The sequence below is a fragment of the Desulfatitalea tepidiphila genome (genome assembly GCF_001293685.1).
Taxonomy (GTDB): domain Bacteria; phylum Desulfobacterota; class Desulfobacteria; order Desulfobacterales; family Desulfosarcinaceae; genus Desulfatitalea; species Desulfatitalea tepidiphila.
The window spans coordinates 1-183,063 of the sequence record NZ_BCAG01000007.1; the positions used below are offsets into that span (position 1 = coordinate 1).

The 183,063-nt window shown below is 59.9% G+C and carries 172 protein-coding genes, 1 pseudogene and 2 riboswitches; of the genes and pseudogenes, 80 read left to right on the top strand and 93 right to left on the bottom strand.

Annotated elements, in window-relative coordinates:
• A partial coding sequence (locus tag DFT_RS23855; RefSeq protein WP_161807243.1) for a TolC family protein occupies positions 1–924 on the bottom strand: 924 nt, incomplete at its 3' end.
• A gap of 491 nt (positions 925–1,415) precedes the next feature.
• On the opposite strand from DFT_RS23855, the gene DFT_RS23860 reads away from it, so the two are divergent.
• The gene (locus DFT_RS23860; RefSeq protein WP_054034148.1) at positions 1,416–2,657 is read left to right on the top strand and encodes an autotransporter domain-containing protein; all 1,242 of its coding nucleotides are present in this window, start codon (positions 1,416–1,418) and stop codon (positions 2,655–2,657) included.
• Between the two features lie 149 nt (positions 2,658–2,806).
• Here the strand turns inward: DFT_RS23860 and DFT_RS23865 are convergent, their stop codons facing one another.
• On the bottom strand, positions 2,807–3,577 hold the full coding sequence (locus tag DFT_RS23865) for an RluA family pseudouridine synthase (RefSeq protein ID WP_076750874.1): 771 nt from the start codon (positions 3,575–3,577) through the stop codon (positions 2,807–2,809).
• Here DFT_RS23865 and rsmG point away from each other — a divergent pair.
• Positions 3,563–5,089: a 16S rRNA (guanine(527)-N(7))-methyltransferase RsmG gene (gene rsmG / locus DFT_RS23870; RefSeq protein WP_235506321.1), complete on the top strand. Its 1,527-nt coding sequence runs from the start codon at positions 3,563–3,565 to the stop codon at positions 5,087–5,089. The genes DFT_RS23865 and rsmG overlap by 15 nt on opposite strands.
• Positions 5,090–5,228: 139 nt before the next feature.
• Here the strand turns inward: rsmG and DFT_RS23875 are convergent, their stop codons facing one another.
• On the bottom strand, positions 5,229–5,672 hold the full coding sequence (locus DFT_RS23875; RefSeq protein WP_076750875.1) for a DUF1499 domain-containing protein: 444 nt from the start codon (positions 5,670–5,672) through the stop codon (positions 5,229–5,231).
• 298 nt (positions 5,673–5,970) lie between these two features.
• Between DFT_RS23875 and DFT_RS23880 the strand changes: the two genes are divergently transcribed.
• Positions 5,971–6,654, top strand: a complete 684-nt coding sequence (locus DFT_RS23880; RefSeq protein ID WP_152972137.1) for a hypothetical protein — start codon at positions 5,971–5,973, stop codon at positions 6,652–6,654.
• A 115-nt stretch (positions 6,655–6,769) separates the two neighbouring features.
• Here the strand turns inward: DFT_RS23880 and DFT_RS23885 are convergent, their stop codons facing one another.
• From DFT_RS23885 to DFT_RS23905, 5 genes are all read right to left on the bottom strand, one after another.
• A complete protein-coding gene (locus DFT_RS23885) occupies positions 6,770–9,217 on the bottom strand; it encodes a heavy metal translocating P-type ATPase (protein ID WP_054034154.1) in 2,448 nt (815 codons plus the stop codon).
• 187 nt (positions 9,218–9,404) lie between these two features.
• Positions 9,405–9,644: a YHS domain-containing protein gene (locus tag DFT_RS23890; RefSeq protein ID WP_054034156.1), complete on the bottom strand. Its 240-nt coding sequence runs from the start codon at positions 9,642–9,644 to the stop codon at positions 9,405–9,407.
• Between the two features lie 62 nt (positions 9,645–9,706).
• A complete protein-coding gene (locus tag DFT_RS23895; RefSeq protein WP_054034157.1) occupies positions 9,707–10,057 on the bottom strand; it encodes an SHOCT domain-containing protein in 351 nt (116 codons plus the stop codon).
• A 304-nt stretch (positions 10,058–10,361) separates the two neighbouring features.
• Positions 10,362–10,895 (bottom strand): Spy/CpxP family protein refolding chaperone, encoded by a 534-nt coding sequence (locus tag DFT_RS23900; protein WP_054034159.1) that lies wholly within the window; start codon positions 10,893–10,895, stop codon positions 10,362–10,364.
• Between the two features lie 394 nt (positions 10,896–11,289).
• Positions 11,290–12,027: a sulfite exporter TauE/SafE family protein gene (locus DFT_RS23905; RefSeq protein WP_054034161.1), complete on the bottom strand. Its 738-nt coding sequence runs from the start codon at positions 12,025–12,027 to the stop codon at positions 11,290–11,292.
• A gap of 201 nt (positions 12,028–12,228) precedes the next feature.
• Between DFT_RS23905 and DFT_RS23910 the strand changes: the two genes are divergently transcribed.
• Positions 12,229–12,822: a TetR/AcrR family transcriptional regulator gene (locus DFT_RS23910; RefSeq protein WP_054034163.1), complete on the top strand. Its 594-nt coding sequence runs from the start codon at positions 12,229–12,231 to the stop codon at positions 12,820–12,822.
• On the top strand, positions 12,819–15,017 hold the full coding sequence (locus DFT_RS23915; RefSeq protein WP_054034165.1) for an acetate--CoA ligase family protein: 2,199 nt from the start codon (positions 12,819–12,821) through the stop codon (positions 15,015–15,017). The genes DFT_RS23910 and DFT_RS23915 overlap by 4 nt, the downstream gene beginning before the upstream one ends.
• 362 nt (positions 15,018–15,379) lie before the next feature.
• On the opposite strand, the gene DFT_RS23920 is transcribed toward DFT_RS23915, so the two are convergent.
• From DFT_RS23920 to DFT_RS23940, 5 genes are read right to left on the bottom strand one after another with little or no spacing between them, the layout of a single operon-like run.
• Positions 15,380–15,622 (bottom strand): hypothetical protein, encoded by a 243-nt coding sequence (locus tag DFT_RS23920; protein ID WP_054034167.1) that lies wholly within the window; start codon positions 15,620–15,622, stop codon positions 15,380–15,382.
• 2 nt (positions 15,623–15,624) lie between these two features.
• Positions 15,625–16,290, bottom strand: a complete 666-nt coding sequence (locus tag DFT_RS23925) for an ABC transporter ATP-binding protein (protein WP_054034169.1) — start codon at positions 16,288–16,290, stop codon at positions 15,625–15,627.
• A gap of 2 nt (positions 16,291–16,292) precedes the next feature.
• A complete protein-coding gene (locus tag DFT_RS23930) occupies positions 16,293–17,453 on the bottom strand; it encodes an ABC transporter permease (protein ID WP_054034171.1) in 1,161 nt (386 codons plus the stop codon).
• Entirely contained in the window at positions 17,450–18,502 is a 1,053-nt protein-coding gene (locus DFT_RS23935) for a class 1 isoprenoid biosynthesis enzyme (protein ID WP_054034173.1), read from the bottom strand. The genes DFT_RS23930 and DFT_RS23935 overlap by 4 nt, the downstream gene beginning before the upstream one ends.
• Positions 18,499–19,152: a class I SAM-dependent methyltransferase gene (locus DFT_RS23940; protein WP_054034175.1), complete on the bottom strand. Its 654-nt coding sequence runs from the start codon at positions 19,150–19,152 to the stop codon at positions 18,499–18,501. The genes DFT_RS23935 and DFT_RS23940 overlap by 4 nt, the downstream gene beginning before the upstream one ends.
• Positions 19,153–19,526: 374 nt before the next feature.
• Between DFT_RS23940 and DFT_RS23945 the strand changes: the two genes are divergently transcribed.
• The 4 genes from DFT_RS23945 to DFT_RS23960 are packed head-to-tail and all read left to right on the top strand — an operon-like array spanning position 19,527 to position 22,365.
• Positions 19,527–21,179: an acyl-CoA synthetase gene (locus tag DFT_RS23945; protein ID WP_054034177.1), complete on the top strand. Its 1,653-nt coding sequence runs from the start codon at positions 19,527–19,529 to the stop codon at positions 21,177–21,179.
• Positions 21,180–21,187: 8 nt separating this feature from the next.
• Entirely contained in the window at positions 21,188–21,781 is a 594-nt protein-coding gene (locus DFT_RS23950) for an NUDIX hydrolase (RefSeq protein WP_054034179.1), read from the top strand.
• Between the two features lie 15 nt (positions 21,782–21,796).
• Positions 21,797–22,165, top strand: coding sequence for a desulfoferrodoxin family protein (locus tag DFT_RS23955; protein ID WP_054034181.1), 369 nt, complete (start codon positions 21,797–21,799; stop codon positions 22,163–22,165).
• A gap of 17 nt (positions 22,166–22,182) precedes the next feature.
• The gene (locus tag DFT_RS23960; protein ID WP_054034183.1) at positions 22,183–22,365 is read left to right on the top strand and encodes a hypothetical protein; all 183 of its coding nucleotides are present in this window, start codon (positions 22,183–22,185) and stop codon (positions 22,363–22,365) included.
• A 19-nt stretch (positions 22,366–22,384) separates the two neighbouring features.
• Here the strand turns inward: DFT_RS23960 and DFT_RS23965 are convergent, their stop codons facing one another.
• Positions 22,385–23,995, bottom strand: a complete 1,611-nt coding sequence (locus DFT_RS23965; protein WP_054034185.1) for a peptide chain release factor 3 — start codon at positions 23,993–23,995, stop codon at positions 22,385–22,387.
• Between the two features lie 258 nt (positions 23,996–24,253).
• Here DFT_RS23965 and rarD point away from each other — a divergent pair, with 258 nt between their 5' ends.
• The 12 genes from rarD to DFT_RS24025 all read left to right on the top strand — a co-directional run bounded on the left by rarD (position 24,254) and on the right by DFT_RS24025 (position 38,491).
• On the top strand, positions 24,254–25,207 hold the full coding sequence (gene rarD, locus DFT_RS23970; RefSeq protein WP_152972138.1) for an EamA family transporter RarD: 954 nt from the start codon (positions 24,254–24,256) through the stop codon (positions 25,205–25,207).
• A gap of 268 nt (positions 25,208–25,475) precedes the next feature.
• Entirely contained in the window at positions 25,476–25,829 is a 354-nt protein-coding gene (locus DFT_RS23975) for a YebG family protein (protein ID WP_054034187.1), read from the top strand.
• Positions 25,830–25,842: 13 nt separating this feature from the next.
• Positions 25,843–26,037, top strand: coding sequence for a YebG family protein (locus DFT_RS23980; RefSeq protein ID WP_054034189.1), 195 nt, complete (start codon positions 25,843–25,845; stop codon positions 26,035–26,037).
• 115 nt (positions 26,038–26,152) lie between these two features.
• Positions 26,153–28,417 (top strand): PAS domain S-box protein, encoded by a 2,265-nt coding sequence (locus DFT_RS23985; RefSeq protein ID WP_161807244.1) that lies wholly within the window; start codon positions 26,153–26,155, stop codon positions 28,415–28,417.
• A gap of 33 nt (positions 28,418–28,450) precedes the next feature.
• A complete protein-coding gene (locus DFT_RS23990; RefSeq protein WP_054034191.1) occupies positions 28,451–29,317 on the top strand; it encodes a MaoC/PaaZ C-terminal domain-containing protein in 867 nt (288 codons plus the stop codon).
• Between the two features lie 18 nt (positions 29,318–29,335).
• Entirely contained in the window at positions 29,336–31,042 is a 1,707-nt protein-coding gene (locus DFT_RS23995; RefSeq protein WP_076750876.1) for a class I adenylate-forming enzyme family protein, read from the top strand.
• A gap of 241 nt (positions 31,043–31,283) precedes the next feature.
• Positions 31,284–32,405 (top strand): glycoside hydrolase family 5 protein, encoded by a 1,122-nt coding sequence (locus DFT_RS24000; RefSeq protein ID WP_200907137.1) that lies wholly within the window; start codon positions 31,284–31,286, stop codon positions 32,403–32,405.
• A gap of 48 nt (positions 32,406–32,453) precedes the next feature.
• Positions 32,454–33,866: an ABC transporter substrate-binding protein gene (locus DFT_RS24005; protein ID WP_054034195.1), complete on the top strand. Its 1,413-nt coding sequence runs from the start codon at positions 32,454–32,456 to the stop codon at positions 33,864–33,866.
• A 2-nt stretch (positions 33,867–33,868) separates the two neighbouring features.
• Positions 33,869–34,756 (top strand): carbohydrate ABC transporter permease, encoded by an 888-nt coding sequence (locus DFT_RS24010; RefSeq protein WP_054034197.1) that lies wholly within the window; start codon positions 33,869–33,871, stop codon positions 34,754–34,756.
• 1 nt (position 34,757) lies between these two features.
• A complete protein-coding gene (locus DFT_RS24015) occupies positions 34,758–35,567 on the top strand; it encodes a carbohydrate ABC transporter permease (RefSeq protein ID WP_054034199.1) in 810 nt (269 codons plus the stop codon).
• Between the two features lie 3 nt (positions 35,568–35,570).
• Positions 35,571–36,701, top strand: a complete 1,131-nt coding sequence (locus tag DFT_RS24020; protein WP_054034201.1) for an ABC transporter ATP-binding protein — start codon at positions 35,571–35,573, stop codon at positions 36,699–36,701.
• Positions 36,698–38,491, top strand: a complete 1,794-nt coding sequence (locus DFT_RS24025; RefSeq protein ID WP_083453745.1) for an ABC transporter ATP-binding protein/permease — start codon at positions 36,698–36,700, stop codon at positions 38,489–38,491. Before DFT_RS24020 ends, DFT_RS24025 begins: the two co-directional genes overlap by 4 nt.
• A gap of 16 nt (positions 38,492–38,507) precedes the next feature.
• On the opposite strand, the gene DFT_RS24030 is transcribed toward DFT_RS24025, so the two are convergent.
• On the bottom strand, positions 38,508–39,515 hold the full coding sequence (locus DFT_RS24030) for a transposase (protein WP_054034203.1): 1,008 nt from the start codon (positions 39,513–39,515) through the stop codon (positions 38,508–38,510).
• Positions 39,516–39,637: 122 nt separating this feature from the next.
• Here DFT_RS24030 and DFT_RS24035 point away from each other — a divergent pair, with 122 nt between their 5' ends.
• From DFT_RS24035 to DFT_RS24045, 3 genes are all read left to right on the top strand, one after another.
• On the top strand, positions 39,638–40,126 hold the full coding sequence (locus DFT_RS24035) for a cache domain-containing protein (RefSeq protein ID WP_054034205.1): 489 nt from the start codon (positions 39,638–39,640) through the stop codon (positions 40,124–40,126).
• A 224-nt stretch (positions 40,127–40,350) separates the two neighbouring features.
• The gene (locus tag DFT_RS24040) at positions 40,351–40,680 is read left to right on the top strand and encodes a hypothetical protein (RefSeq protein WP_152972139.1); all 330 of its coding nucleotides are present in this window, start codon (positions 40,351–40,353) and stop codon (positions 40,678–40,680) included.
• 456 nt (positions 40,681–41,136) lie between these two features.
• Positions 41,137–41,898: a sulfotransferase domain-containing protein gene (locus DFT_RS24045; RefSeq protein ID WP_076750877.1), complete on the top strand. Its 762-nt coding sequence runs from the start codon at positions 41,137–41,139 to the stop codon at positions 41,896–41,898.
• 108 nt (positions 41,899–42,006) lie between these two features.
• Here the strand turns inward: DFT_RS24045 and ubiE are convergent, their stop codons facing one another.
• The 5 genes from ubiE to DFT_RS24070 all read right to left on the bottom strand — a co-directional run bounded on the left by ubiE (position 42,007) and on the right by DFT_RS24070 (position 49,152).
• Entirely contained in the window at positions 42,007–42,825 is an 819-nt protein-coding gene (gene ubiE, locus DFT_RS24050) for a bifunctional demethylmenaquinone methyltransferase/2-methoxy-6-polyprenyl-1,4-benzoquinol methylase UbiE (RefSeq protein WP_054034208.1), read from the bottom strand.
• Between the two features lie 17 nt (positions 42,826–42,842).
• Complete coding sequence (ubiG, locus tag DFT_RS24055) at positions 42,843–43,553, bottom strand: bifunctional 2-polyprenyl-6-hydroxyphenol methylase/3-demethylubiquinol 3-O-methyltransferase UbiG (RefSeq protein WP_200907138.1); 711 nt, start codon at positions 43,551–43,553, stop codon at positions 42,843–42,845.
• A 211-nt stretch (positions 43,554–43,764) separates the two neighbouring features.
• Positions 43,765–44,181, bottom strand: coding sequence for a DUF1330 domain-containing protein (locus DFT_RS24060; RefSeq protein WP_200907139.1), 417 nt, complete (start codon positions 44,179–44,181; stop codon positions 43,765–43,767).
• A gap of 14 nt (positions 44,182–44,195) precedes the next feature.
• Positions 44,196–46,580 carry a heavy metal translocating P-type ATPase gene (locus tag DFT_RS24065; protein ID WP_054034209.1) on the bottom strand — a complete coding sequence of 795 codons (2,385 nt, stop codon included), beginning with the start codon at positions 46,578–46,580 and terminating at the stop codon, positions 44,196–44,198.
• A gap of 337 nt (positions 46,581–46,917) precedes the next feature.
• A complete protein-coding gene (locus DFT_RS24070) occupies positions 46,918–49,152 on the bottom strand; it encodes a hypothetical protein (protein ID WP_054034214.1) in 2,235 nt (744 codons plus the stop codon).
• A 307-nt stretch (positions 49,153–49,459) separates the two neighbouring features.
• On the opposite strand from DFT_RS24070, the gene DFT_RS24075 reads away from it, so the two are divergent.
• Together DFT_RS24075 and DFT_RS24080 are read left to right on the top strand one after the other, a co-directional pair.
• A complete protein-coding gene (locus tag DFT_RS24075; RefSeq protein ID WP_054034223.1) occupies positions 49,460–52,120 on the top strand; it encodes an aldehyde dehydrogenase family protein in 2,661 nt (886 codons plus the stop codon).
• Between the two features lie 249 nt (positions 52,121–52,369).
• Positions 52,370–52,996: a LysE family translocator gene (locus DFT_RS24080; protein WP_054034229.1), complete on the top strand. Its 627-nt coding sequence runs from the start codon at positions 52,370–52,372 to the stop codon at positions 52,994–52,996.
• Here DFT_RS24080 and DFT_RS24085 read toward each other — a convergent pair.
• Entirely contained in the window at positions 52,993–55,179 is a 2,187-nt protein-coding gene (locus DFT_RS24085; RefSeq protein ID WP_054034231.1) for a diguanylate cyclase domain-containing protein, read from the bottom strand. The genes DFT_RS24080 and DFT_RS24085 overlap by 4 nt on opposite strands.
• A gap of 276 nt (positions 55,180–55,455) precedes the next feature.
• Positions 55,456–55,534, bottom strand: a riboswitch (cyclic di-GMP riboswitch).
• A 411-nt stretch (positions 55,535–55,945) separates the two neighbouring features.
• Here DFT_RS24085 and DFT_RS24090 point away from each other — a divergent pair.
• Positions 55,946–56,569, top strand: coding sequence for an MlaC/ttg2D family ABC transporter substrate-binding protein (locus DFT_RS24090; protein ID WP_054034232.1), 624 nt, complete (start codon positions 55,946–55,948; stop codon positions 56,567–56,569).
• Positions 56,570–56,609: 40 nt separating this feature from the next.
• Positions 56,610–57,449, top strand: coding sequence for an MlaA family lipoprotein (locus DFT_RS24095; RefSeq protein ID WP_054034234.1), 840 nt, complete (start codon positions 56,610–56,612; stop codon positions 57,447–57,449).
• A 37-nt stretch (positions 57,450–57,486) separates the two neighbouring features.
• Here the strand turns inward: DFT_RS24095 and DFT_RS24100 are convergent, their stop codons facing one another.
• The 7 genes from DFT_RS24100 to DFT_RS24130 form a co-directional block, all read right to left on the bottom strand.
• Positions 57,487–59,010, bottom strand: a complete 1,524-nt coding sequence (locus tag DFT_RS24100; RefSeq protein ID WP_369688348.1) for an ASKHA domain-containing protein — start codon at positions 59,008–59,010, stop codon at positions 57,487–57,489.
• A 73-nt stretch (positions 59,011–59,083) separates the two neighbouring features.
• On the bottom strand, positions 59,084–59,857 hold the full coding sequence (locus DFT_RS24105; RefSeq protein WP_054034238.1) for an SIR2 family NAD-dependent protein deacylase: 774 nt from the start codon (positions 59,855–59,857) through the stop codon (positions 59,084–59,086).
• Between the two features lie 11 nt (positions 59,858–59,868).
• Complete coding sequence (locus tag DFT_RS24110; protein ID WP_054034240.1) at positions 59,869–60,708, bottom strand: MBL fold metallo-hydrolase; 840 nt, start codon at positions 60,706–60,708, stop codon at positions 59,869–59,871.
• Positions 60,702–61,676, bottom strand: a complete 975-nt coding sequence (locus DFT_RS24115) for a 50S ribosomal protein L11 methyltransferase (RefSeq protein ID WP_054034242.1) — start codon at positions 61,674–61,676, stop codon at positions 60,702–60,704. Before DFT_RS24115 ends, DFT_RS24110 begins: the two co-directional genes overlap by 7 nt.
• 27 nt (positions 61,677–61,703) lie before the next feature.
• Positions 61,704–62,393, bottom strand: a complete 690-nt coding sequence (locus DFT_RS24120) for a CBS and ACT domain-containing protein (RefSeq protein WP_054034244.1) — start codon at positions 62,391–62,393, stop codon at positions 61,704–61,706.
• Positions 62,394–62,407: 14 nt separating this feature from the next.
• Positions 62,408–63,358: a histone deacetylase family protein gene (locus DFT_RS24125; RefSeq protein ID WP_054034246.1), complete on the bottom strand. Its 951-nt coding sequence runs from the start codon at positions 63,356–63,358 to the stop codon at positions 62,408–62,410.
• A 186-nt stretch (positions 63,359–63,544) separates the two neighbouring features.
• Positions 63,545–64,294 (bottom strand): ATP-binding protein, encoded by a 750-nt coding sequence (locus DFT_RS24130; protein ID WP_054034247.1) that lies wholly within the window; start codon positions 64,292–64,294, stop codon positions 63,545–63,547.
• A 564-nt stretch (positions 64,295–64,858) separates the two neighbouring features.
• Here DFT_RS24130 and DFT_RS24135 point away from each other — a divergent pair.
• Entirely contained in the window at positions 64,859–65,173 is a 315-nt protein-coding gene (locus tag DFT_RS24135; protein ID WP_054034249.1) for a phasin family protein, read from the top strand.
• A 43-nt stretch (positions 65,174–65,216) separates the two neighbouring features.
• Entirely contained in the window at positions 65,217–66,914 is a 1,698-nt protein-coding gene (locus tag DFT_RS24140) for an ABC1 kinase family protein (protein ID WP_054034251.1), read from the top strand.
• A 24-nt stretch (positions 66,915–66,938) separates the two neighbouring features.
• Here the strand turns inward: DFT_RS24140 and DFT_RS24145 are convergent, their stop codons facing one another.
• Entirely contained in the window at positions 66,939–67,229 is a 291-nt protein-coding gene (locus DFT_RS24145) for a glycogen-binding domain-containing protein (RefSeq protein WP_054034253.1), read from the bottom strand.
• Positions 67,230–67,487: 258 nt separating this feature from the next.
• A complete protein-coding gene (locus tag DFT_RS24150) occupies positions 67,488–69,155 on the bottom strand; it encodes an electron transfer flavoprotein-ubiquinone oxidoreductase (RefSeq protein ID WP_054034255.1) in 1,668 nt (555 codons plus the stop codon).
• Between the two features lie 549 nt (positions 69,156–69,704).
• Here DFT_RS24150 and DFT_RS24155 point away from each other — a divergent pair.
• Positions 69,705–70,706: a DUF814 domain-containing protein gene (locus DFT_RS24155; protein WP_054034257.1), complete on the top strand. Its 1,002-nt coding sequence runs from the start codon at positions 69,705–69,707 to the stop codon at positions 70,704–70,706.
• Positions 70,707–70,742: 36 nt separating this feature from the next.
• Here the strand turns inward: DFT_RS24155 and rlmN are convergent, their stop codons facing one another.
• Positions 70,743–71,789 (bottom strand): dual-specificity RNA methyltransferase RlmN, encoded by a 1,047-nt coding sequence (rlmN, locus tag DFT_RS24160; RefSeq protein WP_054034259.1) that lies wholly within the window; start codon positions 71,787–71,789, stop codon positions 70,743–70,745.
• Between the two features lie 229 nt (positions 71,790–72,018).
• Between rlmN and ffh the strand changes: the two genes are divergently transcribed.
• The 12 genes from ffh to DFT_RS24220 are packed head-to-tail and all read left to right on the top strand — an operon-like array spanning position 72,019 to position 80,256.
• Positions 72,019–73,350, top strand: a complete 1,332-nt coding sequence (gene ffh, locus DFT_RS24165) for a signal recognition particle protein (RefSeq protein WP_054034260.1) — start codon at positions 72,019–72,021, stop codon at positions 73,348–73,350.
• A gap of 20 nt (positions 73,351–73,370) precedes the next feature.
• Positions 73,371–73,628, top strand: coding sequence for a 30S ribosomal protein S16 (gene rpsP / locus DFT_RS24170; protein WP_054034262.1), 258 nt, complete (start codon positions 73,371–73,373; stop codon positions 73,626–73,628).
• 48 nt (positions 73,629–73,676) lie between these two features.
• Complete coding sequence (locus tag DFT_RS24175) at positions 73,677–73,907, top strand: KH domain-containing protein (protein WP_054034263.1); 231 nt, start codon at positions 73,677–73,679, stop codon at positions 73,905–73,907.
• 7 nt (positions 73,908–73,914) lie between these two features.
• The gene (gene rimM / locus DFT_RS24180; RefSeq protein ID WP_054034265.1) at positions 73,915–74,436 is read left to right on the top strand and encodes a ribosome maturation factor RimM; all 522 of its coding nucleotides are present in this window, start codon (positions 73,915–73,917) and stop codon (positions 74,434–74,436) included.
• Between the two features lie 15 nt (positions 74,437–74,451).
• Positions 74,452–75,240: a tRNA (guanosine(37)-N1)-methyltransferase TrmD gene (trmD, locus tag DFT_RS24185; RefSeq protein ID WP_054034267.1), complete on the top strand. Its 789-nt coding sequence runs from the start codon at positions 74,452–74,454 to the stop codon at positions 75,238–75,240.
• Positions 75,209–75,745, top strand: a complete 537-nt coding sequence (locus DFT_RS24190; RefSeq protein ID WP_083453760.1) for an RNA methyltransferase — start codon at positions 75,209–75,211, stop codon at positions 75,743–75,745. The genes trmD and DFT_RS24190 overlap by 32 nt, the downstream gene beginning before the upstream one ends.
• A gap of 49 nt (positions 75,746–75,794) precedes the next feature.
• On the top strand, positions 75,795–76,142 hold the full coding sequence (rplS, locus tag DFT_RS24195) for a 50S ribosomal protein L19 (RefSeq protein WP_054034271.1): 348 nt from the start codon (positions 75,795–75,797) through the stop codon (positions 76,140–76,142).
• Between the two features lie 19 nt (positions 76,143–76,161).
• Complete coding sequence (gene rnhB / locus DFT_RS24200) at positions 76,162–76,815, top strand: ribonuclease HII (protein ID WP_054034472.1); 654 nt, start codon at positions 76,162–76,164, stop codon at positions 76,813–76,815.
• Positions 76,808–77,179, top strand: a complete 372-nt coding sequence (locus DFT_RS24205) for a YraN family protein (RefSeq protein ID WP_054034273.1) — start codon at positions 76,808–76,810, stop codon at positions 77,177–77,179. Before rnhB ends, DFT_RS24205 begins: the two co-directional genes overlap by 8 nt.
• Positions 77,154–78,032 (top strand): 16S rRNA (cytidine(1402)-2'-O)-methyltransferase, encoded by an 879-nt coding sequence (gene rsmI, locus DFT_RS24210; protein WP_054034275.1) that lies wholly within the window; start codon positions 77,154–77,156, stop codon positions 78,030–78,032. The genes DFT_RS24205 and rsmI overlap by 26 nt, the downstream gene beginning before the upstream one ends.
• Positions 78,033–78,036: 4 nt before the next feature.
• The gene (locus DFT_RS24215; RefSeq protein ID WP_054034276.1) at positions 78,037–78,618 is read left to right on the top strand and encodes a 4'-phosphopantetheinyl transferase family protein; all 582 of its coding nucleotides are present in this window, start codon (positions 78,037–78,039) and stop codon (positions 78,616–78,618) included.
• 60 nt (positions 78,619–78,678) lie between these two features.
• Positions 78,679–80,256 carry an MBL fold metallo-hydrolase RNA specificity domain-containing protein gene (locus DFT_RS24220; RefSeq protein ID WP_054034278.1) on the top strand — a complete coding sequence of 526 codons (1,578 nt, stop codon included), beginning with the start codon at positions 78,679–78,681 and terminating at the stop codon, positions 80,254–80,256.
• Between the two features lie 21 nt (positions 80,257–80,277).
• Here DFT_RS24220 and DFT_RS24225 read toward each other — a convergent pair whose 3' ends face one another.
• Together DFT_RS24225 and DFT_RS24230 are read right to left on the bottom strand one after the other, a co-directional pair.
• Complete coding sequence (locus tag DFT_RS24225; protein ID WP_054034280.1) at positions 80,278–80,595, bottom strand: tetratricopeptide repeat protein; 318 nt, start codon at positions 80,593–80,595, stop codon at positions 80,278–80,280.
• A 78-nt stretch (positions 80,596–80,673) separates the two neighbouring features.
• Positions 80,674–82,029, bottom strand: a complete 1,356-nt coding sequence (locus DFT_RS24230) for a TPM domain-containing protein (RefSeq protein ID WP_083453748.1) — start codon at positions 82,027–82,029, stop codon at positions 80,674–80,676.
• A gap of 230 nt (positions 82,030–82,259) precedes the next feature.
• On the opposite strand from DFT_RS24230, the gene DFT_RS24235 reads away from it, so the two are divergent.
• The 4 genes from DFT_RS24235 to DFT_RS25340 are packed head-to-tail and all read left to right on the top strand — an operon-like array spanning position 82,260 to position 85,788.
• Positions 82,260–83,213: a substrate-binding domain-containing protein gene (locus tag DFT_RS24235; RefSeq protein WP_054034283.1), complete on the top strand. Its 954-nt coding sequence runs from the start codon at positions 82,260–82,262 to the stop codon at positions 83,211–83,213.
• Entirely contained in the window at positions 83,210–84,049 is an 840-nt protein-coding gene (locus DFT_RS24240; RefSeq protein ID WP_054034285.1) for an ABC transporter substrate-binding protein, read from the top strand. Before DFT_RS24235 ends, DFT_RS24240 begins: the two co-directional genes overlap by 4 nt.
• Before the next feature lie 6 nt (positions 84,050–84,055).
• Entirely contained in the window at positions 84,056–84,742 is a 687-nt protein-coding gene (locus DFT_RS24245; protein ID WP_054034287.1) for an ABC transporter permease, read from the top strand.
• Between the two features lie 11 nt (positions 84,743–84,753).
• Positions 84,754–85,788 (top strand): energy-coupling factor ABC transporter ATP-binding protein, encoded by a 1,035-nt coding sequence (locus DFT_RS25340; RefSeq protein ID WP_076750878.1) that lies wholly within the window; start codon positions 84,754–84,756, stop codon positions 85,786–85,788.
• Between the two features lie 65 nt (positions 85,789–85,853).
• Here DFT_RS25340 and DFT_RS24255 read toward each other — a convergent pair whose 3' ends face one another.
• From DFT_RS24255 to DFT_RS24280, 6 genes are all read right to left on the bottom strand, one after another.
• On the bottom strand, positions 85,854–86,654 hold the full coding sequence (locus DFT_RS24255) for an alpha/beta fold hydrolase (RefSeq protein WP_054034288.1): 801 nt from the start codon (positions 86,652–86,654) through the stop codon (positions 85,854–85,856).
• 18 nt (positions 86,655–86,672) lie between these two features.
• Entirely contained in the window at positions 86,673–87,440 is a 768-nt protein-coding gene (locus tag DFT_RS24260; protein WP_054034291.1) for an acyl-CoA dehydratase activase, read from the bottom strand.
• Positions 87,441–87,558: 118 nt separating this feature from the next.
• The gene (locus DFT_RS24265) at positions 87,559–88,794 is read right to left on the bottom strand and encodes a 2-hydroxyacyl-CoA dehydratase subunit D (RefSeq protein ID WP_076750879.1); all 1,236 of its coding nucleotides are present in this window, start codon (positions 88,792–88,794) and stop codon (positions 87,559–87,561) included.
• A 128-nt stretch (positions 88,795–88,922) separates the two neighbouring features.
• Positions 88,923–90,041, bottom strand: a complete 1,119-nt coding sequence (locus tag DFT_RS24270; RefSeq protein ID WP_054034293.1) for a 2-hydroxyacyl-CoA dehydratase subunit D — start codon at positions 90,039–90,041, stop codon at positions 88,923–88,925.
• Between the two features lie 27 nt (positions 90,042–90,068).
• Positions 90,069–91,790 (bottom strand): AMP-binding protein, encoded by a 1,722-nt coding sequence (locus DFT_RS24275; protein ID WP_054034295.1) that lies wholly within the window; start codon positions 91,788–91,790, stop codon positions 90,069–90,071.
• 157 nt (positions 91,791–91,947) lie between these two features.
• Positions 91,948–92,610, bottom strand: coding sequence for a TetR/AcrR family transcriptional regulator (locus tag DFT_RS24280; protein WP_054034296.1), 663 nt, complete (start codon positions 92,608–92,610; stop codon positions 91,948–91,950).
• A 148-nt stretch (positions 92,611–92,758) separates the two neighbouring features.
• On the opposite strand from DFT_RS24280, the gene DFT_RS24285 reads away from it, so the two are divergent.
• Positions 92,759–94,501 carry a thiamine pyrophosphate-binding protein gene (locus tag DFT_RS24285; RefSeq protein WP_054034298.1) on the top strand — a complete coding sequence of 581 codons (1,743 nt, stop codon included), beginning with the start codon at positions 92,759–92,761 and terminating at the stop codon, positions 94,499–94,501.
• A 36-nt stretch (positions 94,502–94,537) separates the two neighbouring features.
• Here DFT_RS24285 and DFT_RS24290 read toward each other — a convergent pair whose 3' ends face one another.
• From DFT_RS24290 to DFT_RS24325, 8 genes are all read right to left on the bottom strand, one after another.
• Entirely contained in the window at positions 94,538–94,924 is a 387-nt protein-coding gene (locus tag DFT_RS24290) for a Rid family detoxifying hydrolase (RefSeq protein ID WP_054034300.1), read from the bottom strand.
• 215 nt (positions 94,925–95,139) lie between these two features.
• On the bottom strand, positions 95,140–95,484 hold the full coding sequence (locus DFT_RS24295; RefSeq protein ID WP_054034301.1) for an Mth938-like domain-containing protein: 345 nt from the start codon (positions 95,482–95,484) through the stop codon (positions 95,140–95,142).
• Between the two features lie 533 nt (positions 95,485–96,017).
• Entirely contained in the window at positions 96,018–97,676 is a 1,659-nt protein-coding gene (locus tag DFT_RS24300) for an AMP-binding protein (RefSeq protein WP_054034303.1), read from the bottom strand.
• Between the two features lie 9 nt (positions 97,677–97,685).
• The gene (locus tag DFT_RS24305) at positions 97,686–98,255 is read right to left on the bottom strand and encodes a helix-turn-helix domain-containing protein (protein ID WP_054034305.1); all 570 of its coding nucleotides are present in this window, start codon (positions 98,253–98,255) and stop codon (positions 97,686–97,688) included.
• Positions 98,256–98,446: 191 nt separating this feature from the next.
• The gene (locus DFT_RS24310) at positions 98,447–100,189 is read right to left on the bottom strand and encodes a methyl-accepting chemotaxis protein (RefSeq protein WP_054034307.1); all 1,743 of its coding nucleotides are present in this window, start codon (positions 100,187–100,189) and stop codon (positions 98,447–98,449) included.
• Between the two features lie 288 nt (positions 100,190–100,477).
• Positions 100,478–101,497, bottom strand: coding sequence for a TRAP transporter substrate-binding protein (locus tag DFT_RS24315; protein ID WP_054034309.1), 1,020 nt, complete (start codon positions 101,495–101,497; stop codon positions 100,478–100,480).
• A 48-nt stretch (positions 101,498–101,545) separates the two neighbouring features.
• Positions 101,546–102,844, bottom strand: coding sequence for a TRAP transporter large permease (locus tag DFT_RS24320; protein WP_054034312.1), 1,299 nt, complete (start codon positions 102,842–102,844; stop codon positions 101,546–101,548).
• A complete protein-coding gene (locus DFT_RS24325) occupies positions 102,841–103,341 on the bottom strand; it encodes a TRAP transporter small permease (RefSeq protein WP_054034314.1) in 501 nt (166 codons plus the stop codon). Before DFT_RS24325 ends, DFT_RS24320 begins: the two co-directional genes overlap by 4 nt.
• Before the next feature lie 519 nt (positions 103,342–103,860).
• On the opposite strand from DFT_RS24325, the gene ettA reads away from it, so the two are divergent.
• Entirely contained in the window at positions 103,861–105,540 is a 1,680-nt protein-coding gene (gene ettA / locus DFT_RS24330; protein WP_054034316.1) for an energy-dependent translational throttle protein EttA, read from the top strand.
• A 6-nt stretch (positions 105,541–105,546) separates the two neighbouring features.
• Here the strand turns inward: ettA and DFT_RS24335 are convergent, their stop codons facing one another.
• From DFT_RS24335 to DFT_RS24360, 6 genes are all read right to left on the bottom strand, one after another.
• The gene (locus tag DFT_RS24335; RefSeq protein ID WP_054034318.1) at positions 105,547–107,187 is read right to left on the bottom strand and encodes a hypothetical protein; all 1,641 of its coding nucleotides are present in this window, start codon (positions 107,185–107,187) and stop codon (positions 105,547–105,549) included.
• Between the two features lie 11 nt (positions 107,188–107,198).
• The gene (locus DFT_RS24340) at positions 107,199–107,834 is read right to left on the bottom strand and encodes a helix-turn-helix domain-containing protein (RefSeq protein WP_054034320.1); all 636 of its coding nucleotides are present in this window, start codon (positions 107,832–107,834) and stop codon (positions 107,199–107,201) included.
• A 112-nt stretch (positions 107,835–107,946) separates the two neighbouring features.
• The gene (locus DFT_RS24345) at positions 107,947–109,113 is read right to left on the bottom strand and encodes a hydroxymethylglutaryl-CoA lyase-like TIM-barrel protein (protein WP_054034323.1); all 1,167 of its coding nucleotides are present in this window, start codon (positions 109,111–109,113) and stop codon (positions 107,947–107,949) included.
• A 190-nt stretch (positions 109,114–109,303) separates the two neighbouring features.
• The gene (locus DFT_RS24350) at positions 109,304–110,086 is read right to left on the bottom strand and encodes an enoyl-CoA hydratase-related protein (RefSeq protein ID WP_054034326.1); all 783 of its coding nucleotides are present in this window, start codon (positions 110,084–110,086) and stop codon (positions 109,304–109,306) included.
• A 104-nt stretch (positions 110,087–110,190) separates the two neighbouring features.
• Positions 110,191–111,339 (bottom strand): acyl-CoA dehydrogenase family protein, encoded by a 1,149-nt coding sequence (locus tag DFT_RS24355; RefSeq protein WP_054034334.1) that lies wholly within the window; start codon positions 111,337–111,339, stop codon positions 110,191–110,193.
• A gap of 44 nt (positions 111,340–111,383) precedes the next feature.
• Positions 111,384–111,992, bottom strand: a complete 609-nt coding sequence (locus tag DFT_RS24360; RefSeq protein ID WP_083453751.1) for a TetR/AcrR family transcriptional regulator — start codon at positions 111,990–111,992, stop codon at positions 111,384–111,386.
• A gap of 566 nt (positions 111,993–112,558) precedes the next feature.
• Here DFT_RS24360 and DFT_RS24365 point away from each other — a divergent pair.
• Together DFT_RS24365 and DFT_RS26410 are read left to right on the top strand one after the other, a co-directional pair.
• Positions 112,559–113,254: a TetR/AcrR family transcriptional regulator gene (locus tag DFT_RS24365; RefSeq protein WP_076750880.1), complete on the top strand. Its 696-nt coding sequence runs from the start codon at positions 112,559–112,561 to the stop codon at positions 113,252–113,254.
• A gap of 435 nt (positions 113,255–113,689) precedes the next feature.
• Positions 113,690–113,842: a hypothetical protein gene (locus DFT_RS26410; RefSeq protein WP_161807245.1), complete on the top strand. Its 153-nt coding sequence runs from the start codon at positions 113,690–113,692 to the stop codon at positions 113,840–113,842.
• Between the two features lie 178 nt (positions 113,843–114,020).
• Here DFT_RS26410 and DFT_RS24370 read toward each other — a convergent pair whose 3' ends face one another.
• From DFT_RS24370 to DFT_RS24430, 13 genes are all read right to left on the bottom strand, one after another.
• A complete protein-coding gene (locus tag DFT_RS24370; protein ID WP_054034338.1) occupies positions 114,021–114,467 on the bottom strand; it encodes a cytochrome c3 family protein in 447 nt (148 codons plus the stop codon).
• Positions 114,468–114,591: 124 nt separating this feature from the next.
• Positions 114,592–115,371, bottom strand: a complete 780-nt coding sequence (tatC, locus tag DFT_RS24375; RefSeq protein WP_054034340.1) for a twin-arginine translocase subunit TatC — start codon at positions 115,369–115,371, stop codon at positions 114,592–114,594.
• Complete coding sequence (gene tatB / locus DFT_RS24380; protein ID WP_054034343.1) at positions 115,368–115,772, bottom strand: Sec-independent protein translocase protein TatB; 405 nt, start codon at positions 115,770–115,772, stop codon at positions 115,368–115,370. Before tatB ends, tatC begins: the two co-directional genes overlap by 4 nt.
• Positions 115,773–115,930: 158 nt before the next feature.
• Positions 115,931–117,163, bottom strand: coding sequence for a murein transglycosylase A (mltA, locus tag DFT_RS24385; RefSeq protein ID WP_083453752.1), 1,233 nt, complete (start codon positions 117,161–117,163; stop codon positions 115,931–115,933).
• A gap of 33 nt (positions 117,164–117,196) precedes the next feature.
• Positions 117,197–117,688 (bottom strand): cyclic pyranopterin monophosphate synthase MoaC, encoded by a 492-nt coding sequence (gene moaC / locus DFT_RS24390; protein ID WP_054034347.1) that lies wholly within the window; start codon positions 117,686–117,688, stop codon positions 117,197–117,199.
• 8 nt (positions 117,689–117,696) lie between these two features.
• Positions 117,697–118,059, bottom strand: coding sequence for a molybdenum cofactor biosynthesis protein MoaE (locus tag DFT_RS24395; RefSeq protein ID WP_054034350.1), 363 nt, complete (start codon positions 118,057–118,059; stop codon positions 117,697–117,699).
• A gap of 67 nt (positions 118,060–118,126) precedes the next feature.
• Positions 118,127–118,666, bottom strand: a complete 540-nt coding sequence (mobA, locus tag DFT_RS24400) for a molybdenum cofactor guanylyltransferase (protein WP_054034352.1) — start codon at positions 118,664–118,666, stop codon at positions 118,127–118,129.
• Between the two features lie 13 nt (positions 118,667–118,679).
• Positions 118,680–119,276, bottom strand: coding sequence for a PqiC family protein (locus DFT_RS24405; RefSeq protein ID WP_054034354.1), 597 nt, complete (start codon positions 119,274–119,276; stop codon positions 118,680–118,682).
• A gap of 2 nt (positions 119,277–119,278) precedes the next feature.
• The gene (locus tag DFT_RS24410; protein ID WP_054034355.1) at positions 119,279–120,967 is read right to left on the bottom strand and encodes a PqiB family protein; all 1,689 of its coding nucleotides are present in this window, start codon (positions 120,965–120,967) and stop codon (positions 119,279–119,281) included.
• The gene (locus DFT_RS24415; protein ID WP_054034357.1) at positions 120,964–121,629 is read right to left on the bottom strand and encodes a paraquat-inducible protein A; all 666 of its coding nucleotides are present in this window, start codon (positions 121,627–121,629) and stop codon (positions 120,964–120,966) included. Before DFT_RS24415 ends, DFT_RS24410 begins: the two co-directional genes overlap by 4 nt.
• The gene (locus DFT_RS24420) at positions 121,602–122,204 is read right to left on the bottom strand and encodes a paraquat-inducible protein A (protein ID WP_054034360.1); all 603 of its coding nucleotides are present in this window, start codon (positions 122,202–122,204) and stop codon (positions 121,602–121,604) included. Before DFT_RS24420 ends, DFT_RS24415 begins: the two co-directional genes overlap by 28 nt.
• A gap of 49 nt (positions 122,205–122,253) precedes the next feature.
• The gene (gene darH / locus DFT_RS24425; RefSeq protein ID WP_200907140.1) at positions 122,254–123,258 is read right to left on the bottom strand and encodes a BtrH-related acyltransferase DarH; all 1,005 of its coding nucleotides are present in this window, start codon (positions 123,256–123,258) and stop codon (positions 122,254–122,256) included.
• The gene (locus DFT_RS24430) at positions 123,242–123,667 is read right to left on the bottom strand and encodes a DarG family dialkylresorcinol biosynthesis protein (protein ID WP_054034361.1); all 426 of its coding nucleotides are present in this window, start codon (positions 123,665–123,667) and stop codon (positions 123,242–123,244) included. Before DFT_RS24430 ends, darH begins: the two co-directional genes overlap by 17 nt.
• A 203-nt stretch (positions 123,668–123,870) precedes the next feature.
• On the opposite strand from DFT_RS24430, the gene DFT_RS24435 reads away from it, so the two are divergent.
• Positions 123,871–124,329, top strand: coding sequence for a hotdog family protein (locus DFT_RS24435; RefSeq protein ID WP_054034363.1), 459 nt, complete (start codon positions 123,871–123,873; stop codon positions 124,327–124,329).
• A 467-nt stretch (positions 124,330–124,796) separates the two neighbouring features.
• Here DFT_RS24435 and DFT_RS24440 read toward each other — a convergent pair whose 3' ends face one another.
• Entirely contained in the window at positions 124,797–126,173 is a 1,377-nt protein-coding gene (locus DFT_RS24440; RefSeq protein WP_054034365.1) for a sigma-54-dependent transcriptional regulator, read from the bottom strand.
• Between the two features lie 398 nt (positions 126,174–126,571).
• On the opposite strand from DFT_RS24440, the gene DFT_RS24445 reads away from it, so the two are divergent.
• The 6 genes from DFT_RS24445 (at position 126,572) to DFT_RS26895 (ending at position 136,849) form a co-directional block, all read left to right on the top strand.
• Complete coding sequence (locus tag DFT_RS24445) at positions 126,572–131,035, top strand: FAD-dependent oxidoreductase (protein ID WP_054034367.1); 4,464 nt, start codon at positions 126,572–126,574, stop codon at positions 131,033–131,035.
• A gap of 82 nt (positions 131,036–131,117) precedes the next feature.
• On the top strand, positions 131,118–131,546 hold the full coding sequence (locus DFT_RS24450) for a hydrogenase iron-sulfur subunit (RefSeq protein WP_235506322.1): 429 nt from the start codon (positions 131,118–131,120) through the stop codon (positions 131,544–131,546).
• A gap of 160 nt (positions 131,547–131,706) precedes the next feature.
• Positions 131,707–132,375, top strand: coding sequence for a methylenetetrahydrofolate reductase C-terminal domain-containing protein (locus tag DFT_RS24455; RefSeq protein WP_054034369.1), 669 nt, complete (start codon positions 131,707–131,709; stop codon positions 132,373–132,375).
• On the top strand, positions 132,372–133,313 hold the full coding sequence (locus DFT_RS24460) for a methylenetetrahydrofolate reductase (protein WP_054034371.1): 942 nt from the start codon (positions 132,372–132,374) through the stop codon (positions 133,311–133,313). The genes DFT_RS24455 and DFT_RS24460 overlap by 4 nt, the downstream gene beginning before the upstream one ends.
• A gap of 282 nt (positions 133,314–133,595) precedes the next feature.
• A complete protein-coding gene (locus DFT_RS24465; RefSeq protein WP_054034373.1) occupies positions 133,596–133,985 on the top strand; it encodes a response regulator transcription factor in 390 nt (129 codons plus the stop codon).
• A gap of 143 nt (positions 133,986–134,128) precedes the next feature.
• A complete protein-coding gene (locus DFT_RS26895) occupies positions 134,129–136,849 on the top strand; it encodes a hybrid sensor histidine kinase/response regulator (RefSeq protein ID WP_054034375.1) in 2,721 nt (906 codons plus the stop codon).
• A gap of 110 nt (positions 136,850–136,959) precedes the next feature.
• Here the strand turns inward: DFT_RS26895 and DFT_RS26900 are convergent.
• Positions 136,960–137,367: pseudogene (locus tag DFT_RS26900) on the bottom strand (phage integrase N-terminal SAM-like domain-containing protein); the annotation flags it as partial.
• A gap of 9 nt (positions 137,368–137,376) precedes the next feature.
• Positions 137,377–137,730 (bottom strand): hypothetical protein, encoded by a 354-nt coding sequence (locus DFT_RS24480; protein ID WP_054034379.1) that lies wholly within the window; start codon positions 137,728–137,730, stop codon positions 137,377–137,379.
• A gap of 282 nt (positions 137,731–138,012) precedes the next feature.
• On the opposite strand from DFT_RS24480, the gene DFT_RS26055 reads away from it, so the two are divergent.
• The 3 genes from DFT_RS26055 to DFT_RS24490 all read left to right on the top strand — a co-directional run bounded on the left by DFT_RS26055 (position 138,013) and on the right by DFT_RS24490 (position 139,777).
• Positions 138,013–138,480: an Rv1443c family protein gene (locus DFT_RS26055; RefSeq protein ID WP_054034381.1), complete on the top strand. Its 468-nt coding sequence runs from the start codon at positions 138,013–138,015 to the stop codon at positions 138,478–138,480.
• Positions 138,481–138,557: 77 nt separating this feature from the next.
• Positions 138,558–138,881, top strand: coding sequence for a DUF3795 domain-containing protein (locus DFT_RS25350; RefSeq protein WP_076750882.1), 324 nt, complete (start codon positions 138,558–138,560; stop codon positions 138,879–138,881).
• A gap of 92 nt (positions 138,882–138,973) precedes the next feature.
• Complete coding sequence (locus DFT_RS24490) at positions 138,974–139,777, top strand: DUF1266 domain-containing protein (protein ID WP_161807246.1); 804 nt, start codon at positions 138,974–138,976, stop codon at positions 139,775–139,777.
• Positions 139,778–139,846: 69 nt separating this feature from the next.
• Here DFT_RS24490 and DFT_RS24495 read toward each other — a convergent pair whose 3' ends face one another.
• Entirely contained in the window at positions 139,847–140,161 is a 315-nt protein-coding gene (locus DFT_RS24495; RefSeq protein ID WP_054034478.1) for a HigA family addiction module antitoxin, read from the bottom strand.
• Positions 140,162–140,171: 10 nt separating this feature from the next.
• Entirely contained in the window at positions 140,172–140,453 is a 282-nt protein-coding gene (locus DFT_RS25355; RefSeq protein ID WP_076750883.1) for a type II toxin-antitoxin system RelE/ParE family toxin, read from the bottom strand.
• Between the two features lie 149 nt (positions 140,454–140,602).
• Between DFT_RS25355 and DFT_RS24500 the strand changes: the two genes are divergently transcribed.
• The 3 genes from DFT_RS24500 (at position 140,603) to DFT_RS24515 (ending at position 143,496) form a co-directional block, all read left to right on the top strand.
• Positions 140,603–141,244 carry a flavodoxin family protein gene (locus DFT_RS24500; protein WP_054034384.1) on the top strand — a complete coding sequence of 214 codons (642 nt, stop codon included), beginning with the start codon at positions 140,603–140,605 and terminating at the stop codon, positions 141,242–141,244.
• 238 nt (positions 141,245–141,482) lie between these two features.
• Entirely contained in the window at positions 141,483–142,235 is a 753-nt protein-coding gene (locus DFT_RS24510) for a class I SAM-dependent methyltransferase (protein ID WP_054034387.1), read from the top strand.
• Positions 142,236–142,350: 115 nt separating this feature from the next.
• Positions 142,351–143,496 (top strand): NADH:flavin oxidoreductase, encoded by a 1,146-nt coding sequence (locus tag DFT_RS24515; protein WP_054034389.1) that lies wholly within the window; start codon positions 142,351–142,353, stop codon positions 143,494–143,496.
• Between the two features lie 144 nt (positions 143,497–143,640).
• On the opposite strand, the gene DFT_RS24520 is transcribed toward DFT_RS24515, so the two are convergent.
• The 3 genes from DFT_RS24520 to DFT_RS27090 form a co-directional block, all read right to left on the bottom strand.
• Positions 143,641–145,089, bottom strand: a complete 1,449-nt coding sequence (locus DFT_RS24520) for a tryptophanase (protein WP_054034390.1) — start codon at positions 145,087–145,089, stop codon at positions 143,641–143,643.
• 85 nt (positions 145,090–145,174) lie between these two features.
• A complete protein-coding gene (locus DFT_RS27085) occupies positions 145,175–146,095 on the bottom strand; it encodes an aromatic amino acid ammonia-lyase (protein WP_054034392.1) in 921 nt (306 codons plus the stop codon).
• Entirely contained in the window at positions 146,092–146,718 is a 627-nt protein-coding gene (locus tag DFT_RS27090) for an aromatic amino acid lyase (protein WP_054034394.1), read from the bottom strand. Before DFT_RS27090 ends, DFT_RS27085 begins: the two co-directional genes overlap by 4 nt.
• 645 nt (positions 146,719–147,363) lie before the next feature.
• Between DFT_RS27090 and DFT_RS24540 the strand changes: the two genes are divergently transcribed.
• The 5 genes from DFT_RS24540 to DFT_RS24560 all read left to right on the top strand — a co-directional run bounded on the left by DFT_RS24540 (position 147,364) and on the right by DFT_RS24560 (position 153,094).
• Positions 147,364–148,608 (top strand): beta-ketoacyl-[acyl-carrier-protein] synthase family protein, encoded by a 1,245-nt coding sequence (locus DFT_RS24540; protein WP_054034397.1) that lies wholly within the window; start codon positions 147,364–147,366, stop codon positions 148,606–148,608.
• Positions 148,601–149,869 carry a beta-ketoacyl-[acyl-carrier-protein] synthase family protein gene (locus DFT_RS24545; protein WP_054034398.1) on the top strand — a complete coding sequence of 423 codons (1,269 nt, stop codon included), beginning with the start codon at positions 148,601–148,603 and terminating at the stop codon, positions 149,867–149,869. Before DFT_RS24540 ends, DFT_RS24545 begins: the two co-directional genes overlap by 8 nt.
• Positions 149,869–151,374 carry an AMP-binding protein gene (locus DFT_RS24550; RefSeq protein WP_054034399.1) on the top strand — a complete coding sequence of 502 codons (1,506 nt, stop codon included), beginning with the start codon at positions 149,869–149,871 and terminating at the stop codon, positions 151,372–151,374. Before DFT_RS24545 ends, DFT_RS24550 begins: the two co-directional genes overlap by 1 nt.
• 33 nt (positions 151,375–151,407) lie before the next feature.
• Positions 151,408–152,043, top strand: coding sequence for a class I SAM-dependent methyltransferase (locus DFT_RS24555; protein ID WP_054034401.1), 636 nt, complete (start codon positions 151,408–151,410; stop codon positions 152,041–152,043).
• A gap of 169 nt (positions 152,044–152,212) precedes the next feature.
• Positions 152,213–153,094: a glycerophosphodiester phosphodiesterase gene (locus tag DFT_RS24560; RefSeq protein ID WP_054034403.1), complete on the top strand. Its 882-nt coding sequence runs from the start codon at positions 152,213–152,215 to the stop codon at positions 153,092–153,094.
• Here the strand turns inward: DFT_RS24560 and DFT_RS24565 are convergent.
• Positions 153,058–154,908: a YgiQ family radical SAM protein gene (locus DFT_RS24565; RefSeq protein WP_235506323.1), complete on the bottom strand. Its 1,851-nt coding sequence runs from the start codon at positions 154,906–154,908 to the stop codon at positions 153,058–153,060. The two genes, DFT_RS24560 and DFT_RS24565, sit on opposite strands and share 37 nt — an antisense overlap.
• 556 nt (positions 154,909–155,464) lie before the next feature.
• Between DFT_RS24565 and pyrR the strand changes: the two genes are divergently transcribed.
• Both pyrR and DFT_RS24575 read left to right on the top strand, forming a co-directional pair.
• Positions 155,465–155,998 carry a bifunctional pyr operon transcriptional regulator/uracil phosphoribosyltransferase PyrR gene (gene pyrR, locus DFT_RS24570; RefSeq protein ID WP_054034405.1) on the top strand — a complete coding sequence of 178 codons (534 nt, stop codon included), beginning with the start codon at positions 155,465–155,467 and terminating at the stop codon, positions 155,996–155,998.
• A gap of 10 nt (positions 155,999–156,008) precedes the next feature.
• Positions 156,009–156,509 carry a MogA/MoaB family molybdenum cofactor biosynthesis protein gene (locus DFT_RS24575; protein ID WP_054034407.1) on the top strand — a complete coding sequence of 167 codons (501 nt, stop codon included), beginning with the start codon at positions 156,009–156,011 and terminating at the stop codon, positions 156,507–156,509.
• 29 nt (positions 156,510–156,538) lie between these two features.
• On the opposite strand, the gene DFT_RS24580 is transcribed toward DFT_RS24575, so the two are convergent.
• Positions 156,539–157,312, bottom strand: coding sequence for a glycerophosphodiester phosphodiesterase (locus DFT_RS24580; RefSeq protein WP_054034409.1), 774 nt, complete (start codon positions 157,310–157,312; stop codon positions 156,539–156,541).
• A gap of 370 nt (positions 157,313–157,682) precedes the next feature.
• On the opposite strand from DFT_RS24580, the gene DFT_RS24585 reads away from it, so the two are divergent.
• A complete protein-coding gene (locus DFT_RS24585) occupies positions 157,683–158,420 on the top strand; it encodes an MltA-interacting MipA family protein (RefSeq protein WP_054034411.1) in 738 nt (245 codons plus the stop codon).
• Between the two features lie 103 nt (positions 158,421–158,523).
• Here DFT_RS24585 and DFT_RS24590 read toward each other — a convergent pair whose 3' ends face one another.
• The 8 genes from DFT_RS24590 to DFT_RS24625 all read right to left on the bottom strand — a co-directional run bounded on the left by DFT_RS24590 (position 158,524) and on the right by DFT_RS24625 (position 166,128).
• Positions 158,524–159,216: an energy transducer TonB gene (locus DFT_RS24590; protein WP_054034413.1), complete on the bottom strand. Its 693-nt coding sequence runs from the start codon at positions 159,214–159,216 to the stop codon at positions 158,524–158,526.
• Positions 159,213–159,623, bottom strand: coding sequence for an ExbD/TolR family protein (locus DFT_RS24595; protein WP_054034415.1), 411 nt, complete (start codon positions 159,621–159,623; stop codon positions 159,213–159,215). Before DFT_RS24595 ends, DFT_RS24590 begins: the two co-directional genes overlap by 4 nt.
• A complete protein-coding gene (locus tag DFT_RS24600; RefSeq protein WP_054034417.1) occupies positions 159,620–160,267 on the bottom strand; it encodes a MotA/TolQ/ExbB proton channel family protein in 648 nt (215 codons plus the stop codon). The genes DFT_RS24595 and DFT_RS24600 overlap by 4 nt, the downstream gene beginning before the upstream one ends.
• Before the next feature lie 16 nt (positions 160,268–160,283).
• Positions 160,284–162,284, bottom strand: a complete 2,001-nt coding sequence (locus DFT_RS24605) for a TonB-dependent receptor (RefSeq protein ID WP_054034419.1) — start codon at positions 162,282–162,284, stop codon at positions 160,284–160,286.
• A gap of 158 nt (positions 162,285–162,442) precedes the next feature.
• Positions 162,443–162,645, bottom strand: a riboswitch (cobalamin riboswitch).
• A 50-nt stretch (positions 162,646–162,695) separates the two neighbouring features.
• A complete protein-coding gene (locus tag DFT_RS24610; protein ID WP_054034421.1) occupies positions 162,696–163,508 on the bottom strand; it encodes an ABC transporter ATP-binding protein in 813 nt (270 codons plus the stop codon).
• Between the two features lie 10 nt (positions 163,509–163,518).
• Positions 163,519–164,529: a FecCD family ABC transporter permease gene (locus DFT_RS24615; protein WP_054034423.1), complete on the bottom strand. Its 1,011-nt coding sequence runs from the start codon at positions 164,527–164,529 to the stop codon at positions 163,519–163,521.
• Entirely contained in the window at positions 164,526–165,443 is a 918-nt protein-coding gene (locus DFT_RS24620; protein WP_054034425.1) for an ABC transporter substrate-binding protein, read from the bottom strand. The genes DFT_RS24615 and DFT_RS24620 overlap by 4 nt, the downstream gene beginning before the upstream one ends.
• 46 nt (positions 165,444–165,489) lie before the next feature.
• A complete protein-coding gene (locus DFT_RS24625; protein ID WP_054034427.1) occupies positions 165,490–166,128 on the bottom strand; it encodes a hypothetical protein in 639 nt (212 codons plus the stop codon).
• Positions 166,129–166,649: 521 nt separating this feature from the next.
• Between DFT_RS24625 and DFT_RS24630 the strand changes: the two genes are divergently transcribed.
• From DFT_RS24630 to DFT_RS24640, 3 genes are all read left to right on the top strand, one after another.
• A complete protein-coding gene (locus DFT_RS24630) occupies positions 166,650–167,306 on the top strand; it encodes an HAD family hydrolase (protein ID WP_054034429.1) in 657 nt (218 codons plus the stop codon).
• Positions 167,307–167,635: 329 nt separating this feature from the next.
• Entirely contained in the window at positions 167,636–167,830 is a 195-nt protein-coding gene (locus DFT_RS24635; RefSeq protein WP_054034431.1) for a hypothetical protein, read from the top strand.
• A 3-nt stretch (positions 167,831–167,833) separates the two neighbouring features.
• Complete coding sequence (locus DFT_RS24640; protein ID WP_161807247.1) at positions 167,834–168,100, top strand: OsmC family protein; 267 nt, start codon at positions 167,834–167,836, stop codon at positions 168,098–168,100.
• A 43-nt stretch (positions 168,101–168,143) separates the two neighbouring features.
• On the opposite strand, the gene DFT_RS26640 is transcribed toward DFT_RS24640, so the two are convergent.
• The 3 genes from DFT_RS26640 to DFT_RS24650 are packed head-to-tail and all read right to left on the bottom strand — an operon-like array spanning position 168,144 to position 171,069.
• Positions 168,144–168,293 carry a hypothetical protein gene (locus DFT_RS26640; RefSeq protein ID WP_200907141.1) on the bottom strand — a complete coding sequence of 50 codons (150 nt, stop codon included), beginning with the start codon at positions 168,291–168,293 and terminating at the stop codon, positions 168,144–168,146.
• Between the two features lie 8 nt (positions 168,294–168,301).
• Positions 168,302–168,766: a CBS domain-containing protein gene (locus tag DFT_RS24645; RefSeq protein WP_054034435.1), complete on the bottom strand. Its 465-nt coding sequence runs from the start codon at positions 168,764–168,766 to the stop codon at positions 168,302–168,304.
• 44 nt (positions 168,767–168,810) lie between these two features.
• Positions 168,811–171,069 (bottom strand): hybrid sensor histidine kinase/response regulator, encoded by a 2,259-nt coding sequence (locus tag DFT_RS24650; RefSeq protein WP_054034437.1) that lies wholly within the window; start codon positions 171,067–171,069, stop codon positions 168,811–168,813.
• Positions 171,070–171,239: 170 nt separating this feature from the next.
• Here DFT_RS24650 and DFT_RS24655 point away from each other — a divergent pair, with 170 nt between their 5' ends.
• Both DFT_RS24655 and DFT_RS24660 read left to right on the top strand, forming a co-directional pair.
• Entirely contained in the window at positions 171,240–171,986 is a 747-nt protein-coding gene (locus DFT_RS24655; RefSeq protein WP_152972142.1) for a YkgJ family cysteine cluster protein, read from the top strand.
• A 31-nt stretch (positions 171,987–172,017) separates the two neighbouring features.
• Positions 172,018–173,226 carry a class I SAM-dependent rRNA methyltransferase gene (locus tag DFT_RS24660; RefSeq protein ID WP_054034442.1) on the top strand — a complete coding sequence of 403 codons (1,209 nt, stop codon included), beginning with the start codon at positions 172,018–172,020 and terminating at the stop codon, positions 173,224–173,226.
• 25 nt (positions 173,227–173,251) lie between these two features.
• Here DFT_RS24660 and DFT_RS24665 read toward each other — a convergent pair whose 3' ends face one another.
• From DFT_RS24665 to DFT_RS24675, 3 genes are all read right to left on the bottom strand, one after another.
• Positions 173,252–173,896, bottom strand: a complete 645-nt coding sequence (locus DFT_RS24665) for a hypothetical protein (RefSeq protein WP_054034444.1) — start codon at positions 173,894–173,896, stop codon at positions 173,252–173,254.
• Between the two features lie 99 nt (positions 173,897–173,995).
• Positions 173,996–174,982 (bottom strand): thioredoxin-disulfide reductase, encoded by a 987-nt coding sequence (gene trxB, locus DFT_RS24670; protein WP_054034482.1) that lies wholly within the window; start codon positions 174,980–174,982, stop codon positions 173,996–173,998.
• Positions 174,983–175,023: 41 nt separating this feature from the next.
• Positions 175,024–176,487 (bottom strand): 30S ribosomal protein S1, encoded by a 1,464-nt coding sequence (locus DFT_RS24675; RefSeq protein ID WP_054034446.1) that lies wholly within the window; start codon positions 176,485–176,487, stop codon positions 175,024–175,026.
• A 343-nt stretch (positions 176,488–176,830) separates the two neighbouring features.
• Here DFT_RS24675 and htpX point away from each other — a divergent pair, with 343 nt between their 5' ends.
• Entirely contained in the window at positions 176,831–177,766 is a 936-nt protein-coding gene (gene htpX / locus DFT_RS24680; protein ID WP_054034448.1) for a zinc metalloprotease HtpX, read from the top strand.
• A 117-nt stretch (positions 177,767–177,883) separates the two neighbouring features.
• On the opposite strand, the gene DFT_RS24685 is transcribed toward htpX, so the two are convergent.
• Positions 177,884–178,078: a hypothetical protein gene (locus tag DFT_RS24685; RefSeq protein ID WP_054034452.1), complete on the bottom strand. Its 195-nt coding sequence runs from the start codon at positions 178,076–178,078 to the stop codon at positions 177,884–177,886.
• Positions 178,075–178,278, bottom strand: coding sequence for a hypothetical protein (locus DFT_RS26060; RefSeq protein WP_152972143.1), 204 nt, complete (start codon positions 178,276–178,278; stop codon positions 178,075–178,077). Before DFT_RS26060 ends, DFT_RS24685 begins: the two co-directional genes overlap by 4 nt.
• A gap of 247 nt (positions 178,279–178,525) precedes the next feature.
• Between DFT_RS26060 and DFT_RS24690 the strand changes: the two genes are divergently transcribed.
• Both DFT_RS24690 and DFT_RS24695 read left to right on the top strand, forming a co-directional pair.
• On the top strand, positions 178,526–180,367 hold the full coding sequence (locus DFT_RS24690; protein ID WP_054034454.1) for a GTPase: 1,842 nt from the start codon (positions 178,526–178,528) through the stop codon (positions 180,365–180,367).
• A 37-nt stretch (positions 180,368–180,404) separates the two neighbouring features.
• The gene (locus tag DFT_RS24695) at positions 180,405–182,162 is read left to right on the top strand and encodes a GTPase (RefSeq protein WP_054034456.1); all 1,758 of its coding nucleotides are present in this window, start codon (positions 180,405–180,407) and stop codon (positions 182,160–182,162) included.
• A gap of 21 nt (positions 182,163–182,183) precedes the next feature.
• On the opposite strand, the gene DFT_RS24700 is transcribed toward DFT_RS24695, so the two are convergent.
• Positions 182,184–183,023 carry an aminotransferase class IV gene (locus DFT_RS24700; protein ID WP_054034458.1) on the bottom strand — a complete coding sequence of 280 codons (840 nt, stop codon included), beginning with the start codon at positions 183,021–183,023 and terminating at the stop codon, positions 182,184–182,186.
• Positions 183,024–183,063 lie beyond the last annotated feature (40 nt).

A 183,063-nucleotide genomic window follows, 5' to 3' on the forward strand; every position in this document is an offset into this window, starting at 1 on the left:
GATCTGCCAGTCGGCCGCGCGCAGTCGCAGTCCGGCAGCCACCACATCCGGCCGAACCGCCAGCAGATCGGCGGGCACCCCGGTTGCGGGCAAGGCGGCCAGTTCGGGCAATCGCCGACCGGTGATGCCGAGCTCGGCGCGCGGGGGGTTGCCCGTCAGCAGGGCCAGTTGATGCAGAAGCAGTTGCTCCTCCTGTTCGACCAGCGGTATCTCGGCCAGCACCGTCTCGACGACCTGCTTTTGCTGATAGACGTCAAGCACCGATGCCAGGGCATTGCGAAAACGCAGTTCTACGAGCTCCAGCAGAATCCGGTTGGTGCGCAGCTGGTCCTGCAACAGAGCAAGCTGCATGCGCTGGGACAGAATCCCCACCCACCGCAGCGCCACCTCGGCCGCGAGGGTCACGGCCGCGGCATTGAAATCCTGGCGCGAGGCCCCCGCCGCCAACTGCGCCGAACGGTGTTGGGCTTGCACGCGGCCCCACAAATCGATCTCATACCGGCTGACCAGGCCTGCGCCGGCGCTCTCCAGACGACTCTGGACGCCGCTGGCCGAACGCTGACGCCCCTTTAAATAATCGGCGTCGCCGGTCAGGTCCGGAAAACGCCCGGCCCCCGCCTGCACGGCCACGGCCTGGGCTTGTTGCAGGCGGGCCCAAACTTTGCGGATATCAAAATTCTGTGTCAGGGCGCTATCCACCAGCCGGTTCAGCTCCCGGTCCCCAAAACGCTCCCACCAACGGGAATCAACATCGACATCCCCGGAATAGAGGGCAAATTGATCCGGCACCCCCTGGTCCATCGAACGCGGCTCGGGCCTGAACGGTTGACACCCGGCGGCCAGAACGGCGCTCACCATCAAAAAGAATAAGGTCATCCGCCACAGGCGATGCATGGCACGGAAATCACGAGAACGCCTGGACATGGTTTCAATCTTTCGTTCGCATCGAATTGTGGTCCTCACTCAATCGTCATTGGCATGAATCTGCGCGGATGACGTGGGCGGGCGTAAAGCCTGCCTCTGCGAGATTCGCGGGCCAATAAGGCACATCCGGCGGCCACCCGGGTGTTTCACTGTAATCAACTTTGCGCCATATCAAAGCGTGGATCGAGATCGTGCCGCCCCCTCGCCGGTCGTGTCGCCACCGCACCCCTTGTCGAAGGCCGCCGATGCCGACATCCGGATGGTTGGATGGTATCCCGATTCAGTGGAATTATCAAACGGCAATGCAGGGCCCCAGGGATTCTAACTGAATGCCATTCACCAAATCCGGCCCGGGTGGGGCCCGAGGCAACGCCCAAGCCCAAGGCCAAGACCGATCAGGAAATCCTGATCGCCCTATTCGCCTTTTCCTTGGATCTTGAATGTGGTACAAGCGGCCCGGAACTTCACCACCCAAAAGGGAGCCGTTCGCCATGAGCCTGCACCCGCTAAAAAAATGCGGCCTTTGCCTGTCGGCCATTCTCTTTTTGCTCTCACTGTTTTGCGATTCGGGGATAGCCGCCACGATGAACTTTCCCGGCGGACAGACCGTGGACCTTACCAGCGCACAGTTCAATCGGCTCAAACGGCAGCCGGGCATTTTTTACGTGGAATACCCATCCCACACCCTCATCCCCGCCAAAACCACGGAACGGGTTGTGGTGGAGGTCCCTGAAGCACTGGGAGGCGGTTTCCTGATCGCCTTCTCCGAGGATTACCAAAAAGGATTGGCGGTTATTGCAGCCATCCCGGTCGACGGCCTTCAGCCTGCCCAAGCAAGCTTGGACCCGAACGCCAAGCCGGAAGGCGACCGCGCCGTCCGGACGGAATTCGCCTTGGACGGCGCCTACCGGGTCGACCGCTTGAAATGGAACATCGCCGGCGACAACTCCGGCAACAACCCCAATATCCTGTCGGAACTGACTTGGGAGGATCTGCGCATCTTCCAGCTTCGGTTGAGCAACACGACCCTGGTCAAGGAACGGATCTACCTGCGGGGATATGCATCCTACGGCTGGATCCAGTCCGGCGACAACCGGGACTCGGACTATCTCGCCGACAACCGCACGCTGGAGTGGTCGCGGTCGGACAATGCCACCGACGATGACGATGTGCTCGACGGTTCGCTGGGCCTCGGCTACCGATTCGCGATGGCAAACGAACGTATCGTATTGATTCCCCTGATCGGCTACTCCTACCACGAACAGAACCTGCGAATCACCGACGGCTACCAGACCATCCCGCCGACCGGCAGTTTTGCCGGGTTGGACAGCACCTACCAGACCCGATGGCACGGTCCCTGGCTGGGTGTCGATTTCAAGGCCCAGACCCCGCCCACGGATGCCTTTATCCAGCGCTGGATCTTTTTCACGACCCTGGAACTGCACTATGCCGATTACTACGCCGAGGCAAATTGGAACCTGCGCACCGACTTCGCCCATCCCAAAAGTTTCGAACACGATGCGGATGGATACGGGGTGCTGTTCAAGATCGGCACCCAGCTTATCTTCACGAAACACTGGGCCCTGAATATCGCCTATGACTATGCTTACTGGAAGGTGGAAGAAGGCACCGACCGTGTCTTTTTCGCAGACGGGACCCGCGCGACCACGCGGTTGAACGAGGTGGTCTGGCGGTCTCACGTCTTCTCTCTGGGCGTCGCCTATCAATTTTGACGGCGCCGCAAGAAACCCGATATCTAGGTTGCGCTCATCCCGTTGTCCTTGCGGCGTACGAGAAGAACGCCTCAGGACAAGGCATTTCGCGCGCCTTGAATTTGAACCTCTATCGCCAACGTACGGCAACCCCTTTTTTCACGAACTCATCAATTTCGATCGACTTGCCGAATCTCCCCGGGCAGCACCAGGCCGTCCGCCAGATAGGCTTCGATGGTCCATAGTGGCGGCGCTGCCGGTGCTTCGTTTGCCGGCCAGGGCCAGCCTTCGGGCATGGGTGTCTCGAAGCACATCTCCTCTTGGCGGGTCGGGTGAGAAAAACAGAGGCGGTGGGCCAGCAGGGCGATACACCCATGGGGCAGGGTATGCCTGGCGCCGTAACGGCGGTCGCCGAGGATGGGGCAGCCGATGTCGGCCAGTTGAAGGCGAATCTGATGCCGGCGGCCGGTCTCCAGACGAACGGAGAGCAGGCTCGTATCGCCCTGGGTGGCGAGAAGTCGATAGGATAGCCCGGCCGTCTGAGTGTCCGCCGCCGCGTCCGAAGCGACGGCGCTGGACCGCCCCCGGCGCGTCAGGTGATGCACCAAGTGGTCGCTTTCCCGAGACGGCTGGCCCTCGACCACGGCCAGATAGCGCTTCTCGACATTTCCTTGGCGAAACTGGGCGCTGAGCCGGGCGGCCGCCTTGGAGGTACGTGCCAGCACCACCACCCCGGCCACCGGCGCGTCGAGTCGGTGCACGATCCCGGCAAAGACCCGCCCAGGCTTTCCATAACGCGTCTTGAGCCATGCCTTGGCCAGTTCATCCATCGTGGGCCGGCCGGGTATGTCGCGTTGCATAATCACACCGGCTGGTTTATAAGGCACCAGCAGGTGATTGTCCTCATAAAAGACGGGCCAGCGCGGATGAAAAAAGATCATGGCACGACATCTCCTCCCAACAAACAGAACCGGCGCGAGCCGATCCGGTCCCGGCCGATGCACCGGGGAAAAACCGAACCCGGCCCCCAGGCCCTGGCCGCCATCTTCGAGTCCTGCGGCATCGCCCTGACCCAGCGGCAGATCGACCAGCTCTGGCTCTACCACACCCTGCTGCGCCGCCACAACACCGAGCTGAACCTGACCCGTATCCACAACTTCGCCAACATGGTGCTCAAGCTCTACGTGGATTCGGTCCTGCCCGCCCAGCTGACCCGGCTGCCGTCTCCCCTCATGGACCTGGGCACCGGCCCGGGCATGCCCGGTATCCCGCTTAAAATTCTCCACCCGGAGCTGACCCTCCGCCTGGCCGAGGGGCGCGGCAAACGGGTCGCCTTCCTGCACGAAGTCCTTGCCAGTCTGGAGCTGGAGGGCCTCGATATCATCGAAAGGGCCATCACGCCGACCTTCGATGAACCGGTCAACGGCGTCATCACCCGCGCCGTGGAGACCATGGACCAGACCCTGATGCGTATCGACAACTGTCTGTCCGAAAAGGGCCGCGTCATCTTCATGAAGGGGCCGGGCTGCGACCCGGAGATCGCCGAAGCGCTTCAACGCTTCGACCGCCGCTACACCTTGATCGAAGACCGCGCCTACCGAATCGGCGATACCCGCCACGAACGCCGTCTGGTGGTCTTCGAACGGCTCGATGCACCGCCCAGGGCCATTGCTGCGACGGCCGCCCGGAGACATCCCGTGCAGATCGTCACCAGCGAGCAGAACAGCCGCTTCAAAGGCCTGAAGAAACTCCTGACCGGCCGCGGGGTCAAAAAGGCCGGCCAGGCCCTTCTGGCCGGTGCCCGTCCGGTCGCGGAGATGATCACCGCTTTTCCCGAACGATGCCTGGCGTGGATCAGCAATGGCAGCCAGAATCCGCCGAATGAAAACACCCCCGCAACCATGCACTGGTTGCAACTGGCCGAACCCCTGTTCCAGACGCTGGATATTTTCGGGACGCACGCCCCCCTGCTGCTGATCGAGGTTGCGGACATGACGCCCTGGTCGCCGGAAGAAGAATTTCCCGAGGGTTGTTCGTTGCTCGTGCCCTTTCAGGATCCTGAAAACATCGGCGCGATCATCCGTTCGGCCGCGGCCTTCGACGTCAATCAAGTCATCCTGCTCGCCGAGAGCGCACACCCTTACCACCCCAAGGCGCTGCGGGCGGCCGGCGGTGTGACCCCAAAAGTCCGGCTGCGCCAGGGCCCTTCCCTGAAGAATCTTCCCGAACACCTGCCGATCGTCGCCCTCTCTGCCGAGGGGCGAAGCATCGATACGGCCAGTCTTCCAAAACGATTCGGTTTGCTGGCCGGCCTGGAGGGCGAGGGGTTACCGGCCCGATGGCGGGAACGGTCGCTGTGCATTCCCATCTCGAAGAAGGTCGAATCGCTCAATGCGGCTACGGCCACCGCCATCGCCCTCTATGAGTGGCGCAGGCGGCAATCCGTTACTTAGTGCCCACCCACAAATGGCCAATTTGCCCGATATCTGCGTTCTGCTCAAAATTTTATCCTCGGAATATCAACTATATGCCTGCGGTAAAATTTTTCGCACGCCTTGATCTCAACCAGATTTGCCTATTTGTGGACGGACACTACTTAGTGCCCGCCCACAGCCGTCGAATCTCTTCGACCCGCTTGCGGTTCACGCCAAAATCCGAATATCCGGTTCGTGCCGCCGAACGGACATGAATCACCCCGGCCTCCGGGACGAAGAAAAACTCCAAGTCATCGACGAAACGGAAGATTCGTGAGCGGCACTCGGCGTGAATATACTTCTCCTGAACGGTGACGACGCGGGTGCGAGTCATCTCCGCCAGCAGTCTGACCAGACGATCACGGGCCGCCGTCCAGTCGCCCGCATATCGGAAAGGTTCCACGGCGTGCTTTTCGCGCGGGTCCATGGAGGAGACGCAATTGGGAGAGCCGGGGCATCCAGCGAGCGGGCCTGGGATCAATTTGGGCGGGTTGACGGTACAGCACACCAGCAGCGGTAAAATGCAGCCCAAGGTGCAGCGGATAACAACAACTTTGTTCATCTCAACCCCCACAATGCCCTTTCAATGAGTGCCAGCGATTCTAACTGAGCGTCATTCAACCTGAAGGACATGCTTTCCAGCCTTTGTTGTGCAAAAAAATCGCATGGCATCGGCCGCCTGCCCCACCAACGCCGGGTTTAATGAATAGCATTCCGTTGGAATCGCGGAACGAGTGCCGCGCGGCTTGACAACCCGAGTAAATCAGAGTAGCGATTTCTTTGTCAATGCTTGAATTCAAGCCAATCTAAAGGACATGCAGATGCACATTTATCGGCGGGCATTTATAATTTGGTGTCTGATGGCGAGCGTCACGGCGCTTGCGCCGGCTTGGGCCGAAAGCGGCCCATCGCCCCAGACATCTTCGACATCGACCCTTAGACGGGCGGCGGTGGCGACATTTCTCGTGGGGCCCCGCCAACCCGAAATCGACGAGTCGATGGATCAAACCCTGAGCTGCCCCATCGGAGAGATCTGCATGGACGATCCGTCGATCCTTCCCCATGCCGGCGCCACCTTGACCCGCCTGGTGGATCGTTATCTCAGGGGCCGTTTCGGACAGCAGATCGTCTCCCGCACGGAGATGCGAAACGCCGAAACGGAGATCCAGCTCAACCAGGAGACGGACACGCCGCGCACCCTGGCGGAACGCCTGGGGCGCCTGCTGGAAGTGGATGTGGTGGTGATCGGCACCGTATGGCGCTACCGGGATCGCGGCGCCATCGAAGGGGTTCCGGACAGTCCGGCCTCCGTCGCCTTTGCGGTCTACTTCATCGATGCCAGCAATGGCCACATGCTTTGGCGGGGGTTGTACGACGGAACCCAGCGAACCGTCTCCAAGGACCTGCTGCATGCCGGAAAGCAACTCAAGATGGGGCTCAAATGGCTGACGGCGGACGAATTGGCCGCCCATGGGGTGCGCGAATGCTTCAGCGCATTGCCGCCCACCCTGCTTTCCCTGGCCGACTTGAATCCACCGAATTAGATGGTGCCCATCCACAAATTGGCCATTTGTGGATGGGCACTAGATAGTCCCGTATATCATCGCCGGCAGTCCCCCACCCCTATGCTGGCCTCGGCGACCGGGCATCAATCGGACGTTATTGGATTTTGGCGCGATAGAGACGCAGGCTGTTGGACACCACCGAAATGCTGCTCATAGCCATGGCCAGCGCCGCCAGAATCGGATGCAGCTGGCGCAGGAACACGGGCAGGTCCGATAGCGGCGCCAGGACGCCGGCCGCCACCGGAATCAGGATGACATTGTAGATAAAGGCCAGGATGAGGTTCTGGCGAACCGTGGCCATGGTGCTGCGGCTGATGGCGATGGCCCGCGGGATGCCGCTCAAACGTCCGCTGGACAAAATCACATCGGCCGTCTCGATGGCCACGTCCGTACCCGTACCGATGGCCATGCCCACCTCGGCCTGGGCCAGGGCCGGGGCATCGTTGATGCCGTCGCCCACCATGCCGACCTTGTAACCCTGGGATTGAATCTCCTTGACCTTGGCGGATTTTTCTTCCGGCCGCACTTCGGAAAAGACCTCGTCGATGCCCACCTGCTCCGCAATGGCCCGGGCGGTTTCGGCGTTGTCGCCGGTGAGCATGACCACCTTCATCTTCTGGCGATGCAGGGCCGCGATGGCCTCTTTGGAATCGGCCTTGAGGGTGTCGGCCACGGCGATGAGACCGGCCACGCGTTCATCCACGGCGAGCACCATCACCGTATGACCCTGGGCCTGCCGTCGGGCGACGGCCTCCCGGGACGCATCATATCCCTCGACCGAACCGTCGAACCACTTGGGTTTGCCCACCCGCACCCGGCGTCCGTCCACATCCGCCGTGACGCCGTATCCGCCCTGGGCCTCGAAATTCCTGGGGTCCTGCAAATCGATCCGCTGCTCTCTGGCCGCCTTCACGATCGCCTTCCCCAGGGGATGCTCGGACCCCAACTCGGCCGATGCGGCCCATTTGAGCACCTCGTCGGAAGTATTCAGCACGCCGTCGAGATGGACCACATCCACCACCGCTGGCTTGCCCTCGGTGATGGTGCCGGTTTTATCCAACACCACTGCGTCGAGCCGGGTGGCGCTCTCCAGGGCTTCGGCCTTTTTGAACAGCACCCCGTTCTCCGCCCCCTTGCCGGTGCCGGCCATGATGGCAGTGGGCGTGGCCAACCCCAGGGCGCACGGGCAGGCGATCACCAGGACCGCCACCAGCCGGATCATGGAAGCGACAAAGTCGCCGGTCACCGACCACCATATGGCAAAGGTGACCAGCGCGATGAGGATCACGCCCGGCACGAAGACGGCGGCCACACGGTCGGCCAGTGCCTGTATGGGCGCCTTGCTGCCCTGAGCCTCCTGCACCAGGCGGATGATCTGGGCCAGGGCCGTCTCCCGGCCCACGCGGGTGGCTTTGAATTTGAGCAACCCCTGGCCGTTGATGGTGCCGGCGGCCACGTTGTCCCCTTCTCGCTTGTCCACCGGGATCGGTTCGCCGCTGAGCATCGACTCGTCCACGGCCGAAGCCCCCTCGATGACCGCCCCATCCACCGGAATCCGCTCTCCGGGACGCACCACCACGATGGCGTCGCGCTGCACTCGGGTAAGGGGCACTTCGAGTTCCTGGCCATCCTCGATGATAAAAGCGGTCTTGGGTTGCAGTCCGATCAGCTTGCGAATGGCGCTGCCGGTCTTGCCCTTGGTGCGCGCCTCGAGCAATTTACCCAGCTTGATCAGGGTGATGATCACGGCCGAGGTCTCGAAATAGACATGATGGCCCAGGGCCGGCGCCAGCAGCACGCCCACCGAGTAGATATAGGCCACCGAGGACCCCAGCGCCACGAGCACGTCCATGTTGGCGCTGCGGTTGCGCAGGCTTTTGAATCCGCCGACGTAATAGTCCCAACCGGTGTAGAATTGCACCGGCGTGGCCAACGCCCAGAAGAGCCAGTTGACCCAGGCCGCGTGGCTCCAGGCGCCCAGGAGGCCGAAATCGCGCGACATGCTCAACACAAAAAGGGGCAGCGCAAAAACGACGCCGGCGATGAACTTGCGGGTCTGGTCACGAATCTCGGCGCTGCGCGCCGCCTGTTCGGCATCCTCGCCGGCCATCCCCTCCTCAGGCGCGATGGCTCCGTAGCCCGCCTTTTCAACGGCCGCCACGATCTCCTCGATGGTCACGGCGCCGGGCAGATAATCGATGGAGGCGCGTTCTGACGCGAAATTGACCGCCGCACCGATGACGCCGTTCACCTTCTTGTTCAAGGTCCGTTCGACATTGGCCGCACAATTCGCGCACGTCATGCCGGTGATCGGAAGGTCCACGTGGGCGGCCGGCACATCGAACCCGCTCTTTTTCACCTGGGCCACGATCTCTTCGAGTTTCAACTGCGATGGATCAAAGGCGACCTCCGCCTTTTCACTGGCAAAATTGACACTGGCGGATTGGACGCCGGCCAGCTTGTTCAGACCACGTTCGATATTGGCCGCACAATTGGCGCACGACATGCCGGTGAGGGGGAGCGATATGGACTGCTGGGACATACAATATTCTCCTGTCTGGAGCGTACCTGCCTATCATTCGCCTATTTGTGAACGGGCACCATGCAACATCAATTCAGTAAACTAACCATGTCGGTATGAATTTCAACGCACGGCATTGACCCAATGCGGGACAATGGAAATCGCTTACCTTCCCCCGCGGCTCGCTTAAGCCGGTCGTCATTGCTGCTCAATGGCCGCACGTGGGCGGTTTGCCTCCGGTGGCCTTATGGAGCCGCTCCAGATAGCGGCGCCAGAACCCCTTGCGTTCGCTCACCACAAAATCCTGAGGGGCCGCTTCGAATCGGCGGCGGCAGCTTTCGGCACAGAAATAGAGCTCGATGCCGTTGTAGCAAGTTGTTGCGGCGGCTGTGGATGGATCCACCTCCATGCCGCAAACCGGGTCTATATAACGCGTTGCATTTCTCATAACGGACCTCCTGTACGCCGGGCCTCGAAGCCATTTGCCCGATCTGGCCCAGAGCCATCGCGTCAACGGGTCAGTTCGCGCCGCATGGCCTCGTATTCAGCCCGGTCGATCTCGCCCTTTGCATAGCGGCGCTTGAGTATTTCCAATGCGTCCGGCGCATCGGGAAGCGTATCGGCAGTCGTCCGCCGGACGGTCAAGACGCTCGAAATCAGCAGCACCAGGGCCGCTATCACAACAATCCAAAAGAGAATCATGACAAACCCCATAGGGCCGCCCGTCATCATGTCGTGCGGCATCCAATCACCGCGGCTGAATCGGTACAGACCGTGCCGGCTGGCCAAAAACCAGATACCCAGAGCGATCAACCCCGCAGACAACCCGATGCTGAACAGGAAAGCGGAAATTCGTTTCATGGGCGGTACCTCCCGTGATCGATGGCAGGACACTGGACGTAACGATTGTGACGCATGACAGTTATGATAAGACCGAAAAAAGTCTCAAAGGGGTCATGCCGGCGGACTTCTGTATCCAGAACATATTGAAAATACTGGATATCGGCTTCCGCCGGGATGACGGTAAAAGCGAATTCCGGCCTTTTGCATAGCCGTCAGTTATCGGTGTGTTTCCAAAGAGGGGGCGGTCAATGGTGCCCCGCCCCTTATTCGACTCGATCGGAATGCTCCTGGCACGCGCTCGCGCAAACGCGCACTCACCATCCTATCGCCAGCAGTAACCGCCCCCATAGCCCCGGCCAAAGCCGCGCCGCGCATCTTCGGGCAACAGTTTCCGCATTTCAAGTTGGTGAAGAACGGCCTGTTGATCGAATTCACTTTCCAGCTGCGACAGCTCCTTACGCAACGTGGTCACCTTGTCGGTGTCCGGGTTGTCCTTTCTCATCTCGGTCCCCAAATCGTAGCGCTTGTCCTCGATCTGGTCCCTGAGCTTCTCGGTTTGCTCGAAAAACTTTTCCCTGGCTTGGTCGACCTTGGCCCGCTGCTCTTCGGTGAGGTCGGCGCCGTAACCGCGCCCGTAGGATCCGTAGCCGGGACCATACCCCATCCCTTTACCGTGTCCGGGACCCCATCCGTGGCCATATCCCATCATGTGACCGCCATAGCCCGGTCCCCAATCCATCATATGGCCGCCGTAACCGCCTCTGCCGTAACCGCCCTGGGCAAAAACGATCGCCGCGCCCGCGAACAACAGGACTGCGCTGATGATCAAAGTCTTTTGGGTGAGTTTGGTTCTCATGGTGTTTCTCCTTTCTTGGGTTGTGTCCTTTTCACACAGCGTGTTTGTTTGAGATGATATAAGAGCAAGCGGTGTGCCAGTTGTCCCTATACATCGATCGAGATCCGTCGTAATGTGTTGTTATGATGATGTTTTAAAGCGATTAAAAGAACAACGGAGAGAGAAACGGGTGAGGTTGATCCCTATCTGTCGGCAGGCTAAATGGGTATTTTTGATACAGTTATCTGTAGTGGTCTCGCGTGAACAGGGTAATAACGATACAGCCCAATAGCCCTTGATGCCCCTGGCGGGTGTTCGGGCCGTCACCCGTCGATGATAGCCGGCCAGGAAATCGATGGGAAGGCCAAGGGTGCGAAAGCGATATGAAAAGGGTCAGGAGGGAGGCCACCCGACGCTATACAATCCCAATGTATTGCAGGATCAACAGAAGGGTGATCGCCGCCAGAACGCGCCTCAGCCAGCGCCGATAGCGCTCTATATCGATGCGATTCCGAAAATACATTCCCGCCCCCAGGGCCAGCAAGGCGACGCCGACAATCGGGAGCACCGTGATCACATATGCGGCATCCAGGTAGCCGTGGCTTGCCAGGACGGCACCCTGGCTCAACTTACCGAAAAAGAAACAAAAATTAAAAACCTGGACGGTGATGAGCGGGGTGAGGTTCATTTCCAGGGCAAAGATGATCAGTGCCGGCACCATGACATTCACCGTTCCGGCCAGCAGCCCACCTATCAGTCCGAAGAGAGCGCTGGCATAAACCGGATGGCGCCGGACCCAATCCAGTCGGATGCCGAAACGATGGATGTTCAAATAGACGATGATCATCGCCGCCAGGAGCAGCTTATACGGTGCCGGATCGGTGAGGATGAGCAATTGGGTCCCCAGAAGGCTTCCAATGGCCCCAAAAATCGCCAAGGGCCAGAAGCGCCCGATACTTTCGCGCCAGTGCCCGCCATGAATCACATTGACCAAATTGATGGCCAGGGTAGGAAACAGCAGCAGGACGATGGCGGCGCGGACATCGCTGATCAGCGCCAGAAGCGGTGTCGCCAGCATAGGAAAGCCCAAACCCAGCAGGCCGTGCACCATCGCCGAAAAAATGATAATCAAATAGGTTGCCATGTCAGTCATGATCCACCCTGCTTCCTGCATGCAAATGAATACCGCAACCGGAAAAAATCGAAAACGGAAAAGATGAAAAGCACCGTTTCACCCCGGCATGAATCGACGGCGGCACCGCCCGGCAGGATTATGCAGTTGACAACCAAAAGATAAGTAAGTATTACTCACCCATCTTTTCAATTCATCCTCGACCAGGATCCGGGCTGCGATATGAAACATAAAGGCCACACCAATCCACCAGGCCGCCAGAAGATCATCGAAGCCCTGACCCAACTCATGCGGACCCGGGATTTTCATTCGGTGACCACGGCGGAGATCGCCCAACGGGCGGGTGTCACCGAGGGGTTGATCTACAAGTATTTCAGCAGCAAGAAAGACCTGCTGTACCAGGTGCTCGACGATCTCTTCGCCCGGTTCAACGAGGTCATCCTGGAGCGCATCACCGGCACGCCGTCCGCCATCCAGCAGCTGGACATCATCATCGCCTCGAGCATCGAATATTACGCCGCCAACCGCGTCTTTGCCCGGATTCTGCTGCTGGAGGTGAGGAACTCGCAGGACTATTTCACCTCCGAAGCTTATGAGCGGGTCAAGACCTATGCCCGCCGTATTCGGGACATCATCGACCAGGGCATCGCCAAAGGTGAAATCAAATCCGACATCGATCCGCAAATCTTAAGAAACGTCATCCTGGGGGCCATCGAACACGCCTGTCTGGGGGAGATCATTTTTTCCAGGAAGCTCGATGCACAGGTGGTCACCCAAAGCATTTCAACGATCCTATTCAACGGGGCCAAAGCATGAACAAAGAATTCAACGTCCAGAAGCTCATTGCCGCCAGCATCGCCAGCGGTGCCCATGTCATTTGCGAAGACGACGCCAAAGCCATTTTGGACAATTTCGGGGTGCCCGTAGTTACGGAGATCCGGGTACCCGATCCCCAAACGGCCGGGGAGGCGGCCGAACAGACAGGTTTCCCGGTGGTTCTCAAGGCGGTGGGGGCGAAGATCCTGCACAAAACTGAATCGGGCCTGGTGCGCGTGGGATTGAACAGCCCGGCCGAAGTGGCCGCCGCCGCCGCCCGCATGGCGACCGAAAGTCCCCTGCCCATCGAAGCGTTCCTGGTGCAGCCGCAGATCCGGGGAAAGAGGGAGTTTGTGGCCGGCATGTTCCGCGATCCGCTCTTCGGACCGGTCATCATGTTCGGATTGGGCGGCATTTTTACCGAGGCGCTCGATGATGCCGTCTTCAAGGTGGCCCCCCTGACCGATGCGGATATCGAAGCCATGTTCGCGGAACTGCGTTCCCGTAAACTGTTGCTGCCATTCCGGGGGGAGGAGGAGGTCGATAGAGCCGCCCTTGGCGCCATCTTGAAGGGGTTGTCCGACCTGGCCATGCAATTTCCCCAGCTCAAGGAAATCGACATCAACCCGCTGATCGTCAAGCCCGATGGCGCGCCGGTGGCCGTGGATGCCCTGATGGTCACCGGCGAACACCGACCTGCGCCCGCCATCAAAAGGGGCGAGGTCAACCGCGAAACCCTGGGATCGTGCTACTACCCGTCGTCCGTGGTCTTCGTGGGCGCTTCGGGCACCATCTCCAAGTGGGGGCACATGCTTCCCACCAACATCCTCAACCGCAATTACAAGGGCCGCGTCTACCTGGTCAATCCCAAGGGCGGGCAGATCGCCGGGCAGGAGGTCTACCGCTCGGTGAGCGACATCGAGGACGACGTCGACCTGGCGGTGGTGACCCTTCCGGCCGCCAAGGTCAAGGAACAGATCCCCCTCCTGCAGGCCAAAAAGGTCAAGGCCATGCTGCTGATCTCCTCCGGTTTCAGGGAGACGGGTGAGGCGGGACGCCGGCTCGAAGATGATGTCGTCAGGGCGGCCCGTGAAGCCGGCATCCTCATCTTCGGGCCCAACACCATGGGCATCTGCAATCCGCACATCGATTTTTTCTGCTGCGGGGTGCACGTCTATCCGCTGCCCGGCTCCACCGCCCTGGTCTGCCAGTCGGGCAACATGGGCACGCAGCTGCTCGCCTTCGCCGAGCAGCAGGACATCGGCATCCGCGCCTTTTCGGGTTCAGGCAACGAAGCCATGGTGACCCTGGAAGATTACATGGAGGCCTTCGAGGCCGATGAGCTGACCCGCACGGTGGTGCTCTACATCGAAAGCGTGAAAGACGGCGTCCGTTTTTTCAAGAGCGCCCGCCGGGTCTCCAGGAAAAAGCCCGTGGTGGTCCTCAAAGGCGGCCGCACCTCGGAAGGCGGCATGGCCGCGTCGAGCCATACCGGTGCGCTGGCATCCGACCACCGCATCTTCGACGCCGCCTGCCGCCAGGCCGGCATCATCCAGGTCAAACAGCCCATCGACCTGCTCGACTTGTCGGCGGTCTTCTCGTCGCTTCCCCTGCCCCGGGGCAACCGGGTGGCCATCATGACCCTCGGCGGCGGCTGGGGCGTCGTCACCACCGATCTGTGCATCGAGCACGGCCTGACCCTGCCGCCGCTCTCCGAGGCCATCGTGAACCGGCTCGATCAAATCCTGCCCGACTATTGGAGCCGGGGCAATCCGGCCGACATCGTGGGAGAACACGATCCGGCCATCCCCATGACGGCCATGGAAGCGTTGATGAAGTGGGACGGCTGCGACGCGGTGATCCACCTGGGCATCCACGGTCGGCGCATCCTGGCGGTCAAGATGCTCACCTCCATCGCCAACACCGACCCGGCCTATTCCGCAGAAGAGTTGAGGGGAATTGAGGATCTGGCCGTCGCATTTGAAAAAGAGTACATCCGGCACGTTGCCAAACTGACCGAAAAGTATGACAAGCCGGTGCTGGGCGTGAGCCTGCTGACCGACGAGGACTCCAAAACACTCTATCGGATCGAGGGCTGCAAGTACAAAGGGGTTTTCTTCCCGTCACCGGAGCGGGCGGTCAAAGCGCTGGCCGGTATGTGCCGCTACCGGCAGTGGCTGGAAGCCCATACATAATTAAAATCGGCTTCCCGAGCCTGTCTGTCGTTCCCGGACGGTGCCGTCAAAGCGGATCGTCCAGCAATTCTTGCTGAATTTGATTCACTCCGAAGGGCATGCTGTACAAAAGACGTTTGCAAAAAAATCGCATGGCAACGGAAATGGCAGGCGTGGGTGGAGCAGGTGGCCAGGGCCACGTGAGCCTGCGGTCGTAGTGCCAGTTAAATGCAAACGGCGGTCAAGCGGCCCAGACTGTTTGAGCGCAGCGAGTTTCTGGGCCGCCCGCCGTGCATTTTACCGGCACTTGACCGCAAGGCGTGTGGCATCGGCCACCTGCTCTACCCACGCCGGGTTTAATGAATAGCATTCAGTTAGAATCGCTACGGATCGTCGTGGCACTTCAGACAGCCCGTAAATTGCGGATGGCTGGTGGCCGGCCCGGAGGGGTCGCGTCCCGGATGGTGGCATTCGAGGCACTCCGCGTCGGTTTTGAAGCCGGCATGGATCTGGGGATATTGCCGGATGGAGGGGCCATGCATCCCGAGGTAATAGCGGTAGGCACAACCCGAAACGAGCAGGATCAGAACGATCCCGGTCAGCGCGAACCAAGGTCTGGGTTTCAAGATCAGGATTCCTTTCGTCCGTCTTTTAACAGCAGTTGGTGGTCGGCCGTTCGGATCACCTCCGGGTCATGACTCGCCACCAGCAGCGTACAACGCCCCTGCCGGCTGAGCGACACCATCAGATGGATCAATTGTGCGCCGGTGGCCGAATCGAGACTGGCCGTCGGTTCGTCGGCCAGGAGAATCGCAGGCGCATGAGCGATGGCGCGGGCAAAGGCCACCCGCTGGGTTTCTCCGCCGGAAAGCTCCCAGGGCAAGGCCGCGCCATGGTCTGGCAGCCCGATGGCCTCGAGCAGTTCCCGGACCCGCTTTCTCCGATCTTCGGCGCCGATGCCGTTGAGTGCCAGCGGCAACGCGAGATTCTCGCTTACCGTCAGGTAGGATAGCAGATTGCCCTGCTGAAAGACAAAACCCACCTGCTCTCTTTGAAATCGCGCCAGCGCCTTGCGCGACAAACGATGAATGTCGACGCCGCCGCAGCGGATCGCGCCGCTGTCCGGCGTCTCCAAACCACCGATGCAATTGAGCAGGGTCGTTTTTCCGGACCCCGATTTTCCGGCAACAACAAAGTTTTCCCCTTTAGCCACCTTGAAAGAGAGCCCCTCGAGGGCGGTGATCTTTCCGCGGCCTGAAATAAATGATTTGTACAGCGCTTTCACCTCGATCATGGTCAAATACTCCGCAGAATTTCAGCGGCTTTTTCGCGCACGACGTACAGGGCCGGCCAGACGGCGGCCAGCAATCCGAAAAGCAGGGCGAGCGCCGGCGGCAGCCATAAAGAGAAGGGGGTCAGACGCGGGAAGATCACCCCGGAGACGGCAAAATACTGGTTGTGCGACGTCAACGCGGTCAGATCGAGACCGGTCCGCGCCAGGGCGCCCACGGCCAGAACGCCGGCACCGGTTCCGGTTGCGGATGCCGCCAACGTCAGCAGGGTCACCTCGGCAATGATGAGCAGGGCCGATTCCGATGGCAGCATCCCCATGGCCTTCAGGATGCCGTGCTCCCGGATGTTTTTGAGGATAAAGATGATGAAGGCACAGGAAATTCCCAGGGCGACCACGGCGAAGACCAGTACCATCACGATGCTCATGGAGACGAAATTCAACTCGACCAGCTGTTTCAGATCGGGCATGAAGTCCGTCCAGGCCGTAAAGCGCGAAGCATACGTCAGCCGACGGTATTCGGCCAGGACGGTCTGCGGATCGGTCCCTTCTTCGATGAACACGGCGGCTGAAAAGTTGTTTTCGGCGGCCGGCAACGCATTTTGAGCGGCAAAGGCGATGCCGTAATCGAGACTTGAGATGCCGGTTCGATAGATGCCGCAAACGCTCAGCGCCACCCGCTGAGGGCCGGACGGGATCTCGACCTCGACCGTTTGGCCCACGGAAACGTGCAGCATATCGGCAACGGCTCCGCTCAGGAACAGGTCGGGCAGCCCATCGTGAAGATAGCGACCGCTCACGGTCTTTTTCCAAAGCGCCGTGGCCGCCTTCTCTTCGGACGGCCGAACCCCGCAAAGCAGGACGCTTTCCACCCGCTCCTGGTAGCGGAGCCGCACCGGCCTCAGGGTGCGCAACAGCACCTGCCGAACCCCTCGGAGCTGAAGTTCGGCCGGGTCGACATCCGGCGGAAGATTGTCCGCGACGATATGTCCCGAAAACAAACCGACCGAGTTACGGATCATGGCGTCGTTGGTCCCCACCGCCAGGGACGAGAGAAACACCAGGGCGGCCACTGCCATGACCACCATCAGCCCCAGAACAATGGTCGACCGCCGGGAGCGCCACACGTATAGAACGGCCATTTTCAGGATGAAGCCGATCTTCAAGCGCGACCTCGCTCGCCGGGTGTAAGCAGACGGTCCGCGCCGATGCGGGCCGAGATGAAAGCCGCCGCAGGATCGACGAACCCACGGTGCGCGGCGTGGAGCAATCGTCCCAATCCATCTTTCAGATAGCCCATGGCCGTTTCGTTGGCCTCCCAAAAGATGTGGGAAAAAACCCTGGAAAGCTCTTCCCGGCCACCGGACCCCGCCAAATCGGCCAGCATGCGCTGCTTGGCCGGCGTCTCGCCCCACTCAATCAGGGAGGCCACGAAGTTGTGGCGGCGGGTGTGCACATCGCGCCCCAGATCAACCATGTCATCGAGGATCTGGCATCCGATGCCGATGCGATAGAGGGCTTCGTTGACCGATGCCGCATCTTCGGGCAAGGGCGACTCGATGACCCCGGGTACGGCCCATGGACATTGAAACAACAGACCGGTCTTGTAATGATGCACAGTGGAGAGCACCTCCTGCGGCGGCAGCCGCTGGCCATGAACGCCGCCCTCCTCGGAAGCCTCCTGGGCGCCGCTGCGGGTCAAGGCTTGCAGCGAGTTTCGAAGCGCTTTCTTCACCGCCCGGGCCGAAACTTCGGTACGCTCCAGACGCGACAGCAACAATTCGAAAAGCACTCGTTCCGACACCATGATATCCAGCACCGATCTGAAACGCGCGGCGCCGGGCGGCAGGTCGGTCTCCAGGGTGGGCTTGTACTCATCGTCCAGCAGATTGTCGCAGCCGGTGACCATGCCGCGCAGGCACTGGTTGACGGCCGCATAGAAAATCCGGCGTTCGGGAACGATCCCGCAACGAAAGTAAGAATAGAGAAAAAGGGCCGAAAAGAAATTGCGCTCAAGCGAAAAGGCCTCCGGCGTGGGGTGCGCCAGTCGAATGCCGCTGTCCTCCAGGATCTGCGCGGCGCTTTGCCAATAGAGCTTCAGGCCCGCGGTCAGCTCCTGCTGAAGCGCGCAAAACGGGTTCTGCTCTGTGCCGGCGGCCGGGTCCGGGCTGCAGCAGAATCCGGCGGTCATCGAAATGGCATCCTGTGGCTTCATGGCTTTTCACTATAGAAAACGGCGATATAGCCGAAATAGTAGCCCACAATCCGCGGTTCCCGGAAACCGGCCGATTGGATCAGATCCGGCAAAACGCCGCGCGTGTTCTCGGCAATCTGGGGCTGCAGAAAAAACCAGCGGGATACTTTCGATACCAGCGCCCCCATCCAGGTGGTAGGCAGATGCATGTCGGCGATGATCAACCGACCGCCCGGCTTGAGCACCCGAAAAGCCTCGTTGAGGGCGCTGGCCTTGAGGTCCAGGGGAACGTGGTGAAAGAAGAGGCTGGATACGACCGCGTCAAAGGATCGGTCCTCAAAGCCGAGGGATTCAGCGGCCATGGCTTCGAAGCGGCAGCCGGCCCCGGCCCGCTTTTTGCGGGCCACCGCGATCATTTTGCCCGCGGCGTCGATGCCGACAGCCAGACCACCGGCCTTTGGATCGAGAAGGTCTGCGATCTGCGCGCACAAAACGCCGGTTCCGCATCCCAGATCGAGCACCTGCTCACCCGGCGCAGGGTCGAGCAGGCGGATGATGTGCTGGTCGTATTCAGCCTGTTTGCCAAGCAGAAAAAGCGGCTCCAGGAGGTCGTAAACAGCGGCGGCATGATCCAGGGTGCGTCCTCGAGTGGGTATCGATGGGATTTTCATACCTCGTTTCCTTTGCTGCACTTGCCGCCGAGGATCGGCGATGGAACCAGTATAGGTAGAGAGTGGCACTTTTGCAACTGCCGCCTCCGGATCTTTTTAATTCTTGAATTTCTTGGGGCATCTACGCTACCTTGACCTCTGGACACGGCTGCCGCGAATCTTGGATAGTGTCCATCCACAAATGTCCAATTTGCGCGACATCGGCGTTGCACGGAAAATTTAATCCTCGGAATATCAACTATATGCCTGCGGTTAAATTTTTCGTGCGCCTTGATCTCGACCCAATTTGCCTGTTTGTGGACGGACAATAGATAAGCGCAACATCTCGTCGTTCGACACCCTTTCCCATCAACCGCCAAAAGGGAGGAAACCGCATGGCCATTGCACCCCGCTCCATGACCGATGAGGAAAAAGCCCGCTTCAACACGCTCAACAAAGAGAACCTGGCATTTCTCATGGATCGCTACAACCGGGTCAACCGGTGGGTGATCGCAGACATGATCCGACGCACGGCCTATCACTATCCCGACAAGACGGCCCTCGTCTTCGGCGATCACCGTCTGACCTACGCGGAGCTGGAAGCGGCCGCCAACCGCACGGCCAACGCATTGGCCGGCCTTGGCGTGGCCAAGTACGACCGGGTGGCCATTCTGGCCCACAACACCCTCCACCACGTGCTGACCTGGCTGGGATGCTGCAAGATCGGCGCGGTCTACCTGGCCATCAACTATCTGCTGCGCGGGCCGGATGTGAGCTTCTGCATCAATCACTCGGAAAGCAAGGTCTTCATCGTCGAAGACGCCCTCTATCCCATCGTGGAGAAGGTGCTCGGCGAGATGCCGAAGGTCCAGACCCTGATCTGGTCCGATCAAGGCGCCGGGCAGCCGCCGGTGGACGACCGTTTCCTGGTCTTCGACGTCTGGATGAAGGATGCCGACGCCAGCGAACCGGACGTGATTCTGCATATCGAAGACCCCTGCCAGATGACCTACACCAGCGGCACCGAATCCCTGCCCAAGGGGGTGATCATCAGCAACCAGGCCCTCATGGCCCAGTACATGGGGGCCATCGTGGATGGCGGCTACGAAAGCACGGACATTAACGTAAACGCCCTGCCCATATATCATTGCGCCCAGCGGGACGTGTTCATGAACCCTGTCTTCTGGGTGGGCGGCACCAACATCCTCATGGCCCCGGACATCGGCGCGATCCTCAAGACCATTGACCAGTATCGCGCCAACATGTTCTTCGCCCCGCCCACGGTGTGGATCGGCATCCTGCGCCATCCGGATTTCGACCGCTACGATCTCTCCTGCCTGACCAAGTGCTATTACGGCGCATCGATCATGCCGGTGGAGGTGCTCAAGGAGCTCATGGCACGCCTGCCCGGATGCAAAGTCTACAACTACTACGGCCAGACCGAACTGGCCCCCTACCACACTATCCTCAAGGCTCAGGACGCTCTCACCAAACTGGGATCGGCCGGCATGGGCGGGTTGAACATGGAGACCCGCCTGGAAGATGAAAATTTCGAACCGATCACGACCCCCGGCGTGCCCGGCGAAATCTGCGGCAAGGGGCCGCACGCCATGATCATGTATTTCAAGGAGCCCGAGAAGACCGAAGCGGCCATGCGCGGCGGCTGGTTCCATTCCGGCGACATCGGTATCCTGGACCCGGACCGCTACATCACGGTGGTGGACCGCAAGAAGGACATGATCAAGACCGGCGGCGAGAATGTCTCCACGCGTGAAGTGGAGGAGGCCATCTACCTGGACAAGCGGGTGGAAGAAGTGGCCGTCATCGGCACCCCCCATCCCAAATGGGTGGAGGCGGTCACGGCCGTCGTGGTACCACGCAAGGGCGAAACCATCACCGTAGATGAGATCATCGCCTTGTGCAAGAAGGAGCTGGCCGGGTTCAAGGTGCCCAAATCGGTTGTGTTCGTCGATGCGCTGCCCAAGACGCCCACGGGCAAGATCCTCAAACGCGAAATGCGCAAGACCTACAGCGACCTCAGCCGGTAGAGAGCATTATGAAGATCATCGATGCGGCCGTCGTGGCCCAAAGCAAATTCGTCACGCTCTTCGAAGTGGCTTACACGGACAAGAAGGGCAACGCCCGGCACTGGCACCTGGTCAGCCGGGACGCCCAGCCCAAATGCGTCACCGGCGCCCAGTCGCGGCCCGATGCGGCCATCATCGTGCCCTATCATCGGCGGGAGAACAAACTGGTTGTGATCAAGGAGTATCGCGTCCCCATCGGCGACTACCAGTATGGCTTTCCGGCCGGTCTCCTCGATCCCGGCGAGGCGCTGGCCGTAACGGCCGGCCGCGAGCTGAAAGAGGAAACCGGGCTGGATCTGGTGCAAATCTACCGCCACAGCCCGGCCATCTTCTCCTCGGCAGGCATCACGGACGAATCCATCGCCATGGTCTTTGCCGAGGTGGAGGGCAGCCCCAGCCTCCATCACAACGGGGATTCGGAGGATATCGAAGTCTTTTTGATGGACCGGCAGGAGGTGCGCGATCTGCTCCAGCGCAGCGACCTCTTTTTCGGCGCGCGCGCCTGGCTGGCCATGGATGCCTTTGCCCGCATGGGTGAAGCTTATTTCAACAATATTGTTTAGAAGGAGGCGTATTCAATGAGAAAACAGGTCGTCGTAATTTTAATCGTGTCGCTGGTGCTTTTTTCCGTCAATGCCTTCGCCAACAAGACCTCGGTCACCATCGAGGGGCCGGAGAGCGCGGCGAAAGGGTCCGAAGTCACGATCAAGATCAACGTGAGGCACGACGGCAACAATTTCTTCCACTACACCAACCAGGTCTATGTCAAAGCCAACGGCAAGGAGATCGCCCGATGGGATTTTTCGGCGACCAGCCGGCCCGAAAACGAAGTTTTTACCAAAGAAGTGAAACTCACCCTCACCGAACCGACCGAGATCGTGGCCGAGGGCGTCTGCAACATTCACGGCAGTGAAGGACCGGCCGTTTTGAAAATCCGCGTCGAATAGCCCGCAAAGGAGACGCCATGACCATCGGCGGTGTATCCATCATTCTCATTCTGGGCATCTGCAACCTGCTGCTGATCCTCTTCCAACTGCTGTCGGGGCTGCGTGTGATCAAGGTCAAATTCGGCGTTCACAAGAAAACTGGTATTGCCCTGGTGGTGTTCGCCACGGTCCACGGCCTGCTGGGGTTCTTTGCCAGCTGAACGGGATGCGCGCAACAGGTTATTCGATCTCCCGGGTTTTCTGGAAAACCACCTCGGGCCACTGTTCGGCCACATGGTTGAGCCACCACAGGCTGGCCGCCAGGTAGACCAGGTGCCCTTCGGCGTCCATGGCCAGATTGCCCTGGTTGGCCTTCTCGAAGGCGGCCAGGCGCTGCCGGTCGCTGCAATGCACCCAACGGGCCGTGGCGTAATCCACGTTTTCGTATACGGCATCGACGCCGTACTCGTCCCTGAGGCGCGCCATGGTCACATCGAACTGCAACAGACCCACGGCGCCGAGGATATATTCACTGCCCAGCACCGGCCGAAACAGCTGCACGGCGCCCTCCTCGGCCAGCTGCACCAACCCCTTGTGGAGTTGTTTGGCCTTGAGGGGCGACTTCAGGCGCACCCGCCGGAAGTGGTCCGGGGCGAAGTTGGGAATGCCGATGAACTTGAGCGGCTCTTTTTCCGAAAAGGTGTCGCCGATCTTGATGGTGCCGTGGTTGTGAATGCCGATGATGTCCCCTGGCCAGGCCTCTTCGGCCAAGGTGCGATCCTGGGCCATGAAGATGATCGGATTGGCCACGACGATCTCCTTGCCCAGACGGTGGTGGCGCAGCCGCATGCCGCGCTGGAAGCGGCCCGAGCAGACGCGCAGGAAGGCGATGCGGTCGCGGTGGGCCGGGTCCATGTTGGCCTGGATTTTGAAGACGAATCCGGAAAAGGCCGCCTCCCCGGGATCCACGATGCGCGTAGCGGTCCCCCGCGGCTGGGGCGGCGGGGCAATTTCCACGAAGGCGTCGAGCATCTCGCCCACCCCGAAGTTGTTGACCGCGCTGCCGAAAAAGACCGGGGTCTGGCTGCCCTTCAGGTAGTCGTCCAGGTCGAAGGGGTTGGCCGCCCCCTCCAGGAGGGCCACATCCTCGCGCAGTTCGTCGGCCTGGCTGCCCAGCAACTCGTCGAGTCGGGGATCGGCCAGGTCGTCGATGGTGAATACCGCATCGGTCAGGCGCTCCTGCCCGGGCGTAAAGAGCTTCAGGGTCTTGCGATAGAGATTGTAGGTGCCCTTGAAGCGTTTGCCCATGCCAATGGGCCAGGAGAGCGGCGCGCACTCGATCTGCAGATTGTCTTCGATATCGGCCAGGATATCCAGAGGCGCCATGCCCTCGCGGTCGAGCTTGTTGATAAAAGTGAGAATCGGCGTGTTGCGCATGCGGCAGACGGCCATCAGCTTGCGTGTCTGGGCTTCGACCCCTTTGACACTGTCGATCACCATCACCGCACTGTCCACGGCCGTGAGCACGCGGTAGGTGTCCTCGGAAAAATCGTCGTGGCCCGGCGTATCGAGCAGGTTGATGTCGTACCCGTTATAGTGGAATTTCATCACCGAGCTGGTCACCGAAATGCCGCGTTCGCGTTCGATGGCCATCCAGTCGCTGGTGGCGTGGCGGGCGGCATGGCGCGCCTTGACCGCGCCCGCCATCTGGATGGCGCCGCCGAACAGCAGGAGCTTTTCCGTCAGGGTGGTTTTGCCGGCATCCGGATGGCTGATGATACCGAAGGTGCGGCGTCGCTCGATTTCATCCGGCAGCCAACCGGGTTTTGTTAAGGCTTGTGTCGTTGCCATAGGTGTTTTTCGTCTCGAAAGTTGTTACTGGAATCTCGTCGACACGCTGCGCCGAGCACGCGGCGGGTGTGCCGATCAAATTGTCTATAGGATATTCAGAGGATCGACCGCATCGGATAAACTTGGGGGGAATACCCGATACATGGTCATGAAACCATTTGGATGCCGCCGATCAAGGCGGCGCCGGGCAGGCTTTATTCTGATAGACAGTCATGGCGGCGACTTTTAATCTCTTTCCCAACAGAATGTCAACCCCGAATGAGCAAACGCATCATTTCAAACGCATTGGCGCCATCTGCTCGCAAGCGCGGCATGGATCGTGCGGTGCCGGGAGCGGCCGCCGGCATCGCGGCATTCGGCATATGGGCTCTCTTTCCGATTTATTTCAACCAGTTCGGACAGGAGGTGTCACCCTGGGAGATCCTACTGCACCGCATGCTCTGGTCCGGGGTGATCCTGCTCGGGTTCGTCCTGGTGACCGGACGGCGCAGCCGGGTCCTGGAGCTGCTCAGGCGGCGGCCCGGCGCCATGACGGCCCTGGCCGGCAGCGCCCTGGCCATGGCGGCCAACTGGGCCGTATTCATATGGGCCGTGACCCACGGCCAGATCCTGCAGAGCAGCCTGGGTTACTATATCAATCCACTGTTCAACGTCTTTCTGGGCTACTGCTTCCTGGGTGAGCGGCTGCAGCCGCTCCAGCGCCTCTCCGTGGCCATTGCAGCCGGCGGCGTCCTCTTTGCACTGATCGGCTATGGCCGAGTTCCCTGGCTGGCTCTGTTGATGGCCGCCTGTTTCGGCATCTACGGGCTGATCCGCAAACAGGTCGAGGTCGACAGCGTCACCGGCTTGCTGTTGGAAACCCTGCTCATGTTTCCCGTGGCCGCTGGATGGCTGATCGCCATGCACCTGGGCGGCGAAACCGTCTTCCTGCAGACCGGCCTGCGCAAGGATCTTCTGTTGATCGGTACCGGATTCATTACCCTGCTGCCGCTGCTGTTTTTTGCGGTCGCGGCCCGACGGTTACGGCTGGCCACCCTGGGGCTGGTCCAGTACATCGCACCCACCGGCCACTTTCTGATCAGCGTCTACCTCTACGGAGAGCCCTTCACCGCGGCCGACGCCATCACCTTCGGCTGCATCTGGATCGGGCTGGCGCTCTATACCGCCGACATGTGGCGCCATCATCGCCTGATGAGGCGAATAGTGAAATAGCTTCCGTGGATAAAAAAGGGTTCATCAAAGTTGGTGGATTCGCAGGCCGTCGTTGGGGGGCGGCACCGTATACCGTTCAAGATCAAGGCGCGCGGCATTCCGTGTCCTGAGGCTTACTTGTCGTACGCCGCAAGGACCACGGGAGGAGCGCAACTCAGATATTGAACGGTTTACGGCGTCGTCAAGGTTGTATTCAAGCTCCGCTTGGACTACACCGGGACTCGAACGATCGGCACGGCACTTATGACAAAAAGGAGGATTTGAGACAATGGCCGTTATCACCCGATATATCATCGTCCGCCATGGCATCGAACTCGACCAGGTGTTTGAAGATAAAAAACTGGCCGAAGCGTACGACAACATGCTCGATGCCGCCGAGAACCTGGCGGCCTTTATCAAACAGGGCGATCTCGGCGTCGCCATCGATGCCGAGACCATCGATGCGATCGCCATTCACCTGGCCAAGAACGCTCCCGAAGTGAACCGGATTTTAAAAGGCATCAAACCAATCAAACCGGCTGCCGGTGGGACCGCCAAACCTGAACCCCACGCAGCGCCGTCGACCGACGAGGACAAAAAAAGACCCGGCCGAAAACCCGGCCCAAAACCCGGCGAAAAATAAATAGTCGGTGCCCATGCCGTCGATTACCAAACAGGAAGCCGACGCATACGATCAGATGATCGATGCCGCCGCCGAACTCGCCGATCTCATCGAAACGGGCGGGATCGCTGTGGACGAGTACGTCCTGGAAGAACTGACGATATTTATGGCTGAAAATGCTCAAAAAATCAGGCAAATGTTCAAAAAGCTGACCCATCGATTCCCTTGAGCGGGATCGAACCGACCCAAATTGAAGGATTGAAATCCGATAGCCCTTGATGATAGAAACCCGGCATGCATATCCAGATGATTTTTGGCGAAAAAACTCCACCGGAGATGGTGGCATGAGATCGGCGGAACGATACCGACAGCTTGCCGTCAATTATCTCGATCTTATCCAAGCCCTCCCCTATCCCGTCGCCCTGTTCCGCGTGACCGATCGTCGGATGGTGCTGGCGAACAGCCGCTTTTGCAAGGATTTCCAAGTCCCTGAAAACTCAGGAATCACAGACGAAAATGGCGACCGCCGCAATTCGTCCTTAGAACCGGACGACCACCCCCCCCTCCGTATTCGCATGATAGACGAGGGGACGATCCGCCTCGACACCAGTGACGGCCGGCAGGTTTGCATAGACGCCCAGGCCCATCCTTTTCGATACGACGGCGAGGCGTGCTGGCTGGTGACCTCCGTGCCGGTGCCGGCGCAGGAGATGCCTGCAACCCCAACTGCAAAGCAGGAAGAGAACTATCGCGCGCTGGTGGAGAATTTAAACGATATCGTTTACACCACCGATGTCCATGCCGTGGTCACCTATGTCAGCCCCAATATCCAACAAGTGTCGGGATTTGAACCGCGTGAAGTGATCGGCAGAAACTTTATCGAGTTCGTGCATCCCGACGATCTGCCGGGCCGAATGGACCAGTTTTTAAACATTCTGGCCGGCGGCCAACAGGCCACGGAATACCGGATGATCACCAAAACGGGCGACATCAAATGGGCTCGAACCAGCGCCCGTCCCATCGTGCGCAGCGGCGCCGTCGTGGGCGTTCAGGGCATCCTCGTGGATATTACGGACCGCAAGGAGATCGAAAAGGCGCTTCGGCATTCCGAAGAAAAGTACCGGATACTGGTTCAAAACTCGAAAGATGCCATCTTCGTCATCCAGGACGACTATATCAAGTTCATGAACCCCAGCGCGTCGGAGATCCTGGGATATGATTGGGAGCGCATCGCCGAGATCCCGTTCTGGGAATTCATCCACCCGGACGACCGGCCGATGATCGAACATCGTTTGGAACTGCGCCTGCGCGGCGAGGGGCTCCCCGACCGCGCCGCCTTCCGAATCTTGAACAGAGAAGGGGCGGTGAGGGACGTGGACCTGAATTCCGTGCTGATCAACTGGGAAGAAAAACCGGCGGTGCTCAATTTTCTGAGAGATGTCACCGTACAAAAGTTGATGGAGGAGCAACTGCGCAGCGCCCAGAAGATGGAAGCCATCGGCACCCTGTCCGGAGGGATCGCGCACAATTTCAACAACCTGCTCATGGGCATCCACGGCAGCGCATCCCTGTCATTGAAAGAGCTGCCCCCGTCGACAAACGCATCTCGACATCTGGAAAAAATCGTCAGCCTGGTCCAAAGCGGCGCCAAACTGACCCATCAACTGCTGGATTACGCCCGGGGCGGGAAGCCCAAAATGAGCACCGTGAATTTGAATCAACTGGTCAGGGAGGCCGCCGACACCCTCTCGGCCACCAAAAAGCACATCCAGATCCATCAGCATCTGTCTGAAGACATTCCAGCCATAAAAGCGGATCAGGGGCAAATTGAGCAGGTCTTGTTGAATCTGTTGTTGAATGCCGCCGATGCCATGCCCAACGGCGGCCATGTCCATATCCACACCTGCTGCCTCAACGGCTTTGAAATCCAGGGCAAACCCACACTGCCCAAAGACTCGACCTATGTCCGGATACGCGTGTCCGACACCGGCACGGGCATCCCCGAAGAGATTCAAGATCGCATTTTCGAACCTTTTTTTACCACCAAGGGATTGGGGCAGGGCACCGGTTTGGGCCTCTCCACCGTGTATGGCATCGTGAAAAATCATAAAGGAGAAATCCACCTCGAATCCGAAATCGATCGTGGGGCGACGTTTTCCATATACCTGCCGGCTCAACCGCCCACTGCGGCGTGCCCTGTTTCAAAAGACCCGCCGCAACAGGTTATGGGAAGAGGGACCCTATTGCTGGTCGATGATGAGTCGTCGGTTCTTGAACCCAGTGCCGCCTTGCTGGCGCAGATGGGCTACAAGGTCTTGAAGGCGTCCGACGGGTCCACCGCCATCACCCTGTTCGAACAGCACTGGAAAACCATCGACCTGGTCGTGCTGGATCTTGTCATGCCCAATATCAGCGGCCGGGATCTTTACTACCAGTTCAAGGAAATCGATCCACAGGTCAACGTCGTGCTCTCCAGCGGTTTCGGTCCGTCTGACCAAACAGAGGAATTGCTCAGGAACGGGTGTCTCGAACTCCTGCACAAACCCTATGATGTAGCGATGCTTTCCACGACCATGAGAGAGATTCTGGCCCGCGGCGCAACAGCATAGAAGGCTCTTCATATTGAATGGATTCGTAAACAAATGAATGTTGGATCCCATCACGTCGGCAAGCGCTTGAAGAGCTATCAAATGACGGTTTTTCAGCGCGATACGATGAATTTCGCCGCCTGCATCGCGGACGGCAATCCGCTCTATTTTGACGATGAATGCGAGACGGGGGTCGTCGCCCACCCCATGTACAGCGTCGCCGTGACCTGGCCCATTCTGGAAAAAATAGATGCGTATATGGAATGGGAAGCGTTCCCCCGTGAAATTCTGGCGACCCAGGTCCATTACAGCGAGCATCTGGTCCTGCATCGATTGATGGTGCCCGGCGATCGACTGACGATCAAAGGGGATATAGCGGCCATCATCCCCCACCGATCCGGCACGCACATGATCACGCGCCTGGCGGCTTGCGACGCCCACGGCAAGCCCGTCTTTACGGAATATATCGGCGCGTTGATGCGCGGCGTCACCTGTACCGATCCGGGCAGGGGGGCGGACGGGGTCCCGTCGACACCGGCGGCAAAGGCCGCGCCGCCCTTTTCATGGGAAGCGTCCATTCCCGTAGACCCTTTATTGCCCTATCTGTACGACGGCTGCACCCGAATCCATTTTCCGATTCATACCTCCCGACATTTTGCCCGGCAGGTCGGCCTGCCCGGTATCATTCTCCAGGGGACCGCGACACTGGCGCTTTGCGTAAAAGAGATCGTGAATCGGGAAGCGGCGGCCGATCCGCATCGGCTCGCATCGGTTTCATGCCGCTTCACCGGAATGGTTCTGCCGGGTGACACGATCCTCCTGCAGGCAGACCGCGACCGGAATTCCCATGTGTTCTTCCACGTGCTGAACAGCCAGGGCCGGCGTGCGATCAGCCATGGCCACATCCAACTCCATCGATAGGAGGGTCCCGTGAACGCAATGCAGAGGCTTCCGCTGTTGAACGCCTACATCGACTACTGGTCCGAAAACCGGCCGGACCAGGCCGCCATGATCCAGCATGAGGACGGCAAAACGGTCTCGTATAAAAAATTCAGAAGCCTCATCGATTTTTTTGCGCTTCGACTGCTGGACATGGGTATCGGGAAAGGCGACCGGGTGGCCACCCAACTGGTGCTGGTACCCGAACACGTCATGTTGATGTATGCCTGTTTCAAGATCGGTGCGATGATCGCCCCGTTGGACTTGAGGTTGAAAAAGGAGGAGGTTGTCCGCGACATCAACAAAATCGCGCCAAAGGCCTTCTTTTTTCTGGGGAACACGCCGGTCACCGATTTTCGTGACATCGGCCGAGCGGTGAAGGCCGCCTGCCCCGGCGTCGCGCATCTGGTGCAATTCACACCCGACCCGAAACCCGGCGAGATCATCGATGGGGCCATCGGCATCACCGACATGATGAAGAAGGGGCGGCTCGTCCGGCTGAAGCTTGCCGATCTGTTCCTCAAGCGCCTGAAGAGGGCCTACGCGCAAATCGATACCCATACCCCGGCCCTGATCATTTATACCACCGGCACAACGGGCGAGCCCAAACCGGCTATGCTCTGTCACGAAAACATCATCGTTCAAAACCAGATTCTGGAGAGGGGCATCGGCCTGCCCGACACCGGCAACGGTCCGGCGTATGTCACGCTGGTGAATCTTCCCCCCAGCCATGTCGGTTGTGTGACCGAAACGATGATGACGACCTTCTTTAAAGGCGGAACGGCGGTCTTGTTGCGGATATTCGACGTGGAGGCGACCCTGGCCGCGATCCAGAAGCACAAGGTGACCCTGCTGGGGCAGATCCCCACCCAGTTCCGCATGCTCTGGAACCACCCGAACTATGCCGCCTACGATCTTTCCAGCCTGCAGTATGTGGCCTATGCCGGCGCGGCCGGCGACACGCCCTTCCTGACGAGGCTCGCCGCCATGGCGCCCCGCTTCGGAACCGGCATCGGGATGACGGAAAATGCCGGTTTTGCCACCTTCACGCCCCCGGGTATTTCGGTGGAGGAGATGGCCGGACAGGTGGGCCGGGCCTTTCCCGATCTGGCGGAAGTCACCATCCGCCGCCCCATGACCGCGGACGGTCGTGCCGGCGAGGAGATGCCCACCGGTGAAACCGGCGAGATCTGTTACCACCCGCCGATCGTGTTCCAGGGATACTTCAACCAGCCGGAAGAGACCGCCAAGGCGATTTCCAAGGAGGGGATTCTCTACACCGGTGACCTCGGCTATTTCAAGGAGATGGGAAGCTACAAAGCATTGTACCTGTCCGGCCGGCGCAAGTTCGTGATCAAGCAGAAGGGATACAATGTCTTCCCCAACGAGGTGGAAGCGCACATCGCCGGGCTCGAAGGCGTGGACATGGTGGATGTGATCGGCGCCAAGCATGCCGTGTTCGACGAGGGGATCCTCGCCTTCGTGCGCCTGAAGGAAGGGTCGCAGCTGACGGCCGACCAGATCATGGACCATTGCAAATCCATCGCCGCCTACAAGCGCCCGCAGCATATCGAAATCTGGCCCCACGACAAGGCGTTCCCCCTGACGCGCAGCGCCAAGGTCGATAAGCTGAAGTTGGCCGAAATGGCCGATGATATCATCGGCCGCCTGAGACGCGAGGGGAAGTGGGATGAAAAATCGATATGAAGGCGCCCCTTTTTTCCATTACCCAACGGGTCTGACCGGGCCAATTTTCACTGTTGACAACCCTTCACAGAGGGTGTTACGCGCCTGACCGTGACGGGGAAAAGCAGGGTTCCCCCATTCCGGGGCGGCCGGACCCCGACACACCTTCCGCCGTGTATCGCCACCCAAAGCCGGTTGTTGTTCATCGGCAAAACCGCTTTAGGGGTTAACATCGGTCCCGATGAGACTGCGAGAGGCAGCTATGCCCGATCACGTTGCCGTCATGCCAGCCACCCGCCTTCGTGGTGTCAACCTCGGCGGCTGGCTGGTGCTGGAAAAATGGATGACGCCGAGCCTGTTCCAAGGGCTCGCCGCCACGGACGAGACCACCTGGTGCGCGGAACTGGGCCGCGACGCACCGGCAAGGCTTCGCCATCACTGGGAAAACTTCATCACGCGCGACGATTTTGCCTGGCTGGCCGACGTTGGCATCAACGCGGTGCGCATCCCTTTAGGGCACTGGATCTTCGGCCCGCCGTACCCGTATCACCCCAAGTATGGCGCCGATCCCCATCCCTTTGTGGAGGGCGGCATCGACGTGCTGGACCTCGCCATGGGCTGGGCCGAGCAGTTCGGCCTTTGGGTGATCCTGGACCTCCACGCGGCCCCGGGCTGCCAGAACGGCTTCGACAACGGCGGCATCCTGAACGTCTGCGAATGGCACACCCGGGAAGACTACCTGGCCCACTCGGTCGATGTGCTCGGTCGGCTGGCCGAACGTTATGGCGGATCATCGGCCCTTTACGGGATCCAGATGCTCAACGAGCCGCGCTGGGACGTGCCCACGCCGCTGCTCGAGGATTACTACCGGCGCGCCTACGATGCCATCCGGGCGCACTACCCGCCGGAGCGGGGGGCGGTGGTCTTCCACGACGGCTTCCGCACCCACCGCGAATACCTGGGCTTCATGCAGCCGCCCCGGCACGAACACGTCATCTACGACGTGCACCGATACCAATGCTTCCAGCGCGAAGATCTGGATATGGACATCCACGGCCATCTCGATAAGGCGGGCAACTTGTGGCGCCGCGAGGGCGAAGAGATGCAGCGGGAATTGGGCCTGCCGGCCATCGTGGGCGAATGGAGCCTGGGGCTCAATCTCCAGGTGGTGTCGCTCTGGGCCGAAGGGCCGTACAACCACGCCCTCGAGCACCTGGACCCGTTCCAGACGGATGTGGCCTACCGCGCCTACGCCGCCGCGCAGCTGCTGGCTTTCGAGCAGTTCCACGGATGGTTCTTCTGGAGCTATCGCACCGAAACCACGCCCGAGTGGTGTTTCCGCGAGTGCGTGGAACTGGGATGGCTGCCGGCGCACTTCGATTGAGCAGGGCAAACCATGACATCATCAGGCCCGGCGAACCCGGGAGGGGGCATGCAGGCACAGGCGGTCGATACCGCACCGGGGCGCCTCCGGCGTTGGCTGGATGAACTGCCGGTGGGCCTGGCGCCCCTGCTCATCGCCGCCACGGGCCTGATCGCCGGTCTCTATCTGCTTGTTCATCCGGTTCCCGGCCAACGGGCCGACCTGACCATGTGGGTCTTCGGCGCCCTTCATGCCGATGCCTACCAGGCGGCGGCCGGGAGCTTCGCGGCCGATACGGACCGGACGGTGGATGTGCAGCTGATCAACTACAATGCGGTCAACCAGAAGCTCCGCTCGGCCCTCTGGGCCGCGGTGAACGTGCCCGATCTGGTCGAAATCGAGAAGAGCGCGGCCGGCGGCTTTTTCCGCGGGCCGCTGGACAAGGTCGGCTTTCTCGATCTCAAACCCTACCTGGAGCGGGACGCCATCCTCGACCGGGTGCCGGCCCATGCCCTGGCCGCCTACACCGACCGGGGGGCCGTTTTCGGCGTGCCCCACGACATCCACCCGGTCCTGCTGGCCTATCGCGCCGACATCATCGATCCCTACCTGGCCCGGCGCGGCCTGCGCATGGAAGACCTGGCCACCTGGGACGACTACTTCCGCGAACTGCGCGGCCTGCTCGTTCCCGACGAGCGCTACCTGCTGCAGATCGAATATGGCGACGCCTGGGCCTTCCAGATCTTCCTGATGCAGCGCGGCGGCGGCATCTTCGGCCCCGACGGCCGGCTGCGCATGGACGACGACATCGCGGTGGCCACCATGACCTGGATGATTCCCCTGGTCGCCGAATCGGGTGACCGCAAGGTGGCGGAGTCGCTCGGCAACTGGGATCCCTCGTTTTACCGCGGTTTCATCGAAGGGTACTACATCGCCGCGCTCTGTCCGGACTGGCGCTCGTCGCAGATACAGACCTTTGCCAAAGAGCTGCACGGCAAGCTGCGGGTGGCGCCCCTGCCCGCGCCCGTACCGGGCGGCCTGCGCACCAGCCAGATGGGCGGCACCATGCTCGGCATCGCCCGCGCGGCCAAAGACCCCGAGCTGGCCTGGCGGTTCGCCAAGTCGATCTATTACGGCTCGCCCGAACAGCACGGACGGCTGTTCCGCACCACCAACATCCTCACCCCGGACCGCCGGGCCTGGAGCGACCCGGCCTATCACGAACCGCGGCCCTATTGGAGCGGCCAGGCCCTGGGCGAGCAATTCATCGCCGTGGCCGACGAGGTGCCGCCCTTTTACTCCAGCGGATTTCTGCCCTCGGCCCAGGCCAAACTCAACGAGGCCATCGTCTCCTGCTACAGCCGTTACCGCTCCCACGGGGCCGACGGCTTCGAGGCCTACGTCCGTCAACGCCTGACGTCGGCCGCGGACTACGTGCGCCGGCAGATGGCCCGCGAGCCCGATTGGGATGCCGAGGAGTGACCATGCCGCTGCGCACCGCCCGCACCGCGCCCTATCTCTTCCTGGCGCCCTTCGTCCTCAGCTTCCTGATCTTCGGGGCCTATCCCATCGTCCGCAGCGTGATGCTCTCTTTCTACATCACCTCGGGTCCCGAGGCCCAGCATTTCGTCGGCCTGGACAACTACCTGCATCTTCTGCAGGACCCCGATTTCTGGACCGCGGTCCGCAACACCGCCACCTTCGCCCTGGGCAGCGTCCTTCTGCAACTGCCCCTCAGCCTGGGGCTGGCCCTGCTCCTCAACCGCGCCGACATCCGCGGCCGCAATGTCTTCCGCTTCATCTTTTTTTCGCCCAACCTGATGGGTTTGGTCTTCTCGGCCCTGCTGTTCATGCTCATTCTGGCCCCCAGGTTCGGTCTGCTCAACGCCGCCCTGCACGCCCTGTTCGGCCTGCCCTCGACCACCCGCTGGCTCTCCACGCCGGGCCTGGTCATGCCGGCGCTCATCATGGTGGCCCTGTGGCTCTACACCGGCTTCAACATGGTGTATTTCCTGGCCGCCCTGCAAGCGGTGGACGGCGAACTTTACGAGGCCGCCACCATCGACGGGGCCGGCCGCTGGGCCCAGTTCCGGCACGTGACCCTGCCCGGCATCCGGCCGGTGCTGATCTTCGTGGTGGTGCTCTCGACCATCGGATCGTTCCAACTCTTCGAACTCGCCTTTTTACTGCTTGGCAACAGCTCGGGGCCCGACCAGGCCGGCCTGACCATCGTCATGTACCTCTACCAGAACGGGTTTCTGGGCGGGGACCTCGGCTACGCGGCCGCCATCGGCTGGACCCTGGCGCTCATGGTGCTGCTCCTGGCGCTGGTGCAGCTGCGCATCACCGGTACGGGAAAGGAGGCGCGCTGAGATGCGGCGGATGGTGGTATACACGCTCCTGGTGCTCTTCGCCCTGCTGTGCCTGGTGCCCATCGCCTGGCTGGCGGCCTCGGCTTTCAAGGCGAACGCCGACTTCCACGTCTACCCGGTCCTGCCGCCGGTGGATCGCCTGACCCTGGCCAACTTCACCAGCCTCTTCACCCAGATGCCGTTCCTGCGCTTCATGATGAACAGCTTTTTCGTGGCCGGCGCGACGGTCATCCTTCAGCTCTTCTTCTCTTCCCTGGGCGGATTCGCCCTGGCCAAGTACGACTTCGCCGGCAAGAAAACCGTCATGGGGGTCATGCTGGCCACCATGATGATCCCCGGCCCCGTGCTGCTGGCGCCCATGTACGAGCTGATCTACCATATGGGTCTCATCGACAGCCACCTCGGGCTGATCGTGCCGGGCATGGTCAATGTCTTCGGCATGTTCCTCTTCCGCCAATCCATGCTGTCGGTGCCCGACGAGATGCTCCAGGCCGCCCGCATCGACGGCTGCAACGAATTCCAGATCTTCTGGCACGTGGTGATGCCGGTCAGCCGGCCCATCGTGGGCGCCTTCTGCCTGATCGCCTTCATGGGCACATGGAACAGTTTTCTCTGGCCCCAGATCATCCTGCAGAGCAGCGACCGCTTCACCCTGCCCATCGGCCTCAACCAGATGATCGGCGTCTACGAGGCCGACTACGGCGCCATGATGGCCGGCACCCTGCTGGCCGTGCTGCCCGTGGTCGCGCTCTTCTTCCTGCTGCAGAAAGAATTCATCGCCGGACTCACCAAAGGCGCAGTGAAAGGGTAATCCATGGCGGAAATCGCGTTTCGCGGCGTGAACAAAATCTACCCCAACGGCTTCCAGGCCGTTCACCGGCTCGACCTGTCCATCGCGGACGGCGAGTTTCTGGTCATGGTCGGCCCGTCGGGCTGCGGCAAGTCCACCACCCTGCGCATGCTCGCCGGCCTGGAGACGATCAGCAGCGGCGATCTGCTCATCTCCGGCCAACGGGTCAACGATCTGCACCCGCGGGCGCGCAACATCGCCATGGTCTTCCAGAGCTACGCCCTCTACCCGCACAAGACCGTGCAGGGCAACATCGAGTTTCCCCTGCGCATGGCCAGACGGCCGGCCGCCGAGGTGAAGGCACGCGCCCTGGAGGTGGCCCGCATGCTCGAACTCGAGCCCCTGCTGCAGCGCAAGCCGGGCCTCCTTTCGGGCGGGCAGCGGCAGCGGGTGGCCATGGCGCGCGCCCTGGTGCGCGACCCGGTGGCCTTCCTCATGGACGAACCGCTCTCCAACCTGGACGCCAAGCTGCGCGTGCAGATGCGCGCCGAGATCGCCGCGCTGCAGCGGCGCACCGGCACCACCACGGTCTATGTCACCCATGACCAGGTCGAGGCCATGACCATGGGCGACCGCGTGGCGGTCTTCAAGGACGGCCTGCTGCAGCAAGTCGATACGCCCCAGAAGCTCTTCGAGCGGCCGGTCAACACCTTCGTGGCCGGCTTCATCGGCTCGCCGAGCATGAACCTGATCGCGGCCCGCAGGGAACCGGCCGGCGGCGGACCGGTCCTTATCGTGGCCGGCGAGCGCATCGTCCTGGGCAAAGGAACGGAAACACGATTCGACCTGACCGCCGCCGACGCCGAACGGGTGGCTTACCTCGGCCTGCGGCCCGAAGACATGGTCGATCCGCAATTGGTAGAAGAAGATCGGCGCCTGCACGGCCGGGTCGCGCTCACCGAACTGCTCGGCCGGGAACAGATGGTCTACCTCGATCTGCGCGACGGCACGCGGCTGGTGGCCCGCCTGCACGCCGACCGGCGCCTCAAGGCCGGCGACGAGATCGCCGTGGGCATCGACCCGGCCCGGCTCTACCTGTTCCAGGCCGACGGGCGCGCGCTGCCCTATCGTCAGGGATCAGGCCAGCCATCATGACGCCATCCACGAGCCCATCGACACCCCAGCCGGCACCGGCCGTCTCGCCCGGCACCGTTCCCGTAAAGCACCGTCATTTTCTCCGCCAGGTGTTCCGCCTGGCCGGACCCTATTGGAAATGCGAGCGGCGCGCGAAAATCCGCGCCGCGACCCTGTCGCTCTTCCTGCTGACCGTGGCCCAGGTCGGGCTCACCGTGTGGGGCAACTACTGGAATCGGGCGCTCTTCGACGCCCTGGAGCAGCGCTCGGTGCGCGGCGTGCTGATCCAGGTGGCGGTTTTCGCGCTGATCTTCGCCATCTCCATCGTGGTCACCGGCGCGCACCTGCTGGTCAAGCGCTGGCTCCAGCTCGACTGGCGGGCCTGGCTGACCGACCAGCTCATGGGACGCTGGATGGAGGATGGTCGCCACTACCGCCTGCTGTTCACGGCCGGCGAGCACGACAACCCCGATCAGCGCATCGCCGAAGACATCCGCATCGCCACCGAAAGCGCCATCGCGCTCGGCCACACGCTCGTTTTCTCGCTGTTGATCCTGGGCCTGTTCGCCGACATCCTCTGGTCGGTGTCGGGATCCATGGCCGTGCCGGGCACCACCGTCAAGGTGCCGGGTTACATGGTGCCCCTGGCCTTCGTCTACGCGGCGCTCGGCAGCGGCCTGGGCTGGATCCTCAGCCGGCCCCTGGTGCGGTCCACCAACGCGCTGCAGACGGCCGAAGCCACCTTCCGCTTCGGCCTGTCACGGGCCAGGGAGAACACGGAGGCTATCGCGCTGATGCGCGGCGAGCCCATGGAGCGGATCGGCTCGACAGCGCGCTTTGGCCAGGTGGTGCGCGAATGGAACCGGCAGTCGTTCGCCTACCTGGGGTTGGTGTCGTTCGGAACGGCCTACGGGGCGCTGCTGCCGGTCTTCCCGATCCTGATCGCCGCCCCGCAGTACATCGCCGGCGCCATGACCCTCGGTGTGCTGATGCAGGCCGCCCAGGCGTTTCAGCGCCTGACCGGCGCGCTCTCCTGGCCGGTGGACAATATCGGCGAAATCGCCCGCTGCCGCGCCTCGGCCGAGCGCGTGCTGTCCCTCGACGAAGCCATCCGGCGCCTGGATGCCGGCGACATAGCGCCGGACGCAGCGCGCATCGTCATCGAACGATCGGACCGCCCGATGCTGACCATCCAGGATCTTTCCATCGCCGATCCCTCGGGAGAGATCCTGCTCGATCGCTTCAACACCGAAATTCGCCGCGGCGAACGGGTACTGATCACCGGCCATCCGGTGGTGACGGGGAGCCTGTTCAAGGCGATCGGCGGGCTCTGGCCCCTGGGCGGTGGCAGAGTGGCCCTGCCGGGCGACGGCGGCCTGCTGTTCGTTCCCCAGCATCCGTTCCTGCCCGAAGAGACCCTGCGGGCGGTGCTTTGCTACCCGTGTCCTCCGGAAGACTTCACCGACGCCGACATCAGCCATGCCATGGCGCAGGCCGGCATCGCCTGGCTCCTCCCGCGCCTCGACGACCGGGACGACTGGGAACAGGTCCTGTCCCGCCGCGCCCGGCAGCGGGTCGGCTTCGCCCGCGTTCTGCTCCAGCGGCCGGCCTGGATCTTCATGGAAGAGGCGACCGACGCCTTCGACCCCAAGGGCCAGCGGCTGATCCTCGAAATGCTGCGGCGCGAACTGCCCGACGCCACCCTGGTGACCATCACCTTCCGTTCCCATCCAGACCTGGAAGCGCTCCACGACCGAACCATCGTGCTGGACCGGGGGCGCAAGCTGGACGGAAAGGGGGACGGACATTAATTTATGAATCAGTTTACTAATCCTGCCGCATCACATAACCATTCTTCTCCACCAATTCTCTTCCACGACGAACCGCATGGCTGATTGCCGATTGGGTCAGTTTGAATATATCCGATAGCCGGTTCTGTGTGATGCCAAGTTGATCAGTGGCCCAGTAGCAAAGTATGCTCCTGGCATTTGTCCTAGCTCTATCCCTTTGGGCGTCCAGCATCTGTTGGGGCGTTATTTGCGTTATCTGAGATACGCGCCTTAAAAGCTTTTCAAAATCGTAACCTTCAGCAGCAAGTCGAAATCTGTTTTCCATCCGTTCCTGGGCTTGTGCCAGCACCTCGTTGACAAAGTCGCCATCTCCCAGGATGCGCTCATCCCCCTTTTGATAATCACCGGCACGCCGGTTGACCTTTAATCCAGCCCACCCGCCTTGGCTTCGCAGCAACCCACCCCCGGTCAGATCAGGGCGCTTGCCCATGCCGATCCCTTTGCGAACAAACTCACGATACCTTCCTTTGGCATCGGCTGCATTTGAACCAAACAGGCCCAAAACATATTGCGTATCGTGCCAGTCGTTCTCTTGAAGACCTAAAATTGCGCCATGCCCGCAGTGAGGATATCTGGCCAGCGACGGATAATCGGCAACAATTTGAGCCCGCAAGGGGTTTAAATGAATATAGCGTACCAACTCCAGCAGATAGGGGCCTTGCTGGCACAAAATGGATTTAAACCGGTTCTGGAATAAATGCCCGACCCTGCGGTGACGCCGGTTGTAATGGACCGCGTAATAGGTGAGCAGTCTTTTCATCAGATCTGAAATCGATACATTGCCGGTTCTGAGCAGCAGGTGAAAATGATTGGTCATCAATGCCCAGGCAAAACAGCGGGTATGCGACTCTATGATTAAAGTACCCAATCGCTCCGTAAAAAGCGTGTAGTCGCCATCTTCAGAAAAAATCCTCTGCCGGTTGATACCGCGGCAAATGATGTGGTGCAATGCCCCCGGGGCGTCTATGCGGGCTTGGCGTGGCATGAATGATCCGTAACAAGAACCGGCCAACATTTCAATTCATATTTTAATGTACGTCCCCTATATCTGCCCATGTGATGGGTCGGTCTTGAAATTGAATCTCAATTTTTACAAAGGAGTCCGCAATGAAACATATTGTCGCAATCTTCATCCTGATTTCTGTTTTCGGTATGAGCACCATGGCACTGGCAGAGGACAAGGCTACCGCAAAAGATGTTTACGATCTCGTTATCAAAGCCTATGAAGTGGTAAACGTATTGAAAGAGGAATCGCTCGTTGCTTTCAACGACCCTAAGGGAGAGTTTATCTACAAGGATACCTACGTGTATGTGATGCAGTGCCCGGAATACGTGGTGGCCCATCCCTATGCACTGGACAAACTCAAGGGCAAGGACCTGACAAAGATATATCCTTTTCAAAACACCCTGTGTGAGGGCGGGAAAAGCACTCAAGGGACCTGGGTTGAATATGCATGGCCTAAACCGGGAAGCCAGGAGCCTTCGCGCAAAATCTCGTTTGTCATAAGCGTTAAAGATACCCCTTACACGATCGCGGCCGGTATTTACAATGACGATGTCAGCATTGAAGAGCTCAATCGGCAACACAAAAACTAGTCTATTTCAGGAAATAGGGGACGTATATTAATTTATGAATCAACTTAACCTTAATGCTGGAGCATCACATAACCATTCTTTTCTGCCAATTCTCTTTCACGACGAACCGCTGATTGTTAAACAGGCAAATGACATGGTGCAATGCCCCCGGGACGTCTATTCGGGCTTGGCGTGGCATGAATGATTCGTAACTAAAACTGGCCAACATTTCAATTCATATTTTAATGTACGTCCCCTATTTCCCTATTTTAATGTACGTCCCCTATTTCCCTATTTCCGACTGGGAACAGGTCCTGTCCCGCCGCGCCCGGCAGCGGGTCGGCTTCGCCCGCGTCCTGCTCCAGCGGCCGGCCTGGATCTTCACGGAAGAGACGACCGACGCCTTCGACCCCAAGGGCCAGCGGCTGATCCTCGAAATGCTGCGGCGCGAACTGCCCGACGCCACCCTGGTGACCATCACCTTCCGTCCCCATCCAGACCTGGAAGCGCTCCACGACCGAACCATCGTGCTGGACCGGGGGCGCAAGCCTGCGCCGGGCCTGGGAGAACTATAGGGACGGCCGTGAAATTTTGAAATTCAAACTATCTCTCAATACGGGGGCCGCCTGTCGGATTATATTGTTATCTCCTCTTTCGGTCATGTGATAAACAGAAGGTGTCTGGATAGGCCGGAGCTGTCAACCTATGATCTGGTCACTATGAAAAAATTGCGTTAGTTGTTCTTTAGTCACAGGATATGCGGAAAGAGTAGGATGAGAGTGTTTTGGTGTAGATAAAATTATAATCGATTTACTCAATAGCCCGATGTTGACACCCTTCACAGATTTGCATATTCAGAAACATCGCATCAAGCCGATTAGACTGCGATGGTCGATAAGGTTTTCTCTCGCGGAATGACCCAAATGACCGACTGCTTGTGCAGTGTTTCCTTGGACGATGAAAACACAGGTATAACAAGCAACTAAAGCGCCACGACGTTAAGCGTCGAGCCTGACTCGGAAATAAGAGCCATGAGGGTGTTAGCCAACCTGTTCCATTTCATACGAAGTACACAAATTTATGTCGTTTCCTACCCGAAAACCGGGCGCACATGGTTGCGGACCATGATCGGGAAATATCTGATTGAACACTACGGCCTGCCTGAGACAGAAATGATGAAAACAGATCGTTTAACGCTTGGGGCCGGTCTTTCGAAAACTAAATTCACGCATGATGGAGCTGCGCTATCGCGGCGGATTCCATACACAGAGCTGAATCCGTCCAAAGCTTCGTATCGTGAAAAGAAGGTTCTGCTCCTGACTCGAAACGTCAAGGATACGGTCGTCTCTGCTTATTTCCAAGCCACGAGACGAAGAGGGCTCTTCGACGGTCCTATCACTACCTTTGTCCGGGATGAGTCTTTTGGTGTCCGGAAAATTTTGACATTCTATAAACAATGGTATGAAAATCGAGAAGTACCAGATGATTTAATCCTATTGAAGTATGAAGACATCCATCAAAATCCTGCCAGAGCACTTGAAACATCTCTCAACTTTATTGGATTGCAGGATGTTCGAATGGACCTGGTTCGATCTACTGTGGAATACAGCTCTTTTGAGAATCTCAGGAAACTGGAAAGGCAGCGTATAAAGAATTCTGGCCAATTGGATGATCCCGAAGCCTATAAGGCGCGCCAAGGAAAGGTCGGCAATTTCAACCAATATCTCGACGACGATGACATCGCTTTTATCGACGAATCAATCTCTACTTGGGGTTGTGAATTCATATATTGACCCAGATCAACAATTCGCTATCCTTTTTTCTGCAACATTCACAGGGGAAATTGCGAGGCTCAAGTGCTCGGCCACCATGTTGGTGGGAGTCTTCGGTCAAATTAAGAATTATCTCCTCTTGATGCCGACGTGGGCCACGGCGATGCCGTTGGTGAAGGATTGCCAGGTCATCTTCTCGAAGCCGATGCCGGTCAGCATCTCCGCCAGCTCTTCGGGCAGGGGAAACATGCGGATGGTTTCGGGCAGGCAGGCGTAGGATTCGGCCGAGCCGGCGATCAACTCGCCGAGCAGGGGCATGATGTTGAACGAGTAGAAGTCGTAGAGCGTGCGGAAGAGCGGGCTGGTTGGCTGGGAGAACTCCAGGCAGAGGATGCGGCCGCCGGGTTTGAGCACGCGGTGCATTTCGGTAAAACCGCGCTTGAGGTGGGTCAGGTTGCGGATGCCGAAACCGACCATTGCGGCGTCGAAGGTTGCGTCCGGGAAGCAGATCTGCTCGGCGTCGCCCTGCACGTAGGCGATGTGGGCCAATTGGGGATCGGGATCGATCTTGGGGCGGCCGGCGGCGATCATCTGCCAGTTGATGTCGTAGATGACCACCCGGCCGTCGGGTCCGGTGCGGCGGGCGGCCAGGATGGCCAGGTCGCCGGTACCGCCGCAGACATCGAGGATCTTTTCTCCCGGGCGCGGCGCCAGCATGCGGATGGCGGCGCGCTTCCAGACATGCTGGATGCCGAAGCTGAGCAGGGAGTTCATGAAGTCGTATTTGGGCGCCACCCGGTTGAAGTGGCGCATTACGGCCCGCACTTTTTCGTTCTCCTGGAACGTGCGGATGCCGAAGCGGGCCCGGCCCGTCTCTGAAACGTGTTCGTCGAGCTGTTCGCGGCGCCGCTCGGCGTCGAACCATTTGGGATTCTGCCACAAGGCCATGGATATCGACTCGCTTTCTAACCCGGCACGGCCGGAAGTTTAAACTGCATCAGGTAGTTCATCTGCGTGTTGGCGCACAGGCGCGCGTATCCCACTACCGGAAGATAGCGCAGGCCGGAGACATGGGCCGCCTGCAGCCTGGCGGCCTCTCCCCAGGCTTTCAACTCATCGGGCCGCACGAACTTTCGATAGCGGTGCGTCCCTTTGCGCACGATGCCCATCAGATACTCGGCCGCCACGATGACCAGCAGGTACGCCAGCGGGGTGCGGTTGACCGTGGCGAAGAACACGCTGCCGCCGGGACGCACCAGGCGGGCGCAGGCGCGCACCAGGGAGGCCGGTTCGGGCACGTGTTCGACCAGTTCCATGCAGGTGACCAGGTCATAGGCGTTGGGGCGGCGCTGGGCCCAGGCCTCGGCGCTGCCCTTCCGGTACTCGACCCGCACCCCGCTTTCCGCGGCATGGCGCCGGGCCGTGGCCAGGGCCGCCGGGACCATGTCGATGCCGGTCACCTGGGCGCCCTCGCGTGCCATGGCCTCGGCCAGCAATCCGCCGCCGCAGCCCACGTCGAGAACGCTTTTGCCCTTCAATCCGGCGCGTTCGCGCACATAGGCCAGGCGCACCGGATTGATATCGTGCAGGGCCTTGAACTCGCCGCGCCGCTGCCACCACAGATCGGCCATGGCTTCGAATTTGGCGACTTCTTCGGGGTCGATGTTGGTCAACATAGGTTAAAGTTTGAAGTGTTAAGTTTAAAGTGAAGGAGTTCTTTCGATTCTAATATTGGAGAAAAATAATTTTTACGATCCGTCCAATAGACAGAATACCTTCACTTTCCTACTTTCCAACTTTCATACTTTCTTACTTTTTGAATTTCCTTCTTGCCTTTTTCCATCCCCTTTTTACTACCATCACCTTCAAGGTGGCGACGCACCCGGCCTATGCCGCCCGGTCGCTCTTCACGGTACAGATCAGGCGCGAGTCTTCCAGGGCCGCCATGCGGTGTACGGTGCAGGCCTGGTACTCGGGCGTGGCCAGCATGCGCTTGAAGGCTTGAATGGAGGGGTACTCGACGAGCAGGATCGAATCCCAGCTTTCGCCGTCCGGGCCGATCAGGGTGCCATGGACCGCTCCCATCCAACCGCCCGGATTGCCGCCGACCTGGGCGACCATTTTAGCGGCGACCTGGCTGTAGCGGCGATAGGCTTCGCGCCCCGAGCAGTCGGACGTGCCGTCCGGATAAATAGCGCGCTCCCGGAACTTGAGCATGTTCAACATGACTATGGGACGATCCTTGGGGATGGCGGCCATTACCTGGGACAATTTCTCCGGGCTTGCATCGACGGTTTTCATCATTCGTGTTTTTCTCCTTACAGGGCTCGTGTCTTCGAAGTCGATCGTTCTCTTGGCTCAGGTTCCCGTTTTCGGCCCACCAGCAGCAGGGTATTGCCGATCACCGTCAGGCTGCTGAGCAGCATGGCGGTCACGGCCACCAGGGGCGAGAGCAGGCCGGCCATGGCAACGGGAATGCTGACGGCGTTATAGACCAGCGCGCACCAAAGGTTCTGGCGCACCTTGCGGTCCACCCGGCCGGCCCACGCCATAAAAGCATCCAATTGCGCCGGATCGCCGCGCATGAGGGTGACATCGGCGGCCTGGCGGGCCAGCGGCTCGCCGCTGTGCACGGCCACGGCCAGATCGGATTGGGCCAGGGCCGGCGCATCGTTGATCCCGTCTCCGACCATGGCCACCCGCCGGCCTCGGGCCTGCAGCGCACGGACATAGTCCGCCTTGTCCTGGGGCAGGAGTCCGCCTTTGGCCTGGTCGATACCGATGAGCGCCGCCACCGAGCGGGTGGCCCGATCCGTGTCCCCGGACAACAGGTGCGGCTCTAAACCTCGCGCCTTCCATCGATCCACGGTGTCCTTCATACCATTCCTGAGGGTATCGCCAAAGTAGAAAATAGCGGCGATGCGACCGTCGAGGCTCAGCACCACTTCGGAAAGGACGCCGGCCTGGGGCCCTGGATCGGAAGGATCATTCCGAGGGCCGGCGGCAAAAGCCCGGCTGCCAATGCGAACGGTCCGGCCCTCATGGGTGCCGCCGATCCCCTCGGCATGAACCTCGACACCGGCCACCTGAATCGGCCGGACAGTCTGCCGGGCGGCATGGGCGCGCAGCGCGTGGGCCACGGCGTGATCGACCCCGGTCTCCAGGCCGAGGGCCAGGCCCACGGCCCAGTCCGGGTCAATGCCGGCAGCGGCTTCGATGCGTTCCAACGTCCATTGGCCGCGCGTCACGGTGCCGGTCTTGTCCAGCACCAGGGTGTCGATGCCGCCGGCCTGCTCGAAGGCCTGAAAATCCCGGACCAGCAGGCCGCGGCGGCCGGCGCCGGCGATGCCGGCCACGCGTGCCAACGGAATGGCGATGCCCAGGGCGCACGGGCAGGCGATCACAAGGACGGTCACCATGCGCACCAGGGCATCGTCCAACCGGAGGCCCAGCAAAAGACCGACGCCCCCGGTGGCGAGGGCCAGCGATGCCATCAGCGGCACGAAGAAGAGCAGCCACCGATCCGTGCGGCCCTCCAGCGTCGTGCGCTGGGACAAGCCCTTGCGAACCACGGCGATCATCTGGCCCAGCAGGGCGTCGTCGCCCACCCGATCGGCACGAACGACCAGGTCGCCGTCGACCACCCGGCTGCCGCTCACCACCCCATCGCCCGCAGCCACGCCCGCGGGCCGGGGTTCTCCGGTGACCGCCGATGCATTCACGCGCCCCTGCCCCTGCACGACGCGGCCGTCGGCCGGCACCACTTCTCCCGGACCGACGCTGAACAGATCCCCCGGCGCCAGTTGCCTGATATGAACATACCGCCCCTTGGGGTGTGCCTGGCTGCACAGACGGACTTTCCTGGGCTGAAGGGAGAGAAATCCCTCCAGGTCGTGGCGGACCCGCTGCTTGGCACGGGTTTCGAGCAATTTGCCCAGAAGCAATAGCGTGATCAGCATGGAGGCCGTGTCGAAATAGAGATGCAGGCTGCCCTGCCACCAGTTGACCAGGCTGTACAGGTAGGCGCTGCCGGCGCCCAGCATGATCAGCACCTCCATGCCCGGCGCGGCATGGCGCACGCCGGACCACGCCTTGCGCAGGATCGGCCCGCCGCCGTAAAGCATCACGATCGTTGCCATGACAAAGATCGGCCAGGAGATGTAGGCGATATCCTGAACCCCGATGGTGGTAAAAAAGCCAGCGTAGAGCGCCCAGGACAGCATCATGACGTTGACCGCCAGCAGGGCCGAAATGGAGAGCCGCACGAAGTCGACGCGCAGGCCGCGTTCACCGGCCGAAGCCTCTTCGTCCGACAGGGCGCGATAGCCCAGCCGCTCGATGCGCTCCCGGATCTGCAGGGGGGTGATCCGCACCGGGTCGTAGCGGCAACGCAGGCGATCGGTGGAGAAGTCGCAGTCCACCGCTCCCACGGCGCCCTCCAGGCGTGAGAGGGCATGACCGATCACCCAGGCGCAGGCCGGACACCACATGCCCTCGACCAGGGCCTCGAAGGCCAGCGTGGGCCGGTCATCGGCATCTTCGGCAGGCGGTTGGGATTGGGAGCGCCGCGCGTCGACCTCGCGCTCGATTCTGTCCAGATCCGCTTCCGAAGCGGGCACCACTCCGGCCGCCACGCACTCCCGGTAGAGATCGGTCTCCTTGAACCGGGAAGGGTCGGGCGCATCGGCGGCCTCGATCAGCATGGCGAACACCATGCGGCAGCCGGCGCAGCAGAAGCAATACCGGTGCTCGTCGAAGGTCTGGGAAAAGGCATCCGAGCGAACCGGAAGACCGCAGAGGTCGCAAGGGATGTGGGATGATGCGGAAGTAATAATGAACTCCTATTGACCGGGGCTGTATCAAAAAAAACCGGATGACAGCATTCTTTCACTTTAAACTCAAATCCATTGACTTCAGCGGACGCCGCGGGCGGGCATAAAGCCCGCCCCTACATGGCCTGTTTATGTCGACGGCCTGTGTTTTAAACCCAAGCTTCGTTGGGGCGGGCTTTACGCCCGCCCGTATCTTCCGCCAAGGTGCTTAAAAATTCAACGTCATCAACAATCCCATCTTTCCGTCCGCCCCAGGCTCGACGACTTCGCGGTCGTCGCGGCGGGAGATATCGCCGCCCACGGCGTCGCGCACCAGGCGGATGCCCCGCTCCATGTGGTCGAGAAAGGTCGGCACGGGTATCATTTCCCCGTACGTGCGCGTGAAGGCATAAATGCAGACCTGGTGCGGGTCCATCCCCCGGGCCAGGTCGGCGGCGCCTTTGAGCAACTGGATGGTCCGACGGGCGGTGGCCACCGTGCGCACGGGAAACAAGTCCCACCAGGCCACGGCCGTACAATAGTAGGTGGTCGGCCGGTAGGCCTGCAGCGAGATCGAATCGTCGTGGATCGTGGTGTAGAAATTGAAGATCTTCTCCATGAGTTCAAAAGGCCGCGACTGGGGCAGATCGTCGCGCAGGTAGCCCAGCTGCCAGTGCAGGTCGTGGATCGGCTCGCGCACCGCAGACGGGGCCCCGTCGATGGGACGACACGGATCGCAGAAGGGTTCGCCGTCGTGCCGGAGCAGACTGCGGATCACCTTGACCGTATTGAGCAGGTAGTTGGCCCGGATGCCGGTGGGCGAAATGGCGATGCCCTTTCCAAAGATGCGGTCGGCCTCGTCCAGGGCGGCGAAGATGCTGCGCCTGAAGCGCCCGGCGTCGGTCTCCCTGCCGATGGCGCCGCGGCCCTGCCGCAGATAACGCAGGGTCGTCATGGCCTGGGCCAGGTGCACCACGGCATGTTCGCAGTAAAAGTCTTCGGACTGGAAATCGCAGGTCTGCTGGATGAAGTCCGCCTCCTGGTGGGCCTGCTGGAACAGTCCCTCGGCAATGGTGTGCGAGGGGGCATCCACGGCGAGGTTGCGCAGCAGCACCATGCGCAGGCTGCGGGCGTTGAGGTGGGTGGGATCGAGGCTCAGGATAATGCGCAGGATTTCGATGGCGTCCCAGAACCTGCGCCGGTAGTAGAGCGTCTTGGCGATCTCAAGGCCGAGCAGCGAGTTGTGCGGAAAGCGCAAAAAGGCGGCGACCCCATTGCCCTGGCCTGCGCCGTCGTCGGGTCCGGTCTTGACCACGGTCGGCCAGAGAATCCCCGCAAAGCGCGCGACCGAGTCCGGATCGTTTCCAAGCACACGGTCCTGCAGCAGGTCCGGGATGAAGTCGAAGTACAACGTGCTCCAAAAGCCCACCACCGGCCAGATGGTCAACGTCTCGTCGTTGAACAGGGTGATCTCGGCCGGGCGGGAGCCGAGCAGTGCGCGGATGTCGTTGATCAGCACGCACTGCCGGACGTAATCGGTGAGGCGGATGACCGGATCGCCGGGCAGCTTGGCGTTGAGCACCGGCAGCAAGTAGTTGTCCAGGCTGGCGAACGTCCCGGCCGCGATGCCGATGGAGAGAAAGCGGTTCTGGGAATAGGCGTTGGAGAGCGCCCAGCGGATGGCCATCTGATGGGCCAGCGAAAGCGCGCTGCGCAGGCACTGGCGGTAGGCCGACGGATTGCTGGCCGGCGCCTCCTTGGGAAAATCCACATAGAGCGTGGTGATGTCGTGGGAGCGCACCTTGCCCCAGCGGCCGTAGACGAAGCGGCCGATGGCCTGCTCGATGTAGGTTTTGAGCTCTTTTTTGAGCCATCCGACGATGTCGTGATCGATGACGTCGCCCCGGCTGTAAAGGGCGAAGCCGATGCGCACCCCCTCTTTGTGGTCCGCCTGCTGGCGGCCGCCCCGGCAAAGATTGACCAGGGTCTCGAAGTTCCACTGGGGCCCCAGTTGGGCGCGGTCGTGCCCCAACCAGAAGGCCAGGCTGCGAAGCACATTCTGTTTGTGAGGCGTGTCGGCCTTTTCCTTTTTCAGGCGCGACAGCATGGAGTTGCTCACCTTGGGAAGTTCGAGGCGGTATTCGGCCAGCAGGGCATTGATCCGATCGGTCAGCGCACGGGTCGACAGATTCAGTTCGAGCAGCAGCTCTTTTTGGTCCAGAAAGTTCTCGAAGGTCATCTGTCGAGGCGGCCTGCACGCCTCTTCGGCCCGTTCGTGCGCGCAGATGCAGGCCTCCAGCGCGGACTCGTCGGGTCTTCCGATGATCCTGTTGTCAAAGGCAAAAGAGACAAACGAGGCCAGCGCCGCGGCATTGTCGCTGTTGCCGGCAAAACGACGGTAGGCGTCGTGGGTCGGGAAAACCGCCATGAGCGCGGCCCCGGCGTCCGGCTTCTTTTGTGGCATAAGCCTCTCCCCTCTGGTTTGGTGCGATAGACTAAGCCATCATCATTAAAACAGGGGAAAAAACAAAGCAATGTTTTAGCGTAAAACGGTAGTTTTCATAAAACACACCATTTGTTTGACAACTGTTTCAATTCGCCCTTAGGATGAATCCGACATGCCCCGCAAATGAGCAGCCGGGGCAAGCTCGCCGTTCCGTCTTGATTTCATCGGTACCCAAACGATCCAGAAGTCTTATCCGGCTATCCATGCACCGATGTCGGATCGCACGGGATCATTTGCCCCACACCCCATAGAGAGGAGACATGCCATGGAACAGTACAAACTCTTCATCGACGGCGAATTTGTCGACGCCGCCAGCGGAGAAACCTTTGAATCCATCGATCCGGGCTCGGGCATGCCCATCGCCCAGGTGGCCAAGGCCGGCGCAGCCGATGCCGAAGCGGCCATCGATGCGGCCCGGCGGGCCTTCGACAGCGGGGTCTGGAGCGGTTTGACCCCGGCCCAGCGGGCCGACAAACTCAACGCCTTCGCCGACCAGATCACCCAGCAGACCCTGCGCATGGCCATTACCGAATCAATGGATTCGGGCCAGATCATCGGGCTGGCCAAATACTGGGGCATGCTCGGTTCGCAGATGCTGCGCAACTTCGGCCACTATGCGGCCACCCGGTTCCCCTGGCAGGAGGAGATTCCCTATGCCGGTAACGTCTTCGCACCGGGCCGGGACTACATCCGCCGGGAGCCGATCGGCGTGTGCGTGGGCATCATCCCATGGAACTTTCCCATGAGCATGGCCTTCTGGAAGATCGGCCAGGCCATTGCCATGGGCAACACCATCGTGCTCAAACCAGCCAGTTCCACGCCCCTTGGCGCCCTGATCATCGCCGAGGCGGCCAAGGCGGCCGGCATTCCCAAGGGCGTCGTCAATGTCATCGCCGGACCCGGCGGCGAGATCGGTCACACCCTGTGCACCCATCCGGCGGTGGACAAGATCGCCTTCACCGGCAGCACCGAGGTGGGCCGGCAGATCATGAAGATGGCCGCCGACACGGTCAAGAAGGTCACCCTGGAGCTGGGCGGCAAGTCCGCCAACATCATCTGCGAGGACGCGGACATCGACCTGGCCGTGGAGGGCGCCCTGTTCGGTACCTTTTTCCACCAGGGCCAGGTGTGCGAATCGGGCACCCGGGTGCTGGTGGCCTCCAAAATCTACGACGAATTCCTGGACAAGATGAAGCGCCGCGCCGAACAGCTGCGGGTCGGCTACCAGCTCGATCCCGCCTCCCAGCAGGGTCCCCTGGTCAACGCCACCCAGTTGGCCACGGTGGAGCGCTATGTGCGGTTGGGCCAGGAAGAGGGGGCCCAAGTGGTCGCCGGCGGCCGGCGCGCGGAGGTGGCGGGCCTGGACGGCGGCTTTTACTACAAGCCCACCATCTTCGGCGGGGTGAAAAACAGCATGCGTGTCGCCCAGGAGGAGATCTTCGGACCAGTGGTCTGCGTCATCAAGTACGATGGCGAAGAGGAGGCCGTGGCCCTGGCCAACGACTCGATCTACGGCCTGGCCGGCGGCGTCTTTTCGCGCAGCAATGCCCGGGCCGAGCGCATCGCCCGGCAGATCAAGACCGGCACCATGTGGGTCAACAACTACCACTCGTTCGGCGACTTCTGCCCGTTCGGCGGCTACAAGCAATCGGGCGTGGGCCGCGAACTGGGCCATGCCGGCCTGGCCGAATACACCCAGATCAAGCGCATGCACTTTCCGGCCAGCGCCGACCACAAGAGCAACTTCACCATGAAGCTCTTTTCCGACGACCCCAAGGTGCCCTTCGTGCAGTACATCACCCCCACCCTGGTGCTGGCCGGCCACGGCAGCCTCTCTTCCATCTACCGGGAGGTGGTGCGCCTGGGGGGCCGGCGGGCCATGATCCTGACCGATGCCGGGGTGCGCAAGGCCGGCTTGATCGAACCGGTCCAGGAGGCGCTGGCCGAGTTTTACGCCGGCATCTTCGACGACATCTCCCAGGACACGGACCTGGCCACCGTGGATGCGGCCGTGGCCCTGGCCCGTGAAAAGGGCATCGATATCATCGTCAGCGTGGGCGGCGGGAGCGTCATCGACACCGGCAAGGCGGTCTGCGTCACCCTGAAAAACGGCGGCAAGGCCGACGACCACGTGGCCCTCATGCGCCTGAGCGAACCCCAGATCCCCCATATCGTCATTCCCACCACCTCGGGCACGGGCAGCGAAGTGACCAACGTGGCGGTGATCAAGAGCGGCAGCGCAGGGCGCAAGGTCTATATCATCGACAACTACATCACGCCCAACACCGCCATCCTCGATCCCCAGTTCACCCTGACCCTGCCGCCGGGCCTGACGGCCACCACGGCCCTGGATGCCATGACCCATGCGGTGGAGTCCCTGACCAGCACCATGTCCAACCCCATCTGCGACGGCCATGCCCTCCAGGCCATCCGACTGATCGGCCAGAACCTGCCGAAAGCCGTGGCCGACGGCCGGGACGAACAGGCCCGCAGCAACCTGCAGATCGCAGCCACAACGGCCGGATGGGCCTTCAATATCGCCCAGGTGGGGTTGGCCCACGCCATGGCCCACACCCTGGGCATGCTGTGCAACGTGCCCCACGGCGCGGCCTGCGGCATCGTGCTGCCGGCCGTCATGCGCTACAATGCAGACCATGCCACCGACAAGCTGGCCCTGGCCGCCCAGGCGCTGGGGGTGAGCATCGGCGCGCTGGCGCCGCGTGATGCGGCCATGGCCGCTGCCGATGCGGTGGAAAAGTTGATGAAAGCGTGCGGTCATCCCATGCGGCTGAAGGAGGTGGGGGTCACCGAAGAGGCCCTGGCCATGGCGCCGTTCCACGCCATCGCCGATGCGGCGGCCCTGTTCAACGCCCGGCCGGTTTCCGATCCCAACGAGATCGCCGAATTGTACAAACAGGTCTTTTAGATGAAGTCCCTTTGAAACACGCTTACAACAATCACAAGGGCGCCCTCACCAAGGGGCGCCCTTCGATCGTCCCGCCTGCGAGCCGGCGCCGTCAGCTTTGTTCAGGAAAAAGGGAAAAACCGGCTTGAAAAAGCCGAACGCCGCGGCTATGGTGCTGCTTCACCACGAATCGTGAAGAGATCAGGCTCAATCGGCACAATACCTTCACTTCACACTTAAAACTTCAAACTTAACACTATCTGTTATCTCATGATCACCTGGTCCCAATTCGGCCTCTTCACGGCCGCGTCCCTCGTCCTGATCTTCACCCCCGGCCCGGACATCATCTACGTGATGACCCGCGGCATGGCCCAGGGCCGCAGGGCCGCCCTGGCCGCAGCGGCCGGGTTCAGCCTGGGCAATTTCGTCCACACCTTCTTTGCCGTGATCGGCCTGTCGGCCCTGCTGGCCGCCTCGGCCACCGCCTTTCACATCGTCAAGTGGGCCGGCGCCGCCTATTTGATCTACCTCGGGGTTCGCATGATCCGCAATGCCTCGGCCGCCGACCTGTCCGTCCAGGGGCCGCGCATGAGCGGTTGGGCCGTTTTTCGCCAAAGTATCGTGGCCAATGTGCTCAATCCCAAGGTGGCCATCTTTTTCCTGGCCTTCTTCCCGCAGTTCATCGATACGGGCAGGGGGGCGGCTCACTATCAGATGATGCTGCTCGGCACCTTTTTCGTTCTGCTGACCTTCGTCTGTTTTGGATTGGTGGGAATCTGTTCGGGGTGGATCGGCGGGTGGCTCAGGCGCAACACCAAAGCCGAGATGCGCATGGGCCAAATCGCGGGCGCCATTCTGATCGTTTTGGGGTTGAGCCTGGCCATACCGGAAAATTAATCGGCATCCTCGATGGTGGTCTCCGCTTTTCGCTGCCACTCGACAATCTGATTGCGCCCCTGTGCCTTGGCCCGATAAAGGGCCTTATCGGCCTGTTCGACCAGGGTTTTGGCCGAAACACTGCCCGCCGGGATCATGGCCGCCACGCCAAAACTCAATGATACATACTCATACACGTGGCTGGCGGGGTGGGGTATTTTCAGGGCGGTCACGGCGGCCCGGACCTCGCCGGCAACGAGGGCGGCCCCCTGCAAATCGGTACTGGGCAACACGATGGCGAACTCCTCGCCGCCGTAACGCGCCACCAGGTCCATGGGGCGCTTGAGCGTGCCGCTGATGGCCTGGGCCACGGCGCGCAGCGCTTCGTCCCCCTTCACGTGCCCATAGGTGTCGTTGTACAGCTTGAAAAAATCGATATCACATAATACGACGGCCAGGTAGGTGCCCTCGCGGCGCGCCCGTCGCCACTCTTCGGCCAATCGCTCGTCAAATCGACGGCGATTGGCGATCTGGGTCAAATCATCCAGCGCGGCCAGGCGCTGCAGCTCCTCGTTGGCCTTTTGCAATGCCAACTCGACCTGTTTGTACTTGCCGATGTCGATGAGCGTACCGAGGATGCGCAGCGCCGCTCCCCTGGCATCCCGCTCCACCGCCCGCCCCCGCACCTGCACCCAACGCCACTGACCACCTTGGCCCAGCATGCGCAGTTCGATTTGAAAGGCCTCATTGGCCCCGGAGATGATCTTCCCGAACGTATCTTTGAGAAAGGCCACATCTTCGGGATGGGCCAAGGTGTTCCAGGTCTCCATGCTGGAGGGCAGCTCACCGGCCTCATAGCCCAACATGGAGAACCAGCGCGGGCTGAAGTAAATCTGGCCGACCTGGGGCAGATAATCCCACAAGCCCTCGTCGGCCGAATCGAGGGCCAGGTTCAGGCGTCGTTCGTTCAGATTCATGGCCTGTTCATTGCGCTTGCGGAGCAGGGCCTCGACAAAAATGCCTGTCAGCGTTTCGATGTCGTAACGGTCCACCAGGGCATAGCCGTTTGGATTGTTGGCCAGGGCGATGAACCCGGAAACCCCCGTCTGTTTGGGCAATGGAACGGCGAGCAACGTCTTGACTTCCGGGAACCCCTCGGGAAAGGGTTGCCAATCCGCTGTCTGGTCCCCGGCGGTCAGCATGACCGGCTCATTCCCATGGACCATATGGCGCCATAGATCATTGAAAAGCGACCGGTCGTCCTGATCGGCCTGGCCCTTGACCGGGTCGCCGGCCGCCTGCATGGCCACGACCCGCCATTGACTTTCGCTTTTTTCGGCCATGAATCCAAACGGGCTCTCGGTCAGGGATTGGGCGGCCTGCAGGCAGGTGCTGGCCAGGGCATGCTCACTGCGATCGGTCAGAATCTGCTGAAGGACCCGGTTGATGGCATCCAGCAATTTGGATTTCCGCACGATCTGCTCTTCGGCCAGATCCCGCTCCAGGACCTCCAGCTGCAGCCGCTTATTGGTGCTGATCAACTCGGCCGTGCGCTCCTGGACCAACCGTTCCAATTCGGTTTTATATCGATCCAACTCGCTTTCAAGACGCTGAAGTTTGGAAAGATCCTGGGCGAGCACCAGGTTCTGAAAACCGAGCAGGGTGATCTGGCCCGCCAGGTTGTCGATCCAGGCCAATACCTTTTGAAAATCCGCCTCGGTGCCTTGCGGGCACTTCGCCAACACTCGCCAAAGGGTCTCCCCATCCAGACCCACCTGCTGCGCATAGCCGAAAACTTTCTCCTTATCGACCCGTTCATCACACACCCGGGCGATCCACCAATTGGCCAGATGGCGATCGTGGACCAGAATGGGAACAGCCGCCTTGATGATCCCCAATGGTTCGATATGCCTGAAGGCCGGCTTCTTATCGCTCCTGATTTGGTTGGCGATGGCCCTGTCGTGTTTCGAGCATCCGTCGTCCGCTGACTCGGATTGCCGGATCAGCTCGCAAATGGGGCTGTCGTTGCTGGTCATGGTCAGGGGATTGCCATCCGGATCCGTGATGACCGATCTGACACCCCCCATTTCGGCGAGCGCATCCTGCAACTGCTGCAGATCCTCCAAAGGAATCAGGTTCAGCAATGATATCTGGTCCGGAAGACGATGGCCTTCCCGACCCGCCCTATATGATCTTTCGATCATTCAGCTTTTTCCCACCGGTTCGACCGAGATGCCTTCATCGTGTATACGTACCTGTAGCCCCCGTCTTTGCGACGCACCAACAGATCACATGGACAGGCGCGTCCCTTTCTATCGGAACACCATCCTGTCTCGGCCTGGAGACATCCCAGGATGCCGCTGTCTCCTGGTGGGACCGGCCGTCGTTCACCCCAATCGCTCGCGACGGCTGTATCCACCGCATCGTGACAAAAAAACCGGACTGCCGCCAGGCAACCCGGTTTAAAACAAACGATTCATCCAGGCAGCTCGGCTATCCGCAAAACACGGACCCGCAACTTTCCGTCCTCCGGTTACCCGAAGTTTGGCTTTTCTGGCTATCAGCACATTCCCGTAACGCAATGATAGTGCCAACCATTGACCATTCTCAGGTTTGTTTTTTAACAGGCTCGATTTACATCTGAAATTTGCAAAATTGCCGCTATTTGTCAGGCGCCGCGACCAGCACATCATGTAATCGACTACCCAATGGTTATGAACTCTCTTTCCCAACTGACACCGGCTCTACCCTACGATCGCCCCTTGTCCAGGCCATCACCCGAAAAACCCGGAATCCGATTTATGCTACCGTTATCATTAAAAGGTATTTTTCTTCACGCTTGACACTCCATGGGCTTCTATCTATATATGGGAGACTTGCTCGAAAAATGGCAGTAAAGTTTTATCATAAAGATCCGATAGGTTAAATCATGTACACTGCCTTGGATCGTGTCTTTCAAAGGAGCAACCCATGTTTCTCAAGCGCTGGTCAGTCGCTATAGCCATATGGTGTCTTTTCGTCGGGACGGTCGGAGCGGGCAATGCGTCGCCCACACCGATGGACTTCGTAAAGGAACGCATCGATCAGATCATCACGATACTCAATGATCCCACTTACCACACGCCCGGCCAAAAAGGTTCGCAAAGAGATAGAATTTGGGAAGTATCGCAACCCATGTTCGATTTCAAGGAGATCAGCCAGCGAACGGTGGGACCGAAATGGGATCTCTTTTCGGAGGCGGAGAAAGAGCAGTTCACCCATGTCTTTTCCTCCTTTTTAGGCAATACCTATATCGACAAAATTCAGGGGGAGTATCACAACGAGCAAATCGTCTATCTCAAGGAACTGGTCAAAGAGCCTCTGGCCCTGGTTCGGACCAAGCTGGTCCGTGAAAGTGTCGAAATACCGATCGACTACCGATTGAGAAAAAACGATAATCAGTGGAAAGTATATGATATTCTTGTAGAAAATGGCGTCAGCCTGGTACAGAACTATCGTGTCCAATTCAGATCCATCCTGGAAAAAGAGCCTCCCGCCGAGCTGATCCGGCGGCTGGAGCAAAAACTGCAGGAACAGAATCAAGCCTTGCAATAGCCATCGCGCCTCAATTCGCCAAAACAGAGCCGGCCCGCGAATGAAAAATCGATCATTTACCAGCATTGCACTGTTTACCGTGGCACTTCTTTTTTTGATCGGCTGCGCCGGCGCCACAAGAAGCGGCGATCGTGGGACACCCGGGGAATTGCCTTCAGATCCCGAGTCATCATTGTCGGCATCCACCTCTGAAGGGGAGAATCAGCTCAGCGATGAAGAATTGCTTCTTCTTGAAGATGATTCGGATTGGAACGATGGGCCGACGGAAGAAATCTACACGGTGCCCGACCCGATAGAGCCCTTCAACCGGGTCATGTTCACCATAAACGACAAACTCTACCTGTGGATCATGATTCCCGTGGCCAAGGGATATGCCAAGGTGGTTGAACCCCAAATCCGCACGGGCGTCAAAAACTTCTTTTTCAACCTCGGTGCGCCGATACGCATCGTCAACAACATCCTGCAGGGCAAGGGGAAGGCCGCCGAGGCGGAAGTCGCACGATTTCTCTACAACTCGACGGTGGGCGTTCTCGGCTTCGGCAACCCGGCCAAGCACCATGACGGTCTCAACCCCGATCCCGAGGACCTCGGCCAGACGTTGGGGGTCTGGGGTATTGGAGACGGCTTTTTCCTCTATCTACCCGTGTTGGGTCCCTCCACGCTGAGGGATACGGTGGGCTTCGTGGGGGACCGCTATGCCAGCCCGGTGGGCTTTGTCGAGCCGATGGAGCTCTCCCTGGGACTGAGCGGATACAACGTCCTCAATACGCTCTCTTTCCGTACCGACGACTACAGGACCCTGAAAGATGCAGCCCTCGATCCCTATGTCTCTTTTCGCAACGCGTATATCCAGTTGCGGCAATCCAAGCTCCGCAGATAAGATCTGTTGCGCGTGATCCTTCTATTTCAATACCGAACTATTCGCCCATGCGCCTCCCCGGCGCCGGTACAGAGGGAAAACGACCCGGATCGGTATGCGGAATGAATTTGGCGGCCGAAAAGCGGTTCATGAAATCCTGGTTCACGTTCAATTCCATGTAGGTGATGCCGTCACGGATGGCATCGATATCCATCACCGCTTCACGGGACTGCAGAAGGAGGCTGGCGCCGCCCAGGGAGGTGTTGCCCATGGAACGGAAAGCGGTCGGCGGCAGATCGGGCAGCATGCCGATGGTGATCGCAGAGCGGGGATCGATAAACGATCCGAAGGTGCCGGCCACAAAAAAGGTCTTCAATTCGTCCAGGGCGATGCCCATGCTGCCGGTGAGGGTTTCCAAAATCGTGTACATGGCCGCCTTGGAACGGATCAGGCTGTCCATGTCGGCCTGGCTGATGCCCAGGGGCTGCCCATTGGCCGATGCCTCGGGCGGCACGATGATCACATGGGCCATGCCGTTGATTTCCACCCAACGCTCACCGCAAACCGCCGGTTGGAACTTGCCGCGGATGTCGATCATGCCGGACAGATAGAGCTGGGCCGCCAGATCGATGACCCCGGAACCGCAGATCCCCCTGGGCGGCAAATCGTCGATGGTATGGATATCGATGGCTTTCGAGTCGGGATCGATGCGCACCCGGTCGATGACGCCGGGTGCCGCCGTGGTGCCCATTCGCGTAACACCGCCCTCCAAGGCCGGCCCGGCGGCGCCGGCGCATGCCATCAGCCACTCCCGGTTGCCGAGAACCACTTCCGCATTGGTGCCCACATCCACCAGAAGAGCGGTCTCGGATTGGCGATGCAAGCCGGTGAACAGGATGCCGGCGATGAGATCTCCTCCGAAGTAGCTGCCGACACTGGGAAAGAGAAAAAGCCGGGCCAGGGGATTCACCGTCAGGCCCAACTGAGCCGCCGGGATCAGGCCGAACCGGTTGACGGCCGGGATATAGGGCTCCCGGATCATCCAGCGGGTCGGCAATCCGGCCAGCAGGTGGCTCATGGCCGTGTTGCCGGCCACACTGATCAAAAAAATGTGGTCGGGTGTCATGTGAACCGAACGACACAGGTTCGCCACCTCCCGGTTGATCCCTGCGACGATCAACGCCTGAAGCCGTTCGAGCCCACCGGGCTGGTCGGCGTAATGGATCCGCGCCAGCACATCCGGGCCGATCTCGATCTGGGGGTTGTCAAAGGCACGCTCCGCCAGGACGCGTCGATCGTCCAGATCCACCAGCCGCATCACTACCCGGGTGGTTCCCAGATCGATGGCCAGGCCGGCCAGCGCCTCGTCTGCGGCGGCCACATGAACGAGCCGGCCGCAGGCGCCGTCCCGAAAGAGGATGCACCGGACCCGATACGCAGCGTCGCGGAGGACTTGGGGCAGTCGTCGCAACAGGATCAGGTCGGCCTGCACCTGGTCGACCCCCAATTCCCGTTTCAATGCGCGTAAAAGGCGATCGGCATCGGCGGAGTTGTCGCGCAAAGAGGGCGACGGCAACGTCACGGAAACGACCCATCCGGGTGAAGTCGAGTGAGCTTGTTGTCGTTCGATCATAGCAAATGGATCACGCTTACGGTTAGGATGGCTGCCGGTTCGACCGAAGTCGCTGAACCATGGATGCCATCTGTTCCATCACTTCACCAGCTGAACCGAGCAGGGTCACGTCGCTGATCCGATGGGTCAATGGGGTGGGCTCGGGATTGACTTCGATGATGAATGCGCCGCTATGCTTGGCGATCACGGGCAGGGAGGCGGCCGGCTCGACCGTGGCCGACGTGCCGATCACCAGCATCACGTCGCAGCCGGCCGCGAGCTGCTGGGAACGCTGCAGCAACCTTGGATCGATCATTTCGCCGAAAAGCACCACGTCGGGCCGCAGCACACCGCTGCATTCACATCGCGGCGGGATCACCTCCAGGGGCACCGACCGCCAGTCGCTACGGCGGCCGCAGACGGAACAGCGCACAAATGCATGGGTGCCATGAAACTCGATGACATCGCGGTGACCCGCTTGCTGATGCAGGCCATCGACATTCTGGGTGATCACGGTCTGCAGCACCCCCATTTCCTCCAACCGCCACAGCCCCTGATGGCCGGCATTGGGGCGCGCCTTTTCCAGCACATGGCTGATACCGAGAAACAGGACCTTCCAGACTTCGGCGGGGTCGTTTTCAAAGGCGGCCACGTGGGCATATTTCATGGGATCGATTTTCTCCCAGAGACCTCCCCTGCCCCGAAAAGGCGGAATGCCGCTCTCCACGGAAATCCCCGCACCGGTCAGTGCCACTGCCTTGCGCGCCCCGGCACAGGCAATGGCCGCACGTTCCAGGGCGGGATCGGATGTTGTCATGGTTCGTCCTCCTAAAGTTCAAATACCATGTCCGCCGCCACCGCCGAACATTTCATGTCGACGCCGCGTTCGGCAATGATGTTGCGGCAGGCGGCCACCATCTCGTCCACCTCGTCGTCGGTACGTTCCTGGTTGAGATGAAACAATCCCAGCTGTTTGACTTCGGCCTTGAAGGCCAGCTCCAACACATCCAGATAAGAAGAGTGTCCCCATTCGATGAGCAATTTGTACTCGCGCGGGGTATACTCGGCGTCGTGGATCAAGAGATCGGCTCCTCGGCAAAACTCCAGATATTCGGACGCCGGCAACCCCCCGGGGTGGACGAACCCCAACTCGTTATCGGTGAGGAAGACGAAGGTTTTGCCGTCTTCGATGAACTTGTATCCCTTGCCGGTATTGGGATGGCTGATCTGAATGGGGATGACCGTGACCGACCCGATTTCAAATTGCACGGGATTACCGGCCTCATAAAAAATCTTGGCTTTCAAATCCGAATAGCGGACCGGAAAATTGGGCGGGGCCATCACTTTAGAAAACATGCTCTCCATGAACTTTTTATGAAACGGTCCCCGGTGCATGTGGATCTGCGGGTGCTCGAGGAAGAGGGGCTTGAAGAAGGGAAAGCCCATCAGGTGGTCCCAGTGGCCGTGGGTCAACAAAAAATTGTACTGGTAGCGCCCCTCCTGGATCAGCGCATTGCCCAATCGGCGAATGCCCGTGCCGGCATCGACGATTATGATATCATCGCTTCGGGTCCGGATCTCCAAGCAGGTGGTGTCTCCGCCATATTTGATATACTCTTTTCCAGATACAGGAATGGAGCCCCTCGATCCCCAGCAACGTATCAGCATGGCTGCCCCTTGTTATTCGTCCGACAATTGAAACCGCTCTCCGCCACAGCGCGTCCGTAGTACGTAAACCATGTTCCGTCCCGCTCCCACTTTTCAATTATCTCTACGGGATGTCCACGCAATTGATGCTCGATCTCTCTGGCCTGGGAACGCAGAAGACCGGAGAGGACAAACCGTTTCTGGCGGCTGAAACCTCGGGCGGCAACCAATTCGCGCATCACCGCATAGTGGATATTGGATACCATAAGGTCACTGGAAATGTCCATGAAATCCATGGCATTACCCTGTGCGACCAGTACGCTTGCCTCCATCCGATTGGCAATGACGTTCCGTTGGGCGGTTTCGGCGGCCAACCGATTCAAATCGACTGCAATGACGGCTCCGGCCCCCAGGCGGGCGGCGGCCAAGGCCAACAATCCGGTGCCGGTACCCAAATCGAGCACGGTGTGAATCGGTTGCGCATCAAAGGCCATCTGGATCGCAACCAGGCAGTCGCTGGTCGTGGGGTGCCGGCCGCTTCCGAAGACCACGCCCGGATCGAGCACGATGGCCCGCGCATCGTTGGCAACAGGGTCATCCATCCAGGGCGGGACGAAGGTCAGCCGGCCGACCTGAAATGGTCCAATGGCGTGCCCCTGCCACTCTTCGTAAGTCATCTGAAACCGGTCCTCAAGGACCAGGTGGGCCTGTCGTTGGACAAGCAGGCGCACCTCTTCATCGGACGACACCTTGAAAAAGAGAAAGGAGTCTTCCCCCTCTTGCCAGTTGCCGATGTAGTTTTCATGAGTGCTGAAGGGGTTGCCGTGAACCTGCCCCCGGATGTAGTAAATATAGAGATCTTGGTAAGGTGCAAGGAGCATGGAAGACATCGTCATGGCGGATTCGAACGGTGGCGCACCTGTGCTTATAAGAGCCAGGGTGTAGGGCAGGAATCCCTGTCGAATGTCCGGAATCGACAGCGCCCGCATTTACACCAAAAATTTTCCGGTTGCAGGTTATGCTTCAGGCGGAGCCGCCTTGGGAAGTTGATCCAGATACCATTGCATCGGATCGAGGATCTCGAAACCCAACTCGCGCAGCCGCTGCTTGACACGCATCACGTTGTTGGTCAGCAGATAGGGAAAAACGGCCCGCTTGTCTTTTTCGAAATAGCGTGCCACCAGTACGCTGCCACAGGAAATTTTCTCTTCGGTGATCACATCGACGATCCGCTTGAGCTGCCCGACTTTTTCTTCCGCCAGAATGCACAGCAGGGTCCCAGGTTCACCGATGCCCAGCACATTGATAAAGGCCCGCAGAAGGTCGCGCACCGAAATGATGCCCTTGAGCCGCCCGTCACGATCCACGACCGGAAAAGCCCCCATCCTCTTTTCCTGGATCAACAACAAGGCGTCCTGCAGGGTGTGCTCCGGCGATATGGTCGCCGGTTTGTCCGTCATGTATGTCTCCACCTTGAGATGGGCATATTTGGCGCGCTCCTGGGAATCGGGCTTTTCCTTGACAAGATGGTAAGGCAGTGCACCGCGGATATCGCGGTCCGTAATGATGCCCATCAGGATATTGTCATCATCGACCACAGGCAGATGGCGGATCTGATGCTCGCTCATCAGGTCCTGAGCTTCCAGCAGCGATGTCTCCTTGCGAACCGTGATCACCTTTTCGGTCATGGATCGGCTGACAAACATCTCATCTCCTCCTTTTATGCGTCGAGCATGATTCGCACGTGATCGGCCGCCAGCTCGGGCAGGCGATCGAGTGAATAGCCACCCTCCAAAACGGACAGCAGCCGGCCCTGGGCATATGTATCGGCCAGTTTCATGATGGACCGCATGATCCAGGCAAAACCCTCTGTGGTCACCCGCATATCGGCCATGTCGTCTTCCTTGTGGGCATCGAAGCCGGTGGACACGATAATCACCTCGGGCGAGAACTTTTCAAACGCCGGCAACAGGTCCTGTTCAAACAGGCGCCGATACTCCTCATCGCTCTGCCCGGGCAGGACCGGTGAATTTTTGGTAAAACCATATCCTTCGCCGGACCCCATTTCGAACTCTCGGCCGGTGCCGGGATAGGCGAAAGAGGGATGCTCGTGAATGGAGTAGTAAAAGACGGTGGGGTCTTTTTCGAAGATGTGCTGGGTGCCGTTGCCGTGGTGGACATCGAAGTCGATGATGCCCACGCGTTGGATGTTCCACTCCATCTGCAGATAGCGGGCGGCGATGGCGACATTGTTGAAATAGCAAAATCCCATGGCCTCTTCTCTCTCGGCATGATGTCCCGGCGGCCGGATGGCGCAGAAGGCGTTGTCGAGTTCACCGGCCATGATCATGCGCGCGGCCTCCAGCGCGCCGCCTACGGCAAGAAGTGCGGTTTCATATGTCTCGCGGCACATCTGGTTGTCTTCACAATCCAGCGTGCGATGGCCGGCCAGGCAGACCTCTTCAAAACGGCGGATGTATTTTCCGGTGTGGATCGTTTCCACCCATTTCATGTCCGCCGGCCGCGCGGTGATCCTTGTCAGGTGCGGCAGCAGGCCCGCCGATTCTATCCCCTGGTAGACGGCCTGCAACCGCTCGGCCCGTTCCGGATGGTAGGGCCCCGTATCGTGCAGCAGATATCTCTGGTCATAGAGAAAACCCGTTCTTTTCATGGCCTGCCCCTCGATGCTTTGCGATCGTTATCGACCCATTGTACGATTTTCATCTCAACCGATGACTCGCACACGTCAAACCGTTTCGCAGATCAATTCCCGGCGGAACAGGGTCTCGGCACCAACGGATCTTCTACCGCGCTTTTGATGCAATTATGAGCGCAGCCCCCAACGACCGTTGCCGGTTCACGCCAGAATTTTGTCGAATATACGGAAGGCCGCCGCCACCGCCGGATTGTTTGAATCGATGTCGATGGTCGGCTTGCCTTTGAGATCATAGGTATACACCGTCTCATCGTCCGGAATGGTACCGGCAAACACCAAACCATCCTGACCAATGAGATCGAGCACCTCTTTTTCCGGTTCCGTCTTCACCCGGTTCATCACCAGATAGCTCTTTTTGACGCCGATGTTGAGTTCCTGGGCCAACTTGTAAATGCGCAACCCCGCCTGGAGACCACGGCGGGAGGTATCGGTCACAATCAACAGAACATCGACATTGTTGGTCGTCAACCGGCTGATGTGCTCCATGCCGGCCTCGTTGTCCATCACCACGTAGGCATAATTCACGACCAACCGCTCCATCAGGTTGGTCAGCAAGGTGTTGGCCGCGCAGTAACACCCCGGTCCTTCGGGCTGTCCCATCACCACCAGGTCGAACCCGTCTTCTTCGGCCACCGCTTCTTCCAGCCGCATGGACATGAAAATATCCTTGGTCATGCCGGAAGGCACCTTGCCTTTTTTCATATCCTCGCGCGCCTGACCCAGCGTATCTTTGACCTCCAAACCTAAAACTTCGTTCAGGTTGGCGTTGCAATCCGCATCCACACCCAGTATGGGTGTTTTCCCTTTTGCAACCAGATATTTGATCAACAACCCGCAAATGGTCGTCTTGCCCGTCCCCCCCTTGCCTGCCAACGCTATCGTAAACGCCATCGTTATAGAACCTTTCCCGTCCAGTTGGATTGAAAAACTAAGTATATTAAAGTAGGTAAGTTCGTCGAGACAGTCAAGCGCCTTTTAAGCATGGGGCGGGATTTGTGCGCCCACTCCGGATATCACGGACGCCAGCCCGCTCTTGCCTGCAGTTCTAACTGAATGTGATTCAACCTGGAGAGCATGCCTTCCAAAAGGTGTTTGATAAAAAAATTCGCATCGCAGCGGGCATGGCAGGCGTGTGTGGAGCAGGTGGCCAGGGCCACATGCGCCAGCGGTCGATAGTGCCGGTTGAATGCAAACGGCGGACAAGCGGCCCAGACTGTTTGAGCGCAGCGAGTTTCTGGGCCGCCCGCCGTGCATTTTACCGGCACTCGACCGCTTGGCGTGTGGCATCGGCCACCTGTTCCACACAGGCCGGGTTTAATGAAACGCGTTCAGTTAGAATCCCTGTGCTCTTGCCAAACGGCTTGCATTCACCCAGTCGCTATGTTACTCATTCAACAACGCTGATCACCATATAACCCGCCAACAACAATAGCTATTCTTCCCAAGGAGGATCTCATGTTTGACATGATCAAAAAGGGCATGCTGACCGGTATCGGGTTGGCATTGAAAACCTGGGATGAGGTTGAGGAGTTTGTCAACGATATGCAGGAAAAGGGGGAAGTGTCCGAAAAAGAGGGACGCAAGTTCCTGGACGAGGCCCGCCAGCGTTATGAAGAAACCCAGGAAAAGCTGGAAAAACGGATCGAATCGACCGTCCGCAATTTTTTGAAAAAGACCCAGATCGTGACCACCGATGAACTCAAAGAGCTGAAAAAAGAGATCCGCGAACTCAAGGGCATCGTCAACAGCCTGACCCAAAAAGAAGAATAGCGTCGGGGAACCCGTCCCAGGCCGCTCTCACACCCGGAGTCGCATGATCAGCATCCGAAAAATCGGTGTGATCGGTCGCACCTACCGGCACCTGAATCGATACCGCCAGATACTGGCGGTTCTTTTCAAGTACGGATTCGGCGACCTGATCGACACACTCAAGATCGAGCAGTACATCGAAATCGGACTGCAGATGATTTCCCGCAAGCGACGGGAACGGCTCGAGAAACTCACGCGTGCCGAGCGCACGCGCATGGCGCTGGAGGAGTTGGGCCCCACCTATATCAAACTGGGCCAGATCCTTTCGACCCGTCCCGACCTTGTCTCGGTCGAGTTCGTCAACGAATTCACCAAACTGCAGGACAAGGTGCCGCCTTTCAGTTCGGCCGCCTATGTCCAATCCATCGAGGCCGAACTGGGCACCTCTTGTCAGCATCTTTTTGCCGAGCTGGATGAGGTGCCCCTCGCTTCGGCTTCCATCGGTCAAGTACACCGTGCCCGCCTGCACAGCGGCGACGAGGTGGTGGTCAAGGTCCAGCGGCCCGGCATCGAGAAAGTCATCGAGGTCGACCTGGAAATCATGCTGCACCTGGCCACCCTGGCCGAACGGCATATCGAAGAACTTGCCGTCTACCGACCGATCAAAATCGTCGAAGAGTTTGCCAACACCATCGAAAAAGAGCTGGACTATACGCTGGAAGCGTCGAGCATGGAACGCGTGTCCCGGCAATTTCTGAACGACCCCAACGTATATGTTCCCAAGGTCTACCGCAATTACTCGTCCCGGCGCATGTTGACCATCGAGTATGTCGATGGCATCAAGGTGTCCGATACCCAGCGAATCGATGCCGCCCGCATGGACCGCCGCGTCATCACCGAACGGGGCGCCGATATTCTTTTCAAACAGATCTTCACCTTCGGCTTCTTTCACGCCGATCCCCACCCCGGGAATATTTTCGTACTTCCCGGCAATGTCATCTGCTTGATCGATTTCGGCATGACCGGGGCCGTGGATCGTGCCACGAGGGAAGCCTTTGTCCGGTTGGTTGAGGGTGTTATCCGGCGCGACGAGCCCCGCACCGCTGAAATACTCCTGAAACTGACCGAATGGGATGAAGAGCCGAACCGAACCGAGCTGGAGAAGGACGTCGCCGACTTTCTGGGGCGCCACCTCTATCGACCGCTCGGGGAAATCCAATTCAGCAAACTGATGCAGCACATGCTGGAAGTGGCAACCAAGAATCGCATGCGCATCCTGCCCGACATCTTCCTGATGCTCAAGGCCCTGTCTCAGGTGGAAAACATCGCCCGGGAGCTTTATCCGGACTTTGACATGATCCAGGCGGTGACCCCCTTTATACGTGACGTCAAGGTCGCCCGACTGGCGCCGGGCCGCCTGATGGAGGACGTCGTCCGCTTGATCGAGCAATCCTATGAGTTCCTGACCGATTTCCCAAAAGATCTGCTGGAGATCAGCCACAGCCTGCGGCAAAAAAAGATGTCGTTCACCCTGGTGCTCAAGGACCTGGACAAGATGCTGGCCACCCATGACCAGATCAGCAATCGCATCTCGTTCGCCATCATCATCGCCGCCCTGATCATCGGCTCGGCCCTCATCGTCATTTCCAGGATGCCGCCCATGGTATACGGCATCTCACTGATCGGCCTGATCGGTTTTCTCGCCGCCGGTTTTCTGGGCGTGTGGCTGTTGGTGGCCATCATCAAAAAGGGCCGTTTATAATTTCCATGAGACTTGGGCGAGGACCTATCGATTGACCTGCACCACGTTGTTCAGGCTGCCAAAGCAGTTGGCACAGCATCGCTCATTGCACGGATCTTCCCGCCACTGGCCATCCACGAAAAATTTGTATTCGTAAGATCCGGGAAACAAAAGAAGGCTTCTGGTCCATACCCCCTTGCCATCATCTTTCATGGGATGCGTTTTAACCGACCAATCGTTGAAACTGCCTGCCAGAAAAACCGTTTTTGCATCCGGCGCCTCCAATATGAAATTGATTTTATGGCGCCTTTCCTGTGTATCCTTTTTATTGGCCATTGCCTTCCTCCTTCCATTTCAGGCAAATCGATGCACGGCTCTTTCAGATCACTCATTAATCCAAAGCAAACGACATGCCATCCTCGACTCGATGATGGCACCCTATCTATTTAAATTAACTAATTATTTTAGACATATCGAACTGGCCGTGCAGACGCCGCAAGAAAAGAATGTCAGGAATTTTACCACCGAGGAAAGGAATCCGCTAATCTGATGACAGGGGCCATTCGAACGAATGGCCCCAAATTTGAGACGCTACTAAACGATCGTGTATCCAGGTCCCTCTCCGCCCTCCGGACAGGTCCAGGTGATATTGCCGTAGGGATCCTTGATATCGCATGTTTTACAGTGAAAACAGTTGGATGGATTCAACTTGATATGGGCCTTGCCGCTGATCGGGTCCAGTTCCAACTCGTAAACATTGCCGGGGCAGAAGCGGGTGCATGGGCAGCGAAAAGCCGGATAGCATTGATTGCTGCAGATCTGGGGATCGGGAATGATCAAATGAGAGGGCTGATCTTCGCGATGCATGGTTTTTGAAAGATAGACACCGGTGAGCTTGTCCACGTAAAGCCCGCCGTCGTATTTGGTCTTGGGTGCTTCGACGGTGGCGCCGGTCGGCAGGGGCTGGAGAGTTTCTGCGTCGGCCTCCATGTTCATGGGATCGATGATACCGCGGCCGCCGGTCACGTATTGGGCCCCGAGGTGGATGAATTTGGCGATGCCCTTTTTGGCCAGTGCCTGGGCGAAATTGCGTCCTTCCCACATTTCGCTTTTGATCCAGCTCTGCTCCAACCGTCGACGATAACCATCCAGCCCCGAGGCGGTGACATCTCCCTTGTCCAGGGCTTCCAGGGCCGCTTCGGCGGCCAGCATGCCCGACTTCATACCCACGTGAATACCTTTCAGGGCCGGCGCGTTGTGGATCTCGGCGCATCCGCCCACGAGCAACCCGCCATTCACACACAACCTGGGCATGGTGTAGTAACCGCCGGTGGATACCGTGCGTGCGCCCTGCTCGACCACCTTGCCCCCCTTGATGATATCGGCGACGAACGGATGGCGTTTAAAACGTATGAACATGTCGTAGGGGTCGAGGGCCGGATCTTCGTAGCACAACGCGGTGAGATAACCGATACCGAGTCGGTTGTCGCTCATCTCATAGATAAATCCGCCACCGGGCGTGCCCAGACCCAGCGGGTATCCCATCAAGTGGATGTCGTTGAAGCTGTTTCCGCTAAAGAAGGTTTTGCCTTCGGGCAGCTGAATCACCTCTTTGATACCGGTTTCATATACCGCCGGCAACCGGTCGCGGTAAAGATCGAGGGCCTTGCCCAGGGTTTTGACCAGACTGCCGCGCGCCCCCTCGGCGAATATGGTCACCTTGGCCAACAGGTCGATGCCGGGCTCGAAATTGGATTTGTGCTCGCCCGCTTTGCCCAACCCCTTGTCGCCGGTCCGAATGCCGACGACCGTGCGGCCATCTTCGGCATAGAGCACCTCTTTTCCGGCAAATCCGGGGAATATGTTCACCCCCATCTCTTCGGCCAATTGCCCCATCCATTGGGCGACACGAGACAGGCTGACGATGTAGCAGCCGCTGTTGTGCATGTAGCGTGGCACGACCGGCACGGCCATGGCCTTGACCGGGGTCAGGTAATAAAAGGCATCGCCGCGCACCACCGATTCCACCGGGCAGCCCTTTTCCATGTGGTCGGGCATCAATTCGTTGAGCGCGTTGGTCTTTAGAATGGCGCCGCTGACGGCATGGGAACCGATTTCGGCCCCCTTGTCGATCAGGGCCACCTCCAGCTCCCGGCCCGTTTTCCCTGCCAGTTGCATGAGCCGAATGGCGCAGGCCAATCCCGCCGGCCCACCGCCGACGATGAGGACATCAAATTCAATGGATTCACGTTCGGTCGTCATGGGTAACTTCCCCTATGGTTAGTAGTGTTTGACGCCAAGCAAAAAAGGCAGGCCGCAATTTAATACGATCGTTCGGCAAACAGATAGTGAAGCGGCACCACCGCCCGGCACTCAGGGCGACGATATGGAAGCTGTCCGTCATCCGGCGGACGGGGCTCAGCGATAACATGAAACCCCGTATATGTAAATATACGCAATGCCTGGCCAGGGATTCTAACTGACCGTTATGCATTAAACCCGGCGTGTGTGGAGCAGGTGGCCGATGCCACACGCCAAGCGGTCAAGTGCCAGTAAAATGCACGGCGGGCGGCCCAGAAACTCGCTGCGCTCAGACAGTCTGGGCCGCTTGTCCGCCGTTTGCATTTAACTGGCTCTAAGACCGCAGGCTCACGTGGCCCTGGCCACCTGCCCCACCCACGCCTGCCATGTCCGTTCCCATCCGCCAGGGGCGAATGCATTTCATGGATACGCCAGCCTTGACAGGCCACTGCCCGGCTTTTACTATGCGACACTTTAACTTTCAGATCACATCAAGGACCTTACTATCCTATGGTTATGGATCGACCCCGCAGCGTCCGCGCCCTGGGTCTCTGTTCGGGCGGCCTGGACAGCATGCTCTCGGCCCTCGTGCTGCGCGACCAAGGCATCCACGTGGAGTGGATCTGCTTCGAAACGCCTTTCTTCACCTCCGAAAAGGCACGGCTGGCGTCCCAACAGACCGGTATCCCCCTGCACGTCGAGGATATCACGGTGGACTATCTGGAGATGCTCACGCATCCCCCGGCCGGATTCGGAAAAAACATGAACCCCTGCATGGATTGCCACGCCCTGATGTTCAACAAGGCCGGACGGTTCATGCAGACGCATGGATTTGATTTCCTGTTCAGCGGGGAGGTGCGTGGTCAGCGACCCATGTCTCAGAACGTCTCTTCCCTCCGGTATGTGGAAAAGCATTCCGGGTTCGACGGACGCATCCTCAGGCCGCTCAGCGCCCAGTGCCTGCCGGAAACCTCCATGGAGCAGCAAGGCCTGGTCGACCGACAGCACCTGTTCGGATTCACCGGGCGATCGCGCAAACCGCAAATCGCCCTGGCGGAAAAGTTCGGTATCAAAACCTATCCCGCTCCAGCCGGGGGGTGTCTGCTGACCGATCCGGGCTACTCCCGCAGACTCAAGGATCTCATCGATCATGGGGACGAATTGACCCGCAATGCCCTTTTCCTGCTTCGCCATGGCCGGCACATGCGATTGGGGCCGGCGACCAAGATCGTCATCGGGCGCACCCAGCAGGACAACGAACAGATCCTCCAGTGGTACGACGGTGAAACCGATGCTTTGCTGAAGGTCAAAAACTATCCCGGCCCCAGTGTGCTGATGCCCGGGGGGGGGCCGGATCCCATGATTTTTCTGGCCGCCTGCATCTGCGCGGGGTACAGCAAGGCCCCTGACGCGGCACCGGCCCAGGTCCAGGTTGAAACCAGGGCCAAAACCCAGACGATCTCAGTCCTTGCCATTTCACCGGGTGAGTCAAAACGTTTCCTGATCACTTGATGGCGTTCCTGATCGCTGAACGCCGTCAAACACCCGTTAACGCGGCATGGGTTTGGACTGCGCGTGGGCCCGCAATTGGCCGCAGGCCGCCATGATGTCCAGCCCCTTGCTGTAGCGCACCACACTGGTGAAATGCTTGCCGATCAAAAAATCCTGAAAGGTTTGAATGCGCTTTTCTTCGGGCCGCTCGAACGGGCTGTCCGGGTAAGGATTGAAGGGAATCAGATTGATTTTGGCCTTCAGAGGCCCCAATAACCGAGCGAGCCTGCGGGCATGGTCCAGGTCGTCGTTCAATCCCCTGAACAAAATGTATTCGAAGGTGATCTTGCGGCCCTTGGGCAGGGGATAACCGCGACAGGCCTCGAGCAACTGCCCGATGGGATAGGTGCGGTTGATGGGCATCAATCGGCTGCGGGCCTCGTCATCGACCTCGTTGAGCGAGACGGCCAGGTTCACCCGCGTGTCACGGCCCAGATCGATGAGTCGGGGCACCAGGCCAGCCGTGGAGACCGTTACGCGCCGCGATGCGAATTTCATGCCCCATTCGCTGCTGGTCAATATCTCGATAGCGGGCAGCAGCTGGCCGTAATTGGCCAACGGTTCCCCCATGCCCATGAAGACCAGGTTGGTCAACTGCGACGGATCCTCGAGCCGCCGGCGCACCTCCCACACCTGTCCGACGATCTCGCTGAAGGCCAGATTGCGCGCGAATCCGCCCTGGCCGGTGAGGCAGAAGCGGCACCCCTGGGCGCACCCCACCTGGCTGGAGATGCACAGGGTGTAATGGTTGCGCTCCGGGATCAGAACGCTCTCCACCAAATGGCCATCATGCAAGCGAAACAGGAACTTGCGGGTACCGTCATCGGACGCCAGCACCCGATCGACCTCCAGGCGGCCGTAGGAAAAGTGCTCGGCCAACAAGCCGCGAAAGGCCTTGCTCAGATCGGTCATCTGATCGAAACCGTCGACCAGCCGCACATAAATCCATTTGAGAATCTGGTCGGCGCGATAAGGCTTCTCGCCGTGCGCCAACAGCCAGGCGAGCAGTGCCTCCCGGGTCATCGATTTGATGTCATTGATCATAAAATAACAACATACCTTCACTTTAAACTTAAAACTTTACACTTAAAACCTCAGCGCCCAATATCGGCATTTATTATGCCTTGCCCCGCACCCGCTTTGGTGGTATAGGGCTCCGGTTCATGAACCATTTGTCAGCGACGGCAACCATGGTGTTGCCGTTTTGTTTTGCTTGACTTATCATTTATATCAGTTTATTTTCAAGGTTTTATTGGTATTGTGGTGACCAACGATGTTTGAGAGCCTGAGCGAAAAACTCGATGGCGTCTTTAAAAGGCTCAAGGGACACGGCACCCTTACGGAAAAAAATGTTTCCGAAGGGCTGCGTGAAGTGCGCATGGCCCTGTTGGAAGCCGACGTCCATTTCAAGGTGGTCAAGCAGTTCGTCGCCGATATCAAGGAGCGGGCCCTGGGCCAGGAGGTGATGACCAGCCTGACGCCCGGTCAGCAAGTCATCAAAATCGTCAATGAAGAGCTGACCCGCCTTATGGGCGGAGCCCATGAAGACCTCGATTTGTCAGGTACCCATCCGGTGCCCGTCATGATGGTCGGTCTGCAGGGTTCGGGCAAGACGACCACTACCGGCAAACTGGCCGTCATGCTTCGGAAAAAAGGCCGCAAGCCATACCTGGTGCCGGCCGATGTCTATCGACCGGCGGCCATCGAGCAGCTGCGCAAACTGGGGACCCAGATCGATGTACCCGTCTTCGCATCGCGCGCCGACATGAAGCCGGTGGATATCTGCCAGCAGGCGCGGGTGGAGGCCCAGAAGAGCGGTTGCGACACGGTGCTGATCGATACGGCCGGCCGGTTGCACATCGACGAAACCCTGATGGATGAGCTCAAGGCGATTCAGAAAGCCGTTCATCCCTCGGACATTCTTCTGATCGCCGATGCCATGACCGGTCAGGATGCGGTCAACATGGCCAAGGCCTTTGACGAGGCATTGGGCATCGGCGGTGTGGTGTTGACCAAAATGGACGGCGATGCCCGCGGCGGCGCGGCCCTGTCCATCCGATCGATCACCGGCAAGCCGGTCAAATTTATCGGTGTCGGCGAAAAACTGACCGACCTGGAGGCGTTCCACCCCGATCGCATGGCGTCGCGCATTCTCGGCATGGGCGATATGCTCACCATGATCGAGAAGGCCCAGGAGGTCGTGGATGCCAAACAGGCCGCCGAATTCGAAAAAAAACTGCGCAAGAATCAGTTTACCCTGGACGATTTCAAGAACCAGCTGCTCCAGGTGCGCAAGATGGGGTCGCTCAGCGATATCCTGGGCATGATTCCGGGGATGGGCAAGATCAAGCAGTTGAAAAACATGGAGGTGGACGATTCCGAACTGGTGCGCATCGAGGCGATCATCAACTCGATGACCCCCCAGGAACGCCGCCAGTACAACATCATCAACGGCAGCCGGAGACGACGCATCGCCAGCGGCAGCGGTACCAGCGTCCAGGACGTCAATCGCCTGTTGAAAAATTATGCCCAGGTGATGAAAATGATGAAAAAGATCGGTAAAGGCGGCATGCGCGGTATGGGACGCGGCATGTTACCTTTTTAAATCCAAAGGAGAAAGAGTGAATGGCAGTTAAAATCAGATTGGCCCGGCACGGCGCCAAGAAACGACCTTTTTACCGCATTGTGGTAGCGGATAGCGAAAGCCCAAGAGATGGAAGGTTTCTCGAAAACGTGGGCACTTATAATCCGCTGCAGGACCCAGCAGAAGTGACACTGAAAACTGATCGGGTTCACTATTGGTTGCAGCAGGGTGCCATTCCTACGGACACCGTTCGAAGCCTCTTGAAGAAAGAGGGCGTTTTCGCGCCAGCGGCTCAGTAGGATAACCACAGCTGTTTCTGCAATCGCCGATCCAAGGGGAGGGATGCTATGAAAGACCTGATCAAGTCCATCGCGCAGGCGTTAGTAGACCATCCGGAACAGGTGGAAGTCACCGAAATCGAAGGCAACCAGACATCGGTATTGGAGCTCAAGGTCGCCAAAGACGATTTGGGAAAAGTGATCGGCAAGCAGGGACGCACCGCGCGGGCCATGAGGACACTGCTCAGCGCGGCGTCGGCTAAAATCCGAAAACGAACGGTCCTTGAAATCATTGAGTAGTCCAGTTGTGCCGGATGATTTCATTCAGATCGGAACCATCACCGGGGCCCATGGCATTCGCGGTTCGGTGAAAGTCTATTCCTATGCGGAATCACCGGAGCGTTTTGCCGTGCACGGCAAGGTCGTGCTGATCGATGAAGCCGGCGGGATGCGGCAGGATGTGATCACATGGGCCCAGGCGCACAAACGAATCGTTCGGTTGACACTGGAAGGTGTCCGGACACGCGGCGAGGCGGAATCGTTGAAGGGCTGGGGCGTGTTCATTGCCAGATCCGAACTGCCGGCGCTGGAACCGGACACCTATTATTGGAAAGATTTGATCGGCCTGGCCGTGGTCACCACGACCGGTGAACATTTGGGACGTGTGACCCAGATCATTCCTACGGGGGCCAATGACATCTATGTGGTCGAAACACCGCCGGGACACCCGTCCGGCGAAATTTTGATCCCGGCCATCTCGTCGGTGGTGCTGGATATTGACATTGAGAAGGGTTTCATGCGGGTGGAGCTGCCCGAAGGCCTCATTTAGCGGCCGGCCAATGCGATGAAATTCGTCGTTCTCACCATTTTTCCGGAACTGATGGATGCGTTCTGGGCAAACGGCATCATGCGCAGGGCCATTCAAAGCGGCGCTATCGATACGACGGCCATCAACATTCGGGATTATGCCGAAGGCCGTCACCGTGTCACCGACGACCGGCCCTATGGCGGCGGTTGCGGCATGGTCATGAAACCCGAGCCGTTGGCGGCAGCCACCAAGGCTGCCCGACAAATGGCCCCTCGGGCGCCCACGCTCCTGCTGTCGCCCCAGGGGCAGCGGTTCGATCAGCGATTGGCCGGGCAATTGGCCCAACTGCCCGGCATGATTCTGGTTTGCGGGCGCTATGAAGGTGTGGACGAACGGTTCACCGAGCAATTCGTCGACATGGAAATTTCCATCGGCGATTTTGTCATGACCGGCGGCGAAGTGGGGGCCATGGCCGTGATGGACGCGGTGACGCGGTTGATACCGGGCGTTCTGGGCAACGAAGATTCGGCCGAACAGGATTCGTTCGGCGATGACCGCCTGGACACGGCCCACTACACGCGCCCGCCGGCATTCGAAGGTGACGAGGTGCCGGAGGTCTTGCTCTCCGGACACCACGACCGGATCGCCCGCTGGCGATGTGCCGATGCGTTGTTGCGCACCTTTGCAAGACGACCCGACCTGTTGCGCAAGGGCCGATTGAGCGACGAGGAGATGGCGCTGCTGAGCGCATGGCACCGTGAGATCGAAAGCATCATACGCGAGCAGATTGGCCGTGGCCCTGATCCACCATCCGGTGGTGGATAAAAACGGGCAGACCATTGCCGCCGCTGTGACGGCCCTGGATCTGCACGATATTGCAAGGGTATCCAGGACATTCGGATTGGATGCGTTTTACGTGGTGACCCCGCTGGAAGATCAGCAGGACCTGGTACGGCGCATCCTGGCGCACTGGGTCACCGGGGTTGGCGCACAGTACAATCCGGATCGACGGGACGCGTTGTCCCTGATCCGCCTCGCGACGCGCCTTGAAGCCGCGACGGCGGACATGACAGACAGATGGGGAGCGGCGCCGGTGACCATTGCCACCAGCGCCCGGCGGTCGAACAACAATTTGAACTTCGACGACCTGCGCGGCGTCGTCAGCGATCACCGGCCGGCGCTGTTGCTCTTCGGCACCGCCTGGGGGCTGGCCCCGGAGGTGATGGAGCGGGCTGACTTCAGGCTCGATCCCATCGAAAGCGGCAGCGGCTACAACCATCTTTCGGTTCGGTCGGCGGTTTCGATCGTTTTGGACCGGATGTGTCGATAACGAAAACAGCATCTCAAATATCACTGGAAACAACGGGAGAATAGAGATCATGCAAGTCATCAAGCAGTTGGAAAAAGAGCAAATGCGTATGGATATGCCCGATTTTCTGCCGGGCGATACGGTGCGCGTCCACGTTAAAATCAAAGAGGGTGACAAGGAACGTATCCAGATGTTCCAGGGCGTGGTGATTTCCAAGCGCAAAGGCAGCATCAATTCGACCTTTACCGTACGCAAAGTCTCTTACGGGGTGGGCGTGGAGCGTGTTTTTCCCATGCATTCACCGATTATCGACCGGGTCGAAATCGTCACCCGCGGCCGCGTGCGTCGCGCCAAGATTTACTACCTGCGCAAACTGCGCGGCAAGGCGGCCCGTATTCGTGAAAAACGGTTAGGTTAGGTGGTTGCGACCGGATCGCATGGCAGCGGATCTCTGGGCATTCGAGCAGGCGCATCGCAACAAAGGCTACAACCGGATTGCCGGTGTGGATGAGGCCGGCCGCGGCCCCCTGGCCGGGCCGGTGGTTGCGGGGGCAGTCATCCTGCCGCCTGCCTTTGATGTGCCGGGCGTCAATGATTCCAAGCAGTTGACCCACCGACAGCGCGAGCGCCTATTCGATCGGATCCAGGCCGAAGCCGAAGCCGTGGGGATCGGTATCGTCGATGCCGCAGAAATCGACCGCATCAACATCCTGCAGGCATCGCGACGCGCCATGGCCCTGGCCGTCGCCCAGCTCGATCCCCAGCCCGACCTTCTGCTCATCGACGGCCGGCAGGGCATTCCGTCCGAACTGCCCCAGGATACCATCATCAAGGGCGATGCCCGCAGCATCTCCATCGCCGCCGCATCGATCATCGCCAAAGTGAGCCGGGACCGGATCATGAAAGACTACCATGTCCAATACCCGCTGTTCGGTTTCGACCGCCACAAAGGCTACCCCACCCAGGCCCACAAGGCCGCCATCGCAGCGCACGGACCCTGCACCATCCATCGCCGCACCTTTAGAGGCGTCTGCGAGCACCTGCCCTGGCGCGGCCCGCTCGATTCTGCGAACGGCTTGCGCGATGGTTGATGACCGCCAGCGATTCGGTCAGACCAGCGAGCAGATGGTCGCCCAGTATCTGCAGCGCGAGGGCTATCGGATTCTGGAAACCAACTACCGCACCCGGGCCGGTGAAATCGATATCATCGCCGATCACAACGGCACGATCGTCTTCATCGAGGTCAAGGCGCGACGCTCCCGCAGCTACGGGGATCCCAAATGGGCGATCACCCCGGCCAAACAGCGCAAGCTTTCCATGCTGGCGCTCGTCTACCTCAAGGCCCACAAGGCCATGTACCGGCGGGCCCGGTTTGACGTGGTGACCGTTCAGATGGTCGCGGCGAAACCCATCATCGAGGTCATCCGCAATGCCTTCGAACTCGCCTACGGATAAATCGCTGCCACCCGGACTCTACGTGGTGACGACGCCCATCGGCAACATGGCCGATATCACCCTGCGGGCCCTGAAGGTCCTGGCCGAAGTCGACCTGGTCGCGGCCGAAGACACCCGGCACACGCGCCGGCTGCTGGCCCACCACCATATCGACCGACCGCTCGTCTCCTACCACGAACACAACGAAATCGAACGCACGGCGACCTTGATCCAACAGCTCGAAGCGGGCACCGCCATCGCATTGGTCTCCGATGCCGGCACACCGACCGTGTCCGATCCGGGCTACCGCCTGGTGCAGGCGGCCGCCGAACGAGGCCTCCCGATTTTCCCGGTTCCCGGCGTCTCGGCGGCCATCACGGCCCTGTCCGTATCCGGCCTGCCCACCGACCAATTCACCTTCGTGGGATTTCCCAGCCGCAAGAAAAACAGGCGCGCCGAACAGCTGGCCGACCTGGCGCGCCTGTCGCACACCCTGATTTTTTATCAATCCCCCCAGCGTCTGCAGGCGTTTCTGGATGAACTGATCGAAACCCTCGGCGACCGGCCGGCGGTGCTGGGCCGGGAGATGACCAAGCTGCACGAAGAGTTCATCCGGGGCACGCTGTCCGACATCATCCGGGCACTCGACCGCAAGGGGACGATCAAAGGAGAGTGCACGCTGCTGGTCGCCGGTGCTGGCGCGGCCGAACCGCTGGGAGAGGAAGAGATCGACGCCGCCATCCACCAGGCCGTGGAGGATCGCCGAGCCCCGTTGAGCGACATCGCCCGGGATCTGGCCGCCCGTTTCAACGTGAATCGAAAGCGGATCTACGACCAGGCCCTGCATTACCGCAAAGCGCTGGACAAGAAATGAGATCATGACCCGACGCACGACCCTGCATCCCGTGATCCTGCCGGTACCGGCGGCGGCCCGGCCGCTCAAGGGGCGCCCCAAGGTGGACGCCCTGCGCGCCGCGGCCCGCGAAGCGCTGGCCCAGTCGGCCCGATACAGCGGCCAGAAACTCGGCCCGCTGGACAAGGATGACAACGGCGCGCCCCTGCCGAGCAACGGCCTCTATTGGTCTCTGACGCACAAGAATGCCTACGTGGCCGCCGTCTGCTCGCCCCATGCGGTTGGCATCGACATCGAACGGCTGCGTCCGGTGAGCGAGAGCCTGGGGGAACGACTGGCCGCCCCGGACGAGTGGGCGCTGGCGCCGACCGTCGACACGCTCCTCTTCTTTCGTTACTGGACCGCCAAGGAGGCCGTGCTCAAGGCGGTCGGCATGGGGCTGACCGGCCTGTCCCGCTGCCGGATCCACCGCATCGTCGATGACGACCATCTCCTGCTGACCTATGACGGCCGGCCCTGGCAGGTGACCCATCATCGGGTTGGACAAGAGCATCTGGTTACGATAACCTCGGACCGTGTCGAGTTGATATGGCATTTGCGCCTTTGACAGCGAAACCCTTCACCCTGGGGCTGAATCCGTCCAGACCTGCATAGAAAGGAACAGACCATGCACATCACCTTCCATGGCGCGGTAAGAGAAGTGACCGGATCCATGCACCTGATCGGTACGGAAACCGATCATATCCTGCTTGATTGCGGCCTTTACCAGGGGCGCCGAAAGGAATCCGAGGAAAAGAACCGGGTCTTGCCGTTTCAGGCCTCCATGATCAACAACGTGGTGCTCTCCCATGCCCACATCGACCATTCGGGCCGCATTCCCCTGCTGGTCAAAAAGGGCTTTTCCGGCCGGATCGTCTGCACCCGCGCCACGGCCGATACCTGCGCCTACCTGCTGCCCGACTCGGCCCACATCCAGGAACAGGATGCCGAATACCTCAACTACAAAACGGTGCGTGCGGCCCTCTCCCATGGCCCGACGCTCAACGGCAAACCCATCGGCAAACGCAAATACGAAGCATTGAAAAAGATGCTCAAAAAGGGCGGCGGCCAGCGCATCGACGCCGACGCCGTGACCCAGCTCATGATCCGCCATCGCCTGGAGCGCGTGGAACCCCTTTACTCGATCGAAGATGCCGAACAGGCCTTGAGTCAATTCGACGGGGTGCCCTATCACAGCACGAGCACCGTAGGCAAACATCTCACCTGCACGTTTTACGAAGCCGGTCATATTTTAGGGTCGGCCATCACCATCGTGCGGCACAACGACAACGGCCGGACCCGTACCGTGGCCTTCACCGGCGACCTGGGACGTTTCGACAAACCGATCCTGCGAGACCCCTGTTTTCATTTCGACGAGCAGGACCGCGACATCGACATGCTCATCATCGAAAGCACCTACGGCGACCGCGACCATGAGCCGGTGGTCGATTTAAAACCCCATCTGATGAGAACGCTCAACGAGGCCTTCGAACGCGGCGGATGCGTGCTGATCCCCGCCTTTGCCTACGGCCGCACGCAGGAGTTGCTCTATATCATCCACGAGCTCTACTCCGAAGGCTCGGTCAAACCCAGGCCTGTCTATGTCGACAGCCCGCTGGCCACCAACATCACCAAGGTCTTCGGCGAGCACCCCGAAGTCTATGATCGGGATACCCACGAGACCTTTTTGCGCAACGGCAAAAATCCCTTCGACTTCAAACAGGTGCACTTCACCCAGTCGGTCGAGGAGTCCATGGCCCTCATGCGCGACAACAACCCCCATATCGTCATCTCCGCTTCGGGCATGTGCGAGGCCGGTCGCATCCTGCACCACCTGCGTTATAAAATCCACAATCCCAAAAACACCATCATCATCGTCGGCTTCATGGCCCAGCATACCCTGGGCCGGCGCATCCTCGAGCAGGGCGAGGCCTATGAGGCGGCCGGTCGCAGCGGCGACGCGCCCATCGTCAAGATCCTCAACAAAGAGTATCCCCTCAAAGCCCATGTCGAAAAAATCGGGGGTTTTTCCGCCCACGGGGATCGCAACGAACTGCTGCGCTTTTTGAAATCATCCAATCTGCGCGTGAAGAAGATCGCCGTGGTCCACGGCGAAGAGGATCAGAGTCTGGCCTTTGCCGATCTGTTGAGAAAAAACGGCTATGATGCGCGGGTACCGATGGTGGGTCAGACCTTTGAGCTGTAACAACCGGTCCACTAGGATGGGTTAGTCGCCGCCTTGCCTCGATCCATCGGGATAGGATCGATTCAGCCATGCCACCCGAAGCGGATGGCGGTCCGTGAAGGATCGAGTGCGTTCGCGATGATACCGGAAGCGCTCTTTGTAGCCGCTGCGCTGCGGGTCCAGCCGTGCGGCCGTCTGGTAAAGCCCCGCGTAGGCATAGGTCAGGTAAAAATGCGCGTAGGCATCTTCCGGATTCAGCTGCAGGGCGGCTTCGAGGTCCGCAACCGCCTTGTCGTACTGCTTTCGGCGGTAGTGCAGGTAGCCCCTGAATCGATGGCCGAAAGGATCCTGCGGCGCCAAGGCGATGTAGGTATCCAGCTCTTTCAGGGCCTTGTCGTCCTGGTAATAGGCATTGACCCAGGCGATCGCCAGGTATTTTTACGGCCGGGGGTCCTGGGGTGATCGTTGTTGCACCGCCTTGAGCAGCGGTATCGCCTTGCGGCTCATGGAGACCAGGGTGTAAAGACGTCCCAGGGCCATCGAGACGTCGACATCCTTCTCGTCGGACTCGTGCAACGTTTCGTAAAACACCACTTGTTCGGCCCACCAGGCGTCTTTTTCGATGGTGTACAGGTCATCGCCGGCCAATGGAATGTCCTGCCCATTGAAATGAAAGGCATCCATGAGCAGGCCCATGTAGGGATGCTCGGAAAACTCGATGCCCCAGTCGGGGGCCGTGCCCATGCGCACGAAGCGCCGCTGGTGCACGATATCGAACTTCCACCCTTCCCCGCATCGGCACAAGAAGAAGGGGCTGTTCTCCCATCCCTTTTCCCTGCCGAAATAGATCACCGCATAATCGCCGGATTGCCTCACCTCGTATGATTTCCGGGCATAACGCCGGTAATCCTGATCAAAACGTGCGTCCGGCAGGTGGATGTAGTCGCGGTAGGTGAGCCGTGTAATGGCGGTGTAGACGCCCAGGTCGGGATCCCGCACCTTATCATGCCAGTGCCGGATCATGGTTTGCCAGGCTTGCTCGGGCGTGCTGCCGGCCGGGTAACTACCGTTGATCACCCCGGCCGACGGCCCCGGCCGCTCCTGCTCTTCGAGCACATGCCGGGCGCCGGCGCCCTGGGAGAGATAGCGGGCGTCCAGTGCCGCTACCGAGGCATGGTTGTATCGCCCCTGATACTTGATTTGGGAGCGGGCCTCGATCTCTTCCATCATCGCGATCAGGCCGATGTCCAACTTTCCCGAAGCAAAGTAGGGCTGCAGCTGCACATCCTGGATATAACCGGTGAACAGATCGGTAAACACATCTTCGAGCTCGTATCCCACCTCGAGTTTCACGGTCTTGACGTCATCCACCAGCAGCATCAACAGGCCGCGCCCCTGCAGCTGCTTGCCGATGTCCCAGTTGGAAAACAGCTGAACGGCGGCATCGGTCACCGAAGAGCGATCCCCGAGAGAGGGAAGGACCACGATGAGGATTTCAATCTTGTAGCGGTCACGAATCGCCGACAAATGAAGCTCGACCGATGGCCGGACATCCTGCGTCACGCCGACATAATCAAAGACCATATGATCTTCCGCCGGCCGCGCCTTCAGGGTCCGCTCCAAATCAAAGCCGCCCTCTCTGTCGCACCTCGGGAAAAGCAACAGCATCATGACCAGCAGCCAGAGGGGTCGCCAAGCACCTCTCGTTGGACGAACGGCATTGCGTTGCGATGCGTCGGCACGGGAAAGTTCCCCCACCGTTCGGGCCGGAGCGGTTGTGATCGCCGGGACCATGTCATACCTCGTCGGATTTAAAAAATTAATAGTGAAAATTGAGGGTTATGTCAAGGCGGGGTTGCGGCCGCGGCAACACACCCGGAGGATTGAAGCGATCCGTGCTGGTGCAAGTGTTGTTTTGGGTTATTTATGGTTTTCTTTAGAAATACCTTTCACAATGCTGTTGACACCATTAAACCATCACGACTATTTTAAACCTTTGATTTCAAACGCCGGAGAGGGATTTTATGGGAAAACTGCTGACCACCAGAGAGGTTGCGCGCCACCTGGGCATCAATGAAAAGATGGTTTACACGCTCATTGCGGAAAAAGGGCTGCCGGCTTCCAAAGTGACCGGCAAATGGCTTTTTCCCCAGCACCTGGTGGATCAATGGGTCGAGGCCCACACGGTGAATTTGTCGGCCGTGACCGGACCGACGCCTTCCGCCGAAGGCTTGCTGATCATCGCAGGCAGCAACGATCCGCTGCTCGAACAGACCATCGGCCTGTTCAATGGTGTGTACACCGATAACCTGGCCGTGTTCGGGAACCTGGGCAGCCTTGGCGGCATCCGTTCGCTCAAACAGGACCTGTGCCACATCGCCACGAGCCATATTCTCCAGGAAAATGGCCAGGAGTATAACTTCGAGATTCTAGACCAGCATCTGGACACGCTCCCGGTGGTGGTCAACTTCTGCCGCAGGCGTCAGGGGCTGATCGTGGCCAAGGGCAATCCCCGATCCATTCACCAGACCGCGGATCTCAATCAAACCGGCTTGCGGGTGGTCAATCGGAAGCTGGGTACCGGCACCCGCCAGCTCTTCGACCTGGAGCTGAACAGAGCCGGGATCAAGGGTGCCGCCATCAGCGGTTATGACCATGAAGTTCAACGTCACATGGATATCGGGCTGGCCGTGCTCTCCGGAAAAGCGGACGCCGGGCCGGGCATCCAGCCGGTAGCCGAGCAGTTGGGCCTTGATTTTGTGCCCTGGCGCTGGGAGCGCTACGATCTGCTGATCCGCAAGGAGCGGTTTTTCGGCGTTCCCATGCAGCGCTTTCTCGGCCTGCTGCATGAAGAGCGTTTTCACCGCCTGGCGTCCCCGTATCTGGGTTACGACACCACCATCAGCGGCAAGATGATCTTTCGCCAAACCACGACCAATCATGAATCCAACCAAGCAAGCGAGGAGGAAAAGCGATGAAGACCTTATTTTTTATTGTTAAACGCCACTTACTTTGGGTACTGATGTTGGCTTGGCTTTGCGGCCCGGCCTGGGCCGCCGAACCGCAACAGCTGCTCATGGCGACCACCACCAGCACGGACAACACCGGTCTGCTCGACTACCTGGCCCCCTATTTCACCAAGGCCACGGGCATCGATATTCGCTGGACCGCCACCGGCACGGGCAAGGCCCTGGCTTTAGGGCAGAATTGCGATGTGGATGTGTTGCTGGTGCATGCGCCGGCGGCCGAGAAAAAGTATGTCGAAGCGGGTTACGGTCAAAACCGGCGGGAAATCATGTACAATGATTTTGTCTTCATCGGGCCGACCGCGGACCCTGCCGGCGTCAAAGGCAAGTCAGTGGCCCAGGCCCTCGAGGCGATCAAGGCCAAAAAGGCGGCCTTCATCAGCCGCGGCGACAACTCCGGCACCCACAAAATGGAGATAGAGCTTTGGCAATTGGCCAACCTGCCCCAGCCCGAAAAGGAGAGCTGGTACGTGTCAACCGGCCAGGGCATGCTGACCAGCATCAATGTCGCTGCCGAAAAGTCCGGTTATATCCTCACCGACCGGGGCACTTACATCAAATACGCCCATGACAAAGGCGGTCAGCCGCCCATGGTCGTCCTGGTGGAAGGCGATGACGTCCTGCGCAATCAATACAGCGTCATCGAAGTGAGCCCGAAAAACTGCGCCAACGCCAAAGCCGACCTGGCCCGGAAATTCTCCGACTGGATGGCCGGTTCCCAGGCCCAGAAACTGATCGGCGATTTCAAGTTGTTGGGGCAGTCGTTGTTCATTCCCAACGCAAAATAGGGTCCCATGGACTTCATTCTCGAGGGTCTGCGCCAGGCGTTCCTGCTGCTATTCTCCGGCAATGCCGAAACCTATTCGGCGGTGGCGGCCACGCTGACGGTTTCCAGTTACGCCATGGCCGTCAGCCTGGCCGTGGGGATTCCCTCGGGGTTTGCACTGGGCCACCTGCGTTTTGTCGGCCGGCGCCAGGTTCGGTTGGTGGTCGACACCTTGATGTCCTTGCCCACGGTCTTCATCGGCCTGATCGTCTATGCCTTTGTCTCGCGGCAGGGGCCGCTGGGCCACATGGGCCTCCTGTTCACCCTGCAGGGAATTGCCATCGGCCTGACCATTCTGGCCCTGCCGGTGGTCATTTCCTTGAGTGCCGCGGCCGTGGAGAGCACGGATGCCAGCCTGCGTACGACGCTGCTTTCCCTGGGCGCCGGCAACCGCCAGTTGATGCTCGGTACGTTGTGGGAGGCCCGCCACGCCATCCTGGCCGGATCCTTGGCCGCCTATGGCCGCGTCATGACCGAAGTGGGAATCGCCATGATCGTCGGCGGCAACATCAAGTGGCATACACGCACCATCACCACGGCCATCGCCCTGGAGACCAATAAGGGCCAGTTCGGCATGGGCATCGCCCTGGGACTGGTGCTGCTGTTGATCGCCTTTATCGTCAACGGCTCCGTATCGTTTCTCAGGAAAAGATAGCCCAGGCCGCCATGACCCTCTATCAGCTCGAGCACATCCAACATCGCTACGAAAGCCGGCTGGCGCTCTCCCCGGCGCTCTCGATTGACCGCTGGTCCGTTGCCGAGGGCGCCATCACCGGATTGTGCGGTCCCAACGGCAGCGGAAAAAGCACCCTGCTCAAACTGCTCGGTTTCATCGAACGCCCCAGCCAGGGAGAGATTTACCTCCAGGGCCGCAAAGCCGACATGGGCATGCGGGGGGTACGCGACCACGTCACCCTGCTGCCCCAGGAATCCTATCTGCTTAAACGAAACGTTTACAAAAATATCGCCTATGGTCTTCGGCTCCGCAAAGACCGAAGTGACGAAGCCCGACGCGTCCATCAGGCCCTGGACCTGGTCGGTTTGGCGCCCGATCGGTTCGCCCTGCGACCCTGGTATGCCCTGTCCGGCGGCGAGGCGCGTCGCGTGGCCCTGGCCGCCCGGCTGGTGCTCAAGCCCAAGGTGCTGCTTCTCGACGAGCCCACCACCAGCGTCGATGCGGCCAGTGCCCAGCAGATGAAGGCCGCAGCCCTGCATGCCCATCGGCAGTGGGGATCGAGTCTCGTCATCTCCAGCCACGATGTGCAGTGGCTGCAGGATATCTGCCACGACATCGTCTATGTGTTCAACGGCCGAATCCTCGGCCAAGGACAGCGCGCGCTGCTCTTCGGCCCATGGCAGCGCCTGGAGGGCAATCGCGTCGGTCGCCGCTTGGCCGAGGATCAGATCTTCGTGGCCGGCAATCCACCAGACGAGATCGACAACGCCGTGGCCGCCATCGATCCGGCCCACCTGAGCCTTCACCCCTCCGACCAGAACATTCCTGATGGCATGATGGCCCTCAAGGGTCTCCTGACACGGCTGGCGCTTGAAAATGCCACCGGCCGCATCCGCTTGGCGGTGGCCGTGGGCCACACCGAATTTACCGCCAGCCTCCCCGCGGACACCCTCGCCGCCGAAAATTACCGTCCCGGCAAAGAGATCTGGATCGCCTATCGGCCCGATGAGGTGACCTGGTATTAGATCGGCACCCGCGACACAGAGATTCCGGTCTCGGAGCGGAGGCGCCCAAAGTGCAGTCGAATCTCTTATCCGTCCGACAAAAAGTCACTGATCAACCGGATGAAGCGTTGGGGTGCTTCGGCGGGGATGGAGTGGCCGATGCCCTCCAGCTCCATGTGGCGGCCGCCGCAGATGGCGGCCGTCTCTTCGGCTCCCTCCCGCGTCACCAAGGGATCGTCCTCGCCGGTGAGCAGCAGCGAGAGGAACGGCAGGTTGCCCAGAACGTTGCGCAAAGGCGGGTAGTTCTGCAGCGCGGCCAGGTGTGCCCTCAGGGATTCGGTGTGGTTACGGCGCACGATGGTCTTGACGATGCGTTCGAGGTGCTTTTCATTATCGCGCAAAAAAATGCGGCCGAACACGTGAGGCAGGGCCGCCCACACCATGGCGTCCAGGCTGTGGCGCTGCAAAATCTCGTACCAGGAACGCACGATCATCTTGGCGCGAAATGTGGCCCGGGTGGAGATGCTGCACAACACCATCCGACTGATCAGGTCCGGCGCATTGGCCGCCAGGGCCAGGGCGATGCGCGCGCCATGGCTGACGCCGACGACGGCGGTCTGTTGAATGTTCAGTTCCGTGAGCAGCTGTTTGAGATCTGAGACGTGAAGGTCCATGGAGAGGGGCTTGTCGCCCAGATCGCTGGCCCCCTGCCCCCGGCCGTCGTACATCACCATTTTGAAATTGGCGGCCATGGCCTTGACCACCGGTTTCCAGTTGACCGTGGTCTGCAGGGTCCCATTGATGAAGGCGATCGTCGGCTTTGTCGCCCCCTCGCCGGCCAGCTCGTAATAGATATTGCAGTCGTCGATGGTCTTGAGATAGGGCATGATCCCCCTGCGGTGATCCTATCCTTTTGATGCGATCAGGGCCGCGCCGATGGCGCCGGTCACCTGGGCATATTCGGAAATGATCAGGTCGTCGCCCAGTTTTTCTTCCAACGCTTTCACTACGCCGATGTTCTTGGCCACGCCACCGGTCATCATGATCGGCGGCCGGACGCCGATGCGCTTGGCCATGGAGACGACCCGCGCCCCGATGGATGCGTGAATGCCGGCGATGATATTCTCGCGTTTTTCTCCCTTGGCGATCAGGGAGATCACCTCCGACTCGGCAAAAACGGTGCACAGACTGCTGATGGGCGATGCCTTTACAGCCGCCAGCGACAAGGGACCGAAGGCATCCAGATCCACCTCCAGGGCGCGGGCCATCACCTCCAGAAAACGGCCGGTGCCGGCGGCGCACTTGTCGTTCATGGTGAAATCCTTCACCCGACCGGCGTCGTCCAGCACGATGGCCTTGCTGTCCTGGCCGCCGATGTCGATGATCGACCGCACCGCAGGATCGAGAAAATGGGCACCGGCCGCATGGCAAGTGATCTCGGTCACCGCCTTGTCGGCGAATCCGATGCTGTTGCGGCCGTAACCGGTGGCCACGATTTTTTCAACGTGGTCGTTCGCCAGACCGGCCTGGCCCAGGGCCTGGTCATACACCTGGCGACCGGCGTTCTGGGCGTTGTAACCGGTGAGAATGACACACGTGCTCACGATTTCATGGTCTTTAACCAGGGCCGCCTTGGCGCTGATCGAACCCACATCGATGCCTGCGGTGATCATAGTACCTGCTTCCCGTTCAAACGAAAAAGTCTTTTAATTTAAGAGAAATCCGTTCCATTCCCCGCGCAGCAACCGTTTATCGGCAGGTGGCCCGGCCTTTCAGGCAAAGCCCTGCCGACTACAACATCTCGATGAAGGCATCGATCCGCGTCTCGATCTGACTCTCGGAAAAACTGCGTTCGTCCACCATGTCGGCCTCGATCATCAAGGTCGGTATGCCCAGCTTCTTCTGAATGATGCGCTGGATGTCGTACTGCCCGAACGAATAGGGCTTGCAGCTCCGGTTGGAGTGGAACACCACCCCGTCGGCATCGTACTTCTTCACCATGCGGATGATGTTGTCGGCCATGATATCCGTGCCGCTGTTCAGGAAGATCCGGGCGTAGCTCTCGCCCAGGAACCCGAGAAAGTCGCTGCGGTCCACGAACGGCATCCAGCTGGTCCAGCCGGAGGTGTACGTATCGGCCACCAGACAGGCCGATCGCTCGATGAACTTGTTCGACAACCAGCGCAGGCGGTACCAGATCGGCAGGTTGTCCCACACCAGACGGTACTTCTCGTTGGGCAGCATGCCGATACCCTGGGCCACGCGCTCCTTCATCTCGGCCAGCAGCATCTCGTAGTAATCCACGGCCGTCTGGGTGCCCCGCAGGGTGACGATCATGGCCAGATGAAAAAAGGCGTCGAAACAGGTCATGGGCGCGGGCCGGTTCATGGTGGTGTCGAGAATCTCCTGCCACAGCTCCTGGCCTCGGATTGACAGGTCGCCGACCACTTTCATGCGGTCGTAGTCGAATTTCTTGCCGCACACCTGCTCGAGGAAACGGATATACTCCTCGCTCTGCCGGGTCACGTAGCGGCGCATCTCATCGTTGAACTCGGTGTGGGTGATGGGCGTGTCCAGAATAAACAGGGGCACGTTGTAGTAACGCGCCTGAACCTCATACCACTTGAGCACCGTGCCGCAGATGTTGTTGCAGCAGATCAGCATGTCCGGCTCGGGCAGGCCGCCGATGGGGCCGCCGTTGACCGTGGCGCTGGCGATATCGGCCCGGGCGTACGAGCACAGGTCGCGGGGGTAGCCCATCTCCTCGGCCCGCTCGCACAGTTCGACCCCCATTTTGCTGGCCCCGATCATGGCGCCGTAGTTCTCCGGGTAGATGGGAATCACGTCCATCGCATGCAGCGGCTCCACAGGGCCGCCGCTGGTGATCCAGGCGATGGGCTTGCCCCGCTGCTCCTTGGGGGTCTTGGCCTCCATGTAGTACTGGGCCATGATCTCGCGCATCTTGCTGTCGCATTTTATTTTTCGACGCTCTTTATCCGGGTCGATGATCTTCTCGTCGGACGGCATAATCTCTCCAAAAGAAGTTGGAAGTTTTATCTTCTAACCGTGGTCGTTTGACCATCGTATCGCCTTTAAACTCTAAATAAGACAGAATACCTTCCCTTAACACTTTACACTCCCCTGCGAAGCAGGGGCTAAATCATCTCCAGAAACGCCTCGCATCGCGTCCGCAGCTGCCCTTCGGAGGAGAGCTGGTCTTCGATTTCGAACATGATGCTGGGGATGCCTTCTTTGTCCAGCATGGCCTTCATATAGGGGTAGTCGAAGCCATGCGGATCGCAGAACTTCAAAAAGAGAAAGATCACCCCATCGGCCCGGTTCTCCTTCACCTTCTCCAACAAATAGGTTCCGCGGTTATAGATGCCGGCGTGCTTGGCCGGGCAGACCACCCGCTCCCGGTAGCGCTCGGTCAGGGCCTGGATCGGTTCCCGGGTTTCGTCCACCAGCCCTTCGAAATAGCGCGCCCCGGTGCAGAAGTCGTCCCACACCACCCGGCCCCCCGCCTCTTCAACGACCCGGTAGATATCGGGCATGCTGCACAGTCCGCCGCTGAAGACGATCCGCTTTGTCGACTCGTCTTGGGACTGGGGCGCCGCGGCCAGCTGGTCGACCAGGGTCGCCAAGGCCTCGGCCAGCTCAACGCGGTCCATGACCAGGGCGGCCCTGAAAACGGCGTGCAGGTCGCTGCCGCCGATGACGCCGGGACGTGTCCGGCGAAGCTCGTAGAGCGTTGCAAGGAGCTGCCGAACCTGGTTGCAGATCCGGATGGCGTCGGCGAGCCTGGCGTCCGTGAGGGTCACGCCCAGGCCCTTTTCCAGATCCTGCCGAAAACGCCGCAGCACAGACACCATATAGTCGACCGCGCTCTCGGTGTCGAGCTTGACCGGCAGGATGATATCGGCATGAAAACCGAAGCCGGTGTTCATCCGCCAGATGTCCGAAAGGCGCTGGATCGAATCGCATGTATGGGGAAACACCGCGCCGTCGAGAAATTCGAGGCGTCCGGCCAGGGCGTCTTCCAGGGATCCGCGCACCAGGCTGCAGCAGTAGGCCTGCAGATAGCTGTCGGCCCGCGAGATGTCCGCGCCGCTGCCCAGGATGCGATAGGGCAGGGCACCGGCGGCCACGATCAGTTCCTGGGGAGTGTACGAGCAGAAGTTGCCCACCACCTTGCCGCCGGTACGCGTTTTCCACTGCCGGGCATAGTCGGCGGGATGCTGGCTGATGTCTCGAAACAGCTGGAGAGGATCCATCGATGTCGCTCCTTGAAGTTTTATTTTTTACTGATCGCCGGCATAGGCCCCTGCGGCTTTCAACTCGGCCACGGCTTCGTCCTGCAGGACGCGGTAGGCGATCTTGCCCACCAGGGTCTGTGGCAGCTGCTCCCTGAACTCGATCTCCCGGGGGCAGCTCCACTTGATCAGGTCCTTGCGGCAATGTTCGATCAACTCTTTTTCCATATCCGGTCCTGCCTGGGCCGGGTCTTTGAGCACCACGTAACCCTTCACGCGCTCGACCTGGCTGCGGTCGGGGACCCCAATGACGCACGCTTCGGCCACCGCGGGATGCTTGTAAAGGTGATCCTCGACCTGGGCCGGATAGACGTTCATGCCCGAGGATTTGATCATGCGTTTCTGGCGCAGCTTGAAATAGAAGAAGCCGTCCGGGTCCATGGTCCCGATGTCGCCGGTGTGCAGCCAGATGCGGCCGTCGGCATGGGTCCGCAGGGTCTTGGCGGTCTCTTCGGGCTGATCGAGGTAGCCCATCATCACGGCCGGCCCGCTGATGCAGATTTCGCCCTCTTCGCCCACGGACGCCTCTTCGGTGCTGTCCGGCCGCACGATCTTGGCGTGCATGTCCGGAAAGGGCACCCCGATGCTGCCTTCGCGATATTCGTCCACCGGCAGGGCCATGATCCCCGTCACCGCTTCGGTCAGGCCATAGCCCTCCAGCAGCTTGACGTTGCCGCCCTGGCGACGGACGATCTGTTCGAAACGCTCCTTGACCACCCGGGGCAGGGTGTCGGCGCCGCAAAAGGCCGCCTTGAGGCAGCTCAGATCCGCCTTCTGGAAACCGGGATCGCGCGTCAGGGCATCGAACAGGGTAGGCACTCCCACCACGAACGACGGCCGCTTGGTGCGGATCAACCGGGCCACCTCCTCGGGGGTGAAGGTGGGCACCAGGATGGATTTTCCGCCGCCCATGAAGGCCGCGTTGACGCACACGCCGAGGCCGAAACCGTGAAAGATCGGCAGGATGGCCAGAATCGAGCTGTCTTGTCGCATGCCCACCCAATGGGCGCATTGCAATCCCTCGGCAATGAAATTGAGGTTGGACAGCATGATGCCCTTGGGTCTTCCGGTGGTGCCGCCGCTGTAAAGAATCACGGCCATGTCGTCGGGCGCCATGTCGGCCTTGGGCGCATCGGGATTGGCGTTCCGCATCACATCCTGCCACCAGACCACCCGGGGATCGGACGGCACCTTGGGGATCTTGCGCCCCTTGGTGAGGTTGAAGCCGATGCCCTTGAGCCACGGCAGATAATCTGGAATCCGGGTGAGGATGATCCGCCCGAGGCCGGTGCGATCGGCCACCTCGGCGAACTTGGCATAGAATGCATCGATCGTCAGGGCGATCTTGCTCCGACTCACATTGAGATAGAATTCGATCTCCGCTGCCGTGGAGAGCGGGTGAATCATGCTGGCCACGGCCCCCAGCCGGTTGGCCGCATAAAAGCAGACGATCCCCTGGGGCGTGGTGGGCATGGCGATGGTGATACGATCCCCCTTTCCCAGGCCCAATCCGGCCAGGGCGCCGGCGAACCGGTCGATCTCCTCGAGAAAACGGCGGTAGGTCGAGGTTCGGCCCAGGAAATCATAGGCAATGGCATCGGGGTATCTGGCGGCGGTCATGGCCACCGCCTCGTACATGGTGACCTGGGGATAATCGATGGAATCCGGGACGTTGCCGTAGAAACGGCGCCAGGGCGGGCTTTCAGGCATGCGACGACCTCCTTCAGGGTTGGACCGGTGGTTCCTGGCGATAAAAAACATACCGATCGGTATGTTTTCACGAAATCCTCACCGAAATCCCGCGGTTTGTCAACTGCTCATTTCGGTCCCCGGCGATTCCAACGAAATGCTTTGCATTAAACCCGCCTCACCCTTTCATCGCCTGAAGGTCGGACAGGGTCTGCTCGAAAGCGCCCTCGCGCACCGTCACCAGGGGCGACAGGATCCGGATCCACAGCTCCCGCATTTTCCGATAATGGCCCGGCTCGTCGATGCTCACCGACTGGATCGCCATGCCTCGCATGGCATAGAGCGTCAGGTTCATCACATCCTCGATGGGCAGGGCCGCCTCTCCGGCGGGCGCAAAGTTTCCCCGCCACAGCCGGTCCAGGGCAGCGAAAAAGTCTCGAATCACCGGTTCGATCCGCGCCTTCAGGGCCGGGTCCGTGCGGCAGGCCACGTTGATCTCCAGCCAGATGTCCCGATAGTCGCCTTGGTAGAAATTTCGCCAGACGAATTCGACCAGGGTGTCCAGGGGCTGGTCGCTGGCGTCGAGCAGAGGCGCCAGTTCCGCCACTTTGTCGATGGGGCCGGTCAGAAAAGACTCGGCGGCCGCGGCCACCAGGTCCCGCTTGCTGCTGTAGTGGTGCCGCCACGCGCCACGCGAAACGCCGGCACGATCGAGAATCTGAGAAATGGAGGTGCCGTGATACCCCCGCTGTTGAAGACAGGCGAGGGTCGCGGCGATCAGGCGCTGGCGCATGTCGCGGCTCTTTTCCTCCTGCGTGCGTTTGCGAGAATTGTCGATCATTGTCATTTCCTTCCCGGGATTGCGCAGTTCGTGTCTGCTCCCAGAGGGACTCATACCACAGGCCTGGCCTCAGGGGCTATGTTTACATCGCTCATCTGAACCTTATACTGTTCGCAAACCATGACCACACTGTAACAAAGGAGCGCCCATGGAAACCCATGGCGGCAATGTCATCGCCGGTGTGTTGCAGCACCATGGCGTGGAAAACCTCTTTGCCCTGTGCGGCGGGCATATCTCCCCCATCCTGGTGGGTGCCAAGCGCGCCGGTATCCGGGTCGTGGACGTGCGCGACGAGGCCACGGCCGTTTTCGCCGCCGACGCCACAGCCCGCCTGACCGGAACCCCCGGCGTAGCCGCGGTCACAGCCGGTCCCGGCGTCACCAACACCATCACCGCCCTGAAGAACGCGCAGATGGCCCAATCACCGGTCGTGTTGCTGGGCGGCGCCGCCGCCACGTTGATCAAAGGACGCGGCTCGCTGCAGGATATCGACCAGATCTCCCTGGTGAAATCGATCTGCAAAATCGCGGTGACCATCAACCGGAACTGCGACATCGTGCCGGTACTCGAGCACGCCTTTCAGGTGGCCCGATCGGACGTCCCCGGTCCGGTGTTCGTGGAGTGCCCCATCGATCTGCTCTACAGCAAATCGCTGGTGCGCCGGTGGTATGGAGCCGGATCACAGGGCGCAGGTAAAGGCGGCATCAAGAGCAAGCTGTTCCAGTTCTATCTGGAGCGCCATGTGGATCGCATGTTCATGTGCGATTTCGATGACATGGCGCCAATTCCGCTGGAAGTCGCCACACCCGAGATCAAAACCGGCAAAGTGGCCGCGGCTGCCAGGATCCTCGCCGATGCCCAGCGGCCGGTGCTGATCGTCGGCAGCCAGGCCATGCTGCAGCCGGCGGCCGTGCCGCGCCTGGCTTCGGCCATCGAACGGCTGCAACTCCCGGTCTATCTCACCGGCATGGCGCGCGGGTTGATGGGGCCGGCCCACCCCCTGAATCTGCGCCACCGCCGCACGGAAGCCCTTAAAACCGCCGATGTGGTGATGCTGGCCGGCATGCCGTGCGACTTCCGCCTGAACTATGGCCGTTCCATCAACAGCCGGGCCAGACTCATCGCCGCCAACCGCAGCACCGGCGACCTGACCCTCAACCGCAAACCGAGCGTGGCCATCCATGGCGATCCGCTGGAGGCCGTCTGTCAACTGGCCGAGGCCCTGACGGCGGCACCGGAGAGATGGCTGGAGTGGTTGGCGGCATTGCGGGAGCGGGACCGGCAGCGCGAGGCCCAGATCGAGGCCATGGCCCGAACGCCCGGCGAAGAGGTCAATCCCATCGCGCTGTTGAAATCATTGGACCGCTTTATCGACGACCGCTCGATTCTCGTGGCCGACGGCGGTGATTTCGTCGCCACCGCCGCCTACACCCTGCGGCCCAGGATGCCGCTGAGCTGGCTCGATCCAGGTCCCTTCGGCACATTGGGGGTCGGCGCAGGATTTGCGCTGGGGGCCAAACTGAGCCGTCCGGATGCCGAGGTATGGTTGCTCTACGGCGACGGTGCAGCCGGATACAGCCTGCAGGAATTCGACACCTTCGTGCGCCATGGGGTACCGGTGATCGCCGTGGTAGGCAACGACGCCGGTTGGGCCCAGATCGCCCGGGACCAGGTCAAGCTGCTGGAGGATGAAGTCGGTACAGTCCTGCGACCGACGGCCTACCACGAGGTTGTCCAAGGCTACGGCGGCAAGGGCTTGCTGGTCGCGTCGGAAGCGGCCATCGCGCCGGCGCTCGAAGCCGCCCGGGAGTCGGCCCGGGCCGGCACGCCGGTGCTGGTCAACGTTCACATCGGCAAAACCGAATTCCGGGAGGGATCCCTCTCCATGTAAGCGCCATGACAACACCGTTGGAATGCGGGGAAGCGGTCACCTCTGCACCGCGATGCATTTGATCTCCACCAGAGCGTTTTTGGGCAATGTCTTGACAGCCACCACGGCCCGCGCCGGCTTGTGCTCCCCGAAAAAATCCTGATAAATGCGGTTAAATGCAACGAACTGGCCCATGTCGGCCAGAAAGACATCCACGGCGGCCACGTCGGTCAGGTCACATGCGGCGGCCTGCAGGATGGCCCGCAGATTGGCCAGTGCCTGGCGGGCCTGGGCGTCGAAATCGCCGCCGGCAAACTCACCGCTTGCGGGATCGAGCCCCAGCTGACCGCTGACAAAGACCATACCGCCACCGATGCGGCCCTGCGCGTAAGGTCCGATGGCCGCCGGTGCTGCGGTGGTTTCGATGGGTATGGTGGAAGACATTGCTTTCTCCTCTCTGTTCCGATGTGGGGTTTCCATGCAGATGCTTACAAACATGATCAACAAGTTGACGGCTATGTATAAGATCACTGCCGGACGGCGCCGTAAGAAGTTCAAGATCAAGGCGCGCGAAATTCCGTGTCCTGAGGCGTACTTGTCGTACGCCGCAAGGACCACGGTATGAGCGCAACGCAGATATTGAGATTCTTACGGCGCCGTCAACAGGTCAAATGAAAGCAACCGGCCACATCACCCCGCCGGCGGCGCAAGTCATTGAAGATCCGGACCGCTGCCTCGGTCCGGTCGGTCACCAGGTCGATGCCTTTTTCGGCGAGCATCGCTTCCAGGTCCGGCACGGCGTGCATCCGGCCGTATATCCCCATGCCGGCCACGATCACCCCCGGTGCCACCGCGATGAGCGGCGCCATATCCTCCAGCGCCAACCGATGGCCGAACGGCCGCCACCAGTTGTCCTTCACACGACCGTCTGGAAATATCATCAGGTCGGACGTATATTCCTGCCCACCGATGGTCATGGTGCCGAACGCGCACGATTCTATCATGCCCTGCCCTCTCTTTCGTTTGGCCCCAAAAAAAATATTGAGCGCCACAGGAAAGTCAACACGCGACCTGGCGTGCCGGCCATTCTCATTGAATGAAATTCACACCGAAGGGCATGCTTGTTAAAAGTTTTTTCATTTGAATTTCGCATTTCAACGGAGATGGCAGGCGTGAGTGGGGCAGGTGGCCAGGGCCACGTGAGCCATGCGGTTTAGCGCCGGTTGAATGCAAACGGCGGATAAGCGGCCCAGACTGTTTGAGCGCAGCGAGTTTCTGGGCGGCCCGCCGTGCATTTTAGCGGCACTTGACCGCTTGGCGTGTGGCATCGGCCACCTGCCCCACCCACGCCGGGTTTAATGAATATCATGCAATTTGAATTGCTGCCGCCGCGGGACGCAGGGACGGTGGCACCATAAAAAAACATGGCTGCGGATGAAAGCGGGGGGCGAACAAAAAGGTTTCGGCCAGGGCGGGAGAGCAGCGACCAACTCGTGCCGCCCCGGCCAGTGCGATACTGGGGTTCAATAGACGCGTTTCATACCGGTATGCGATCCGGGCCGGGAAACAGGTCGACGGAGAGCTCCTTGAGCTTGTATTTCTGGATCTTGCCGCTGGCCGTCATGGGGTAGCCGTCGACGAATGCCACGTGCTTGGGAATTTTAAACCGGCTGATCTGGCCGCGGCAGAAGTCGCGGATGTCGTCGGCGGTCAGGTCCGCGCCCGCTTTCTTGATGATAAAGGCGCCGACCTCCTCGCCGTACTTTTTGCTGGGCACCCCCACGACCTGCACATCGACGATGCCCTCCATCCGATAAAGGAACTCCTCGATCTCCCGGGGATAGATGTTTTCGCCGCCGCGGATAATCATGTCTTTATGCCGTCCGGTGATGGCCAGATAGCCGTCGGCGTCCATGACGCCGAGATCACCGGAGTGGAGCCAGCCATCGGCATCGATGGCCTTGGCCGTGGCTTCGGGCATGTTGTAGTAGCCTTTCATCACGTTGTAGCCGCGGCAGCACACCTCGCCCTGCTCGCCCACGCCCAGTTCCCGGTGGGTTTCGGGATCCACGATCTTCACCTTGATATGCGGCATGGCCCGTCCCACGGTTTCCGTTCGCCGGCGCATGTCGTCGCCGGGCAGGGTCTGGGTGATCACCGGCGACCCCTCGGTCAGTCCGTAGCATATGGTGATCTCCCGCATGTACATCTTTTCGATCACCTGGCGCATCACGTGCACCGGGCACGGGGAGCCGGCCATGATGCCGGTGCGCAACGAGGAAAAATCGAACTTGTCGAACAGCTTGTTTTCCAGCACGGCGATGAACATGGTCGGCACGCCGTAAAGGGCCGTGCACCTTTCCTGCTCGACCGAGGCCATCACCTGCACTGGATCGAACTTTTCCAGAATCACCAGGGTGGCCGCGTGGCTCACCGCCGCCAGCACGCCCAGCACGCAACCGAAACAGTGGAACAGGGGCACCGGCAGGCACACCCGGTCGGCCGCCGTGAACCGTTGATTCTCGCCGATCCAGAAGCCGTTGTTGCCGATGTTGTAATGGGTGAGCATGACGCCTTTGGGAAAACCGGTGGTGCCTGAAGTGTACTGCATGTTGACCACGTCATGGGGGTCGAGCTGGGCCTGACGCGCCGCGTAGTCGCCCGGCACGGTCATGGCGGCCATGGCCATCACTTCGGGAAGGGCATAACACCCGCGATGCTTTTCCATGCCCAGGAAAAAGGCCCGCTTGAGGCGAGGAAACCGCTCGCTCTGCAGTCGGCCGCGCTCCTGGGTCTTGAGCTCGGGCACCAGATCGTAAAGGGTCTGCAGATAGTCGGTGTCCATGTACCCATCGATGAGAAAGATATTTTCACACTCGGACTGCTCGAGCAGGTAGGCCAGCTCGGCGCTCTTGTAATTGGTGTTCACCGTCAGCAGCACGGCCCCGATCTTGGCCGTGGCAAACTGCAGGGTCACCCAGTAGGGTATGTTGGTAGCCCACACCGCCACCTTTTCACCCTTGGCCACGCCCAGAGCCATGAGCCCCTTGGCCAGGCGATCGACCACTTCACCGAACTGGCGGTAGGTCAGCCGAAAATCGCGATCCACGTAGACGATCGCCTCGTTGTCCGGATGGCGTTCGATCGCCTCGTCCAACAACCGCCCCAGCGTTATGCTGCGCAATGCCTCGCCCATGGCCACCTCCTATTTCGGAATGTAGAGCACTGCGTAGATGGCGGCCGGTTCGGTGCCTTTGCAGCTCACATAGTGGGGTACGACCGAATTGTAATAGATGCTGTCTCCCACCTCGAGGGTGTAGGTCTCATCCGCATAGATCACTTCCACCTGTCCCCCCTGTACCACGATGAACTCTTCACCCTCGTGGCTGGAGAGCTGTTTTTCCTGAGCCGATTCGGGCATCAACTCCACGTAGAACGGCTCCATGTGGCGATCGCTCTTGCCCTTTCCCAGGGAATAAAACTTCAAATCCACGGGCTTGTCCTTGCCCCGCAGCATGCTCAGCTCGCTCTTGCGCTCGGCCTGCCGAATCACCAACGGGTCTTTGCTCAGCTGGTCGTCCAAAAAAGTGCCCAGCCGCACCTCCAATGCCCGGGCGATCTTGAGCAGCGGCCCCAGGGACGGATAGACATTGTCCGCCACCACCGAATCGATAAAATCGGGCGACAGCCCGGTACGCGCCGCCAGATCCTCACGACCGATCCCTTTTTGTTCCATAAAGGCCTTGATTCGCAGGCCCACCTTTTCAGATTTCATCCGACCTCCTTTGCGCCTGTTGAAAATAAGGGCCGGTCCAGCCGTGCCCTGGGACAGGCGGCCGACCGACCCGGCATCCTTTGCATTTTCTGAAAATTTATTTACTTAACCTATGCTGCCACAAGGATCAAAGGAAAATCGCAACACCATCTCCGGGCCTGCTGCAGCTCGTTGCGGAAACCCGCGCCGTATCATACCTCAAAGTAGCGGTCCACCATGCCCTTGAGTTGCACGGAAAGCTGGGCCAGGCTCTGGGCACTGAGGCTCACTTGAGAACTGCTCCTGGATATGTCACTGGCTGCATGGTGCACACCGGACATCTCCTCTGTGATCCCGGCCGCCAGATGAGAGCTTTCGTTCACATTTTCGTTGACCTCCTGTATGCCCACGGAGGCCTGGCCGATATTGGCGGCGATCTCTTTGGTGGCGCTCGATTGCTCCTCGACGGCGGAAGCGATAGTGGCGACCAGTTCGTTGACGTTGCTGATGACTCGGGTGATGGTCTCCATCTGCGAGACGGTGGTGACCGTCGTGCCCTGGATGTTTTCGATCTGCCGCTTGATGTCCTGGGTGGCATCGGCGGTCTGTTTGGCCAGCTCCTTGATTTCATTGGCCACGACGGCAAAGCCCTTTCCAGCCTCGCCGGCGCGGGCCGCCTCGATGGTGGCATTGAGCGCCAGAAGATTGACCTGCTCGGAAATATCCGTAATGGTATCAATGACCTTGCCGATTTCATGCGCGGCCTGCCCCAGTTCGTTCATGCCTGTGGCCGTCACCGAGGCCTGGCCGGCGGCTTCGTCTGAAATGCCGCGGGCCTTTTCCGCATTCTGGGCGATCTCACCGATGGTCGAGGACATCTCCTCGGCCGCAGACGCCACCATCTGGGCATTATTGGCCGACTGTGCCATGGCCGAGGCGATGCTCTGCATCCTTTCGTTCATATCGCCGGCAGCTTTTTCCACGGCATTGGATCGATCGGAGGTTTCCCCGGAGCCTTGGGACAATTGCTCGGCGATGGTGGAAAGATCCGCGGAAGAGCCGTTGATGGAATCGATCCCCTGGATAATCTCCTTCATCATCTCCCGCAGCGACAACGTCATCTGGTTGAGCGCCTCGGCCATTTGACCGAGCTCGTCCCGGTTGCGGATCTCCAACTGGTTGCGGAAATTGCCCTTGGCCATATCCCTGGCAAAGGCGACGGTCTGTTTGAGCGGTCCGGTGATGGAACGGGTGATCAGATAGGCCGTCGCCACGAGAATGGCGAAAATGACCACGCACAGCACCATGAACAGCTTTTTGACGAAAGCGGCCAGGTGCGCCGCGATCTCCTCCAACACGCCGTGAAACTGCTCGAGCAGTTGTGGAAATTCGGTCTGAATGGCTGAAATTCGATTGGCCAGCCGGCGTTTCTGTTGATCTTCCGAAGTCTGCACATAATCGGCCAGCAGGGCCCGCCATTGTGCCGATGCCTCATGGGCCCTGTCGGTGACCCGGACCATTTTTTCCAGAAGCGGATTGCCCTGCAGGCCGTTCACCAGAATGGCGGTATGGCGGTTGTTCAGCGCTTCCGCAGGACCATCTTTTTTCACCTGAATGGCAACCGCTTCATCCACCGAGTGGCCGCTGGCGATCAGGCGATGCAGCTCACCGATGCGCCGATCGGCCATGCCCATCTTTTCGAGATTGCCGTAGACCCGCTCCAGAGCGGCTCGCTCTCCGGTCATCATGAATTCGCCCAGGTTGGCCTTTGCCTGATAAAATTGGGTTTCGTACAGGAATCCGGCCTTGGCGATCTTACCGATATCGGTGATCTTTCCGAAAAAGGCGATACTCGTCATCACGATCACCCCGATGCCCACCAGCGCGAACACGATCATCCAGGAAAGCTTCCCGGCCACTGTTTTTCCCAGCTGTAACTTGCTGAACAACCCCATTTTTCCAATCCTCCGGTTCTCAATTGGTAACAGAAATATATCGTTTAAAATGTCATGCGATGTCGATGGTCATATTTATTTTCGGTTGCCATGCGGCACTTCTTGAGTCCAAAGGCGAACCTGATCATCGGGCAGGAATTGAATTTAATTCATATATTCAAAGGATTATCAACAGGGCGGGAGAGTCGTGAACAAATCGTACCGATTGAAACGGTTCATATGCCGAGGATGAAATGTTTCGTGCAACGCCGATATCGGCCCAATCGGCCACTGGTGGACGGGCTCGGCCTACTTCATTTCGAGAAGCCGGAGGGCGGTCTGCAGCACCGCCTGGGCATCGAGGTTCTTGGCGGTTCCTTTTTCGACCCATTCTTTCCTGAGCGGCTGGGTCAAGCCCTTGAGCCGGCGCATTTCCTCGTCCGAAAGGGTGTTGATCTGGATGCCTTTTTCCAAGGCCCGCGATTTGAAGGGTTCATCGGTTTCGTCATAGGCCTTTCCGGCCGCAAGGGACATGGTCAAACCGGTGGTCTCGTCGATCGCCTTGCGGATGTCTGCAGGCAGGGCGTCGTATTTGCGCTGGTTCATCACCACCATCATGGTCATGGTGTAAAAATCGATCTCCAGGGCGAACCGGGTCAGGTCGTCCAATTTAAACACGCCGAGACCTTCCCAGGGCGCCACCGTGCCGTCGACAACCCCTCTTTCCAGGGCGGAATAGGCTTCGGTGATCGGCATGGCAATGGGAATGGCACCGTAGATTTTGAGCGCCTGGGTGACAAAGGGGCTGGCGGTCCTGATCTTCAGGCCTTTCAAATCATCGAGGGATCGGATGGGCCGTTTGGTGGTGTGAAAGTCGCCGCCCGGATGACAAAAAAGGGCCAGGAGCTTGACCTGGCTGTACTCCTTGCGGAAATCGGCCGATTGTTCGTAGGTGTTCCACATGGCCGCGGCGGTCTTCTCGGCGCTGGGTGTCATGTAAGGCAGGGCGAATACCTCGGTCATGGGGAAACGGCCCGGCGTGTAGTCGTGCAAGGTATAGGCGATATCCGCAATGCCCTTTTCGGCCAATTCGTAAAGCGTCGCGGGTTTTCCGAGGGCACCGGCCGGAAACATCTTCACCTCGATTCGACCGCCGGTCATTTCGCTGATCTTTTTGGCCCAGGGTTCGAACACCTTGACCTGCATGGTGTGCATGGGGGAAAATCCGGTGGCGAACCTGAGCGTTTCGGCCGCCGTTCCCGTGGAGACCCACGCCGTCGAAGCCAACCAAAACGCCAGACATGCCCACACCATTCGCCGCGTTTTCATCTTGCACCTCTCCTTGTTCCCGTATCGCCGTTTCTCCGTCGCGTTCAATCACATATGCGCTGGAATGAAAAGGGCAATCTGGGGAAAAATCGTCAGCAACACGATCACCGCGAGCATCGCGATCAAAAAGGGCCAGATCCCCCTGAAAACTGTGGATAGCGGAATGTTCGGCGCGGCGGCCTTCAATACGAACACGTTGAGTCCGATGGGCGGGGTGATCAGACCGGCTTCCAGAACGATCACCATGATCACGCCGAACCAGATGGGATCGAACTGCAGGGCCTGAACCACGGGAAAAAGAATCGGCAACACCAGGATCATGATGGCGTAACAGTCCATGACGCAGCCAAGCGCCAGGAAAATCGTCAGCATGACGGCCAGGACGGCGTACCTGGGAAAGGGCATGGCCGCCATGGTATCGGCCAGCCACATGGGAAGGCCGGTCAATCCGAGAAAGGCCGAAAAGATGTTGGCGCCAATGATGATCAGAAAGATCATGGCCGTGGTCGCGCCGGTCTCCTGCAGGCTCCACAGCAGGTTGTCCCAGGTCACTCGTTTTCGTGACAGGGCCAGGAGGAGACCGCCGAAGGCCCCCATGCCGGCCGCCTCGGTGGGGGTGAAGATGCCGTAATAGATGCCGCCCATGACCAGCACGAAAAGCAGGAGCATGCCCCAGGCCCCTTTGAGGGACCGCAACTTCACCGTCCACGATGTCCGGGGACCGCAAGGCCCCAGCGCCGGTTTGATCCGGCACTGGACATGGATGGTCAGCACAAACAACGCGCTCAACAGCAGGCCCGGCAGCAAACCGGCCATGAACAGCTTGCCGATGGAGGCTTCGACCAGGATGCCGTACAGGACGAAACCGATGCTGGGCGGAATCAAAATGCCCAAGGTGCCGCCGGCGGCCACGCACCCGGTGGAGAGCCGTTGATCGTATCGGTACTTGTTCATTTCAGGAATGGCCACCATGCCCATGGTCGCCCCGGTGGCCAGGGAAGAGCCGCACACGGCCGCAAAACCGCCGCAGGCCATGATGGTCGCCATGGCCAGCCCGCCCCTGCAGCGGCCTAACCAGGCATGCAAGGCCTTATAGATATCCTCGCTGACACCCGAAACGAAAGCAAACTGCCCCATCAGAATGAAGAGGGGAATCACGCTCAAGGTGTAGGATTTGCTTTCGGCCAGGGGTGTGATGGAGAGGATATACAGCGCGCTGCGGGTGTCCTGAATCACACACAGGCCCAGAAACCCCACCAGGGCCATGGCGATGCCGATGTACATCTTCAGCGCGAGAAAAATGAAGAGCACCAGGATGCCCAGGATGCCGATCCACTCGGAACTCAAGTTGGGTCTTCCTTTCGCCCCGACAAGAGACCGACGATGTCTCTGACGTATTCGATACACATGGCGATACTGCCCAGAACCAGGAATAAAACGAAGGGATAATTCGGGATCACCAGGTTCGGCGATACTTCGCCGACCTGGAACAGGTCCAGGGCTTTTTTCAACCCCATGTAGGCCATCAACACGAAAAGTCCCAGACAGAGGAGATGATTGACGAGCGCGACGATGCGGCGTACCCGCTTGGGCGCCGAATCCATGACGATCTCCACACAGACGTGCCGTTTTTTGGATTGGGCGTACCCCAGGAAGGCGTATATGAGGATCAGGACCAGAAATTCCGTCAGCTCATAGGCGCCCAGCAGGGGGGCATTGAAAAGATAGCGGCCGGCCACATCGACCACCGTCAGCACCATCATGGCCAACAGAGCAAAGGCCCCCAACTTGGAGAGCCACGCGCTGACATTTGCACTTTTGGAAACCATGGTCTTTAAATCCATTCGATCGTCAATCCCCTTCACCCTGAAAGCTGACCGTTAATAGAGGTAACCACCGGACCTGTCAACATGCGGGACCGGACAGCAGGAATTCTGACTCGTGTCCGCCCACAAATGTCCAATTTGCCCGATATCGGCGTTGCACGAAAAATTTAATCCTCGGAATATCCGTCATATGCCTGCGGTTAAATTTTTCGTGCGCCTTGATCTCAACCAATTTTGCCTATTTGTGGACGGACACTAACTCAACGCGATTCATTAAACCCGGCGCGGGTGGAACAGGTGGCCGATGCCACACGCCCCACCCACGCCTGCCATCTTCATTGCAATGCAGATTTTTTTTCAAACACCTTCTTAAAGCAAGCCCTTCAAGGTGAATCACACTCAGTTAGAATTGCTGCTCTATCTGAAAAAGATTTGATTTCGTTCCCTTCTTCGTTTTAAACAGGGAAACTCAATCATCACCGACCGGCGCAAACCCAAGCCGTCTCAATTTTTTGCATTCGATCAGGAGGCCATACCATGGGCAACGACCCCAACAAGGTCATCTATTCGATGATCCGCGTGAGCAAATACTACGACCAGAAACCGGTCTTGAAAGATATTTCGCTATCCTACTTTTACGGCGCCAAGATCGGTGTCCTGGGGCTCAACGGCTCCGGCAAATCGTCGCTGCTGCGCATCCTTGCCGGTGTGGACACGGAATTCAACGGCGAAACGGTGCTCTCCCCGGGCTACACGGTGGGCTACCTGGAGCAGGAGCCGCTGGTGGATTCGCAGAAAACCGTTCGGCAAGTCGTGGAGGAGGGCGTTCAGGAGACGGTGGACCTGCTCAATACGTTCGAAGAAATCAACAACAAGTTCGCCGAACCGATGAACGACGACGAAATGGACCAGCTGATCCAGCGCCAGGGTGAAGTCCAGGAACGGCTGGACGCACTCAATGCCTGGGACCTGGACGCCCGCCTGGAGATGGCCATGGACGCACTGCGCTGCCCGCCGGGCGATACGCCGGTGAATGTGCTGTCGGGCGGCGAAAAGCGGCGCGTGGCCCTGTGCCGACTGCTGCTGCAGAAACCCGACATCCTGCTGCTGGACGAACCCACCAACCACCTGGATGCCGAAAGCGTGGCCTGGCTGGAGCGGCACCTGCAGGAGTATGCCGGAACGGTCATCGCCGTGACCCACGACCGCTACTTCCTCGACAATGTGGCCGGCTGGATCCTTGAGCTGGACCGGGGCCAGGGCATCCCCTGGAAAGGCAACTACTCGAGCTGGCTCGAACAGAAGCAGGAGCGCCTGCGTCGGGAAGAGAAAAGCGAAAGCACCCGCCAGAAGACCCTGGCGCGCGAACTGGAGTGGATCCGCATGTCCCCCAAGGGGCGCCATACCAAAAGCCAGGCCCGAATCAACGCCTACGAGCAGCTGCTCTCCCAGGAATCCCAGAAGCGCGAGCGGGACCTGGAGCTCTATATTCCGCCGGGGCCGCGGCTGGGTGATGTGGTCATCGAAGCGGACAACGTGCGCAAATCGTTCGGGGATAGATTGCTGATCGACGAGATGAGCTTCCGCCTGCCGCCCGGGGGCATCGTCGGCGTCATCGGCCCCAACGGTGCCGGCAAGACCACCCTGTTCAAGATGATCTGCAACCAGGAAACACCCGACAGCGGCACGATCCGCGTGGGTGAGACCGTGAAGCTGGCCTATGTCGACCAGAATCGCGAGCTCGACCCCCAGAAATCGATCTGGGAGGAGATCACCGGCGGCAACGAGCAAATCGAACTGGGCAACCGCCTGGTCAACTCCCGGGCCTACGTGGCGCGATTCAACTTCTCGGGCACCGAGCAGCAGAAGAAGGTCGGCACCTTGTCCGGCGGTCAACGCAACCGCGTTCACCTGGCCAAGGTGCTGCGGGAAGGGGCCAACGTGATTCTGTTGGACGAGCCCACCAACGACCTGGACGTCAACACCCTCCGGGCCCTGGAAGAGGCGTTGGAGAACTTCGGCGGTTGCGCCGTCGTCATCAGCCACGACCGCTGGTTTCTCGATCGCATCGCCACCCATATCCTGGCTTTCGAAGGCGACAGCCGGGTGGTCTACTTCCAGGGTAACTGGTCCGAATACGATGTCGACCGCAAGCGCCGCCTGGGCGCCGAAGCCGACCGGCCTCACCGCATCAAGTACCGGCAGTTGACAAGATGACGAAGTCTAAAGATCCGCGGTCGCCTGGGGCAGACGCCGTCGGCACGCCTCGGCAAAATCCTCGGGATAGTGGCCGTTGATCCAGCGCAGCTGGGCCTCGCTGAAGGCGCCCGGGGATTCGGGCAGGCGGGGAAGGAACGCATAGAGCAGGTGCTGTCCGTTGTCTCCGGCAACGAAGCGCTTGCCGTATTCGATGACCGTGATCATGGTGGCGCCCAAAGCGGTCAGCACCCGCATGCCGACGAGCATGGCCCAGTCTAATGCGCTCCGGACGGCCGCATCGGCTTCGACGATATGACCCACCGGCCGGCGTGTCACGATCTGCAACTCCCATTGGGAAGTCTGGGCCTTGGGCACGAAGAGCAGCACCCGGTCGTCCTGATAGACCACCAGGTCTCGGGGCCGGTCGTTGCGTCCATCCATGCGCCGATTGGCGGCGATGGCTTCCAGATAGCATTCGAAAAACCGTCGACCGGTGTGCCGTTGAAACGCCTCTATGAATCCGCGAATCATGTCTCCGCAGGCAAACGCATCCAGGCGGTCTCCAGGTAACCCCCCCGCGGCCTGGACGGTCGCCGGAATCAGGGCATACTGCTGGTGAATCTGCTGATGGGAGGCGTGCAGGCGGTAGCCGCTGGGTGCGTAGTCGAACCCGTAATTCCATCCCCACAACGTCGCCGTGAACGGCAGTCGGTCCGGATCGGCAACGGCCAAACGATCCGCCACCGCCAGCCGCAGCTGTTCCAACTCGACAGCGGTGAGCGCCCGCCGATTGGCCGGGATGGGCAGTTCGAGCATTGCGGCCAAGCGCACACAGGTGCGCTGGTAGTAGAGATGGCGCATGCCGAAGATGTCTTCGGGATTGAGCCGGCCCACGGCATATCGCACGGCATCGTCGGCCATGTTGGCCGCGAAATGACCCCAGGGAATGTAGCTGTTGCGCCGCAGGTACTCGAACACATGGCTGCCGTCACGGCGCCATTCGCCCACGATTTCGCTGTTGCCCTGGGCACCGGGCCGCAGCACCATCACCTGGCGGTAGGGCTCTGGCAGCGCAGGGTTGTTGGCCACCGCGTCGAAGAGCTGCTCGTCGTGGATCCGGGCCCTGGCTTGGCCGCCGGTACCGTTGGTGTATTGCATCCCGATGGGCACGCCGGTGACAGGGTCCTTTTCGAGACCACAGCAGGCCTCGGCCAAAGCCGTGAGGTCGACCGGATCGGTGGAGGTGACGGCCACGGCCAGTTGCAGGGGGCGCGGCAGATGGGCGATGAAGCCTGCCGTCTCCTGGTGGCTCAGTTGCCCGCCCACCAGGCTCTCACGTAGATATTGGGTCAGGGAAGAATCCGGCCGGGCCGGGATAGCGATGCGGCTCAGGTCGGCTGCCGCGCGATCGGCCCACCCCTTGCCAATGTAAGTGGTGCCTTTGAATGGAAAAGGATTGGCAATTTCGTAAATGGCATCCGCGGCCGGCTCCTCCACATCGGAAGCCGGAAAGTTGGCCGCATTGAGATGGGGGCGCCCCTCTTCCGTGTGACCCAAGACCGCAAGATCGTCGCCGGCGCGCAGATTAACGGTCGTGAACCGGGGCTGATGCAGCCCGAAGATGAACCTGCCCTCGGGCGACACGCAGGTCCGGAGGTCAACCATGGGCCACCCCCTTATTCGCTGTAGATAACCGCCAGCACCTTGGCGACTCCTTCCAGCGCGGTCAGCAGGTGGGGGGTGGTGGAGAGATAATAGACGCTGTCTCCGGGCTGGAGTTCGAACCGTTCTTCACCGATATGAAGCAAGACCTGGCCTTCGAGCACGTAAATAAACTCTTCGCCGGCATGCACCGAGCGCTCTTCGTCCGGCACGGCCTCCAGTTCGACCAGCAGGGCCTCCATGTGGCGGCCTTTGACTTCCGGCGCCAGGCTCATGTAAGTGTAGGCCGCGCGTGCGCTGCGCGCCGCCGAAGATCGCGACACGACCCGACGTTCATCCTTGCGGGTGACGGCATACAGCTTGTGGCCTTCTCCGGAAAGCAGGCGCTGCAGGGCGCTGTCCAACGCCTTGCTGAGCTTGATGATGGTGCCGAGCTGCGGGCTGATCGCATTGCTTTCGATTTCCGCCAGCATGGCGGCATCGAAGCCGGTCAGACGGGAAAGATCGATCAGGGTCAACCCCTTTTCTTCACGCAATTTCCTGATCCGATCGCCGATTTGTTCTCGGCAGGCATCGTCGCAGGATGCAATGTCGCCGGTCAGATCCTCGAAATAATCCACGTTGATCGGCGGCTTTTCTTCAGACGCCATGATGTGCCTCCTGACTCCCGCTGTTCGGGAAAGTGTCCGGTGTTAAGTTTTTGCCCCTCCATATAACCGGATTGAAGTGGTCCGGCAACCCGAATATCCGGTCCGATGCCGGCTATCGCCGCAGATGCTCGGGTAGCACGGCGGCGGCGCCCCATCCGTCAGGCAGATTCTGATCCGGCCGCTCACCGCGTTTGTTCTTGCGTTTGGCCAGCCCCGGCCGGGCGAAGCGCGGATGTCCCTCCTTGAGGGTGCGGCCGTTGATGATGGCCTCGCTGCGCAGGCGATGGCCTGCGGTGCGCTCGAGCTGGCGCCCCAGCCAGAGGATGCGGTCCACATCGTAGCCGTGCGCGATACCCATCTCGTCGATCTGCACCAGCAGATCCTCCAGGCAGATCAAGCCCACGTAGCGGGGATCGTTATAGTAGTACTCGCCGGTACCCGGCACCGGGCAGTCGTCGAGAAAATTGGCCGGCTGGCCGCCCAGGCCGCCCATGGTGGCCTCGAAGTGACAGATCCCGGCCTGCAGGGCGGCCAGCACCGAAGCCGACGCCACCCGCTTGGTCTCGTGGAAATGGGCGATGTGCAGGCGCGTATCGGGAATTTCGTCGAGAATCATGGAAAAATAACGGTAGACCTCCGGGGCCGAGGCGCTGCCGTCATGGTCGGCATGCTCGATGTCGTCGGCGCCGATCTCCAGCCAGCGTTTGGTGAACTCCACGGCATCTTCCAGCCGCGTGGCCCCTCCGATGGGGCTGCCCCAGATGGTGCTCACCGTGCCGCACATCTTGATGCCCGCATCCCGGCACTTTTTGGTGCAGCGTTCGGATTCCTCCCAATACTCGGGGAGCGTGCAACCCGAGTTGGCGAAATGGTGTTCCTCTTCGGTGGAGACCATCATCAGGACCCGGTCTGGTCCGATACCTTCCTCCTTGAGACGAATGGCGCGGTCCACCGCCGGTTCGCGGATGGTGATGGCCGTCAAAACCAGATCGTCATAATTGATTCCCTTGCGGGCGCAACGATCCTTGAACCGCTGGCTGCGCAGATGCTTGAGCAGCTCCTCGGCGTCGCTGAACTGGGGCATGAGAAAGGGGTTGCCCAGGTTGGTCACCTCGATGTTGCGGCAGCCGGCGAAGATCAGCTCCTCCAGGTAGAAGATCTTGGCCCGGGTGGAGATGAACTTCTCCAGGTGCTGGAACCCGTCACGGATCGTGATGTCGCCGATGGTCACCTTGCGCGGCATGCGCGGAAATATTTTCCAATAATCATATTCGGTCATGGCTCACACCTCATCTTGGTTTTAAAGTGATGACTTGCAACTCGAAACATGAAGGCTCCGGAAAAAGTCCGGAACCAGGTTTTCCCGTCATCCCGGCAAAAGCCGGGATCCAGTATTTTCAATAGGTGATGCGTTTTTCTAATATAATGATAGAATACCTTCACTTAACACTGAAAACTTTTCACTTTAACTATCTCCCCTTGTAATTCGGCTTGCGCTTTTCCCGAAACGCGGTCAGTCCCTCGGTCCGATCCTCGGTGGGGATGCAGATCCAATAGGCATTGGATTCGATGGCCAGGCCGGTGGCCATGTCGGTTTCCAGGCCCCTGTTGATGGCGTACTTGGCTTGTTCCACGGCCACGGGTCCGGACTGGCATATGTCGCGTGCCAGGCAGCGCGCCTCTTCCATCAGGTCGCCGGCCGGATAGACATGGTTGACCAGGCCGATCTGCAGCGCCTGGCGCGCATCGATGCGTCGACCCGTGAAGATCAACTCCTTGGCCATGCCCCGGCCGACCAGCCGCGGCAACCGCTGGGTGCCGCCGGCGCCGGGAATGATGGCCAGACGGGTTTCAGTCAGCCCCATGGTGGCGGTTTCCGAGGCCAGGCGGATATCGGATGCCAGTGCCAGTTCGGTGCCACCGCCCAAGGCCACGCCGTTGACCGCCGCGATCACCGGCCGCGGGAAGCTTTCGATGTCGTCCATAAGCCGGCGGATCGTGAAGATAAAGGCCTTGACCTCCTCGGGCGCCATGCCGGCCCGCTCCTTGAGATCGGCCCCGGCGCTGAAGGCGCGGTCGCCGGCCCCCGTGATGATGACCACGCGCACCGAAGCATCGAACCGCAGGGCGGCCATCTGCTCGCCCAGTGCTCTTAGCATGGCGAAATTGAACGAATTCATCACATCGGGCCGGTTCAGTGTGACAGCGGCGATGCCTTCGTCCACTTCGCAAAGCACCAGTTTGTCATTCATGATATCCCCCTTGTACGCAAATCAACCCATATTGCTCGAATTCAATCGGCACCATCCTTGACGCGCCACTTTCCAGTGTTCCGAATTTCATGCTTCCCTGCCCCCTAACAACCGATGTGTCTGGAGATGACGATGCGCTGCACCTCGGAAGTGCCCTCACCGATGTCCAGCAGCTTTTGATCCCTGTAAAAGCGCTCCACATGATAGTCTTTCATCAGGCCGTAGCCGCCGTGGATCTGCACGGCATGATTGGCCACCCGCCCCATCAATTCTGAGCAGTATAGCTTGGCCATGGCCGCCTCCTTGGCAAAAGGCCTGTGCCGGTCCCGCAACCAGCACGCTTTATAGAGCAAATTGCGGCCGCATTCGATCTCCATGGCGCTGTCGGCCAGCTTGAAGGCCACGGCCTGGAACTTGGAGATGGGCTGGCCGAACTGTTCCCGGCTGCGGGCATATTTAAGGGCCATTTCATAGGCACCCACGGCTCCGCCCAACCCCATGGCGCCGATGGAGAGGCGTCCGCCGTCAAGGGTCTGGAGCATCTGGTGGAATCCGTCGCCCGGCCGGCCCAGCATGTTCTCTTCGGGTACGCGCACGTCATCGAAATAGAGCTCACCCGTGTTGGAGGCGCGCCACATCAACTTGCCCTTCATGGCCACGGCTTTGAAACCGGGCGTTCCGCTTTCCACCAGGAAGCAGGTGTATTCGGGCTTGCCGCTGGAACGGGTCCCGGTCACGGCCTGCACCGTCACTCCCAGGGTCATGTCGCAGGCCGAATTGGTGATGAAGATCTTGGAGCCGTTGATCACCCAGTCGTTTCCGTCCTTGACGGCCGTGGTCTTGCTGCCGCCGGCATCCGAACCGGCCGTGGGTTCGGTGAGCCCGAATCCCCATAGGGCCTCGCCCCGGCACAGGGGCGGCAGGTACTTTCGCTTCTGCGCCTCGGTGCCGAAGTAGTAAAGGGGGCCGATGCCCAGGGAGTTTCCCGCTGCGATGGTGGCGGCCTGGGAGCCATCCACCCGCGCCACCTCTTCCACGGCGATGATATAAGAGAGGTAATCCAGCCCCTGGCCGTCGAAATCCTCGGAGACGATCATGCCGAAGAGGCCGATGTCACCCATCTTGCGCGTCAATTCGGCCGAAAAGCGCTCCTGGTCATCCAGTTCGGCCGCCACCGGCGCGATCTCCTTTTCCGCAAAAGCGCGCACCTCCCTGCGGATCATCTCCTGTTCACGGGTCAAGTCAAAATCCACCGTAGCCTCCTTTCTCGCGCCGGTCTGAATTCATCCCGTGGCATTCAATAGGACGCCCGGGCCGGCGGGCCGGCGCACGACCACTGCGCGGCCTTGAGTCCGTTAATGACGAAATTTTCGTAAATCTCGGCGATCTGCTCCACCGAAAACCGCCCTTCGGGCCGAAACCAGGACGCACCGGCCGTGCAAAGGGTTAAAATGGCATAGGAAAGGATCTTGATATCCCCACCGGCAAAGATACCGCCGTCGATACCCCGCTTGATGAGGCTTTGAAAAATGCGTTCGTAATCGTCGCGCTGGGTCACGATCAGTTTGAAATTTTCCGGCGAAAGACCTCGGAGTTCACTGCTGGCGATGAAGGTCTCCTTCTGGCGGCGCAGGTGAAATACCACATGGGTGCGCACCGCGGCCCGCATGCTCGCCTCGACGTCTCCGGCCCGGGCCAGGCCGGCCTGGAGGCTGCTGAGCAGATCCTGCATGGTGGTCTGCATGATGTCCAGCAGCAGCACCTCCTTGCCTTTGTAATGGTAATAGATGCTGGCCTTGCGGATATCGCAGCCCCTGGCGATTTCGCTGATGCTGGTGGCAAAATACCCTTTTTGAAAAAACAGGTCGATGGCCACCTGCTTGATCGTCTCTTTCATGGAACTCATGGGGCGTTGTCTTTCCAATCCAAATGGCGACAATGGGAATACAATTACAACAACTTGAAAATATTTGAATATGTCTTTTTATCCGCAGCCTACCGTCCGGTCGGTAGATCCAAGTTCACTTTAGCCACTCCCGGGACCGCTTGTCAAGCGATCAAAACGCATCCCAGCGACTCTAACTGGATGCTATTCTATTTATGATACCCGGCGTGGGTGGGACAGGTGACCGATGCCACACGCCAAGCGGTCAAGTGCCGCTAAAATGCACGGCGGGCCACCCAGAAACTCGCTGCGCTCAAACAGTCTGGGCCGCTTGTCCGCCGTTTGCATTCAACCGGCGCTAAACCGCATGGCTCACGTGGCCCTGGCCACCTGCCCCACCCATGCCTGCCATAGCCGTTGCAATGCGAATTTTTAATCAAACTCCCTATTTAATGCCTGCTCTTCAGGGTGAATCGATGCACTCGACTTTAGATCTTGACAGCCAGCCGGGGTAAAACGTAGGCTGCTTGAGCGCCCGCTCAGCAACCGCTGAGCGCCGGCCGTTCGGAAAGGGGAGATCACACCATATGGCCATTAAAAACAGCGCCTTCGAAGAGATTCCGACCCACGTCAAGGATCAGGGCCTGGTCGAACGCCGGCGCACCCAGATTGCGGACGCGGCCGTCGAGATGTTCCTCGAGCGCGGTTTTCACAAAACCACCACGCGGCAAATCGCTCGCGCAGCCGGTATTTCCAACGGCCTTCTCTATGAGTATGTCTCCTCCAAGGAAGATATCCTCTATCTGGTCTGCACGCTGATCCATACGGAAATGCAGAATGCGGTGAGCGACGCGTTGACGCGCGCCGATGCGGGCATCCATCCGTTGGCCGCCGCGATCCGGGATTATCTTCGGGTATGCCACCGCATGGGCGATCACATTCTGCTCATCTACCAGGAGACCCAGTCTCTGCCGGCAAAATGGCGCAAGGTCGTTTTGGAAAACGAAATCCGCATTACCGAACTTTTCGCCGATGTGCTGCGGCAACTCGTTAAGACGGGGGAGCTTTCGGCCATGGACCGCGACACCCTCGACCTGATCGCCCACAACATCTCGGTGTTAGGCCATATGTGGGCCTTCCGGCGCTGGTTTCTGGCCGGCCGTTACACCATTGACGATTATATCCGCATGCAGACCGAATTCATCCTGGCCCGCTGCCGGGAAGCCGGTTCAGAGCAGCCGACCGGGCTACCGGGCAAGACCCCCGACGAGATACCGAATTGACCCACAAGACAGCGAATTTCATCGCAAGGGACATGGCAGGCGTGGGCGGGGCAGGTGGCCAAGGCCACCTGCTCCAACCACGCCGGTTTAATTGATGGCATTCAGTTCGAATAGCTGGGCCTGCGGTTAGTTTCTTGAAAAACGCGCTGAACACTGGTAAGAGATGTTCAACCCGCTCGACGATGGTCGGAAGTGTTCCCTGCTGGTTTGGCGCACCACACTGGGAAAATAATACCATAAAGATTGGGTATCGCGATTTATATGCGGACCGGCGGTTTCGGGTCAAACAGAGTAGGCTTTGAAATATTGTTATTTATATCAATATGATATAAATAAATTGGTCAAATAGCAGCCAATAATATCACCGGCATGTTTTTTGCTGATTAGCGGGTTTAACGCTGGGTGGAAAGGTGATGAAGTATGGATCAGGGCTCAATGGTTACATACAGAGATTTTCGCCGAAAAATGGACGGCTTGTGCGGTATCGTCGAAGGATTGGTGCAAGGCAAACCCAACTATGTTCTGGTGCGTTGGGCTGGGAATTACAGCCAGAGCGAAGAGTGCGTTTCGGACCTCGAAGAAGTTTGAGCACCAAACCGTGAACCTTCCGATATCGCTGATAAGATCGAATCCGGGATAAATGGTGAAAATCAACCGCGAAACGGCGGCAGACAAATTCTTCGGCTTAAACTGAAGTCTAAAGCAGAAGGGCCGGTTGTCTCAGCGACAATCGGCCCTTCTGCTTTTTATCCTTCGGAAATCGAATCTACTTTTTCTTGGGATGGCAATCCGTGCACTTTTGCGGCGCAGCCTTGGTGTTGTTGTCTTTGTTGTATTTCTTGTGGCACCCGATGCAGTTTTCATGCAACGCGTTCGCGTGATACGCCAACTTCTCCTTTTTGGACAATCCCTTGGCGTTCTTGCCTTTCAACTCGCCGGGCTTGTTGTGACATTCGAAACAGCTCTTAACCGGGTCGCCGTCCTTCAAGTTGTTCAACGGCTGGCCCTTGTCGTCATGGTGACACTCCCCGCAACCGATCTTGTAATCGGTGCTGTGTTTCATGTGGGAAAAGACGACCTGGGTCTTGGTTTTCTCGTAGGGCGTCGCCATCTTGATCACGTCCGGCGCGGTGGCCGCATAAAGACCGGCCGCCGCGAACATCACCAATGCCAGTGCAGCGATGACCATCAATGCCAATGAACGCTTTTTCATCAATTGTTCACCTCCTTTGGAATGGGTATCCTGTAGGCTTGCCTACCAGGGGTTCTATCAACTCCGTTGTTGGCTGTCAACGGCGTGGCCTCCCACCACCGGTTCCGGCAATGTCCAAAAACGGCTACTCGGCGCCCTCCGTGCCCGCGGTTTGCGGCCCCTCCTCCGTATCTTCCGCCACCTCCTTTTTACGGCCGAAGATGCGCGCCCCGAATATACTCAATTCGTAGAGCAGCATCATGGGCACGGCCATGAGCACCTGGGACACCACGTCGGGAGGCGTAAGGATCGCGGCCGCTACGAAAAAAAGCAGGATGGCATACTTGCGATAGCGCTTGAGCATGTCGACCGATACGATGCCCAGCTTCGCCAGGAAGGTCAGCACCAGCGGTAATTCAAAAGCCACACCGAAGGCCAGCAGCAGCTTCGAGGCGAAGCCCAGGTACTCTTTCATGGAGGGCATGGGGCGAATATTGTCACTGGCGAAGCTGAGAAAAAACTCGAAACCGAGTGGAAAGACCACAAAGTAGCCGAACAAGGCGCCGCCCAGGAAAAATATGGTGGAAAGAAACAGGATGGGCAGCACCATCCGCCTTTCCTTGTCGTAGAGTCCTGGAGCCACAAACATCCAGAATTGATAGAGCAGATAGGGTGAGGCCACCATGATCCCGGAAATAAAGGCCGCCTTCAAAAAGGTGAAAAAGGCTTCGGGCAGATTGGTATAGATCAGGTGATCGCCCTCATTCATCACCTTGATCAGCGGCAGGGTGAGGACCTCAAAGATCTTTTCCTTGAAAGCATAAGAAAGCAGAAAGCCGATGGTCACGGCAATGAAGGATTTGATCAGACGAGAGCGCAGCTCCTCGAGATGGGCGGTAAACGGCTGTTTCTCCAAGTCGGTCATCGGGCGTCGCCCCCCCCGGACTTGGCTGTTGAATTGTCGACCGTTTTCGATCCGCCTTCCCCGCCGGGGTCATCCGGCTCCTTTTCGAGTTTGGCCAGGGCGATCTCTTCCGGAGTGGACTCTTTGGTGCCCGCGGGCGCTGCGCCGGATGCATCCAGCGGCCGGGTATCGATATCATCGAACGATCGCCGCAGGTCCTGATTGACCTCCTTCATGCTCTGGCGCACTTCGTCCAGACCGGTCTCCTGCTCGATACTCTGCTTGAGATCGTTGGTGGCGCGCTTGAACTCCCCCATGGCCCTGCCCAGGGATTTGGCCAGATCGGGCAGCTTCTTGGGGCCGATGACGATTAGCGCCACGGCCAGTATAAGCAGCAGTTCCGGCATGCCGATTCCGAACATGGAAGGACTCCTTTATGCTGTGATCGTCTCACGGCCGCCCAGCAACACAGGCCCCATGCCGTAAGCATTCTCTTGTATGGTTTTTCTCCAACCTTGTCAAGCGGAACCTGAGCTTGAAAGTCATTCTAATAATATGAAATTATTTGAAATATACTCTTTTATGGCGCCGTCGGCATGGGCTTTAGCACCAGAAAATAAAGCCGGCCGTGGTGCTTGAGGTGGCCGGCGGCGGCTTCGGCGCGCACCCCATGCCCCCAGAAAAAGTCGGCCCGGCCAGCGCCGGTGATGGCGCTGCCGGTGTCCTGGGCCAGCACGAATCCATGGTGGGCCTGCCAGTCCACGATCCGTCCACTTTCGTCCACCCGGGGCGTTGGCAGCGCATCGATATAGGCCAGGGCCGCCAGGGGAAACAAGCCACGATCCACGGCCAGCGATCGGTTGGGCGTCAGCGAGACGCCCAGGGCGCCCAGCGGTCCCTGGTCGATGGCGCGGAAGAAAATAAAGCGCGGATTGTGGTTCATGATGGCATCGGCCTCCTCGGGATGGGCCTTCAGATAATCCCGGATCGCCTGCATGGACATCTTGTCCTTGCTGATTTTGCCCTGGTCGATGAGCAGGCGGCCGATGCTCCGGTAGGCATGGCCGTTGGATCCGTCAAAATGGATATCGAGCATCTTCCCATCCTCGAACAGCACCTTTCCGGAGCCTTGCACCATCAGGTTGAACAGATCCACCTCGTCGCTCAACCAGGCGATGGGCGCAGCCTTGCGATCAAAATCCCGCTCCTGTCGGATCTGCCCCCGATCCGGATAGGGCACCACCGTGCGACCGGTATAGCGCCCGACGATACGGCGGCCTTTGAGATCCTGGGCAAACAGGGAAAGATCGATCTCCACCAGGTCGGCCGGCCGGGAGTGGACGGGCACCGGAAATCGATCCGAGGGGACCCGACTGCCCCGCACGATCGGCTCGTAATAGCCGGTGAACAACACATCTCGCTGCTTGTTGCGTCCGACGGCCTGGTAGACGTGGAAACGCTCGCCGATCATGCGGCTCAACCGGACGGCCGTGGGCCGCTGGGCGATCAGATCGGCAAAGGTTTCCAGGGATCGAATCAGGTGAGCCACCGTGTACCCATCGGTGCCGAAATAGACGATGTGCCCGGGCGGCCGTTTGCGCAGATAGAGCAGGCTCATGGCGATGCCGCGGGCCAACTGGTCGTAGGCCGCATCGTCGATGAACACGGGGCTGTCGCCCGGTGCAATGCGCACCAGCGCCGTTTCGCGGGTGATGGGTCTCGGCGCGCAGGCCGCCAGGAGGCCCAACACCAGCAGAACGGCGCCCAGGCGCACCGCCATCGATTTTCCAGAAGGAAAGGACAGGATTGTCATAGGGATCGCTTATTCCGGTTGGCGGGCACGGGACTATTTCGAAGCAGGGTCATCGCGGGTCCAGGTACCGCTCTTGCCTCCGCTTTTCTCCAAAAGCACGATATCGGTAATGGTCATGGCGCGGTCATAGGCCTTGCACATGTCGTAGATCGTCAAGGCGGCGGCCGCTGCGGCCGTCAACGCCTCCATCTCGATACCGGTCTGGGCCGTGACACGCACCACGGCCTCGATGCGGATGGCCGCACCCGAAGGTTCGGGAAAAAAATCGACCTGGGCGTGGGTCAGGTTCAACGGATGGCACATGGGGATCCAATCGGCCGTCCGTTTGGCCGCCATGACGCCGGCAATGCGCGCCGTCTCCAGGACATTGCCCTTGCGGACGCCCTGATCGCGGATCATCGTAAAGGTGTCCGGCTGCATGTGGATCACGGCCTGGGCCCGGGCCGATCGGCTGGTGACCGGTTTGGCGGTCACATCCACCATGCGAACGCGTCCCTGGTCATCGATATGGGTCAGCTCGCCCATGGCGTCTCCTATTCGGAAAAGTGTTCGGTCTTTTTGGTCGCTTTGCTCTTGATGGCATTGAGGGTTTCACTCAATGCGGCAATCACGTTTTCGCGGATGTCGCCGGCCACCACCAGTCCCATCACATCGTCGCCGACCTTCAACTCCCGGTCGGCGTTGATTTGAACAAGGATCTCGACGACACCCGGAAGGGCCTTTTTTTCCTCGATGATCTGCTCCAGGCGCCGTTCGTCCACGGCCACGCGCAGCCCGCGCACGGCCCGGCCATCCCGGGAAGTGGCCCTGACCACGCCTTGGTGGCACAACACCATGCCGACCTTTTCGTATGCGGGATGAGTTTTGAGCTGTTCGAGCAGGCTATTGAAATCCATGGGTTCCTCCTTTGATCAAATGCCTAAAAATACGAAGCAGTGGCCGAAAACCTTGTCATCCGCCGGATTAACGGTTTGGTCCACCGGCAGGGTTCAAATCCTGCGCGGCGACGCGTCGGGTGCGAATCCGGGATAAAAACCGATCGAATCGCCACTCCCCGGATGCCAGGAGTTGGGTCAACGGCCGCAGGGCCCGCTTGCCATAAATGCCCGGCAGCGCCACGCATGTTTGACCCGACTCGTGCAGCACGGCATCCCAGCGGGACTCGAGCGCCTTCATCAACGGCTCGACGCCATCCGATGTCACCGGGTCGACGGCTGCGGCCACGATAATGTGGGGGTGACTCGCGCTGAAGAGCCCGGCGTGAATGCCGCTGAGCAGCCCCGGCGGTCTATAATGATCGCGGACGATCATCGCATCCCAAGCCAGGCATGCGGATGGATCGGCCGCCACCACGATGAATTCATCGAACAGTGATGCCATCACGGCAGCCGCCTCGGTCCAACCGGGAACCGGAATGGAGGACTGCGGACGTTCACGAGCGGCGTCTGGATCCAGGTCGCGGTGGTCTGCGATGAGAACGCCGCTGATCGCGTATCGGTTCATGGGTGAATCCACTTTACGGCCGGCTGAGCCTTTCGGCGATGTCGCTGCTCAGGGAGGCCAGAAGCCGGCTCTGGGCGGCCGTCAAGTCGGCATAGCTGCCGCCGGCCGCGGCTTCTTCCAAATGGACGGTCCATGTTTCGGGGGATTGCCGGTCGTCTTGCCGGACCAGAGTGACCGCGGCAAGCAGGCGCACCGCGTTTCCGGAGCCGGCCTCGAAGCGGTAGATGTCCATGCGGAGGGTGACATCGGGTTGAAAGTCGCCGGGCCACGGCAGGCGTGCGATGCGCCGCACCCCGGTGAGGGTCATCAGGTTTTCGATCAGGACCCGCTGGATCTCGTCCTCCAGCGCGCCGGCCCAGCGGTGGTATTCGTCGACGCGCAGCCGGTTGGGCTGGGGACGGATGACGATCTGGGGCCGGTCGAGATAGGCCGGCAGGGTCACCCGACCGATACCGATGGCTGGGTCGTGCTGGAAAAGGGTGATCGATCCGGATGGATCGCCGGCCACGGCCTCGAGGCCATAAAAGGTGACGGCCGACGAAGAGGTGGTGCAACCCGTTGCCATCCAGGCCAGCAGCAGGGCTGACAAGACGTAAAGACCGGCGCGCATGTTCACGGCTGTGGATCTCCTTTCCCGAAAACGAGGGCTTCCGGATTGCGCTGCAGATAGTCGGCCAGAACGGAAATCGCCTGGGCGGCCTTGGCCAGCTGCTTCATCAGCGTCTGCAGCTCATAGGTCAGCGGCCCGGAACCGCTGGCCAGATGTTCGGCGGCGGTCATGGCCCGTTCGGCCTCTGTGAGGGTGCGATTCAATTGTACCAGCGCCTGGTCGATCTTGGGCGCGGTGTCCTGGTTCAGCCCGGCGGTGAACCGGCTGATCTGATCCAGGCTGCGACGCAGGCCGCGGATCGCTTCGACCAGGTCTTCGGAACCGACCAGGGTATTGATATTCTTGAGGCTCTGGCTCAGGTCGCGGCCGATCTGCGCCACCGGCACCTTTTCCAGTTCACCGGCGAATCGGGCCAGACTGGCGGCGATCTCTTCAGTGGATCCGGGCACCGTGGGAATTACCGCGAAGGGCCCGTTGTGCATCAACCTGGCCCGAGGCGCCTCCGGATCCATGCTCAAATTGACGAACATCTGGCCGGTCAACAACGATCCGGTACGCAATTGGGCCCGCAGCCCCTTGGCGATCAATTTGGCGATCATCGCTTCGCCGTCGCCGTTCATATGGCCCTTCACATCGATGCGGTCCGGTTCGATGGCCAGGAGCACGGGAATCCGAAACTGCAGGTTCTTCTGGTCGAACTCCAGCCGGATGTTCACCACCTCGCCCACCTTGATACCGCTGAACTCAACGGGGGCATGCTTCTTGAGGCCGCGCACCGCTTCGTCGAAATAGGCCACGATGTAGTGGCGCTCCGTATACTGGGGATCATCGATCTGGTCCTTGCTGGCGTACAAATGAAACGTGTGCCGCTCGTCGGCCACATCGCCGGGTTTCAGGTTGGTCGGGGTCTCATAGGCGATGCCGCCGATCAACAGGGTCATTACCGATTCGGTGTTGAGTTTGACGCCGTCGGCGCCCATGGAGACGTTCAGGCCGCTGGCATCCCAGAAGCGGGTGTTCTTGTGCACCCGGTCGTGGTGAGGGTCGTTGATGAAGACGCGGATATCCACCGCGGAGCCGTCCTCGGTCATGTGGTAGCTGACCACCTGGCCCACCCGGATCTGGCGATAGTAGACCGGCGACCCGATGTCCAGGGAGCCCAACCGCTCGGCCCTGAGATTGAAATAGCCGCCCGGCGTGTCCATGGTCACCGCCGGGGGCGTCTCCAGCCCCACGAAGGTGCTGGCCGGCTTGCCCGGCTGCCCGGGGTCCATGCCGATGTACGCACCGGAGAACAGGGTGCTCAAGCCCGACACCTGGCCGGCCGCCACCCGGGCGCGCACCACCCAGAAACGGGTGTTTTCGGTCAGATAGTCTTCGATATCCTTGACCATTTTGGCGGTCACAGTCACTTCCTTCAGGTCTTTTCCCAGGCGGATGGCCTCGACCCGGCCAATTTCGACCTCCTTGTAACGGATCTTGGTTTTTCCGGCCTCCAGCCCTTCGGCGGTATGGAAGGCGATACGGATAGTGGGGCCGGCCTCGGTGATGGCCTTGACGGCCAACCCCACGCCCACCAGGGCGGCCACGAGGGGGATGAGCCAGATCAGTCCGAACCGCTTATCGGGCCGGATCACCGCCTGGGGTACATGTTCCAGACCGGAAGAGGCCTCTTTTTCCGCATCGCTCATTCGTGTTTCTCCATGACATCCCAGATCATCCGCGGATCGAAACTGTTGGCTGCAAACATGGTGAGCACTACCACGGCCCCGAAAAAAACAGCCCCCAATCCAGCGTCGATATCGGCCAGACGCCCCAGGTTCAACAAGGCGACCATCACCGCAACCACATAGATATCCACCATGGACCAGCGGCCGATGGCTTCTATGATGCGATAAAGGCGGGTGCGCTCCTGGGGATGGCGACGGGACCGCCGCTGGACCGAAATCAGCAGGTAGCCCAGCACCACCAGTTTCAAGGCCGGCACCACCACACTGGCCACGAAGATGATCAGCGCGATGTGCCAGCTGCCGGTGCGCATGAAATAAAAGACGCCGCTGAGGATCGTATCGGCCTGGCTTTTTCCCAGGTAGGTCATATGGGTCACCGGCAGCACGTTGGCCGGGACATACAGCACGAGGGCCGCAATCACCAGGGCCCAGGTGCGAGCCAGGCTGCTGGGCTTGCGCCGGTGCAGGCGGGCGCCGCAACGCGGGCAGACCGGGCGGGCGGTAAGCTCCTGACCATCGAGCCGGGACAGCAGGCCACAGACCTGGCAGCAGGCCAGGCCCGCCTTTTGGGCCGTCAACGGCACGACGACATACGTCAGGGGGTAATCTTCACGCGGTCCCATACGATGTCCGGATCCAAGGATGCGGCCGTGGCCGCGACGACGAAAATTAGGGCCAGAAAGGCATACAGAGCAGCGCCCGGAATCACCGTCGCCATGCCGGCCAGCTTGACGATGGAGACGAGAATGCCCAGCAGAAACACCTCGGTCATACCCCACGGCTGCAAGGCTCGGATCACGCGAAAGACGCCGGCCATGCCCCAGGGTGTGCGATCGAACTTGAGCGGCAGCAGCATGTAAATCAGCCCGGTCAATTCCAGCAGGGGAAAAGCGATGCCGGTGGCCATCACCAGCAGGGCGATGGGCACCATGCCCTGGCGGTAAAGTTCCATCACGCCAGTCACCAGATTGGTCTCCTGGGTCTGTCCTTCGAATTTGAGGGTCAGAAACGGACTCAGGTTGGCGATGATGAAAAGAATCAGACCGCATACGGCCATGGCCAAAGTGCGATCGAGACTGTTGCGGCGGCTGCGGTAGAGGACGGTCCCGCAACGCGAACAGGTGGCCACACCAGCCGGCGGCAGCGGCTGCCGGCGGTGAAGCAGATCGCAATCATGGCATGCTATATAGGAATTCAATGTCTTACACTATGATCTTCCAATGAAGCCGGGTGAGAATATGATGCCCTTATACGGCACTTTTCAACATTTTGTAAAGCTGCCGCTCGTTTTCGCCGCATGCTTTCAGGAGCGGCGCGACCTCGGCCGGATCGGTTCCATTCTTGCTTTTGACGATGCGGGCGCATGCCAGCGCAAAGTCGCGCCAGGCATCGCCGGCGGCGGTCATGCGGGCCGAGGCCTCCTGCAGGGCCGGCCATCCGGTGATCTGGTAAGCCTCCTGCAGAAACGACGCATACATGAAACGAAACCCGCCGCCGCCGGTGCCGATCTCCTCCTGCATGCGCACGATGTTGCCCAAAAACAACCGCGTGTACCGCCCATCCCCCCGGGCCGACAGGCGCGTTACGCGCCGGGCCAGGTGGTTGATGCCTTTGACGCCGATCCAGGGCACCGGCGCATAGAGCATCATGTTCACCGTCTTTTTGATCGCCTTTCGGATCAATTTGACCAGATCCAGATCCTCGGCTTCCGGCACCTCGATCGGATAGTGGGTCAGCCCCTGGGGGGCGCTCAGTCCCTTGGCAAAGCGGGCCAGTTTCAAATCGGCGGCCTTGATGCGCTGGATTTTGTCAAAGACCGGGTCGCTGACCAGGTATTCGTCCTCCTGCCTGCCCACCACGATGATGTTGTGCGCGTTGAACTGAAAGCGCATCTCGGGTGGGAAGTAGGTGGTGTGGTAGGCTGAGGTCTGAAGTCCGACCAGTTGACTGGCGGCCAGGTGATCGTCGAGCTCCTGCATGGCCTGGTCCGGATTTTTGTAGCGCTTTCGCAGATAGGCGGCGCCCAGGCGCTTGGGCAGGGTCTTGACGATATGGCCGGGGAACATGCGGTAGGACACCAGCGGCATGTTGCCGAACTTCATGAACGGCAGAAAGGCAAAACACAAAGCGCCGGAAAGGCCGAACACCATGGGTTCGGAGAGATGCAGGCCTTTGTGCTTCAACAAGGTGGACATGACACCGCTTTCGCAGTGGGCAAAGTGCTGGTGCTCAAAATCATGAATCAGGTTCAATATCGGTCGTCTCCTTAAAGTGCGTCAGGGCGCTCAGGTCGATGCGAAACAGGTCGGCATACTGCTGGAGCCGGGCAACGCTCAGTCTTTTAAATACCTTGGGCTTGAGGTGGCGCCGTATTTGCCACTGCCATAACCCCATGGAGCGAGCCAGGCTGGGCAGATCCATCAAGCGCCGGTAGAGAAAAAATTCGATGGGCGAGGTCTTACCCTGCAACACCCGCCGCTTGGCATCGGCGGCCAGGGCATCGAAATCCTCGAGCACATCTCGCAGCACCACCTCTTCCACGTCCCAGCCGCTCGTCGCGGTTTTGATATAGCGCCCGCGCTCGTCCACGGCATAGACCGCTTTGGTACCATAACCCTTGAAGGTTGGGTTGTCATCCTGTGGCACATCTTCTATTTTCATCGACTCACCCCGAACGTGCCGGCCATTCGAATGCCTTTACAGGCCCGTCGAATTGCCGTATAACGCCCTCGATATCTTTAATTACCAAGGATTTCAACATAAAATCGGTTTATCGATCCAGATGCGGCCCAGATGCGGCGCCCCAAACCGACCGCCGCCGGACCGAAAGCCTCAATCAACGTCAATCAATGTCAATCAAATAGATGAACGCGCCCTACGCCATCGAAGATGTGATACCCCACCGCGGGCGGATGCGCCTGATCGATACCATCCTCAGCGTGGATTCGGATCAGGCCGTCACCCAGGCGACGGTACGGGCCGACTGGCCGCTGATCACGCCGGACGGCGTCCATCCGATCATTCTGATCGAGCTGGCCGCCCAGACGGCCGCCGTCAGTTCGGGCCGGTCCCACGCGCAGGAACCGGATGGCGAGCAGCGGCCCGCCGGTGGATGGCTGGTGGGCATCAAACGGGCCGAATTTACCATTGACCGCATCCCCGTCGACACCTGCATCACCATTCGCAGCCAAAACCGCATAGCCGTGGATCAGTACCGGGAGATCAGTGCAGTGGCCAGTATCGGGGACCAACTCATCGGCGAGGTGCAGTTCCAGGTGCTCCAGGCAGGCAAAACCCAGTTCAGCGACCTCACCCCCACCTGATCCAATCCTTAAAAGCGACGCCTGTCCGCACCAGCCCACATATAGAAAATGCACTTTGAGAATATCATACTTCGGGAAGTATTACGCCGGTGGGGCCGCTGGGCGCTCCGCCCCTCACGCAACGTCGCGCAAGTGCCGGTAAGGTGCGCTCCGGACGGCCCGGAAACTCGCATGCGCTCAAACAGTCCGGGCCGCCCATCCTCCGCTGCACCCGACCGGCACTAACGCGACATGCGAATGAGGGAGCGGATCCCCCACCGGCCCCACCTCCACCCGTAAACCATGCAACACCATGAATTGCCAGACTCGTTAAGATTCACATTTGATGGTGATGTAAAAAGTCCTAGGTTCGCGATTCCCGTCATCCCAGCGAACGCCGGCATCCAGAAATAAGCAAATTAGCTCGAAATCAAAAATTTTAATGCAACTTTCATACTTTCCTATCTTCATACTTTCATACTTTTTTCCTATTCGATCCCGTAAGAAGACAATTTCCGCCGCAACGTATTGAGCCCGATCCCCAACGCCCTGGCGGCCTGGGACTTGTTCTGGTCCAGCATCTGGTAGACGTTCAGGATGTGCTCCTTCTCCACCTCGGCCAGTGGCCGCACGTGTCGACCGGCCCCATCGGCACCCGGTATTCTGGGCCGTTTGGGCAGCATGCGCAAATGCTCGGGCAGATGCACCAGGTCAATGGGTTTGTTCTGGGCCAGGTTGACCGCCGATTGGATGATCGATTTGAGCTCCCGCACGTTGCCCGGCCAGGCATAGGCCATGAGCCGTTCCAGGGCAGCGGCCGTCAGTCGACGTTTGCCCGTAGGCATCTCCTCGTATTTGGCCAGAAAGGCATCGGCCAGCAAGGGGATGTCATCAGGTCGTTCGCGCAAGGGCGGCAGGTGCAGCCAGCCGCCGCGGATACGGTAATACAAGTCCTTGCGGAACGCCTTGCGGGCCATCATGCGGTCCAGATCCTCGTTGGTGGCCGCGATGAACCGCAGGTCCACACGGGTGCGCTCGCTGCTGCCCACCCGCGAAAACTCGCCCTCCTGCAGCACCCGCAGCAGTTTGCCCTGCAGCTCCAGGGGCAGATCGCCGATCTCGTCCAAAAACAAGGTCCCCTGGTGGGTGTGTTCCAGAAACCCGGTCCGTGACGCAGCAGCCCCGGTAAACGCGCCCCGGGTATGGCCGAAAAATTCGGCCTCGAAAAGGTTGGCCGATATGGAAGCCATGTTGATCGGCGTAAACGGGAATTGAGCCCGGCCGCTGGCATTGTGGATCGCCCGGGCCAGCAGCTCCTTGCCGGTGCCGCTCTCGCCGGTGATGAGAATCGGCACGCTGCTGGCCGCATGCAGTTCCGCCTCCTTGAGGATGCGGCGCATGGCCGGCGATTGGGTGATGATGGGTTCGAACGGCACGGGATTGACCAGTTCGGGATGGGCCTGGCCCTTTTCCAGATCCAGAATATCCAACAGGCGTTTGCGCTCCAGGGCGCGCGGCAGGGTGAGCGCCAGCACATCCCTGGCCACCGGCTTGACCAGATAGTCGTAGGCGCCGCGCCGCAGGCAATCCACAGCCGTGCGCGCCTCGTTGATGGCCGTGACCATGATGCACTCGGTGCCCGGACTGGTATTCTTGATGTGGTCGAGCAGGGCCATGCCGTCCATTTCGGGCATGGTCATGTCGATGAGGGCCAGATCGAAGGGCTCGCCCTTTTCAAAGGCCGCCGCCGCCGCCATCGGGTCGTCCATCAGATGCAGATCGGTGTATCCCAGATCGCGCAGTTTGCCGGACAGAAGCTCGAGATAATCGCTGTCGTCATCGATCAAAATAATCGGATTGCTCATGTTGCCACCTGAATTAATGGAAGGGTCGGCTGGGCCCACTACGCCATTATGGAGCTTTTGGAACGGACTGTTCCAAAATGGCATGTTTATCTACAACCTATTCATTCATTTATATAAACTGAACATTGCGCTCCATTTTGGCACAATCCATTTCCCCCGGGGCTGCTGGATCAAACGCCTCCGCCGAGAGTCCCGTATATCATCAAGATCTTGTAATTTTTGATAATCCATCTTAACCGATGGCTTTATCCCAATTTGGCATATCTGTTGCAGAATTTCAATCAGATAGATCGAGTGGGTACATTTTCCTTCAGAGCGTCATTGCCTTCCGCCCCGGGCGGAATTTCGACGAATCATGTGTATCGATCAGACCAACAACATCTTACAGGGGAATAAAGATGCAATCAGAAAAACCGTCCGATGAAAAAAAGAGTGTGGTGGGATCCGTCATGGTGGTCGGCGGCGGCATTGCCGGCATTCAGGCCTCCCTGGATCTGGCCGATTCCGGTTACCTGGTCAAGATGGTGGAGAGCAAGTCCGCCATCGGCGGCGTCATGGCGCAGCTCGACAAGACCTTTCCCACCAACGACTGCTCCATGTGCGTGATTTCGCCCAAGCTGGTCGAGGCGGGCCGCCACTTGAACATCGACCTGTTCACCACCACCGAGGTGGAGAAGGTCGAAGGCGAGGCCGGCAACTTCAAGGTCACCCTGCTGCAGCGGCCGCGTTACATCGAACTGGACAAATGCACGGCCTGCGGCGAGTGCGCCAAGGTGTGCCCCATCGACGTGCCCAACACCTTCGACGAGGGGCTGCGGGAGCGCAAGGCGGCCTTCAAGCTCTACCCCCAGGGCATGCCCAGCGCCTATGCCATCGACAAGCGCGGTACCGCGCCCTGCAAGGCCACCTGTCCGGCCCACGTGAGCATCCAGGGCTACATCGCCCTGATCAATGACGGCCGCTACAAGGAGGCCCTTAAGCTCTTCAAGCAGGATCACCCCTTTCCCGGCGTGTGCGGCCGAGTCTGCCACCATCCCTGCGAGGGCCAGTGCACCCGCAACGACGTAGACCAGCCGCTGGCCATCCGCGAACTGCACCGCTTCCTGGCCGACTACGAGCGCAGCAGCGGCGAAACCTACGTCCCCGAAATCAAGGAAGAGAAGCGCGGTGAAAAGATCGCCGTGATCGGCTCGGGCCCGGCCGGCCTCACCGCGGCCTACTACCTGACCCTCAAGGGCTATCCGGTGACCATCTTTGAGAAGCTGCCCGAGCCGGGCGGCATGATGCGCGTGGGTATTCCCGAGTACCGCCTGCCGCGGGACATCCTGGCGGCCGAAATCGACACGATCCGCCAGATGGGTGTGGAGATCAAGTGCGGCGTTGCCTTCGGCCAGGACGTCACCTTCGACAGCCTTAAAAAAGAGGGCTTCAAGGCGTGCTTCATGGCCATCGGGCTGCACGGCGGCCGCAGGCTGGGCGTGGAGAACGAAGACGCCGCGGGCGTGCTCCAGGGCGTGGATTTCCTGCGCGACGCGGCCATGGGCAAGGAGGTCAACATCGGCGAGGAGGTGATCGTGGTGGGCGGTGGCAATGTGGCCATCGACGTGGCCCTGACCGCCAAGCGCAAGGGAGCTAAAAAAGTCACTCTGATCTGCCTCGAAAAGCGCGAGGAGATGCCGGCCTGGGAGCACGAAATCCAGGAGGCCCTGGAGAGCGAAATCGAGATCGTCAACAGCTTCGGTCCCAAAAACTTTTTCATCGATAAGAATAAAAAGGTTTCGGGTATCGAATTCAAGACCTGCACGGCGGTGTTCGACGAAAACCGCCGCTTCAACCCCCAGTACGACGACAATGCCTGCCAGCCGTTCTTCGGCGACACGGTGATTATCGCCATCGGCCAGAGCACCGATACCACCGGCCTCAAGGAGCAGGGCGTGGTCCTATCGCGCCCCGGCGGCCTGGAGGCCGATCGCCTCACCCTGCAGACCCCTATGGAGTGGGTCTTTGCCGGCGGCGACGCCTTCTACGGCCCCAAGTCGGTGGTCGAGGCCGTGGCCTGCGGCAAGGAGGCGGCCGAGAGCATCCATCGCTACGTCAACGGCCTGGACCTGAAAGAGGGCCGCGAGAAGACGTGGGAGTTCGTCAAACCCGAAACCGCCTACGAAGAGAAGAAGGCGCGCGTGCCGGTGCGCTGCCTCGATCCGGCGGCGCGGGAGTGCAACTTCATGGAGGTCTCGTTCGGGTACGATGAAGAAGAGGCCAAGCTCGAAGCCGAGCGCTGCCTCAAGTGCGGCATCTGTTCCGAATGCTACCAGTGCGTTGAGGCCTGTCTGGCCAAGGCGGTCAACCACAACATGCTGCCCAAGCGCACCGAGGTGGAGGTGGGGTCGATCATCCTGGCCCCGGGCTTCACCCCCTACGATCCCAGCAAGCACGAGTACTACAGCTATGCCAATCACCCCAACGTGGTCACGGCCCTGGAGTTCGAGCGCATCCTGTCGGCCTCGGGCCCCTTTCAGGGCCACCTGATGCGGCCCTCGGACCACAAGGAGCCGGAAAAGATCGCCTGGCTGCAGTGTATCGGCTCACGCGACATCAACAAGTGCGACCACAGCTACTGTTCGGCCGTGTGCTGCATGTACGCGGCCAAGCAGACCGTCATCGCCAAGGAGCACAGCGACAAGGATCTGGATACGGCCATTTTCTTCATGGACATGCGCACCTATGGCAAGGATTTCGAACGCTACTACATGCGCTGCAAGGATGAAAAGGGGGTGCGCTTCGTACGCTCCAGGGTGCACACCATCGACCCGGTGGAGGGCGACAACCTGCGCCTGCGCTACGTAAACGAAGAGGGTGAACTGATCGAAGAGCTCTTCGATATGGTGGTGCTCTCCGTGGGCCTGGCGCCCAACGAGGATGCCATCCGCCTGGCCGGTACCCTGGGCGTCGAGCTCAACGGCCACAAGTTCGCCAAGACCAAAGACCTGGCGCCGGTGGCCACCAACCGGGAAGGCATCTTTGTGTGCGGCGTCTTCCAAGGCCCCAAGGACATTCCCCAGTCGGTCATGGAAGCCTCGGCCGCGGCGGCCGCGGCGGCCAAAAATCTGGCCGAGGCGCGTGGCACGCTCATCCGCGCCAAACAGCTGCCGCCCGAGCTGGACGTGAGCGAACAGGCGCCGCGCGTCGGCGTCTTCGTCTGCAACTGTGGTATCAACATCGGCGGCGTGGCCGACGTGCCGGCTGTGCGCGAATATGCCAAAACCCTGCCCCACGTGGTGCACGTGGAGGACAACCTGTTCACCTGCTCCCAGGATACCCAGGACAAGATGAAAGAGGTGATCAAAGAGCTGGGCATCAACCGCGTGGTGGTGGCCTCGTGCTCGCCGCGCACCCACGAACCCCTGTTCCAGGAGACCATCCGCGAGGCCGGGCTGAACAAATACCTGTTCGAGATGGCCAACATCCGCGACCAGAACACCTGGGTCCACATGAACAACCCCCAGAAGGCCACGGAAAAGGCCAAGGACCTGGTGCGCATGGCCGTGGCCAAGGCCGCCTACGTGGAGCCCCTGCACCAGGTCAGCCTGGATGTGCAGCAAGCCGGACTGGTGATCGGCGGCGGCGTGGCCGGCATGGAAGCGGCCCTGGGGTTCGCGGACCAGGGGTTCCAGACCTACCTGGTGGAGCGTTCCGACCGGCTGGGAGGCAATGCCCTGTGGCTGCGGGCTACCTGGCAGGGTGAACCCGTCAAACCCTATCTGGAGGCACTAATCGATCGGGTGACCCGCCACGACAAGATCCGCCTCTTCCTGAACAGCGAGGTGATCGAAACCACGGGCATCCTCGGAAATTTCAACTCGACCATCGCCGTGGCCGGCGACCGCATGACCACGGTGGCCATCGATCACGGGGTGACCGTTCTGGCCACCGGCGGCAAGGAGTATACGCCTACCGAGTACATGTACGGCCAGCATCCCGATATCCTGACCCACAAGGAGATGGACGAGGCCATGACCGCCGGCGACGCGCGCATCGGCGCCGCCGAGAGCGCCGTATTCATCCAGTGCGTGGGATCACGCACCCCCGAGCGGCCTTCGTGCAGCCGCATCTGCTGCACCCACAGCGTCAAATCGGCCATCGCCCTCAAAGAACAGAAACCGGAGATGAATGTCTTCATCCTCTACCGCGACGTGCGCACCTACGGCTTCCGCGAGGATCTGTACCGCAAGGCCCGTGAAAAGGGCGTGATCTTCATCCGCTTCGATCTGGAAGCGGCACCCCAGGTGAGGGTGGACTGCAACACCTTGAGCGTCACCGTCAAAGATCACATCCTGGGCCGGCCCATCGAGCTCAACCCGGATCTGCTCATTCTGGCCACGGCCGTTCTGCCCAACGCCAACAAGGACGTCTTCGAACTGTTCAAGGTGACCGCCAATGCCGAGGGGTTCCTGGTCGAAGCCCATGCCAAGCTGCGACCGGTGGACTTTTCATCGGAAGGCATCTTCATGGCCGGCCTGGCTCACTATCCCAAATCCATCGATGAAACCATCGCCCAGGCCCAGGCCGCCGTGTCGCGTGCCTCCACCATCCTGAGCAAGGACCACATCTGGGTGGGCGGCGTCATTGCCGTGGTCGACCCCGACCGCTGCGCGGTCTGCCTGACCTGCGTGCGCACCTGTCCCTACCATGTGCCATATATCGGCAAGGAGGGCTATGCGGTCATCGATGCGGCCGGATGTCAGGGCTGCGGCATGTGCGTCTCCGAATGCCCGGGCAAGGCCATCACGCTGAAACACTTTACCGATCAGCAGTTGATCGCCAAAACCGATGCCCTGTTTGCCGAATGCCTCGCGCGGTAGTAATGAATGACAAGGCGAAAATACCCCATGGGCATGGATGGTCCATGGGCCACTCATCACCAACAAGGGAAAGGAAGAGGCTATGAGTACAACCTACGAGCCACAAATTGTCGCCTACTGCTGCAAGTACTGCGCCTACGCAGCCGGCGATCTGGCGGGTTCCATGCGGCTCAACTATCCGTCCAACGTCAAAGTGATCCAGGTGCCCTGCACCGGCCGCGTGGATATTCTGCACCTGCTGCGGGCCATCGAGGACGGTGCCGACGCCGTCTATGTGGCCGGGTGAATGGAGGGTGAATGTCATTTCCTGGAAGGAAATCTCAAAGCCCGCCGCAAAGTCGAATATGTGAAACGAACCTTGAAACAACTCAACATGGACGAGGGACGCGTGGAGATGTTCAATCTCTCCTCGGCCCAGGGTCCGCGGTTTGCCGAAATCGCAACCGAAATGACCGAAAGGGCCAAAACGCTTGGACCGAGTCCGCTCAATCCGTGTGTGGAAAAAGTGTAAAACGTTAAGTGTTTAAGTTTGAAGTGAAGGAAGAGATCGATCGGGCAGGTGCGGCTCATTTATATAATGGACATCGTAAGGGCTGGGTTTGTCCCCGCCCGTGCGGCAGTACCAATGCCTTGAGTAAACGAAAAGGCAAACCGGCAAAACGAGGTGAATCATGATAGTTGCTGACCGAAAACCCCTGGAGGAGCTCCAGGCAATGATCGAGCCGTACAACAAAATTATGTTGGTCGGCTGCAAAGGATGCGTGACGGTGTGCAACGTCGGCGGGCTGAAGGAGGTCCAGATCCTGGCCTCCACGCTGCGGATCGCGCGCAAGGCCGCGGGACGGCCCGTCCAGATCGAAGAGCGCGTGCTCGAACGCCAATGCGACCCCGAGTATGTGGAGCAGCTGCGCGACAATTGCGATCAATTCGAGGCGGTGCTCTCCATGGCCTGTGGGGTAGGCCCCCAGTTTCTCTCCGAAGCGTTCCCCAGCCAGCGTTTCTTCCCCACCGTAAACACCACCTTCATGGGCGGTGCCACCCAACACGGCATCTGGGAAGAGCGCTGCGCCGGGTGCGGCAATTGCATCACCCACTGGTTCGACGGCATGTGCCCCATCGCACGCTGTTCCAAGAGCCTGCAGCACGGCCCCTGCGGGGGAAGCAACCACGGAAAGTGCGAAGTCTCCAAAGACATCGACTGCATCTGGGACCTGATCGTGCGCAAGAAAATCGAACAGGGACGCCTCGACGATCTGCGCAAGTACTGGGCGGCCAAGGATTGGCGCACGGCCCGTGACGGCGGCCCGCGCAAAAGCGTAAGGGAGGAGTTGGTAAAATGAGCGACAACGGCTTTAAATCCGGAAGCAACCTGGAGAAAGTGCTCAAGGCCGGCCACTTCGCCTTTACCGGTGAATGCGGCCCTCCCAAGGGCGCCAACCTGAAGCATTTGAACGAAAAGATGTCGCCCTTGCGCGGTGTGGTCGATGCCATCAACGTCACCGACAACCAGACCGCCGTGGTACGCATGTCCAGCAAGGCGGCCAGCGCCCTGATGGTCCAGGCCGGCCTGGAACCCAATTTTCAGATGGTGTGCCGCGACCGCAACCGCATCGCCATGCAAAGCGACATCCTGGGCGCATATGCCCTGGGCATCCGCAACATGCTCTGCCTCTCCGGCGACCACCAGAAGTTCGGCAACCATCCCGAGGCGAAAAACGTCTACGACCTGGACAGCATGCAGCTCATCGCCCTGGTCAAGCAGATGCGCGACGAAGGTAAATTCCTCAACGGCGAGGATATCGACGAGCCGCCCCGGATGTTCATCGGGGCCGCCAGCAACCCGTTTGCCGAACCCACCGACTTCCGCGTCTACCGGCTGGCCAACAAGATCGACGCGGGCGCCGATTTCATCCAGACCCAGTGCATCTACAACATGCCGCGTTTCCGCGAATTCATGAAACGGGCGGTGGACATGGGCCTGGCCGAGCGCGCCTACATCCTGGCCGGCGTCACACCCATGAAGAGCGCCGGTATGGCCAAGTACATGGCCAAGTTCGTGCCCGGCATGGATGTGCCGGCCGAGCTGATCAAGCGCCTGGAAGGCGCCGGCAAGGGCAAGATGGCCGAAGAGGGCATCAAGTTCGCCATCGAGCAGATCGAGGAGTTCAAGGAGATGGAGGGCGTGGCCGGCGTGCATTTCATGGCCATCGAGTGGGAACACAAGGTCCCCGAAATCGCCGAACGGGCCGGCATGCTGCCCAGACCCAAGGTCGATTAGCATCGTAAACCAGCACATCCCGTGAACCCGGCCTCGTCCCCCGCGGCCGCATGTTGTGGTGTCTACATCGATGGGTGCCTGAAAAATTGATTGCCGGACGGCGCCGTAGAAAGTTCAAGATCAAGGCGCGCGACATTCCGTGCCCTGCGGCGTACCGGCCGTGCGCCGCACACGCCACGAGATGAGCGCAACGCAGGTATTGGGCTTTATACGGTGCCGTCTCACGACGGACGGACCGGCCGCCGGGCCAACCATGGTTCCGTCCAAGCGTGGATATACCCCATGAACGTGAAAAAAAGGATATTGGTGGTGGATGACGAGCCCGACCATTGCGCCCTGGTCCAGCGCATCCTGGAAAGGGCCGGGTTCGAAGTGGAGGTGGCCTACGACGGGCGCGAGTGCCTGCAGAAAGTCAAGGCCAACCCGCCGGATGCCATCGTGCTCGACGTGGTCATGCCGGAACTCGACGGCCTAGTCGTCTGCAGGACACTGAAAAACGACAAGGCTTACTGCCACATCCCCATCATGATGCTTACCGCCGAAACCTCGCCGGTCACATCCACCCGCTTTTCCCGGGATCGCGGCACCTACGCGGAGGCCGACGAATTTCTGGCCAAACCGGCATCCGCCGAAGAGATCACCCGCACCCTGAACCATCTGCTCGACCGGTAGCCTGTTCCGACTCAACTCCGGCCTTGAAACCCCACCTCCAGACCCTGCCTTCAGACCCTGCCTTCAAACATTGATTCGAAACCGCTGGAATAGTATGGTGGAAACCGACCCCTGTATTGGCACCCGTTTCGAAAGGCGCTGCCATGCCGAGCATCGAATACAAAACCACCGGCCACGAAAAATTCACGCCCGCCCAGATCGGACACTTCATCCTCGGCGTGCCCTTTCTGCGCAACCTGCTGCTGGCCTTCCTCTTCGTGGCACTGCTCTTTCCCCTGTACAGCTGGCTCTACCTGACCCCCGCCTACCGGGACCTGCTCACCCTCAGGAGCGAAGACGAGGCCCACCGCACAGCCCTCCACCTGATGCGCAAGCTGAAGATCGGCACGCTGCCCCTGAACGAGGCGATTCATCAATCCGACATGCAGGCCGCCGTGGCGGAACTGAAGGCCGACTTTCAGCTGCGCAAGCTCAAGCTGTTCGACTCCGAAGGCCTGGTCCTGTTCTCCACCGATCCGGCGGAAGTGGGCACGGTCAATCGCCACCCCTTCTTCACCGAAAAGGTGGCCCGGGGCCGGATCCATTCCCACCTGGTCAGCGCCGGGCATGCCACGCTGGAAGAAGAAAAGGCCGCCGTGGACATGGTGGAGATCTACGTGCCCATGATCCTCGACGGCACCTTCATGGGCGCCTTCGAGATTTACTACGACGTCACCGAGGCCCAGGCCCAGCTCTCGCTGCTGCAACGACGCAGCAATCTCACCATGATCTTCATCGCCGCCGGCCTGCTGACCATCGCCGGGGTGGTGCTCTACCAGGCCGGCCGGACCATGCTCGCCCACCGGGAAACGGACCGGGCCCTTGCCGAGGCCAGCCAGGACCTGGAGAAGCGGGTCGACGAACGCACCCGCGCCCTCATCGCGTCGCACACGGCCCTGGGCATGAGCGAATCGCGCTATCGCACCCTCGTGGAGACCATCCCCCACGGCATCCGGGAAATCGATCCCGGGGGCATCATCACCTTCGTCAATCCTGCCCACGGCAAACTCTACGGCTACAGCGAAGAGGAACTGATCGGCCGGTCCATGTTCGATCTGACCGCCGAGGAGGAAGAGCGCCGGCGTCTCAAGGCGCACCTGGCCCAACTGATCGCCCGGCAGCCGCGTCCGAGCCCCTGGCTCGGCCGGGACCGCACCAAGGACGGCCGCCGCATCGATGTGCAGGTGGACTGGCGCTACAAACGGGACGCCAACGGCCAGGTGATCGGCCTGACCATGATCCTCTCGGACATCACCCACCGCACCAAGGCCGAAAAGGCCCTCCTGGACAACATCGCCTTTCTCAACACCCTCATCGACACCATCCCCAACCCCGTCTTTTACAAGGATGAGCAGGGCGCGTTTCTCGGCTGCAACATCGCCTATGCCCAGACCATCGGGCTGCCCAAGGAGGCGATTCTCGGCCGGCGGCTCGTGGATCTGGACGGCATCAATTTCAAGAAGCGGGCCGCCGACTTTCATGGCCAGGACATGCTGCTCATCTCCTCCCCCGGCATCCGGACCCAGGAGGAGCGCCTCACCCTGGCCGACGGCCGGACCCGCGACTTCATGATCTACAAGGCCACCTTTCACAATATCGAAGGCCAGGTGGCCGGCATGGTGGGCATCATGGCCGACATCACCGAGCGCACCGAGGCCGATCAGCGGCGCCAACTGCTCGAACGCCAGCTCCTGCAGGCCCAGAAAATGGAGGCCCTGGGCACCCTGGCCGGCGGCATCGCCCACGATTTCAACAACATCCTGGCGGCCATCATCGGCTACACCCAACTCGTCTTCACCGACACCCCCCCGGACAGCGAAGCGCACGGCCATCTGAACCGGGTGCTCGAGGCCGGCGACCGGGCCAGCCAACTGGTCAAACAGATCCTCACCTTCAGCCGCCGCAGCGACATGGAGCCCTCCCCGATCCAGATCAAGACCATCGTCAAGGAGGTGCTCAAACTGGTGCGCGCCACCCTGCCGGTCACCATAGAAATCGTCCAGCAGATCAAGAGCGACGCCTCGATCATGGCCGATCCGGTCCAGATCCACCAGGTGATGATGAACCTGTGCGCCAACGCCGGCTACGCCATGCGCGCCAACGGCGGCAAACTCGCCGTGACCCTGGAAGATACCATGGTGGATGACGACTTTGCCCGGCGGCACGCCGACATCAACCCCGGCCCCTACCTGCGCCTCACGGTCCAGGACACCGGCTCGGGCATCGCCCCCGAACACCTCGACCGCATCTTCGACCCCTTCTTCACCACCAAACCCAAGGGCGAGGGCACCGGCATGGGGCTGTCCGTGGTTCACGGCATCGTGGCCGCGCTGCACGGTGCGATCACGGTGGAGAGCGCACCAAACAAGGGCGCTCGCTTCGACCTCTACTTCCCGGTCGTCGAAGGAAAACAGCCGGCCGTCTCCTACCCCACCGCCGGCAAGCTGCCCACGGGCAAGGAGCGCATTCTCTTCGTGGATGACGAAGTGTTCCAGACCGACATGTTCCGTCACATGCTGGGCCTGCTGGGCTACAAGGTCGATACCTGCAACAGCGGCGCCGAGGCCCTGGCGAGCTTCCGCCAGAGCCCCGACGCCTTCGACCTGGTGGTCACCGACATGATCATGCCCGAAATGACCGGCGACCACCTGGCCCGGGCCCTGCTCGAACTGAGACCCGACCTGCCCATCATCCTGTGCACTGGCTACAGCGACAACATGACCGAAGAAAAGGCCCTGGCCATGGGCATCCGAGCCTTCGCCCTCAAGCCGCTGACCATGGAAAGATTGTCGGTACTGATCCGGGAAGTGCTGGATCGGGAGTAAAATAGCTCGCCCCAATCGAGCGCATCACGCCCGGTCGCCGGATTTACATGAAGAAAAAGCGCCGGGTCAGGCGTCCGAAGGCACTCTTTCCAATCAGGAAAAAGCGTCTCGTGATCCTTATCGCCCTTGGCCGCCCGCAGTGTGACACAGCCGCGATTAAAATCCAGGTCCTTTACCCTGAGCCGCACGGCTTCGTTGAGGCGCAGTCCGCCAGCATAGATAAGCCGGATCATCAATAGGTGGAGGCCTCTCATGTTGTTGAAAATCAACTGAACTTCCTCGGGCGTCAGCACCACGGGCAGCCGCTGTTTCGGTCGGGCGCGCACCGACAGCCACAAGTGTCCGATATCCTGATTTAATACCCTGCGGAAAAAGAACAGGATAGCATTGAAAGCTTGATTTTGAGTGCTCTTTGCAACCTTGCGCTCAACAGCAAGATAGGATAGGAAGTTAATCACACTTCCGGAATCCAGTTGCCAGGGTGATGTACCATTCAGAAACGAATAGAAAGCACGCATCCAGGTGAGTTAGGTTTGTTCGGTTCTATAGGACAGATGCTTGAACCGCATGGCTCTGACCATTTGATCGATGGCCTGCTGCCATTCCCGACCAGCCGGCATCGAACGTGGCGCATCCGACTTGGCAGGCTTGCTCAGGAAATAGTGATACAGATTGATCGCTTTTTTAGCTTGGCTCACCTGCCAGTCCTGGTGAATGGAAGATATTTGCTTCAAATATCCAAGAATCGCATCTTGATCGATAGGCTGGCCAACTGGTTGTCGGCAAAAATGGTAACAATCCAAACCCCATTTAAGATAGAAGGGCGCCACATGCGGCGCAACCGCCCTGTTTTTTGCTAAAAAGTCTTTGAATCGATTCATCGTTACGATATCAGATTTTACATATTCAATCGGTCCACTATACAGTGGATATTTACGATTTCATTTGAAGGGACGAGCCAAACACGGTTCAGAAACCGTTCCATTAAACGGCAGGATGAAATTTTCTTATGGTTATCTGATGTTACCTTTTGTTTCAACTCTTTTTTCCGAACAAGGGCTTCGGGATGTAGCATGGCGTATAATTCAGTGGATCACATGGAATTCATCAAAAACGATCAACGCAACTAATATTAAAGTTAGCCAGAAATTAGCGGAAACACGATGATCGCTCGCATTTCCACCCGTTTCGAGTGCTCGGAAGACGAACTCTGGCAGAAGCTCATTGAGCCGAGGTCGCTTCAGTTCGTCGCCTCACCCATCCTGAGCTTCCTGCCCACTGAGAAAGGCGTCCTCGCTGGGGAGTGGCAGGTCGGGCCGGTGTACCCGTTGAAGCTGTATTTCTTGAAAGTAATCCCGCTGGGGCGGCATACCATTCGGTTGGTGAAGCTCGACAATGCCACGAATACTATCGAGAGTCGGGAGAGCGGCTTGCTGGCGCGGGTGTGGAATCACACCATCTCGTTTCGAGAGACGGCGCCGGGTGTCGTGACCTATGCAGATGAGATTGAAATCCAGGCAGGGCTGCTCACGCCGGTCATATGGTTGTTCGCCCAGCTGTTCTATCGGCACCGGCAACGGCGCTGGAAGGTCCTGGTAACCCTGCGAAAAGCAGGCAGAACAAGAGGCTAACATCTGGCTGGAGCCGGCGGCTGCTTCGCAGCCGCGGCTCAGCCAGGGCGTTCTCATACACTAAAAAAGGACACATCATGATTGCATATTGTGGCTTAAACTGTTCAAAATGTGACGCATATCTTGCGACCAAAGAGGATAATGAGGCAAAAAGAAAAGAAACAGCTCAAAAATGGTCTCTGATGTATAGGCATGAAATTAGGTCTGAGCAAATTCATTGTGATGGCTGCAAAGCAACCGGGTTGAAGTTTTTTCATTGTAACAATTGTGATATCCGCAAATGCTGCACTTCTAAAGGTATTGAACATTGTGCGGCATGTGAAGAGTATGTCTGCGAAACTTTGGCTGGCTTCATAAAGCTGGCTCCTGAAGCAGGTATTGCCCTTGAAAAACTCAGATAACGGAAAGTAAATGCGAACTTTGGCTTTCGGCGGATCGCGGCCAAAAAGCGCCCGCTCCCGCTGAAGCTTGGGTTATGATAAGGAAATCATTTGTGAATAGAAAGGTAATTTTAATTACAATTATTGGCCTAATATTGAGCTGCGCAGGAGTTGAAAGGTCTACAAAAGAAACAACTGTTTGTGAATATACGCATAATCAAAAAATGTGGGCTTTAGCTGCAATCGGCATCATTACCGAAATGAATGATGATCGTCATGATTTATTAGGGGGCTGCGAGAAAACCGAAGAAAACAAGATCAGGGTAATAGAAAAGCTGCTGAAAGAATGGTGGGGCATCGAAAAAAGAGAAACGCTTATAGAAACACTAAATTGGCTTGACGAATCTGGTCATAGGAAGCGCATGTATAATGAAGGCAAGGCGTTGAATGAACTGTCTCAAAATGAAGTCATTGATGTTCTAAATAAATATAAGAGCGATAAGCAAATCCATCAGCGATTATACGAGGCCTATTGGGGGTTTAAAGCATACGGCGAGAAAAGCGTTATAGCATGGGATTACTGCAGATACATAGCATTGTGTGGATGGGGATTCGTAGCTGGTTATTTATCCGAAGAAGAAGCTTGGGAATTCATTATGCCTAAAGCTATTGAATTGCAAAATAGCTTTACTTCTTGGGGTGGAATGGCCGATAATTACTTGCATGGGCGTGCTTATTGGTCATGGAAACAAACTGTTGGATCAAATATGCCAGGTCATAAGGCATGGAGGGCCTTAGGTTGGGATAAACCCGATAGCCCGTGGAGAAAATATAATTGGAATATGAATCTGTCATGTAGTAATGCAAATTCATTACCACCGTCTCATGGCGGACCCCGGGCCGCTGAAGTGTACTAAACCAAAATTCTCTACGCGGGCGCCACACAGCCGGCCTGTTGGGGCTACTGGAATCAGGTGCCTGATAGATCAAGCGGCATTCAAAGGATGGATTTGAGACAATTCTTTACTGTAGCGCTGTTCCGAATCCCAAAGGTCCCAAGAATGCTGGACATTCAGCCAGAATTCAGGTGAATTGCTAAAAAGACGAGACAATCTTAGCGCCATAGCCGGACTGATAGCACGGCGTTCTCTTAAAATTTCATTAATTGTTTGGCGTGATACGCCTAATGCGTTTGCCATGGAAGTCGTGTTTAGGTCATAATCCGGCATGAAATCCTCTCTAAGCATTTCACCGGGATGGGTCGGCCTGATTTCACGCTTTGCCGTATTGGGTATAGCCATTGTTTTATCCTTAATGGTAATCGGTAATCTCAACATCGTAGGCATCGCCTTCGATGAAGCGGAAACATACTCGCCACTGGTCATTTATCGATATTGAATGTTGCCCTCTCCTGTCGCCTTTTAGAGCATGGAGCCTGTTACTGGGTGGCACCAAAAGGTCATTCATGTCATTTGCAAAATGGATAAATTCTAAACGCCTTATTGCCCTCCTCAATAAATCGGACGGTAAGCGTTTTGATTTGCCAGAAACAAATAATTTTTGAGTTTCTTTATCGGCAAATGTTTTAATCATAGGCTACTGTAAACAATCACGTGACAGTTGTCAAGTGCGTAAAATACACAAAAATTAAAGGGCTTGCCCCCAACAACCGCGTGCTGTCGGACTCGCTTGGCTCGCCACAGACGCGGAGCGTTAGCAAAGCAAGCTGACAACCCCTGAAAATGCTGAGTTCAATAATCAAAGCAAATATTGAAAACCTACTTCCAGAGAATAGAGTGTTGGGAGTTGCCGGGAGTCCCAGAAAAAACGGAAATTCAGATGTTTTATTGAGGCAAGTGCTCAAAGGCGTCAGCCAGGAAAATCTGGAATGCGGTTCAATTCAATTGAGAGATATTCATTTTCAAGGTTGCATCGGTTGTGAGAAGTGCAGAAAAGATAAAATTTGCACCGGACTTATTGATGGGATGTCATTAATCTACCGCCAAATCATTACTTCGAAAGGTCTTGTTCTTGTTTCCCCTACCCACAACTATAACATTACTTCATGGATGAAGGCATTTATCGACCGGCTCTACTGCTTTTACAATTTTGAAAATTCACGCCCCAGGACCTGGTCAAGCCAGTTGAGCAATCAAGGTCGGAAAGCGATCCTACTCGCAGTTTGCGAACAGGAAAGCATGAAAGATATGGGGTTTACCCTCGAAGCTATGCGACTCCCAATTGAAGCGCTCGGATATCAAGTAATTGGGGAGCAAGCAATATTCAGGATTTTCGATAGGGGAAAGGTTAAGGAGGATACTAAATCACTTGAAAAAGCATTTATGTTAGGCAAGGATTTGGCGAAATCACTAAAAACAAAATAGGTTAACTATTCAACGAAAATTTACCAAATACAGCAAGAAATGACCTAACAAGGTTTTCCTCGAAAAATTCAAAAACGCACCTTGGACCCCTTTTTTGGACAGGGGGGAGATGGAGACAGGCCCTTTGATTTGCCCATTGCCCATGGGTGGGAAGACCAGCACGGGATTTTTGTGTGTGGCCCAATAACGGCGCAGGAAGTCACGGGTGTCGGCCGGCAAATGAAAGAAGGATAAGACTGTGGATGATTACAAACTCCTGATTGACCTGCACAGGGAAGGACGCCGCCAGGGACCGGGCGGGGATGCCGAGACAGAACTTGCTCTAAATCTGGCCAGGATCGATCGGGCGGCACCGCTGAAGATTGCGGATATTGGCTGCGGTACGGGGGCATCCACCATCCTGCTGGCCCGGCTCTTGAACGCCCGGATCACGGCAGTCGACTTCCTTCAGGATTTTCTGGACGTGCTTGAACAAAGGGCCGAAAGCGCAGGCGTGGCAAACAGGATATCGCCCCTTGCCCGGTCCATGGACGATCTGCCTTTCGCCGACGAGGAATTGGATGTCATCTGGTCCGAGGGCGCCATCTATAACGTTGGATTTGAAAAAGGCGTAGCGGCGTGGCGACGCTTCCTGAAACCGGGTGGCCTATTGGTTGTATCCGAGATCACGTGGCTCACGGACTCCAGACCAGCGGAGCTCCAGAAACACTGGGACAGCGAATATCCCGAAATCGATGTCGCTTCGGCTAAGATCAGGGTTCTGGAAAAGCATGGATTGTCACCTGTCGGGTACTTCGTGTTACCAGAACATTGCTGGGTGGAGGAGTATTACCGACCCATGCAGGCCAGGTTCGAGGACTTTCTGAATCGACACGGGAACAACATAGAGGCACGCGAAATAGTGACCGCAGAGCAGCACGAAATTGACCTCTACGTAACGTACAAGTCCTATGTCGGTTACGGGGTGTATATTGCAGAAAGGATGGGATAGATGGCCCAACAGGCCACTGCTGCGGGCTGGCTTCTATCGCCGCAGAAATAGTGAAGGTCGTCATTGGCGAAGGCAGCGATGTCAAAATTCAAGTGAGAACTGACGGAGATCGATATTGAACCAATTATTTGAACCAAGCGCTATCAACCGGATGGTGCTGAAGAATAGATTTGTCCGAGCGGCCACTTGGGAAGGACTGGCAACGACCGACGGAGCAGTCACCCCGAAGTTGATCGAAATGATGGTCTCGCTCGCAAAGGGCGGCGTTGGTTTGATTATATCAAGCCATGCCTATGTTTCTCGGGAAGGCCAGGGCACGCCCTGGCAGCTGGGCATCCATGATGACAAACTCGTCCCCGGGTTGCGTGAAATGGTTTCTGCCGTCCACGAAAATGGGGGCCGTATCGTCGTGCAACTGGCGCATGCCGGGCAGTGTGCCGAAGTTGAGTTGACCGGCCGGCCGGCATTGGTCGTGTCAGATCCCGTGGATCATGTTCAGGGAAACATAGAGCGCATCACCCCTACGGAAATTGAGCGTCTTGTGTTTTGCTACGCCCAGGCTGCCAACAGGGCTCAAAAAGCCGGTTTCGATGGCATCGAAATTCATTCAGGACATGGCTACCTTTTGAGCCAGTTTCTCTCCCCTGCTTACAACCGGCGACAGGATGAATACGGGGGGTCGATCGAAAACCGGGCCAGGATCCATCTCCAAATCTACCAGGCCATCAGGGCGATGGTCGGCGCAGATTATCCCATTCTGATAAAGATGAACGGTGCGGATTTTATCGACAACGGACTGACTGTCGACGATTCATTGCAGGCCGCCGGACGCTTTGCCGATGCGGGATTCGATGCCATCGAAGTCAGTGGCGGTATCATCAGGACCGGAAGGCTTTCGCCAAGCAGACCAGGTATTACCACAGTGGACAAGGAAGCCTACTTCCAAGAATACTCGGGCAGATTCAAAAGAGATATAAACGTACCATTGCTCCTCGTGGGTGGTTTGCGATCCTTCGAGGTAGCAGAGAGAATCGTTGCCGAAGGTATTGCCGACTATATTTCCATGAGCAGGCCCTTTATCCGGGAACCTGATTTGATCCATCGATGGGAAAACGGAGACCGGCGCAAAGCCGAATGTAAATCGGATAATCTATGCTTCAATCCCGGCTTCGAAGGTAAAGGCGTATCTTGCGTCACCCGGGAAATGGAAACAAATAAACTCGCTGATCACCCTTGCTTATCCTTTATACCATGCTCTTGAGCGGCATCCTGTTTTTCGTTTGCTGGAAAAAGGGCGACAAAATCTGATTCGGGCGGAAAACGTCGCCTCCCACAGGGGAGTATAGGAACGCCCGGTTCCGCACCGGTCCAGCGGATCGGTGCGGAACCGTTGACCATTAGATTCTCAGCATTGATCGCCGAAGTCGGCCTTGAAGGCCTCCACGATGTTGCTTCCCCAATCCTCTCCCATCGGTTCCAGTTTGCCGAAGAAGAAGCGCATCACCGGCGGCTCCTCCACGAAACGCAGGCCGCCGATCAGCTCTCTGTGGCGGTGGAGCCAGGCGACCCGCTCGGCCACGTATTCGATGTGGCCGATGGTAAAGGCGCGGCGCGGTATGGCGAGACGCACCAGCTCCATTTTGGCCGTGATTTCGTTGCCGTCCCGGTCGCGGTCCTCGGACATGGTGCCGCGCTCGACGCCGCGCGCGCCGGAAGCCAGGTACAGGGCGGCATTGAGCGCCTCGGCCGGATACTGGAGCGGCGGCACATGGGGCAGGAAGGCCCGCGCGTCCACGTGGCAGGCCAGGCCGCCCGGCGGGGTGACGACCTGGACGCCCAGGGCCTGCAACCGTTCGGCGAAGTACTGGATCTGTTCCGGGCTGCTGCCCGCCACTTCGGTCTGGGTCATCTCTTCCAGGCCAACGGCCATGGCCTCGATCTCCTTGGTGGACATGCCGCCGTAGGTCGAAAAGCCTTCATACACCGGCAGCCAGGTGAGCAGCTGGTCGAAATGGGGTTTGTTGTTGGTGGCGATGAGGCCGCCGCGCGCGCCGCCGCTCTTGCGGCCGGACATGTAGAAGATGTCCACCATGGCCATCATCTCCAGCAGTATGTCCTGGATGGATTTGTCCGCATAGCCGGCCTCGCGCTTCTGGATGAAATAGGCGTTCTCGCCGATGAGGCTGCCGTCGAGGATCAGCAGGATGCCGTGCCGGGTGGCGATCTCCCGGACGTCGCGCAGGTTCTGCATGGAGAAGGGCTGGCCGCCGATCAGGTTGGTGGTGGCTTCCATGCGGATGAAGGCCACGTTTTCGGCGCCGTGATCGTCGATGGCCTTGCGCAGCTTGTTCAGATCGATATTGCCCTTGAAGGGGTTGTCGCCGCCCGGCACCATGGCGTCGTCGGCCACCAGGTCCAGGATATGGGAGCCGACCAGGTCCACATGGATCCGGGTCGAAGGAAAGTGATAATTGGTGATGACGACCTGGGTCGGCTGGACGAAAACCTTGGCGAGCAAATGTTCGGCCGCCCGTCCCTGGTGGACCGGCAGGGTGTGCGCGTAGCCGAATATCTTCTCGACCACTTTGGCCAGTTTGAAGAAGCTCTCGGAACCGGCATAGGCATCGTCGGCCACCATCATGGCGGCCAGCTGATTGTCGCTCATGGCATTGGTGCCGCTGTCGGTCAGCATGTCGAGAAAAACTTCCCGGTTGGGCAGCAGAAAGGTGTTATACCCCACGGCCCGCAGGGCTTCGAGGCGTTCGGCGACCGGTATGAGGTTGATCTTCTGAACGATCTTGACCCGGTGCATCTCTACCGGAACGCGCCTGCCGTCGGACAATGTGATGATCATGGAATTCTCCTTGTGATGGGGGTTATCGACTGCGTCTTCGCAGATCTACTCGGTCGTTACGGATAGTTCGACAATGTGCCGGGGGTTACCTGGGGAACAGCGCGCGCGCATCGATGGCCTGGGTCAACTGCCTCAGGTCGTGATCCAGGCGGCGGTCGGCGGTAAGTACCGGCGACCGGGCGCGCACCGCTTCGAGCAGTCGCACGGCGCCGGCCGAGAGCCGGGCCGGATCGCGCAGGGCGGCCGCGTTGGAGAGGGCCACGAGCAGCGCGGAGAGCACCTGTTGCAGCAGGGTGATCACCTCCGCGGCATTGAGTGCGGCATTGAGGCCCATGCTCACCTTGTCCTGGTTGTTGGCCTCAGTGGGCCGCGACAGCACGGTATCGGGCGCCGAGCGCTGGGTGGCCAGGGCGGTCAGGGCGCTGCTGGTGATCTGCAATGCCTTGACCCCGCACCCCTCGTACGCCACCAGGGTTTCGGGCAAGCCTTCGTTAAGGCGGGCGTCGAGCAGCAGGGCGAACTGGCGGTCCAGCAGGTCGGCCACCGAGGCGGCGGCGATCTTGAGCAGGTCCATGGCCAGGGCCACGTGGCCGCCGTAGAAATTGCCGGCAAAAAGGGTTTCTCCGTTCTCCAGGTCCACGATGGGATTGTCGTTGACGCTGTTGAGTTCGCGGTGGAGGACCTGGCGCACCCAGGTGAGGCTGTCCCGGGCGGCCCCGATCACGTGGGGCGCGCAGCGGATCGAGTAGGGGTCCTGAATGATGCGCCCCTCGTGTTTGCCGCTGTCGATGAGCCGGCTGCCGGCCAGGGCGGATCGGATGGCGCCGGCCGATGCGATCTGGCCGGGGTGGTGCTTGAGCTGATGGGCGATGGGGGCAAAGGCCTGGGAGCGGCCGAACATCACCTCGGCGGCCAGGGCCGCGGCCGACTCGCAGGCCGCCAGGGCGTGTTCCAGGCGCACGGCTCCGATGGCGCCGATGGCCGTCATCACCGCCGTGCCGTTCATGATGGCCAGGGACTCCTTGGGGGCAAAAGGTGAACGCCCAGGCCGGCGCGCTCCAGGGCCTCGGCGGCCGGCAGGATGTCGCCCTGGTAGTAGACCTCGCGTTCCCCGGCCAGCACGGCCGCCACATAGGAGAGGGGCGTCAGGTCCCCGGACGCGCCCACGGAGCCCAGCTTGGGGATGACCGGCACGACCCCCTGGTTGAGCAGCCCGCACAGGGCTTCGAGGAGCTCGGGCGGCACGGCCGAATGGCCTTTGGCCAGGCTCACGATGCGGGTAAAGACGATGGCGCGCGCCTCCTGCTCGGAAAACATCTCGCCGAGACCGCAGCCGTGCTGGCGGATGATCTGGTAGGCGAACGCCTGGAGGTGGTCCGGATCCACGGTGCGATGCGAGCTGTAGCCCACGCCGGTGGAGACGCCGTAGATGCGGTGCCCGGCGGTGAGGGAGCGCTCGAGAATCTCCCGGCTTTTGCGCAGCTTTGCCATATAGGCCGGATCCTGCGAGAGCCGCACGCGGCGCCCCTCGAAGGCCACCGCGATCACCTCATCGATCGACACATCGCCGTCCGATAAGACGATCTCGTGTTGCAGGGACCCGGGATTCGGGTCGCGCGTTGCTTTCATTGGGTCTCCTTGATTCTGTGGTCGGGCCATGGGGCGGGTTCGAATTTGCTGCCGCCGAATCTATGCCAAAACGCCCGATGCGTGTCAATGGGCGCGCTGGCTTGCCAGGGATTCTAACTGAATGCTAATCATTAGTGCCCATCCACAAATGTCCAATTGGCCCGATATCGGTGTTGCGCGAAAAATTTGATCCTCGGAATATCGACCATATGCCTGCGGTTAAATTTTTCGCGCGCCTTGATCTCGACCCAATTTGCCTATTTGTGGACGGGCACTCATTAAACCAGGCGTGGGTAAGGCAGTTGGCCGATGCCACACGCCAAGCGGTCAAGTGCCGGCAAAATGCACGACGGGCGGCCCAGAAACTCGCTGCGCTCAAACAGTCTGGGCCGCTTGTCCGCCGTTTGCATTCGACCGGCACTACACCGCATGGCTCACATGGCCCTGGCCACCTGCCATATCCATTGCAATTCGAAGTTTTTTATCAAACAACTTCTGTAATGCATGCCCTTCCAGGCGAATCACATGCAGTTGAACTGCTGCTATCTAATGCGGCCTTTCCACACCCGTCTTGACACTCCCGGGCGCATTGGACTAATTCTGCTCCGTCAGGAAAAAGATGGCTATTTCAATGCGTGGAGACCCATGACACAAGAACGCGTCGTCGTCACCGGCCTGGGAACCCTCAATGCCGCGGCCGGCAGTGTCGCCGACTTCCGCCGGGCGCTGCTGGGGGGCGTGTGCGGCATCGGACCGGTGACGGTGTTCGATACCGATGAGTTCCGCACCCACACCGGCGGACAGGTCAACGGCTTCGATCCCCGCCGATCGATCCCCAAGCCGCTGTCCATCAAGCGCATGTCCCGTTCGGATCAACTGGCCATGGCGGCGGCTTTAGAGGCGTTGGCCGATGCCGGGTTGTGGCCGATGCCCGAGGCGCTGCGGCATGATACCGGGGTGATCATCGGCGGTGGGGCCGGGGGCATGCTGGCCTGCGAGGCGGAATACGACCATTGGCTCAAGGGCGACCGCCAGCCGGTCTATTCGCGCTTCGCCGCGTTCTGCTGCGCCAGTTCGGCCGACCACATCGCCACCCAATTGGCGCTGATGGGCCCCAAAACCACCTTCATGACCGCCTGCTCGTCGGGAGCCACGGCCATCGGTTTTGCACGGGACATGATCCAGTCGGGCCAGGCCCCGTTGATGATCTGTGGCGGCACCGAACCGCTGTGCCGCATCACCTATGCCGCCTTCAACGCCCTGCAGGCCGTGGACCCCGAATTCTGCAAGCCCTTCGACCAACACCGCTTGGGCATGTCCCTGGGCGAAGGGGCCGGAATTCTGATTCTCGAAGCCCTGTCCCATGCCCGGCGGCGGGGCGCCCGCATCCTGGCCGAAGTGCTCGGCTACGGGGTGAGTTGCGATGCCCATCACATGACCGCGCCGGACCCCCAGGCCGGCGGGGCGGTGCTTTGCATTCGGGCAGCCCTGGAAGACGCCGGGGTAACAGCCGGGCAAGTGGATTACATCAATGCCCACGGCACGGCCACGCCGGCCAACGACGCCATGGAGAGCCGCGCCATTCGGGAGGTGTTCGGCGAGCGGGCCGGGGTCGTGCCGGTCAGTTCCACCAAGTCCATGACCGGCCACACCCTGGGAGCGGCGGGCGCCATCGAGGCCGTGGCCTCGGTGCTGGCCATCGCCCACGAATTCCTGCCGCCCACGGTTCATCTGCACACACCGGATCCGGCCTGCGACCTGAACCACGTCATCGGCCGCGCCCGGCGGGCGGATGTGAAGGTGGTCCTCTCCAACTCGTTTGCCTTCGGAGGCAACAACACCGCCTTGATCCTGGGAAAGTTCACCGAAAAGGGGATCGGCCATGCATAAGCGGGTGGCCGTTACCGGCGTGGGCGTTGTGACGCCCCTGGGCACAGGGGGGCCGGCCTTCTCAGCGGCCCTCTTCGGCGGCGCCACGGGCATCGCCCCCATCGACCGGTTCGATGCCGGGCGCTTCTCTTCCCGGCTGGCCGCCCAGATCAGGGGGTTTACCCCGCGCGACTTTATTTCCCCGGCCACGCTGCGACGCATGGACCTCTTGTCCCAGATGGCCACCGCTTCGGCCGTGATGGCCCTGGCGGACGCCGGGCTGCAGATGAAGGCCGCCGAGCGGGACCGGGTCGGGGTCATCGTGGGCACCTGCTTCGGGGGTACCGACGTGGCGGCCCAGTTCGGCCGTGCGCTTTTCACCGAGGGGCCCCGGCGCGCCAACCCGATCCTGGTGCCCAACACGGTGATGAACGCACCGGCCGGCCATGCGGCGGTGGAACTGGGGCTGCGCGGAGTCAACGCCACGGTCAACCACCGCGAAGCCTCGGCCGAGGCCGCCCTTGGCTACGCGGCGGAAACCATCGCCCGGGGCCGGGCCGATGCGGTCCTGGCGGGCGGGGGCGATGTGCTGTCCGAATTCTGCTTCGAGGTGCTGAGCCACTTCAAGGCCATGTCTCCCCAGGACGGGGAAGCGGAGGCGGTGCGGCCCTTCGACGCGCGGCGCAACGGTCCGGTCATCGGCGAGGGGTTCGGTCTCGTGTGCCTGGAAGATCTGGAGAGGGCCAGGTCGCGCGGCGCACGGATCTATGCCGAGATCCGCGGCTGGGGCATGAGCAGCGCGCCGGCGCCTCACAATGACTGGCCCGCGGACCCGGAGGGGCCGGTGCTCGCGATCGGACGGGCGCTTGCGGCGGCCGGTATCGACGCCGGGGCTATCGATGCGGTCTGTGCCAGCGCCAACGGCGGCCGTCGACTGGACGCCCTGGAGGCCGACGCTTTGATCCGGGTTTTCCCGCCGGGCCGGCAGCGCCCCCTGATCACCTCTCTCAAAGGCGCCCTGGGAGAGAGTTTTGCCAGCGGCGGCATGCGGGCCGCGGCGATGGCGCTGGCATTGAAAGAGGGGTGCCTGCCGCCGACCGTGGGCCTCGAAACGCCCATGGCGGACCTGAACTTCGTTCGGGAGCCTCTGAACACATCTCTTGGGCATGTGCTGGTCAATGGATTTGCCTCCGGCGGCACCTTCGCCACCGTTGTTCTGAGCCGGCCCGATGCGGACGAGGACCAACCGGCAAGACCAACCGGTCAACGGCGGATGCGGTAATGAACATCGGAGATTGGATCTACAAGCGGGCGCGAACCTATCCGTCGCGGCCATTTTTGACGCAGGATCGGTTGACCCTCGACAACCAGACGTTCGCCGCCCGCGTGGATCGAATGGCCCGGGTCTTCGCCGCCCTGGGGATTGCCAAAGGCGATCGGATCGCCACCTTGATGGTCAACTCCAGCGCTTTTCTGGAGCTGTTTTTCGCCTGCGCCAGGACCGGCGCCATGATCGTACCGCTCAACGTCAACCTGGCCGCGCCGGAACTGGTGAGCATCCTCGGCGATTGCGACCCGAGGGTGCTGATCTATTCCGCGCCGCGATTCGATACGACGGTCGAAGCGATTCGGGAGCACCATCCGGACATCATGTACCGGCCGCACGGCGATGCCGCCATGCCGGCGGCCACCGCCTTTCCGGAACAGAACGGCGCCCCGGCCGCGGCCCTCGGGACTGACGCGTCCGTTGCCCCCTGCGACCCCCTGCTGATCATGTACACCTCGGGAACGACGGGCAGCCTCAAGGGCGCGGTGCTGACCCATGAAAATTTCCTCTTCGGCGCCATTCATTCGCTGATCAGCTACGGCCTCGACGCCCGTTGCAAATCCCTGGTGGTGGCGCCGTTGTTTCACATCGGGGCCCTGGCCGCATCGGCCACGCCGGTGATCTATGCGGGGGGATCATTGGTGATCCGGGATTTCGACAACCCGTCGGACATTCTCCATCTGATCGTCCGGGAAGAGATCAATTACATGTTCGCCGTGCCGGTGATGTTCAAGATGATGGCCAAGTCGCCCGCCTGGTCGGACGCCGATTTCTCCCGGGTCCGATTTTTCATCGCCGGCGGCGCGCCCATGCCCGTGGCGCTGATCCGCAAATACCAGGAGGAGAAAAATGTCGACTTCGCCCAGGGATACGGCATGACCGAAACCTTGCGGTTGACCTCCCTGGACCTGGCCGACGCACGGGAAAAGGCCGGCTCCATCGGCAAGGAGGTGTTCCACACCCTGCTGCGCCTGGTGGACTCCCAGGGCAAGGAGGTGCCCGACGGCGAAGTGGGAGAAATCATCGTCAAGGGCCCCACCATCTTCGCCGGCTATTGGCGACGACCGGAGGCCACGGCTCAGGTGATGCGCCGGGGATGGTTTCACACCGGGGACCTGGGCCGGCGCGACGCGGAAGGGTTCGTCTACTTAGAGGGGCGAAAAAGCGAGATGATCATTTGCGCCGGGGAGAACATCTACGCGGTGGAGGTGGAACAGGCCATCGAGACCCTGCCCCAGGTGGCCGAGGCGGCCGTCATCGGCGTGCCCGACGACCAGCGCGGCGAAGTGCCGGCGGCCTTCGTCGTCCTTAAGAAAGAGGCCCGCCTTACAGCAGTGGATCTCACCGCCGCCCTGCAGGGAAGGATCGCGGCCTATAAAATTCCACGGAAGATCCGCTTCATGGAGGCCCTGCCGCGCAACAGCGCCGGCAAAGTGGTCAAGCGGGAGTTGCGCATTTGAAAGCATGTAACCAAAAGTGAGACGATCAGCACCATGCCCAGGACAGCCCCCTTTGAAAAACACGCGGATCACTATGATCAGTGGTTTGAAGACAACAGCGACATCTATCTTGCCGAATTGGAGGCCGTGCGGCAGCTCATGCCGTCCCATGCCGCCAATGGTTTGGAAGTCGGCGTCGGCTCAGGCAAGTTCGCCGCGCCGTTAGGTATCCAGACCGGTGTGGAACCGGCGGAAGAGATGGCGGCCCGGGCCGAAAAGCTCGGCATCCGGGTCTATCGCAACGTGGCCGAGGCTCTGCCGTTCACCGATGCCGCCTTCGACTTCGTGCTGATGGTCACCACCATCTGTTTCGTGGACGATATCCAGTTGTCTTTCCGGGAGGCGTTCCGGGTCATCCAACCCGGCGGGTGCATTCTCGTGGGTTTTGTGGACCGAGAGAGCGAACTGGGCCGACGCTATATGGACCGACGCGATGAGAGCCTCTTTTACAAGGACGCCACTTTCTTCTCCTCGCAAGAGGTGCATGATTATCTCATTCAGGCCGGTTTCGAGGACTTGACCGCCCGGCAGACCCTGATTCCAGGTGAGCCGAAGGAGACCATCGAAGACGGCTTCGGCAAGGGGGCCTTCGTCGTTCTTAGGGGTTTGAAGTCAAAGTCATTAGCTTAAGCGGTTGCCGGGGCGGGCGTAAAGCCCGCCCCTACAAAATTTGGGTGGCAACACAGGCGGTTGCCATTTACCGATGGCGTAGGGGCGGGGTTTAACCCCGCCCGTATGGAAACCTGGACGCCTTAAGCAAACGACATTGAGTTTGAAATCATAGTGAAAGGCTTCTAATATGGTGCTTAAATGGATTGCCGTGGGTGCAACGGTCCTGCTGGCCGCCATGATCGGCGGCTGCGCCACGCCGCCCTACGTGCAAAGCCTCGATACCATCCTCGATCAGAAGATCAACTTCAACCGCATCCGTTACCAATACATGTGCACCGCCGGCGCCCATCGCGGGGCATCGGTGGACCACCGGGAAAACACCCTGGCCGCGCTCGAGGCCGCAGACCAGGACGACAAATACGCCTTTATCGAGTTCGACGTACAATATTCCAAAGACGGCCGTATCGTGGTCTATCACGACAAACGAATGCTTCGCCTGTTCCGCAGCCTGAAGGCCATCGGCGAAACCGACTTTAGCGACCTGGCCGCATTGTCCAACGGCGAGATCGTGACCTACGACCAGGTCATGGCCGTGTTGAAAAAGAAGCTCAACATCGAAATCAAATCCCAGGGCGACCTTCTCGAAGATCAGCGCCTGGTCGATGAGATCGTCGCCGACATCCGGCGCCGGGACCGTGAAAAGGACGTTTTGATCAGCTCCATTTCCAGCGATGTGGTCAAGTACGTGAGTCGAAAATATCCGGAGATTCCCACCGGCCAGGTCTTCTGGCTGACCTCGTCGACCTACCTGCATTTCGACCAGTTGACCCGGAAACTGTACGAGGATATCGACGCTTCCCGGGCCGACTATCTCATGCTGCATGTCGCCAACCTGCGCAACATCGAAGATCTGATCAAATACAAGCCCAAGGGAAAGACGATCGTCTTCTGGGATTTCGACGACACCATCTTCATCGTCCACAAGGACGCCTCCGACCGCCTCTGGGGCCATTCCGGAATCCGGACCTATTTTCAGCTGCTGCGCTTTAAGCTGGCATCGTTGCTCTGACCCGGCGCGCGGCCTCTTTTTTTGCCTCTACCCGGCGCCGGCCGACGCGGCTTGGATCCGGACGATCCCTTCACGAGAACGGCCTTTTGCTCGATCTTGCGGCGCAAACTTCTTTCGACGAACACCGGCTCTCCGGTGAAGGGATCCTTGCCCGTGCAATACATCAGGGTGGCGTAGTTGGAGGGCGAAGGGGTGAAAATCTGCACCTGTTCGGGCACCAGGCGCAGTTCGCGGCTGGCGTATTCTCGCAGTTGGCGCATCTCTTCGAGCGTGCAGCCGGGGTGGGCGGCCATAAAATAATAGGTGAGAAAGCACTTGGCTGCCAGCTGACGGTTGCGCTGTTCGAACAGGCGCACGAACGCGTCCAGGTAGCGGCGTCCGGGCTTGCCCATGCGTTGGAGCAGGGGATCGCTGATGTGCTCCGGAGCGATCTTGAGCTGTCCGGAGATGTGGTGCCGCAACAGGACGTCCAGGTAGGCTGTGCCAGCGTGACGGTCTTCGAGAATCAGGTCGTAGCGGATTCCCGATGCCACGAAGACCTTGCGCACGCCGGGGATGGCGCGCAGGGCCTCCAGCAGCTCGATCTGGGGCCGGTGGTCCCGGATCAGCCGCCGGCAAACGGCGGGAAAGAGGCATCCCTTCTGGGGGCAGGGCGCGTGCGGGTCGGTCCGGCCGCACCCCATGGCGTACATGTTGGCCGTGGGACCACCCACGTCCGAGACGATTCCCTTGAAGTCGGGATGCCGGGTGAAGGTGTCGACCTCCCGGACAATGGCCGCCGGCGTGCGGGATATCACCCGGCGCCCCTGGTGCACGGCGATGGCGCAAAAACGGCATTCTCCGAAACAGCCGCGGTGGGTGGTGACCGAAAACTGAATCGTATCCAGGGCGGCCACGCGTCCGGCCCGGGCGTCATGGGGATGCACGGCCCGGGTGTAGGGCAGGGCATAGACCGCATCGAGGACCTGGGGGGTGGGCGGCAGGGCCGGCGGGTTGTGCACCAGATAGCGGGTGTCCTGCTGCTGCACCAGGCGCCGGGCAGTGGCCGGCTCGGCATGGACGTAAAAGAGGCCGAACATGCGGCTGTAAGATTCCCGGTCGGCCGCCACGTCGGCATGGGGCGGCAGGATCACATCGTCGCCGGGAAATCGGGAATCCGCTTCGGGCACCTCGCGGCGAATATAGCACAGGCCGCGCAAACCAGTGACGTCGGCCCGGTCACGCAAGCCGCGGGCCAGCGCTACGACGCTCTCGTCGGCCATGCCGTAGAGCAGGTAGTCGGCCTTGGCGTCGAACAGGATGGATCGCCGCACGTTGTCGGACCAGGCATCGTAGTGGGAGACGCGCCGCAGGCTGGCCTCGATGCCGCCCAGCACGATGGGCCGGGTCTGTTTGAAATGGCGCCGGATAAGGTGGCTGTAAACCAGCACCGCCCGGTCGGGGCGCCGATCGTTGACCCCGCCGGGGGTCATGTCGTCGCTTTTGCGACGCCGTCCCGACGGGGTGAAATTGGCGATCATGGAATCGACGCTGCCGGCCGTGACGCCCCAGAAGATCCGGGGTTCGCCAAGGCGGGTGATGTCGCGGCCGCTGTGGGGGTCGGGCTGGGCGATGATGCCCACCCGGAATCCGGCCGCCACCAGCGTGCGGCCGATCAGGGCCACCCCGACATGGGGCGCATCGATGTAAGCGTCGCCCGTGACAAGGATCACATCCAGGGGGCGCCAGCCCAGGGCGTCCATTTCCTCGGCGGTGGCCGGCAGGAAGGCCGGTTGGTGTAAGGTGTGCGTCATGATGGTGGTTTCTCGCTCCAAAAAGCGCCATCCTATGCCATGCCCCGGTGCACGTCAATCCTCGCCCCAGGGGACCGGCGATTTCGACTGAGGCTGTTCCTTATACCCGGCATGGGTGGGGCAGGTGGCCGATGCCACACGCCAAGCGGTCAAGTGCCGGTAAAATGCACGGCGGGCGGCCCAGAAACTCGCTGCGCTCAAACAATCTGGGCCGCTTGTCCGCCGTTTGCATTAAACCGGCACTAGGACCGCAGGCGTATGTGGACCTGGCCACCTGCCCCACCCATGCCTGCCATGACCGTTGGCATGCGAAGTTTATATCCAACAACTTCTGGAAAGCATGCCCTTCAGGTTGCATCACATTCAATAAGGATCGCTGCTATGAGACCGGCGATTCTATTCAAACGGTTTTTGTAGAAAAACGCCTGCTATGTGCGGCACGCCCACGCATAAGTTGTTGCCAACCAGGCACGGCATGGTATATGAGGTGGTATATCCATTGATTCCAATAGGCTGGCGTCGTCTCTGATTTTTTCACCAACCGTCGGAAACCATCCGAGCAGCGGGGAAATTTGCCATGGAAAAGAGCCAAACCCTCCTGGAAGCAGTTGAGATCGACCGCATTCTCAAACGCATGGCCTACGAAATTCTGGAAAAGCACAAGGGCAACAACATGGCGCTGGTGGGCATCCATACCCGCGGCGTGTTCCTGGCCCGGCGCCTGCGGGACAATATCCGCGCTTTCGAAGAGACCGAGGTGCTGGTCGGCGAGATCGATATCACCCTGTACCGCGACGATTGGACCCAGTTGAGCGCCCAACCGGTGGTCAAAACCACGGATATCCCCTTTTCGGTCGAGGGCAAAAAAATCATTCTGGTCGACGATGTGCTCTACACGGGCCGCACCATTCGCGCGGCCATGGATGCGATCATCGACTACGGCCGCCCGGCCCGCATCGAACTGGCCGTGTTGATCGACCGCGGCCACCGTGAACTACCCATCCAGAGTACCTATACGGGCCACTGCGTGCGCACCGAACCCTCCGAGACCGTCAATGTGATGCTCAAGGAGTGCGACGGCGAGGACCGGGTGGTCCTGGAAAAAAGTTGAGGCATCGATCATGGGACACCACGAACACCGTGCCGCGGCGCCCGAATCTGTGAGTGCTGCGGTCTTGAGCGTATCGACCACGCGAACCCTGGAGACCGATACGGCCGGTCAGTGGATCGCCAAACGCGCCGAGCGCGAGGGTCACCGCGTGGTGGCCCACCAGGTGGTCCCCGACGACCGGGACGCCATTCGAGAGGCCCTGCTGCACATCATCGCCGATACGGCTCCCCAGGCGGTCATCGTGACCGGCGGCACGGGCATCACCCCCAAAGACGTCACCATCGAGGCGATCCGGCCGCTGTTCAACAAGGAACTGACCGCTTTCGGCCCAATCTTCGCGCAACTCAGTTTCGAAGAGATCGATTCGGCCGCCATCCTTTCGCGCGCCACGGCCGGCATCATCGGCGCCTGCGTGGTGTTCTGCCTGCCCGGAAGCCTGAAGGCCTGCCAATTGGCCTGCAAGGCTTTGATTTTCCCTGAAATTGGACACGTCTGCAGCCATGTACGATAGTGCCCGTCCACCATTGGCCGATTTGCCCGCTATCCTCTCTGCCGCCCCAAATATCCGGTGAGCCAACCGGGCCGATCGGTGAGAATGGCATCCACACCCAACCCCAGGGCCTTTTGCACCTGTGCCGCCGTGTTACAGGAATAGGTGCAAACCCTCAGGTTGCGATCCGCGGCCCAATCCACCAGCCGTTGGGAGAGCCGGCCGATGGGCACGTCGATGGCCCACAGAAAGTCGACCTCCTTGTCCGCGAGACGCAAGACGGTTTCGGGTTGCCGCCCCGGCACGTTATAGACATAACGCCATTGGGGGGCAAGGCCATGGGCCAGGCGCAACAACGCCAGATCGAAGCAGAGCACAAAGATATTGGCCGGCGGCGTCCCATGGGGCAGGTTGGCCAGTTGGGCCACCACCTGGTGCGTCAGACGATGGTTGTCAACTTTGGGTAGCGCCTTGATTTCGATCAGCAGGCGGGTTCGGGTGGCGAACCGGGAGAGGGTCTGCTCCAGGGTCAGCAACGGCTCGCCGGTAAAATCGGCATGAAACCATCGGCCCCAGTCGAGCTCGGCCAACTGTGGGGCGGTCATCTTCGCCACACGGCGCCGACGGCGCATGATACGCCACAGGGTCGCATCATGATAGATCACCGGCACGGCATCGGCGCTCATCTGCACATCGAGCTCGATGCCGTCGATGGGGTAGGCCAGCGCCCGGTCGAATGCCGAACGGGTATTTTCAGGGGCTTCATCTCGCGCACCACGGTGGGCGACGAGCCATGGGACGCCATCCTGGGCATAATTTCGCATTCCGACCATCCTCTTTTTAGTCTGAAGTCAACCGCAACGAGCAAAACAAATATGTATTTTTATGCTAAATTAACTACATTTTTGTTTTTTTACTATACAATAACAATTAGCGTGCATAGGTACCGATTTTATGTTAACGAATTGATATTTTTTGCAATAAACATTTCTTCCAATCGCCCTAAGCCGGGTTGGCGCGCAACTTGCTTCGAATGGGATCAACTGTCGTCGGAAATGTGGGCCGCTGGATTGCGCTGGAAAGGAGGTGACACCGCCGCTCGAACGTTCCCACGATCGCCAGGCGCGACGCCGGTCGGCACGCCATATCATCATAACAACCCGTTAAATTTTACAATGAGGAGAACCACACACCATGAAACGACTTATTCCTGTTATCGCTTTGGCAATGGTTTTGACAAGTAGTACGATTTGGGCAGCGGATGCAACCCTGAGCATGGATGTCAACTCGGCATACGTATGGCGCGGCATCACTTTCAATGACGGCGTGGTGGCCCAACCGAGCATCGACGTCACCAACGGCAGTTTCGGTGTCAATGTCTGGGGCAATTTCGACCTCGACGACTATGACGACACCCTGGATGAAAACGAATTCTCCGAAGTCGATCTGACCGTCTACTATGGCTTCAGCGTCCAGAGTCTCGACATCACCCTGGGTCTGATCGAATATCTGTTCCCGGTAGCCAGCGGCAGCACCCATGAGGCCTACGTGAGCCTCAGCCATCCGATCATCGGCGGCCTGTCCGTAGGAGCCGACTTTTACTACGATTTCGATGAGGTGGATGGCTACTATGCCGATCTGGCGCTCACCTATGCCATGGATCTGGCGGAAAAGCTCAGCTTAGAGATCGGTGCCCGCGCAGGCTACGCGGACGAGGATTTTGCCGAGTACTACGGCGGTACGGACAGCGGCCTTTACGACTACACCCTGTCCTTGGGCGTGTCTTATGCCCTCACGGAAGCATTGAGCCTGGGTGCCAACATCAATTACACAGATTCTCTGGATGACGATGCGCTGCCGGACGACGGCGAGTACGGCTCGGGCGTGGACGTCAACACCTACGGCGGCATCAGCATCGCTTATACCTTTTAAACACCAACTTCCTGTTTTGCCGGCCTCCGCGGCAAAAAGCCCCTCCTTATGCCCTCGGGATGCGGACGAACCGCCGCATCCCATCTTTCTTTTTGGACAGGGCTTAGCGCAGCTCAAACCGAACCGGCACCCGGACCCACATCTCGATGGGCCGCCCGAAACGGCGGGCCGGTTCGAATCGCCACAGGCCCACGCTTTTAACGGCGCTACGATCCAGCATGGCATAGCCGCAGCTCTCGGCCAGCCGGACCTGGGCGGCACGCCCCTGCCGATCCACGAGCACATCGAGCCGCACGGTGCCCTGGTAGTTTCTTCGGCGGGCCACGGCCGGATACACCGGCGGCGGGTTCAGGTGGTAGAGGGGGACCGATGCCTGAACCTCGGCCTGGTCCGGACCCGGCATTTGGGCCTCTGCAGAAGGGGAGGCATTTTCCGGCGATGAGGCTCCGGCCGCCGGTTCTACCGGTGTCGGTTGCGTCTGCGATACCTGGGAGGCGGCCGGTTCCGGAGTGGGCACCGCCATGGGGGCCGGTTCGGGCCTGGGGAGCGGTTCGGGTTTCACCGGCGGCGCCTTCTTGGGCACCAGTGGAGCCATCGGCGCGATGGGATCGGGTGCATCCACCGGCAACGGTCGAACCGGTTTGGGAGCGGCGGGCGCCGGTACCTGGACCAGGGAAATGGTGATGGTGCGGTTTTCGTGCATGGCCATGACCGGCGGCGTGGCTACCAGATCGAGTTTGAAAAAAACCGCGTGGCACGCCAGGGCCATCAGCACGGGAACGATCCAGCGCTTCATGGCGTCCTCTCGGATTCGGCCTGCAGGCTGATGCGGGTCAGCCCGGCCCGGCGCACCTCGTCGAGCACCCGGAACAGGGTCTGGTAGGGCAGATTCCGGTCGGCAAAGAGCAGCACCCCGGTTTCACGCTCGGCTTCGGTGCGTTGCCGGAGCAACGCTGTCAGGTCGGCCAGAGCCACCGGCACCTTGTCGACAAAAATGTCGCCGCCGGCCGTTACGGTAATCGATACCGGCGCGGTCCGGTCCAGCTCGGCCGACGACGATGTGGGCAGGGCCACCGGCAGCCCCTTGTGCACGGCCATGGAGAGCATGGCGTAAATGAAAACCACGAGCAACAGGAAGACCACATCGATGAGCGGCAGCATCTCGATGCGCGGCGATCGGGTTTCGATGGGTTGAATCTTCATGGCTCGGTCGGATCTTCTGTTTTCAATCTGAAGGAGACTTGCCCATGCACCAGCTTTTCATACACGATTTCCAGGCTGGTGGCGTACTTTTCGATCTCCAGGGTGGCCCGCCGCACCTTGGAATTGAAGTAGTTGAATGGAAACACCGAAAAAATGGCGATGGCCAGTCCGGTGGCCGTGGTGATCAGCGCCTCGGCCACACCTGCGGTGACCGCCTCGGGATGATCGATGCCGCTGGCGCCAAGCATCTCGAACGAGGTGATGATGCCGGTCACCGTACCAAAGATGCCGAGCAACGGCGCCACGGTAATCATGGTGTCGAGCACGGTCATGGTGCGCCGCATGCGCTGGATTTCGTCGGCCGCGGCCGACTCCATGGCCTTGACCATGGAAAATTCGCGGTGCAGGATGCCGGTCACCAGGATGCGCACCACAAAATCGCGGCTGCCCATGGTCTTGAGCCGCACCGCTTCCCAGTTGCCCGAGCGGCACAGCTCCAGCACCTCGTCCACCAGGGCCGGCTTGCGCTGCAGGCCGATCCGGATCCAGAAAATGGCCCGCTCGATCACCACAGTAAGCACGATGAACGAGCAGGCCAGCAAGGGGTACATGACCGGCCCGCCGCTGCGAAAAAATTCGTTCATACTGGCCCCCAAAAACCTATATGGACCCGAAGCGGGCGGTCACGCCGGCCAGGACGTTGAATTCGGGCGAGGGGTAGTAGCCGGGGATATTGGCCCAGTTCAGCCCGCCGTAGGAGGCGTAGTCCTCATCGAAGATGTTGTTGAAATTGACAAAAAATCCAAGCCAACGCCAGTCATATTTGATCTTGGCATTGACCACCGTATAATCGTCCTGCTTTGAAAAAGCATTGTTGAAATCGCTGATCAGATAGCGGCTGCCCGTATAAATGCCATCGACACCCAGAAAGAGTCCCATGTCGAAAGCATAGCCCAGATTGGCCGAAATCCGATTCTCCGGTACATTGGGAATTGCGCTGCTGTCATATGCGCCGCCATCGATTTCGGTCTTCATGTGGGTGTAAGCGGCCCCGGCCAGCCATCCTTTGTATGCGTAGTCCCACCTCACCTCGATCCCCTGGCGAACGGTATCGCCGTCAAGGTTTTCATTGGCGCCGAAACCGAATGGGCCGCCGGCGGGATTGTAAAAAATCTCATCCTCGGTTTCCAAACGGAAAATGTTGACGGCGAAGGTCATGCCGTCGATCAGGCCGAACATGGCCCCCACCTCGATATTGTTGGACTTCTGAGGCTTCAAACCAGTGGCCGCTGAATTATCGATGAAATTGAAAATTTCATCGAGCACCGGATACCGGAAGCTGGTGCCATAACTGGCATAGGCCTTGGCAATGCCGAAGGCGTAGTTGATGCCCACGGTCCAGGATTCTTCATCGAATTTTTTGTCATCCTGGGAGCCGGAGGAGAAACTGTAATCGGCGCGCTCGTAACGGTATCCGCCGGAAAGCGTCAAGTGACGGGTGACGTCGAGATCGTCTTGAACAAAATAGCCGATATTTTCCCGTTTCAGTTCATAACTGGATGCCCCGGTAAAAGAGGAAAAGTTATCGATATCCTCTTCAAACCAGGAAAAATCGCCTCCCATGATGAGCCGGTTGGAAACCTCGCCGAAATCCTCCTGAAATGTAAACCTCGGCGAAACGGCAATGGTTTCAATTCGGGTGTCACCGTTAAAATAGCCGCCGAAAAAAGAGGCATACTGGTCCACCGAGCGCTTTCGATAGGAGAGATCCAAACGAAAGGCGTCGTTGGTGAGGAAAAAAAGCTCAAGTCCGCTTTTGGCATAGTAGTCTTCGGTGTCGGCAAAATCATCGGGATGGACCGTGTCGGTCGGCTCGGCGCCGGCATCGATGTCGGTTTGCAGCAATGCGCCGGGAAGGCCGGTTTCGTCCTTGTGGTAACCCCCGCTCAAGTCAATACTGACCGACTCGCTGGGGTCGATCCGCAGGGTGGCGCCAACATCTTTGGCTTCGGTTTGACTGTTGTCCCGATACCCATCCGAGTCCAGATAGGTGGCCGACATATCGAAGGACCAGATATCCTTGGCGCCGCTGAAGCCGGCCGAGCCTTTATAAGTCTCATAGCTGCCGTATTGCGCGGCGACTCGACCTTCGAGGCCGGTGCCCGTCTTGGTAATGATGTTGATCACGCCTCCAGTGGCATTGTCGCCATACAGGATCGTTCCTCTCGAGCCCGGCAGCACCTCTATGCGTTCGATACGATCCAATGGAATCAGGGTCCAGTCCGTACCGCTCAGATCGGCCTGATTGATCCGGCGGCCATCGACCATGACCAGTAGATTCTGTTGCGCCACTTCACCGAAACCTCGCAGGTCAACGATGTAGGCACGCTGGTTCCCCCCGATATCGCTGACATGCAATCCGGCCGACGACAGTACCTCCGGCACATTTTTGGCGTTGGAACGTGCGATCGTTTCCGCATCGATCACCGTCACATGGGCCGGCACTTTGGCTGTCGGCTCCGCCTCCCGGCTGGCCGTCACCACCACCTCTTCCATCGCCACTTTCGTTTCCTGCGATTCGGTCTGTTCCGCCTGGACCGAGCCCCAGGCACCCCCGGTCAATATCAACGCCGCCGCAACCACTTTCATCACACCGTGCATCTTCTCGTCCTCCGTTTCAGGCGCTTTAAGCAAAGCTTACCAAGCATCGCCCCGTGGTGGTCCGGCATAAAAAATCCCGGACCGATGAAACCCTCGATCCGGGATGTCCCTTTTTATCCGCTCGATCCGTTCGGCCAATGGTGGTCCTCGCCATGCAACTGGCCACATTTGTCCAGGCAGGTCTTCTGACTTCCCCGCCCCACACGCGGCCTTCCCATCCATATCGAACAGTGGCACACAGGGCGCATGGGGTCCCCGATGCGTTCTGCATCGGGCGGGGTCACAGCGGCGGGCCCGTCCCCGATTTTCACGGGGTTCCCTCTTCAGCTCCGGCAGGAGCACCTGAACATACAATATGCACATGGCCCTAACGTATTTGAGAGGCGATTGTCAAGACGGCAGAAGTCGACGCTATCGATTCAGATACCTGCCCGGCACAAGGTGGACGGAGGGATAGTCCCCCAGGGGACTTTTGTCCACGAGCAGGGTACAGCCATAGACCCGTTCGAGCAGATCGAAGCGCAGCACCTCTGCAGGCGGGCCGATGCCGGCAAGGCGGCCCCGATCGAGCAACAGGAGTCGGTCCGCATACATGGCCGCGAGGTTCAGGTCGTGGGAGACCATGACCACGGTCATGCCCTCTTCGGTCTTGAGCCGTGCCATGAGATCCATCACACGCACCTGATGGGCCAGATCCAGAGCCGCCGTGGGTTCATCGAGCAGCATGATCTCGGGCTGCTGGCAGATGGCCCGGGCGATGAAGACCCTTTGACGCTCGCCGCCGCTGAGTTGATCCAGGCGGCGGTCGGCCAGGTGGGCCACGCCGGCCAGTTGCATGGCTTCCCAGGCCTGTGTCAGATCCTGTTCGCCTTCGAAGCCGAGCATGCCCAGATGCGGGGCGCGGCCCATCATCACTACCTGAAGCACGGTGAAGGCAAAGGTGACCGGCACGCTCTGGGGCACATAGGCCATGCGGCGGGCCAGCTCCCGGGCGGTGTAATCGCCTATCGCACGAGAATGGACCGCGATTTGACCGGCCTGCACGGTCAGCAGCCCGGCCGTCAGCTTGAGCAGGGTGGTCTTGCCCGATCCGTTGGGGCCGATGATGATGAAAAAGCCGCCCGTCGGCACCTGAAAGCTCAGGTCCGCGAGCACCGCCTGCCCGTCGAAGGCATGGCCCACTGCCCGGACTTCTACGGCTATGGATTGGGGGGGGTCAGCCATCGTTCCACTTTCAGCCGTTATTGGACTTACGCAACAGATAGATGAAGAGCGGCGCTCCGATCATGGCCGACACCACGCCCACGGGCATTTCGCCCTGGGAGGGGAGGGTGCGGGCCAGCACGTCGCATACCACCATGAAAGCCGCCCCGCCGAGGATGCAGGCCGGTACCAGCACCCGATGGTCGGGGCCCAGGATCAAACGGAGCATGTGGGGCATCACCAGCCCCACGAACCCCACCAGGCCGCAGTAGCTCACGGTGGCGCTGACCATCAGGGAGGTGACGGCCAACAGCAGGGCTGTGGTGCGCCGGATGTTGACCCCCATGCTGTGGGCCATGTCGCTGCCCAGGGCCAGCAGGTTCATGGCGTGGGAACGCATAAAAATGAGCACGAAACAGGGAATCACGGTCAGGGCCAGCCCGCCGACTTTCGCATTTGTGGCGGCGGCCAGGTCTCCCATGAGCCAGAAGATGATGTTGTGCAGCCGGCTGTCCTGGGCCATGGAGACCAGGAACATGATCACCGCCGCGCAAAAAGCGTTGACCATCACCCCGGAGAGCAAGAGGGTGTTGGCGCGCACGAACGAGCGACCCGGGGCCATTAGAAACAGCACGCCCAGGGTGGCCAGGCTGCCGGCAAAGGCACTCAGCCACACGCCGGGAAAGCGGGCCAGGCCCATGAGGATGCCGATGATGGCGCCGATGGCCGATCCGCCCGAAACCCCCAGGATGTAAGGTTCGGCCAGGGGATTGCGCAGCAGGGCCTGAAACACCAGGCCGCCCAGGCTCAGGGTGGCGCCGAGCAGGGCCGCCAGCAGCACCCGCGGCAGGCGCAACCGCCAGATGATGTCATGCAGCAGCTTGTCCTCGCCGCTGCCGGCCAGGCTCCGCAGGACCGCGCCGAATCCGCCCCCGGTGGAGCCGGCGCCCAGTCCGAGATACAGCGCCAACAGCAGCACGGCGGTCAGGAGCCCCAGCACCACCACCATGCGCCGGGTGACGGAAGTAGCGGCGTTGGTCATGGCCGTGCCTCGAACAGGTTGGGATGGATCAGGCCGGCCAGCACTTCGAGGGCATCGACCAGCCGGGGCGAAGGCCGGTCGAACAGATCCGGCGGGGCGATGAACACGGCATTCCGTCGGACGGCCGGAATCACCGGCCACTGCATCCATTCGGCCTTGACCTGCTCGAAGACCGCATCGCGGGCCATCGAGGAGATGACGATCACCTCCGGCGCCAGGGCGATCACCTGTTCCCTGGAAAATCGCGGGTAGGGGGTAGGCCCGGCCGCCAAATTGGTGCCTCCGGCCATTTCGATCAGGGTATGAATAAAGGTGGAACTGCCCACCGAAACGATGGGAGAGATACCGATTTGAAGAAAGACGCCGGGCCGTAAGGGCGTCTGGGCCACCTTCGCTTCCACCCGGACGATGCGTTGCCGCATGTCAGCCACCACGTCCCGTGCCACGGCCGCCGCATCGATCAACCCACCGATGGCCTCGACGCTCTGCATCACGGTTTCCAGGTCGAGTGGGTTGACCGCGAAGACCGGCAAACCGAGCGCTTCCAGCTGTTCGACCGCGGCAATGGGATTGCCGTCCTTGACCGCGATGCACAGGTCGGGCCGCAGGGCCACGATGCGTTCGACATCCAGATGGATATAACTGCCGATCTTGGACAGTTGTTGGGCCGCGGGCGGGTAGTTGCTGAAGCGCGTCACCCCGGCGAGCCGATCTTCCCGGCCCAGGGCAAAGACGATTTCGGTGACGCTGGGTGCCAGGGCCACAACCCGGCGGGGATCATGGGGCACGTTCACGATCCGTCCGGTGAGATCGACCACTGTCCGCATCGGCGTCTTCTCCGCCGGCGCCGCGCCGGCCAGGGCAATCACCAGGACGGCGGCGATACCGGCAATATGGCGCAGGACCCGGTTCATAAAAAGGCCGCTCCTCTGAAAGATGCCAATTTATTTTGGAATTGCATCATCGCTGCAATCGCCAGACGTGTCCGGAGCTCAATTTGGCCTGGACGTAAACCTGCTGTTCGATGGTCAGGGATTGCCGCCCGGCGCGCAAGGTGAAAAAGGTTTCGCTTCTAGAAGAGCCTGACGTACCGCCCGTGGGAATCACCCGGCGAAAAAGGAAGGCGACGACCTGATCGCCCAGCTCGATCAACTCCACGTCGCCGGCCCCGGTGTCGTGGTCGATGCGCAGCCGGTTGTTGTTCAAATAGAGGCGCAGGGTCTCCTGATGGCGGGTGCGGTTCACGGGATCGTAAAAGTCGGCGGCCATCAACAGGTTGCCGTAGTAGTCCACATCCACATCGGCCCGGACCTCGAGACGGCCGTACTCCACGTCCCGGGGATCGGAAATGCTCCGGCAAAAAAAGGTGTCGGCCGTACCGCGCCAATCCCCTGCCAACGATTTGAACAGGGTAACCGTCTGCCGATGCTCGTCGGGGGTGAGCTCGCGTGTTTCGATGGGGTCGTAGCTCTTTTTGCCGCTCAGGGTCGTGGGCGACGAGGAGAGGCACTCCTGGGCCAGGCCCATGGATACCGGCAGCAGACACCAGGCGAAAAATCCTAAAAGCATTTTCGGCCACTGATAGCTTTTACGCCTCATCGATCCATTCTCCAGTATTTCTTGAATGCCCATCGCCGGAAACGGCACGGCGGTGGCATGCTCTGCGCGGGATACTACGGCCAGGCCGAGAGGTTTGTCAACCGCCGGCTTGGACCGGCAGCAGTTCTATTTGAATGTGATGCATCAAACCCGGCGCGGGTGGGACAGGCGGCCGATGCCACACGCCAAGCGTTCAAGCGCCGTTAAAATGCACGGCGAGCGGCCCAGAAACTCGCTGCGCTCAAACAGTCTGGGCCGCTTGTCCGCCGTTTGCATTCAAACAGCAGTAAGACCGCTGGCGTATATGGCTCTGGCCACCTGCCCCACCCACGCCTGATATGAACGTTGCGATGCGAATGTCGTTAGCAGACCATTGATAGAAAGCATGCCCGGCAGGAAAATCACATTCAATAAGACCTACTGTTTGGCCAGCCGCGCACTTGCCCTGATCCGGCGAACACGTTATAAGATACGGCCATAAATTCAATGCGATCAGGATGGACGCCCCAGGACATTGCCCCATGGGATACAAGGCTGTCATTTTCGACTTGGATGGGACCCTGCTCGACACTCTGGACGACCTGGCCGCCGCCGCCAATCGGGTGTTGAAGTCGAACGGGTATCCCACCCATGAGCACGATGCTTACCGTTGGTTTATCGGCCATGGATCCGCCGTTCTCATGGAACGGGCCCTGCCGCCGGAACGGCGCTCACCAGAGATCATCTCGGCCTGCCTCGGGGAGCTGCTCGACGACTACAACCGCAACTGGCACTGCGTCACCCGACCCTATGACGGCATCGGCGAACTTTTGGCCGACTTGCTGCGCCTCCACCGCCCCATGGCCGTGGTCACCAACAAACCCCACCACTTTACAGGTCAAATGATCCGGTACTATTTCCCGGAGGTGCCGTTTCAGGCCATTCTCGGGCAACGGGACGGTGTGGCCAAAAAGCCCGATCCGGTGCAGGCGCTGGCCGCGGCCCGGGCCATGGTCGTCGCTCCGGCGGCATGCGTCTTTCTTGGGGACAGCGCCGTGGACATGGAGACGGCCAGAAGGGGAGGCATGCTGCCGGTGGGGGCCGGTTGGGGCTTCCGGCCAAGGGCTGAACTGGTCGATGCCGGCGCCGTTCGGGTGCTCGACCACCCGCTTGAGCTCACCGACCTGCTGGACCCCTAGGTTGACGACATCGTAAGAAGGCCAATATCTGCGTTGCGCTCATCCCGTGGTCCTTGCGGCGTACAACAATTACGCCTCAGGACACAGAATTTCGCGCGCCTTGATCTTGAACTTCTTACGCTGTCGTCTATCAACAACTTCTTACGAATAAATCCATTTTGATGAACCCGACTGAATTGACCTCCGCCGTTCACAGCAAATTGGATCCGCGGGCTGACACATCTGCAAACATGCCTTATTTTCAATTTATCTTTTGAACCATATCCGTGTCCGTCCAAAAACATGCCGATTGGCCATTTCTGGATGGACATCTACCGAAGGAGGCTGCCATGGGAGAGTTGGTGCATCGATCTGAAATCGTGATCACACGGGAAAAAGGCCCTACGCGCAAGGCCATCATCAAGGGATTTGACGAGCCGGTCTACTACGGCGTACACGGGGGCATAAAAGGCTTTTACCGCATCGAACCCGAAGAGGAGCACGCGGCCACCCTGGATCATCTGGTGGGTGCCGTGGGCGGCTGAATGATGGGGACATTCGCCACGTTGCTGGCGAAAAGCAAAATCGCCACCCCCAAGGACCGGTTTCGGGCCGATGTGAGCGGCGACATCGAAAACGTTGACGGGGTGCTCAAAGTCACGCGCATCGACGTAAAATATACTTTAAGCCTGGCGCCTGATCAGCGGGCGGGCGCGCAAGCGGCCTTCGAGGCCTACCTGCCCCACTGCCCGGCCGCCCAGAGCGTTATTGCGGCCATAGAGCTGCATCATACCTTGGTGCTTCAGGACAAATAGGGCACGTCCCCGATGCCGGAGGAAAGCTGGATCGGAGCGGCCATCAATCCATGCCCATCTGGACTTCGAGCTTCTTGATCTCTTTTTCGAGCTTCGCTTTTTCAGTGGGATTCAGGGTAGGGTCTGCCAGGCGGCGCCGGAGGCCCACCAGTACCATCTCTTCCCGGTATTCATTGCAGGTGTATGGTTTCATGTCCGATTTCAATTCGCTTTGGGCGCCGACAGCAGCGTCTTCAGCACATCCTCTTTTCCGATAATGCCCACCAGGGTCCCTTGGTCCACCACCGGCAGGGTGTGAAATCCGCTGTCCACCATCAGACCGGCAATGGTTTCCAGGGTGGTGTCCGATTGGACTGTGACCGGGTCGGGTGTCATGGCTTCGGCCACGGTCAGGGCGGCGATCTTGCGCACCTCTTTTTCGATCTGTTTGGAGGAGCTCAGGGAAACGTAGCTGTCCAGCAGGGTGAAGACGGTCGGCATGGGCAGCCGTTTCTGCTGGGCCACCAGGTCGCTTTGGCACAGAATGCCCACCACGCGGCCCTCCTCGTCGAGCACCGGTGCGCCGTTGATGCCTTTTTCAAGCAGAAGCTGAGCCGCCCGTCCGATATCGGTTTCGGGCGTCAGGGTGATCACATCGGTGGTCATGATCTCTTTGGCTGTCATCATCGCGCTTCCCCCTTGGTTTTGACGATCTTTAATGCCTTCATAATCTAAGAGAGCACCTTACGCAAGGCCGGCCCGATGTCATCGATCATGTAGGGTTTGCGAATATAGGCGCCGACCCCGAGGCTGAGGGCTTTTTTGACCCGCTCGGTCTCCGAAAATCCGGTGGCGATCAGAGCCCGCATGCCGGCCCGCAGCTCCAGAACCGCCTGATAGGTCTCCAAACCGTCCATGCCGGGCATGATCATGTCCAGAATGAGCGCATCAACCGCACCGCCGACCTGTTTCAGATATTCAATGGCCGCTTCACCGGATGCGGCGGTGACGACCCGATAGCCCAGTCGTGTGAGGATGTCGGCGGCGATCTGGCGCTGCTCGACCACATCGTCGACCACCAGAATGGTCTCGCCCTTGCCCATACAGGAATCCAAATCGACGTGATGCTGCGTCGCAGCTACGGGCAAGTCGCCGGTCACCGGAAAATAGAGGTGGAAAGTGGTTCCTTCGGATGCCTTGCTTTGGACCGAAATGTATCCTTCGTGATCCTGAACCGTTCCCCATACCACCGCCATGCCCAGACCGCTGCCGCTGCGACCCATCACTTTGCGGGTGAAGAACGGTTCGAAAATGCGCTGCAGGTCCGACTCCGGGATGCCGTTGCCGCAGTCCATGACCTCGAGACAGACATAGGCACCCGGGGGCATCTGCGACTGGCCCGGCGGCGGTGTGCCGTACCGGCAGTTGCGGGAACGGATCACGATCCGGCCACCTTGGGGCTGGGCTTCGGCGGCATTGAGCACCAGGTTCATCAATGCCTTTTTCAAATGGATAGCCGACCCTTTGATGTGGGCCAGATCGGGGTCCAGCTCGGTTTCCACCGTGACCCCGGGATAGCGCCCGATCATCTCCCGGTGTTCCGGTGAAGCAATGTGTTCGGCCACCACCTGGTTCAGGCAGATGGCGTTCATGGTCTGAACGCCTCGTCGGGCCAGGGTCAACAGATCCTGAACGATTTCGGCGGCCTTGTTCCCGGTTTTGCGAATGGTTTCCAAGGGGCGGCGCATGGGGCTGTCGTCGGGCAGATCGATCAGAAGCAGGTCGGGATAACTCACAATGCCCGAAAGGACATTGTTCAGGTCATGGGCCACGCCGCTGGCCAGCAGACCGATGGCCTCCATTTTGCGGGATTGGGCCAGGAGGGCCTGGAGGGCCTCCTTTTCCTTCTGAGCCTGGATCCGCTCGGAAATGTCCCGGGCCGTGCCGAGAATCCCGATGGGCCGGCCCGATTCATCGAGCATGAACGCGCCGCGCACCTCGGTGTGCAGAAACCCTCCGTCCTTTCGTCGCATCTCCAGCTCGATGGTGGCCGATGCATTGTAATCGCCCTTGCTTTGGGCCATGGCCAGCAGATCGTCCACCAGGGCCTTGGCCTTCTCTAACGAATGGGGAGAGAGAACATCCGCGACCCGCATGGCCCCGAGTTCCTCCTCCGACCACCCCAGCAAGGTGTGGGCCGCCGGGCTGACGTAGGTCAGGTTCATGGCCATGTCCAATGACCAGAGGATGTCGGAGAGGTTCTCGGCCAGCAGTCGGTACTTGGCCTCGCTCGCCTTGAGAAAGCGTTCGGCCTGCCTGCGCACGTCGACCTCCTTGAGCAACGCGTCGCGTGCCTCTCGACCGCGGGCGATGGCCGCCTGGAGTCCCCGGGTAAGCCCGGCAATGGATAGGGCGACCAGGGCATTGAGAAAGAGGAAATTGAAGCCGGCGGCAAGGGCCCGTCCCAAGGTGGGAAAAAATGGCTGCCCGGCAGCCACCAGCCCCAGGGTCTGGAGCCAGCCCAAACCGGCCAGTGTCAGGGCGTTGATGGCGATGGCCGCCACCGCGGCCCTGAAACCGAGCAGAATGCCCGCGATCACCGCGAAGGTGAAGAGCCAGGCCGGACCGCCGCTGAGCATCCCCAGATTCACCATGACCCACACACCGACCAGGTAGAGGGTCGCCAAGACCGCGCAGGTCCGGACGTTGAAGGTCAGCTTGGGAACCAGCATCATCCCGGCGATAACCGCGTAGATGGCGATGTCGATCGCGGCCATCCACCAGCGCCCCTCGGATAGCAGGATAACAAAGATCGGCGCCATGATCAGAACGGCCGTCACCAGGCCGGCCGCTATGAGGTACTGCAAGACCCGATACCGCCAGAATGCGAGGCTCTCGCTGTCGGCCAGCCCCGGCGCCGAGAGACGGGAAAGAAAGGCGACCCACCAGCGGACCAGGGGGTTGAAGCTTTTTCGGGAATGTGTTTTCATGATCCTCACAATTTAAGTTGAACTCAATTCCGCCTATATCGGCTTCTGTAAGAAAAAATTGAACCGTCGCCGCTGATCTCCATCGACGCCGTCCAGCATTCACTAAATAGTGGGCTTTTTTCCTGAAATGGCAATGACATGGGTTTCGAAAACCCGACTCCTTGGATGCCATGGCACAAACATACCTTTTTTTGACCCTATCCCAGGTCTTGACCGCCATCTGCCTGGACTTTCGCGGGTACGAGCCGCAGACCATGTTGTTTTGCGAGGTGCTGCGCGCCCTGGACGCACCGGGCGTCAAGTATAGACGCGAACCCGGCAAGGCGGGCTTGTGGTTGTCGTATGGGAACCAGGGTAAACTGCGCTGGCTGGAGGGAGAGGCGCTGGTCGACTTCATGTGCCGGCAGATCGATAATGCGAACCTGGACCCCGAACATCTGGCCGCCATCTGCCGAATGATCTTCCAGACGCCCTGCCGGGTGGATCGGCATCCAGACACGGGCCAACCGGGCATCGTCGTCCAAACCGACATGGCCGCCTTTCAATGCCGGCAGTGCGGACATTGCTGCCGCCGATTGGATTACCGGGACGGCATGACCCAGGCCGACCTGGAACGGCTGAAAAAAATGGGCCGCAACGACATCCTGGCGTGGGTGCGCACCACGCGAACCGTCCGGGGCGACATCACTCACCGGATCTGGGTCATTCCCGGCACCAATGAATTCGCACCGTCATGCCCTTTCCTGAAGCGAGGCGGCTGCCCGCACCAATGGATCTGCAGCATCCATGACGTTAGACCCGACATCTGCCGGAACTATCCGGTCAGTCGCAAACATGCGCTGATGACTGGATGCCCGGGATTTGATATACACACGCCCGGGCAACCCGCCCCCTCGGGCAACCCACCCAACAAATAGAGATACAACCTGGAAGGTAGATAGGGAGGTTATGAAGAATTCAGCGGTTCATGCGGCGCCGGTGATCACGGTGTCGCCCAAGGCCGAAAAATCCATCGCGCGGTTTCATCCCTGGGTCTTTTCCGGCGCCGTGCGCCGATGTGACCGTGACATCCCCCCGGGTGACACCGTGCTCGTACAGACGGCCGACGGACGCCGGCTGGCGTGGGGCGCATACTCGCCTCGATCCCAGATCCGTGTGCGGATCTGGTCGTTCGACACCGACGCGCAGATCGACGCCCCTTTCTTCAAACGTCGCATCGATGCCGCCGCGGCCGCCCGGCGCCGCATGCCCCGGATCTCCCCATGCACCGCCGTTCGTTTGATCCACGGGGAATCGGACGGGTTGCCGGGATTGATCGTGGACCGTTATGGAGACTACCTGATCTGTCAGTTCCTGTCGGCCGGGGTCGACCGCTGGCGGGACACCATCATCGATCAGCTCAGAGAGCTGCCGGATATCAAAGGGATCTACGAACGTTCGGATGTTCCGGTCCGGGACAAGGAAGGCCTGCCGCAGCGCACGGGATTGCTGTGGGGCCAGGATCCACCCGAACGCGTCGACGTGCAATTGGGCCAGGTGCGCCTGTGGGTCGATGTGTTCAAAGGTCACAAAACCGGGCTCTACCTGGATCAGCGCGAAAACCAGGCGGCCCTGGCCGGAATGGCCGCCCAGGCCGACATGCTCAACTGCTTCTGTTACACCGGCGGGTTCGGCATATGGGCCATGCGGTCCGGTGCCAGGCGGGTCACCCAGATCGACGCCTCCCCGGAGATGCTTGACCTGGCGCGTGAAAACGCCGAGCTCAACGGCGTGGATGCCGAAGCCTTGGATTATATTTGCGCCAACGTGTTCGAACAGTTGCGCGAATTTCGCGAGCAGGAGCGCCGCTTCGACCTGATCGTGCTCGATCCGCCCAAGTTCGTGGCCGCCATGGGGCAGATGAACCGCGGCTGCCGGGGATACAAGGACATCAACCTGTTGGCCATGCGGCTGCTGCGACCGGGAGGTGTTCTGGCCACCTTTTCCTGTTCAGGCCTGGTCTCCGCACCGCTCTTTCAGAAGATCGTGGCCGATGCGGCCGTGGACGCCGGCCGGCGGGCGCGGCTGATCCAACGCCTCCACCAGGCGGCCGATCATCCGGTGGCCTTGAATTTTCCTGAAAGCGATTATCTGAAGGGACTGATCTGCCTCGTCTAATGAGGACGGTCAATAGGAAACCTCGTCACTCCTCTTCGAAAACGATCTCCACCTTGTTGAATTCGGCGGGTTCGAAACTCTCGATGTTTTCACTCTTTTCCAGAAAGTTGGCCATGTGCCGATACCCGCTCTCATAGACCCCCATGGCGGCGTTCAGCCGCTGGGTGATCACGTCATCCTCACCCAGGTCGCTGTAAGCCTCTTCGAGCAGTTTCCGCCCTGCGGACAGATGGGTGGCGATCTTTTCAAAGACGGCTTTTCGCTTGGCATGGCGCCGGCGCTCCTGGGAAATAATCGGCAGCAGACGCTGCACCGACAGTTCGATGAGCATATCCCGGGGCGCATTGAAACTCTTGGCCGTATCTTCGAGGCTCACCAGCGCGCCCCGACTGAGGACGTAGGTTTTCTGGACGCGGTTGGTGGATGATTCGAGCCGGGCGTTGCGAAACTTGCGCGCAAGGCTGTTCAGGGTCTGGGTATCGCTGAAGAGATGATCGAATAGCGATTTCTGCTTGATGCCGAGTTGGGCTGCGACGATGCTGATCGCCTCGATACAGCTGTCGGTCAATTTGAACGTCGCCCGCACCGACTGCCGACCACGTAGACTGGTGAATGTCGATGCGGAACGCGACGACTCCTCTTCGAGATTCAGATGTTCATTGTCAGCCATAGCTACCTCCCTGCCAACGGGGTCAGAAACATTACCAATATAGTCATACACAATTAGTAATGCAATCTGTTTTTGTCGGCTGGAGGCCAGCTTATCGTCTTAATGGGTGTCCATTAACCCGGCCGGCAGTTCACAGGTCTCGGCACCGAGCTTGGCCTTTCGGCCTTCCACATAGTGGGCCGCCGAAAGCGCCGCCATGCAACCGTCACCGGCCGACAGCACGATCTGGCGGGCATATTTTTCCCTGAGATCGCCGATGACATAAACGCCGGGAATGCTGGTGCGGCACTGATCGTCAGTAATCACGAACCCTTCGGCGTTCAGACGCACGCCGGCGGGAACGAGCTGATTATTGGGGACAAAGCCGATAAAGACAAAGACCCCGTCGATGGGCATGTCGCGCAGCTCACCGGTTCGGGTGTCCTTCAGCTCGACGGCGTTCACGCCGTCCCCGTCGGCCTTGATCTCGTTGACCACCGAATTCCAGATGACCTCCATCTTGCATTCGGCCTTGACGCGTTCCTGCAGGATCATGCTGGCCCGCAGCGCGTCGCGGCGGTGTACCAGGTAGACCTGTTCGGCCAATTTGGCCAGGTAGAGGCCCTCCTCGCAGGCACTGTCGCCGCCACCCACCACGATGACCCGCTTGCCCCTGAAAAAAAAACCGTCGCATACGGCACAGTAAGAAACGCCTTTTCCGTAAAGTGCATCCTCACCGGTCACGCCGAGCTTGCGCGGACTGCCGCCTGTGGCCAATATCACGGCATGGGTGGCGATCACGCGACCGCCGGCCGTGCGCACCGTGTGATGCTGCAGACCCGGCTCGATGGCGACCACTTCGTCGTTGAGCTCTTCGAGCGGGTAGGAGCGGGCATGTTCGGCAAACTTCATGGAGAGCTCGGCACCGCCGACATGCACGAATCCCGGATAATTTTCGACCTCATCGGAGAGGTTGACCTGGCCGCCCGGTGCGGCCTTTTCGATGAGCAGGGTCTTGAGCGCACCGCGCAAGGCATAGATCGCCGCCGACAATCCGCCGGGACCGGCACCGACGATGACGACATCGTACAATTCGGATTGAGACATCTGTTTTTCCTCCGGGCGCCCCATTGTGGCGGGTTGCCTTTTTACTTGTCGCTCTTTTTCAGCGCACGGGCCAATTTTTCACCCAGGGCACCCATGGACGAGTTATCCGTGTCTGCCTTGAACTGCTGCCATTGGTCCTCGTCACCGGCATCATGCGGTTTGAGTGAAATGCGCCGATCGGCTTTGTTGATCTCTTCGACGACCACGGCGATGGCATCGCCGGATTTCAATCGATCGATTGTGGCGGCATTGGGCGAACGGCTGATGGCCGATTTGGGCAGCAACCCGACGATGCCGGGCGCCAGGCGGACGAATGTGCCGAAGGCCTCCTGCTTTTCCACCGTACCGTTGACTGGTTGCCCCTTGGCCAGCTTCTGGTCCACCTCCAGCCAGGGATCGCCCTCGGCGTCGCGCAGGCTCAGACCGATACGCCGCTTGTTCATATCGACCTCTTTGACCATCACCGAAACGGCCTGACCGGTGTAGACGACGTCCTGGGGTTTGTGCACCCGCTGGGTGTAACTCATTTCGCTGATGTGCACCAATCCCTCGATGCCGGGCACGATCTCCACAAAGGCACCGAAGTCGGCACAGCGAGTCACCTTACCAGAGATTTTCTGGCCGGGCCGGATGGTTTCGGGCAGGCGATCCCACGGGTCGCCCTCGACCTGTTTGACCGACAGGGCGATTTTGGGGCCCTTTTTGCCGGGTTCGATGCGCAGGACCTTGACCCGGATCGTCTGGCCCGGCTTGACGGCATCCTCCGCCTTTTCCAGCCGCGACCAGCTCAGCTCGGAAATGTGCACCATGCCTTCCAGACCGGGCGTCAGCTCCACGAAGGCGCCGTAAGGCATCAGACGCGTCACGCGGCCGTCGAACGTCTGACCCGCTTCCAGTGTCTCCATGAAGGCGGCCTGGACCTTTTTCTGTTCGGCCTCGAGCAACTGACGCCTGGACACCACGATGTTGCGGCCATTTTCGGTGATCTGCTTGATCAGGAATTGAAAGGTCTGGCCCACATACTTTTCCCCATCTTCCACGTATTGGGTGTCGATCTGGCTGATCGGGCAAAAGGCGCGGCGCTTGAGCACCTCGACCTGAAAACCACCCTTGATGGTCTGGACCACCTTGCCTTCCACCGGAATGTTGCCCGAATGGGCATCCCTGAGCATCTCCAAACCGCCCACCCCGGCTATGGCGCGGGAAAGACGGATCTCGCTCTCGTTGGCGGCCACCACGAACAGATCCAGTTCGTCGCCCACTTCGTAGGGCAGCTGCCCCTCCTCGTCCTTGAGCTCCTCGAGCTCCACCACACCGTCGGTCTTGGTGCCCGTATCCACGAAAACCGAGCTGCTGGTGATGGCGATAATGCGTCCATGGACTTTGTCGCCGATCCGCAAATCCTCTTTCATGCCGGCGCTGTAAGCTTCGAACATCTCGGCGAAGCTCTCTTCCCCCTCTTCGCCATGGTCTGGGTCGTCGTTGATGGAATGGTCGTCAACCATACAAATATCCCTGATATCAAAGTGGTTATGGTCCTGCGCAACACCATGTTGCGGCACGAGGGGCCTCGGCTCATGCGTGCCGCCCTGTTGGCACCACATCCTTGGACGGAGCGAACAGGGCTTTCAGCAGAAGAAACGTCATATTCACCAAAAAACGGTGCACTTTGCAAGAAAGAATCGGTGTGCGACCTGCGAGACCGCCTCTTGCTCGCAGGCTACCGCTTGCAACCGGACCGGGGATCCCTATATTTTGTCTGTTTGAGGGTCCCCTGGCCGACATGAAACGTCAAACGGCAAGGGTTAAACCGTTTCGACAACAGACGACACAAGGAGCGAATCGACAATGGGCAACCAAATACGCACGACCTTACTGCTCGCCGTCATGACCGTTCTGATCATGGTGGTCGGACATTTGATCGGCGGACAACAGGGCATGTTCATCGCCCTGATCATCGCAGCGGGGATGAACTTTTTCAGTTACTGGTTTTCGGACAAGATCGTCCTGAAGATGTATCGTGCCCAGGAAGTGACCCCCCAGCAATCCCCCGACCTTTATGAGATGGTCGCCACCCTGGCCCGCAACGCGGGCCTGCCCATGCCGCGGGTCTATATCATCCCCCAGGATACGCCCAATGCCTTTGCCACGGGCCGGAATCCCGAACATGCCGTGCTCGCCGTCACCCAAGGGCTGCTGAAACTCATGGACCGGGAACAAATCAAGGGGGTGCTGGCCCACGAAATGGCCCATGTCAAAAACCGCGACATTCTCATCGGGTCCATCGCGGCCACCATGGCCGGCGCCATCATGATGCTGGCCAGCATGGCGCGCTGGAGCGCCATATTCGGTGGCCATCGCGACGACGAAGAGGGCGGTCTGGGCGGTATCGGCCTGATCGTCATGTCCATCATCGCCCCACTGGCCGCCATGATCGTTCAGATGGCCGTTTCGCGGTCGCGCGAGTACCTGGCCGACAGCACCGGCGCCCAGCTGGCCGGCAACAGCCGCGGCCTGGCCGATGCCCTGGAAAAGCTGGGCGCCTACAGCCGGCGGTTGCCCATGCAGGCCAACCCCTCCACGGCCCACATGTTCATCGTCAACCCCCTGGCCGGCGGCAGCCTGATGAGCCTCTTTTCCACCCATCCGCCCATCGAAAAGCGGGTGGCCCGCCTGCGCGGTACCCAACCGCCGGCCGCACCCGGCGCCGGCGACGAAAGCCGCCGAGGGGATGCACAGGATCCCCTGGCTCGGGGGAGGGCCTTCTGGGACAATATCAAATAAGACGGCGCCGTCCAGCAGCGACTTTTCACATAGCTATCGATTAAGTACTCCGGGAAAATCGAAACCCGGCCGTTCAACGGCCGGGTTTCGTTTATTGTTCAAGCAGGTGTGCCTGCGCTACAGCGTGCACTCCTTGCTGCTAGGGGAAAAGAGAAAGAAGCCGGCGGCGACGAACACGGGAAGTGCCAACACCAACCCCAGCACCGGCAACACCGTAATGCCGATGACGCTCAGCCCCATGGCCATGAAGAGCAGCGCCACGGCCACCCCCACGCTGGATACCCGTTCGAAAAGACAGTCGATGCGTTTCATATCTCCACCTCCTTTGGAGAGGTACATTCTGCCTGGACTTGCCGGGAACGGCGCCTTGGCTGCCCCCCGCACACGCCGCAACGCTCGTCGCTGCAACGCTGGCAGGCGAAACAGTCCGGGCAGCTATGTTTTTTCTGGCCCGCTTCAGGCTCGGGTACGAATACCTTGCCGGCCAATCCCGGAACCGTTTGCCATGCCATCCCAGCCATCCTCTTGAAAATCGCGTTTAATAAACAAACAATTAAACCGAGATCGGGCGTTGTCAACGTCGCTGCCGGTTGCCGGGGTTTTCGATGCACAAGACAAACGACTTTGACTTTTTGAGAATCGGTCGTAATATCGGCCTGCTGCCTCGATTCACGCCATGATCGACGCACGGCGGCCGGATCGGCAGCGCGCCCGCAAGAAAGGGTGTATTGACGAACCCGAAATGAGCAGCGATCGACGATGATCATCCATCCAAATGCCGGCAACACCTTGCAGCGGCTTCGCAACGACATACCGGCCGCCGCCGACGCCCTGTGTCTGGACATGCCCGAAGGGTGGCGACGCTGGACCCACGCTTTGGATGTGAAGCTGCTGCCCAAGCTGCAAGCCGAATTTCCGCTGGTGATCGCCATCTGCGGCGGCGGCTCGGCCGGAAAATCGACCTTGTTCAACAGCCTGATCGGCGATCAGGTGTCGCCCACGGGCGGAAAGGCGGGGTTGAATCGCCGGGTGTTGGCGGCGGTTCACGAACGACATCGGGACAACGGGGTCCTTTTCGCCACCCTGGCGCACACGCTGGGCGGACCACTCAGCCCCATGCACGATGCGCGGCAACTCACCGCGCCGGGAGACCCGGTCTACTGCGTCCAGACCCATCTGCCTGAAAAGCTGGTCTTGCTCGATACGCCTGACATCGACACGGGCGCGCGCGGCAATTATGCCAACCGGGAACTGGCCCGCAGGAGCCTGGAGAGCGCCGACGCTTTCGTCTATATTTTCACCAACGCCACTTACAACAACCGAGACAACACCGATTTCATCGCCGAGTTGCTCACCGGGATCGGTATCCGCCCGTGCTTTCTGGTCTACCGCGTCTATCCCAGTTTTTCCGATGTCGAGGTGCGGGAACATGCCGCGACAGTGGCGCAAAACCTCTACGGCCCAGGCCATGCCGCGCATGTGTTGGGCATCTTCCGCGCCGATGACGACAACCGGGTGGCCGCAGGCCGGCGGCCCATGACTCTCAGTGCCATCGACGGCGGCCCAGGCCTGCGCGACGCCATGGTCGCCATCGACGGGCCAGCCTTGCGCCAGACCTTGCTGAGTTCCATGATGGCCGACGCCCTGCACCAGGCGCGTCAAATGGACGAGGCCCTGCATGCGGCCCATGAACGGCTGGCCGCATACATCGAGGCCCTCGAAGCGGCCCAGCGCAGCGCCGTCCAGCAGGCCCTCTCCCATTTTCCAAGCGATCAGGTGCTGCGGCGCTTTGCCGATATCTGGCGGGCCACGGACCCAACCCATATCAAGGTGATGCGCCGTACCGGCCAGGTGGTGGAGTGGCCCTTGAAACTGGTGCTCTCCGCTGCTCGCAAGCTGCGCTCCGAAGAGCAGCCATCCTTGCCGGATAAACGCCGGGGGGACCCGGGCGCCCTGCTCGAGCTCGACCTGCTGCAGGCCGCTAATGCGCTCTACCAGGCTACGGTGACCGAACATATCCAGGACGGCGCCCAGGATCTGGCGGCGCCGCCCTGTGTCCGGGAGGCCCAGGCCAACCTGCGCCGCAGGGACTGGCAGGCGGCCCTGACCCGCATCCAGGCCCAAAAGGAGTTGATTCTCAGCTGGTCCGGTGGATTGGAGCAGGATCTGAAGGTGTTGGCCGAAGAGTTGCGCGGCCGCATGGGGCTGGTGGACCAGGTGCGCCAGACCTTTGCGGCCTTTCTCAACGTGATTCCGGCCACGGCCGCCATCACCTATATCCTGCACACCGGCGACCCGGCCGGAGCGGTGGGCATCAAGGTCAAATTGACCGGCCTGCTGGGGCTCCACGATCTGTACGCCCTCATCGCCATCCCGGCCACGGCCGGCATGAAGAAGGCCGATCAGCAGCAGCTGGAACAGATGCTGGCACCGGTGGCCCGAACCTGGCTGGCCCACAAACTCACCGCGGTGCAGCAGTTGTTCGAAGCGCAGATTACGGCAGAGGTGCTGGACACCGCACGCTCGGCGCATGGGGCGGCCGGAAAATTGATCGATGAGATCGACGGACACTTGAAGCTGGTGACCACCGTCCGCCCATAAAGCGCGTATCCGCTATCCAAATGAAGGAGAAAACCCGATGCTGGACCGCGACCTGGCCGCGATGGAGGCCATGGGCAAGATTGAAGAGGATGTGCAGGCGGTCAAACTCCTGAACGAAAAGTTGGGAAAGGCCCCCTTGTGGCAGCCGGGCCCGGTCTTGGTCAAGCAGGCCGCCCGTGCCCTCGAGTTGATCGGGCGGCTTCAGGCGCGCATGGACCGCCGCCTGGTGGTAACGCTCATCGGCCCCTCGGGAGCCGGCAAATCCACGCTGCTCAATGCCCTGGCCGGTGTCGACGATCTGTCGCCGACCGGTACCCGGCGCCCTACCACCCAATCGCTGGTGGTCCTTTCCAACGATCCGGCGGCCGCCCGCCAGTTGCTCGGCCCCATGGATGACAATTTGATCCAACTCCGTTCCAGTCCTAAAGCGGAATTGCTCACCCATGTGGTGCTGGTGGATACCCCCGACACCGACAGCACCGAACGCGAACGACATTTGCCGTTGATCGAGCAGGCGGTCGAACACTCCGATCTGCTCATCTGCGTGTTCGACGCCCAGAACCCCAAGCGCCGCGACCATGCCGATTTCATGGCCCCCATCGTGCGACGGTTCCACGGGGCCTCGCTGGTGGCGGTGGTCAATCAATGCGACCGTTTGAGCCCGGAAGAATTGAGCGGGGTGGTCGGCCCCGATTTCGACGCCTACCTGCAAGAGGCATGGGATGTTCGGCCGGAGGCCGTGCTGATGGTTTCGGCCCGCCGGCACCTTCAACACCCCAGGTGGGATCCCCAGGCAGGTCCAAGGCACGACCTGGACCAGTTCGATCAATTGCGCCGGCTCGTGTTCGAAACCTTCAACCGGGCCGGCTTCGGTCCGGATCGGCGCCTGGCCAATGCCCGCCAGATCAAGACCTACCTCTTCGAACAGGTGGATCGGGCCGTGGCCCGTGACCGCGCCTCCCTGGAACAGGCCGTTGAACGCATCACTGTGGTCGAACAGGAGGCCCTTCGCCAGGCCGTGACCAGCCTGCGCCGTGAAGATCTGCGCATGGTGCTGGGGGTCAATGCCCGACTCTACCAGTCTCTGGCACAGCGTTGGATGGGGCCGGTGGGCTGGCTGGTGGCCATCTGGTCCCGGATCATCCTTTTCGGCACCGGACTGGCCGCGCTCATCCGTTTCGGCAACCCCCTGCGCCAGATCTGGGGATTGATTTCATCCTGGCGGCATTACCGGGAGAGTAGTGCCGCAATCGGTTCCCTGGATGACCAGACCCGCATCGACCAGGCCCTGCAGACCTTCCAGAAGGTGTGGTGGACCCACTGGCCCGACATCGCCGAGCTGCTGGTCCAGGGACGCTTCGATCCCGAGGTGCGTCGTGTCAATGTCGACCAGGACAAGGCTGTAGGGGATCTGGTGCGCGGATTGTGGCGCGACAGCCTGGATACCGAAATCGAGCGCAGCGCCGCATCGTTGAGCCATTTTCTTCTTCAAATCCTTTTCAACCTGCCCAGCCTGGCCCTGCTCGCCTATATCGGCTGGCTGACCGCATCGCACTTCTGGGCCGGCACCTATCTGAGCACCGACTTCTTCCTGCACGCCCTGCTCACCCTGGCCGCAGTGCTCCTGCTCAGTTTCTTTATCTATCAACTGTGCCTGCGCCTGGCCGTAAGCCGGGACCGCATCCAGCGCCGCGCCTTTCAAGCCATGGAGCAGCGGGTAGACGACAGCCCGCTGTTGGCCGGCCGCGAAATGACCGATCAGGTGGCGCGGGTGCTGGCGCTGGCAAGGAAATAGAGCGGGCCGGGTTCGTTGGGTTTATCGGGTAGGCTGGGTGTCTGCGAAATGTGCTTCCAGGGCGGTCATGATGCGCAGGGTGTGCACCCCCGGCCGGCCGTCGCCGATGGTCGTGTCGTCTACCTGAACCACGGGCACCAGCCCCTTGTTGGTGCCGGTGATGAAAATTTCGTCGGCCGTCAGCAACTCGGTCAACGGGATATTCCGCAAGTCGATGGGCATCAGCGGCCGGGCGATATCCAGCACCACCTGGCGTGTGATGCCGGCCAGAATCCCGCTGCCGGGGGTGGCCAGGCGGCCACCGATGACGGCGAAAAGATTGCTGGTGGTGCCCTCCAATGCGTTGCCGTGGCGGTCCACATAAAGGGCCTCGACCGCATCGTTGGCGCGGGCCTCGCGCAACGCCATGGCGGCCGGCACATAATCGATGCTTTTGGCGCCGGGGATGCGGCGTTCGAGGCGCATGGTGACGACCTTGACGCCGCGATCGTACCACTCGGCCGGCAGCCTGGGCAGAGGCGTGATCAGCACCAGGAGGCGCGGTTTGCCCTGGGGGGTCATGAAGTCGCTGCTGGAGCCGCCGGTGGCGATGATGCGGATGTTGGCCTCGTCCATGGTGTTTCGGGATAGGGTTTCCATGGCGATCCGGCGAACCTCGTCGCGCGACCAGGGGAGATCCAGGCTGATCTGGCGGGCCGATTCGAAGAGCCGGTCGACATGCTCCTTTAGAAAAAGCGGTTTGCCGTTGTAGGTGCGCAACAGATCAAACACCCCGATGCCGCGAATCACGGCCAGATCGTCCACCGGGATGACGGCCTCTTCGGCCGGCAGAAATTTTCCGTCTACATAATAGATGGCCATCCGACTCCCTCCTCATGGCGCTGATAGAAGCCCTCTCTTT

Bases quoted from the DNA above. Each gene is read 5' to 3' on its own strand.
- DFT_RS24690 (WP_054034454.1), top strand. From the start codon at position 178,526: ATGATCATCCATCCAAATGCCGGCAACACCTTGCAGCGGCTTCGCAAC.
- DFT_RS24275 (WP_054034295.1), bottom strand. From the start codon at position 91,790: ATGCCTGAAAGCCCGCCCTGGCGCCGTTTCTACGGCAACGTCCCGGAT.
- DFT_RS24035 (WP_054034205.1), top strand. From the start codon at position 39,638: ATGAAACATATTGTCGCAATCTTCATCCTGATTTCTGTTTTCGGTATG.
- DFT_RS24610 (WP_054034421.1), bottom strand. From the start codon at position 163,508: ATGGCTGACCCCCCCCAATCCATAGCCGTAGAAGTCCGGGCAGTGGGC.
- DFT_RS24295 (WP_054034301.1), bottom strand. From the start codon at position 95,484: ATGATAGAATCGTGCGCGTTCGGCACCATGACCATCGGTGGGCAGGAA.
- DFT_RS23895 (WP_054034157.1), bottom strand. From the start codon at position 10,057: ATGAAACGAATTTCCGCTTTCCTGTTCAGCATCGGGTTGTCTGCGGGG.
- DFT_RS24405 (WP_054034354.1), bottom strand. From the start codon at position 119,276: ATGCGCGCCGGTCTTTACGTCTTGTCAGCCCTGCTGCTGGCCTGGATG.
- DFT_RS23945 (WP_054034177.1), top strand. From the start codon at position 19,527: ATGGCCATTGCACCCCGCTCCATGACCGATGAGGAAAAAGCCCGCTTC.
- DFT_RS23900 (WP_054034159.1), bottom strand. From the start codon at position 10,895: ATGAGAACCAAACTCACCCAAAAGACTTTGATCATCAGCGCAGTCCTG.
- DFT_RS24000 (WP_200907137.1), top strand. From the start codon at position 31,284: ATGCCCGATCACGTTGCCGTCATGCCAGCCACCCGCCTTCGTGGTGTC.
- DFT_RS24435 (WP_054034363.1), top strand. From the start codon at position 123,871: ATGAACGCGCCCTACGCCATCGAAGATGTGATACCCCACCGCGGGCGG.
- DFT_RS24130 (WP_054034247.1), bottom strand. From the start codon at position 64,294: ATGGCGTTTACGATAGCGTTGGCAGGCAAGGGGGGGACGGGCAAGACG.
- DFT_RS24125 (WP_054034246.1), bottom strand. From the start codon at position 63,358: ATGAAAAGAACGGGTTTTCTCTATGACCAGAGATATCTGCTGCACGAT.
- DFT_RS24560 (WP_054034403.1), top strand. From the start codon at position 152,213: ATGGTGCTTAAATGGATTGCCGTGGGTGCAACGGTCCTGCTGGCCGCC.
- DFT_RS24065 (WP_054034209.1), bottom strand. From the start codon at position 46,580: ATGCTGATCGAGGCCGCCGATGCGCCCGACCCTTCCCGGTTCAAGGAG.
- DFT_RS24080 (WP_054034229.1), top strand. From the start codon at position 52,370: ATGATCACCTGGTCCCAATTCGGCCTCTTCACGGCCGCGTCCCTCGTC.
- htpX (WP_054034448.1), top strand. From the start codon at position 176,831: ATGGGCAACCAAATACGCACGACCTTACTGCTCGCCGTCATGACCGTT.
- DFT_RS24020 (WP_054034201.1), top strand. From the start codon at position 35,571: ATGGCGGAAATCGCGTTTCGCGGCGTGAACAAAATCTACCCCAACGGC.
- DFT_RS26060 (WP_152972143.1), bottom strand. From the start codon at position 178,278: ATGGCATGGCAAACGGTTCCGGGATTGGCCGGCAAGGTATTCGTACCC.
- DFT_RS24600 (WP_054034417.1), bottom strand. From the start codon at position 160,267: ATGAACGAATTTTTTCGCAGCGGCGGGCCGGTCATGTACCCCTTGCTG.
- DFT_RS24620 (WP_054034425.1), bottom strand. From the start codon at position 165,443: ATGAACCGGGTCCTGCGCCATATTGCCGGTATCGCCGCCGTCCTGGTG.
- DFT_RS24230 (WP_083453748.1), bottom strand. From the start codon at position 82,029: ATGGTCCCGGCGATCACAACCGCTCCGGCCCGAACGGTGGGGGAACTT.
- DFT_RS23865 (WP_076750874.1), bottom strand. From the start codon at position 3,577: ATGATCTTTTTTCATCCGCGCTGGCCCGTCTTTTATGAGGACAATCAC.
- DFT_RS23975 (WP_054034187.1), top strand. From the start codon at position 25,476: ATGGCCGTTATCACCCGATATATCATCGTCCGCCATGGCATCGAACTC.
- DFT_RS24370 (WP_054034338.1), bottom strand. From the start codon at position 114,467: ATGAAAAAGCGTTCATTGGCATTGATGGTCATCGCTGCACTGGCATTG.
- DFT_RS24700 (WP_054034458.1), bottom strand. From the start codon at position 183,023: ATGGCCATCTATTATGTAGACGGAAAATTTCTGCCGGCCGAAGAGGCC.
- DFT_RS24005 (WP_054034195.1), top strand. From the start codon at position 32,454: ATGCAGGCACAGGCGGTCGATACCGCACCGGGGCGCCTCCGGCGTTGG.
- ubiE (WP_054034208.1), bottom strand. From the start codon at position 42,825: ATGGCCTTGTGGCAGAATCCCAAATGGTTCGACGCCGAGCGGCGCCGC.
- DFT_RS24615 (WP_054034423.1), bottom strand. From the start codon at position 164,529: ATGACCAACGCCGCTACTTCCGTCACCCGGCGCATGGTGGTGGTGCTG.
- DFT_RS24215 (WP_054034276.1), top strand. From the start codon at position 78,037: ATGACCCGACGCACGACCCTGCATCCCGTGATCCTGCCGGTACCGGCG.
- DFT_RS24465 (WP_054034373.1), top strand. From the start codon at position 133,596: ATGAACGTGAAAAAAAGGATATTGGTGGTGGATGACGAGCCCGACCAT.
- DFT_RS24255 (WP_054034288.1), bottom strand. From the start codon at position 86,654: ATGCCCTATCTCAAGACCATCGACGACTGCAATATCTATTACGAGCTG.
- DFT_RS24665 (WP_054034444.1), bottom strand. From the start codon at position 173,896: ATGGCTGACAATGAACATCTGAATCTCGAAGAGGAGTCGTCGCGTTCC.
- DFT_RS23995 (WP_076750876.1), top strand. From the start codon at position 29,336: ATGCAGAGGCTTCCGCTGTTGAACGCCTACATCGACTACTGGTCCGAA.
- mobA (WP_054034352.1), bottom strand. From the start codon at position 118,666: ATGAACCGATACGCGATCAGCGGCGTTCTCATCGCAGACCACCGCGAC.
- DFT_RS23860 (WP_054034148.1), top strand. From the start codon at position 1,416: ATGAGCCTGCACCCGCTAAAAAAATGCGGCCTTTGCCTGTCGGCCATT.
- DFT_RS24325 (WP_054034314.1), bottom strand. From the start codon at position 103,341: ATGGATTTAAAGACCATGGTTTCCAAAAGTGCAAATGTCAGCGCGTGG.
- DFT_RS24140 (WP_054034251.1), top strand. From the start codon at position 65,217: ATGATCAGCATCCGAAAAATCGGTGTGATCGGTCGCACCTACCGGCAC.
- DFT_RS24430 (WP_054034361.1), bottom strand. From the start codon at position 123,667: ATGAAAATAGAAGATGTGCCACAGGATGACAACCCAACCTTCAAGGGT.
- DFT_RS24455 (WP_054034369.1), top strand. From the start codon at position 131,707: ATGATAGTTGCTGACCGAAAACCCCTGGAGGAGCTCCAGGCAATGATC.
- DFT_RS24135 (WP_054034249.1), top strand. From the start codon at position 64,859: ATGTTTGACATGATCAAAAAGGGCATGCTGACCGGTATCGGGTTGGCA.
- DFT_RS24240 (WP_054034285.1), top strand. From the start codon at position 83,210: ATGAAGACCTTATTTTTTATTGTTAAACGCCACTTACTTTGGGTACTG.
- DFT_RS26055 (WP_054034381.1), top strand. From the start codon at position 138,013: ATGATCGCTCGCATTTCCACCCGTTTCGAGTGCTCGGAAGACGAACTC.
- DFT_RS24265 (WP_076750879.1), bottom strand. From the start codon at position 88,794: ATGCCGTCCGACGAGAAGATCATCGACCCGGATAAAGAGCGTCGAAAA.
- trmD (WP_054034267.1), top strand. From the start codon at position 74,452: ATGAAATTCGTCGTTCTCACCATTTTTCCGGAACTGATGGATGCGTTC.
- DFT_RS24120 (WP_054034244.1), bottom strand. From the start codon at position 62,393: ATGTTTGTCAGCCGATCCATGACCGAAAAGGTGATCACGGTTCGCAAG.
- tatB (WP_054034343.1), bottom strand. From the start codon at position 115,772: ATGTTCGGAATCGGCATGCCGGAACTGCTGCTTATACTGGCCGTGGCG.
- DFT_RS24345 (WP_054034323.1), bottom strand. From the start codon at position 109,113: ATGACCGAATATGATTATTGGAAAATATTTCCGCGCATGCCGCGCAAG.
- DFT_RS24365 (WP_076750880.1), top strand. From the start codon at position 112,559: ATGGCCATTAAAAACAGCGCCTTCGAAGAGATTCCGACCCACGTCAAG.
- DFT_RS23905 (WP_054034161.1), bottom strand. From the start codon at position 12,027: ATGACTGACATGGCAACCTATTTGATTATCATTTTTTCGGCGATGGTG.
- DFT_RS24335 (WP_054034318.1), bottom strand. From the start codon at position 107,187: ATGGTTGACCTCCGGACCTGCGTGTCGCCCGAGGGCAGGTTCATCTTC.
- trxB (WP_054034482.1), bottom strand. From the start codon at position 174,982: ATGTCTCAATCCGAATTGTACGATGTCGTCATCGTCGGTGCCGGTCCC.
- DFT_RS24445 (WP_054034367.1), top strand. From the start codon at position 126,572: ATGCAATCAGAAAAACCGTCCGATGAAAAAAAGAGTGTGGTGGGATCC.
- DFT_RS24415 (WP_054034357.1), bottom strand. From the start codon at position 121,629: ATGGGACCGCGTGAAGATTACCCCCTGACGTATGTCGTCGTGCCGTTG.
- DFT_RS24045 (WP_076750877.1), top strand. From the start codon at position 41,137: ATGAGGGTGTTAGCCAACCTGTTCCATTTCATACGAAGTACACAAATT.
- DFT_RS23990 (WP_054034191.1), top strand. From the start codon at position 28,451: ATGAATGTTGGATCCCATCACGTCGGCAAGCGCTTGAAGAGCTATCAA.
- rnhB (WP_054034472.1), top strand. From the start codon at position 76,162: ATGGCAGCGGATCTCTGGGCATTCGAGCAGGCGCATCGCAACAAAGGC.
- DFT_RS24460 (WP_054034371.1), top strand. From the start codon at position 132,372: ATGAGCGACAACGGCTTTAAATCCGGAAGCAACCTGGAGAAAGTGCTC.
- tatC (WP_054034340.1), bottom strand. From the start codon at position 115,371: ATGACCGACTTGGAGAAACAGCCGTTTACCGCCCATCTCGAGGAGCTG.
- DFT_RS23880 (WP_152972137.1), top strand. From the start codon at position 5,971: ATGGCGAGCGTCACGGCGCTTGCGCCGGCTTGGGCCGAAAGCGGCCCA.
- DFT_RS24555 (WP_054034401.1), top strand. From the start codon at position 151,408: ATGCCCAGGACAGCCCCCTTTGAAAAACACGCGGATCACTATGATCAG.
- DFT_RS24625 (WP_054034427.1), bottom strand. From the start codon at position 166,128: ATGAGGCGTAAAAGCTATCAGTGGCCGAAAATGCTTTTAGGATTTTTC.
- DFT_RS24500 (WP_054034384.1), top strand. From the start codon at position 140,603: ATGCTGAGTTCAATAATCAAAGCAAATATTGAAAACCTACTTCCAGAG.
- DFT_RS24585 (WP_054034411.1), top strand. From the start codon at position 157,683: ATGAAACGACTTATTCCTGTTATCGCTTTGGCAATGGTTTTGACAAGT.
- DFT_RS24350 (WP_054034326.1), bottom strand. From the start codon at position 110,086: ATGAATGACAAACTGGTGCTTTGCGAAGTGGACGAAGGCATCGCCGCT.
- rsmI (WP_054034275.1), top strand. From the start codon at position 77,154: ATGCCTTCGAACTCGCCTACGGATAAATCGCTGCCACCCGGACTCTAC.
- DFT_RS24155 (WP_054034257.1), top strand. From the start codon at position 69,705: ATGGTTATGGATCGACCCCGCAGCGTCCGCGCCCTGGGTCTCTGTTCG.
- DFT_RS24540 (WP_054034397.1), top strand. From the start codon at position 147,364: ATGACACAAGAACGCGTCGTCGTCACCGGCCTGGGAACCCTCAATGCC.
- DFT_RS23885 (WP_054034154.1), bottom strand. From the start codon at position 9,217: ATGTCCCAGCAGTCCATATCGCTCCCCCTCACCGGCATGTCGTGCGCC.
- DFT_RS24150 (WP_054034255.1), bottom strand. From the start codon at position 69,155: ATGACGACCGAACGTGAATCCATTGAATTTGATGTCCTCATCGTCGGC.
- DFT_RS24205 (WP_054034273.1), top strand. From the start codon at position 76,808: ATGGTTGATGACCGCCAGCGATTCGGTCAGACCAGCGAGCAGATGGTC.
- ubiG (WP_200907138.1), bottom strand. From the start codon at position 43,553: ATGTTGACCAACATCGACCCCGAAGAAGTCGCCAAATTCGAAGCCATG.
- DFT_RS23985 (WP_161807244.1), top strand. From the start codon at position 26,153: ATGAGATCGGCGGAACGATACCGACAGCTTGCCGTCAATTATCTCGAT.
- DFT_RS24060 (WP_200907139.1), bottom strand. From the start codon at position 44,181: ATGATGAAAACCGTCGATGCAAGCCCGGAGAAATTGTCCCAGGTAATG.
- rplS (WP_054034271.1), top strand. From the start codon at position 75,795: ATGCAAGTCATCAAGCAGTTGGAAAAAGAGCAAATGCGTATGGATATG.
- DFT_RS25340 (WP_076750878.1), top strand. From the start codon at position 84,754: ATGACCCTCTATCAGCTCGAGCACATCCAACATCGCTACGAAAGCCGG.
- DFT_RS24595 (WP_054034415.1), bottom strand. From the start codon at position 159,623: ATGAAGATTCAACCCATCGAAACCCGATCGCCGCGCATCGAGATGCTG.
- DFT_RS24360 (WP_083453751.1), bottom strand. From the start codon at position 111,992: ATGAGTTCCATGAAAGAGACGATCAAGCAGGTGGCCATCGACCTGTTT.
- DFT_RS24290 (WP_054034300.1), bottom strand. From the start codon at position 94,924: ATGTCTTCCACCATACCCATCGAAACCACCGCAGCACCGGCGGCCATC.
- DFT_RS24030 (WP_054034203.1), bottom strand. From the start codon at position 39,515: ATGCCACGCCAAGCCCGCATAGACGCCCCGGGGGCATTGCACCACATC.
- DFT_RS24660 (WP_054034442.1), top strand. From the start codon at position 172,018: ATGAAGAATTCAGCGGTTCATGCGGCGCCGGTGATCACGGTGTCGCCC.
- DFT_RS24635 (WP_054034431.1), top strand. From the start codon at position 167,636: ATGGGAGAGTTGGTGCATCGATCTGAAATCGTGATCACACGGGAAAAA.
- DFT_RS23960 (WP_054034183.1), top strand. From the start codon at position 22,183: ATGACCATCGGCGGTGTATCCATCATTCTCATTCTGGGCATCTGCAAC.
- DFT_RS23875 (WP_076750875.1), bottom strand. From the start codon at position 5,672: ATGAACAAAGTTGTTGTTATCCGCTGCACCTTGGGCTGCATTTTACCG.
- DFT_RS24605 (WP_054034419.1), bottom strand. From the start codon at position 162,284: ATGCACGGTGTGATGAAAGTGGTTGCGGCGGCGTTGATATTGACCGGG.
- rlmN (WP_054034259.1), bottom strand. From the start codon at position 71,789: ATGATCAATGACATCAAATCGATGACCCGGGAGGCACTGCTCGCCTGG.
- DFT_RS24685 (WP_054034452.1), bottom strand. From the start codon at position 178,078: ATGAAACGCATCGACTGTCTTTTCGAACGGGTATCCAGCGTGGGGGTG.
- DFT_RS23950 (WP_054034179.1), top strand. From the start codon at position 21,188: ATGAAGATCATCGATGCGGCCGTCGTGGCCCAAAGCAAATTCGTCACG.
- DFT_RS23915 (WP_054034165.1), top strand. From the start codon at position 12,819: ATGAACAAAGAATTCAACGTCCAGAAGCTCATTGCCGCCAGCATCGCC.
- DFT_RS24340 (WP_054034320.1), bottom strand. From the start codon at position 107,834: ATGGCGTCTGAAGAAAAGCCGCCGATCAACGTGGATTATTTCGAGGAT.
- rsmG (WP_235506321.1), top strand. From the start codon at position 3,563: ATGAAAAAAGATCATGGCACGACATCTCCTCCCAACAAACAGAACCGG.
- DFT_RS26410 (WP_161807245.1), top strand. From the start codon at position 113,690: ATGGTTACATACAGAGATTTTCGCCGAAAAATGGACGGCTTGTGCGGT.
- ffh (WP_054034260.1), top strand. From the start codon at position 72,019: ATGTTTGAGAGCCTGAGCGAAAAACTCGATGGCGTCTTTAAAAGGCTC.
- DFT_RS24315 (WP_054034309.1), bottom strand. From the start codon at position 101,497: ATGAAAACGCGGCGAATGGTGTGGGCATGTCTGGCGTTTTGGTTGGCT.
- DFT_RS24550 (WP_054034399.1), top strand. From the start codon at position 149,869: ATGAACATCGGAGATTGGATCTACAAGCGGGCGCGAACCTATCCGTCG.
- DFT_RS24310 (WP_054034307.1), bottom strand. From the start codon at position 100,189: ATGGGGTTGTTCAGCAAGTTACAGCTGGGAAAAACAGTGGCCGGGAAG.
- DFT_RS24025 (WP_083453745.1), top strand. From the start codon at position 36,698: ATGACGCCATCCACGAGCCCATCGACACCCCAGCCGGCACCGGCCGTC.
- DFT_RS24075 (WP_054034223.1), top strand. From the start codon at position 49,460: ATGGAACAGTACAAACTCTTCATCGACGGCGAATTTGTCGACGCCGCC.
- DFT_RS24280 (WP_054034296.1), bottom strand. From the start codon at position 92,610: ATGATCGACAATTCTCGCAAACGCACGCAGGAGGAAAAGAGCCGCGAC.
- DFT_RS24305 (WP_054034305.1), bottom strand. From the start codon at position 98,255: ATGAAATCTGAAAAGGTGGGCCTGCGAATCAAGGCCTTTATGGAACAA.
- DFT_RS24285 (WP_054034298.1), top strand. From the start codon at position 92,759: ATGGAAACCCATGGCGGCAATGTCATCGCCGGTGTGTTGCAGCACCAT.
- DFT_RS24650 (WP_054034437.1), bottom strand. From the start codon at position 171,069: ATGAAAACACATTCCCGAAAAAGCTTCAACCCCCTGGTCCGCTGGTGG.
- DFT_RS24590 (WP_054034413.1), bottom strand. From the start codon at position 159,216: ATGAAGCGCTGGATCGTTCCCGTGCTGATGGCCCTGGCGTGCCACGCG.
- DFT_RS23965 (WP_054034185.1), bottom strand. From the start codon at position 23,995: ATGGCAACGACACAAGCCTTAACAAAACCCGGTTGGCTGCCGGATGAA.
- DFT_RS24480 (WP_054034379.1), bottom strand. From the start codon at position 137,730: ATGAATCGATTCAAAGACTTTTTAGCAAAAAACAGGGCGGTTGCGCCG.
- DFT_RS23925 (WP_054034169.1), bottom strand. From the start codon at position 16,290: ATGATCGAGGTGAAAGCGCTGTACAAATCATTTATTTCAGGCCGCGGA.
- DFT_RS24220 (WP_054034278.1), top strand. From the start codon at position 78,679: ATGCACATCACCTTCCATGGCGCGGTAAGAGAAGTGACCGGATCCATG.
- DFT_RS24645 (WP_054034435.1), bottom strand. From the start codon at position 168,766: ATGATGACAGCCAAAGAGATCATGACCACCGATGTGATCACCCTGACG.
- DFT_RS24675 (WP_054034446.1), bottom strand. From the start codon at position 176,487: ATGGTTGACGACCATTCCATCAACGACGACCCAGACCATGGCGAAGAG.
- DFT_RS26895 (WP_054034375.1), top strand. From the start codon at position 134,129: ATGCCGAGCATCGAATACAAAACCACCGGCCACGAAAAATTCACGCCC.
- DFT_RS27085 (WP_054034392.1), bottom strand. From the start codon at position 146,095: ATGAACGGCACGGCGGTGATGACGGCCATCGGCGCCATCGGAGCCGTG.
- DFT_RS24235 (WP_054034283.1), top strand. From the start codon at position 82,260: ATGGGAAAACTGCTGACCACCAGAGAGGTTGCGCGCCACCTGGGCATC.
- DFT_RS24070 (WP_054034214.1), bottom strand. From the start codon at position 49,152: ATGCCACAAAAGAAGCCGGACGCCGGGGCCGCGCTCATGGCGGTTTTC.
- DFT_RS24410 (WP_054034355.1), bottom strand. From the start codon at position 120,967: ATGAGCGATGCGGAAAAAGAGGCCTCTTCCGGTCTGGAACATGTACCC.
- DFT_RS24010 (WP_054034197.1), top strand. From the start codon at position 33,869: ATGCCGCTGCGCACCGCCCGCACCGCGCCCTATCTCTTCCTGGCGCCC.
- DFT_RS24640 (WP_161807247.1), top strand. From the start codon at position 167,834: ATGGGGACATTCGCCACGTTGCTGGCGAAAAGCAAAATCGCCACCCCC.
- DFT_RS27090 (WP_054034394.1), bottom strand. From the start codon at position 146,718: ATGAAAGCAACGCGCGACCCGAATCCCGGGTCCCTGCAACACGAGATC.
- DFT_RS24115 (WP_054034242.1), bottom strand. From the start codon at position 61,676: ATGCGGGCGCTGTCGATTCCGGACATTCGACAGGGATTCCTGCCCTAC.
- DFT_RS24245 (WP_054034287.1), top strand. From the start codon at position 84,056: ATGGACTTCATTCTCGAGGGTCTGCGCCAGGCGTTCCTGCTGCTATTC.
- DFT_RS24695 (WP_054034456.1), top strand. From the start codon at position 180,405: ATGCTGGACCGCGACCTGGCCGCGATGGAGGCCATGGGCAAGATTGAA.
- DFT_RS23935 (WP_054034173.1), bottom strand. From the start codon at position 18,502: ATGAAGCCACAGGATGCCATTTCGATGACCGCCGGATTCTGCTGCAGC.
- DFT_RS24630 (WP_054034429.1), top strand. From the start codon at position 166,650: ATGGGATACAAGGCTGTCATTTTCGACTTGGATGGGACCCTGCTCGAC.
- DFT_RS24260 (WP_054034291.1), bottom strand. From the start codon at position 87,440: ATGATCACCGCAGGCATCGATGTGGGTTCGATCAGCGCCAAGGCGGCC.
- DFT_RS26640 (WP_200907141.1), bottom strand. From the start codon at position 168,293: ATGAAACCATACACCTGCAATGAATACCGGGAAGAGATGGTACTGGTG.
- DFT_RS24085 (WP_054034231.1), bottom strand. From the start codon at position 55,179: ATGATCGAAAGATCATATAGGGCGGGTCGGGAAGGCCATCGTCTTCCG.
- pyrR (WP_054034405.1), top strand. From the start codon at position 155,465: ATGGAAAAGAGCCAAACCCTCCTGGAAGCAGTTGAGATCGACCGCATT.
- DFT_RS25355 (WP_076750883.1), bottom strand. From the start codon at position 140,453: ATGATTAAAACATTTGCCGATAAAGAAACTCAAAAATTATTTGTTTCT.
- DFT_RS23890 (WP_054034156.1), bottom strand. From the start codon at position 9,644: ATGAGAAATGCAACGCGTTATATAGACCCGGTTTGCGGCATGGAGGTG.
- DFT_RS23980 (WP_054034189.1), top strand. From the start codon at position 25,843: ATGCCGTCGATTACCAAACAGGAAGCCGACGCATACGATCAGATGATC.
- DFT_RS24300 (WP_054034303.1), bottom strand. From the start codon at position 97,676: ATGGGCGAGGCATTGCGCAGCATAACGCTGGGGCGGTTGTTGGACGAG.
- moaC (WP_054034347.1), bottom strand. From the start codon at position 117,688: ATGGGCGAGCTGACCCATATCGATGACCAGGGACGCGTTCGCATGGTG.
- DFT_RS24110 (WP_054034240.1), bottom strand. From the start codon at position 60,708: ATGCTGATACGTTGCTGGGGATCGAGGGGCTCCATTCCTGTATCTGGA.
- DFT_RS24015 (WP_054034199.1), top strand. From the start codon at position 34,758: ATGCGGCGGATGGTGGTATACACGCTCCTGGTGCTCTTCGCCCTGCTG.
- rpsP (WP_054034262.1), top strand. From the start codon at position 73,371: ATGGCAGTTAAAATCAGATTGGCCCGGCACGGCGCCAAGAAACGACCT.
- rarD (WP_152972138.1), top strand. From the start codon at position 24,254: ATGAGCAAACGCATCATTTCAAACGCATTGGCGCCATCTGCTCGCAAG.
- DFT_RS24495 (WP_054034478.1), bottom strand. From the start codon at position 140,161: ATGGCTATACCCAATACGGCAAAGCGTGAAATCAGGCCGACCCATCCC.
- DFT_RS24520 (WP_054034390.1), bottom strand. From the start codon at position 145,089: ATGATCATCACATTGTCCGACGGCAGGCGCGTTCCGGTAGAGATGCAC.
- DFT_RS24175 (WP_054034263.1), top strand. From the start codon at position 73,677: ATGAAAGACCTGATCAAGTCCATCGCGCAGGCGTTAGTAGACCATCCG.
- DFT_RS24545 (WP_054034398.1), top strand. From the start codon at position 148,601: ATGCATAAGCGGGTGGCCGTTACCGGCGTGGGCGTTGTGACGCCCCTG.
- DFT_RS24440 (WP_054034365.1), bottom strand. From the start codon at position 126,173: ATGAGCAATCCGATTATTTTGATCGATGACGACAGCGATTATCTCGAG.
- DFT_RS24270 (WP_054034293.1), bottom strand. From the start codon at position 90,041: ATGGATCCTCTCCAGCTGTTTCGAGACATCAGCCAGCATCCCGCCGAC.
- DFT_RS24145 (WP_054034253.1), bottom strand. From the start codon at position 67,229: ATGGCCAATAAAAAGGATACACAGGAAAGGCGCCATAAAATCAATTTC.
- DFT_RS24580 (WP_054034409.1), bottom strand. From the start codon at position 157,312: ATGCGAAATTATGCCCAGGATGGCGTCCCATGGCTCGTCGCCCACCGT.
- mltA (WP_083453752.1), bottom strand. From the start codon at position 117,163: ATGACAATCCTGTCCTTTCCTTCTGGAAAATCGATGGCGGTGCGCCTG.
- ettA (WP_054034316.1), top strand. From the start codon at position 103,861: ATGGGCAACGACCCCAACAAGGTCATCTATTCGATGATCCGCGTGAGC.
- DFT_RS24040 (WP_152972139.1), top strand. From the start codon at position 40,351: ATGTACGTCCCCTATTTCCCTATTTTAATGTACGTCCCCTATTTCCCT.
- DFT_RS24395 (WP_054034350.1), bottom strand. From the start codon at position 118,059: ATGGATTTCAATAGCCTGCTCGAACAGCTCAAAACTCATCCCGCATAC.
- DFT_RS23910 (WP_054034163.1), top strand. From the start codon at position 12,229: ATGAAACATAAAGGCCACACCAATCCACCAGGCCGCCAGAAGATCATC.
- DFT_RS25350 (WP_076750882.1), top strand. From the start codon at position 138,558: ATGATTGCATATTGTGGCTTAAACTGTTCAAAATGTGACGCATATCTT.
- DFT_RS24575 (WP_054034407.1), top strand. From the start codon at position 156,009: ATGGGACACCACGAACACCGTGCCGCGGCGCCCGAATCTGTGAGTGCT.
- DFT_RS24655 (WP_152972142.1), top strand. From the start codon at position 171,240: ATGGCACAAACATACCTTTTTTTGACCCTATCCCAGGTCTTGACCGCC.
- DFT_RS23955 (WP_054034181.1), top strand. From the start codon at position 21,797: ATGAGAAAACAGGTCGTCGTAATTTTAATCGTGTCGCTGGTGCTTTTT.
- DFT_RS24090 (WP_054034232.1), top strand. From the start codon at position 55,946: ATGTTTCTCAAGCGCTGGTCAGTCGCTATAGCCATATGGTGTCTTTTC.
- DFT_RS23940 (WP_054034175.1), bottom strand. From the start codon at position 19,152: ATGAAAATCCCATCGATACCCACTCGAGGACGCACCCTGGATCATGCC.
- DFT_RS24105 (WP_054034238.1), bottom strand. From the start codon at position 59,857: ATGACAACATCCGATCCCGCCCTGGAACGTGCGGCCATTGCCTGTGCC.
- DFT_RS24095 (WP_054034234.1), top strand. From the start codon at position 56,610: ATGAAAAATCGATCATTTACCAGCATTGCACTGTTTACCGTGGCACTT.